We start from the raw sequence: 229,685 nt of genomic DNA, 5'->3' as shown, positions 1-229,685 counted from the left end.
CCAGTCCGTCGCCCTGCAGCCGGTCGACGATGTTGGTGACGCTGGTCGGGTGCAGCTGCAGGCGTTCACCCATCACCCGCATCGGCAGGCTGCCGCGGCGCGCGAAGTCGAGCAGCACCATCGCCTCGTAGCGGGCGAACGTCAGGCCGTGCGGGCGCAGGGCGCCGTCCACCGCGGAGAGCAGGATCTGCTGCACGCGCATGACGCTGGTGACCGCGGCCATGCTCGCCGACGGTCCGATCCGTTCGTCCCAGAGGTCCGCGGCGCGCTGGATCGGGTCGAACGGCAGCGACCCGTGGTGCGTCATATCCCCGAACGCTAGCAAAGCGCCCGGTCCGTCCGGTCCGGCGAAGTGGATCGAGGACCGTTCGTCGGGCCGGATCGGGCCCCGCGGCGTGGCAGGCTGGGCCCATGCTCTTCGCGTTCAGTATCGCCCCGTCCGGCGGCGGCTCCTCGGACAGTGTCAGCGCGGCCGTCGCGGAGGCCGTGCGGGTCGTCCGGGAGTCCGGCCTGCCCAACGAGACCACGTCGATGTTCACCACCATCGAGTCGCAGACCTGGGACGAGGGGATGGACGTCGTCAAGCGCGCCGTGGAGGCGGTGCAGGCGAGCGCGCCGCGGGTGAGCCTCGTGCTCAAGGCCGACATCCGCCCCGGTCACGACGGTCAGCTGACGTCGAAGGTCGAGCGGGTGGAGTCGGCCCTGCGTGGGGAGGCGCACGGCGACGGCGCGGGCGGCAGTGCGGGCGGGGCCGCGGGCGGCGGTGCGGGCGGCGCCGCGGGCGGCGATGCCACCGGGCGCCCGGACGCCGGATGACCGCGCCGCGGTTCGTCCTGGTGCACGGCGCGTGGCACCGGGGTGCGTGCTGGTCCGCCGTCGTCGACGAGCTCGGGGCCCGCGGGTTCGCCGCGATCGCACCGGACCTGCCCTCCGACGTCTCGGGTCAGGGGGCACAGGCCTACGCCGATGCCGTGCTGGACGCGATCGACCAGGACGCGGCCGGGCGGGATGACCCGGACCCCGGTCCGGTCGTCCTGGTCGGGCACTCCCTGGGCGGGCTGACCGTCCCGGTGGTGGCCGAGCGGCTGGGCACGGGGCGGGTCGCGGCGCTGGTGCTGCTGGCCGCGATGACGCCGGTGCCCGGGACGTCGTTCATCGGGCGGATGCGCACCGAGGAGCTGATGGTGCCCGGCTACGACGCCGGGGTGCGCCGGGGCGAGGACGGGACCACCTACTTCCCGGTCGAGGACGCACCGGAGGGGCTCTACCGGGGCGTCGCGGCGGAGAGCTCGGACGCCGCGGTGGCTGCGGCCGTCGCCGACATGCGCCCGCAGGCGTGGACGGTGGGCAAGGAGACGACGCCGCTGGCGGCGTGGCCGGCGGTCCGGACCGTGTCGGTGGTGTGCAGCGGGGACCGTGTCGCGTCGCCGGAGGCGGGGCGCAAGGACGCGGCGACGATCGGCGCCGAGCTCGTCGAGCTCGCGGGCGGGCACTTCCCGATGATCACCCGTCCGGGTGAGCTGGCCGACGTGCTGGCCGGGATCGCCGCGGCCTGAGCCGGCGCCGCCCCGGGAACGACGACGGCCGGTGACGGGAGGTCCCGTCACCGGCCGTCACTGCGCCGGGGTCCGGCGGGTGGCGCATCGGCCCGTCGTGCGGGCCGGCGGTCGTCAGGCGATCGCGCTGGTGAAGAAGTACACCCCGACCAGGATCGCCACGAACCCGATCGCCATCGCGATCTGGCCCAGCTTGGCGGTGGCCGGCCGGCGGAAGCTCAGGAAGCCCAGCACGAGTCCGACCGCGCCCAGGATCCATCCCGCGAGCGGGATGAAGATGCCGGCGATGATGCCGAGGACGCCGGCGGCGATGGCGCCGTAGGCCAGGGTCGGCTTGGCGGTCTGGACGTTGTCCATGGGACGGCTCATGTGTCGTGATCCTCCGATGTTGGTGCGCGCTGCGGGCGCGGGTCTGCGGCGACGCAGAGTGACCTTCGGGCCCCTGCTGAGGGTTCAACGAGCGAATGCGCCGAGTGTTGTTCCGCCGGTCCGGTGATGATCGACCCATCGTGAGTCGCCGCTCCCGGAGAGTGCGCACCCCGGCCGGGGTGCGTTCCCGGCCGGGGCCTGGTGGCCACAGCGCCGGGGCGGTCCGCGCGCCGCAGGTGAGCGTGCCAGGATGTCAGGCGTGTCTCGCCCAGATCCACGTCAGCAGGCCCAGCGGTCGGCGATGTCGTCGGCCATGGCCGGAGCGATCGACCTCTCGGCGCTGAAGGCGCGTTCGGAGGCCGCGAACCGGCCCCAGCCACCGGGTGGTGGCGGAGGCGCCGGTGGGGGACAGGCGAGCCCGTGGGTCGTCGACGCCACCGAGCAGGGCTTCCAGAACGACGTCCTCGAGAAGTCGCTCGAGGTTCCCGTCGTCATCGAGCTCTGGGCCGGTCGCTACCCGCGCGAGGAGCAGCTGTCCTCGGAGCTGGAGCGTCTCGCCACGAACGGCGGCGGGGCCTGGGTGCTGGCCCGGGTGGACATCGACACCGCCCCGCGGATCGCGCAGGCCTTCGGCGTACAGCAGGTCCCGATGGTCGTCGTGGTCGTCGGTGGTCAGCCGGTGGACGCGGTCAACGGCGCGATGCCCGACGCGCAGGCCTCCCAGTGGGTCACCTCGCTGCTCGACGCGCTGCGCGAGCGGATGCCGGCCATCGCCGAGGGGGAGGCCCGGGCCACCACCGGCGAGCCCGCGGAGCCCGAGGAGGAGCCGGAGGACCCGCGCTTCACCGCGGCCGAGGACGCCCTCGAGGAGGGTGACTACGCCGCCGCCGAGGCCGCCTACCAGGCGATCCTGAACGTCGAGCCGGCGAACGAGCAGGCCACCGCGGCCCTGGCCCAGGTGCGTTTCCTGGCCCGCGCCGAGCAGGCCGACCCGGCGGCGATCGAGCGTGCGAACGCCGCCCCGGACGACGTCGACGCCCAGCTCGCCGCCGCCGACGCCGAGATGGCCGGCGACGACGTCGAGGCCGCGTTCAACCGTCTGGTGGCCACCGTCGGCCGTACCGGGGGCGAGGACCGGGACCGCGCACGCGAGCACCTGGTCAGCCTGTTCGAGCTGTTCCCCGCGGACGACCCCCGGGTGAGCACGGCCCGGCGGGCACTGGCCCGCGCGCTGTTCTGAGCGAGGGCACCGAGAGCGCGACCATCGAGAGCACCGCGGGCGCAGACCGCCCGCGTGTGCGGTGGGACCGCTCCCGGGCGGTGCGGATCGGTGCCCGGGCGGTCATGGCGGCCGCGCTGGTCACCGCCGTCGCCCTGTTCGTGTTCGGCAACCCGCCGCTGCTGCGGCTGCTGCCGAGCCCGCTCGTCCCGATCACCCACGTCGACTTCGACACGTTCTGGCGCTCCGCCCGCGCGCTGGTGAACGGCACCGGGATCTACGACACCGACGCGAAGCTGCACAACCTGAACCCGCCGATCCTGTCGCTGCTGATGGCGCCGCTGGGGATGCTCGACGCCGTCCTCGCCTACCGGATCTTCGTGACGCTCACCGTCCTGATGGTGGCCGGTTCTGTGTTCGCCGCGGCCCGCGAGCTGCGGATCGGCCGGTTCTGGACGGTCGTCGCGGTCGTGTCGGTGCTGGCGTCGTCGCCCTTGCACGGGACGCTCGCGCTCGGGCAGATCTACGGGATCCTGCTGCTCGGGGTGACGGCCGGCTGGATCGCCGAGCGCCGCGGTCACCCGGTCCTGGCCGCCGTGCTCTACGGCGTCACCGTGGCGATCAAGCCGTCGCTGGCGCCGTTGCTGCTGCTCCCGCTGGTGCAGCGCTGCTGGCCGGCGTTCCGCGCCGGGGTGGCCGCCGCCGCCGTGACGACGCTGGCCGGGCTGGTCGCCGCCGGGTTCTCCACCGGCCCGCAGTGGCTGCGGATGGCGCTGACCGAGCCCGTCGCCACCGTGCTGGACAACGCCGCACTGCCCGGCCTCGCGATCCGCTGGGGGCTGCCGTCGCTGGTCGGGACGCTCGTCGGCGTCGCGCTGATGATCGGCACGCTCGTGTTCTTCGGGATCCGGACGGTGCGCCACGGGACGAGCGCCGCGTACGGCACCGACCCGGCGGGCGTCGCGCCCTGGGCGGTGCTGGCCACCGGCCTGCTCACCGCGCCGATCTCCTGGCACAACTACCTGATCCTGTTGTGGCCCGGGTTGCTGGTCGTCGTCGCCTCCGGGCGCGCCGGGGACGCCCGGCGGGTGGTGGTCGGGGCGCTGCTGGCGCTCGCGTTCATCCCGATCACCTGGAGCGACCTCTGGGCTCCGGGCGACCCGCTCACCCCCGCAGGCCAGGCGCTGTACTCGGCGATCCTCCTCGCGTGCTGGCTGACGCTGCTCCGCCCGGCGACCGGTCCCTGGTGGCCCGATACCGCACCCGGCTCCGGTACGGGGGATCCCTTCCGTTCTGCGGAAGTCACCGCGCGCCCGTCCGGGTAGGCCCGCACACTCCCGTCCACCGGCGAGCAGAGAGGCGGACGGTGATGGCGGACGCGGCAGTGCACGGTGACCGGCACAGGGGGTGGGTCGCGCCGCTGTGCTGGAGCGCGGTCGCCCTCGAGGGGTTCGACCTGGTCGTGCTCGGGGTGGTGCTGCCCTCGTTGCTGCGCGAACCGGCCTGGGGTCTGACGCCCGGTACCGCGTCGCTGATCTCGGTCGTCGGCCTGCTCGGGGTGATGGTCGGGGCGCTGTCCGCGGGGCCGCTGGCGGATCTGGTCGGACGGCGCCGGGCCATGCTGCTCACGGTCGTCTCGTTCTCGGTGCTCACGCTGCTCTGCGCGTTCGCGACCGGGCCGGTCGTGTTCGGGCTGCTGCGCTTCCTGGCCGGTCTCGGCCTGGGCGGGGTGCTCCCGGTCGCGCTGGCCATGGTCAACGAGTTCGGACGGGCCGGGCGCGGCGGAAGCGCGACCACCACGCTGATGACCGGTTACCACGCCGGCGCCGTCCTGACCGCGCTGCTGGGGATCTGGGTCATCCCGTCGTTGACCTGGCGGGCGATGTTCGTGATCGGCGCCCTGCCCGCCCTGGTGCTCGTGCCGCTGGTCGCCGCCCGGCTCCCGGAGTCCTTGCCGGGGGCCGGTCGGGTCACGCCGGCGGAGCGGACCGGGGCGGCACGTCACAACCCGGTCGCCGAGCTCGTCCGCGGCGGGTACCTGCGGTCGTCGATCGCGTTCTGGGCGGCCTCGTTCATGGGCCTGCTGCTGGTCTACGGCCTCAACACCTGGCTCCCCGAGATCATGCGTGCGGCCGGCTACGAGCTCGGCGCGGCGCTGGCGCTGCTGCTGGTGCTCAACGTCGGGGCGGTGCTGGGGCTGCTGCTGGCCGGGCGGGTCGCGGACCGGATCGGCATCCGCACCACGACGATCGGCTGGTTCTCCGCGGCCGCGCTGTTCCTGGCCCTGCTCTCGATCCGGCTGCCGGGCCTCGGGGTGTACGTGAGTGTGCTGCTCGCCGGGGTGTTCGTGTTCAGCTCGCAGGTGCTCGTCTACGCGTGGGTGAGCCGGCACTACCCGGCCTCGGTCCGGGCGTCGGCGCTCGGCGCGGCCAGCGGGATCGGCCGCCTCGGTGCGATCAGCGGGCCGTTGATCGGCGGCGCGCTCCTCGGGGCGGGCGTCGCCTATCCGTGGGGCTTCTACGCCTTCGCCGCCGTCGCGCTCCTCGGTGCGGTCGCCGTGGTGGGCGTGGGCCGCGAGGCCGCGGGGGACCGGGACACCGCGGACTCGACGCGGGCGTGAGTCGGGACCGGACCGGTCACCCGCGCCCGAACCAGGCCGGGGTGTCCAGCCGCAGCGACGGTCCGGACGTCATCGCCGCCAGTGCGTCTTCCAGGTCGCGGACCCGCTGTTCGCCGAGCTCATCCGCCCAGCGGGCACGCAGCTCGTCCAGGACGGCCGCGGAACGGGTCAGCACGGCGTGGCCGCGCGGGGTCATGCGCACGAGCTTGCGCCGGGTGTCCGACGGGTCGGTGCCCCGCTCCAGATAGCCCTGCGCCTCGAGTCCCGCGACGGTCTTGCCCGCGGCCTGCTTGCTCACCCCGAGCGCGCGGCCCAGCTCGACCGCGGTCGTGCCGTGCGGGCCGACGGCCTGCAGGACGAAGCCGTGCGTCGGACGGACGTCGGGGAACCCGTCGTCCGCGAGCCGCACGTGCAGCTCGTCGATCAGCTCCTGGAACGCGCGCAACAGGAGCAGAGGCAGCTCGTGGCCGGGGCGCGCGCCTCTCGACGAATCGGACAACCTGGTTTACCGTTCTCTTCGATCAGACAACCGTGTTGTCGATATTAGAGGAGGAGATCGCCATGACCGTCGTCCGCCACGCCGACCGGCGCCGCACCGAGACCCCGAACGCCGTGATGACCACGCTCGCGTCCCCGACGCTCGGCGGGTCGGGCCACGCGTTGTGGCAGGTGCGGATGGACCCCGGTGCCGCCGGGCCCGAGCACCGGATGACCGGGGAGCAGCTGTGGACCGTCGTCGACGGCGCCGCGACCGTCGAGATCGAGGGCGACGGTCCCTCCGAGCTCGGCCCGGGCGACACCGTGGTGCTCCCGGCCGGGCGCCTGCGCCGGATCGTCGCCGACGAGCGGGCCGGGCTGTCCGCGCTGGTCACCGGCCCGGGCGACGCCCGGGCCGAACTCTCCGACGGCACCGACCGGGGGACGCCCGGCTGGATCGCCTGAACGCAGCCGCCCGGGCCGGGCCGGGCCGCTTGGAACGAATGGTGTCAGGCCCCCGGGGAGGAGCCGTTCTCCGAGCTCCCGGTGGCCGACGTGCCGGCCCCGGACGTCCCGGTCACGAACCTCCCGGTGCGGGTCGCCCGCACCCCCGGTGCCCCGGACGTCGACGGGGTGACGGTCGGTGCCGGCGTGGGCTCGGCGTCGGGGACCGGCAGCGTCTCGTCCGGGTCGAGGACGGGCTCGGACCGCTCCGGGTCCAGGGCGGGCACCGGGTCCCCGGGCTCGGGCACGGCGACCGGCTCGGGAACCGTGACGGGCTGGGGGACGGACTCCGCGACGGGCGGAACCGCGCCGGGCCCCGGGACGAGCGACGACGTGACGTCGCCCGGGGTGATCGGCGCCGGGACGTCGGTCTCCTCGGGTACGGGCGGGATCTCCGAGGCCGTCACCGCGGGCGGGACCGACGCGACGGGCACCGTCTCGGCCGCGGAGCCGAGCGGGTGCACCGGGCCGCCGGTGTCCTCGGGCACCAGCCACAGCACACCGGACGGCGGCAGCCGCAACGCCGCCGACGCGGGCTGGCCGTGCCACATCTGGTTCTCGGCGACGACGGTGCCCAGGTTGCCCACCCCGGAACCGCCGTAGCTGGCGGCGTCGGTGTTGAGCACCTCGGTCCAGCGCCCGGCGAAGGGCAGCCCGACCCGGTAGTTCTCGTTCGGCGCGCCGGAGAAGTTCGCGACGCAGGCCAGCACGGTCGCCCGCCCGGCGGCGTCGGTGCCGTGACGCAGGAAGCTGAGCACGTTGCCGGCGGCGTCGTTGGCGTCGATCCAGGCGAAGCCGTCCGGGGTGGAGTCCTTGACCCACAGCGCGGAGTGCTCGCGGTAGACCCGGTTCAGGTCACCGACGAGCGAGGTGATGCCGCCGTGCAGCGGGTCGGTCTCCTGCAGGTGCCAGTCCAGCGAGCGCTGCTCGGACCACTCGCGGGGCTGGCCGAACTCGCTGCCCATGAACAGCAGCTGCTTGCCCGGGTGCGCCCACATGTAGGCCAGCAGCGCGCGGACGCCGGCCGCCTTGTTCCAGTCGTCGCCGGGCATCCGGGTCCACAGCGAGCCCTTGCCGTGCACGACCTCGTCGTGGCTGATCGGCAGCACGTAGTTCTCGCTGAACGCGTACATCAGCGAGAACGTCAGCTGGTTGTGGTGGAAGCTGCGGTGGATGGGGTCGCGCCCGGTGTAGTCGAGCGTGTCGTGCATCCAGCCCATGTTCCACTTCAGGCCGAAGCCGAGTCCGCCCATGTAGGTGGGCCGGGTGACGCCCGGCCAGGCGGTCGACTCCTCGGCGATCGTGACCGCGCCGGGGTGCTCGCGGTAGACGGTCGCGTTCATCTCCTGCAGGAACGCCACGGCGTCCAGGTTCTCCCGGCCGCCGTGGATGTTGGGCAGCCACGCGCCGTCGGCGCGGGAGTAGTCGAGGTAGAGCATCGAGGCGACGGCGTCGACGCGCAGCCCGTCGATGTGGAACGACTCCAGCCAGTACAGCGCGTTCGCGACCAGGAAGTTGCGGACCTCGTTGCGCCCGAAGTCGAACACGAGCGTGCCCCAGTCGGGCTGCTCGCCGCGGCGCGGGTCGGCGTGCTCGTAGCAGGCGGTGCCGTCGAACTTGGCCAGCGCCCACTCGTCGCGCGGGAAGTGCGCCGGCACCCAGTCGACGATCACGCCGTAGCCGGCGCGGTGCAGCGTGTCGACGAAGTAGCGGAAGTCGTCCGGGGTGCCGAACCGCGACGTCGGCGCGAAGTAGGAGGTGACCTGGTAGCCCCAGGAGCCGCCGAACGGGTGCTCGGCCACCGGCAGCAGCTCGACGTGGGTGAACCCGGTCCGGTCCAGGTAGGCGACGAGCCGGTCGGCGATCTCGCGGTAGTCCAGGCCGGGCACCCACGAGCCCAGGTGCAGCTCGTAGACGCTCATCGGCTCGGCGTGCGGCTTGCGGTCGGCGCGCGCGGCCATCCAGTCGCCGTCGCCCCACTCGTGCACCGGGGTGGTGACGACGGACGCGGTCTGCGGCGGGATCTCGGTCGCGAAGGCCATCGGGTCGGCCTTGTCGCGCCACTTGCCGTCCTGCCCGAGGATGCGGAACTTGTACCGGGCGCCGACACCGACGTCGGGCAGGAAGATCTCCCAGACCCCGGAGCTGCCCAGCGAGCGCATCGGCAGCGACCAGCCGGCCCAGCCGTCGAAGTCGCCGGTGACGCGGACGCCCTGGGCGTTCGGCGCCCACACGGCGAAGCTGGTGCCGGTGACCGGCCCGGAGGCGGTGTCGTAGCTCTGCAGGTGCGAGCCGAGCACGTCCCAGAGCCGCTCGTGGCGGCCCTCGCCGATCAGGTGCAGGTCGACGTCGCCGAGCGTGGGCAGCCAGCGGTACGGGTCGTCGACGATGTGCTCGGCGCCGTCGCCGTAGTCGACGAGAAGCCGGTAGTCGCCGCCGGATCCGGGGACCAGACCGGAGAACAGCCCGGCGTCGTGCACCTTCGTCAGCGGGTGGGCCAGGTCCACGTCGCCGTTGGGCAGGACGTGGACGGCCTCGGCGTGCGGGCGCAGGACGCGGACGACGGTGCCGTCGGCGTGCGGGTGTGCTCCGAGGATGCCGTGCGGGTCGTGGTGGGCACCGCCCAGGAGCCGGTCGGTCGTCGCCTGGTCCGGGGCGCAGGGGTCGATCGCCTGGGTCTCCTCTGATGTCACCTGCGGAACCGTACTGCGCCTCCCCGAGGCTCGCCGACCGCGGGGGCGGACCGTTGCGGGATCGCAAAGTGCGGGCCGGGCGAGCCCCGGACCAGCCGGTACGTCGCCGTCCCGGGCCCGCCCGGGGCGTCTCGAGGGGAACCCCCGGGCCACCGGCGTACGCGAGGGGACCCTCCGGGGCTCCCGCGATCGTGCGGGATGACGGGTCAGCTCGGGCCCGGCTCGGTCGCGACCAGGCGGCGGATCGAGGCGAGGGGGATCGGTGCCCACGTCGGACGGCTGCGGGTCTCGTACACCGCCTCGTAGACGGCCTTGTCCAGCTCGAACGCCCGCAGTGCCGCCTCCTGCGCGCGCGGGTCCGCCCCGGCGCCGCGGGTGTAGCCGTCGCAGAACGCCGAGCGGCTGCGCACCGCCCACGCCGCAGCGGCCTCGGACGCGGCGGCGCTGTCGGCCGGCGCGGCACGCAGCACCTCGTGGAACGCGGCGTAGTCGAACGAGCGCAGCATCCCGGCCACGTCGCGCAGCGGGGAGTCCGGCCGGGCGCGCTCGGCCAACGGGGCCGACGGCTCGCCCTCGAAGTCGATCACGAGCCAGCCGTCGGCGGTGCGCAGCGTCTGGCCCAGGTGCAGGTCGCCGTGCACCCGCTGGACCGCGACCGGTGTGCCCGAGGTGCCGACGGCGTCGTAGACGGCGCGGATCGCGTGCTCGTGCTCGGCCAGCTCCGGGACCTGGGGGAGAGCCGCGTCGAGCCGGGTCTGCCAGCCCGCGGCGAGCCGGCCGGGGTCGGCGGTGGTCCCGCCGAGCGCGGCGAGGAGCTGGGAGTGCACGACGGCGACGGCCTCGCCCAGCGCCGCGGCCTCGCCGGAGAAGTCGGTCTCGCCGGCGGCCCGGCCGACCGCGGCCCGGACCGTCTCCAGCGCCAGCGGCCAGCCCTCGGCCGAGTCGGCGGCGAAGTCCTGCAGCATCCCCAGCGTGGCCGGCTCGCCGTCCACGGTCCCCTCGACGGCGCCCTGCAGCGCCGCGACCCGGGTGCTGCCCTGCGCACGCAGCGCCCGGTGCAGCTCCAGGTCCGGGTTCAGCCCCGGAAGGACCCGCCGGAAGATCTTGAGGATCGTCTCCCGGCCCCAGACGACGGAGGTGTTCGACTGCTCGGCGCCCAGGACCCGCCCGTGCCCGCTCTGCGGGACGGTCGCGCCCGGCTCGGGGACGAACCGCAGGTCACCGGCCGTGACGCCGTCGCGGACCGCGGCCAGCAGCCAGTCGGTGACGCGGGTGTCCCACAGCCCGTCGTAGACGGTCGCGTCCCCGTCGGTGCCGAGGACGGCCTGCTCGGTGACACCCTCCGGCGGCACCCCGGTGGCCACGAGGAGCTGGTAGGTCTGCGTCCCCGGGGCGTCGGTGAAGCCGACCCCGACCAGCACGTGCTCCACCGACAGGTCGGCCGCGGCGAGCAGCGGCGTGCGCGCGACGACCTCGGTCGACCGCACCGACCGCCCTTTCGCGGCGAACCACCGCTGGCGGGGCAGCCACCCCGGCAGCAGGTCGGCGAGCTGCTCGGTCGGACTCACGGGCGCGCCTCCTCCTCGACGCCACGCCGGCGCCGGTCCGGCGCCCGTCGGCGGGCGTGCTGATGAACCGGCGCCACCACGGCGACCGGCGGGGTGATCAGACCACAGCGAACCGCCGCCCGCCGCGTGTCCCCGGCGGATCGCCGGGCGGCGTGTGTCGGCCGGGAGGGGCGCGCCGACGCCGGTGTTACAGTCCGCGACGGCGTCGTCACCACGCCGCGAATGGTCCTCCGACCGGCCCGCGACGCCCGGTCGGAGCCGTCGTCGAACGGCTGGTGACGCGTGCGGGCCGACCTTCCCGAGCAGGTCCGCGCCGTGCCCGGAGGCACGGCTGCCGCGGGGAACCCATACTGATCTCTCGAGCGGTGGACACACGTGCCCGGACGCCCTGATGCGGCAGCCCCTCCCGCGAACGACGACGACCACGGGGCGGGGCGGGTGACCGGAGACCCGACCGAGGGAGAGCCGATGGCCGACGAGCAGAGCCACGAACCGGCACACGAGCCTGCCGAGATCACCTTCGCCGAGCACTTCCACCCGGCGCGGCCGAAGAGCCTGCGCCACCGGGCGCGGGTGCGGTCGACGGTGCCGCGGCGCTCGGTCGCCCAGGACGGCCCGGCCAACGGCGAGAACCCGGCCTACGTGTCGTGGCTGCAGAGCCAGTCGATGCTCGGGCACGCCAACGAGCTGGCCCGCCAGTTCTCCGGGCAGGGCTCGATGTGGCAGAACCCCTACGCCAACCCCGGCCCCCGCCAGGCGGTGGAGACGGCGTCGGTGTGGTTCACCGCGTACCCGATCTCGTTCATCACCCGGCCCGGGGACTCGTTCCTGGCCGCGCTCGGCGACGAGGGCATGTGGAGCGCGTTCGAGAAGATCGGTATCGAGGCGGTGCACACCGGCCCGGTGAAGAAGGCGGGCGGTCTCTCCGGCTGGCAGTCCACCCCGAGCGTCGACGGGCACTTCGACCGGATCTCCAACGAGCTCGACCCGGTGTTCGGCACCGAGGACGAGTTCCGCGCCATGTGCGCCACCGCCACCTGGTACGGCGGCACCGTGATCGACGACATCGTGCCCGGCCACACCGGGAAGGGCGCCGACTTCCGGCTCGCCGAGCTCGCGCACTCGGACTACCCCGGCATCTATCACATGATCGAGATCGACGAGAACGACTGGGCCGAGCTGCCCGACGTCCCGTCCGGTCACGACTCGGTCAACCTCGACGCCGTCACCGAGGAGAAGCTGGAGAAGAGCGGCTACATCGTCGGGCGTCTGCAGCGGGTGATCTTCTACCGCGAGGGCGTCAAGGAGACGAACTGGAGCGCGACCCGGCCGGTGACCGGCGTCGACGGCGTCACCCGCCGCTGGGTCTACCTGCACTACTTCAAGGACGGCCAGCCGTCGGTGAACTGGCTGGACCCGACGTTCGCCGGGATGCGGATGGTGATCGGCGACGCGCTGCACTCGCTGGCCGACCTCGGCTCCGGCGCGCTGCGCCTGGACGCCAACGGCTTCCTCGGGGTGGAGAAGTCCGCCGAGGGGATGCCGGGCTGGTCGGAGGGCCACCCGACGTCGGAGGCCGCGAACCACATCATCGCGAGCATGGTCCGCAAGGTCGGCGGGTTCACGTTCCAGGAGCTGAACCTGACCATCGACGACATCCGGGTCACCTCGGAGGCCGGCGCCGACCTGTCCTACGACTTCGTCAACCGGCCCGCCTACCACCACGCGCTGGCCACCGCCGACACCGAGTTCCTGCGCCTGACGCTGCGCACCTCGACCCGGCTCGGCGTGGACCCGGCTTCGCTGGTGCACGCGCTGCAGAACCACGACGAGCTGACCTACGAGCTCGTGCACTGGACGGCGACCGAGGACCTCTACGAGTTCCGCGGCGAGGAGATCACCGGCGCCGACCTGGCCGACACGATCCGCCGCGACCTGTGCCAGCACCTGACCGGCCCGGACGCGCCGTACAACCTGATCTTCACCACGAACGGCATCGCCTGCACCACCGCCACGGTGATCGCCGCGGCGCTGGGCATCACCGAGCTGGACGCGATCGAGCCGGCCGACGTCGAGCGGATCCGGCGGGTGCACCTGCTGCTGGTCATGTTCAACGCGTTCCAGCCCGGGGTGTTCGCGCTGTCGGGCTGGGATCTCTGCGGGATGCTCACGCTGCCGCCCGGTGACGTCGAGGAGCTCCTGTCCAGCGGCGACACCCGCTGGATCAGCCGCGCCGCGCACGACCTGATGGGCGCCAACCCGCACGCGCACAAGTCCGCGGCCGGCATGCCGCGCGGGGTGAGCCTCTACGGGACGCTGCCCGACCAGCTCACCGACGAGGCGAGCTTCGCCCGGCAGATGCAGGCGATCCTGGCGGTGCGCAAGCGCTGCGGTGTCGCGACGAGCCGTCAGGTCGACGTCCCGGACGTCTCGCACCGCGGGATGCTGGTGATGGTCCACGAGCTCGACGACGGCTCGTTCGCCCTGACCGTGCTGAACTTCGCCGACGAGGAGGTCGACGGCACCGTCCGGTCGGAGCACCTGCCGCCCGGCTCGGTGGTCACCGACCTGTTCAGCGGTGACGCCGTGGCCACGGTCGACGACCTGCAGAGCTTCCGCGTCGAGCTGACCCCGTTCCGCGCCACGGCCCTGCTGGTCGAGCCCCCGGAGCCGGAGCCGGAGGACTGAGCGCCCTCAGACCGGGGACATCCGCCCGTCCCGCCAGCGGACCAGCGTGGTCCCGTGGCCGGTCTGGGTGCCGGTGACGGGGTCGATCGCGAAGGCGCCGTAGAGCGTCGTCGTGCGCAGCGCCGTCGCGGCCGCCCACAGCGCGCCGGGGTCGGTGCTCCCGGCCACCGACGCGCAGTGCAGGGCGATCGCGGCCGTCGCGGCGGCCTGGACGGCGGGGTAGTCCGGCCCGGTGCCGGTCGCGGCGCGGTAGCGGTCCAGGAACGTCGCCTCGTCCGGGCCGACCTCCGGCGTACCGGGAGCCCCGGGGACCCACTGGGCGACGCCGAACACCCCGTCCGGATCGTGGGCCGCACGTCCGAACTCCCGCACCCCGGCTGCGACGGTGCCGACGACGACCGGCCGGTCCGCCCCGGTCGGCAGCCGGTTCACAGCGTCGACGTCCTCGTCGAACGACCCGGCCAGGAACAGCGCACCCGGTCCCTCGTCGACGACCGTCACCCCGGCCCGTGCGGCCGCCTCGCGGGCCCCCGCGACGACCTGACGTCCGAAGCCGCCCCGCCCGGGCACCAGGCGCAGCGGCGTCCCCGGATGCTCCCGGGCCAGGTACCGGACGAACGCCCCGGCATAGCCGCTCGTCGGGGTCAGGACCGACACCACCCGCCCCGGCGCGGCGCCCTGGACCCGGTCGCCCGCACCGCCGTGGTTCCACACGAAGCGCCCCGACTCCCGTGCCCACCGCGCCGCGGCCCGCGCCGTCGACGTCCCGTACGGGCCGAGCAGCAGGTCGCAGGACCCGGCCAGGACGTCCAGCGTCGGCGCGACCCGGCCCGGCTCGCCGGCGTCGTCGACGAGCACCGGGGCGGGTGCGCCGAGCAGGTCCATCCCGACCCGCAGGCCGTCCGCGGCCTGGGTTCCGAAGCGGGACAGGGGACCCGTCAGCGACAGCACCGCCCCGACCCGTGATGCGCCCGTCACCGCCCCGAGACTAGGGGTCGGCGGCGTGCCGGTGGCCCGGCGTCACCGGTAGCGTCGTCGGCATGGACGGCAGCGCGGGCCCGCGATCCGGGCACCGTCGCAGCCGGCCGCGCACCGCACCGGGCCGTTTCCGGAGAACTCTCGCCCGCGCCGCCGCCCCGGCTCTCGTGACGGTGCTGGCGCTGGCCGGGTGCGGGTCCGCACCGGAGGTGCCGAGCCCGTTCCCGCCCCGCCCCGCGGACCTCCGGGTGACCGGGCTGCGTGCCTGCGACTCCGTCGACGCCGACGACTCGGCGCTGCTCGGCATCGTCGACACGACGCCGGACCCGTTCGGGCAGGGCGCGAACAACTGCGTCCTGAGCGGACCGGACGGGCAGGTGTGGACCGTGCGGATCCAGCCCGGCATCCCGGCCCGCAACCGTGTGCCCGGCGACCCGGCCTACGTCGAGGGCGACCTCAAGCTCGTCGGGCACCGTGTGACCTCGGTGGACGGGTACGGCGCCGTCGAGGGCGTCGCGGAGGAGTCGCCGCCCGGGGCGAGCTGCGCGCTCGTCGTCGACACCGACCCGGACGCCTCGTTCGTCCTGACCTACGAGTCCTACGCCCGCCCCGCCGGCCCGCCCGGAGGAAGCCGGGAGGCGGGCTGCGCGCGGGCGTCGCAGGTCGCGTCGATGGTCGTCGTCTCCGCGCAGGAACGCGACCGGACCTGATGCGCATGCGGGCGGGCGACGAGGAGGCACGGGACGTGCGGGTCTGCGCGGTCGGCGACTCGTTCGTGGCCGGGGTCGGCGACCCGGAGCACCTGGGGTGGGCCGGGCGCCTGGCCGCGGGCTCGCACCGCGACGGCCTGCCGCTCACGTTCTACAACCTCGGCATCCGCCGCGACACCACCCGCGACGTGCTGTCCCGCTGGCGTCGCGAGCTGCCGCCGCGGCTGAAGGTCTCCGGCGACGGACCCGTCGACGCGCGGGTGGTCGTCTCGGTCGGGGTGAACGACACCACGGCCGTCCCCGGCGGGCACGGCCCGTCCTCGCGCGTGGGGGCCGCGGCGTCCGCGGCGCACCTGGAGATGCTGCTCGGCGAGCTGTCCGACCTCGGCTGGGGCCTGTTCGTGGCCGGGCCGCCGCCGGTGGCCGACGCCGGGCAGAACACCCGGATCGCCGACCTGGACACGCGGTTCGCCGAGGTGTGCGCCCGCGCCGAGGTGACCTACGCGCCGGTGTTCGCGGCGCTGGCGGCCGACCCGACGTGGACGTCGGAGGTCGCGGCCGGCGACGGCGCGCACCCCGCCGCGGCGGGGTACGCGCGCCTGGCCGAGCTGGTCCGCCCGGTGTGGCGGACCTGGCTCGGCCGGTGAGGGTCAGACCACCGGGGTCGCCTTCGGCAGCGACAGGATGTGCGCCACGTTGTCCCACGGCAGCAGCCGGACGAAGTTGCGCTCGCCCCACCGGAACGACTGGCCGGTGACCTCGTCGCGGACGTCGACCACGTCGTCCCAGTCCAGGCCGAGCGCCGGCATGTCCAGCGTCACCGTTCCCTCGCGGGCCTCGGTCGAGTTCAGCGTGACGACGACCAGGATCTGGTCCCCGCTGGCCGGGTCCACCTTGGAGTAGGCCAGCAGGTCGTCGTTGTCGGTGGCGTGCGGGTGGAACTCGCGCAGCTGCTGCAGCGCCGGGTGCGCGCGCCGGATCTCGTTGAGCTGGGTGAGGTACGGCTCGAGCGAGCGGCCCTCGTTGAGCGCGGTGTGGAAGTCGCGCGGGCGCAGCTCGTACTTCTCCGAGTCCAGGTACTCCTCGCTGCCGGCCTTCACCGCGGTGCCCTCGTAGAGCTCGAAGCCGGAGTAGACGCCCCAGGTCGGCGACATCGTCGCGGCCAGCGTCGCCCGGATCGCGAACATTCCCGGACCACCGGTCTGCAGCGACTCGTGGAGGATGTCCGGGGTGTTGGTGAACATGTTCGGACGGCACTCGTCGGCGTGCTCGGCGTGCAGAGCCCCGAACTCGAGCAGCTCCTCCTTCTCGGTCCGCCACGTGAAGTACGTGTAGGACTGCGTGAACCCGAGCCGGGCCAGGCCGAACAGCCGCGCCGGGCGGGTGAACGCCTCGGCCAGGAACAGCACGTCGGGGTGGCGCTCCTTGACCTGCCAGATCAGCCAGTGCCAGAAGTTCGGCGGCTTGGTGTGCGGGTTGTCGACACGGAAGATCTTCACCCCGTGCTCGACCCAGAGCAGTGTCACCCGCAGGCACTCGGCGTAGATGCCGGCCGGGTCCCGGTCGAAGTTGATCGGGTAGATGTCCTGGTACTTCTTCGGCGGGTTCTCGGCGTAGGCGATCGTGCCGTCCGGGCGGACGGTGAACCACTCCGGGTGCGCCGCGACCCAGGGGTGGTCCGGCGCGCACTGCAGGGCGAAGTCGAGCGCGACCTCCATGCCCAGCTCGTTCACCCGCGTCACGAACGCGTCGAAGTCGTCGAAGTCGCCCAGCTCGGGGTCGATCGCGTCATGGCCGCCCGCGGCGGACCCGATCGCCCACGGCGACCCGACGTCGCCCGGCTCGGCGTGCACGGAGTTGTTGCGGCCCTTGCGGTGCACCGTGCCGACCGGGTGGATCGGCGGCAGGTAGACGACGTCGAAGCCCATCTTCGCGATCCGGTCGAGCTCCTTGGTCGCGGTGACGAACGTGCCGTGCACGGCGCGGCCGGTCTCGTCGCGGCCTCCGGTGGAACGCGGGAAGATCTCGTACCAGGAGCCGTAGAGCGCGCGGCGACGGTCGACGAAGACCTCGCGCTCCGGGCCGTGGGTGATCAGCTCGCGCACCGGGCGGTCGGTCATGATCGTGACGACGGCCGGGAACAACGCGGGCGCGACGCGCGAGCGCAGCGGCAGGGCGGTGTCGCGCAACGTGTTCGCGGCACCGAGCAGCAGGTCCCGGTTGGCCTTCTCCGACGGGCGGCGCCCGACCCGGTGCAGCAGCCGGGCACCGGTCTCCAGGTCGTTGGCCAGCTCCTCGGCGGTCTGACCGGCGGCGAGCTTGGCCTCGACGGCGTGGCGCCAGGTGGCCCACGGGTCGCTCCAGGCGTCCACGCGGAAGCTCCAGCGGCCCGGGACGTCCGGCACGACGGTGGCGACGAACCGGTCGGTGCCCACACCCTCGGGCACCATCCGGACGTGCTCGGGCTCGCCGTCGTCGTCGGTCTCGGCGTCGGCGAGCTTCGTCCAGACGACGTTCGCGGCGACCGCGTCGTGCCCCTCGCGCCAGACCGTGGCGCGGATCGGGACGACCTCGCCCACGACGGCCTTGCTCGGGTCCCCGGTCTCCACCAGAGGGGTTACATCATCGATTCCGAGCCGACCCGTCATCGGCCTCACCCCCGGTGTTGTTCTGATCAGATCGGCCGGACGTCGGGCATCGGGTGAGCACTCGGCGCGAGCGGACGTCACTACAGCTCAGCGCCGGTTCACCGCGACGACTTCCCCGAAGCGGCCGCGTACCCGCCAACCGTACCGAGACTGTCGACGTGTGTCCGGCCGGGCCGGGAGAGCGTGTCGCAACCGTAAGCGTGGTGTCGGCGCCCGTTCGTCCCGTGCTCGTTCCCGCTCCGCCCCTCTCGTTCCCGCTCCCTTCCCGTCGTCTCGTACGCTTCGCGCCCGTGAGAGCCCTGCGCCGATTCACCGTCCGTGCCCAGCTGCCGACCCAGCTGGCCCCGCTCCAGACGCTGGCCACGAACCTGCGCTGGACCTGGCACGCCCCGACCCGCGATCTGTTCGCCTCCCTCGACCCCGAGGCGTGGGAACGCTGCGGGCAGGACCCGGTCCGGCTGCTGGGGGAGATCCCCAGCTCACGCCTGGCGGAGCTGGCCACCGACGCCGAGACCGTCGTGACGGTGCGCGAGCTCGCCGACGAGCTGGGCGACTACCTGGCCGGCCCGCGCTGGTACCAGGACAGCCGCGAGGACACCCCCGACCTGCCGGGCGCGGTGGCCTACTTCTCGATGGAGTTCGGCGTCTCCGAGGTCCTCCCGAACTACTCCGGTGGCCTCGGCGTGCTGGCCGGCGACCACCTCAAGGCCGCCTCCGACCTGGGTGTGCCGCTGATCGCCGTCGGCCTGCTCTACCGGTCGGGCTACTTCCGCCAGTCCCTGTCGCTCGACGGCTGGCAGCTCGAGCACTACCCGGCGCTCGACCCGCAGGGACTGCCGCTGCAGCTGCTCACCGGCGCGGACGACGAGCCGGTGCACGTCCAGGTCGCGATGCCCGACGACCGCACCCTGACCGCCCGCGTCTGGCAGGCCCAGGTCGGACGGGTGCCGCTGCTGCTGCTCGACACCGACATCGAGGACAACGAGGCGGACCTGCGCGGCATCACCGACCGTCTCTACGGCGGCGACCAGGACCACCGGATCTCCCAGGAGATCCTGATCGGCGTCGGCGGCGTCCGCGCCGTGCGCGCCTACTGCGCCGCCACCGGGCACCCAAGCCCGGAGGTCTTCCACACGAACGAGGGACACGCCGGGTTCCTCGGGCTCGAGCGGATCCGGGAGCTGGTGGCCGGGGTGCCGGGAGGAGCGTCGGCGGAGTCGAACGGCTCGACGCCGCTGGACTTCGACCAGGCTCTCGCCGCGGTCCGGGCCGGCACCGTGTTCACCACCCACACCCCGGTCCCGGCCGGCATCGACCGGTTCGGCCTGGACCTGGTCCGGCGCTACCTCACCGACCGGCTGCTGCCCGGCCTGCCGACCGACCGGCTGCTCGCGCTCGGCGCCGAGGAGAACCCCGAGACGTTCAACATGGCCCACATGGGCCTTCGCCTGGCCCAGCGCGCGAACGGCGTCTCGCGGCTGCACGGCGCCGTCTCGCGCGGGATGTTCGGCGGGATGTGGGACGGGTTCGACCAGGACGAGGTGCCGATCGGGTCGGTCACCAACGGCGTGCACGGGCACACCTGGGAGGCCCGCGAGATCACCGCGCTGCTCGGCGACCCGACCCCGGGCGGGCGTCACCACGCCGGGAGCGCGCCGTCCGAGGTCAGCGACGGCGAGCTGTGGGCGCTGCGCAACACGCTGCGGTCCCGTCTCGTCGACGAGGTCCGCCGCCGCGTCCGCGCGGCCTGGCTGGAGCGCGGAGCGTCCACCCCGGAGCTGGGCTGGACCGACCACGTCTTCGACCCGGGCGTGCTCACCGTCGGCTTCGCCCGCCGGGTGCCGACCTACAAGCGCCTGACGCTGATGCTGCGCGACCCCGACCGGCTGCGCAGCCTGCTGCTCGACCCGCACCGTCCGGTGCAGCTGATCGTGGCCGGCAAGTCGCACCCCGCCGACGACGGCGGCAAGGCGCTGATCCAGCAGATCGTCCGGTTCGCCGACGACCCCGAGGTCCGCGACCGGATCGTCTTCCTGCCCGACTACGACATGTCGATGGCCCGCTACCTCTACTGGGGCTGCGACGTCTGGCTGAACAACCCGCTGCGCCCGCTCGAGGCCTGCGGCACGTCCGGCATGAAGTCCGCGCTCAACGGCGGGCTCAACCTCTCCATCCGTGACGGCTGGTGGGACGAGCTCTACGACGGCTCCAACGGCTGGGCCATCCCGACCGCGGACGGCGTCGAGGACCCGACCCGGCGCGACGACCTGGAGGCCAACGCCCTCTACGAGCTGCTCGCCACCCAGGTCACGCCCGCGTTCTACGACCGCACCGACGGCGTCCCGACGCGGTGGGTGGAGCTGGTCCGCCACACGCTGGAGACCCTGCGCCCGCAGGTGCAGGCGACCCGGATGGTCGGCGAGTACGTCCACGACTGGTACCTCCCGGCCGCCCGCGCGGCCGCCGAGGCCGTCGCCGACGACTACGCCGCCGCCCGGGACGTGGCCGGCTACCGCGCCCGCCTCAACGCGGCGTGGAACAAGCTGCAGGTCACCGGCGTCGACGCGTCCGGGCTGCCGGACACCCCCGTCGTCGGGTCGCCGATGACGGTGCGTGCGACGGTCGACCTGGCCGGCCTGGACCCGGCGGACGTGACGGTCGAGGCCGTCGTCGGACGGGTGGACGACACCGACGAGCTGGCCGAGCCGACCACGGTCGCGATGGAGCACGCCGGAGCCTGCGACGGCGGCGGCGACCGCTACGAGGTCGTCGTGCCGCTGCCGCACGCCGGGCTGACCGGGTACACGGTGCGGGTCCTGCCGCAGCACCCGCACCTGGCGTCGTCGGCGGAACTGGCGAAGGTCGTGCTGGCGGGCTGAGCCCGGGGATCTGCGGTAGGGGGTCTGGGGCGGGGCTCAGCCCCCGCCGCAGCACCCTCCGCCGCAGCAGCCGCCCCCGCCACCGGCCGGGGCCATCGCCGGACGGGGCACGCCGCCGCCCCCGCCGGCGCGGCCGCCCAGCGAGATCGTCGACAGCAGCTTGACGGTGTCGGAGTGCCCCGCCGGGCAGTCCGCCGGATCGCCGGAGGCCGCCATCGGCCGATCGACGTCGAACGTCGACGCGCACACCCGACAGCGGAACTCGTACCGAGGCATGTGCGGAAGATTACGCCGCCCGGGCCCTGCGGAGAACCGCTCCGGCACCGCTCGCGGAGCTTCCGTGTCGCCGCACCGCACGAAAGCGCCGCAACTGCGCCGCCGCCGTCCCCGGGGCGGCCGGCTCATGGAGCGTTCGTGCGGTCGCACCGCACGAACGCTCCGGGACTGCGGCGACGAGTCCGGCTGCGGCCTACCGGCTGCGCAGGAGCTGGACCGAGCGGGGCGGCAGGGGCACGGTCGAGCCGGCGTCGACCGTCGTGGTGTCGGCGGGGCGGCCGTCGTCGGTGGTCGTGTCCAGGACCGGGTCGAAGCCGTGCTCGGTCGGCAGGACGCACTCGCCCGCCTCGTCCCCCGAGTGCAGGAGCAGCAGCCAGTAGTCCGCGAGGAGCACCGCGAGCGTCCGGGTGCCGCCGTCGTGCCAGTCGTCGTCGGTCATCGGACGCCCCGACGGATGCCACCACAGCACCTCGCCGTCGACGTAGAACTGGTCGCGGTGCAGCACCGGCGACTCCCGGCGCAGCTCGGCCACCCGTGCGGTGAACGCGGCCAGCGCCTGCGTCTCGTCGGTGGTGGTCCAGTCGACCCAGGACGTCTCGTCGTCGCGGCAGTAGGCGTTGTTGTTGCCGCCCTGGGTGCGCCAGCGCTCGTCACCGCCGACGAGCATCGGTGTGCCGACCGAGAGCAGCAGCGTGGCCATGATCGACCGGGCGGTGGCCAGACGTGCCTGCCGGACGTCGGGGGAGTCGGTCTCGCCCTCGACCCCGAAGTTCTGCGAGCGGTTGTCGTCGGTGCCGTCGCGGTTGTCCTCGCCGTTGCCCTCGTTGTGCTTGCGCTCGTAGGAGACGAGGTCGCGCAGGGTGAACCCGTCGTGCGCGGTGACGAAGTTGACCGAGGCCCACGGTCGGCGCCCGGACAGGCCGTAGATGTCGGAGCTGCCGGTCATCCGCGACGCCAGCTCGGCGATCCCGCCGTGCCCGCGCCAGAAGTCCCGCACGGCGTCGCGGTAGCGCCCGTTCCACTCCGACCAGGCGACGCCGAACCCGCCGACCCGGTAGCCCTCGCCGGTCGCGTCCCACGGCTCGGCGATCAGCTTGGCGCTGGAGAGGATCGGGTCCTGGGCGATGGCGGTCAGCAGCGCCGAGCTGGGGTCGAACGCCCCCGAGCGCGGCCGTCCGAGGACGCTGGCCAGGTCGATCCGGAACCCGTCGACGCCGAACGCGGTCACCCAGTGCCGCAGCGCGTCGCAGATCAGGCGGATCACCGTGGGCGAGCCGGCGTCGAGGGTGTTGCCGGTGCCGGTGATGTCGTTGTCGTGCCCGGACCCGCCGAGCGAGTAGTAGGCCGGGGCGTCGAGGCCGCGGTAGGAGATCGTCGTGCCGCCGACCCCGCCCTCGCAGGTGTGGTTCGGGACGACGTCGAGGATCACCTCGATCCCGGCCGCGTGCAGCGTGTCGACCATCGTCGCGAACTCGGTGACCTCGTTGCCGGGGACGCTCGCGTAGCCCGGGTGCGGGGCCAGGAAGCCCAGCGTGGAGTAGCCCCAGTAGTTCACCGCGCCGCGTTCGAGCAGCGGCGGCTCGTCGGCGATCGCGTTCACCGGCAGCAGCTCGACGGCCGTCACACCGATCCGTGTCAGGTGCTCGACGACGGCCGGGTGCGCCAGGCCCAGGTAGGTCCCGCGCTGCTCGGGCGGCACCTCGGGGTGCAGGCGCGTGTAGCCGCGCACGTGCAGCTCGCAGATCACGGTGTCCGACCACGGCACGTCCGGGCGGGGCCGCAGCGGCTCGCGGTCCGGCGCCACGACGACCGACAGCGGGACGTGCCCGAGCGAGTTGACGGTGCTCGGCCGCCCCGTCATCGGGTCGTCGACCCAGCCGCGGGCGGCGTCGAGGTCGGTGACGCGTCCGGTGACCTGCTTCGCGTACGGGTCGACCAGGATCTTCTGCGGGTTCGCCCGGACGCCCTGCCACGGCCGGTAGGGCCCGTGCACCCGGAACCCGTAGCGCTGCCCGGGCGCCACGCCGGGCACGTACCCGTGCCACACGCCGAACGTGTGCTCGCCGAGCTCGACCCGGCGCTCGGTCAGCTCGCCGGGCCCTCCGTCGGGAGGGCCGTCCACCAGGCAGACCTCGACCACCTCCGCGCTGGTGGAGGCCACGGCGAAGCGCGTTCCGTGATCGTCGGGATGGGCACCCAAGGGGAAGACCGGCACGATCGGCGAGGATAGAGGTGTGGCCACCCCCGGAACCCCGCCCACGCCCGGCGTCACACCGACGGATGCCGATTTCGACGACTACGTGATCGCGATGGACGGTGTCGCCGTCCGACGCTGTCCCGCGACCCTGCTCGACGCCGTCGACTGGCGCGTCGAGCTCGACGAACGCTGGGTCGTGCTCGGCCCGAACGGCGCCGGCAAGACCACCCTGCTGCGACTGGCCGGCGCCGAGATGCACCCGACCGCCGGCACCGTGCACGTGCTCGGCGAGCGGATCGGCCGGGTCAACCTGTTCGAGCTGCGGCCCCGGATCGGGCTGACCTCGGCGAACCTCGGTGTCCGCATCCCGGGCGACGAGATCGTCAGCGACGTCGTGGTCAGCGCCGGGTACGGCGTGCTCGGCCGCTGGCGCGAGGACTACGACACCACCGACACCGCGCGCGCCGGGTACCTGCTCGAGACCCTCGGCATGGGCAAGCTCGTCGACCGCGCCTACGGGACGCTGTCCGAGGGCGAGCGCAAGCGCACCCTGATCGCCCGCGCGCTGATGACCGACCCGGAGCTGCTGCTTCTCGACGAGCCCGCCGCCGGCCTCGACCTCGGCGGCCGCGAGGACCTGGTCTCGCGCCTGTCGACGCTCGCGATGGATGCGGAGGCGCCGGCGTCGGTGCTGGTCACCCACCACGTCGAGGAGATCCCGCCCGGCTACACCCACGGCATGCTGCTGCGCGACGGACGCGTGGTCGCCTCGGGGCTGCTCGACGACGTCCTGACCGACGAAGCCCTCTCCGACACGTTCGGCCTCCCGCTGCAGGTCGCCCGCCGCCGGGGCCGCTACACCGCCTGGCGCCGCGACTGACCGTCGCCGGGCCGCCGTCGAGGGGTGTCCCGAAGGGTCCCCTCGCTCATCGGGCGGCCCCGAAGGTTCCCCTCGTGACACCCGGCGGTGGCCCGGACCGGTGAGCCGGGGTGTCGCGTGGGGTCCCCTCGCTCACCCTGTGGTCCCGGGGGGTCCCCTCGTGGCGAGGGGAACGACCGGAGCGCTGGGGAACGGCCGGAGCGTGGGGGCGCGGGCCGGGGCGTCGCGGCGCCGTGGGTGGTCGGGCCACGGGTTAGGGTCCGCTCGTGACCGAATTCGTGAGCCTGTCCGTGGACGACGGCGTCGGGACCATCCGGATCGACCGGCCGCCGATGAACGCGTTGAACCGCCAGATCCAGCAGGAGCTGCTGACCGTCTCCGACGAGGCGGACACCCGCGCCGACGTGCGCGCCGTCGTCGTCTACGGCGGGGAGAAGACGTTCGCCGCGGGCGCGGACGTCAAGGAGATGGCGACCATGTCCTACTCGGACATGGCCCCGGTCGCGCGGAAGCTCTCCGCCGGCCTCGGCGCGATCTCCACGATCGCCAAGCCGACCGTCGCCGCGGTGACCGGCTACGCCCTGGGCGGCGGCCTCGAGGTCGCGCTCGGCGCCGACCGCCGGATCGTCGGCGACAACGCCAAGCTCGGCTTCCCGGAGATTCTGCTCGGCATCTTCCCGGGCGGCGGCGGGACGCAGCGCCTGGCGCGCCTGATCGGCCCGTCGCGGGCCAAGGACCTGATCTACACCGGCCGGATGGTCACCGCCGAGGAGGCGCTGGCGATCGGGCTGGTCGACGAGGTCGTCCCCGCCGACGAGGTCTACTCCCGCTCCGTCGCCTACGCCGCACAGTTCAAGGCCGGCCCCGCGCTCGCCCTGGCCGCGGCCAAGAAGGCGATCGACGGCGGCCTGGACACCGACCTGCGCACCGGCCTGGACATCGAGTCCGAGCTGTTCGCCGGGATCTTCGCCAGCGAGGACGCCCGGGCGGGCAAGGAGTCGTTCGTGCAGAACGGCCCGGGCAAGGCCACCTTCACCGGACGCTAGAGGGCATCACCACCGGCCCGGCCGGACGTCGCGTGCGGCGTCCGACCGGGCCGTCGCCGTGTCGGAGGCCGACGCTCAGCGGGCCCGGACGTGAGCGCTCCGCCGGTCAGCTCGTAGCGCTCGTGCGACTCCGGCCACCGGTCGAGGTCGTCGACCGTCCAGCCGTCGGCCGGTCGTGCGAGCTGGTGCGGCTCACTCACCTGGTCCGTCATGGCGCTCATGGTCCCACCGTGACACGGGGGTCCGACAGTTCTGCCCGGTCGGAGCCTCTGCGATGCTCCTACCCATGAGTACGGACCCGGTCCCCACCCCGCACGCCACCGCCGAGCAGGTCGAGGCCGCGTGGGGGGACCCGAAGCTCGCCAACGTGCTCTACCACGACTGGGAGGCCGGGACCTACGACGAGAAGTGGTCGATCAGCTACGACGAGCGCTGCATCGACTACGCCGCCGGACGGTTCCGTCTCGCCGCGCCCTGGGACGGGCGCCCGTACCTCCGGGCCCTGGAGCTGGGCAGCGGCACCGGCTTCTTCCTGCTCAACCTCATGCAGGCCGGGGTGGCCGACCGCGGAGCGGTGACCGACCTGTCCCCGGGCATGGTCGAGGCGGCGCTGCGCAACGCCCGTCACCTGGACCTCGACGTCGAGGGCAGGGTCGCCGACGCCGAGCGGATCCCGTACCCCGACGACAGCTTCGACCTCGTCGTCGGGCACGCGGTGCTGCACCACATCCCGGACGTCGAGGCCGCGCTGCGCGAGGTCCTGCGCGTGCTGGAGCCGGGCGGGCGGTTCGTGTTCGCCGGCGAGCCGACGACGGTCGGTGACGCCTACGCCCGCAAGCTCGGGCAGTGGACCTGGAAGGCGACCACCACGCTGACGAAGCTGCCCGGCCTGACCGGCTGGCGGCGTCCGCAGCACGAGCTCGACGAGTCCTCGCGCGCGGCGGCGCTGGAGTCGGTCGTCGACATCCACACGTTCGACCCGGACGAGCTGGAGGGGACCGCACGCCGGGCCGGTGCCCGTGACGTCCGCGTCGCGACCGAGGAGTTCAGCGCCGCGATGCTCGGGTGGCCGGTGCGCACGTTCGAGGCCGCCGTCCCGCCCGGGCGCCTGGGCTGGAACTGGGCGATGTTCGCCTTCCACGGCTGGCAGCGACTGTCCTGGGTGGACGAGCACCTGCTCTCGCGCGTCGTCCCGCGGTCCTGGTTCTACAACGCGCTGGTCACCGGCACCAAGCCGCGATGACTTCTCCGGAACGGCTCCGCGCAGCGATGGCCCGCGTCACACTCGACGACGTGGAGCATCCGCTCGAGCCGTTCTGGCGCGGCATCATCGCCTACCGGGTGCTGACGCTGATCACCGTCATCGCGGTGACGCTCTACCACCTTCCGGGCTACTCCTCGATGCTCGGCGCGGTCGGGGTGCTGGTCGCGATGACCGCCTGGACCCTGGTCACGTCCTGGGGCTACCTGGGCGGACTGCCCGGCGCCCCGGACCATCGCGGGCGCCTGGCGCTGGCCGACCTCGCCGTCTGCGTCGCGGTCATGGCGACCACCCCGCTGATCGTCACCGACGCGGCGCTCGACCTCGGGCAACCGGGCATGGGCTCCATCTGGACGTCCGGTTCGGTGCTGGCCTGCGCCGTCGCCCACCGGGTGCGCGGCGGCGTGGCCGCGGCGCTGGTGATCTCCGGAGCACTGGTGCTGTCCAAGCAGCGTCTCGGGGTGCTCGAGCTCGGTGACATCCAGCTGCTCGTGCTCGCCGGGCTGACCGTCGGGTTCGCCTCCCGGGTGCTCACCCGCACCGCGGCCCGCCTGCGCCGCCTCGCCGCGGAGCAGGCCGCCGACGCCGAGCGCGAACGCCTGACCCGATCCATCCACGACGGTGTGCTGCAGGTCCTCGCGCACGTGCAGCGCCGCGGCTCCGAGATCGGGGGCGGTGCCGCCGAGCTGGGCACGCTCGCCGGGGAGCAGGAGGTCGCGCTGCGCACCCTGCTCACCGCCGGCGCCGGGAACTCCGACGCCTCCGGGCACCGTGACCTCGGCGCCGCACTGCGCACGCTGTCCTCGCCGCGCGTCACCGTCTCCGCGCCGGCGCACGCCCTGGAGCTCGCCGCGCCGACCGTCGACGAGATCGAGGCCGCGGTGCGGGCCGCGCTGGCCAACGTCGTGGCGCACGCCGGTCCGGACGCGCGGGCGTGGGTGCTCGTCGAGGCCGTGCGCGATGAGAGGGGCGGCGACGCGCTGGAGGTCAGCGTCCGCGACGACGGCCCCGGCATCCCGGAGGGGCGCCTGGCCAAGGCCGAGGCGGAGGGCCGGCTCGGCGTGGCGCGCTCGATCCGTGGCCGCGTCGAGCAGCTGGGTGGCACGCTGACTCTCGACACGGGACCGGACCGCGGGACCGAATGGGTGCTGCGGGTGGCCCGGACGGACGGCGCAGCGCAGTTGTAGCAGGGCGGTTGTAGCAGGGCGGTCGTGACGGAGCGTCGGTGACGGTCGGTCCGGCGGGCGAGAGGGGTGCGGCGATGGGGGACGAGCAGGCGGTGCGGGTGATGGTCGTCGACGACCACCCCATCTGGCGCGAGGGAGTCGCCCGTGACCTGACCGACCGGGGCTGCGAGGTCGTGGCCACCGCACCCGACGGCCCGGCCGCGGTGCGGATCGCCACCGCCGTGCGCCCCGACGTGGTCCTGATGGACCTCAACCTGGGCGCGACGTCCGGTGTGGACGCGATCGGCGAGATCATGGGCCGGCTCCCCGACACCCGGATCCTGGTGCTCTCCGCGAGCGGCGAGCATGCCGACGTGCTGGAGGCGGTCAAGGCCGGCGCCACCGGCTACCTGGTGAAGTCGGCCGGGGTGGACGAGCTGCTCGACGCCGTGCGGCGCACCGCCCGCGGGGTCGCGGTGTTCACGCCGGGGCTGGCCGGGCTGGTGCTGGGGGAGTTCCGGCGGATGGCCGACGCGCCCGCGCGCCCGCAGGGCGGGGCGGGTGGGGATGTCCCGGTCCCGGCCCTGACCGAGCGCGAGACCGAGGTGCTGCGCCTGGTCGCCAAGGGCCTGACGGCCAAGCAGATCGGTGAGCGCCTCGTCGTCTCGCACCGCACCGTGGAGAGCCACATCCAGAACACGCTGCGCAAGCTGCAGCTGCACAACCGGTCCCAGCTCGTCCGGTACGCGATCGAGCAGGGCCTCGCGGACGACTGAGGACCTCCCCGCCCGATCAGGACCCCGACATCGGTGCGGGCGCGGACGTCCGTTCGGTGGCACGATGACTGATCCATACGGGGTGACGAGCGGACGCGGCGGGGGAATCGGCACGGTGGAGCACGACGAGTCCATCGGCGTCGTCGTCGTCGGACGCCCCCCGGTGCCGTCGACGGTCCGCGTCCTCGACACCCCGGCGCCGCCCGATCTGGCCGCCTCCGTGGCCCGGCACCGTCCGCGGATGGTCCTGATCGACCTGGACGCCGGCCGTGACGCGGGGGTGGTCGCCATCGCGACCCTGGCCACCCGCTCGCCGGACGTCCCGATCGTCGCCTCCTCGGCCGCGGCCGAGCACTCGACCGTCCTCGACGCCGTGCGCGCAGGGGCCACCGGGTACGCGGTCGGGGCGGACCCGACGTCGATGGCCGGCATCGTCGACGCCGTCGTCGAGGGACGTCCGGCGTTCAGCCCCGGACTGGCCGCGGTGGTGCTCGACGCCGTCGCCGCTCCGGCCGCGGCGAGCGCACCACCGCTGAGCCCGCGCGAGTCCGACGTCCTGCGCCTGGTCGTCGAGGGCCTCACCGCACGCCAGATCGCCGGACGCCTGGTGCTCTCCCCGCGCACGGTGGAGAACCACGTCCAACGGCTGCTGCGCAAGTTCGGCGTCCCCGGCCGCGGCGCCCTGGTCCGCTACGCGATCGAGCACGGTCTGGCGTAGCGCTCACACCGAGGCCAGGCGGGTGAGCACCGCCTCCAGGACGGTGGGGACGTCGGCGTCGAGGGCGACCTGCACCCGCGGGCCGGTCGCGTCTGCGGAGTGGTCGGCCACCGTGGCGCCGCGGGCCGGGCCGAGGTCGCAGGCCACCCGTACCGGCAGCGGCGTGGTGCGCAGCGACCCCGGGGCGACGCACTCCAGCAGGGCCAGCGCGTCGTGCATCGCGACGGCGTCGCGGCCGTGGTCGGCCGAGTAGAACGCGTGGTACGGGACGATCATCGCGGCCAGCTCCGCGCACACCGGGTCGGCCCCGGCCAGCCGTTCCAGCCACGGCGTGCCGACCATGCAGCGCAGCGTCAGGTCCAGCGGCACGAGCGTCACCGGCACCTCGGCCTGGGTGAGCACGCGGTGCGCGGCCTCGGGGTCGATGTGGACGTTGAACTCGGCCGCGCCGGTCACGTTGCCGGCACCCAGCGCGCCGCCCATGACCACGACCCGGCCGATCCTCTCCGTCAGCTCGGGATGGGTGGCCAGCAGCAGTGCGGTGTCGGTCAGCGGCCCGATCGAGGCGATCGTGACCGGTTCGGTCGCCCCGCGCAGGACGTCGGCCATCAGGTCGACGCCGGGGCGCGGGTCGAGCGGCGCGAGGTCGGTGAGCCCGGCGGATCGCCCGCCGAGGCCGTCCACGCCGTGCACGTGCCCGGCCCGGGCGGGGAGGTCGTGGACGAGCGGCCGGGACGCGCCCGCGGCCACCGGGACGTCGGAGCGTCCGAGCAGCGCGACCAGCTGACGGGCGTTGCGAAGCGTGTCGTCGAGCGCGACGTTGCCGAACGCGGCGACGACCGCGCGCACGTCGACCTCGGGGCTGCGCAGCGCGAGGACCAGCGCGACCGCGTCGTCCACGCCGGGGTCGGTGTCGATGATCAGCGGTGTCGGCACCCGCGCCTCCTCCTGTGATGATCCGTTCGCGGGACCAGCATGCCCCTACGATCGGAGCGGTGCAGGAGCGGTGTGGCGACGCGGTCGTCGTGGTCGGGGCGGTCAACGTGGACCTGGTGGTGGCGGCCGCGCGGCTGCCCGGGCCGGGGGAGACCGTCGTCGGCGGGGACCTGGCGCGCTACGGCGGCGGCAAGGGCGCGAACGCCGCGGTCGCCGCGGCGCGGGCCGGTGCGCCGGTGGAGCTCGTCGGCGCGGTCGGCGCCGACGCCGAGGGCACCGGGGCCGTCGACGAGCTGTGCGCGGAGGGCGTCGGGACCTGCGGTGTCGCCCGCCTCGACGGCGTCCCGACCGGGGTGGCGCTGATCGTCACCGACGACGCGGGGGAGAACCAGATCGCGGTCGGGGCCGGGGCGAACGCCCGGGTGGACGCGGACGCGGTACGCACGGCGCTCGACGGCGTCCTGGACCGGGCCGGGTGCGTGCTCGTCAGCACGGAGATCCCGGACGACGCGGTCGTCGCCGCCGTGCGCGCCGCCGGTGCGGCCGGCGTGGCGTGCGTGCTCAACCCGGCGCCGGTCACCGGTGCCGTGCTCGACCTGCTCGGCGACGCTCCGGTGCTCACCCCGAACCGCTCCGAGCTGGCCGACCTGCACACCCGCGCCGGGTTGCCGGACGCCGCCGACGACCGGGCCCGCGCGGTGGCCCTGGCCGGGCGGACCGGGGCGCCGGTCGTGGTCACCCTGGGCGGGGACGGGGTGCTGCTGGCCCACCCGGACGGCGCGGTGCGGGAGATCCCCGCCGGGGCGGCGCAGGTCCGCGACACCACCGGCGCCGGCGACACGTTCAACGGGGTGCTGGCCGCCGGTCTCGCCGCGGGCCGCGACCTGTCCGACGCCGCCGCCACGGCCGTCGTCGCGGCGTCGCTGTCGGTCGCGTCCGAGGGCGCGCGGACCGGGATGCCCCGCGCGGCGGAGATCGACGCCGCCCGGGGCTGAGCGGCTACTCGCTGCGGGTCGGCTCGTCCTCGTTGTCCGCGGCGACCTCCTGGGCGGCGCGGTCGGTCGCGCCGGAGTCGCCGGACGCGCTCGAGCTGCTCGCCGGGCGCGGGGTGCCGTCCTTGCCGTAGTCGTCGCGGGTGGTGCCGGCCCCGGCCCCGGTGACCTCGCCGGTCCCGACGTCGGTGCCGTCGTCCGGGCCGGGGCTGGTGCTGTCGTCCGGGTGTGCGTCGGGCGTGGTCATCTGCTGCCTCCGTGTCGTGGCGCACCCGGCGGCGCTGCGCGGACGCGGTATCCGCCCTGGGTACCCGCGTGCGGTGCGGGGCAACCCCCATAGGCTCGACGGTCATGGGCAGGACGTGGGACCGGGTGCGCGGACGCGACCCCGAGCAGGTGAGGCTCTTCGGCCTCGACTCGCTGCGCTGGGTGCTGGGCAACCGCGCGTACACGCCCTGGTACCTGCTGCGGTACTGGCGGCTGCTGAAGCTGCGGATCACCCACCCGCAGGTGGTGCTGCGCGGGATGGTGTTCCTCGGGCGCGGGGTGGAGATCGAGGCCCGCCCCGGGTTCGGCCGCCTGGAGATCGGACGCTGGGTGCACATCGGCGACGGCACGTCGCTGCGATGCCACGAGGGCTCGATGCGGATCGGCGACAAGGTCGTGTTCGGCCGCAACAACACCGTCAACTGCTACCTCGACGTCGAGATCGGCGCGGCGACCCTGGTCGCGGACTGGGTCTACGTCACCGACTTCGACCACGTCACCGCGGACGTGCACACCCCGATCAAGGATCAGGGCATCACCAAGACGCCGGTGCGGATCGGGCCCGAGTGCTGGCTCGGGGTGAAGACGTCGGTGCTGCGCGGCACCCGGATCGGGCGGGGCTCCGTGCTCGGGGCGCACGCCGTCGCCCGCGGTGACCTGCCCGCCTACGCGATCGCCGTCGGCGCCCCGGCCCGCGTCGTCCGCGACCGGCAGGCCGACTACGAGGCCGCCGCCGCCGAACGCGCCGCCATCGCCGACATGGCCCGCAAGGCCGACAAGGCCGTCCAGGCCCGCCTGCACCGCGGCTGACCGGTCAGGAGCGACCGAGGACGTTGCCGGTGGGGATCTTCGGGCGGGCCAGTGGACGGGGGCCGCCGTTCGGGGCGCCGGCGTAGATCGCGGCGGTGTCGGCGGCGATGGCCGTCCAGTCGAAGTCGCGGCGCAGGCGGGCCTTCCCGGCGCGGGCCCGGCGGGCGGCCGCGGCGGGGTCGGACAGGGCCCGGGAGACGGCGTCGGCGATCCCCGGCACGTCGCCGGGGGCGAAGGCGAGACCCGTCTCGCCGTCGCGGACGACCTCGCCGAGACCACCGGCCGTCGACGCCACGAGCGTCGCCCCGACCGCGGCCGCCTCCAGCGCGACGATCCCGAACGGCTCGTAGCGGCTCGGCAGCACGACCGCGTCCGCGGTGCGCAGCAGAGCGGCCAGCTCGGCGTCGGGCAGGTGCCCGAGGAACTCCACGCTGCGCCCGACCCGGTGCGCGGCGACCCGTTCGTCGAGGAACTCCCGCTGCGTCCCGGACCCGGCGACCAGCAGCCGCGTGCCGGGGTGGCGCCGGCGGATCCGGGGCAGCGCCGCGATCAGGTCCTGGACGCCCTTCTCGTACTCCAGCCGTCCGAAGTAGACGAGCTGCGGTCCCGGTGAGGCCGCGCGCGCGTCCCGGGCGGCCTGCGCCGCGGCCCGCGGGACCCGCCAGCGGCCGGCGTCGATGCCGTTGTGCACCACCGAGACCCGGTCCGGGTCGAGGTCGTAGAGCGTCGCCACCTCGGTGCGCATCGCCTCCGAGCACGTGACGACGGCGTCGGCCCGGTTCGCCAGCCACCACTCGCACGAGTGCACCTGCCGGTTCAGCGGGGCCGAGAGCCACCCGGCGTGCCGGCCCGCCTCGGTGGCGTGCAGCGTCGCCACCAGCGGGACCCCGGCGATGTCGGCGAGCGCGACCGCCGGGTGCGCGACGAGCCAGTCGTGGGCGTGCACGACGTCCGGACGCCAGTCCGGCAGCAGCGAGACCAGCGCGTGCCGCACGAGCGCGTGCCCCATCGCGAGCGTCCACGCGACCATGTCGGTGAAGAACTCCAGGTGCGGCGGGTCCTCCGCGACGCGCAGCACCCGCACCCCGTCGACGTCGTCGGTGACGGTCGGATGCGTCGTCGCGTCGGTCCCGATCGGCTGCCGGGAGAGCACCACGACCTCGTGCCCGGCCGCGACGAGCTCACGGGACAGGGCGTGCACGTGCCGCCCCAGACCGCCGACGACCACCGGCGGGAACTCCCAGCTGACCATCAGCACCCGCATCACCAGATCCTGGCAAACCCGGCCCGGCCGGTTACCGGCGGGTAGCCGGACGGGGTGGCGGTCAGTCCGGCGGGGCGAGGAGGTCGCGGGCGTCGAGGTGGCCGAACGTGGGTGTGCGGGCGTCGGTCCAGTGCTCCACCCGGCGGGTGGCGGCGCGGCGGCGGCCGTCGCGGAGCAGCCCGGACAGCTCGCGGACCCGGCCGGCGTGCAGACCGGCGCGGTCGCGGGCGTAGCCGGCCGCGGAGTCCTTGCTGACCATGAACGCCCAGTCGCTGGACAGCGCGTGCAACGCCTGGTCGGCGAGCAGGTCGCGCAGCGGGTCGCGGACCGGGCCGCCGCCGGACCGGGTGAGCGCGGCGTCCGGGCCGGTGGCGGCCGGGACGGCGTCGACGGCCGCGAGCAGGTCACGCTGCACCTCGGCGTTGCGCTCGACGATGTCGCAGACCTGCGGCCCGGCCCAGACCCGCCAGTCCTTGCCCGAACCCCACGAGCACTCGTCGAGCTCCACGGGATCGCCGACCAGCCCGTCGGCGACGGCACCGCCCAGCGTGCGCACCGCCACCCCGGCCTCGGGCAGCGCGCGCAGGACGGCCTCGAGCCACTGCGGCCCCTCGTGCCACCAGTGCCCGAACAGCTCGGTGTCGAACGCGGCGACGGTCAGCCCCGGACGGCCGAGCTCGTCGCGCAGCCCCGTCAGACGCGCGACGACGGTGTCGACGAAGTCCCGCGCGTCCCGCTGCACCGCGGCCGCGGCCAGGTCCGGGTCGTAGCCGCGCTTGCGTTCGGACGGGACCCGGCGCCCGGTCACCCGCGCCGGCTTGAGCCCGGAGTCGTGGTCCCAGGTGTGGAAGTCCCGGTACTCGGCCGAGCCGGGGTAGCCCTTGCGCGGCGACCACACCCGGTAGGTGATCTCCAGGTCACGCCCGACGCACAGCACGTCGGAGTCGCCGACCGGCCGGGCCAGCCCGGTGCGCCCGCGCAGCGCCGGGCCGTCGACGAGGAACCGGGACACCCCGGCGTCGGCGTACCCGCGCTCCATCCCCGGCGCGTAGCCGCACTCCGGCGCCCAGATCCCGGACGGCGCGGAGCCGAGCCGCAGCGCGTGGTCGGCCAGCCCGGAGGTCAACGAGAAGCGGCGCACCCGCGGGTCGAGCAGGGGTGCGAACGGGTGCGCGGCCGGACCGCCCAGCAGCTCGACGGCGCCGGCGTCGGACAGCCCGCGCAGCACCGGGGACCCGCCGTGGCGCCAGTGCCGCTCGAACTCCTCCGTCGCGGCCGTGGAGACGCGGTGCTCGTGCGCGGCCAGGTCGGGCAGGCGGGTCGCGGCGGAGTGCGCGCGCAGCGTCCAGCCGCCGAGCCAGTCGTGCACCCCGCGCAGGCAGTGCGGGTCGTCGAGCTGCGAGGCGAGCACCGGGGTGACGCCGAGGGTGAGCAGGTCGCGACGGCCCTCCGCGGCGAGACGGCGCAGCATCGCCGTCACCGGGAGGTAAGCGTGCGCCCAGGACTGGTAGAGCCACTCCTCGCCGACCGGCCAGCGCCCGTGGTGCGCCAGCAGCGGCAGGTGCGAGTGCAGGACCAGGCAGAACGTGCCGACCGGGTTCTGTGGATCGCCCGCCCCCGTCACGGGCGGCGGGCCGCGACCAGCAGGTCGAGGCTGTCGCGCAGGTCGTCGTCGTGCAGTACGAAGTCGCTCGCGCGGATGCCGGTGACGTCCTCGCGCAGCTCCGCCGGCCACGGCTTCCCGGACACCGCGACGGCCAGCTGCGCGTCGACGAACGAGCCCCGGTACTTCCGGTCCAGCGCCCGGATGTGGCGGCCGTGGGAGAGCCCGCGCACCGAGACGTCGTCGAACCCGGCGCCGGTGACGAGCCCGGCGAGCTCGTCGGGGTCGAGCTCGCGGGTGTGGAACGGGTTGAGCGGGGTGTCGCGGCCGGGGGAGAACGTGATCCGGTTCGGCGTCGAGACCAGCAGCCGCCCGCCCGGTCGCAGTACCCGGGCGCACTCGCGCAGGAACCGCTCCTGCTCCCACAGGTGCTCGATCACCTGCAGCGACACCAGCACGTCGACCGACCCGGTGGCGACCGGCAGCGCGACCAGGTTCGCCCGCGCGATCCCGACCCGCGGGTAGCGGCGGTGGACGTGCTCCGCGGTCAGGACGTCGTAGTCCAGGGCGAGCACCTGGCGTGCGGTCCCGGCCAGGAGGTCCGCGCCGTAGCCCTCACCGCAGCCGGCCTCCAGCACCACCGCGCCCGAGCAGTCCGCGGCGATCGCGGCGTAGACGACCTCGTGGCGGCGGAACCAGTAGTTCTCCTCGGCGATGCCGGGCACGGTCCGCTCACCGGTCAGCGGGAGGCCGGTGTCGACGTCGGGGTGGGTGCTCACCCGGGTGACGGTTTCAGACCGCACCGGGACGACCCACAGGAGGGCGGTCGCCCCGGGCGGGGTCGCGGCCGCCGGTCGGGCCGCAGCCTCAGGCCGGGCCGCCGCTGACGCTGACGACCCCGCCGACGACGTAGGTCAGCCAGGCGAGGATCACCGGGTCGTCGAGGGTCAGCGGGACCTCCGGGCCGGACCAGCCCATCGGGGTGACGGGGCGGTGCGCGAGCGCGTCCTCCAGCATCCCGGCCAGCCCGTCGGTGACCCGCACGCTGCGGCCGTCGTGGGTGACCACGCGACTGCCCGGGACCGCCTCCTCGGCGTGCGCGCCGGTACTCAGGACATAGCCCGAGCCGAGACGGTCGTCGAACCCGGTCACCTGCACGCTTCGATCCCTCCGTCGCCGACACCCATCGACGACGTCGACCGTAGCGAAGGCGGCCGGGCGGGTCCCCGGGCGTGGCCCGTGACGTCGCGCGCACGTGGGGGAGCGCACAACGCTGCGTCCACGATCCGGTGACGGTCGGCGACGCCCGCAGGTGAGACGGGTCACCGACGAGCACGTTGCGGAGAGGCTACTCGTCGGTAACAATCGGGATCACACGGCCCGACATGCCGGAACGCAACCATCACTGGCAGAGTCGTCGCCGAACTGACGTCACGCATCGACGCGATCGGCCACCGGCCCCGACGAGGTCGGCACGACCGCCCCGCGGAGATGCGCGAAGGTACCGGCGCCGAGTGCCCACCCGGGCAGGATCGGCGTCCATCCCGGGACAGCCGGGCACGGTCGGCGCACGGCGCCGGCCGAGGAAGAACTAGGCGGCGTGCGTGAGGCAGGCCGTCGCGGCAGGAGGTCGAAGAGGTCCGATGAAGATCGTCGCACTGATCAAGCAGGTGCCCGACACCTACTCCGAACGCAAGCTCTCCGACTCCGACCAGACTCTGGACCGTGAGGGCACCGAGGCCGTCATCGACGAGATCAACGAGCGCGCGGTCGAGGCGGCGCTGTTGCTCAAGGAGGCCAACGACGGCTCCGAGGTCGTCGTCGTGTCGATGGGCCCGGACCGCGCGACCGACGCGATCCGCAAGGCGCTGTCGATGGGCGCGGACTCCGCGGTGCACCTCTCGGACGAGGCCATCCACGGCTCGTGCGCGGTGCAGACCGCGAAGGCGCTGTCGAAGGTGATCGGCACCGTCGAGGGCTGGGACCTGATCGTCGCCGGCGAGCAGGCCTCCGACGGCCAGATCGGCGCCGTCCCGGCGATGATCGGTGACGTGCTGGGCGTCCCGTCGCTGACCCACGTGGTCGAGCTCGAGGTCGCCGGTTCGACGGTCAACGCCAAGCGCGAGACCGACGACGGCGTGACCCGTCTGACCGCCGAGCTCCCGGCCGTGGTGTCGATCGGCGAGAAGGCCAACGAGCCCCGCTACCCCTCGTTCAAGGGGATCATGGCCGCGAAGAAGAAGCCGGTCACCACGCTCGACCTGGCCGGTGCCGGGATCGACGCCTCCGAGGTCGGTCTGGCCAACGCGCTCACCAGCGTCACGAGCGCCGCCCCGAAGCCGCCGAAGCAGGCCGGCGAGAAGGTCACCGACGAGGGCGACGGCGGCGCGAAGATCGCCGAGTACCTGGTCGGCCAGAAGCTCATCTGATCACCCCGACACGAAGCGAAGGCAGGAGAAGCGAACATGGCTGAGGTCCTGGTCCTCGTCGACCACGTCGAGGGCGAGATCAAGAAGACCACCTACGAGCTGCTGACCGCGGCGCGGGCGCTCGGCGAGCCGTCCGCGGTCGTCGTCGGCGCCCCGGGCACCGCGGCGAAGCTGGCCGACGGGCTCACCGCGCACGGCGCGGAGAAGATCTACGTCGCCGAGTCCGACTCGACCGACTTCCTCACCCCCGAGGTGACGGTGCTCGAGTCCCTGATCGGCTCGGCCTCCCCGGCCGCGGTCCTGATCAGCGGCTCCGCCGACGGCAAGGAGGTCGCCGGCCGCGTCGCGGTGCGGACGAACTCCGGACTGCTCGGCGACGTCGTCGGTGTCGCCGACGGTTCGGTGTCGCACTCGGTCTTCGGTGGCGCCTACACCGCCGAGGCGAAGTCGAACACCGAGCACCCGGTCATCACCGTGCGCCCGGGCTCGATCGAGATCGCCGAGACCGCCGGTGCCGGCGCGCAGGAGACCGTCGAGGTCCCCGCCGCGCCGTCGCCGCAGGCCACCGTCACCGGCCGCGAGCTGGTCGAGGCCGGCGACCGCCCGGAGCTGACCGAGGCGACCGTCGTCGTCTCCGGTGGGCGCGGCGTGGGCTCGCAGGACGACTTCACCGTCATCGAGGGCCTGGCCGACTCGCTCGGCGCCGCCGTCGGTGCCTCGCGTGCTGCGGTCGACTCCGGCTACTACCCGCCGCAGTTCCAGGTCGGGCAGACCGGCAAGACGGTGTCGCCGCAGCTCTACATCGCGCTCGGCATCTCCGGTGCGATCCAGCACCGCGCCGGGATGCAGACCTCGAAGACGATCATCGCCATCAACAAGGACGACGAGGCGCCGATCTTCGAGATCGCCGACTACGGCATCGTGGGCGACCTGTTCAAGGTCGCGCCGCAGCTGCAGGAGGAAGTCGCCAAGCGCAAGAGCTGACCCCCCCGTGAGTGAAAACCGTCGCCCTGGCGACGATTTCCGCTCACGAGGTCGGTAGACCGACGTGTCGACGCCCGGGTGCACCACGCACCCGGGCGTCGTCGCGTGTGGGGGTGCCGTTCACGTCGGCGCGGCCTCGCCGTCGCCGGGACGCGTGATGTCCGGTCCCGTTCACCGTTGGGCCATCCGGGTGTCGTCGCGGACCCGTCCGGCGGACTCCCGCGCCCGGTACCCATACCCCCGTGACGGAATCCCAGGTGATCGTCCGAACGCCGGAGGCCGCTGCCGCCCGGTACTCGCTGCTCCTGACCACCGACGCCGACGACGTCGCCGCCGCCCAGGCGCTGCGGCACTCCGTGTTCGCCGGTGAGCTCGGCGCCCGCCTCGACAGCCCGGTCGAGGGCCTCGACGTCGACCGCTTCGACGCGTTCTGCGACCACCTCGTGGTCCGCGAGGACGCGACGGGGGAGATCGTCGGGACCTACCGGATGCTGCCGCCGCACCGCGCGACCGAGGCCGGCGGGCTCTACTCCGACGGCGAGTTCCGGCTGGGGCGTCTGGACCCGCTGCGCGGGCAGCTCGTCGAGGCCGGGCGTTCCTGCGTGCACCCCGACCACCGGGCCGGGTCCGTGGTCGGGCTGGTCTGGGCGGGTATCGCGCGCTACATGCTGCTGACCGGCAACCGCTGGCTGGCCGGCTGCGCGAGCGTCCCGCTGGCCGACGGTGGCGTGCAGGCCGCGGGCGTCTGGGACAAGGTCCTGGCCGACCACATGGCGCCCGAGCAGTACCGGGTGCAGCCGCTGACCCCGTGGGACGTCCGTTCGGCCCCGCGGCACCGCAAGACGGCCCTGCCGCCGCTGCTGCGCGGCTACGTCCGCCTCGGCGCGTGGGTGTGCGGCCCGCCGGCGTACGACGCCGACTTCGACGTCGCGGACTTCTTCGTGCTCCTCGGCCTGGACCACATCGACGACCGCTACCTGCGGTTCTTCCTGGGTGGCGAGGCGGGGGCATGACCGAGGTCGTCGAACGGCCGGGCGTCCCGGTCCGGCCGTCCACCCGGCCGGTACCGGTCCTCGGCGATCTGCGGGACCACCCCACCCACCCCGGTGTCCTGCCGGCGCGCGAGCGTCCGGGCGGCCCCTGGGCGCCGTGGTCCCCGTGCGGCGACGAGTGCCTGCCGCCCCGTCCGCGGGCCGGGTGGCTGCGGGCGTCGCGACGGTTGTGCGCGCTGGCGTGCGTCGTCGCGTCCGCCGTCGTCGCCGGGTTCGTCCTGCCGTTGCTGCGCCCCGCCGGGCGGGACCGTCTGCTGCGGGCCCTGCTGGGCGGTGCGCTGCGCGCGGCCGGGGTCCGTCTGGAGGTCACCGGCTCCGACACGCTGCGCCCGGACGACGGCCGCGGCGCGCTCGTCGTGGCCAACCACCTGTCCTGGATCGACGTGCTCGCCCTCGGCGCCGTCTCGCCGGTCCGGATGCTGGCCAAGCGCGAGGTCGCGCAGTGGCCGGTGATCGGAACGCTGGCCGGCAAGGTCGGCACGCTGTTCGTCGACCGGGAGGGTCTGAGCACGCTGCCCGGCGTCGTCGACGACACCGCGGCCGCCCTGCGCGACGGCGCGCTGATCGGCGTGTTCCCGGAGGCGACGACCTGGTGCGGCGCCGCGTCGGGGGAGTTCCGCCGCGCCCCGTTCCAGGCCGCGATCGACGCGGGCGCGCCGGTCCGTCCGGTGACGTTCGCCCTGCGTACCGCGGACGGGCGGCCGACGACGGCGGCGTCGTTCGTCGGGGACCAGACCCTCGGCGACTCGCTGCTCCGCGTGCTGCGGATGCCGTCGGTGGTGTGCGCGATGACGATCTCCCCGGTGCTCGAACCGACCGGCGACCGCCGCTCGCTCGCCCGCCGGGCCGAGGCCGTCGTCCGGTCGGCGTGACCCGCGCCGGGGCGGGTGTGGCGCGAACGGGGTGGATCCGGGGGGACGCCCCGGCGCCGGGAGATTATCCTGAGTGGTGATGACGTACCTGGACCACGCGGCGACCACACCGATGCTGCCGGCCGCCGTCGCCGCGATGAGCGACGCGCTGCTGCGCACCGGCAACGCGTCGTCCCTGCACTCGGCGGGCCGCCGTGCCCGCCGTTCGGTGGAGGAGGGCCGCGAACGGATCGCCGAGGCGGTCGGTGCGCGCCCGTCCGAGGTGCTGTTCACCACCGGTGGCACCGAGAGCGACAACCTGGCGCTCAAGGGCCTGTACTGGGCCCGCCGTGGTGCCGACCCGCGCCGCACCCGGGTGCTGGTCTCGGCCGTCGAGCACCACGCCGTGCTCGACGCGGCGGAGTGGCTGGCCTCCCACGAGCGCGCCGACCTGCGGCTGCTCGAGGTCGACGCGGTCGGGCGGGTGAGCCCGGAGACGCTGCGCGAGGCGATCTCCGAGGCCCCGGAGAAGGTCGCCGTGGTCTCGGTGATGTGGGCGAACAACGAGGTCGGGACCGTCAACCCGATCCGCGAGCTGGCCGACGTCTGCCACGAGTACGCGATCCCGCTGCACACCGACGCCGTGCAGGCCGTCGGTATCCTCGACGTCGACTTCGCCGCCTCCGGCGCGGACGCGCTCACCCTCACCGGGCACAAGCTCGGCGGCCCGTACGGTGCCGGCGCGCTGCTGCTGGGCCGCGACATCGCCTGCACCCCGCTGCTGCACGGTGGCGGCCAGGAGCGCGACGTGCGGTCCGGCACCCTCGACGTCCCGTCGGTGGTCGGGCTCGCGACGGCCGTCGAGCAGGCGGTCGCCGACGCCCCGCGGCGCCGGGCCCAGCTGGCCGGGCTGCGCGACGAGATGGTCCGCGAGATCACCGCCGTCGTCCCGGACGCGCAGCTCAACGGCGACGCGCTGACCAGCGTCCTGAACGGCGGGCCCGGACGGCTGCCGGGCAACGTGCACCTGTCGTTCCCCGGCTGCGAGGGCGACAGCCTGCTGATGCTGCTCGACGCCAACGGCGTCGACTGCTCGACCGGCTCGGCCTGCACCGCCGGCGTCGCACAGCCCAGCCACGTGCTGCTGGCGATGGGTGCCGACGAGGGCTCGGCCCGCGGGTCCCTGCGCTTCTCGCTCGGGCACACGAGCACCACCGAGGACGTCCGTGCCGTGGCCGAGGCGATCGGGTCGGTCGTCGAGCGCGCCCGCCGCGCCGGTGGCCGTGCGCCCGCCGCGATGACGGCCTGACGTGCGCGTCCTGGCCGCGATGAGCGGCGGTGTCGACTCGGCCGTGGCGGCGGCGCGCGCCGTGGCCGCCGGGCACGAGGTCGTCGGCGTGCACCTGGCGCTGGCCCGCACCCGCGACGCGCTGAGGTCGGGCTCGCGGGGCTGCTGCTCCCGCGAGGACGCCGCCGACGCCGCCCGCGCCGCGGACATGCTCGAGATCCCGTACTACGTGTGGGACCTGTCCGAGGAGTTCGCCCGCGACGTGGTGGACGACTTCGTCGCCGCCTACGCCGCCGGCGAGACCCCGAACCCGTGCCTGCGCTGCAACGAGAAGATCAAGTTCGCGGCGGTGCTGGACCGGGCGCTGGCACTGGGCTTCGACGCCGTGTGCACCGGTCACTACGCACGTCTCGACGCCGACGCCCCGGACGGGCCCGAGCTGCGCCGCTCGGCCGACGACGACAAGGACCAGTCCTACGTCCTGGCCGTACTGCGCGCCGACCAGCTGCGCCACGCGATGTTCCCGATCGGCGACACCCCGAAGCCGGTGATCCGCGACGAGGCGGCCGCGCTGGGCCTGCGCGTCGCGGGCAAGCCGGACAGCCACGACATCTGCTTCATCCCCACCGGCGACACGCAGGGTTTCCTGTCCGAGCGCCTGGGGGAGCGGCCCGGCGAGATCGTCGACTCCACCGGCGAGGTGCTGGGCACGCACTCCGGCGTGCACGGTTTCACCGTCGGGCAGCGCAAGGGACTCGGGATCGACCGCCCGGCCGCCGACGGCCGCCCGCGCTACGTGCTGGGCATCGAGCCGGTCAGCGGGACCGTGCGGGTCGGCTCGGACGCCGCCCTGGACGTGTCGACGATCGAGGCCCGGACCCCCGTCTGGAGCTCCGGCACCGCCCCGGACGGCCCGTTCTCCGCCGTCGCGCAGGTCCGCGCGCACGGCGGGATCGCGCCGTGCGAGGTCGTCCCGGTCGACGACGGCCTGCGGGTGGAGCTGTCCGAGCCGCTGCGCGGCGTCGCGCCCGGGCAGGCCGTCGCGTTCTACCGTCCGGACGCCGGCGGCGACGTCGTCCTCGGCTCCGCCACCATCACCGCCACCGCCTGACCGTTCCGCGTTCGCGGCGCGTCATGGCCTTGCGCGCCTCGCTGTTGCAGGGTGGGCGGGAGACGCCGGTGCGACGACAGGGGTGGAGCGAATGGGTGGGGTGTCCGAGCACGCTGCGGGTCCGGTGACGGACGCCCCGCGCGACCTGCCCGACCTCCTGCGGCGCCTGGTGCACCGGGACCCGGACCGGACGATCGCCGTCGACACCGGTCCCGCCGGGGAGACGATCCCGGTGACCCGTGCCGAGCTGTGGACCCGGACCCGCCGTCTCGCCACCGAGCTGGAGACGGCCGGTGTCGGCCGCGGCGACTGCGTCGCGGTCTGGATGCCGAACTGGTCCGACGCCCTGGCCTGGCAGTTCGCCGTCGCGGCCCGCGGCGCGCACGTGATCGGCATCAACACCCGCTACCAGGTCGACGACGTCACGCACCTGCTCGACCGTGCCCGCCCGGTGCTGGTGGCGCTGGCCCACGACTTCCACGGCCTCGACCTGTTCTCAAGGCTGCGCGCGGCCGTCGACGCCTCGAGCGCCCCGGCCCCGGCCGTCGCGGTGGTGCCCGGCCCCGGACGCGCGCCGGTCGACGACCCGTCCGGGTCCGACGTCGGCGCCGGTGCCTGGTCGCCGGCAGCGGACGGCGACGCGCCGGACCCGGAGCCGTCGGACCCGTCCGACCTGGTCGCCGCGTTCACCACGTCCGGATCCACGGGCCTGCCCAAGCTCGCCGCGCACCGTGGCGCCGGGGTGATCGCACACGCCGTCGCCGACGCCGCCGCGATGGGCGTCACCGACGACGACGCCGTGCTCTGCGTGCTGCCGCTGTCCGGGGTGTTCGGCTTCAACGCCGCGATGGCGGGCCTGGCCGGCGGCGCGACGTGCGTCCTGGAGCCGGTGTTCGACCCGGACACCGTCCTCGACCACATCGAGGGTCACCGGATCACCCATCTCGCCACCGGCGACGACCTCGGCCTGCGGCTGCAGCAGGCGCAGGCCGCCCGTCCCCGGGACCTGTCGTCGTGGCGGTGGTGGGGCCTCGGCGACTTCCAGGGCCGCTCCCGCGAGCTCGCCGAATGGGCCGGGGCGGCGTTCGGGACGTCCGTGACCGGCATCTACGGCTCGTCCGAGGCGTTCGCGCTGCTGTCGTTCTGGCCGGACGACGAGCCCGCGCCGCGACGACGGTCCGCCGGCGGTCGCGTCGTGCACGACGGCATCGAGATCCGGGTGGCCGACCCGGTCACCGAGGAGCTGCTGCCCGACGGCACCGAGGGCGAGCTGCAGTTCCGCGGGCCGAACGTCGTCGACGACTACCTGGGTTCGCCCGAGGTGATCGCGCGCTCGTTCACCGGTGACGGGTGGTTCCGCAGCGGTGACCTGGGGTTCCTCGTCGAGCCGGGGGTGTTCGTCTACACCTGCCGGATGGGCGATGCGCTGCGCCTGCGCGGGTTCCTGGTCGACCCGGCCGAGATCGAGGTCCGCCTCGCCGCGCACCCGGAGGTCCACACGGCGAAGGTCGTCGGCGCCACCGACCCCGACGGGGCGACCCTGGCCGTCGCGTTCGTCGTCGCCGAGGACGGCACGAAGCCGGACCCGGACGCGTTGCGCGACTGGTGCGCCGAGGGCCTGGCCCGGTTCAAGGTCCCGCACTCCGTGCGCGTGATCGACGAGATGCCCACGACGTCCGGCACCAACGGCACGAAGATCCGCGCCGCGACCCTGCGCGAGTGGGCCGCCGAGCTCTGAGCCGAGGCGCCGTCGCGGGGTCGAGGGGGCGGTGTTAGACAGGCGCGGTGACATCCGACGATCCACTGGCCGCCGCGCTCGCCGCCGCCGGGCTGGGCGACGTGCGCCCCGGCGAGACCCTGCCCCCGGCGCCCCGGATCGAGGTCGTCGACTCCACTCCCGTCGAGCCGGAGCCGGTCGAGCTGTGGCCCGAGGGCATCGGCACCGGTGTCGGCTCACTGCCCGGGACCGACCCGGTCGAGGCGTCCGCGATCGTCACCGGGGAGACGCCGCAGATGCCCGCGCTGCCGGAGCTGCCCGCCCGGGGCGTCGGCGCCGACATGATCGGGCGGACCCTCGGCCTGCTCGTCGACATCGCCGCCGAGGTCGTGCCGACCGGCTGGCGGGTGACCGCCCGCCCGGGCCGCGACCACCGCCGCGGCACCGATCTGATGCAGGCCGACCTGGACGCGTTCCACGACGCCTGCGACCGGATCCGCCCGTCCTGGGTGAAGGTCCAGGCCGTCGGTCCGTGGACGCTCGCAGCCTCGGTCGAGGTGGTGTCGGGGCACCGTGTGCTGACCGACCGCGGCGCCATCGCCGAGTTCGCCGCGAGCCTCGCCGAGGGGCTGCGCATCCATGTCGCCGAGGTCGCCGAGCGGACCGGGGCGACGGTCCTCGTGCAGCTCGACGAGCCGTCCCTGCCCGCGGTCATGGCCGGGTCGCTGCCCACCGCGTCGGGCTACGGCACGGTCCGCTCGATCCGGTCGCAGGACGCCGCGGACACGCTGCGCGACCTGATCGGGCAGATCGGGTCGCCCGTCGTCGTGCACTGCTGCGCCGACCGGCCGCCGATCCGGATGCTCGCCACGACCGGCGCCGCCGCGATCGGGATCGACGCGACCCGCCCCGCGTTCGCCGGCGACACCGCACTGCCCGCCGCGCTCGACGCGATCGGCGAGACCTGGGACGCGGGCATCCCGATGATGCTGGGCTTCCTGCCCGGGACCGCGCCGGCCGTCGAGCCGAGGATCGGCGACCTGGCCCGCCTGGGCTACGACCTCGCCGACCGTCTCGGCTTCGACCGCCTGCGCCTGGCCCGGCTCGGCGTCCCGACTCCGGCGTGCGGCCTGGCCGGCGCGACGCCGGAGTGGGCGCGCCGCGCGCTCGCCCTCAGCCGCGAGATGGGCAAGGGCTTCGCCGAGCCGCCCGAGCTCAGCTGAGCCGTGCGCGGATATCACTGCTCCCGCAGCGATATCCACTCACGACCGGGTCAGGCGTCGGTGGTGCTGCGCCCCGTCCGGTCGTCGACCCGCGACGGGGAGAGGACCAGGACCAGAGCCCCGCCGACCACCAGCACGGCCCCGAACAGGTACAGGCTCGACGCGGTGCTCCCGGTCAGCGAGGTCAGGAACCCGACCAGCGACGTGCTGACCGCGCCGGAGACGTTGCCGACGGAGTTGACCAGCGCGATCCCCGCGGCCGCCCCGGCCCCGGTGAGCAGCGCCGAGGGCAGGCTCCAGAACGCGGCCTGTGCGCTGGAGATCGCGGCGGCGGCCACGGTCAGCGCGAGCAGGGCGAACACCGTGCTCTGCAGCGACATCGCCGTGGCCACCAGCCCGAGCCCGCCGACGGCACAGGGCACCGCGGTGTGCCAGCGACGTTCACCGGTGCGGTCCCCGTGCGCCGCGACGGCGACCATCGCGACCACGGCGACGAGGTAGGGCAGCGCCGAGAGCAGCCCGACGGTCAGGGCGGAGTCGACGCCGCTGTCGGAGATGATCGTCGGCAGCCAGAAGCTGATCGTGTAGATGCCCAGCGCGACGCAGAAGTAGATCCCGCCGAGCAGCCACATCGTCCCGCTCCGCAGCGTGTCCCGGACGCGGGCGTGCGCGTCCGGCTTCGCCTGCTCACCCTCGGCGACGGCCTCGGTCACGACGGTCTTCTCGGCGTCGGTGAGCCAGGTGGCGGACGCGACGTCGTCGTCGAGACGGCGCAGGACGACGAACCCGAGCAGCACCGCCGGGATCGCCTCCACCACGAACAGCCACTGCCACCCGGCCAGTCCGCCGGCCCCGCCGAGCGAGGTCATGATCCAGCCCGACAGCGGCCCGCCGAAGATCGTGGCCACCGGGATCGCGGTGAGGAACAGCGCGGTGATCCGTCCGCGGCGGTGCGCCGGGAACCAGTACGTCAGGTACAGCAGGATGCCCGGGATGAACCCGGCCTCGGCGACGCCGAGCAGGAACCGCAGCAGGTAGAACGTCCACTCCGAGTTCGCCAGCGCCATCGCCGCCGACACCACGCCCCAGCTGACCATGATCCGCGCGATCCACCGCCGCGCGCCGACCTTGTGCAGGATGACGTTGCTCGGGACTTCGAACAGGATGTAGCCGACGAAGAAGATCCCGGCGCCGATGCCGTAGACGACGTCGGAGAACCACAGCTCGTCCTGCATCTGCAGCTTGGCGAAGCCGACGTTGACGCGGTCGAGGTAGGCGACGGCGTAGCAGAGGAACAGGAACGGGACGAGCCGCCAGGCGACCTTCCGGAAGACCTGGTCGGGGTCAGCGGTGGACGGCATCGGTTCGGCTCCTCATCCTTGAAGTGCCAGGGGTGCCCGGCCGCGGACGAGCGGCGCGAATACGCACACTCTGGGACATTCTGAATTCAGAAGTCAAGATGTACCGACGACGCGGATGCCGCCTCACCGCACCACGTTGAGCCCCGCGTCCGCGCGTCCAGGCACCGCCGGAGTCACGGTCGCCCGGCGTCGGGGCGAGGGCCGGGCGGGGCCGTCAGGCCCGGTCGACGGCCGGGAGCGAGTCCAGCGCGTCGAGGATGAGCTCCTCGCCGTGCTCGGCGTGCCGGCGCGCGAGCCGCTCGGCGGCGTCCGGGGCACCGGAGGCGATCGCGTCGAAGATCGCCGCGTGGTCCTCCCACACCCAGCTCGGTGCGCCGCCCCGGTAGAGCAGCTCGCCCATCACACGCTGCACGTTGCGCCAGATGACTCCTGCGCTCTCCACCAGTAGCGGGTTGCCCGACTGCTCCATGACGAACTGGTGGAACTCGACGTCGGAGCCCACCATGTGGGCGTAGGCCCGGTCCCGCTCGGCCTCCTGACCTGCGATGACGAGCGACCGCCCGCGATCGAGAGCAGCCGGTGAGAGCTTGCCCGCGGCGCAGCGCGCGGCGTAGCCGTCCATCACCGCGCGCAGGCCGTAGAGGTGCTGGACGAACTCGCGGTCGACGGGGGCGACCTCCAGGCCGCGCCGGCCGGTGTCACGCAGCAGGCCCTGGGTCCGCAGCAGCAACAGGGCCTGCTGGACCGGCTGGCGGGAGACGTTGAACCGTTCGGCCAGCTCCTCCTGCCGCAGCCGGGTGCCGGGCGCGAGACGGCCCGTGCAGATGTCGTCGACGATCGCGTCGTAGACCTGCTCGACGCGTGACGGCGGGGTGGGGAGCGCCGTCATCGCGGCACCGTGTGCATCGCGCCACCTCGCTCGTTCCTGCGGGATCTCGTCGGACCTGGCCGTTCAGGCTATCGAGCCTCCACCGGGGTTCGGGGTGGTGCCCCGGGCACATCGTGCTCCGAGTTGCGGTCTGAATTCAGTATGCCCCAAGGTGGTGAGGCGGGTCACGTACCGCCACGATCGAACGCTCGACGAGGAGCACGCTGCATGGCTCAGGACACGTCCGACTCCACCCCGGCGTCACGGACCGCCGCGGAGCTGATCGCCAGGTTCCTGCACGAACGCGGGGTGAGACGCGTGTTCGGCCTGCAGGGCGGCCACATCCAACCCATCTGGGACCGTCTGGCCCGGCTCGGCGTGCAGATCGTCGACGTCCGGGACGAGGCCGCCGCCGTCCACATGGCGCACGCGCACTCGGAGATCACCGGCGAGATGGGGATCGCGCTGGCCACCGCCGGGCCCGGGGTGACCAACACCGTCACCGCGGTCGCGAACGCCTCGGTCTCGCGGATCCCGCTGATCCTGATCGGCGGCTGCCCGCCGCGGGCGCAGGCCAACAAGCACCCGCTGCAGGACATCCCGCACACCGAGATCCTGCGTCCGGTCACACGGCAGTCCCGAACGCTGCGGGTGGCCGACGAGATGCTCCGCGAGTTCGACGAGGGCTGGGCCCGCGCCACCGGCGACGCGTCCGAGCCGGGCCCGGTCTACCTGGAGATCCCGACCGACGTCCTGCGCGAGACGGTGCCCGCCGCCGTCGTGCTCGACGAGCACCTGCGCCTGCCTCCGCGCCGGCGGTCGCTGCCGCACCCCGACGACGTGGCCGCCGTCGCCGAGCTGGTGCGCGGGGCGAGCAAGCCGGTCGTGATCACCGGCCGTGGGGCGCGCCGGGCGCAGGAGGAGCTCGTCCGGTTCCTCGACGCCTCCGGCGCCGCGTACCTGGACACCCAGGAGGGACGCGGGCTGGTCCCGGAGTCGCACCCGGCCGTGGTCGGCGCGCTGCGCTCGCGGGTCATGCGCGACGCGGACCTCGTGATCACCGTCGGGCGCCAGCTCGACTACCAGCTCGGGTTCGGATCCCCGGTCGCGTTCCCGTCCGCGCGGTTCGTGCGGATCTCGGACTCGGCGAGCGAGCTCTACGACAACCGCCGCGGTGAGGTCGAGGTGCTCGCCGACGTCGGCGCCACCCTCGGCGCGCTGGCCGAGCAGGTCTCGGGTGACGGCGACGAGGACCGAGGGCACTGGCGCGACGAGCTGCGTGCCGCGCACCTGGAGCGGTTCTCCGGCTACCGCGACAAGCTCGCCTCGGCCGAGGCCGGCTCGGACGGCAAGATGCACCCGAACCGGATCTTCGCGGCGCTGCAGGCGCAGGACCTCGACGGCGCCACCGTCGTCGCCGACGGCGGAGACTTCCTGAGCTTCGCCCGCCTCGGCGTCCCGTCGCACGTGCGCTACCTCGACGCCGGTGCGTTCGGCTGCCTCGGCGTCGGCGTCCCGTTCGCGATCGCGGCGGCGCTGGCCCGGCCCGGGAAGCCCGCGGTCGCGGTGACGGGCGACGGCGCGTTCGGCATCAACGCCATGGAGGTCAACACGGCGGTGCGCCACGGCGCCCCGATCGTCGTGATCGTCTCCAACAACTCGGCCTGGAACATCGAGCGCTTCGACCAGGACGAGAACTACGGCCTCGTCGTCGGCACCGAGCTGGAGGGCAACGACTACGCCGCCCTCGGCCGGGCCCTCGGCGCGCACGGCGAGCGGGTGACCGACCCGGCGGAGCTGGAGGGGGCGCTCAAGCGGGCGTTCGAGAACGCACCGGCCGTCGTCGACGTCGTGACCAGCCAGGACGCCCCGTCCCCGGACGCCGGCAAGGGCCTGGGCTGGGTCGGGGAGTACCAGGCACTCACACCGTGGAACGACGCAGAGATCGAGCGGAGGAAGGTCTGATGGCAGGCGAGAAGATGGAGGAGTGGCACTGGCCGGCGGGGTACGACCAGAACTATCTCCCCGACCCGGGCAGCCCGTACTGGTTCCCGAACCGGGAGACGATGGACCCGCAGGAGCGGGACGCCGCCGTCCTGGAGCGGCTGCCGCTGGTCATCCAGCACGCCTACGACAACTCGCCGTTCTATCGGCGCAAGTACGACGCCGCGGGCCTCGACCCGAAGGACATCACGACGTGGGAGGCCTTCGAGCAGGTCCCCGTCGTGGTCAAGGAGGAGCTGCGTCAGTCCCAGGTGGACGCGCCGCCGTTCGGTGACTACATCTGCGTGCCGGACTCGGAGATCCACCACATCCACGGCACGTCCGGCACCACCGGCACCCCGACCGGCTTCGCGATGGGCCGCCGGGACTGGGAGGTCATCGCCGACAACCACGCCCGGATCCTGTGGGGGATGGGCGTGCGGCCCGGCGACACCGTGTTCGTCTCCGCGTTGTTCTCGCTCTACCTCGGGTCCTGGGGTGCGATGTCCGGCGCGGAGCGCCTGCGGTGCAAGGTCTTCCCGTACGGCGCCGGTGCGTCGGGCATGACCAGCCGGGCCATCGGGTGGCTGACCCGCACGCAGCCCAAGGCGTTCTACTCGACGCCGTCCTACGCACTGCGCCTGGCCGAGGTCGCGGAGCAGGAGAAGGTCGACCCGCGCGAGTTCGGCATCAAGATCATGTTCTTCTCCGGCGAGCCCGGCGCGTCCGTGCCCGCGGTGCGGAACAAGATCGAGAAGGCGTTCGACACCCGGGTCGTGGACTGCGGGACGATGGCCGAGATGACGCCGTTCATGTCGGCGTCGGCGACCGACGGCAGCCCGGACGGGATGCTGCTCTGGCAGGACATCGTCTGGCACGAGATCTGCGACCCGGACACCTACCGCACCGTCCCCTACGGCGACGAGGGCACACCGGTCTACACCCACCTCGAGCGCACCTCGCAGCCGATGATCCGGCTCGCGTCGAAGGACCTGTCGCGCTGGGAGATGAAGGACAACGGCTGCGGGCGCACCTACCCGAGCCTGCCGTCGGGCGTCTACGGGCGGATCGACGACATGATCCACATCCGGGGCGAGAACGTGTACCCCACCGAGATCGACAACGTCCTGCGTGAGATCTCCGGTTACGGCGGCGAGCACCGGGTCCTGGTCTCGCGCACCGGCTCGATGGACGAGATCAAGGTCCGGGCCGAGTGCACCGACGCCGACACGGCCGAGTTCGAGAAGGCCGCCACGTCCGGCCTGCACCGCGTCGTCGGCCTGCGGGTCGGCGTCGAGGTCGTCGCGGCGAACACGTTCGAGCGCAGCGAGCACAAGGCCAAGCGCGTGATCGACGACCGCGAGCACACGCAGAAGAAGTAGACGCACCCGTACGCACGGAGGTAAGGAATGACGACCACGGAGCAGAGGCTCACCGTGGACCAGGACGCACGGACCGCCGAGCACGCCTCGATGTTCATCGACGGCGCGTTCGTCCCGGCCTCGGCGGGCGCCACGTTCGGCACCGTCGACCCGAACAACGGGAAGACGATCGCCCAGGTACCCCGCGCCGACGGCACCGACGTCGACAGGGCGGTCGCGGCGGCCAAACGCGTCGCCGTGGACTGGCAGTTCACCGACGCCCTCGGCCGGGCCGCGCTGCTGCGGGCCCTGGCCGCGAAGGTCACCGAGAACGCCGACGAGCTGGCGCGCCTGGAGGCCCTGGACTCCGGGCACTACCTGGCCAAGGCCCAGGAGCTGGTCGGGGCGATCCCGCTCTGGCTGGACTACTGGGCCTCGCTCGCGGACAAGGTCGGCGGGCGCCAGATCGAGGTCCCGGGCAACAAGCTCTCGTTCACGATCCTGGAACCGCTGGGCGTGACCGCGCACATCGTGCCGTGGAACTACCCGCTGCTGATCCTGACCCGTTCGGTCGCGCCGGCGCTCGCGCTGGGCAACACCGTCGTGGTCAAGCCGGCCGAGGACACCTCGCTCTCGGCGCTGAAGTTCGCCGAGCTGGTGAAGGAAGCAGGTTTGCCGGACGGCGTGTTCAACGTCGTCACCGGCTACGGGGCCGAGGCGGGCGCGTCGCTGGCCGCGCACCCGGACGTCGCAGGCGTGACGTTCACCGGTTCCACGGCCACGGGCAAGGAGGTCGCGAAACTCGCGGCCGACCACGTGGCGCAGGTCAACCTGGAGCTCGGGGGCAAGAGCCCGACGGTGGTCTTCCCGGACGCCGGACTGGAGGACGCCGTCGAGGCCGCGGTGCAGGGCTTCTGCTCGCACACCGGGCAGGTCTGTGTGGCCGGTACCCGGCTGTTCGTGCACGCCGACATCAAGGACCGGTTCCTGGAGGCGCTCACCGCCCGGCTGCGCGAGACCACGATCGGTGACGGGTTCGCCGACGGCACCGACATGGGCCCGCTGATCTCGAAGACCCAGTACGACAAGGTCCGCGAGTACATCGAGATCGGCAAGACCGAGGGCACGCTGTTCTACGGCGGCGGGCGCCCGGAGGGCACCGACGAGAACGGCTTCTTCGTCGAGCCGACCGTCTTCACCGACGTCACCAACTCCGCGCGGATCGCCCAGGAGGAGATCTTCGGCCCGGTCGCGTCGGTGATCACCTGGTCCAGCGAGGACGAGCTGGTCGAGGCCGTCAACGACAGCCCCTACGGCCTGTTCGCGGTGCTGCTCGGCAGCGACATCAAGCGGCTGCTGTCCACCGCCCGCCGCCTGCAGGTGGGCGGCGTGATGATCAACGACTGGTTCGGCGAGCTCCCGATGACCCCGCACGGCGGGCACAAGCAGAGCGGCACCGGACGCGAGGAGGGCCTCGAGGCCGTCTACGGCTACACCCAGGTCAAGCACGTGAGCATCAACCTCGACGACTCGTTGAGGGCCGGGACCGAGTGGCCCGGCGCCCCGCTGTAGCGATCACCCCTTTCAGACCCCGAGAGGAGACACCGTGAGTGCATTGGGAGAGGCGCCCGCACCGTTCGGCGCGCCCGAGGAGACGGCACTGCCGGGGGAGGCCGGCGGATTCTTCGAGAGCGGCCGGCCCCGCATCGGCGGCCTGCTGCACCCGGTCGCGTTCAGCGACCTGCAGGAGAAGGTCATCAAGGCCGCGGCGGACACGATCATCCCGCCGCACCCGAAGTGGCCCACCGCGAGCGAGATCGGCATGGTCGAGTTCGTCGGCCGGTACGTCACGCCGAGCGGGTACAAGAACAAGCACTTCCCGTTCGCCACCGAGGACGAGTTCAAGTCCGGCCTGGACAAGCTCGGACAGTCCTTCGTGGACGCGGACGTCGCGGGACGGACCGAGGCGATCTCCGCGCTGGAGAAGGCCGAGGATCCGCTGTTCGAGCAGCTGCGGGCGTTGTTCTACTACGGCTACTACTCGCGCCCGAGGGTCACGCTGGCGATCAACGACAACCTGCCGGCCGGCCGGGACTTCCACGGCCCGCCGCTGCCCTACGGCTACCTGCAGACCACGGAGCCCTGGGACGAGGAACTCCTCGCCCAGGCCGAGGAGCACGGTTCCTACCTGGAGACCGACGAGGTCGTCCGGGTCGACCTGTCCCAGCTGTCCTGGGCGAAGTGAGGAGCACCATGGCCGCATATGAGGAGACCGACGTCCTGATCATCGGCGCAGGCCCCGGCGGGGCCGGCATCGCGCTCAAGCTGGCCAAGGCCGGCGTGAACGTGGTGTGCCTGGAGCAGGGCCCGTGGCTGGACGCGTCCGACCACGCGCACTACCACAACGAGTGGGAGCTGGAGAAGCAGCGCGGGTGGGCCTACGACCCGAACGTGCGTCAGCTGCCCGAGGACTACCCGGTGACCGGGACGACGACGCCGTACATGATGAACAACGTCGGCGGCTCGACGATGCACTACGCGGGCCACTGGCCCCGGTACAAGCCGGTCGACTTCCGCAAGGGCACCGAGCACGGCCTCGAGGGCACGATCGACTGGCCGATCAGCTACGAGGACCTCGCCCCGTTCTACGACGAGAACGACGAGATCTACGGCATCTCCGGCCGGATCGGCGACCCGTCCTACCCGGACCGCAAGCAGGCCGTCCGTGACCCGGAGGTGCTGCCCGGCAAGCTCGGGCTCAAGTACGCCCGTGCGTCGCGGGACCTGGGCTGGCACTGGTGGCCGTCGGACAACGCGGTCATCACCGTCGACCGGGAGAACCGCAAGGCCGACCAGGCGATGGGCAACGAGCTCTCCGGCAGCCCGACCGGGTCGCTGTCCACCCCGGCGAACGCCCACTGGCCCTACGCGATCCGCCACGGTGCCGACCTGCGCACCTACGCCCGCGTCGAGACGATCAACGCCGAGGGCGGCAAGGCCACCGGCGCGACCTACATCGACCGCAAGACCGGCGACCGGCACGAGGTCCGGGCCAAGATCGTCGTGCTCGCGGCGAACGGGATCGGGTCCCCGCGCCTGCTGCTGCAGAGCGCCCAGAAGGGGCACCCGGACGGGCTGGCGAACTCGAACGGGATCGTCGGCAAGTACCTGATGCACCACGTGTTCGCGTTCTGCGACTCGTGGTTCGACGAGCCGATCGAGGGCTTCAAGGGCTCGTTCGGTGCGCCGCTGTACTCGCACGAGTTCTATCACACGGACGTCAACCGGGGATTCGTCAACGGTTTCGGCATGCAGGTGGCGCGCAGCTTCGGACCGGCCTACGCCGCGATGGGCACGCACACCGGCTACACGGCGCCGTGGGGCGAGAAGCACCGCGAGTTCTTCGACGGCCACTTCGCCAACCACCTGATGGTCTTCATGTTCGGTGAGGACCTGCCGGTGGCGACGAACACGGTCACGCTCAACCCCGACGTCAAGGACTCCTCGGGGCTGCCGGCCGCGCACGTCAACTACGAGCTGCACCCGAACGACATCGCGCTCGCGAAGTACGGCATCGAGAAGATCTTCGAGGCCACCCGCGCGGTGGGGGCGGTGGAGACCAACGACACCGGCGTCCTCTACCCGCCGCCGGCCTGGCACCTGATGGGGACCTGCCGGATGGGTAACAACCCGGAGGACTCGGTCCTGAACAAGTGGTGCCAGACCTGGGACGTGCCCAACCTGTTCGTGGTCGACGGCAGCACGCTGACCACCGGTGGGGCGGTCAACCCGACGTCGACGATCGGTGCGCTCTCGCAGCGCACCGGTGAGTACATCCTGCGCCAGTTCGACGCGATCACCGCGCAGAAGACGACGCCGAGCAACGCCGACGCCCCGGACATGTGACCTCCGTGCGCGGATATCGCTGCCAGGGCGGTGATGTCCGCGCACGACCCGGGCCGCAGCCGATCGCCGGGCGGGCACCCGCCCGTTCGGCGATCATGGTCGGTCCGGGGGCGGACCCGTCCCCGGACCGACCCTGCGGACGGGAGTCCCCGTGTCCACTGTGTTCGTCCTCGGAGCAGGTCCCGGCATCGGGACGGCCGTCGCGCGCCGCTTCGCCCGCGAGGGCTTCGACGTCGGGCTGCTCGCCCGCTCGCCCGAGACCCTGTCCCGGGCCGCGTCGTCGGTCGGCTCCGCAGCCGGTTCCGCGGGGCGGGTCGTGACCGCGGACGCCGACGTCACCGACGAGGCGGCGCTGCACGCCGCGCTGGAACGACTGGTCGGCGAGCTCGGTGTGCCGGACGTACTCGTCTACAACGCCGCGATCATCCAGGCCGACGGGATCGGCGACCTCGACGCGGCCGGGCACCGTGACGCCTGGGCCGTCAACGTCGTCGGCGCGGTCTCGGCGGCGTCGTTCCTGCTGCCGCGGATGTCCGGGACGTTCCTCCTGACCGGGGGCATGCCCGAGCCGTTGCCGCAGCTGACGAGCCTGTCGCTGGGCAAGGCCGGGGTCCGCGCGCTGGTCTCGCTGCTGGACCGGCAGTTCGCGCCGGACGTGCACGTCGCCACCGTCACCGTGTGCGGGCCGGTCGCGCCCGGTACCGCCTACGACCCCGACGACATCGCCGAGCACTACTGGGCCCTGCACACCCAGCCCGCCGGATCGTGGGAGCACGAGGTCCGCCACGGCGACCCCGCCGACGCCGCGGGCTGACCGCGCTCGTCCGGCGACGTCGGTCCAAGATCGATAGCGTGCGTTCGAATCCGACGAACGAGGAGGAACCGCTCGACATGACCGGACGTCTCGAGGGCAAGCGCGTACTCGTCACCCACGCCGACCGCTACATAGGCCCGCCGGTCGTCGAACGGTTCCGGGCCGAGGGTGCCGAGGTCGTCGCCGACACGACCGACTACACGGCCGCCCCGGACGCGATCGACGAGACCGTCCGCGAGGCCGGCCGGATCGACGTGCTGGTCGCGAACTTCGCCGGTCCGCACGAGCGGATGCCGGTCACGTCCATGATCGGCGACGCGACCGCGTTCACCGACGCGGAGTTCCAGGACTACCTCGACCAGCTCGTCTGGCCCCTGCTGCGAGTGGTGCGCGCCGTGCTGCCGCAGATGATCGAACGGCGCGAAGGGAAGGTCGTCGCCGCGACCAGCGCGACGCCGGTGCGGGCCATCCCGGGCCTGGCCGTGTACTCCGCCGCCCGCGGCGCGCAGAACGCGTTCCTGCAGGTCGTCGGCGCCGAGGCGGCACCGCACAACGTGCAGGTCAACGGGCTCGGACCGGCCCACATCAAGAACAACATGTACTACACCGACGAGATGCTGGCCGACGACGCCGTGCGTGAGTCGTTCGAGTCGCAGATCCCGGCCGGACGGCTCGGTGAGGGCGCCGACGCGGCCGCTCTCGCCCTCGCCCTGGCCACCGACGCGAGCGACTTCCTGGCCGGGCAGATCATCCCGATCTCCGGCGGCTGGGCGACCTGACCGACGCCGGTCACCAGTCCGGGAACGACCCGGAACGGCCCGTGTCCCCGGACGGGGAGTCCTCACCGGAGGTGACGCCGCTCTCGGTGAGGTCGACCCCGTCCGGGCGGTCGTCGTGCCCGCCCAGCTCGATCACCGCACGCAGCCGCCCGGCGTCGCGCCGCAGCCCGCGCCGCAGCATCCCGGTCACCGCCCACGGGACGAGCCGCAGCAGGCCCGGCGGCACGACCCGCAGCGTGAGCTCGATCCGGCAGCTCTCGCCGTCGCGCGGCACGACCGCCCGGGACCCCTCGGCGCGCACGCCGGACGTGGTGCGCCAGGTGAAGCGGCGCCCGTCCTCGACGGTGGTGACCTCGCCGTCGTTGCGCAGCGTGCGCCCGGCCGCGCGCATCGTCTCCGCCGTCCTCGTGCCGGCGCGCACGGGACCCGGCGGTGTCGGCACCATCGATCGGACGCCGTCGCGCCACTCGACGTCACGGGCGTAGTCGGCGAGCACCGCCCACGCCTCCGCCGCCGGCGCGTCGACCTCCACGACGGCGTCCACGGCGATCACGCCGCGAGCGGCGATGTTCATGGTTTCCATGACAGAAAAGTACGACATCGAAATATCAGTGGTCAAGGTACTTCGAGGACGTGGATTTCGAGGACGAACTAGGGTGGCCGTCGTGAGCGATCCCGACGCCGTGGACCTGTTCGTCGACCAGTGGCGTCGCGAGCGCCCCGACCTCGTCGGCGACCTCGACGCCATGGCGACGATCGGGCGTCTCGGGCGGATCGCCGCCGTCGCCGGGCCGCTGGTGGAGCGGGTGTTCGCCCGGCACGGCCTGCGCATTGGCGAGTTCGACGTGCTCGCTGCGCTGCGCCGCTCCGGCGAGCCGTTCACGCTCACGCCGTCCGCGCTGGCCCGGACGCTGATGCTCTCGCCGGCCGCGACGACCAACCGTCTCGACCGCCTCGACCAGGCCGGACACGTCGCGCGACGCCTCGACCCGGACAACCGCCGCAGCATCCTGGTCTCGCTGACCGACGCCGGGCGCGAGCTCGTCGACGCCGCGGTGACCGAGCACGTCCGCAACGAGCGGGCGCTGCTCGCCGGCCTCGACGACGCCGATCTGCGCACACTCGACGACCTGCTGCGCCGCCTGCTGGCGGGGATGGACCAGGCCTCCTGAGGGGAGCCCGTCGTCGTCCGGCACCCATGCGCACGAGGCGATAGGTTCGCCCGGAACGATCACTGGACGACCTTCTGAGGAGCACCCGTGCCCACGTTCCCCGCGATCCATCACCTGGCCCTCTCGGTCACCGACCTCACGGTGAGCGAGCCCTGGTACGTCAAGCTGGTCGGCGCCGAGCCCGCCATGACCCTGTCCGACGGCCCGTTCCAGCGTCGCGTGTTCGCGCTGCCGTCCGGGCAGCTGATGGGGCTGACCCAGCACGACGCGGTCGACAAGTCGGCGACGTTCGTCCCGTCGGCGCCCGGCATGGACCACGTCGGCTTCGGCGTCTCCGGCCGCGAGGAGATCGAGCAGTGGCGCGACCACCTCGACTCGGTCGGCATCGAGCACTCCGGCGTCGTCGAGGCCGACTACGGGCTCGCGCTGTCGTTCAAGGACCCCGACGGCAACGCGCTGGAGTTCTTCCACCTGGCGGGCTGAGAAGCCCCTCGCCGGGTCGTCTAGGAGATCGACGACCCGGCGGGCATCGCGTCCATCCGGACGTCCGGGAACTTGCGGATGACGATGTCCATCCGCCACTTGTTGCTGAACAGCGCCAGGTACTCGCCGTCGGAGTCGCGGCGCAGCACCTCGGTCTCGGACTGCGCCGACAGCGCCGCGGCGCCCTCGGCGTCGGTCAGCCGCGCGATCTGGAACGGCAGCCGGTCCAGCGTGACCGGGGCGTTGAACTCGGTCTCCAGGCGCGCGGTGACGACGTCGAACTGCAGCGGCCCGACGGCGGCGAGCACCGGGGCCTGGTCACCGCGCAGGTCCGAGCGCAGGACCTGGATGACGGCCTCGTTGCCCAGCTGCTCGATGCCGCGCCGGAACTGCTTGGTCTTGCCGGCGTCCTTGCAGCGCACGACGGCGAAGTGCTCCGGCGCGAACGCCGGGATGGTCGGGAACTCGACCGGGTCCGAGGCGTAGAGCGTGTCCCCGGGGCGCAGAGCGTTCGCGTTGACCAGGCCGACGATATCGCCCGGGAACGCCTCCTCGACGGTGGTGCGCTGGTTGCCGAACACCGACTGCGCGTACTTGGTGGCGAACGGCTTGCCGGTCTCGGCGTGGGTGAGCACCATGCCGCGCTCGAACCGGCCGGAGCATATCCGCAGGAACGCCATCCGGTCGCGGTGCGCGCGGTCCATCCCGGCCTGCACCTTGAAGACCAGGCCGGCCGTCGGCGCGGCGAGCGGGCGGTCGTGGCCCTCGGCGTCCGGTCGCGGGGCCGGGGCCGGCGCGAGGTCGACGAGGGTGTCCAGCAGCCGGGCGACGCCGATGTTGGACAGCGCGGAGCCGAACAGCACCGGCGTGGCCTTCCCGGTCAGGAAGTCCTTCTCGTCCCAGACGGCGCCGATCTCGTCGAGCAGCTCCAGCTCGTCCTGGGCGGCCTGCCAGTACAGCGGCTCCTCGGCCTTGGCGGTCTCGGCGTCGACGACGGTCGCGGTCGCCTTGGTCGCGCCGCCCGCGGCCCGCAGGAACGCCGTGTACTCACCGGTCTCGCGTTCGATCAGGCCCTTGAACTGGCCCGCGATGCCCAGCGGCCAGGTCATCGGCATCGGACGCAGGCCGATCGTCTGCTCCACCTCGTCGAGCAGCTCCAGCGCCTCGCGGCCCGGCCGGTCCCACTTGTTGACGAACGTGATGACCGGGACGCCCCGGGAACGGCAGACGTCGAAGAGCTTGAGCGTCTGCGGCTCGAGGCCCTTCGCCGCGTCGAGCAGCATCACCGCGGCGTCGACGGCGGCGAGCACCCGGTAGGTGTCCTCGGAGAAGTCGCCGTGACCCGGCGTGTCCAGCAGGTTGATCACGTTGTCGCGGTAGGCGAACTGCAGCACCGCGGAGCTGACCGAGATGCCGCGGGTGCGCTCCATCTCCATCCAGTCCGAGGTGACGCCCTTGCGACCGGACTTCCCGTGCACGGCCCCGGCGGAGTCGATGACCTCCGCGTGCAGCGCCAGCGCCTCGGTCAGCGTCGACTTGCCCGCGTCCGGGTGGCTGATCACGGCGAAGGTGCGCCGCCGCGCGGTCTCGTCGAGTACGCGGGCGTCCTGCTGGTCGGTCACCCCTCCAGGGTAGGTCTCCGCGCCCCGTTCCCGGTCGGGGCACCGTCTCCCGGGCTCACGACCCCGCGGCGCGGTGCTCCCGCAGCAGCTCCCGCATGCGCGGCAGGTCGAAGTGCTCGGCCGCCCCGAGCGCGGACGGGCTGCCCGCCGACGGGTCCCCGCCGGCGTCCAGCAGCGCCGTCACCGACGCCTCGGACTGCGCGAACGTGGCCGCCGCCAGCGCCGTCTGGCCGCGGTCGTTGACCCGGTTCGGGTCGGCGTCACGGGCCAGCAACGCGGCGACCGTGTCCGGGTGGCCGTGGTAGGCGGCCAGGATCAGCAGGGTGTCGCCCTTCGGATCGGTGATCTCCACCGGTACCCCGGCGTCCAGGTAGCCCGCGAGCCGACCGGTCTCGCCACCGCGGGCGAGGTCGAACATCCGGTGCGCGAGCTCGAGGGCCTCGTCGTCGATCTGCACGGCGGTAACCGTAGGACGAGTGGCTACGCCCCGCCGGGGGCGCGCTCACCGTTGCGCCGGGAGCGTGCGGACCAGGACCCTGTCCGGACGGCGTTCGACCACCGCCCCGACCGGCCAGGGGGCGAGACGCACCGACAGTGTCGGCGTCCGCGGAGCCGCAACGCGATCGGGCGTCACGTTCCGGTCGCGCGCGCCGCCAGAACGTGACGCTCGGTGGCCCGGACGAGGTGGGTGGTCGCCGCTCGCACGGCGGCCCGAGCGTTCGTCGGAAACTGTCGGGGGACCCGACTAACCTGCGCACCGTGAATGCTTCGTCGGACGCCCGCGAACGGCACGCCGCGCTGTCGGCCGAGGTGTCGGACCTCCAGTTCCGCTACTACGTGCTCGACGCCCCGATCGTCTCCGACGGCCAGTTCGACGAGCTCTGGGGCGAGCTGCTGGCCCTGGAGGAGGCGAACCCGGAGCTGGTGACGCCGGACTCGCCGACGCAGAAGGTCGGCGGCACGTTCTCCACCGTCTTCACCGCGCACGACCACCTCGAGCGGATGCTCAGCCTGGACAACGCGTTCTCCGCCGAGGACATGGCGGCCTGGCACGACCGGGTGGTCAAGGAGGCGGGGGAGGACCTGCACTACCTCTGCGAGCTCAAGATCGACGGCCTGGCCGTCAACCTGCTCTACGAGAACGGCCATCTCACCCGCGCGCTGACCCGCGGCGACGGGCGCACCGGCGAGGACATCACGCTGAACATGCGCACCCTGGCCGAGGTGCCGCAGGACCTCACCGGCACCGAGGAGTTCCCGGTCCCGGCCCTGGTCGAGGTACGCGGCGAGGTCTACTTCCGGCTGGAGGACTTCGAGCGGCTCAACGCCTCGCTGGTCGAGGCGGGCAAGCCGCCGTTCGCGAACCCGCGCAACACCGCGGCCGGGTCGCTGCGTCAGAAGGACCCGCGCGTGACGGCCTCGCGCAACCTGCGCCTGATCTGCCACGGCATCGGCAAGCGCGACGGGTTCACCCCGACCACCCAGTCGCACGCCTACGACGCCCTGACCGCGTGGGGCCTGCCCGTCTCGCCACGCACCCGGGTGCTGGGCGGGATCGGCGACGTCGTCGAGTTCGTCCGGTACTGGGGCGAGCACCGCCACGACGTCGAGCACGAGATCGACGGCGTCGTGGTCAAGGTCGACGAGGTGGCGCTGCAGCGCCGGCTCGGGGCCACCTCGCGCTTCCCGCGCTGGGCGATCGCCTACAAGTACCCACCCGAGCAGGCGACCACGAAGCTCCTCGACATCGCGGTCAACGTCGGGCGCACCGGGCGGGTCACCCCGTTCGCGCAGATGGAGCCGGTGCTGGTCGCGGGGTCGACGGTCTCGCTGGCGACCCTGCACAACGCCGACGAGGTGCGGCGCAAGGGCGTGCTGATCGGCGACCGGGTCGTCATCCGCAAGGCCGGCGACGTGATCCCCGAGGTGCTCGGACCGGTCACCGACGTCCGCGACGGCAGCGAGCGCGCGTTCGTCATGCCCACGCACTGCCCGGAGTGCGGCACGGCGCTGGTGCAGCAGAAGGCCGGCGACGTGGACCGGCGCTGCCCGAACGCCCGCTCCTGCCCGGCGCAGCTGCGGGAGCGGCTGTTCCACGTGGCCGGCCGCGGGGCCTTCGACATCGAGGGTCTGGGCTACGAGGCCGCGGTCGCGCTGCTCACCTCCGGCGTGCTCACCGACGAGGGGGACGTGTTCTCCCTCAACGAGGACGACCTGCTCGAGACCGACCTGTTCCGGACCAAGGCGGGCGCGCTCTCGGCGAACGGGCGCAAGCTGCTGACGAACCTCGACGCGGCGAAGGACCGGCCGTTGTGGCGGGTGCTGGTCGGCCTGTCGATCCGGCACGTCGGGCCGACCGCGGCGCAGGCGATCGCGCGGCAGTTCGGGTCGATGCAGGCCCTGGCCGACGCGGCCGAGCAGGCCCGGGAGCTGACCGAGGCCGCCGGGGTGGAGATCACCTCCGACGGCACCGCCGAGGACCCGGCCGAGGCCGAGACGACGGGCCCCGCGCGGGAGGACCCCGCGACCGCGACCGCGGAGAAGGAAGAGCCGCCGGGTGAGGCGGTGGTCGACGGCGACGCATCGGGCGGGGACGCATCGGGCGGGGACGCGGCGGGAGGCGACACCGGCACGGCCGACGCGGACGGCGATGAGGCCGGCGGGGCCGATTCAGAGGACTCCGCGGCCACCGATGCCGAGAAGGCGGCGATCGAGGCCGCCAAGCAGGAGCGGGCCGCGACGCGGGCCCGGGCCAAGGTCCTCGCCGAAGCGTTGGCCCCGATCGCGAGCGGCGACGGCGTCGGCCCGACCATCGCGGCCGCGGTGCGGGACTGGTTCAGCGTCGACTGGCACCGCGAGGTCGTGGAGAAGTGGAGCCGGGCCGGGGTGCGGATGGTCGACGAGGTCGATGAGTCCGTCCCGCGCACGCTGGAGGGGATGTCGATCGTGATCACCGGGTCGATGGACGGCTTCTCCCGCGACGAGGCCAAGGAGGCGATCATGGCCCGCGGCGGTCGCGCGGCCGGGTCGGTGTCGAAGAAGACGTCGTTCGTGGTGGCCGGGGAGGCTCCGGGGTCGAAGTACGACAAGGCGGTGGAGCTGGAGGTTCCGGTGCTGGACGAGGACGGGTTCCGGGTGCTGCTCGACCGGGGGCCGGACGCGGCCCGTGAGTACGCCGGATCGGCTTGAGCGGCAAGGGAAACGACTCCGGGCGAGAGGTGCACCCCGGCGACGGAGCGTGATCATCTCGCGACCTCGGGAGGAGATTGTCCGCCGTCTGCCGCGTCGTCCGTCCCGGACACCGACCGTGTCCGGTGTGCACCACCGGTGAGCGGCGCGTCCGGGGAGGCGTCGATTAGTCTCGGCGAGTCGCGCCGGGCTCCGGCGCGGCGTCGTCGCGATCGGAAGGAGCACCTCGGTGCTGCAGGCGGTGCTCAACGGGTCTCGCCCGGCGGACGCGCATCCCGCGCTGCCGGTCCTGTCCCGGCACCTCGCCCGGGACGCCCGGGCCGTCGCCCGCCTCGGTGTGAGCTCGGTGCACGTGCACCCGCGCGACGAGACCGGCGCCGAGACGATCGACCCGATGCACGTCGGCGACGCGGTGTCACTGATCCGCCAGGAGGCTCCCGGCATCGAGATCGGTGTGACCACCGGCCGCTGGATCCAGCCCGACCCCCAGCGCCGGGTGGAGACCGTCCTGGCCTGGGGCCGTCTCGGCGAGGGCAAGCCGGACGTCTGCTCGATCAACGTGCACGAGCGCGGCTGGACCGACGTCTGCGCCGCCGCCGCGTCGGTCGGCATCGCCGTCGAGCTCGGCGTCTGGACCAGCGGCGACGCGGTCACATTGCGCCAGAACGGCCTGCCCCCGGGTACCCGGCGCGTGCTGGCCGAGTCCACCGTGACCGACCCGGAGACCGCCGTCGCCGAGGGCATCCGGATCCTGCGCGCGCTCGGTCAGCCCCCCGTGCCGGTGCTGCTGCACGGCGAGGAGGAGGGCGCCTGGCCCGTCCTGGAGTACGCGACCCGGGTCAAGATCGACACCCGGATCGGCTTCGAGGACGTCCTGGTCCGCCCGGACGGCTGGCTCGCCACCGGCAACGACGACCTCGTCCGCACGGCGCTGTCCATCCGCGTCTGAGTGAGACCGGCTCGATCCGCCCGGTGACCCCGCCCGGCCGATCCAGCCCGCCGATCCCGCCTGGCCATCCGCCCGGAACGCACGCACCTCGCCGTGCCGCACGCACCTCGCCGCACTGATGGCCCATTCGTGCGGCGGCACCGCACGGAAGGTCCGTGAGTCCGGGGGCGCGGAGGCGGTCAGGCGTTGAGGACGGTCGCGACGATGCCGGCGAGGTGCGCCAGGCGGGCCAGCTCCGACGGGCGGAAGATCGGGCCACCGGGACGCCCGACGACCAGCGTCTTCGGCGGGGTGCCGGTGCCGAACGGGGCGGCGGCGAGCTCGGTGTCGAGCGCGCGCCACGGGTCGGGCACCCAGTGCCGTTCGTCCAGCGCGACGGCGGAGGTCAGCGGCAGCCACGGCAGGTCCCCGGCCCGGGTCTCCGGGGCGGCGGCGCTCTCCGCGATCCGGTAGGACCGGCCCTTCTCGCTCACGGCCACCAGCGCCCAGCCGGCCCGGAACAGGCGCGGGACCTCGGCGGCGAGCCGTTCCAGCCCCTGCGACGGCGCACCCGCGATCTCGTCGACGAGCTCCAGCTCCCGATGGGTGTCCAGATGCCCGGAGTGCGGCCGGACCGACTCGACGGAGACCCCGGGTACGGACTCGGCCGCGGTGATCAGGACGTCCGGCGGCCGACCCGCGGGCAGTTCCACGGCCAGGTCGTCGATCGCCTGGCCGTCGCCGCGCTCGACGACGTCCACGCTGAGGATGTCGGCTCCCGCACCGCCCAGTGCGGAGGCGACCGCGCCGAGGTTTCCGGGCTTGTCCGGGAGGATCACCCGGAGCAGGAACGACACGTGCGGGGTCCTCTCCTCGGCTTCCGACCGGTGTGATGGCAGCACGCGGCCCGCGCCCGGCGTGGTGCGGGCCCGGACGGTGATCCTGCCAGTCCGCGGCCCGGTCGATCGCAACCCGTGCCGGATGACGGTCGCCACTCCGCGTCACGACCCCACGACGCCCTGCATCGACCCCCGCCCACCGCCGGGGTGCCGCGGGCGCGGCGGGACCCGGCGGGGAACCGGTGCGTGCGGTGCACGGGGACGGGCCGCGCACCGCCCGCCGGGCTCTCGCCGGACGGGCCTAGACTGGGCCGCTGCACCGGGGCATCGCGCCGGTTCCCGCGCGGATCGGCGCCGCACCGTCGCCGACCGCCCGTTCCACCGGGCGTCGCGCCCACGCCGAACACCCGAGGAGGGGCATGTCCGCCGATTCCCCCGCCGACCCCACGGGCGGGGTCATCACCCGGGACGAGGTCGCGCATCTCGCCCGGCTCTCGCGCCTGGCCGTCACCGATGCGGAGCTGGACGTGTTCGCCGGCCAGCTCGACGTCATCCTGAGCTCGGTCGCCCGGGTCGGTGAGGTCGCCGCCGAGGACATCCCGCCGACGTCGCACGCCGTGCCCCTGCAGAACGTGTTCCGCGCCGACGAGCGCCGTCCCGGTCTGGACCAGGAGCAGGCGCTGTCCGGGGCCCCGGCCTCGGAGGAGGGCCGCTTCCGCGTGCCGCGCATCCTGGGGGAGGAGCAGTGAGTACCGACATCATCCGTCTGACCGCGGCCGAGCTGGCCGGGAAGATCCACGCGGGGGAGATCTCCGCGGTCGAGGCCGCCCAGGCGCACCTGGACCGGATCGCCGCCGTCGACGGCGGGCACGACGGCGTGCACGCGTTCCTGCACGTCGCGGGCGAGTCCGCGCTGGCCGCGGCCGAGCTGGTCGACGCCGGGATCTCCGCGGGCACCGCGCCGGCGTCGCCGCTGGCCGGGGTACCGCTGGCACTCAAGGACGTGTTCACCACCCAGGACATGCCCACCACCTGCGGGTCGAAGATCCTCGAGGGCTGGCAGCCGCCCTACGACGCGACCGTCACCGCGCGGTTGCGCGCGGCCGGGATCACGATCCTGGGCAAGACGAACATGGACGAGTTCGCGATGGGCTCCTCCACCGAGCACTCCGCGTACGGCGTCACCCGCAACCCGTGGGACCGCAGCCGGGTCCCCGGCGGGTCCGGCGGTGGCTCCGCCGCGTCGCTGGCCGCGTTAGAGGCGCCGCTGGCGATCGGCACCGACACCGGGGGCTCGATCCGCCAGCCGGCCGCGTTCACCGGCACCGTCGGCGTCAAGCCCACCTACGGCGGGGTCTCCCGCTACGGCCTGGTCGCCTGCGCGTCGTCGCTGGACCAGGCCGGGCCGTGTGCGCGCACCGTGCTCGACGCCGCGTTGCTGCACGAGGTGATCGGCGGGCACGACCCGCTCGACTCCACCTCGATCGATCAGCCCGTCCCGTCTGTCGTCGAGGCGGCCCGCCAGGGTGCGCGGGGCGACCTGTCGGGCCTGAAGGTCGGCGTCGTGCGCGAGCTGGGCGGCGAGGGCTACGAGCCCGGCGTCCGCGCGGCCTACGACGCGTCGCTGCGCCGGCTGGAGAAGCTCGGCGCCGAGCTGGTGGAGGTGAGCTGCCCGCACTTCGAGTACGGCATGGCCGCCTACTACCTCATCCTGCCCAGCGAGGTCTCGTCGAACCTGGCCCGGTTCGACGCCATGCGCTACGGCATGCGGTCGAGCACCGGCACCAGTGCCGAGGAGGTCATGGCCGCGACCCGCGAGGCCGGGTTCGGCCCCGAGGTCAAGCGCCGGATCATCCTGGGCACCTACGCCCTGTCGAGCGGCTACTACGACGCCTACTACGGGCAGGCGCAGAAGGTCCGCACGCTGATCAGCCGGGACTTCGACGCCGCGTTCGCCCAGGCCGACGTGCTCGTCTCCCCGACGACACCGACCACCCCGTTCCCGATCGGGGACAAGATCGACGACCCGCTGTCGATGTACCTCAACGACCTGGCCACGATCCCGACGAACCTGGCCGGTACGGCCGGCATGTCGGTGCCCAGCGGTCTCGCGGACGGTCTGCCGACCGGCCTGCAGATCATGGCGCCGGCGCTGGGTGAGGCCGTGATGTACCGCGTCGGGGCCGCGTTCGAGGCCGCCCGCGACGCCGACGACGGCGGTCCCCTGATCGCGCGAGTTCCGGAGGTCTCCCGATGACGGCTCCGACCCTGGTGGACTTCGACGACGTCGTCGCCCGCTTCGACCCGACGCTCGGGCTCGAGGTGCACGTCGAGCTGTCCACGAACACGAAGATGTTCTGCGGCTGCCCGACCGAGTTCGGCGCCGAGCCGAACACCCAGGTCTGCCCGACCTGCCTCGGCCTGCCCGGCTCGCTGCCGGTGGTCAACCGGACCGCGGTGGAGTCGGCGATCCGGATCGGGCTGGCGCTGAACTGCTCGATCGCCCCCTGGGGCCGGTTCGCCCGGAAGAACTACTACTACCCGGACATGCCGAAGAACTTCCAGACGAGCCAGTACGACGAGCCGATCGCCGTGGACGGGTACCTCGACGTCCAGCTCGACGACGGCTCCACCGTGCGGGTCGGCATCGAGCGCGCCCACATGGAGGAGGACACCGGCAAGTCGCTGCACGTCGGCGGCGCGACCGGCCGGATCCACGGCGCCGAGTACTCGCTGCTCGACTACAACCGGGCCGGCGTCCCGCTGATCGAGATCGTCACGAAGATGATCCCGGGCACCGACGCCCGCGCGCCGGAGGTGGCGCGCGCCTACGTCACCCAGCTCCGCGAGCTCGTCAAGTCCCTCGGCGTCTCCGACGTCCGGATGGACCAGGGCTCGATGCGCTGCGACGTGAATCTGTCGCTCTCGCCCCGCGGCTCCGGGGTGCTCGGGACCCGTACCGAGACGAAGAACGTCAACTCGTTGCGCTCGGTCGAGCGGGCCGTGCGCTACGAGATGACGCGGCAGGCGGGTGTCCTCGACGAGGGCGGGGAGATCGTCCAGGAGACGCGGCACTTCGAGGAGCAGTCCGGCTCCACCCGCGCCGGGCGGCGCAAGGAGACCTCGGAGGACTACCGGTACTTCCCGGAGCCCGACCTGGTCCCGATCGCACCGAGCACCGAGTGGATCGAGGAGCTGCGCGGGACGCTGCCGGAGCTGCCGTGGGAGCGCCGGCACCGGATCCAGGCCGAGTGGGGCGTCTCCGACGAGGAGATCCGCGACCTGGTCAACGCCGGTGCGCTCGACCTCGTCGAGGCGACCGTCGCGGCCGGTGCGCCATCCGGTGAGGCGCGCTCGTGGTGGGTCTCGTACCTGTCGCAGCAGGCCAACACCCGCGAGCAGGAACTCACCGACCTGCCGATCACCCCGGCGCAGGTGGCGCGGGTGATCGCGCTGATCGCCTCCGGGGAGCTGACCAACAAGATGGGGCGCCAGGTCGTCGACGGTGTCCTGGAGGGTGAGGGCGACCCGGACCAGGTCGTCGAGAAGCGCGGCCTCAAGGTCGTCTCCGACGAGGGTTCGCTCATCGCCGCCGTCGACGAGGCCCTGGCCGCCCAGCCCGACGTCGCGGAGAAGATCCGCGGCGGCAAGGTCCAGGCCGCCGGTGCGATCGTCGGTGCCGTCATGAAGGCGACGAAGGGCCAGGCCGACGCCAAGCGCGTCCGCGAGCTCGTCGTCGAGCGGTGTACGAGCAGCTGACGCTGCCCGTGCGCGGATATCGCTGCCAGAGCAGCGATATCCGCGCACGACCCCGTTCGTCCACAACCTGAGCCGCTCATCCACAGCGGCGCGGTCGGTCGCTTCGCCGGCCCGGTTTCGGTTCACCGTCGATGCATGACGACCATGCGACGCGATGTTCCCCGGGAGGTCCTCGCCTCCGGGCGGCTCCAGGAATGGGATCGGCTGCTGGCCGACCAGGCCGGCATGGTGCACGTCGCCCAGCTGAGGCGGCTCGGCGTCACGTGGTCGTCGCTGCTCGCGCAGGTCGAGGCGGCGCGGTGGCGGGCCGTCGTGCACGGGGTGTACGCGACGTTCACGGGTCCGCTTCCGCGTGAGTCCCGGATCTGGGCCGCTCTGCTGTACGGCGGTGCCGCCGCGATCCTGAGCCATCGGACGGCGGCGGAGGAGTGGCACCTGACCCCGGTCGTCGACGGCCCGGTGCACCTGACCGTGCCCTACGGGGCGTCTGCGATCTCCCAGCCCGGCCTGGTGACCGTCCATCGCTCACGGGCCCATTCCCACATCGTGGTGGGCACCGTCCCGCCGCGGACGTCGCGCGCCGACACGGCCGTCGACGTGGCGGTGGAGGAGCCGGACGCGCTCAGCGCCCGGACCGCCCTCCTCAGCCTGCTCACCGGTGGCGGGGTGCGACCACTGGAGGTGGAGCGGAGGTTGCGGGAGCGACCGCCCCGTCGCTACCGCCGTGCCCTGGCCGCCGCGGTCGGCATGGTCCGCGACGGCGTCCACTCGGTGCTCGAGGAGGTCTTCGCCGTGCAGGTGGAGCAGGCACACGGCCTGCCGCCGGCGCACCGGCAGAGCCCGTTCGTCGTCGACGGCGTCACCCTGTGGGAGGACGCCACGTACGACCACGTCGGGATCCCGCTCACCGTCCGGCTCGACGGTCGGACGCACCTGCGCAACGACGTGAGCTTCCGGGACCGGCGCCGGGACAACGCAGCCGAGCTGGCCGGACGTTCGCGGCTGACGTTCGGCTGGACGGACCTGTCGGCGGATCCCTGCGGCGGTGCGGAGGAGGTCGAGCAGGTCCTGCGCCGCCACGGGTGGACCGGCCGGTCCACACTGTGCCCGGCCTGTGCGGGGCGCCGGTCGCTCGCGCTCGACCGCTAGATCGTGAGCGGATATCGCTGCCGGAGCGACGATATCCGCGCACGGGCAGCGAAGCTGCGCCTCACGGCCGGTGCACAGGATCCGCGGGCAGTCTTGGTACGGAGCAGGCGGTCCGCGACCACCCCCGACCGGGCCATCGCCTGCCGCCGCTCCTGGAGGAGGTGCGTGATGACCGTGCTCGACCACCCCGCCGTCCCGCGTCCCGACGCCGGGTCCGCCAGCGTGCGGGGCCGTCGCCGGGCACGGCACCGGGCTCGCCGCGGCCGTCGCGGACGGGATCGGCGACTCCACCGCCGCAGCGAGCGCCGCACGGACCGCCGCCGCGACCGCTGTGCGCACGGCACCGCTGCTCGGCACGGCCGGCGCGCTGCGGGCCGCCCGCGACGCCGTGCGCGCGGTCCCCGGCAGCGGCGACGCGGTGCTCGTCGTCGCCGCGGGAACGCCCGGCGGAGGGTGGGAGGTCTCCTGGGTCGGCGACGCCCGCGCCCTGCTCTGGGACGGGCACACCCTGCTGGCGCTGACCCGCGACCACACCATGGCCGAGGAGCTGCGTGCCGCCGGCGTCGACGCGGGCGGGACCTGGGAGAACGTCGTGACCACCACCGTCGCCACGGCCGGCCCGGCCACCGCGGGCCACGTCCGCGGACCGGCCGGCCCGGGCACGCTCGTGCTGCTCAGCGACGGCGTGCACCGGAGTCTCGACGCGGGCGCGATCGCGGCCGAGCTCGCCGTGCCGCGGGGCTCGTCGGCCACGGCGAGGGCGCTCGTCGAGGCCGCGCTGGCCGCCGGGACCCGCGACAACGCGACCGCCGCGGTCGTGCCGCTGCCGCGGGAGTGGACCGTCGACCCGGATGGTGCGGTCACTGTCCGGATCCCGGAGCAGCGCGCGTAGGTCAGGCCGCGGAGCCCGCGCCCCCGCTGGGCGGCTGGATGCGGATCACGCGGTCGTCGGTGGCGCCGGGCCTGCCGCCGTCCTTGTTGACCGTGCCCAGCCAGATCAGACCGTCCGGGGCCAGCGTGATCGCCGCGAGCGCGCCGTAGGTGCCGGTCAGCACCGGTTTCGGATCACCGGTGAAGCTGCCGTTCTCGCCCGGTCGCAGGACGAACAGGGCCCCGGCGCCGCGCTCGGCGACGGCCAGCGTCCCGGGCAGCACCGTGCACCCGGCGACGCCCGGCTTGTCCGGCCACGTCCAGGCCGGCGTCCCGAGCGCGCCCGGCACGACACGGTGCAGGACGTCGCGGGTGGGGGTGCGGTCGGTCGCCCAGACCGTGCGGGTCGACGGGTCCACGCACAGCCCGCCCGGTGCGACCAGCCCGGAGGACAGGACCGGCGAGGCCGGGTCCGGGTTGCCCGGCGCCGGGCGTCCGAGCGTGTCGATCCGCAGGACCTTGCCGGCCAGCGGCCCGGCGCCGGCACCCGTCGCGACCAGCAACGAGCCGTCCGGGTCGACCGCGAGCGCGCCGCCCGCCCCGCGCGGGATCCCGGTCAGCACCGGCTTCGGCGGTTCGCCGGGGGCCAGGCGCAGGACCTGGACGTCGGACGCGGTCCCGGCCAGGGCGTAGACGAGCCGGTCCTCGGCGTAGCCGGGGGAGAGCACCAGGCCGGTCAGGCCGGCCGCCGGATCCACCGGGACCGTCGTGACCAGCTGCGGGGCGCTGCCCTTCTTCACCCGCAGCACGCGGCCGGTCGTGCGCTCGCCGACGAGGGCCTCGTCGCCGGCCGGCAGGACCGCGACCGCACCGACCGGGCCCAGGCACGTCGCGACGACCTGCGGGTCCGGGTCGACGCACGGCTGCGGTGCCGACGGCGAACCACCCTGGGGCTGCTGGTCGGGCTGCGACCCCTCCGGCGGAGGCGGTTCGGGGGAGGCGAGGGCGGGTGGTCCGCCGAGCTCGCCCTGGCCCTCGGCCCGTTCGCGCCAGTCGCGGGCGCCGTCGTCGGGGAACGTCGCGCAGCCCGACGCCAGCATCGCGACGACGAGCATCAGCCCGGCCAGGATCCGAGCGGGTGCGCCGGATCCGGCCGTGGTGCGTGCGCGATCACGCGGCCGGACTCCGTGCATGGGACCCAGGCTAGGCGGACGGGGGTGAGCGCCCCGTGAGTACCGTGCGGATATGAGCGATCCCGTCGTCGTCCTGGTCCCGCACTCCGAGGGCGCGGACATCCTCGCCGAGGTCTCCGGTCTGCGCCCGGTCGTCTACGACCCGGACGCCGCGATGCCGGACGAGGCAAGAGACGCCCGCGTGCTGGTGGCGCCGTTCCTGGCCGGCTCGGACGCCGTCGCGCTCACCGACGGCCTGCCGAAGCTGGAGCTGGTGCAGCTGCTCACCGCCGGGGCCGAGGCCTGGATCGGGCGCCTGCCCGAGGGCGTCGCGCTCTCCGACGGCCGGGGCGCGCACGGTGGCGCGACCGCGGAGTGGGTCGTGTCGGTGCTGCTCGCGGTCTACCGGCACCTGCCGCGCTTCGTGCGCGCCCAGGACGAGGGCCGCTGGGACTACCACCGGACCGAGGAGCTGGCCGGGAAGAAGATCCTCATCGTCGGGGCCGGGGACGTCGCGGAGAACACCGTGCGCCGCCTCGACGGGTTCGACGTCGAGATCACGCTGGTCGGGCGCACCGCCCGCGACGGCGTCCGCGGCATGGACGAGCTGCCGTCGCTGCTGCCCGAGCACGACGCGACCGTGCTGATCGTCCCGCTGACCGACGAGACCCGCGGCATGGTCGACGCGGAGTTCCTCGCCGCGATGCCCGACGGCGCCGTCCTGGTCAACGGGGCGCGCGGCCCCGTCTGCGACACCGATGCGCTCGCCGCGGAGCTGACCAGCGAGCGCCTGCGCGCCGCCGTGGACGTCACCGACCCGGAGCCGCTGACCGAGGGCCACCCGCTGTGGAAGGTCCCGGGCCTGCTGCTCACCCCGCACGTCGGCGGCAGCGTCCCGCTGGCCACGACGCGGGCCTACGGCGTGGCCGCCGAGCAGCTGGCGTACGTCGTCCGCGGCGAGGAGCCGCCGAACGTCGTGCACGGCGCCTACTAGGGGAAATGCGTCGACGCGGGCCCGCCGAGCGGTAGCCTCGCCCGCATGACCCAGCCCACCCAGCAGTACGACTGGGGTTCGATCGGCGGGACCGAGCCGCCGGAGAAGACGGCCCCGCAGCGGCTCCCGGTCCCGGCGCACGGCTCCTACGACATCGGGCTGCTGATCCTGCGCCTGGTCGTCGGCGGGATCTTCGCCGCGCACGGGGCGCAGAAGGTGTTCGGCGTGCTCGGCGGGCTGGGCCTGGACGAGACCACCCGCGTCGTGTCCGGTCTCGGGTTCGTCGTGCACGGCTCGACGCTGGCCTGGGGACTCGGGATCGGGCAGCTCGTGCTCGGGATCTTCCTCGTCGTCGGTCTGATGACGCCGATCACGGCGGCCGGGCTGCTCGCCACCAAGATCGTCGCGGTGGCGGTGACCTGGGGCGGCGTGCCGCTCTTCGCCGCGGACGGCGCGAACTCGCTGGAGCTGAACCTGCTGCTCGGCGGCGGCGCGGCGGCCCTGCTGTTCGCCGGGGCCGGTCGTGTCTCGCTGGACTCCGGACGGACCTGGCAGCGCCGCCCGCTGCCCTACGCGTGGCTCTCGCTGTTCATCGGCGTCGGGGTGGCGCTGGCCGTGCTGCTGCTCCTGCGCCGGTGAGCGCCGCGGTCTCCGCCGGCGCCCTGCCGCCCGACGACGTGTGGTTGCGAGCCCTGGCTCGCCGCACCCGCACCACCCCGGCGATCCTGCGCCGCGAGGCGCTGACCGGCGGATACGTCTCCTCGGCGGTCGAGCGGGTGGACCTCGACGACGGCCGCTCGGTGGTGCTCAAGGCCGCCCGGCCGGAGGAGGTCGCCGCCCTGCGGGCGGTCGCCGTCGTGGTCGGGGTGGACCGGCCGCGGATGCTGGCCTCGGGTCCGGACTGGCTGGTCCAGACCCATCACCCCGGCCCGCCCGCACCGGCGCAGGGCCCGGCGCCGGACGAGATCTGGGCGACGCTGGCACGGGTGCACGCCCACTGGCGCCGCAACCGCCCGCGCGGGGTCCCCGTCGTCGACCCGGCGTGGTGGCGGCGGCTGTGCACGACCGTGCTCACCGCGCTGGACGGCGCCGCTCTCGTCGAGGCCGCCGCGACCGTGCGCCCCTGGGCGACCGACGAGCGCGTCGGCCGGGCCCTGACCGTGCTGCCGAGGACGCTGTGCCACGGCGACGCCCACCGCGGCAACGTGCTGCTCGACCCGGACGGCCCGGTGCTGATCGACTGGGGCAACGCCCGCGTCGCCCCCGCCGGCCTCGACGTCGCGGTCCTGCGCGCCCCGGACCCGTCCGGCCCCGCGGACGCCGAACCGCACCCGGTGCCGGACGCCTACACCGACACCCTCGCCGCCGGACTCGCCCACGGCCTCGGCGGTGCCGACCCGCCGGAGCTCGTCGCCGTCGAGCGGGAGTGGGGGACGTTCCAGGCGCACCTGCAGTACCTCGGCTTCGCCGCCGACCACCAGGGCCCCGACCGCGTCCACGGCATGACGACCGTCGCCGCGGCCGCACTGGACCGCCTCGGCCCTGCCCTGTCCGCCCTCGGCTGATCCGGCCGCCTCAGCGGTCCAGCTCTTCCAGGCGGGTCTGCAGGAACTCGACGGCGGGCGGGCCGAAGCGGTGGCGCACCTCGTCCATCGCGACCAGCAGACGGTGGTACGGCCAGTCCGGCGGGCGCAGCTCTTCCGGCAGCCGCGGGTCCCGGACCAGGTCGATGAACACGGCGTTGAACAGCTCCCCGAACCGCCGCATGGTCGCACCGTCCGCGGCCGGCGCGGTGTCCTCGGCGAGCACCGACTCGAGTGTGTCGGCGTGCCCGGCGAGCGTGGCGGCGACGTCGTCGAGGTCCCAGGCCGGGATCGCCACCCGAGCGGCCTCCGCGGTGTCCAGGGAGATCGTCGCCCGGGTGACGCGGGCGTCGTCGGGACACTCGGCGAGGACCTCCGCGATCTGGGCCGACCGGTCCCCGACGCTGATCAGCACGCCCGCCTGCAGCTGGCCGTACCCGACCAGCGACGCGACCCGCCGCAGCCGGTCCCGGTAGGGCCGCCGGCTCTCCGGTACGGCGAACAGCAACGCGTGGAAGTGACCCTCCCAGACCGGCGGGCCGGTCCCGATCTCCTCGCCGAGCTGCACGACGCGACGACCGAACGGCCCGGCCATCCGGTAGGTGGTGCCCCGCCCGGACCGGACCCCGGCCAGCTGCCCGTCGTCGCGCATCCGGGCCAGGTGCCGCCGGGCCGCGGCCGTGCTGAGCCCGAACTCGCCGAGCAGCGCGACGAGCGCGACGCCGGGGAGCTCGCTGCGCCCGGAGAGCTGGAACAGCGTGGCGACGAGACCGCTCGTCGGGCTCCGCCGGGGTCGCGATGATCCCGCCGTTGGCCCTACACTTTCGCTCACGCTCGTGAAGCCTCTCGTCACATCAGGACGGTCACGATGGTGCTCAGCCGCCGCGTCGACGAGTTCAGCGTCATCGTGCTGGCGTTCCTGGCCGTCGGCGTCGTCACGTCGTCGATCTTCTCCGACCCGCGTCTGTTCCTGGTCGAGGAGTCGGTGGAGACGGCGCTGTTCGGGCTGATCCTGCTCGGGGCGCCGGCCGTGGCGCCACACCCGTTGATGTTCTACTTCGGCCGCCGCTTCGCCACCGGCGGTGCGCCGGCACGGATCCAGTGGTGGAACGGGCTGTGGCGGTACGCGGGCTTCCGCCGGACCCAGGTCGTGCTGACGGCGGTGTGGGGGATCGTGCTCCTGCGGTTTCAGCTCGCCGTAGCGGCACCGAAACCGCATGAGTGGCTCGCTCAGCGACCCACGTTGCGCTGCAGGTGGGCGGGGTAGCGGTCGCCGGCGACGGCCTCCGGGGGAGCGGCGGCCTCGATCGCGGCGATCTCGTCCGCGGTCAGCTCCAGCTCCGCGGCCGTGACGTTCTGCTCCAGGTAGGTGCGGCGCTTCGTGCCCGGGATCGGGACGACGTTCTCCCCGCGGCTCTGCACCCAGGCCAGGGCGAGCTGCCCGGCCGTCACGCCACGCTCGTCCGCCAGCACCTTCAGCGCGTCGACGATGGCCAGGTTCGCCGCCATGTTGTCCTCACCGAAGCGGGGCATGCCCTTGCGCATGTCGCCCTCGCCGAGCTGGGCGGCCGAGGTGATCGCGCCGGTGAGGAACCCGCGTCCCAGCGGGGAGAACGGCACGACGCCGATGCCGAGCTCGGCGCACGTCGGCGCGACGGTGTCCTCGATGCCGCGCGTCCACAGCGACCACTCGCTCTGCACCGCGGTCACCGGGTGCACGGCGTGTGCGCGGCGGATCGTGTCGGCGCCGCACTCGGAGAGCCCGTAGTGACGGATCTTGCCCGCCTCGATCAGCTCCGCGAGTGCTCCGACGGTGTCCTCGGTCGGGACGTCGGAGTCGATCCGGTGCTGGTAGTAGAGGTCGATGTGGTCGACGCCCAGGCGGCGCAGCGACTCGTCGCAGCACTGCCGCACGTAGTCCGGGTCGCCCTGCGCGGACTGGTTGCCCTCGGCGTCGCGGACGATGCCGAACTTCGTCGCGAGGACGACCTGGTCGCGACGGTCGGCGATCGCCTGCCCGACCAGCTCCTCGTTCGCGCCGGAGCCGTAGACGTTCGCGGTGTCGAGCAGCGTCACGCCGAGCTCGAGGGCCCGGTGGATCGTCGCGATCGACTCGGTCCGGTCGGAGGTGTCCCCGTAGGCCTGGCTCATGCCCATGCACCCGAGCCCCTGCGAGGAGACGGTGAGTGAGCCCAGCTGCCGTGTTCCGATCGTCATACGGGTGACGCTAGGCCTTCGAGCGCGCTCGAACGCAACTCGGGACGGTCGTGCGCGGATATCGCTGCTCTGGCAGCGATATCCGCGCACGGGCGCGTCAGCGCACCTCGCGGACGGCGCCGGTGTCGGCCGAGGTGGTCAGGGCCGCGTAGGCGCGCAGGGCCTTGGACACGACGCGGTCGCGGTCCACCGGCTGCCACGGACGCTCGGAGGCCTCCATCTTGGCGCGGCGCTCGGCGAGCACGTCGTCGTCGACGAGCAGCGTCAGGCTGCGTGCCCGGACGTCGAGCGCGACTCGGTCGCCGTTCTCCACCAGCCCGATCGTCCCGCCGTGCGCGGCCTCGGGGGAGATGTGCCCGACCGAGATGCCACTCGAACCGCCGGAGAACCGGCCGTCGGTGACGAGTGCGCAGACCTTGCCCAGGCCCGCGCCCTTGAGGAACGCCGTCGGGTGCAGCATCTCCTGCATCCCCGGACCGCCGGCCGGGCCCTCGTAGCGGATGACGAGCACGTCACCCGGCTTGATCTCCTTCTTCAGGATCGCCGAGACGGCGTCCTCCTGGCTCTCCAGGACCACGGCCGGGCCCTCGAAGTTCCAGATGTCCTCCGGGATGCCGGCCGTCTTGATCACGGCACCCTTCTCGGCGAGGTTGCCGTGCAGCACGGCCAGGCCGCCGTCGGCGGAGAACGCGTGCTCCACGTCGTGGATGCAGCCGCCCGCGGCGTCGGTGTCGAGGGAGGACCAGCGGTTGGTGGTCGAGAACGCCTCGGTGGTCCGGACCCCGCCGGGGGCGGCGTGGTAGAGCTCGATGGCGGTCTCGGACGGGGACTCCGCACGGATGTCCCACTCGCCCAGCCACTGCTCCATCGTCGGCGAGTGCACCGTGTGGACGTCGGTGTTGAGCAGCCCGCCGCGGTAGAGCTCGCCCAGGATGGCGGGGATTCCGCCGGCCCGGTGCACGTCCTCCATGTGGTAGTCGGAGTTCGGTGCGACCTTGCTCAGGCACGGCACCCGGCGCGAGATCGCGTCGATGTCGGCGAGGGTGAACGCGATCTCGCCCTCCTGCGCGGCGGCGAGGATGTGCAGCACCGTGTTCGTCGAGCCGCCCATGGCGACGTCGAGCGCCATCGCGTTCTCGAACGCCTCCTTGGTCGCGATGTTCCGCGGCAGGACCGACGCGTCGTCGTCGCGGTACCAGCGGGTGGCCAGATCCATCACGGTCCGGCCGGCATTGAGGAAGAGCTCCTTGCGCGCCGCGTGCGTGGCCAGCGTCGAGCCGTTGCCGGGCAGCGCGAGGCCGAGCGCCTCGGTCAGGCAGTTCATCGAGTTCGCGGTGAACATCCCGGAGCAGGAACCGCAGGTCGGGCACGCGGAGCGCTCCACCTCGGTGAGTCCCGCCTCGTCGACGTCACTCGATGCGGACGCCGAGATCGCGGTGATCAGGTCGGTCGGGGCCTGCGCGACGCCACCGACGACGACGGCCTTGCCGGCCTCCATCGGCCCGCCGGAGACGAACACGGTCGGGATGTTGAGCCGCATCGCGGCGTTGAGCATCCCGGGCGTGATCTTGTCGCAGTTGGAGATGCAGACCAGCGCGTCCGCGGCGTGGCCGTTGACCATGTACTCGACGGAGTCGGAGATGATCTCGCGGCTGGGCAGCGAGTAGAGCATCCCGCCGTGGCCCATCGCGATGCCGTCGTCGACGGCGATCGTGTTGAACTCCTTGGAGACCCCGCCGGCCTCGCGGATGGCACCGGCGACGAGGTCGCCCATGTCCTTGAGGTGCACGTGGCCGGGCACGAACTGGGTGTAGGAGTTCGCGATCGCCACGATCGGCTTGCCGAAGTCGTCGTCGCCCATCCCGGTCGCGCGCCAGAGCGAACGCGCTCCGGCGGCGTTGCGGCCGTGGGTGGTGACACGGGAACGGAGGGCGGGCATCAGAGGTCTCCAGCCGGGTCGGAAATACGGCCCCCGCTGACGACGGCCAGCGCGGGCAGGTCTCGGAGGTGGACGGCCGGGAGCGGTAGCTCGGTGTCGTCCTTCAGCACCGCGCTGACACTGGACCGTGCGCCCAGGCGCAGCGAGCTGATGTCGTCCCACGGTACGCGCCGCGAGCCGCGGAACGACCGTGCCGTGACCGAGTCGGTGTCCACCGTGGTCCGGACGCGCAGCAGCCACACCGCGAAGCCGACCGGCACCAGCAGGACCAGCCAGAAGTACGGCACCGACAGCATCAGCGGCAGCGCGCAGACGACGAACAGGGCGCCGGCCAGGATCCCCAGCGCGGAGTGCTTGAAGACCAGCCGCGGCGGCGGGGCGGGGGCGCTCTCGGCGTCGGTCTCGGCCGGGGTGGACGGGTCGGTGCTGCTCACGGCGCCATTCTCGCACCGGAGGGGTGAGCAGGCTCGCAGGCCGTTGACGGCCGGTGTGACCTGCGTGCTAGCGTCGAGCCCATGTCCGTCATCCGAATTCTCGTACTTCCCGGGCGCGTCGACGCCTGAGCAGTCCGTTCTCGGACGACGACGCGCCCACCCTCGCACCAGCCCACAACCGGGCGGCGGGGGTTTTTTCATGTTCACACCTGCTCGAACCGATCTCCAGCGAGGCAGACCGAGATGACCACCGCACCCTCCCGAACCGGGTCCGCCGGGCCGAAACCGGCACCGCCGCCCGGCCGCACGGCCACCCAGCGGAGCGACTCCCCGGCCGCCGTGCGCGGCGAGGCGACCGTTCCCGGCCCGCGCGTCGACAACGAGCCGATGACCGGGGCGCAGTCCCTCGTCCGCTCGCTCGAGGAGATCGGCTGCGAGGTCGTGTTCGGTCTCCCGGGCGGCACGATCCTCCCGGCCTACGACCCGCTGCTGGACTCGGAGAAGGTCCGCCACATCCTCGTCCGCCACGAGCAGGGCGCGGGCCATGCGGCGACCGGGTACGCGCAGGCCACCGGCAAGGTCGGGGTCTGCATGGCGACGTCCGGGCCGGGGGCCACGAACCTGGTCACCCCGATCGCGGACGCGCACATGGACTCGGTGCCGCTGGTGGCCATCACCGGTCAGCAGAGCCGTCCGCTGATCGGCACCGACGCCTTCCAGGAGGCCGACATCACCGGCATCACCCTGCCGGTGACCAAGCACAACATGCTGGTGACCGACGCCGCGGAGATCCCGCGCGCGATCGCCGAGGCCTTCCACCTGGCGTCCACCGGCCGGCCCGGACCCGTCCTGGTCGACATCCCGAAGGACGTCCTGCAGGAGGCGACGACCTTCTCCTGGCCCCCGGAGCTGCAGCTGCCCGGCTACCGGCCGACGACCCGGCCGCACGGCAAGCAGATCCGCGAGGCCGCGCGTCTCATCCGTGAGTCGTCCAAGCCGGTGCTCTACGTCGGCGGCGGCGTGCTCAAGGCCGAGGCCGCCGACGAGCTCAAGGAGCTCGCCGAGCTGACCGGGGCACCCGTCGTCACCACGCTGATGGCCCGCGGCGTGTTCCCGGACAGCCACCCGCTGCACCTGGGCATGCCCGGCATGCACGGCACCGTCGCCGCGGTGGCGGCCATGCAGCGCTCGGACCTGCTGGTCGCGCTCGGGTCCCGGTTCGACGACCGGGTCACCGGCAAGCTGGAGAGCTTCGCGCCCGGCGCCAAGGTCGTGCACGCCGACATCGACCCGGCCGAGATCTCCAAGAACCGCCGCGCCGACGTCCCGATCGTGGGCGACTGCAAGGAGGTCATCGCCGAGCTGGTCGAGGCCGTGCGCGCCGACCGTGCCGAGCACGGCGAGCCGGACCTGACGTCCTGGTGGAAGCAGGTCGGCGGGCTGCGCGACCGCTACCCGCTCGGCTACGACGACCCGGCCGACGGCTCGCTGTCGCCGGAGTACGTGATCGAGCGGATCGGCGCCATCGCCGGCCCGGACGCGATCTACGCCGCCGGCGTCGGGCAGCACCAGATGTGGGCGGCGCAGTTCGTCCGCTACGAGAAGCCGCGGACCTGGCTGAACTCCGGTGGCCTCGGGACCATGGGCTACGCGGTCCCGGCCGCGATGGGCGCCAAGGTCGGCGAGCCGGACACCGTCGTGTGGTGCATCGACGGCGACGGCTGCTTCCAGATGACCAACCAGGAGCTCGCCACCTGCGCCATCGAGGGCATCCCGATCAAGGTCGCCGTGATCAACAACGGCAACCTGGGCATGGTCCGGCAGTGGCAGAACCTGTTCTACGGCGAGCGCTACTCCAACACGAACCTCAACACCCACAAGCTGCGCATCCCGGACTTCCCGATGCTGGCCGAGGCGATGGGCTGCGTGGGGCTGCGGGTCGAGTCCAAGGAGGACGTCGACCGCGTCATCCACCAGGCAATGGAGATCAACGACCGTCCGGTCGTGGTGGAGTTCGTGGTCGGGGCGGACGCCCAGGTGTGGCCGATGGTGGCCGCCGGCACGAGCAACGACGAGATCAAGGTCTCGCGCGACATCCGTCCCGAGTTCGACGGCGACGAGCTGGCCGCGTCGATCGACGACGTCTCCGACGTCACCGAGCAGGCCCTGGAGGGCGAGAAGTGACCGAGCTGCACACCCTCTCGGTCCTCGTCGAGGACAAGCCGGGCGTCCTGGCCCGGGTGTCGGGGCTGTTCTCCCGGCGCGGGTTCAACATCAACTCCCTGGCCGTCGGCCCGACCGAGCACCCGGACGTCTCCCGGATGACGATCGTGGTCGAGGTCGACGAGCTGCCGATGGAGCAGGTCACCAAGCAGCTCAACAAGCTCGTGCACGTGATCAAGATCGTCGAGCTCGAGCCGGACGCCTCGGTGCAGCGCGAGCTGCTGCTGGTCAAGGTCCGGGCCGACTCCACGGTGCGCAGCCAGGTCCTCGAGACCGTGCAGATGTTCCGGGCCAAGGTCGTCGACGTCTCCCCGGAGGCGGTCACCGTCGAGGCCACCGGTACCTCGGACAAGCTCAACGCGCTGCTGCGCATGCTCGAGCCGTACGGCATCCGCGAGATGGTCAAGTCCGGGATGGTCGCGGTGGGCCGTGGGCCCCGCTCCATCACCGCCGCGGCCGTCCGCTAGACAGCACTCACCCACCCGCCGGCTCCGCCGGCCCCCGACTTACCGCAACATTGACGCTGGGAAGGATCCACACCGCATCATGGCTGTGAACATCTACTACGACGCCGACGCAGACCTGTCGATCATCCAGGGCCGCAAGGTCGCCGTGATCGGCTACGGGTCGCAGGGGCACGCGCACTCGCTGTCGCTGCGCGACTCGGGCGTCGAGGTCAAGATCGGCCTGCCGGAGGGCTCGAAGTCCCGGCAGAAGGCCGCCGACGAGGGCCTCGAGGTCGTCACGCCGGCCGAGGCGTCGGCGTGGGCCGACGTGATCATGGTCCTGGCGCCGGACACCAAGCAGCGCTTCATCTACGCCGACGACATCGCGCCCAACCTCAAGAGCGGCGACGCGATCTTCTTCGGGCACGGCTTCAACATCCGCTACGACCTGATCAAGCCGCCGTCGGACGTCGACGTCGCCATGGTCGCGCCGAAGGGCCCGGGTCACCTGGTCCGCCGTCAGTACGTCGACGGCAAGGGCGTGCCGTGCCTGATCGCGGTCGAGCAGGACGCCTCCGGCAACGCCAAGGCCCTCGCGCTCTCCTACGCGGCCGGGATCGGTGGCGCCCGCGCGGGCGTCATCGAGACCACGTTCAAGGAGGAGACCGAGACCGACCTGTTCGGTGAGCAGGCCGTCCTCTGCGGCGGTGCCGCCGCGCTGGTCCAGACCGGCTTCGAGGTGCTGACCGAGGCGGGCTACGCCCCCGAGATCGCCTACTTCGAGTGCCTGCACGAGCTCAAGCTGATCGTCGACCTGATGTACGAGGGTGGCATCACCAACGAGCGCTTCTCCATCTCCGACACCGCCGAGTACGGCGACCTCACCCGCGGCCCGCGCGTCATCACCCCGGCCGTGAAGGACGAGATGCGCAAGATCCTCACCGAGGTGCAGGACGGCACGTTCGCCCGCGAGTGGGTGGCCGAGGACGAGAACGGCCGGCCGAACTTCGACCGCCTCCAGAAGGAGGGCGCCGAGCACTCCATCGAGCAGGTCGGCGAGAAGCTCCGCGGCCTCATGAGCTGGGTGGGCACCAAGGCCCAGTAGGCCTCACGCTCTCCGCGCGCAACGTACGGCACCCTCGTCGGAAAGATTCCGACGAGGGTGCCGTTCGCATGTCCTGGGGTGTCCCCTCCGGACGAACGGTTCCGGCGGGGGAGCCTCGCGTTCGGCGCTAGAATCACGGCCGTCCGAAGCCCAGTGTCACGACCCGATTCCGGGGAGCACCGCAGCATCGTGAGCAACGCCGCCACCGATCAGACCCGCCCAGTCGTCCTCCTCGCCGAGAAGCTCGCGCCGTCCGCGGTCGCGATGCTCGGCGACGACGTCGAGATCCGCGAGGTCGACGGCACCGACCGTCGCGCGTTTCTCGAGGCCATCGCGGACGCCGACGCGCTGCTCGTGCGCTCGGCGACGCAGGTCGACGCCGAGGCCCTGGCCGCGTCCACCCGGCTCCAGATCGTCGCGCGCGCGGGTGTGGGTCTCGACAACGTCGACGTCGCCGCCGCGACCGCGCACGGCGTCATGGTCGTCAACGCGCCGACGTCGAACATCGTCTCCGCCGCCGAGCACGCGATCGCGCTGCTGCTCTCCGCCGCCCGCCACATCCCGGCCGCGGACGCGAGCCTGCGCCAGGGCCAGTGGAAGCGCAGCAGCTACACCGGCACCGAGATCAACGGCAAGACCGTCGGCATCGTCGGCCTGGGCAAGATCGGTCAGCTGGTCGCGCAGCGCCTGGCCGCGTTCGGTGTCGAGCTCGTCGCCTACGACCCCTACATCTCCAAGGCGCGCGCGGCCCAGCTCGGGATCGAGCTGCTCGACCTCGACGACCTGCTGCGCACCGCGGACGCGATCTCGATCCACCTGCCGAAGACCCCGGAGACCCTGGGCCTGATCGGCAAGGACCAGCTCGCGATCACCAAGCCGGGCGTGATCATCGTCAACGCCGCGCGCGGAGGGCTGGTCGACGAGCAGGCGCTCGCCGAGGCGGTCCGTTCGGGGCACGTCGGCGGGGCCGGTGTGGACGTCTACGTCACCGAACCGACCACGTCGAGCCCGCTGTTCGAGGTGGAGAACATCGTCGTCACCCCGCACCTGGGCGCCTCCACCGACGAGGCCCAGGACCGCGCGGGCACCGACGTCGCGAAGTCGGTGCAGCTGGCGCTGGCCGGGGAGTTCGTGCCGGACGCGGTGAACGTCCAGATCAACGGCTCGGTCGGCGACGAGGTGCGGCCGTGGCTGCCGCTGGTGCAGAAGCTGGGCACCACGCTGCAGGCCGTCGCCGGCGGGACCCCGACCTCGATCACCGTCGACGTCTCCGGCGAGCTCGCCGACGAGGACGTCTCGGTGCTCTCGCTGGCCGCGCTGCGCGGCGTGTTCGCCCACGTCGTCGAGGACCAGGTCACGTTCGTCAACGTCCCGGCGCTGGCGCAGGAGCGCGGCGTCACCGTCGAGCTGACCACCGCCCCGGAGAGCGCCAACCACCGCAGTGTCGTGCAGCTGCGCGCCGCGATGTCCGACGGCGAGTCGGTCACCGTCTCCGGAACGCTGACCGGGCGCGCGGAGGTCGAGAAGCTCGTCGAGATCAACGGCCGGCACTTCGACCTGCGCGCCGAGGGCGAGGTCGTGCTCCTGGAGTACACCGACCGCCCGGGCGTCATGGGCCGCGTCGGCTCGCTGCTCGGCGAGGCCGCGGTGAACATCGAGGCCGCGCAGATCTCGCAGACCACGGACGGCACGGACGCGATCATGCTGCTGCGCGTGGACCGCCAGATCGACCCGGCGGTGCTGGAGCCGATCGGCGCCTCGGTCGGGGCCCGCACAACGCGCCTGATCTCCTTCGACGACTGAGCCCCCGGCGCGGCGCCGAGCGTCCGCCCGGTGGGAAGGACATCCGTTGCGGGGCACCGCAACGGGCGCCCGACGGTCGCACGGAACCCCTGGATGCGAGGCCCGCTGCGCCGACCGGCAGAATGTGGCCCACTCGCGGCGTGTCGCGCCGCGAGTGCCCACTGCGGGGACCGGGTTCGCGTGGTGGATCGCCCGATCGGGGTATATCGATCGGGTGGCCGGCGTCATGATCATGCGCCCGCTGCTTGTAGCGTGCGGTGACGCCCCGTGAAGAGAGGACATCAGGCATGCGCCTTGCGGTCATCCCCGGCGACGGAATCGGTCCCGAGGTCGTCGACGAGGCACTGAAGGTCCTCACCGAGGTCGTTCCGGACGTCGAGACCACCAACTACGACCTCGGCGCGGCCCGCTGGCACTCCACCGGTGAGCTGCTGCCGGAGACCGTGCTGACCGAGCTCAAGGGTCACGACGCGATCCTGCTCGGCGCCGTCGGCGACCCTTCGGTGCCCAGCGGCATCCTCGAGCGCGGGCTGCTGCTGCGGCTGCGCTTCGAGCTCGACCACCACGTGAACCTGCGCCCGGCGCGGCTCTACCCCGGTGTGCGCGGCCCGCTGGTCGGCAACCCGGAGATCGACCTCGTGGTCGTGCGCGAGGGCACCGAGGGCCCCTACGTCGGCACCGGCGGTCTCCTGCGCAAGGACACCCCGCACGAGATCGCGACCGAGGTCAGCCAGAACACCGCCTTCGGCATCGAGCGCGTCGTCCGTGACGCGTTCACCCGCGCCGAGCGGCGCCCGCGCAAGCACCTCACGCTCGTGCACAAGACGAACGTGCTCACCTACGCCGGCGCCCTGTGGTCGCGGATCGTGGAGGAGGTGTCGCTGGAGCACCCGAACGTCTCGGTCGCCTACCAGCACGTCGACTCGACCACGATCCACCTGGTCACCGACCCGGGCCGCTACGACGTGATCGTCACCGACAACCTGTTCGGCGACATCCTCACCGACCTCGCGGCCGCGGTCACCGGCGGCATCGGCATGGCCGCCAGCGGCAACATCGACGCCAGCCGCACCAACCCGAGCATGTTCGAGCCGGTGCACGGCAGCGCGCCGGACATCGCCGGGCAGGGCATCGCCGACCCGACGGCCGCGGTGCTCTCGGTCGCTCTGCTGCTCGACCACCTGGGTCACCAGGACTCGGCGCGACGGATCGAGGCGGCGGTCGCGTTCGACCTGGCCACCCGCGACCACAGCGCGACCGGCAACACCTCGTCGATCGGCGACCGCCTGGCCGCACTGGTCAGCAGCCGCGAGGTCGCGCCGTCGGCTCCGCTGCAGGGGCGCTAGGCACTCGCACACGAGAGGGGCGGCCGCGGAGATCCGCGGCCGCCCCTCTTTCGTGTCCGGTGGTCTCAGACGACGTTCGACTCGCCGGTCAGCAGCGCGACGCCGGCCCCGGCGAAGTTCTCCAGGTCGGCGACGGCGGCCTGGCCCTCGGGTCCGCCCATGCCCGCACCGAACGAGGCCTCGTCCGCGAACTCCAGCACGGCGACGAGGTGGTACGGCGGCTTGGCACCGTCCGGGCCGGGGCCCGGGCGGGCGACGGAGAAGCGCTGCAGGCCCGGCAGCTTCTTCGCGAGCGGCGCGTGCACGTTGTCGTAGTGCTTGTCGAACGCCGCCGGGTCCTCGGGGTGGTTGTACAGGGCGGTCAGCTGGTACACGGAAATACCTCCGGCGATCGGGCCCGCCCGCCTCGGTGCGGGGGGTCTGTGCCATCCCTAACGCATGACCGCCGCGCTGCCTACCGGATCCCACGATGTGGAACGACCGGCCGTGATCATCGTCGTCCCCCGCGCTATCGTGACCCGCGGGACAGGAGTGGCGGGCCACCGGCTGGGGGAACGGCGATGGGCGAGCGGCGACTGCGATGGCGGTGCCGGAGGCTGCTGCGCGACCTCGACGTCCGGCCACCGATCGACGTCACCGAGCTGTGCCGTCGTCTCGGCGCGCACCGGGGCCGGGAGCTGCGGCTGATGCCGTGGGAGCTCGCCGTCCCCGGCCCGTTCGGCGTCTGGTTCGAGACCGACGACGTCGACGTCATCGCCTACCAGTCCCGGACGTCGCGGGCCCACCAGGACCACATCGTCCTGCACGAGGTCGGCCACATCGTCGCCGGTCACGGCGGCGACTCCACGGCCGAGGAGGACGAGCAGATCCTCCCGGACGTGCCCGGCGGAGCGGGGAGCGCCCGGCGCCTGCGCCGGACCTGTTACGACGCGGCCAACGAGCGCGAGGCCGAGCTGATCGCGTCGATCCTGGGGGAGGGGATGGGCCTGCTGTCCGACGGCGGAGCGTCCGGTGTGGAGCCGGCCGGGTCCCGTGTGGACGGGTCGCTGACGATCCGCCCCGGCTGGTGGAGCTGACGCCGGTGATGCTCGTGATCACCGCGGTGCTCTGCGCCGGTGCGGTCCTGCTCTGGATCCAGACCTACCGCGCGCCGGAGAACGTCCCGATCCGGTTCTTCGCCCTCTCGATCACGCTGCTGTCGGTCGGCTCGGTGCTGCGCAACGCCCCGGGCGGCTCGCTGATCCCGGTACTGCCCAACAACCTGCTCAACATCGTCAACGCGTTCGTGCAGCTCTCGTTCTTCGTCAGCGTGCAGCTCGGCCGCCCCGGGATCCGGCGGATCCGGTGGGAGCTGGTCGCGGCCGTCGTGGCGTCCGCGCTGGTCGTGGCGGCCTACCTGTCCGCGCCGGCCGACGTCCGGCCGGTCATCAACGACACCGCACGCTTCGGGGACCGGACGCCGGTGTTCCTGTTCTCGGTCCCGGCGCTGGCGTACCTGGTCTACGCCGCCGGCTCGATCGCCTACCGCATCCGGCGGATCCTGCCGGTGGTGACGCGGCGGGTCCTGCGGATCAGCCTGGTGGTCATCGCGGTCGGCGCCGTCCTGCAGGTGCTCGGGGGCGCGATCGCGCTCGTCACGTCGACCCTGCGGTATACGGCCGGGCTCGGGACGGTGCCGGTGGACATGCGCCCGATCACCGGTGCGCTGGTGGTGACCGGGTTCCTCGCGCTGGTCGTCGGGGCGATCGTGCCGCTGGTCGACGGCGTGATCCGCGAGGTGCCGCGGATCCGGGCCCAGCGCGCGGCGCTGCGGACGCTGGAGCCGCTGTGGCGCGAGCTGCACACCGAGTTCCCGGAGCTCGCGCTGAAGATGCGGTCGCCGGGTCCGGGACGCGCCCTCTACCGCCGGGTCGTCGAGATCCGGGACGGCCTGGTGCTGCTCGGCCCGTACCTCGACGCGGCGGTGGCGCGGGAGGCCGCCGCGCGGGAACGCGGGGCCGGCGGGTCCCCCGACGAGGTCGCCGTGTCGGTGCAGGCCACGCTGGTCCGCGACGCGCTGCGGGCCCGGCGGGCGGGCGAGCAGCCGCCGGCGGAGGTCGTCCGGCTCGAGCAGGAGACGGCGCCGGGCGGTGGCACGGTGGACTGGCGCGACGACGCCGACACCCTGGTCCGGCTGGCGCGGCGCTTCGACGCCGCCGCGGTGCCCGGCTAGGGCTCGACGGTCCCGGAGTCGTCGGCCGTCTCGTCGCGGACGTTGGCGATGGCGTCGGCGATGGCGAGGAGCTGGCGCTGCTGCACCGGGTCCATCGAGCCGTACCGGGCGGCGATCCGGCGGACACCGCGGTCGCGCATGGCGTCGGAGAAGTCCTGCTCGGCGCGGGCCCGGTCGTCCCCGTCCGCCTCCGGCCCGGACCACGGCAGGTCGACCGGCGTCGTCGGGTCGAAGTAGGACAGCGTGATCCGGACGCCGAGCTCGTGCGAGAAGTACGTGCTCAGTGCCGTCAGGTGCTGCAGCGTGAGGTTGGCGCGCTTGCCGCGCTTGATCTGCCACAGGTACGCGCCGGAGATGCTGGTGCCGGTGTGGTCCCGGATGGACTCGGCGAGGCGCTCGGTGCTCGGGTTCCCGGCGGCGTCCATCAGGCGGGCCAGCTTGTCCGCGAGGTCGTACTGCCCGTCGCTCACGTCGCGTTCCTCCTCCGTCGCGGGTCTGACGATGATCAGATCACGCAGTCTACGGTGGTGCCCGGCGATCATAAACTGCTATAAAGGATCCGTTGGTTCAGCTCGGGGGGAACTGACCGACCGGGTGGTCCGGGCGGGGCTACGGCTGCGCCGGGGGGATGTGCGACCACCGGCCCGGTCCGGTCCCGGGCGGTCGTGTGGCGGGGGGTCCGCAACGGCCGTCCGGGCCGGACCGGCGTCCGCGGCGGAGCCCGGGGACGTCCACGGATAGGCTGCCCGGACCATGAGTACTCCTGCCCAGGTCCGGGTCCGGTTCTCCCCGTCCCCGACCGGTACCCCGCACGTCGGCCTCATCCGCACCGCCCTGTTCAACTGGGCGCACGCCCGGCACCACGGTGGGGCGTTCGTCTTCCGGATCGAGGACACCGACGCCTCCCGCGACTCCGCCGAGTCCTACGACGCGCTGCTCGACGCGCTGAACTGGCTCGGCCTGGACTGGGACGAGGGGCCCGAGATCGGCGGCCCGCACGCGCCCTACCGGCAGAGCGAGCGCGGCGAGTACTACGCCGACGCGCTGCGCCGCCTGGTCGACGCCGGCGAGGTCTACGAGTCGTTCTCCAACGCCGACGAGATCGAGGCCCGCCACCGTGCCGCCGGCCGCGACCCGAAGCTGGGCTACGACAACGCCGACCGGGACCTGACGCCCGAGCAGGTGGAGGCGTTCCGGGCCGAGGGTCGCGCGCCCGTCTACCGGCTGCGGATGCCGTCGGCCGACGTGACGTTCACCGACCTGATCCGCGGCGACGTCACGTTCCGTGCCGGGCAGGTGCCCGACTTCGTGCTCGCCCGCGGCGACGGCACCCCGCTCTACCCGCTGACCAACCCCCTCGACGACGCGCTGATGGGCATCACCCACGTGCTGCGCGGCGAGGACCTGCTCTCCTCCACCCCGCGCCAGATCGCGCTGCTGGAGGCGCTGCAGAGGGTCGGTATCGGGAACGGCCCACTGACGTACGCGCACCTGCCGCTCGTCACCGGCGAGGGCAACCGCAAGCTGTCCAAGCGTGACCCGCAGTCGAACCTGTTCGCCTACCGCGACCGCGGGTTCACCCCCGAGGGCCTGCTCAACTACCTGGCCCTGCTCGGCTGGTCGATCGCCGAGGACCGCGACGTCTTCACCCTCGACGAGATGGTCTCCGCCTTCGACGTCGGCCGCGTCTCGGCGAACGCCGCCCGCTTCGACCTGAAGAAGGCCGAGGCGATCAACGCCGCGCACCTGCGCCTGCTCGAGCCCGACGACTTCGCCGCCCGGCTGCTGCCGTACCTGCGGGCCGAGGGCGTCCTGGACGGCGAGCCGGACGACGCGCAGCGCGCGATGCTCACCGCGGCCGCACCGCTGGTGCAGGAGCGCAGCACGGTGCTCTCCGACGCCGCCCGGATGCTCGCGTTCCTCTTCGTCGACGAGGAGGCGTTCACGCTCGACCCGGACGCCGCGGAGAAGAACCTCGGCGCCGACGCCGCCCCGATCCTGCAGGCCGCGATCGCCGGGCTGGAGAAGCTCGAGGAGTGGACCACCGAGGCCGTCGAGACCTCGCTGAAGGAGTCCCTCGTCGACGGGCTGGGGCTCAAGCCGCGCAAGGCCTTCGCCCCGATCCGGGTCGCGATCAGCGGCCGGACCGTGTCCCCGCCGCTCTACGAGTCGATGGAGCTGCTGGGTCGTGAGCGGTCGCTGGGTCGCCTGGGGGCCGGTGTCCGGCGCTCCGAGGGCGTGGGTTAGAGTATGTCCATCACGGATTGAGGCACTCGCTCCGGAGCGATGAGCACCGGAGCACGAGACCAAGATCCATTGGGGTATGGTGTAATTGGCAGCACGACTGGTTCTGGTCCAGTTAGTCTAGGTTCGAGTCCTGGTACCCCAGCGGAAACGCAAGTTTCCAGCACATGGTTCACATGCCGCGGCCCCGTCGTCTAGCGGCCTAGGACGCCGCCCTCTCAAGGCGGTAGCGGGGGTTCGAATCCCCTCGGGGCTACACACGAGAATCCCTCACTCCGGTTCGGAGTGAGGGATTCTTGCTGTTCGGAGCGAGTAATGCTGGTGGCAGCCTGGCGAACGCCCGAGGCTGCGCTAGCAGGGATCTGACTAAAGCAGCTGCGCCTCGAGCCCGACTGCCGGGCGAGGTCTCCCGGCGCCGGCCACACGGAGGCAGCCGACGTCGTTGGTCAGTTGCCGCCTCCGCCGTTGCCTCCGTCGCCTCCCCCATTACCACCTCCGCCGCCGTTGCCCGGGGCACTGGCGGTCGTGGTGGGCGTGGGCTTCGGTGTCGTCGGTTTTGGGCTGGGAGTGGGAGGCGGAGTCGGGTTGGTGGGGACGACCACCGGCGGCACGACCGGTGCGGGAGTGTTCGGCTGAGGCTGTTGCGGCTGCTGCTGCTCCGTCGTGGGTTCGCTGGACTGCTGCTGCGACGGGTCACTGTTGGCTGTGGTCTGCGGAGCGGCGGGCGCGGGGGCCGGGGCGGAGGTCGTCGGCAGGGCCGGGAGGTTCGGCGTCGCGTTGCTGACGGTCTGCTCGTTCGGCCAGAACAGGACGGCGCCGATCACCGCGACGGCGGCGACCACACCGCCCGCGCCGATCAGCAGGGCGGGCGAGCGGCCGGCCCGCGGCGCGGGCTCGGGGGACAGGGCGGTGTCGCCGGCCCAGCCCTCACCGGCGTACCCGTCCGGCCCGTAGCCGTCACCCGGGTACCCGTTCGCGGGGTGGCCGGGTCCGTAGCCCGCGTAGCCGCCCGCCCCGAGGACGGGGAGCTGCTCGGTCGGAGGCTCGGCGGAGTCGTAGCCGTGCGGGACGTAGGCGGTCCCGGCCTGCGAGGGGTCCAGGTACTCCGTGCTCGGCTCGGCGGTCGTCCCGGCCGACATCCGGTCCGTCACCGGCTCGCCCGCGACACCGGAGGTGCCGGCGACACCGGCGGCGCCCGCCGCGGCTCCCGCACCGATCAGGCCGGTCGCCGCGCCCGCCGGCCATCCACCCGACCCCGACGCGCCGCCGTTGCCGCCTGCGCCTGGGACGCCACCCGGCGCCGCGGCGCTCGCGTCCGGTCCGGCCAGGGCCAGCGCGGCCCCCTTGGCGATGGCGTTCTTCGGGTCGGCGTCGACCGACACCGGGCGTCCGAGCTGCTCGGAGACCAGCTGGGCCACCAGCGGGATCCGCGAAGACCCGCCGACCAGCAGCACCGACGTCAGACCGGCCGGCTCGAGCCCGGCCGAGGCGACGGCCCGGCGCAGTGCGGCGACGGTCTCCTCCAGGGCGGGACGGATCAGCTCCTCGAACTCGCCGCGGTGCAGCCGCACCGAGGTGCCGGCGCCGCCGAGCCACATCGGGACCGCGACCTCGGTGTCGGCCGAGAGCGCCTCCTTGGCCTCGCAACAGTCCCGGCGCAGCCGCGCGACCGCCGCCCAGGTCTGCGGGTCGGACTCGTCGAGGCCGGCGAACGCGTCCGGCGCCGCGGCCCGGACGTGGTCGAACACGGCCTGGTCGAAGTCGACGCCGCCGAGGAACTCGATCCCCTCCGGGCGGCCGAGCAGCGTGAATCCGCCGCCGACGCCGGGTCCGGCGTCCTTGCGGACCACGGCGGCGTCGAACGTGCCGCCGCCGAGGTCGTAGACGGCGATCGTCGAGCCGGGCTCGACCCGCTCGGACCCGGCGTAGCAGAGGGCGGCGGCCTGCGGCTCGGCCAGGAACGTGACCGTCAGCCCGGCGGAGGCCAGCGCGGAGCCCAGCAGCTCCTTCTTGTGCGCGCCCCAGGACGCGGGGTGGGTGATCGCGATCCGGTCCGGCAGTGCGCCCTCGCGACGCGTGACCAGCTCGACGACGTGCCGCACGAGCAGCGCGGACAGGTCCTGCGGGGTGAACGGCTGACCGCCCAGGGACACCGGCGTCGGGTCGCCGAGTCGGCGCTTGAACTCCCGCGCCACCCGGTCCGGCTCGCCGACCGCACGCCGCTCGGCGGCCTCGCCGAACAGGACCGACCCGTCGCCGGACAGGAACACCACTGACGGGACGTCGACGGAGTGGTCACCGAGAGTGATCATCTCCGGTGTGCCCGGTGCCTCGGAACGACTGATCGCGGCAGCCGTCCTGGTCGTGCCGACGTCGATCCCGAGCAGGTAGCCCATCGTCTCCCCGGTACTTGCGCGCCCACGCCCGGCAGGACTGCCGGGTCCACGGCGACCTACGGTAGTCGGGCCCCGGCCACGATCGGACGGCAGGCGTCCACTGCCGCGCCGGGCACCCGGAGACCGGTGCGAGGGGTGCTCAGAGGCGGTGCTGCAACGCCTCCGCGGCGGCCAGGAGGTCGGCGGCCCAGCGGACGCCGGGGCGGCGGCCGATCCGGTCGACCGGGCCGGACACCGACACCGCGGCCACGACCTGCCCGGCGGAGTCCCGCACCGGCGCGGACACGCTCGACACCCCGGACTCACGCTCCGCGACGCTCTGCGCCCAGCCGCGACGGCGGACGTCGACCAGGACCCGGTCGGAGAACGTGGCGTCACCGAGGACGATGCGCTGGGTCGCCGGGTCAGCCCACGCGGCCAGCACCTTCGCCCCGGAACCGGCCGTCATCGGCAGCCGGGCGCCGACCGGCACGGTGTCGCGCAGCCCGCTCGGCGGCTCGGCGACGGCGATGCAGATCCGGTGGGTGCCGTCGCGGCGGTAGAGCTGCACGCTCTCGCCGGTGATGTCGCGCAACCGGGGGAGCACGGCGGAGGCGGCCTCGAGGAGCGGGTCCGGATGCCCGCCGGCGAGCTCGCCGAGCGTCGGGCCCGGGTGCCAGCGGCCGTCCGCGGCGCGGTGCAGCAGACCGTGCACCTCCAGCCCGACGGCGAGGCGGTGCGCGGTCGCCCGGGGCAGTCCGGTGCGGTCGCAGAGCTCGGCCAGTCCGCACGGTCCCTCGGCCGTCGCGCGCAGAACCCCCACGGCCTTGTCGAGCACGCCGATTCCGCTAGACTGTTCCACGCCTCGATACTAACGTCCCACGATCTGGAATGTCCATGTCGGTGGAGATCGTTTATACACCACCACCGGGGCCGACGAGCGGAGAAGGGAGGCGAGCGCCGTGTCCGAGAACGGAGGACGCACGCTGGCCGAGAAGGTCTGGGACCAGCATCTGGTCCGCAAGGGTGAGGGGCAGGAGCCCGACCTGCTCTACATCGATCTGCACCTCGTGCACGAGGTGACCAGCCCGCAGGCCTTCGACGGCCTGCGCCTGGCCGGCCGTCCCGTGCGGCGCACCGACCTCACGATCGCCACCGAGGACCACAACGTCCCCACGCTCGACGTCCTGGCGCCGATCGCCGACGAGGTCTCGCGCACCCAGGTCGACACGCTGCGCCGCAACTGCGAGGAGTTCGGGGTCGAGCTGTACCCGATGAACCACGCCGAGCAGGGCATCGTGCACGTCGTCGGCCCGCAGCTGGGGCTCACCCAGCCCGGCACGACCGTCGTCTGCGGCGACTCGCACACCTCCACGCACGGCGCGTTCGGCGCGATGGCGTTCGGCATCGGCACCTCCGAGGTGGAGCACGTGCTGGCCACCCAGACGCTGCCGCTCAAGCCGTTCCGCACCATGGCGATCAACGTCAACTCCTCCGACGGCACCCTGCGCCCGGGCGTCACCAGCAAGGACGTCGTGCTGGCGATCATCGCCCAGATCGGCACCGGAGGCGGTCAGGGCCACGTGCTGGAGTACCGCGGCAACGTCATCGACAACCTGTCGATGGAGGCCCGGATGACGATCTGCAACATGTCGATCGAGGCCGGCGCCCGCGCGGGCATGATCGCCCCGGACGAGACCACGTTCGCCTACCTGAAGGGCCGCGACCGCGCCCCGCAGGGAGATCAGTGGGACGAGGCCGTCACCGCGTGGCGCGAGCTGCGCACCGACGACGACGCCACGTTCGACAAGGTCGTCGACATCGACGCGGACGCGCTGACCCCGTTCGTCACCTGGGGCACCAACCCCGGTCAGGGCCTGCCGCTGAGCGAGAACGTCCCGGACCCGGCCGCCATCGCCGACGAGGGCGAGGCCGCCTCGACCCGCAAGTCGCTGGAGTACATGGGCCTCACCGCCGGCACGCCGCTGCGCGAGGTCCCCGTCGACGCGGTGTTCGTCGGATCCTGTACCAACGGCCGGATCGAGGACCTGCGCTCGGTCGCGGAGATCCTCGACGGCCGTCAGGTCGCGAAGGGCGTGCGGATGCTGGTCGTGCCCGGCTCGATGCGGGTCCGCTTCCAGGCCGAGGACGAGGGCCTGGACAAGGTGTTCACCGGCGCCGGGGCGGAGTGGCGCTCGGCCGGCTGCTCGATGTGCCTGGGCATGAACCCGGACCAGCTCGCCCCGGGCGAGCGCTGCGCGTCGACGTCCAACCGCAACTTCGAGGGACGGCAGGGCAAGGGCGGGCGCACCCATCTCGTCTCGCCGCTGGTCGCCGCCGCGACCGCCGTCCGCGGAACCCTGAGCTCTCCGGAGGACCTGGACTGATGGAACCCGTCTCCACCCACACCGGCATCGGGGTCCCGATGCGCCTGTCCAACGTGGACACCGACCAGATCATCCCGGCCGTCTACCTCAAGCGGGTCACCCGCACCGGGTTCGAGGACGGGCTGTTCTCGGCCTGGCGCAACGACCCGTCCTTCATTCTGAACCAGGAGCCGTTCTCCCGCGGGTCGGTCCTGGTGGCCGGCGCCGACTTCGGTACCGGTTCCTCGCGCGAGCACGCCGTCTGGGCACTGATGGACTACGGCTTCCGTGTCGTGATCTCGTCGCGCTTCGCCGACATCTTCCGCGGCAACTCCTCCAAGGGCGGACTGGTCGCGGCCGAGGTCGCCCAGCCCGACGTCGAGCTGCTGTGGAAGCTGCTGGAGAACGAGCCGGGCACCGAGGTCACCGTCGATCTTCGGGAGAAGACGGTGCAGGCCAAGGACATCACGGTCCCGTTCGACATCGACGACTACGCGCGGTGGCGCCTGCTGGAGGGCCTCGACGACATCGGGCTCACGCTGCGGCACGCCGACGCGATCGACGCGTTCGAGGCGACTCGCCCGTCCAGGATGCCGACGACCACCGGCTGATGACGCTGTGTGCCCGGTGAACGCCGGGCATCCAGCGTACGGGTGATCGTCGTCGGTGTGGCGACGACCACCCGTACGGACCTGTACCGCCGGGGGGTAACTCGCCGGGATCGGCCCCGCGGAACTGGTGTGGCCCTGGGAAAACCCTTACCGTCCGGGGTCATGAACAAGGCCCAACTGGTCGAGGCGTTGACCGCCCGGCTCGGAGATCGAAGAACCGCCGCTGCAGCGGTCGACGGAGTCGTCGAAGTGATCGTCGAAACGGTGGGTGCCGGTGACTCGGTCACCCTCACCGGATTCGGCGTCTTCGAGGCCCGCCGCCGTGCGGCCCGAGTGGCCCGCAACCCGCGGACGGGGGAGACGGTGCCGGTCGCGGAGACCGTCGTCCCGTCGTTCCGTCCCGGGGCGGCGTTCCGCGAGCGGATCGAGAGGAGCGACGCGGCGGCCGCCGGAGCGACCAGCGCGCCGCGCCGTCCACCGCGGACCGCCACCCGGACGACCCGGACCGACGGCGTCACCCAGATCGACACCGACGGATCCCGCACCGCCTCGGGCCGTAAGCCCGCGGCCAAGCGGGGCACCCGGGCGTCGCCGAAGGAGACGGCGACGTCACCGGCGAGGGCGGCGGGAACCTCGGCCGCCGACAAGGGGCCGACGTCGCAGGGCGCCACCGCGAAGTCCCCGGCGACGAAGTCCCCGGCCAAGAAGAGCAGCACCAAGTCCACCCCAGCCGCCGCCAAGAGCTCCACCGCGAAGACCAGCACCACCGCGAAGACCAGCACCACGAAGAAGGCTCCGACCCGGCGGCCCTCCGCCGAGAAGTAGGCACCACGCCGCGAGAACCACCCGGTAGAACCGCCCAGGACCCCGGCGGCCTCCGGATGCCGGACCGCGGCCCCCGCCTCGAGGATCAGCTCGGCGGACGCCGGTAGTAGTCGGCGAAGAGAAGCTCACCGTCGGATGCGAAGCCCAGCACCCACGTGCTCGCCTTGTGCGACGGCACCCCGTCCTGCGGCACCGCGACCGACCCCCGGTGCCCGTTGCCGCGCTCGGCGACGAGCAGCGCCTCCACCACGTCCGGGATCACCCCGCCCTGGCTGGCCACCACGCTGACCCCGGTCTCGGCGGCGAGGGCGCGGAAACGGGACAGGCCGGCGTCGGCGTCGTCCCAGTAGTGGTGCTCGCCCATCAGCGGCTCGTCGGCGGCGATCGTCAGCCCCGTCGACGCGGCCAGCGGCTCCAGCGTCTGACGGCAGCGCAGCGGCGGGGCGGTGCACATCCGGTCCGGGCCGAAGCGCGGCAGGAACTCCGCGAGCCGCTCGGCCTGGGCGTGCCCGGTGCCGGAGAGGGGGCGCAGGTCGTCGTCGCCGTTCCAGTTCGCGCGGTTGCCGGCCTTGGCGTGCCGGACGAACAGCACCGTCGACGACGGCACCCCGACCGAGGCCAGGCGCGCCACCAGCTCGGCGTCGTGCGGGTAGGTCAGCAGGTCCGCGGCCTGCGCCGGGGTGACCCAGCGCCGCTCGTCGGTCTCGGAGTTCGGTGTGAAGCCGTGGTCGGCGACGACCTCGGCGGCCCAGTAGTGCACGATCTTGGCGCCCTTGCCGGGGACCTCGTAGGAGGTGTGCGGTAGGCGACCACCCAGGCGGGCCCGCAGGCCCGCCTCCTCGAGGGTCTCGCGCAGCGCGGTCGCGGTCGTCGCCTCGCCCGGGTCCTGGTGGCCCTTGGGCAGCGACCAGTCGTCGTAGCGGGGGCGGTGCACGATCGCGACCTCGATGCCGCCCGCGCCGTCCCGGCGCCAGGGCACCGTCCCGGCCGCGACGACGTCGACGCCGGCCCCGGGGTCGACCGGGTTGCGACGGCCCTCGGGAGCGTCGGAGGTGGCGCTCATTCGCCGTCGCCGAGGCCCTTGCGGGACGCCATCAGCTCGACCTGGTGGTCACGCACGCGACCGGCGTCGGTGCCCGGCGGCGGTGAGGGCTCCCAGGTGCCGCCCGGTCCGAGCGTCCAGCAGCGGGTGGCCGGGTCCAGGCACGAGTCGAACACCGCGCCCAGCTGCTCGGCCAGGGCGGGGTCGGCGACCCGGAGCATCACCTCGACGCGGCGGTCGAGGTTGCGGTGCATCATGTCCGCGCTGCCGATCCAGTACTCGTCGGCCGCGCCGAAGTGCAGGACCCGCGAGTGCTCCAGGAACTGCCCGAGGATCGAGCGCACCGTGATGTTCTCGCTCAGACCGGGCTGGCCGGGGCGCAGCGCGCAGATCCCGCGCACCACGATGTCGACCGGCACACCGGCCTGTGAGGCCCGGTAGCAGGCGTCGATGATCGCCTCGTCCACCAGCGAGTTGGCCTTGAGCCGGATCCGGGCCCCGGTCTCGCCGGCGCGGTGCGCCTCGATCTCGTCGTCGATCCGGCGCAGGATCCCGCGGCGCACGCCGTAGGGAGCCACCAGGAGCGAACGGTAGGAGGTCTGCCGCGAGTAGCCGGTCAGCGAGTTGAACAGGTCGGTCAGGTCCGCGGCGATCGTCGGGTCCGCGGTCAGGACGCCCATGTCCTCGTAGAGCCGGGCCGTCTTCGGGTTGTAGTTACCGGTGCCGATGTGGCAGTAGCGCCGGATCTCCGAGCCCTCCTGGCGCACCACCATCGACGTCTTGCAGTGCGTCTTGAGGCCCACCAGCCCGTAGACGACGTGCACGCCCGCCTTCTCCAGCTCACGCGCCCAGCGGATGTTGGCCTGCTCGTCGAACCGCGCCTTGATCTCCACCAGCGCCACGACCTGCTTGCCGGCCTCGGCGGCGTCGATCAGCGCGTCGACGATCGGGGAGTCGCCGGAGGTCCGGTAGAGCGTCTGCTTGATCGCCAGCACGTTCGGGTCGGTCGCGGCCTGCTCGATGAACCGCTGCACGCTCGTGGAGAACGAGTCGTAGGGGTGGTGCACCAGCACGTCGCCCTCGCGCAGGGTGGCGAACACGCTGCGCGGGGTCTCCCGCTCGGCGAACGCGGGGTGCGTGGCCGGGCGGAACGGCTCGTCCTTGAGGTCGGGGCGGTTCACCCCGTGCACCTGCCACAGGCCGGTCAGGTCCAGCAGGCCGGGGACCGTGACGACGTCGTTCGGGTCGACGTCGAGCTCGCGCAGCAGCAGCTCCAGCACATGCTCGGACATCGTGTCGACGACCTCGAGCCGCACCGGCGGCCCGAACCGGCGACGGGCGAGCTCGCGCTCGAGGGCCTGCAGCAGGTCCTCGTCGCGGTCCTCCTCGACCTCGAGGTCGGCGTTGCGGGTGACCCGGAACGGGTGCACCTCGGCGACCTCCATGCCGGTGAACAGGTCACCGAGGTGCGCGGAGATGAGGTCCTCGATCGGCAGGAACGTGACCTGGCGCTGCCCGTCGCGGGCGTCGGCGCCGTCGGGGTCGACCACGACCAGTCGCGGCACGTTGTTCGGCACCTTGACCCGGGCGAAGCGCTCGGTGCGGCCCTCCGGGTCGCGGACGGTGACGGCCAGGTTCAGGGACAGGCCGGAGATGTAGGGGAACGGGTGCGCCGGGTCCACCGCGAGCGGGGTGAGCACCGGGAACACCTGCTCGGAGAAGAAGTCCGACAGGCGCAGGCGTTCGGCGTCGGTGAGGTCGTCCCAGCGCCGGATGTGCACGCCGGCGGCGTCGAGCTCGGGCTTGACCTCCTCGGCGAACACCTGGGCGTGCGCGCGGGACAGGGCCCGGCTGCGCTCGGCGATCCGGGCCAGCTGCTGGCGCGGGGTGAGGCCGTCGGCGCTGCGCACGGACAGGCCGGTGTCGTCGCGGCGCTTCAGCCCGGCGACCCGGACCATGTAGAACTCGTCGAGGTTCGAGGCGAAGATCGCCAGGAACTTCACCCGCTCCAGCAGCGGCTGGCTGGCGTCCTCGGCCAGGGCGAGCACGCGGGCGTTGAAGTCGAGCCAGGACAGCTCGCGGTTGAGGTAGCGGTTGTCCGGCAGCACGCTCGGCACGGGGCCGGTGTGCGCACCGGCCGGCGGAGCGATCGGCGAGGCGCCCAGCACGGCCGGGGAGACCGGGGCGCCGGGCTGGGTCGGGATGCGCGCCGCGGTGCCGTCCTTGTCCGTCTCGCCCGCCGCGCGGTGCACCGCGCTCGTCCGGCGCGCGGCCGGTCGGGGGGCGCGCCGTCCGCCGGGGGCGGGCCGAACCGGTCGGTCCCGTCGGTGCGTCGGCGCCGAGGACTCCGACGGGGTCGCGCCGGACGTGCCCGGGTCACCTGTCGCGTCGTCGTTCACCGGGCGATTGTTTCCTACTCCGGGCCCCGCGGCCAACGTGACCACGCGTCGACCGGGGGAAATCTTCGGCCGGTCGGTGGATCTTGGTCACAGGGGTCGGCCGTCGGCCTGGGGCTGCTCCCGGGCCGCGAGAACGGCCCGCGTGCGGGGCCCGATCCCGAGCGCGGCGGCCTGCTCGAGATCGGCGGTGACGTCGACGTCACGGCGCAGGCCCGGCCACTCGCCGTCGAGGGACTCCGCGCCCGAGGCCAGGTGCGCCGCAGCCGATCCGCGGCCGAAGTGCGGGTCGAGCTCGATGCCCGGTGCGGCGACCAGCAGGGTGGTGCCGGTACCGGGCTCGTCGGCGCAGAACGCCCTGGTCGCACCGCTGCCGAACAGCTCCGACGCCGCGTCCAGGGCACCGTCGAGCTGGTCCGGCCGCAGGGCCGGCAGGTCGGCCTGCAGCGCCGCGACGGCGCAGGCGGGCTCGTGCTCGCGCAGTACCCGGGCGCCGTGGCGCAGGGCCCCGTTGAGCCCCTTCGACGGGTCCGGGACGACGTCGGCGCCGAGGGCGCCGAGCTCCATCGCGACCGCCGGGTCGGAGGAGATGACCACGATCGACCCGACGCGCCGCGCGGCCCGGGCGGCGGTGACGGTGTCCATCGCCAGGGCCAGCGCCAGCCGGGTGTGGGCCGTGAGCGAACCGACCCCGCCGTCGGCGGCACCACGCAACCGGGTCTTGGCCACCGGCAGCGGCTTGACCGGCACCACGAGATCGACCCGGAATCCCCTGATCACCTGACCACTGTCCCACTTCCCGCGACGGCCGGTCGGCACGATCGCCCACGCCGGCCCGGGACGTCCACGGTTTCGGTCCGGCTCCGTGTGACGACCCGGCTGGACCAGCGTGCGGATCGCCCGTAAGACTCACATTCCCGACACGCACGAGGGCCCGTCATCGACGGGTCGTGAGGAGGCCGCCGGTGGCCCGCGAGAAGAGCGGATTCTGGATCTCCCTGGCCGCGACCGTGTTCTACCCGGTCGGCTACCTGACCGGGCGTCCGCGCTACGTGGGTCGTGAGCACCTGCCCGAGGTCGGCGGGGCGCTGATCGTCGGCAACCACATCTCGCACCTGGACCCGATCCACACCGCGCTGTGGCTGCACACCGCGGGCCGCACGCCCCGGTTCATGGCCAAGCACAGTCTCTGGTCGGTGCCGGTGCTCGGGCAGATCCTGCGCGGGTCCGCCCAGATCCCGGTCTACCGCGGCTCCGCCGACGCCCAGAACAGCCTGGCCGCGGGCACCCAGGCCCTCGCCGACGGCAAGACGGTGATCATCTACCCGGAGGGCACGATCACCAGGGACCCGGACGGCTGGCCGATGCAGTCCCGTACCGGCGTCGCCCGCCTGGCCCTGACGTCCGATGTCCCGGTCATCCCGACGGTGCACTGGGGGACCCGCGAGATCCTCGACGGCTACAACAAGAAGTTCCGCCCGCTGCCGCGCACGACCGTCACCGTCCACGGCGGGGACCCGGTCGACCTGTCGGCCTACCGCGGCCGCCCGATCGACGCGGCCTTGCTCCGCGAGGTCACAGACCTGATCATGACGCGCGTGCGTGATCTGCTGGCCGAGGTGCGCGGGGAGCCGGCGCCGGAGGGCTTCTACCGCGTCTCGAGGTCGCCGGACGCGACCGACCCGGGCCGCGGCGGACCGGCGGCCGCCCCGTGAGCGGGGCCGACCGCGGTGAGGCGGTCGACACCGTCAGCGGCGCCGGCGCGCCCGTCGCCCCCGCCCCACGCCCGGTCAACGAGCCGGTGCACGACCTGACGAGGATCGCGGTGCTCGGCGCCGGGTCCTGGGGCACGGCGTTCGCGAAGGTCCTCGCCGACGCCGGCCGCCACGTCACGCTGTGGGCGCGGCGCGAGGAGGTCGCCCAGGCGATCAACGCCCGTCACCGGAACCCGGACTACCTCTCCGGCATCGAGCTGCCGCACACGCTGACCGCCACCTCCGACCCGCGCGCCGCGCTCGAGGGCGCCGACGCCGTCGTGTTCGCGGTGCCGTCGCAGTCGCTGCGGGAGAACCTGGAGCGCTGGCGGGACCTGCTGCCGCCCGGCGTCACCCTGGTCAGCCTGGCCAAGGGCGTCGAGCTGGGGTCGCTGCGGCGGATGAGCGAGGTGATCGCCGAGGTCGCGCGGGTGCCGGCCGACCACGTCGCCGTCGTCTCCGGGCCGAACCTGGCCGGGGAGATCGCGCACGAGGAGCCGACCGCCACCGTCATCGCCTGCGCCGACCACGGTCGTGCCGTGGCGCTGCAGACCGCGTCCGCGACCGGCTACTTCCGCTCCTACACCAACACCGACGTGATCGGGGCCGAGCTCGGCGGCGCGGGCAAGAACGTCATCGCGCTGGCCGTCGGGATCGCGGCCGGGATGGGGCTCGGCGACAACAGCCGGGCCTCGCTGATCACCCGCGGTCTGGCAGAGATGTCGCGTCTCGGCGTGGCGCTGGGCGCGAGCCCGCTGACGCTCGCCGGGCTGGCCGGACTCGGCGACCTCGTCGCGACGTGCTCGTCCCCGCTGTCGCGCAACCGGACGTTCGGCGAGCACCTGGGGCAGGGCGCGAGCCTGGCCGAGGCGGAGAAGGCGAACAACGGCCAGGTCGCCGAGGGTGTGAAGTCCTGCGTGTCGATCTGCGAGCTGGCCGGGCGGCACGGCGTGGAGCTGCCGATCGTCGACGCGGTCCGGCGCGTGTGCCACGAGGGCATGTCCACGTCCGCGCTGGCCAAGGACCTCATCAGCCGGGCGCCGAAGCCGGAGTGACCCGCCGGTAGCGTTGCACCATGGACGACGGGACCCGGTGTGTGCGTGGCGGTACGGCCCCCGGGCCGCACCCGGTCGGCTCCCCGGTGCATCCCGGACCGGTGCTCTCGGCGACGTTCCATCTCGGCCTGCCGCACGACGCCGACTCCGGCGCCGACTTCTACGGCCGCGCCGACAACCCGACCTGGCGGGAGCTGGAGTCCGCGATCGGGGACCTCGACGGCGGCCCGTGCACGATCTTCGCCTCCGGGATGGCCGCCATCGCGGCCGTGATGCGCTCGTTCACCGGGCCCGGCCGCGGGGTTCTGCTGCCCAGCGACGGCTACTACGTGTCCCGGCTCGTCGCCGACGAGGACCTGGCCCCGCTGGGGATCGACGTCCGGACCTGCGCCACGGCCGGCGACTGGACCGCCGCGTTGCAGCATCGCCCGGCACCGGGGCTGGTGCTGCTGGAGACGCCGTCCAACCCGGGCCTGGAGGTCTGCGACATCCGCGCGATCGCCGAGGCGGCCCACGCCGTCGGGGCGCTGCTCGCCGTGGACAACACGACCGCCACCCCGCTCGGGCAGCGCCCGCTCGAGCTCGGCGCCGACCTGGTCGTGGCGAGTGACACCAAGGCACTGGCCGGGCACGGCGACGTGCTGCTCGGGCACGTCAGCGCGGCCGACCCGGTGCACGCCGAGCGCCTGCGCGCGGCCCGCACCCGCGGCGGCGCGGTGCCCGGGCCGATGGAGACCTGGCTGGCGCTACGCGGCCTCGGGACCCTGGACCTGCGTCTGGCCCGTCAGGCCGAGAACGCCCGCGCGCTGGCCGTCGCGCTGCGCGAGCACCCCGCCGTCACCGACGTCCGGTGGCCGGGGCTGGCCGACGACCCCGCCCACCTGCTGGCCCGGTCCCAGATGCGCCGGTGGAACGGCATCCTGCGTTTCACCCTGCCCTCGACGCACGCGGTGGGGGAGTTCCTCGACGCCTGCGAGCTCGTCGACTCCACGACCAGCTTCGGCAGCCTGCGCACCTGCGCCGACCGCCGTGCGCGCTGGGGCGACGCGGTGCCCGAGGGCCTCGTCCGGCTCTCGGCCGGGTGCGAGGACACCGCGGACCTCGTCGGCGACGTCCTGCGGGCACTGGACGCGGTCGTCCGCTGACCTCGGGCTCGGCTATCCCCGGGCCGAGGCGAACCTCCGCAGCGAGCCGCGCAGCTCGCCGGCCAGCGAGGGGGCCACGACCTGCAGCACCACCAGGAACACCCCGAGCACGAGCAGCGCCTCGCCGGCGAGCGAGGCCAGCCCGAGGGGCAGCGCGAGCCGGTCGGAGTGCACCACCAGGTGTTCGAGCGCCCCCACCGCGAGCACCGCCACCGTGCCGGCCACGACGGCCGGGACGAGCCCGCCGAGCACGTCGCGGACCCGCGCGCCGGTCACGTGCGCGGCGACCACGACGGCGGTCAGGCCCATCGCCACGTTCGCGGCCGAGACGGCCAGCCCCACCCCGAACAACCCCAGCGGGGCCAGGACCAGCAGGAACCCGACCGTCCCGACGAGGCTGACCGCCGTCGTCCAGTGCAGCAGGTGCGATCGGCCGCTGCCCTTGACCGCCTCGTCGGACACCGCTCCGAGGCCCTCGCCGAGGCCGAACCCGGCCATCGCGGCCAGGGCCAGGCCGGCGTCGCGCCACGGCTCACCGAGCAGCACCACCACGATCGGTTCGCCGAGCGCGACCAGGATCGCCGCCAGTGCCGCCGACGCCGTCCACACCACGGCCAGGGCCCGCCGGAACCCGGCGCGGAACCGCTCGGGGTCCCCGCTGATCCGGGCGAACGCGGGCAGCAGGACGTAGGACCCGATCTCGACGACGGCGGTGCCCGGCAGCATGCACAGCCGCCGTCCGTAGCGGTACTGGCCGACGGCGGCCTCGTCCAGGCGGCGCCCGACCAGCACCGTCTCGAACACCTCGCGCAGCCGCCACGCGGTGCCGTTGAGCACCAGCGGGAAGCTGAACCGGGCGAGCTCGCGCCACAGCCGCATCGTCGGCCGTCCGCGGCCGGGCCACCAGCCCCCGAGCGACCAGCTCAGGACGACCCACACGACGTACGACGCGTAGTTCGCGACGACGAGGCTCCACACCCCGAGCCCGCCGACCGCGCACCCGATCGCCACGCCGGCGTTGGTCAGGGCCACCGACGGGTTCACGATCAGCCGTCTGCGGAAGTCGAAGCGCCGCTGCATCAGGGCGTCCGGGACGACGGTCAGCGAGTGCAGCAGCGTCACCCCGGAGCCGGCGGCGGCGATCGTCGCGGCGGCCGTGCTGTCGAACACCAGTCCGATCAGCGGGGCGGCGGCGAGCGCGGCGAGGGAGAGCGCCAGGCCGGTCAGCAGCGACGCCCGGAAGACGGTGTCCGCGGCGTCCTCGATGTCGGTGGCGTCGCGCTGGATCAGGGCGACGGCCAGGCCGTCCGCGGAGGTCGAGATCAGAAACCCGGTCAGCACGGTGCCCGCCGCGAACAGGCCGATCTCGGCCGGGGTGAGGAGGCGGGCCAGCGTCACGATCTGCGCGAACGCGACGATCTGCAGCAGCGCGAACGTCCCGGCGGAGATGACGACCCCCCGGCGCAGGACCCGGCTCAGCGAGCCGACCGCGCCGCTCCCGCCCCGGGCCGCCGGGCCGTCCGGATCCTTCTCCGTCCTCACTCGCGGTCGCCCGAGACCACCGCGCGGGGCCGGGTGACCTCCGGGGCCGGCGATGGCGTCGGCGGGGGTGTGGCCCGGCCGGCGAGGTACGCGCGGCGGGTGGGTCCCGGTGCGACGGTGAGGGCGGCGAGGACGGCCGCGGTCCGCAGGTCGCGGCGCTGCGACCAGGCCCGCCGGGCCGACCGGCGCGCGGCCGCCACGTCGCCGTCGAGCAGAGCGACCCGGGCGCCGACGATCCCGCGGCGGTGCCGGCTGCGACGCAGCTCCCGCGCCAGCGCGGCGAGGTCCTCCGGCCGTCCGGACGCCGTCGCGTACCTCGTGACCACGGCCTCGCGCTGCTCCTCGAGGCGCAGCACCGAGCGGCCCCCGCGGGAGATCGACTCCGCCGCCTGGCCGTACCCGGCCAGACGGTCCGGGAGCAGGACCAGCCCGTACCCGGCCGAGGCGATACGCAGGAAGATCTGCAGGTCGGAGACGCAGGTCGTGTCGTCGTCGAAGCCGCCGAAGCGGTCCCAGACGTCCCGTCGCACGGCCCCGGTGTAATAGGGGCACGGGCCCTCGACCAGCTCGGCGAGGGTGAGCAGACGCTGCTCGTCGGGACGGTCGGCGCCGCTGCCCTGCAGGTAGGAGAGCGGCAGCCGCTCGCCGGTGGCCGCGGAGAACATCCATGCGTCGGGCAGCGCCGCGGCCACCTCGGGGCGGGTGTCGAGCACGGTGCCCAGACGAGCGCAGAAGCCCGGCTCCACGCGGTCGTCGCTGTGCAGCAGCGAGACGTAGCGCCCGCGCGCCACCGCGGACGCGGCGTTGACACCGCCCGCGATGCCCCGGTTGGGCTGGCGGACGAGCCGGATGCGCGGGTCGTGGGCGTACTCGCCGACGATGCGGGCCATCTCGTCGGACATGCCGTTGTCGACGACGACGAGCTCCCAGTCGGGGTCGGTCTGGGCGCGGACCGAGTCGATCATCCCGGCGACCCTGTCCTCGGTCCGGTAGGCGGTGGACAGGAAGCTGAACCGGGGTGCGCCGGGCCCGGACGCGACCGGCTCGGACATGGATCTCCTCCTCGACGGGGCCGGGAACGGGACACGTTTCCCAGGACCTCGCAGAGATCCGCCCGGCGTTACCAATTGTCCGGATTATTCTCGTTCGCCCGTAACGGTGGAGGCCTGATCCGCGACTCCCTGCGGACCACATCGGACGAACGAGGGGATTTCGGATGGCTCCGACGGGTGTGCAGGTGCTGAAGCGGGCGGCGAAGGACGCCGCCCGCGTCGTGGCCCCGCCGGCCCGCGTGGTGGTGCGTGGCGCCGTCACGAGATTCCCTGCGATCGGCCCGAGGGTCGCCGACTGGGGCTGGCTCTGGCAGCCGGGCTGGAGCCGGACCCACCACGAGCGGTTCTACGGCGCGGCCGAGGACCCCTACGGCTTCGACACCAAGCCGTTCGAGCGGATGAAGTACGACGAGCTGCTCGACGCGCTGCCCGAGGGCCGGTTCGGCCGGGCGCTGGAGGTCGGCTGCGCGGAGGGCGCGTTCACCGAACGCCTGGCCGATCGCTGCGACGTGGTGGTCGGCGCGGACATCTCCGAGGTCGCGATCGAGCGCGCCCGGCGCCGGTTCGCCGGTCGTCCCGGGGTGGAGCTGCAGCGCCGGACGCTGCCCCTGGACTTCCCGGACGGCGCGTTCGACCTGATCGTCTGCTCGGACGTGGTCTACCTGTGGGAGCGCGGCACCGTCGAGGTCGGCCTGCGGCGCATGATCGAGGCGCTGCGCTCGGGCGGGGCGCTGGCACTGCTGCACTACCGGGGCCGGTTCAACCAGCCGGTGCACGCCGACGAGGTGCACGACCTCGCGCTGCGCCTCGGCGCCGAGGCCGGTCTCGTCCACCCCACCGGCTACGTGCACGCCGACGTCGGCCCACACGGCTCCGGGTTCCGGGTGGACGTGCTCGTCCGCCCGGCCTGATCCGGCCCGAGTCCCGGCTCTCTCTCGCGGTACGTCCCGATCCCGCGGCCCGGGCGCCGGCGTCGGCCGGCGGCCGGGTCCGTGTCAGCCCGCGGCCGGGGTGACGGCCGACTCGCCGGCCGCCGCGCTGCCCGGAGGGAGCGCGACCGGCCGGGCGTGGACCGTCGAGTAGACGTGGCGGACCACGCCCGGCGCCAGCGCGAGGCCGGCCCGGATGGCGGCCGTACGCAGGTCCCACCGCTCCCGCAGGGCGTCGTCGCAGGCCCGGCGGGCGCCGGTGACGTCGCCGTCGAACAGCGCCACCCGCGCCCCGACGACGCCGCGGCGGTGCCGGCTGCGGCGCAGCTCACGGTCCAGCGCGGCCAGGTCCTCGGGGCGACCGGACTGCCGCGCGTGCCGGGTCACGACGACCTCGCGCTGTGCCTCCAGCGCCAGCACCGATCGTCCGCCGCGCGACATCGACTCCGGCGCCTGGCAGTAGCGGCCGAGCTTGTCCGGCACCATCACCAGGCCGTGTCCGGCGCCGACGATCCGCAGGAAGATCTCCAGGTCGGCGACGGCGACGGTCTCGGCGTCGAGCTCGCCGTAGGAGTCCCAGACCTCCCGGCGCACCGCGCCGGTGTAGTACGGGCAGAGACCCTCGATCAGCTCCGCGAGCGTGACGAGGTGGTTCTCGTCGGGGCGCGGGGCGCCCCAGTTCTCCAGGTACGACTTCGGCAGCTGCTCGCCGGTGGTGGAGGAGAAGAACCACGCGTCGGGGCAGACGGCGTCGATCTCGGGCCGGGAGTCGAGCACCGCGCCGAGGCGGGCGCAGAACTCCGGCTCGACGTGGTCGTCGCTGTTCAGCAGGCTGACGTACCGGCCGCGGGCAGCCTCGGACGCGGCGTTGATCCCGCCGGCGGCACCGCGGTTGGGCTGGCGGACGAGCCGGATGCGCGGGTCGTGGGCGTAGCCGCCGACGATGCGGGCCATCTCGTCGGACATGCCGTTGTCGACGACGACGAGCTCCCAGTCGGGGTCGGTCTGGGCGCGGACCGAGTCGATCATCCCGGCGACCCTGTCCTCGGTCCGGTAGGCGGTGGACAGGAAGCTGAAACGGGGCACGTCCGGCTCGGCCATCGGTGGGTGCCTCCTACGCCGTCGTCGGGGCGGGCTGGACGCCGCTCCACTCAGGAATCGGCGTCCCGGTCACGACGTTACGGTGACCACCGTCGCAAAGTCGTCCGTCCTGCGTAACGGGTCACCGCCGATCGGCGACGCACGGGTGGGAACGTCGTGATCATGTCGGGAGGTCGTGGTGGGGAGTGCGCCGCAACGTGTCCGGTGGGTGACCCTCTGATGCTGGCCCCACCCGAGCGACTCGCCGACTTCGTGGACTGGCCGGCCGAGCCGGAGCACGTCGGCCGCTGGCCCGTCTACGTCGACTACGACGACTCCATCCTCGACCGCACGCGCCTGCTCTCCGGCGGCGCCGTCAGCGAGATCGACCGCAGCAGCGGCGTGAAGGCCGTCATCCGCCGCGCCCTGCGCCGGGTCACCAACCCCGACGGGCGGACCCGCGGCAACATCGACACCCTCGTCGACACCCTGACGCGGGAGCGAGCACGGGCGACGGTGCTGGTCGTGGGCGGCGGCGACATCGGCAACGGCGCGGACCGGCTCTACTCCGACCCGGGCGTCGAGGTGCTGGCCTTCGACATCTACGCCGGCGAGAACGTGCAGTTCGTCGCGGACGCGCACAAGATCCCGTTCTCCGACGCCTCGGTGGACGCCGTCGTCGTCCAGGCCGTCCTGGAGCACGTGCTCGACCCGGCCCGCGTCGTCGCCGAGATCCACCGGGTGCTGCGCCCGGACGGGCTGGTCTACGCCGAGACGCCGTTCCTGCAGCAGGTCCACGAGGGCCCCTACGACTTCACCCGGTTCACCGAGTCCGGGCACCGCTGGCTGTTCCGCGCGTTCTCCCGGCTCGACTCCGGCGTCGTCGGCGGCAGCGGCGTGCAGCTGATCTGGACGCTCGGCGCCGTCGCGGCGGGGGTCACCCGGTCGAAGGCCGTCGGCCGGCTGACCCGGCTGACGCTGTTCTGGCTGCGGTTCCTGGACCACGTGATCCCGCCGTCGATGCAGGTCGACGGCGCGTCCGGGGTCTTCTTCCTCGGCCGCCGCGCGGAGCGTCCGCTGTCCGCGGCGGAGATGCCCGGTCAGTACCGCGGTGCCCAGTGACCCCGCTCCCGACGACGCCGCGGGTCGCGTTCACCCTGACCCAGGACCGCGGGGGACCGGTCGACGTCTGTCTGGCGCTGGCCACGGAGCTGGTCCGCACCGGCGCCGCCGACGTCCGCGTGTTCGGCCCGCCGCCCGCCCGTGGCACCGGGACGCTGTCCGAGCACTGGACCACGACCGGCGTCGACACGAAGCTCGACGTCGCCGCGGCCCGGGCGCTGCACGCGCAGCTGCGTGCATGGAGACCGGACGTGGTGCACGCCCAGGACCGCCGGGCCGGACTCGTCCTGACCGGTATGCGCTGGTCACGCGACCGTCCCCGCCTGCTGCAGACCTATCACGGCGTGCCCGAGGACGTCACCGAACCGTGGTTCCGCGGGCTGCCCGCAGCGACGAGCCCCTCGCGGTACACGCGTGCCACGCTGGCCGCGGACGCCGTCGTCGGGCGGGTGCTGGACCGCACCGTCGTCCCGTCCGAGCCGATGCGCCGCTTCCTGCACGACCGGCTGCGCCTGCCCGCGGGCCGGCTCGTGCACGTCGACAACGGCCTGGAGCTCGGCCCGCCGCAGCCCCCGCAACGGCCCGTCCGGCGCCTGCTGGTGGTCGGTCTGCTGCTCGCCCGCAAGGGCATCGGCGACCTGCTCGCCGCCCTCGCCCGCCCCGGCACGATGCCGGCCGACGCCCACCTGACGATCGCCGGCGACGGCCCGGAGCGCGCCGCGATCGCGTCGCTCGCGGCCGGGTTCGGGGGACGGGTCGAGATGCTCGGCTTCCGCAGCGACGTGCCGGAGCTGATGCGGGCCGCGGACGCCGTCGTCGTGCCGTCGCGGATGGAGCAGCAGCCGCTGGTCGTGATCGAGGCGATGGCCGCGGGCAAGCCGGTCGTCGCGACCGACACCGGCGACGTCGCCACGATGCTCGACGACCCGCGCCTGCTCGCCGTCCCCGGCGACGTCGACTCCCTGGCCGCGGCCCTGCGCCGCCTGTTCGACGACCCCGACCCCGCAGCGACGGGCCGGGCCCTGGCCCGGCGCGCCGCCGACCGCTACTCCGCCGCCACCGCCGCCCGCGCCCACCTCGACCTCTACACCGCCCTGACCGGCGCGGACGCGCCCGCGGGACGAGCCGCGTGACCGCCGTCCTGACCCGCCCCGGCGCCCTGGTGCGGGAGATCCGCACCGACGGCGTCGAGGCGCGGCTGCTGCAGGCGCTGGCGTTCCTGACCGTCGCGCTGTCGTCGTTCGAGGGCTATCTGCTCGAGATCAACGACACGGTCACCAAGATCCCGGCCGGGCTGCTCGTCGTCGCCTGGTTCGTCGTCCGCGTGCGGCAGCGGCGGCTGCCGGCGTTCCATCCCGCGCACGTCGCGCTCGCCGTGCTGGCGGTCGCCGTGCTGGCCTCGGCCGCGATCCACAACGGCGACACGTTCACCCTCGACTACACCCAGCGCTGGGTGTCGTTCCTGCTCACCGCCCTGGTGCTGCTCGACCTGGCCTCCCGCGAGGTGCCGGTCCGGGTCCTGGTGTGGGCGTCGGTGCTGGGGGCGGCGGTCGCCGGCGGCGGCGCGCTGTGGAGCTTCCTGATCGACGACTCCCCGCGCGCGACCGGCCCGATGGAGGACCCGAACGACCTCGCCTACGTGCTGGTCTCGGCCGTCCCGCTGCTGGTCGCGCTGTTCGTCCCGCGACGGCGCCGCGACGGTGCCGATGGGATGCCGCGGCGGTCGATCCCGCGCGCCGGTGCGGTGCTGATCGGCGTCCTGGTGCTGATCCTCGTGCTCGGTGCCGCCGTGACGGTCTCGCGCGGCGGGCTGATCGCGCTGACCGTCGCGGTGACCTGGCTGGCGCTGCGCCGCGGCATCGCGCCGCGGGTGATGGTGGGCGTCGGCGCGGTGGTCGTGGTCGCCGGGGCGGTGATGGCGCTGGCGTTCAGCACGCTGGTCGGGCAGGCGCTGTCGCAGAAGGACCAGGTGGCCGGGTCGAACGTCGACACCCGCGCGCTGCGCTGGCAGATCGCCGCGGAGATGTTGCCGGAGCACCCGCTGCTCGGCGTCGGTCCGGGCGGGTTCCGCAGCAACTACCTCGGCGTCTCGCACAACGCGGAGCTCGAGGAGCAGACGCCGGTCGCGCACAACATGTACGTCGAGGTCGCCGCCGAGCTGGGGCTGCTCGGCCTGGCCGGGTTCCTCGGGCTGATCGGGGTCGCGCTGTGGTCGTCGGAGAAGGCGGTCCGCGCGGCCCGCGCCGGACCGGACCGGCTGCTGCCGCTGGCCGTGCAGTGCTCGCTGATCGCGGTGCTGGTGGCCTCGACGTTCCTGTCCGAGCAGTACTACATGCCCCTCTGGTCGATGATCGCCGCGGCGTGCGCGCTCGGCCTGCGGAACGGAACGGAAGCTGTGCGATGAGCGGCTCGACGATGCGGGTGCTGCACGCGATCAACGAGATGGGCGACGGCGGCGCGGAGCGGGTCGTCGCCGACCTCGCCCGCGGCGGCGTGGTACACGGCTGGACGTCGGCGGTGCTCAGCTCCGGCGGCCGTCGCGCCGACGAGGTGGCGGCCGAGGGCGTCGCGACGTACGCGATGCCGCTGGCCCGGCGCTCCCCGGTGGCGTTGCTGCGCAGCGCCGCCGGTGCCCGCCGTGCCGCCCGGGAGTTCCGGCCGGACGTCGTCGTCGCGCACAACGTGCTTCTCAGCGTCGTGCTGTGGCTCGCGCTGCACACGCTGCGCCGCCGTCCCGCGCTGGTCACGGTGTTCCACGGCGTCGGCGCATCGGACTACCGCGGGGCGGCCCGGCTGCTCTCGTGGACCTCCGACGTGGTCGTCGCGGTGTCCGGGGCGATCGCCGACCGGCTGCGCGGCGCCGGGCTCACCGGCACCCGGCTGACCGTCGTGCGCAACACCGTCCCCGCGCAGGCCACCGGCCGCCGGGGTGCCGCGCGGGAGGCCCTCGGGCTGCCGTCCGACCGGCGGATCGTGCTCTGCCCCGCCCGGATGACGCCGCAGAAGCGGCACGACGTCCTGATCGACGCCTGGTCGCGCGTCCCCGGTGACGCCGTGCTGCTGCTCGCCGGCGACGGCCCGCTGCGGGCCGGCCTGGAGACCGCGGCCGCACCGCAGGGCGACCGCGTCCGGTTCCTGGGCGCCCGCACCGACGTCGACGCGCTGCTCCGCGCGGCCGACGCCACCGTCCTGACCAGCGACTGGGAGGGCCTGCCGATGGTCGTCCTGGAGTCGCTGGCCGCCGGACGCCCGATGGTCGCCACCGACGTCGACGGGGTGCGCGAGGTCCTCGGCGACGGCGCCGGTCTGCTCGTCCCGCCCGGCGACCCGGACGCGGTCGCCACCGCCCTGGCCCGGGTGCTCGACGATGCGGCCCTGCGCAAGTCCCTGACCCGCGCCGGCCGCGAGGTGATCGCCCGCGACCATGACCCGGACGCGATGCTGCGCCGTTACGACGACGTGCTGCGCGGCGCCCGGCACTCCGGCCCGCCCGGACGTCCCGGACGGGTGTGGGTCGCGACCGCGGCCGCCCTGGCCGGGGTGCTCGTCGCCGTCGCCGTGTTCGCCGGCGTCCTGGCCCAGCCGGGCGTCTACCAGGGCACGATCGGGATCGTTGCGCAGCCGACGAACGGCGGGACGACGACCGTGCTCGCCCCGTCGACCTCGTCGGGTTCCACCAGCTACGGCGAGGTCGTCTCGCTGGCGCTGCCGTCGCTGCCCGAGCTCGCGACCGGTCCGACCCTGCTGGCCGCCGCGGCCGCGCAGGTGCCGGGATCGCCGTCGCCGCAGGACCTGCGCCCGGACGTCTCGGTGGAGCTGACGCCCGGCTCCGGCGTCGCCCGGATCAGCGTCCGCAACGGCGACCCGGAGACGGCCGGGCGGCTCACCGAGGCCGTCACCGAGCAGGTCGTGCGAGCGGGCCTGCTGGCCCCCGCCGGCGAGCTGCGGGCGATCGACCGGCAGGCGACCGTGATGCGGGTGTCCGCCGACCCGGTCTACGGCGCGGCGTTCGCGCTGCTCGCGGGCCTGGTCGCGGCGGCCGCCACCGCCGCGGTGCTGCTGCCGCGCCGGCGCAACCGCGAACGCGAGCACGCGGCCCTGCTGCGCGCCCTCGGCGACACCGGGCGCGACCCGGTCGCCGTGCTCGACGCGGCCGACCCCGTCCTGGCGAGCCGGGTCCGGGTGCTCGCCCGCGAGGCCGGGCGCCCGCTGCGGGTGATCGCCGCCGGTCCCGGGCTGGAGGACCACGTCCGGTCGCTGAGCGACGAGCTCGCCCCGGTGACGACCCTGGCCGCCGGGGGACATCCGGACGAGCCGACGTCGGTCCTGGCCGTCGCCGACCGCCGGCGCACCCGCACCGACGACCTCGCCGGGACCGTCTCCGCCCTGCCCGGGGCCGGCGCCCTGCTGGCCGTGGTGCTCGTCTGACCCGCTCGCGAGGGACAGGGCCGTCCGGCGGATCACCTTCCGTCGGCCGCGATATCACACTTACGTAACCCGACCCCCGTATGGTCGACTACACGCACCCGCGTGTGGTTCCCCGGAGGTGGTCGCGTGCCGTTCCGACAACTGGTCCCCATCGGTACCGACCTCGAGTCCGAGGCGGAACCGGGACCCGCGCCGAACCCGGGCGCGGTGCCCACGGGGTCCAGGGTGCTGTTGCTGAACGCGAGCTTCGAACCGCTGGCCGTGGTCACGGCCAAGCGGGCGATCGTGTTGCTGCTCAGCGGCAAGGCCGAGTGCGTGCAGGTCGCCCTGGAGGGCACCTCGTTCCGCTCGGAGAACCTCTCGCTCCCGGCGCCGTCGGTGATGCGCCTGTCCCGCTACGTCCGCGTGCCCTACCGCCGCGCCGTGCCGATGACCCGCGCCGGTGTCCTGCGCCGTGACGGACGCCGGTGCGCCTACTGCGGCCGCCGCGCCGACACGATCGACCACGTCATCCCGCGCAGCCGGGGCGGCAAGCACTCCTGGGAGAACTGCGTCGCGGCCTGCCGCACGTGCAACTCCCGCAAGGCCGACCGCCTCGTCGAGGAGATCGGCTGGACTCTCAAGACGGTCCCGGCCCCGCCCAGCCGCGCCGCCGGGGGAGTACTGGTCCTGGCGGTGGAACCCCTCCCGGCCTGGGAACCCTGGCTCAACGCCGCCGCCTGAGCGGATCCGTTCGCAACGAGTGTGACGGTCGTAGCGTCCGACGCCACGACCGTCACGCTCGTCGCGACGGGGAACAGATACGCCGGGGCCGGTTTGCCGCGCACAGGCTCGGCAGTGGCGCGACGAGAGCGGCATCGCGTAGGGCGCTACGAACGTCACGCTCGTCGGAACCCGTCGGGGCGCCGGGCCGGTGACCCACGCCGGCCCGCCGGGCTCCGGTGACGCGTAGCCGCTCCGGCTGGCGCGCACTCGTGGCGCTTTCGTGCCGCGGCGCCGAACGTATGCGCCATGAGTGCGGGCTGGGCGGGGGCGCAGCGGCAGGCGGCCCGGGTACTTGTGGCGCTCTCGTATTGCGACGCCGAACGTCTGCGCCAGGAGTGGAGGCTGGGCGGGGACGCAGCGGCAGGCGGCCCGGGTACTTGTGGCGCTTTCGTGTTGCCACGCCGAACGTATGCGCCATGAGTGGCGCTCAGTCGGGTGGGGCGGGGCCGGAAATGGGGGTGCCGGATCGGCTGAACCGGGCCTAGGGTTCCGCCATGCCCGGTTGACGCACTCTCCCGCTCCCGGCCCGCCGGATGGTGCGGCTCGCACTCGTCTGGCAGGCCCTGCACTACGCGGTGCCGATCTTCTGGCTCTACGCGTTGTTGTTCGCCGACTCCGGACTCTCGGTCGCGGAGATCTCGGCGCTGTTCGCGATCTGGTCCTCGGCGGGGATCGTCGTCGAGGTGCCCTCGGGCGCGCTCGCCGACCGGTGGTCGCGCCGCGGGTCGGTGGTGGCCAGCGGGTTCGTGATCGCGGCCGGGTTCGCCGTCTGGACGGTGCTGCCGACTTTCGCCGGGTTCACCGCCGGCTTCGTGCTGTGGGGTGTCGGCGCCTCGCTCGCGTCCGGGGCCCTGGAGGCGCTGCTCTACGACGGCCTCGCCGAGCACGGCGCGACGGAGTCCTACCCCCGCGTCAACGGCGCCCTGAACGCGATCGCGCAGCTCGCTCAGATCCCGGCCGGCCTGGCCGCCGGTGCGCTCTACGAGCTGGGCGGGTACGTGTTGGTCGGCTGGGTGAGCGTCGGCTGCTGCCTCGTGTCGTCGATCCCCGCGCTCTTCCTGCCCGAGCCCCGCCCGGCCCCCGACCCGACCGCGGACGCGGAGGGTGAACCGGGCTGGTGGTCCACGATGGTCGACGGCGTGCGGGAGTCGGTCCGGACGCGTGCCGTCGGGGTGGCGGTACTCGCGGTCGCGGTGCTCGGCGGCGTCGACGCGATCGAGGAGTACTTCCCCCTTGTCGCCTCCGACGCCGGCACCCCGACGGCGTTCGTCCCGCTGGCGTTGCTCGTCGTCCCGGTCGCCGGGGCGCTCGGCTCGGCCGCGGGCGGCCGGGTCCGGGGCTGGACCGGGGTGGTGCTGCTCGTGGGATCCGCGGCGGCGCTCGGGGCGGTCGCGCTCACGACGCATCCGGCCGGGCTGGTCGGCGTGACCCTGTTCTGGGGGCTCTACCAGGCGGTCCGCGTCTGCGTGGAGTCGCGGCTGCAGGACCGGATCCGTGGACGCGCCCGGGCCACGGTGACGTCGGTAGCCTCCTTCGGCACCGAGTTCTCCGGGATCGCGCTGTTCGGCGCGTGGGCACTCGGCGGTGCGGGTCTGGTGGCGGCGCTCGTGCTCGTCTGCGCCCCGCTGCTTCGGCCGCGAGCGGGCCCGGAAGATCCGGAAAGTGTTGCCGAACACGCCGAGTCACACGAACCGTGATCCCCGCGAGATACGAAACACCCTCTCGGGTTCTATGATGAGCCCGCCCGGTAGCGATCTTCACGCTGAGTGTCCACTGTGTGCGGTCGACCGGGTTCGGAACGTGACGGTTCGCCGTCGGCCCGGGAGAGGGAGATCGATGGGACGTCATCGGCTGCGGCACCACACGATGCGTGACCGCGTGCTCGGACTGTTCGGCATGGCGCTGCTCGTCAGCGCGGCGACGCTGGCGTTCGCGCCGGTGGCGGGCGCGCAGGAGCCGACCGGGCAGATCCGGCTCGGGCACCTCTCCCCGACGACGCCGGGCGTCGACATCACGCTGTCGGGTCCCGAGGGCCCGTCGTCGGTGGACCAGCGCGTCGCGAGCGGGGCCGCCTACGGTGCCGTCACCGACTACCTGAAGCTCGTCCCCGGCCGGTACTCGATCTACATGCGCCCCGCGGGCAGTGACCCGAACGCCGAGGCGCCGCTCTCGGCCGGCCTGCAGATCGCCGCGGGCACCGCACAGACGCTGCTCTTCTTCGACAACGGCTCCGGCGGCTCGGTCCGCGGCGAGCTCGTCAACGACGACCTCACCGCCCCGGGCACCGCCGACGGCAAGGTCCGGCTCGTGCAGGGCGCCGACGGACTCCCGCCGCTGCAGGCCCTGGCCGTCGACGGCCCGAAGCTCGCCACCGACCTCGCCTACGGCACCGTCACCGACTACGCGACGGTCGCCGCCAAGACCTGGAACGTCCGGCTCAGCGCCGGCGGTCAGACCCTGGCCGGGCAGCTGCCGGTCGGTGGCGGCTCGGTGAACACGGTCGTCGTGACCAAGGACAAGGCCGGCAAGCTCGCCGTCAAGCCACTGTCCGACGTCAAGGGCCTGCCGGTCGGGATCGCCTCGACCCCGTCACCGGCCACGAAGCAGCCCGCCGGTGCACCCGAGGCGGGCGCACCCGCCTCGCCTCAAGCCCCGACGGCGCCCGCGCTCAAGCCCGCCCCGCAGCAGCAGATCCCGATCGGCGGTGTCCCCGCCGGTGCGGGCGCGACCGCCGACGGGGGACCGGGCGTGCTCCCGATCCTGCTGGCCCTGGCCGGCGCACCGCTGCTGGTGTTCGCCCTGTCCTCGATGAGCCGTCGCCGGTCGACCGGCTGACGACGATGTTCATGAGCCGACCGGACGCCGCCGGCCACGAGCGCGGCTCCGGTGAGCAGCCGAAGGCGCCGGTCCGGCTCGGCCCGACCGGCCGGGCGATGATCGCCGTCGCCGTACTGGCCGTGCCGCTGGGTGCGGCCGGTCTCGGCGTCTCGAACTCAGGTGGTCCGACGGAGGGCGGAACGCCGGAGCCCGTCGTCGCCGGGGCCCCGGCCGCCGTCCGCGCCGAGGTGGTGCCGACGTCGAGCCGTGCGAAGAAGCCCGTCGCCGCCCCGGCCGTTGTGGCGGTGCCCGCGATCGGCCTCAACGCCGGCGCCCCGGAGAAGCTCGGGCTCGACGCGGCGGGCGCGCTGACCGCACCCGTCGACTACAACCGCATCGGCTGGTACGCCCAGGGCCCGAAGCCGGGCGAGGCGGGCCCGGCCGTGATCGTCGGGCACGTCGACTCGTTCCGCGGGCCCGCGGTGTTCTTCCGGCTGCACGAGATGAAGGCCGGGCAGGAGATCGTCGTGACCCGGACCGACGGCTGGAAGACCCGTTTCGTCGTTGACAAGGTGGCGCGCTACCCGAAGGACGCGTTCCCCTCCGACGAGGTCTACGGCCCGACGGCGAACGCGCAGCTGCGCCTGATCACCTGCGGCGGGGCGTTCGACCGGGACGTCCGGTCCTACGAGGACAACGTCGTGGTGTTCGCCTCCGTGCACTGACCGGCACCGTCGGTGATCTTGGCAGAGGCGCTGCTCACACGGTCGTGAGCTGCGGTAACGAACGGCCGCGACGTGTCGACGGCTCAGGTGAATCCATCGGCTGCGGGACGGGGGCGACGAGTGCGGATCCTGCACGTGAGCCAGCCCGTCGACGCCGGGGTGGCGGTCGTCGCCGAGGCGCTGTGCCGCGACCAGCGCGACCGCGGCTGGGACGTCACGCTCGCCTGCCCGCCCGGCCCGCTGGCCGACCGCGCCGATGCCGCCGGCGTCCGCGTCCGCACCTGGAACGCCTCCCGCGGCCCCGGCCCGTCGGTGCTCGCCGAGTCCCGCTCGCTGGCCCGGATCGTGCGCGAGCAGGACCCGGACGTCGTGCACCTGCACAGCTCCAAGGCCGGTCTCGCCGGGCGGCTCGCGATCCGCGGCCGCCGCCCGACCGTGTTCCAGCCGCACGCCTGGTCCTTCGACGCCGTCGACGGCCCGGTCGCCGCCGCGGCCCGGAACTGGGAACGCCTCGGTGCCCGCTGGACCCACCGCCTGCTCTGCGTCAGCGACGCCGAGCGCGACGCGGGCCGCGCGGCCGGGGTCGGCGGCGACACCGTCGTCGTCCCGAACGGCGTCGACACCGACCGCTTCACCCCGGCCCCGCCCGCCCCGGCGCGTGCCGCGCTGGGTCTCGGGGACGGCCCGGTCGTGCTCTGCGCCGGACGCCTGGCGCTGCAGAAGGGCCAGGACCTGCTGCTCGACGCGTGGGGAGCCGTCCGCGCGGCCGTCCCGGACGCGACGCTGGTGCTGCTCGGCGACGGCCCCGAGGCCGAACGCTGGCGCGCCGCGCACCCGGACCCGTCGGTGCTCTGGCGCGGATCCGTCGAGGATCCGGCGCCGTACTACGCCGCCGCCGACGTCCTCGCGCTGCCGTCGCGGTGGGAGGGCATGCCGCTCGTGGCGCTGGAGGCGCTGGCGTCGGGACGTCCCGTCGTCGGCTTCGACGTGACCGGCGTGCGCGAGGCGGTCGGCGACGCCGGCGCCGTCGTCGCGCCGGGGGACACCACCGCGCTGGCCGCGGCTCTCGTGGCGCGCCTGGACCCGTCGGGTCCGGGCGCTGCCGAGGGCACGGCCGGCCGGGAGCGGGCACAGCAGTTCTTCGACCGCCGGCGCAGCGCCGACGCGGTCGCGGAGCTGGTGTCGCGCATGCACGACCACGCCGTGGCACGACCGGCGGGCAGCGAAGTGAACGGGCGATCGGGGACGCGATGACCAACAGCAACGGCACACGCAAGCGGAACGCCACGGCACCGCCGACGCCCCGTGACGACGCGTCGGCGGCAGGGCAGGATGGTCGCGTGTCGACCGACCGAGACGCCGCCCGCACCGGGTCGGCCGACCGTCCCCGCACTCCTCCCGCGGCCCCGGTGGGTACGGACCGACGCCGTCCCCGCCGTCGCTGGCCGCGGATCACGGCCGTCGCCGTGGTCGCCGGGATCGTCGTCGCCGCGCTCGTGCTCGGCGTGACCGCGCTGCTCACCCCGTCCTACTCGGGCCGCGTCGGGCTGCTCGCGCTGCCCACCGAGTCCAGCGGGTCCGCGCTGCTCAACCAGTCCGGCGTCTCCACCAGCTACGGCGAGGTCGTCAACCTCGCGATGCCCTCGATCAGCGACCTGGTGACGTCGCCGTCGTTGCTCGAGGCGGTGTCGTCGCAGGTCCCCGGGGCACCGTCGGCCGACGACCTCGGTAGCCGGATCGGCGTCGAGCTGCTCGCCGGGTCCGGTGTCGCCCGCGTCTCGGTCACCGCCGAGAACCCGGAGCTCGCGGGCCGTCTCGCCGAGGTCGTCGCGGCGCAGGTGATCCGCGCCGACCTGCTCGCCCCGGCCGGCACGCTGCGCACCCTCGACGCGCAGGCCGCCGTCACGCAGGTCAGCCCGGACTGGTCGCTGGCGACCGGGCTCGCGCTGATCGCCGGGCTGGTCGCGGCCCTGGCCGCCGCGCTCGCCATGCGCCCGTTCCGCGCCCGCGTGCCCGCCGGACGCGCCGCGCTGGAGGCCGTCACCGCCGCCGGGCGCGCCCCGGTCTCGGTGTTCGACGTCGACGACCCGGCCCTGCTCGACCGCGTCGGTGTCCTCGTCCGCGCCGCCGACCGTCCCCTGCGCGTGCTCGCCGCCGGACCCGGCGTCGACGACGCCGTCCGCGGCCTGCGCAGCGACCTCGCCGCCACCGGTTCCGTGCCGCGGACCGGCGAGAAGGCCGTCGCCCCGTCGGTGCTGATCGTGGTGGACCGGGACGCCGTCCGCGGCGACGACGTCCGCGGTGCACTGACCGCGCTCCCGTCGGCCGAACCGGTGCTCGCGGTCGTCCTTGTCTGAGACCGGCAGACCCGTCGACGTGGCCGCGCCCGAGGAGGGCGCGGCCGGTATCGGCGCCAGCGCCACGCGCGGGTCGTTGTGGCTGGGCCTGGTCAACCTGCTGGCCAAGGGCAGCCAGGTCGTGCTCACCGTGGTACTGGCCGGGTTCCTTACCGAGGGCGAGCTGGGCCTGGTCACGGTCGCCGTCGCGCTGGTCAACGTCGGCCAGGTCGTGCAGTCGATGGGCGTGTTCGACATCGTCTCGCGCACCGCCCGCGACCCGGCCCGGATGGCCGGCACGATGATGACGATCAGCGTCGGCATCGGAGTCGTCCTCGCCGCCGCAGGCGTGCTGCTCGCCGCCCCGATCGCGGCCCTGCTCGGCGCCCCCGCCGCGGCCGGCCTGATCCGGATCGCGGCGCTGAGCCTGCCGTTCACCGCCGCGGCCGGCGTCCAGATGGGCCTGATGCACCGTGACCTGCAGTTCTCCCGCCGCCTAATCCCCGACGGCGGGAGCGCGCTGGTCTCCACCACCGTCACGATCGTGCTGGCCGCGACCGGGCACGGCGCGGCGTCGCTCGCGATCGGCCTGCTCTGCGGGGCGGTGCTGCAGCCGCTGCTCGGCGTCGCCGTCGGTGTGCGGATCCGCCCGGGCTGGGACGCCGGTGCCGCGATGGAGGCCCTGCGCTGGACGCGCGTCGTCGGTCCCGGCGCGGTGATCGCCATCCTGCTGATCAACGTCGACTACCCGGCCGTATCCCGGGTCCTCGGGCCGGACGCGGTCGGCGTCTACTCGCTGGCGTTCCGGATCGCGTGGGCGCCGTACGTGATGGTCGCGCTGGTGCTCGGCGCGGTGTCGTTCCCGGTCTACGCCCGGCTGCGCCGCGAGGGAGGCGAGCTGCGCCCCGCCGTGAGCCGGTTCGTCCGCGCGCTGCTGGTGCTGGCCGGGGCGCCGTACGTGATCGCGGCGGTGATGTCGGACCGGGTCGTCGTCCTCGACGAGCGGTGGGCACCCGCGGGCCCGGTGCTCGTCGTGCTGTGCGGGTACGGGATCGGCTTCGCCCTGCAGTACATGCTGCAGGAGGTCGTGCGCGCGGTCGACAAGCCCGGCGCGTACCTGGTGTTGCAGGTCGCGCACCTGGTGCTGCTGCTCGTCGGGCTCGTCGTGCTCACCCCGTACGGGGTGATGGCCGCGGCCATGGCGCAGTTCGTCGCGGTCTGGATCGTGGTGCCGCCGGCGCTGCTCGTGCTGCACCGCGCCGGCGCGCTGCCGCAGGCCGGACCGGTGTTCCGCACCGTCGGCGGGCTGGTCCTCGCCGCCGGGGCCTGCCTGCTCGTGCGGTGGGGGACCGACCAGGTCGCCCTCCTGGCCGACCCGACGTCCTACCTCGGCCTGGTCGTCGACGGGCTCCTGATGGCGGCGGCGTTCCTGGCCGTGATGGCCCTGACCAACCGCGACCTCATCCGCGACCTCCGCCACCTGCGCGCGGGCTGACCCCTCGTGAGCGGAAATCGCTGCCCTGGCAGGGATTTCCGCGCACGGGTGCGTCAGCGCCGGACGAGGATCTCGCCGTCGGCGGCGGAGATGGTCAGGTCGGAGGTGATCGCGGTGCCGTCGGTGGTGGACAGGCCTGCGGGTGGGGTGACGGTCTCGTCGGCGTCGCTCGGGTTGACCGCGACCCAGCCCCCGGTGAACTCCCGCGTCCACACCCCGGAGTCCTGCTGCACCGCCGGTCCGCGGGGCTCGCCGAGAGCGAGCGACTGGTACCCGGAGAACGCCGGACGCGAGTAGTCGCCGGCGTCCGGGCCAGTCCAGCAGGCTCGGTCCCCGGCCAGCAGCGCGGCCCCGGCGAACCCGGCCCGCCCGGCCGCGCCCGGCGACGACTCCGGCACCCCGGCCGTCTTCGTGACCAGCAGGTTCAGGTGCTTGCCGTCGGAGGAGGTGCGCACCATCTCCTCCCACTGCGTGCCCTGCCAGGTGAGCAGCTCGTCGCCGGCGTACTGGGCGAAGTTCTCCTCCATCGCCCCGCCGAAGCGCGCGTGCTCGGTCCAGCGGCCGGGGTAGAGCCGCGCCTCGGACAGATTCGGGATGAAGAGCTTTCCCTGAGCGGCGAGCGCCGACCCGGCGACGGCCACCATCCGGTCCAGGCCGTCGCGCAGCAGGCGGTCGGTCTCGGCCCGCGACGACGTCCCGGCCAGCACGGCGTCGGAGTAGAAGCCCAGGCTGGCGAAGTCGTTGTCGGCGAACACGCCGTCCCACCCGTCGCGGACCGCCTCCGTCGTGACCGCCGTCGTCCACTCCCGCTGGTAGTCGGCGTTCCAGACGGCCATCTGCCAGTGCTGCGGGTACGGCGCCCACTCGACGCGGCGCCCGCCGGTGTCGGTGGCGAACCAGTCGGGGTGCTCGCGCTCGGTCGCGGCGAAGTCGACGCCGGTGGGCAGCAGGCCGCCGTGCAGGGTCGCGGTCTCGTAGCTGCGCGTGGAGGACAGGTCCTTGTAGACGAGGACGGTGATCGCCGGGTTCAGCGCCTTGAGCCGCTTCTGCGCGGCCGTCTCCCAGGCGTTGAGGATGACGACCTGGTAGCGCTGCGCCGCGTCGACGAGCTGGGCGTCGGTGGGGGCGGCGCCGATCGCGTTCCACAGCCCGCAGACGGCCGGGTCCGCCAGCGGTACGCGGGCGGCCGGCTCGGGGTGCGGCGCCGAGACACCCGCGGCGCATCCGCCCAGGACGGACGCGGTGAGCGACAAAGCGACGAGGAACCGCCCGGGTACGCGGAACCGCCGCATAAGGTGCACGAGTCCGATCATGTCGTAGATCGCGTCGCAGTGTCGTGGCACGTGTTCGAGGAGGTACCCCGATGCCGGGCTGGGCCGTGGTGACCGGGGCGTCGAGCGGGATCGGAGCGGCGTTCGCCGTCGAGCTCGGGAGGCGTGGTCATCAGGTGTTGCTGGTCGGTCGCGACCAGGGCCGTCTCGACGACGTCGCCGCGCGCGTCCCGGGGTCGCGCACGCTCGCCGCCGACCTCGCGGACCCGGCCGGGCTCGCGGCGGTGCAGGCCTTCCTGACCGACCCGGGCACGTCGGTCGCGTTGCTGGTCGCCAACGCCGGCACCGGCGCGGTCGGCAACCTGGTCGAGCTGCGTGAGCCGGAACTGCGCGAGACGGTCGAGGTGAACCTGACCGCGGTGGCCTGCCTGTTGCGCTCGGCCCTGCTCGGCATGCTCGGTCGCGGCAGCGGCGGGATCATCACCGTCTCCAGCTCGGCCGTCGACTACCCGGCCCCGCAGCACCCGGTCTACGCCGCGACGAAGGCCGCCGTCGAGCACCTGACCCGCACGCTGCGCGCCGAGGCCGGCCCGCGCGGCGTCGTCGTGACCTGCGTGCGGCCCGGCTACGTCCGCACCCCGTTCCACGACCGTCACGGCGCCGACCACAGCGAGGTCCCGGCCGGCCGCTGGCAGACCCCTGAGGGCGTCGTGGCCGCGGCGCTGCGCGCGCACGACGGGAACCGGGCGTTCGTCGACGTGCCCCGCCGACGAGTGCTGGACCGCATCTGGCCGCATATCGAACCTCTCCGACGAGTGCTCGGCCCGATCAAGCGAAAGTTCGATAAGCGGGCTCGTGTCACGGACTAGGCAAGTAGAAGCTGCGGTTCACGTGGCCCGCCGCGCGACCAGCGTTATCCGGCGTAACAGAGATTATCCCGGGCCGCGGGTCATCAGAACTGGCGAGCGATGACCGACAGTCGTAACGACGGCTGGTACGCGACGATGAACGGTGCGTGACCGATCTTCGCCCGACCGCCGTAGCGTCCGTTACGACCCGCGAGACGTGGATCGACGTCGCGAAGGGCGCCGCGATCGTGCTGGTCGTGCTGCGGCACAGCCAGGACGCAGTCAACGACCACGGCCAGGGCGTCGCCGCGTGGAACCTGCTGAACGACTCGCTGGCGTCGGTGCGGATGCCGCTGTTCTTCCTGGTCTCCGGGTTGTTCGCGGCCCGTGCGCTGCAGGCGCCGCTAGCCCGGTTCGGGCGGTCGAAGCTGGCGCACTTCGGGTGGCTGTTCGCGCTGTGGGCCGGCGTCTACGTCATTGGGTACGCGGTGTGGGCCGCCGTCACCCGGCAGCCGGAGGGCGCCTGGTGGTGGGCGACCGAGGCGGCGGCGAAGGACTCCACCCCGTGGTATCTGCTGGCGCTCGCCGTGTTCTTCGCACTCGCCCGCGCCGCGCGCTCGCTGCCCCCGACTGCGCAGCTCGCTACGACTGGGGCGGTGTCGGCGCTGTTCGCGACGGAGACGGTGACGACCGGGGTGTGGATGTTCGACCGGATGGGTCACTACGCGGTGTTCTTCTTGGCCGGCTGCTACGGGTCGTCGCTGGTGCGGGCGTGGGTGTCGCGGACCAGCTGGTGGACCGTCGCCGGGGTGGGCGCCGCCTGGGCCGGCGCTGGCGTGGTCGTGGCGGTCGTGGGCCGGGACGGTGTGGCCGGGGATCTGGTGCTGCCGCTGCTCGGGCTGCCCGCCGCGCTGGCGTTGCTCGGCCGGTTGCAGCACGCCCGCGTGGTCGCCCCGTTGGCGGTGCTTGGGCGGAACACGCTGCCGGTGTACGTACTGCACTTCGTCGCCGTGCTGGCGGTCGCCGAGCTCACCGCGGGCTGGGGCGGCTGGTGGCCGCTGGTCGCGGCACCACTGGTGGCCAGCGCGGCGCTCGCGCTGGCTCTGGCAGGTGCGCGTGCGCTGCGGCCGGTGTCGTGGCTGTGGGTGGTGCCGGTCAGCCAGCGACGAGCTGCTTCACGTGCTTGAGGCCCTGGCCGTAGGCGCGGACCTTCACCGTCAGGTTGATGTTCGTGCCGCCGGAGCGGGTGATCCGCAGGACGCACGTCGGGTTCGCCTGCCCCGCCGTGACGATCGCGGCGGTCATGTTCCCGCCGGACGCGACGTCGGTGCCGATGGTGACCTGCCCGGGGTCCTGCCCGTTGGCGTTGGCCTCGATGAGCCGCTTGAACAGGTAGGCGTTCGCGCCGAGGCTGTCGACGCCGCCGGTGATCTCGACCTCGACGAACCCGCGGCCGTACTGGGTGAACCCGATCTCGAACAGGTCGATCGGGGTGACCGTGGAGTTGATGAACAGGGTGGTCTCGAACGTGTTGTCCGACAGCGGCGGGTAGCCGGAGTTGTCGAAGAACCACGGGTAGGTCGTCTCCGACGGCCACTTGTTCCGGCCGAAGTCCATCTTGATGACGGCCTCGCCGCAGCGGATGCCGTAGTCGTAGACGCTGGTGCCGGAGTTGCCGATCACGGCGCCTTCGCGGACCCGCTTGAGCCGGATCGCGGTGCCCACGTCGTTGATCGTGTTCGCTGAGCAGTTGAAGCTGTAGATGAAACTGCTCTGCGCGGTCTCGATGCCGACGGACCCGGCCACGAAGCTGGCCAGCTCGTTCGCGGTGATCGTGACCTTGTCGATGTTCCCGGCGTTGCCGCTGATGAGGATGCCGTGCTCGGTGAAGTTCTCGATGCTGTTGCCGACGATCGGGAACACCGAGGTGCTGGTGAAGTCGGCGATGTCGAGGTGGATGCCCTTGGCCAGGCGGGCGGTGTTCGGCTCCCCGGTCTGCCCGAACGCGTTGATCTTGTTGTTCTGGAAGCGGACCCCGCCGCCGGACCGCCAGTACACGGCCGTCCCGCCCGGGGTGGTGTCGCGGAACTTCCCGATGTGGTTGCCGTAGATCGCCTGGTCGCCGTGGTCGTTGCTGCTGTCGTGCGCCAGCAGCAGTCCGTAGTGGGCGAACTCCAGGATCTTGCAATCGGTGATCGTGTAGTACTCGCCTTCGAGGCACTCGACGTTGTTCCAGAACCCGATGACCATGACCCGGTCCAGGGCGCAGTGGGTGGCCGCGGCGAGCCGGATCCCGGCGCCTGCGGTCGCGCGGGAGGTCTGCCAGGCGGCGTGCTCGACGGCGAGGTCCTGGACGACGGAGCCGACGCCGGACAGGGTCAGTGCGACGCCGGTGGTGGGGGTGAAGTTGATCCGGGATCCGCCCAGGCCGTACATGGAGCCGTGGCCGACACCGACCAGCTTCACCTGGTTCGCGCACGTCAGCCCGGAAGTGACCCGGTAGGTGCCGGCCGGGAAGAGAACACCTGCCCGCCGGCGGCGGGGACGGCGGCGAGAGCGGCCTGGATCGCGGCTGTGTCGTCGGTGGTGCCGTCGCCCTTCGCGCCGAACGACTTGACGTTCAGCGAGCCGAGGGAGACCAGGGCGTACTGGCCCGCGCTGACCAGCCGTACTGCATGATCCCGGCGACGTCTAGAACTGCTCATGGAGGACCTAGGACAGTTGGATTGTCCTCTCGGATCGACTTATCGAGAAGCCTCTCAGTGCTGTCCGCGGCGCAGCACTTCGCGCACCGTGAGCAGGAGGATCCGTGCGTCGAGCCACAGCGACCAGTTCGCGATGTAGTAGTTGTCGTGCCGCACCCGGTCGGCGATCGAGGTGTCCCCGCGCAGGCCGTTGACCTGCGCCAGCCCGGTCAGACCGGTCGGGACGCGGTGCCGCGCGGCGTAGCGGTCGTGGGTCTCGGAGAACTGCTCGACGAACGACGGGCGCTCCGGTCGCGGCCCGACCAGGCTCATGTCGCCGCGGACGATGTTCCACAGCTGGGGCAGCTCGTCGAGCGAGGTGCGGCGCAGGAAACGTCCGACCGGCCCGACCCGCGGGTCGTGGGCGACCGACCACAGCGTCTGCTGCTCGGCGTCGTTCGCCGGGCGCAGGCTGCGCAGCTTGAACAGCGTGAACGGCTCCCCGTCCAGGCCCACCCGCAGCTGCGAGAAGAAGATCGGACGGCCACTCTCGATCAGCACGGCGATGCCGGCGACGAGCAGCAGCGGGGAGATCAGCGCGAGGCCGACGAGGGCGATCGCCGAGTCCAGGAAGCGCTTGACCCACCAGGTCGGGCGCCGCGTCGGGTCGGACGGCAGGCGCACCAGCGGGAAGCTGCGCAGCCGCTCCACGCCGGCGCCGTCGTGGTAGAGCTCGAACATCCGCGGGACGATCAGCACGGTGGCACCGAGGCGGCGCACCTGGATCGCAGCGTCGAGCGTCTCCTCGTCGGGGACGTCGGGGCAGGCGAACACGACGCTCGCGGCCCGGCTCCGCAGCACGGCCGGCACCAGCGGCTCGGTGATCACCGGCAGGTCGATGTGGTCGCAGTCCCCGCCGCGCCCGGTGCACACCAGGCCGACCGGGCGCAGCCCGAACTCCGGGTGCTCGAGCATGGACTGGGTGAGGTCGGTGGCGAGCTTCCCGGTGCCGATGACGACGGTGCGGTCGCCGTGGCCGAACCGGCGGCGTGCGACCCGGGCGATCTGGAACACCCCGGCACGCAGCAGTAGGCCGAGCAGCGCCGCGACCAGAACCTCCTGCAGCGCAGGGACCATCGAGCGTCCGAGGTCGAACACCAGACCGCCGACGACGACGAACATCCCGACCGCCGCCGTGACGGCGACGAGCTCGCGCGGAAGGTCGTCGAACCAGGACAGCCGCAGCCTCGAGCGGTAGACGCGGGCGGACGCCCTGCAGCACAGGAGCAGGCCCGCGGCCGCGGCGACGACCGGTGTCAGCGTGACCTCGCCGATCACGATCAGCGCGGCGGCCAGGGCGAGAAGGTCGGCGAGCACCAGCAGGACCGTCAGCCCACTGAAGCGCTCGTCGAGGCGGCGGAGGAGGCGGGTCGCCGGCCGGGCCTCGACCTTCGTGCCCGTCGAGAACGGCGGTGACGCCACCAGCGGCGGGCCGGGGAACACGGGAACCGCGACCCTGCTGACCGTCAATGCCGTGGTCTCTGCCTGCTGCACCCGATGACCCTTTCCATCCGGGCACACCACTGAAGCCCTACGCCGATGACGGCGTACGACCGATGGAGCGTGGTGTGGCCCGTCCTGGGGTCGGAAATGTGGCTCTCCGTGTCCGGGCGCCGATGACGATAACACTGACGAGTGAAGCTGAGAACGGTCGATCTGTGTGATCCAGCCCGATCTCCGAATTGCCACCCAACGAGGTCCGGCACGATCGACTCCGTGCTGTGATCGCGTCACCGTCTGTGTTGACGATGCCTAGATCGTTCCGACCAGCATCGATGTCGCGCAACGGTGCCCGGCGGGGACCGTGTGTATGGCTAACCGTGACAGATAGTCAGCAACATCGTCCGTTCCGTTAATTTGATTCGATCTTCACAATTTGCCGGCCGTACGACATGACGGGGTGTGATCGAGCCGGGCGTCCACAGAATTGATGATCGGATCCCGTGGCCGGAACGAACGAGCGAAAGCCCCGGCGCGTGGTGCTGTGCGCCGGGGCTGTGAAGCGGTTCGTGCCGGTGGGGCGAGTCGCGACCAGGCAAAATTGCATGACCGTAGCGCAATGGTTCACGGACGGGTGACCCGCCGTGCGTCGTCAGAGGGTCAACGACGGAAGGAGGACCGCGCCCGTCGTCCGGTCCGGAGGCGGAACGATCGGCAGCGGACGGGGCCGCAGACGCCGCAGTCGTCGCCGCCGCGGTAGTGGTCGTGCGCGTCCTCCTCGTGGCCGCAACGGCACAGTCGCAGTGCCTGCCGGTCGATGACCGGCGGCTCGACGACGAGCCGGTCGGGGAGGGGGTTCTCGGCGCTCTCGCGCTGCGCCGGGATCAGGCCGGCGATCGTGACGACGCTGTCGTCGGCGCTCGCGCGGCGCTCGATCGGAGGGGTGGTCATCTCGGTGTGCCTTCCCGGTGCAGGGTCGTGGAGAGAGGGTCAGTACGCGCCGCCGCCGCGGAGGACGGCTCCGGCGGTGCGGGCGAGGATCTTGACGTCGGCCACGGGGGACCAGGTGTCGACGTAGTGGGCGTCGAGGCGGATGGACTCGTCCCAGCTGAGGTCGCTGCGTCCGCTGACCTGCCACAGGCCGGTCAGGCCGGGCTTGGCGTCGAGGCGGCGCATCGCCATCGGGCAGTAGTGGGCGACCTCGCGGGCCAGTGCCGGGCGGGGCCCGACGAGGGCCATGGTGCCGCCGACGACGTTGAACAGCTGGGGGAGCTCGTCGATCGAGAACTTCCGCAGGACGGCGCCGACGCCGGTGATGCGCGGGTCGCGGGCCATCTTGAACAGTGGGCCGGCGGCCTCGTTGGACTCCATCAGCGCGGCGAGGCGGGCTTCGGCGTCGACGCACATGGAGCGGAACTTGATCATCCGGAACTCGCGGCCGTCCTGGCCGACGCGGGTCTGGCGGAACAGGACCGGGCCACCGTCGAGCTTGACGGCGATCGCGACGACGAGCAGGACCGGGGCGGCGAGGACGATCAGCAGGAGAGCGACGACGGCGTTGAGGACGGCGTAGGCGCGACCGGCGCGGCGGGCGGGGGTGGCGTCACCGGTGATGAGCTCGAACCGACGGCGCGGTGCCGGGATGACGACGTCGGAGGTGGCCTGGGCCGGTGCGGTGACCAGGACCTGCGCGGCGGCGTTCATTCTCGCTGTCTCCCCTTCGGCGGTGCGGCGGTGCGACCGTGTGGCCGCGTTCATGAGGCTCATCGCGACGTCCGGACGGCCCATTAGCGAGAGGGCCGTCGATTCCTCAAAGGTGATGAGGGATTTCCGGAGAGGGTGTCGCGGACGACGGCGATGCCGACCCGATAAGGTGCTCTGAGCTGCGGATATACCGCTGGGTGCGGGGTTTGCGAGTACTGCTCGTCACCCGGTCGGTACAGTTCCCGCTCGACGCCGACGCCCCAGGTCGGAGCCGAAGATCGGTAGGGCCCGAGGACCCCGTGCGCGGACGGCGCCGGGATCGTTCCGGCCTACGGACTCATTCGGGCGAATGGCCTAGGGTCGGCGCCACTGCGTGATCGGGGCCATCGGCCGAGTTACCGACGATCGGGGCGTTGCCATGACAGTCCAGGACTACCTGCGCGTGGTGCGCGAGCGATGGCTGGTGATCGTGCTGGCGGTCGTCCTCGGCCTGATCGGAGCGCTGGCCGCGTTCCTCGTCCGGCCGCCGGAGTACACCGCGCAGCTCTCGCTGTACGTCTCGGCCCAGGTCGGGGACAACCCGCAGCAGGCCTACCAGGGCGCGCAGCTGTCGGAGCAGCGGGTGAAGTCCTACAACGAGCTGGTGACCAGCGACCGGGTGACGAGCGAGACCATCCGCCGCCTCGGCCTGGACCAGACACCCGAGCAGCTCGCGTCGCATCTGACCGCCACCAGCGCCCTGGACTCGGTCATCATCAACATCGCGGTGACGGAGGAGTCTCCGGAGCAGGCGGCGTCGATCGCGAACACCGTCGGCACCGTCGTCACCCAGGTCGTCGACGAGCTGGAGCGCCCGGCCGCCCCGAACGGCATCGCCCCGGTCGCGGTGCGCGTCGTGCAGCCCGCGCCGATCCCGGACCAGCCGTCGTCCACCGGCCTTCCGGTCACGCTCGCTCTCGGCCTGCTCGCCGGTCTCGCGGTCGGCGTCGGCGCGGCGTTCGTGCGCAACGCCCTCGACACGTCGGTGAAGACCGTGGAGCAGCTCTCAGCCTCGGCCGGCGCCCCGAACCTGGGTGCGATCGCGTTCGACTCCAAGGTGCTGGAGAAGCCCCTGACGGTGCAGGACGACCCGCAGAGCGCGCGAGCGGAGGCGTTCCGCCAGCTCCGTACGAACCTGCAGTTCATCGACGTGGACAACCCACGCAAGGTCATCCTCGTGACCAGCTCCATGCCGGGCGAGGGCAAGACGACGACGGTGGCCAACCTGGCCATCGCGCTGTCCTCGATGGGTACGCGTCTGCTCGTCATCGAGGGCGACCTGCGCCGTCCGAAGCTCAGCGCGATGCTCGGGCTGGACCGCTCGGTCGGCCTGAGCGGTGTCCTGTCCGGACGGGTACGCCTGTCCCAGGCGGTGCAGCCGTGGGGCGGCGGGGCGTTCGACGTCCTGTCCACCGGGCCCACCCCGCCGAACCCGGCCGAGCTCCTCGGCAGCAACCAGATGCGCGCCCTGCTCGACGAGGCCCGCTCGAGCTACGACATCGTCCTCATCGACACGCCGCCGCTGCTGCCGGTGACCGACGCCGCGGCGATCGCGCCCGCCACGGACGGCGCGGTGATCGTGTGCCGGTTCAGGCAGACGACCCGCCCGCAGGTCGAGGCCGCGGCCCAGGCCCTGCGGTCGGTGTCGGTGGAGCCGCTGGGCACCGTGTTCACGATGGTCCCCGACAGCGGTCCGCTGGCGTACGCGAAGTACAACAGCTACTACAGCGCTGAGGTCGCGGCCGCCTCTCCGGCGGCATCCGCCCCGTCGGGCCCCACCACCGGCGGCTCGCCGGCGGTGTCCCGGCCGCGCCCGGCGCCACAAGGTCAGCCCGGGCCGCAGGGCCAGCAGGCAGGCCAGAACCAGCAGGCACCCCAGAACCGGCAGGCCCCGGCCGGTAAGCAGATGTCGCCGAACCAGTCGGGCCCGATCCCGTCGTCGTCGGAGGCCACCACGCGGGTGGCCCCCCGTCGCGACGGCGGTCAGAACCGCACCTGACCGACGGCCGGGGCCGACTGTGCGTCCCGGCATCTGCATCGGCCGTTGACACCTGCGGCGTGCGGCCTCACTGTCCGTCGCACCGGGCCGCCGCGTGCCCGGCGCGCCGGTGCGAGGGGGGCACGACCGTGCAGTGGTCACTTCGGGTTCGGCCGGCGGTCGTCGCGCTGGCCGTGCTGTCGGTTGTCGCGGTCGTCCTGCTGGTCCTGGCCATCCAGCGTGCCTCTGCGCCGCCACCGGTGTCGGGTTCGCCGCCCGCCGTTGACGGGGCCCGGCCGGCGGTCGCCTTCATCGGGGACTCGTTCACCTCCGGGACGGTCGAGGGAGGCCTCGGGGCGTCCAACTACACGCAGCTGCTGGCGGATCGTTCCGGCTGGACGGTCACCAACGCCGCCGCCGACGGCGCCGGCTACGTCGATCCGGCGCCGGGGGGAACCTTTCGGGAGGACCAGCTCCCACGGGTCGTCGCCGCGCGTCCGGCGCTGGTCGTGGTGCAGGGCAGCCGTAGCGACGCCGACCGGCCGTCGTCCGAGGTACGGGACGCGGCGACCCGGCTCTACACCGAGCTGCGCCAGGCACTCCCGCAGGCGCGGATGGTGGTGATCGGGCCGATCCGGGCGTCCGACGACGTCCCGGAGTCGGTCGAGGGGACGCGGGATGCGATCCGGGAGGCGGCGGCGACCGCGCAGCTCCCTTTCCTGGACCCGATCGAGGACCGCTGGTTCGACGGCACCGACGAGACCATGGTGGGACCGGACCCGGTGTTCTCGCCGGAGCGCCAGGAACAGCTCACCGACGAGGGCCACCGCAGGATGGCCGATCTCGTGGGAGAGGGGCTGCGCCGGATCGGCGCAGCCCCTCGGTGAGCCGTTCGGGGGCGGCTCAGTACGCCCCGCCGCCGCGGAGGACAGCTCCGGCGGTGCGGGCGAGAATCTTCAGGTCCAGGGCGGGGGACCAGGTGTTGACGTAGGTGGCATCCAGGCGGATCGACTCGTCCCAGCTCAGGTCGGAGCGGCCGCTGACCTGCCACAGACCCGTCAGACCCGGCTTGGCCTCGAGGCGCCGCATCGCCAGCGGGCAGTAGTGCGCGACCTCGCGGGCCAGCGCCGGCCGCGGCCCGACCAGGGCCATCGTGCCGCCGACGACGTTGAACAGCTGGGGCAGCTCGTCGATGGAGAACTTCCGCAGGACGCGGCCGATCCGGGTGATGCGCGGGTCGTCGGTCATCTTGAACAGCGGGCCGGCGCCCTCGTTGGAGGCCATCAGCGCGGCCAGGCGGGCCTCGGCGTCGACGCACATCGACCGGAACTTCAGCATCGAGAACTCGCGGCCGTCCTCGCCGACGCGGGTCTGGCGGAACAGGACCGGGCCACCGTCGAGGCGGACCGCGATCGCGACGGCGAGCAGGACCGGGGCGGCCAGCAGGATCAGGACCAGCGCTGCCACGGCGTTGAGAGCGGCGTAGGCGCGACCGGCGCGACGGGCGGTGGTGGGGGTGGCGACGTGAGCGGTGACGAGCTCGACCGGCCGGCGCGGGGCGGGGACGGAGATCTCCGTGGCCTTGACCAGGTCGGTGAGTGCGGCGCTCATGTCGTCCCCCTGCGGCGGTGGTGGTGTGCAGCCGGTCGGCCGCGTTCAGACGGTGTTTCGTGGCGTCCGAACGGCCTATTAGCGACAGGGCAGGACTATCAACAAACCTGATGATCGGGGACCGCTCGCCGCGTCTCGGAAAACATTGCGCGACAACTGGTTTCGACTCGCTGATCAGCACGCACTGTCATGATCGAGCACTTTGTGAGAGCCTCTCGTCGGGCTGGGGCGTCTCGCTCGTCACGTAACGCGACCGTCCGGGCCGGAGAAACACTGCGTGACGTGGGCCCCGCCGTTCGGGGCCCGGCGACCGGCCCGTCGGGGAGTGCACGTGAGCAACCAGGTCCCACCGCGCGGAGGCAGCGGGATGCGCGACCGCGCGGACGAGTTCGTCCCCGGCATGTCCGGGGGCGCGGTACCGCCGAAGCGCCGCGGGCGCCGCGTGCTGGTCGGGCTGCTCGTCGTCGTGCTCGTCCTGATCCTGGCCGCGGCCGGTGCGGTGTTCGCGCTGACACAGAGCATCGGCAACGACATCTCGCGGATCCCGGACGCCTTCCGGAACATCCCGGCCGCCGACCGTCCCGCGACGTTCGGTGGCACCACGTTCCTGCTCGTCGGCACCGACACCCGCGCCACCGAAGCAACCACCGGCTCGGACGCTCCCGCCGATGTCGACGCTGGCTCGCAGCGCAGCGACGTGATCATGCTGGCGACGGTGCAGCCGGACGGCACCACCGGCTCGGTCGTGTCCATCCCGCGCGACAGCTGGGTGGACATCCCCGGCCGGGGCATGAACAAGATCAATGCCGCGTACGCTTTCGGCGGTCCGAGCCTGCTGATCGAGACCGTCGAGGGACTGACCGGCGTGCGGGTGGACCACTTCGGTGTCATCGACTTCGCCGGGTTCCAGACCCTGGTGGACTCCGTCGGTGGCATCGACGTGAACGTCGCCGAGGCCACCAGCAACGCCGGCGTCGACTTCGCCGCGGGCGACAACCACCTCGACGGCGCCCAGGCCCTGGCCTACGTCCGTCAGCGCTACGACCTGCCGAACGGTGACATCGACAGGGCCAAACGACAGCAGAACGCGCTTCGTGCCCTGCTGAACCGGGTCCAGCAACAGGCGTCGACGAACCCGCTCGCGCTCTACGACCTGTCCCAGAACGTCGGTGACACGGTGAGCATCGACGACACCCTGAGCAACACCGGCTTGGCGAGCCTGGCCGTGCAGTACCGCGACCTGCGCTCGTCAAGTGTCAGCTTCGTGACCACACCGGTGGCCGGGCTGGGCCGGAAGGGCGTGCAGTCGGTGGTCTACCTCGACGAGGGCAAGGCGAAGGGGCTGTGGGGTGCGATCCGCAACGGCAGTGTGGCTCAGTATGTCGACGCCAACCCGTCCCAGGCCCTCGGCGACATTCCGTCCTGACGGATGCCGACATCGCCGAGACGATGCAGGTCGCGTCACGACGTGTCGACCCGGACGAATCGGACTGCGGTAGGGCCGATGCGAACGCGTGACGGAGACCGATATTGTGACCCCCTATCGGGTGATTGTCGCCACGCGGTGCTGCGGCGAACCTCCGCACCGAGAAAGGACGAACCCCCTCAGTGGACGTTCTCGAGACAGACCTGACCGGCGTGCTGCAGTTCCGGCCGTCGCCGCACCGTGACGACCGCGGCTTCTTCAGCCGCACCTACGACGACGCCGTGGCCGAGCGTTGGGGCATCGTGCGCGCCGACTTCGTGCAGGACAGCCAGTCGCGCAGCAAGCACGGCGTGCTGCGCGGTCTGCACGGCCGCTCCCACGGCGGCGAGGGGAAGATCATCCGCTGCGCCCATGGCTCCGCGTTCGTGGCGATCGTCGACGCCCGTCCGGAGTCGCCGACGCTGGGTCGGCACGTGACCCTCACGCTCGACGACGAGGACATGGCCTCGGTCTATGTGCCGCGCCGGATGCTGGTCGGCTTCCAGGTGACCGGTGAGGTCGCCGATATGTGCTACTCGATCGACCGCACGCACGCCCCCGACGAGGCGATCGCCGTCCGGTACGACGACCCCGAGCTGGCCATCACCTGGCCGATGCCGCCGACCGAGCTGAGCGACCGCGACAAGAACGCCCCGAGCTGGGCAGACCTCCTGCACTCGCTCGACATCGACCCCGCCCGACGCTGACCCTCCCTCTTCCCAGGAGCGCCATGCCCGACGACGAACTGATCACCGACATCCGCTGCCGATCCTGTCGATCGGACCAGGGCGAGATCGTCCTCGACGCCGGGCGGCAGCCCACCGCGAAGGTCTTCCCCAAGGTCGACGACCCGTCCGAGGACCCGCTGTACCCGCTGCGCATGTGGATGTGCGGGCAGTGCCATCTCGCGCAGCTGGTCGAGGACCCGGACACCCCGGAGGAGGAGCCCGGCCTCGAGCCGGACGCCCTCGTGCAGCAGGCCGAGGATGCCGTGGCGAAGATGGCCGCGGCCGGGATCGTCGGCGAGGGCACGGTGCTGGTCGAGTTCGGCAGCCCGCACGGTGGATCCTGGTGGAACATCCTGACCCGTTACGGCGCCCGTCCGCCCGAGCCCGGCGAGCTCGCCGACGTGGTGGTGGACAACCTCGGCATGATGCACGATGCCGACCAGGCTGACGCGTTGGAGCGACGGACATCGTTGCTGAAGCCGGACGGTACGGTGCTGTTCCAGTTCCACACCTTGGCCTCGATCGTCGCCGGCGGGCAGTGGAACGCCCTGCGCCACGGCCATTTCGCCTACTACTCGACGCCCGCTCTGGCTGGGATGCTCGACTCGGTGGGATGGGCAGCGACGACGGCCTGGTGGTTCCCGCTCTACGGCGGCAGCGTCCTGCTCGCGGCCCGGCGTGATGGCGAGCGCGACCAGGCCCTGACCGACCTGATCGTCTCCGAAGAGGCCGCCGGGATGCTCAAGGCCGACGTGGTGCGGGGACTTCAACACGCCGCCGACGACATGTCCGGGGGCCTACGCCAGTTCATCGAGGCCGAGCGTGCCGCCGGCCGCACGGTGTGGGGCTACAGCGCGGCCTCGCGTGCCGTGGCATTACTGTGCCGCGCGCAGGTCGGCCCGGATCTGCTTCCTGCGATCGCTGATGGGGGAGGTGGCAAACACGGACGCCGGATGCCGGGCAGTGGAGTGCCGATTACCGCGCCGGGCCAGATGGTGTCCGCCAAGCCGGACACAGTGCTGCTATTCATCGCCGACCTGCTGCCCGAGGTCCGCCGCACGGTGCCCGAGATCGAGGCCAAGGGTGGACATTGGCAGATCGCAGACGAGCTTCATGTGGGCTACTAGTTCAACCGCAGCACTGCCCGCTCAGATAGCGGATCCCAAATTCAAGGCACGCCAGATTGGGACAAATGCCAAAAGATAATCGCGTCGAAGTATCGATCGTCACGATAACCAGAGACAATCGCGTCGGCTTGGAATCAACGCTGAGGAGCGTTGATGAACAGAAAGCGATAGAAATCGAACATGTAGTCATTGACGCGTGTTCAAAGGACGGATCCATCACGTTACTTCAAGAGTTCGCTTCTCGAACGGGCAGAATAGTCTGGAGATCGGCGCCTGACGCAGGTCGTTATGACGGGATGAACAAGGGACTCGCTCTATCTACAAAGCCTTTGGTCTGGTTTCTCCACGCCGGCGACACCTTCGCAAACTGTGACGCTGCGCGGACCATCTGCGAAAGAATTCTCGATAGTCACGCTGATTGGGGGTACGGACTCGCGAGAGTCTCGCGAAACGGAGATGTTATTGAGCTACGGGGCGAGGTGCCGTTTCAGAAGGCAAGGTTCATGCTCGGCCAGAAGTCAATTCCTCATCAGGCAGTTGTAATGAAGACGTCATTCCTAAGAGCGATCGGCGGCTACTCTCTAACTACCGGAATTGCAGAAGACCAGAATATGTTGATGCGGGCAGTGCTCCATACGCCGCCGCTGGTGGTTCCAGAGATAGCTTGTGACTTTGACGGCTCGGGCATCGGCTCTCATAGAAAGATCATCGAGCATTATGCCGACTTCCGGCGATTCCGAAAGATAAACGGTGCAATTGCCACGATTACAAGTGGCACCGATTTCATCGTGGGAGCGATGTTGTGCTTTCGCGAGTACGTCAATCGATTCCTACACAGGAATTTCTCATGAATGGCTCCACGCTCGCCGTGGTCATTCCCGCCTATAACGCAGAGCGCACTATTAGGAGGGCGATTGAGTCAGCACGAGCAGTTCACGCTGACGAGATCATTGTTATAGACGATGGATCAGACGATGGGACGGCGGCATTAGCTGAACACCTGCAGGCAAGAGTAGTTGTACAAATTAACTCAGGTCCGGGATCAGCGCGATCTGCAGGAGAAAGACTTGCAAAGTCAGATTATATAGTATTCTTGGACGCAGATGACGCCTTGGTGAAAGAGGGTGTAATCAAGTCGAAGAAGCGACTTGATGCTGACAAAGGTATTGCGGCTTCCGTCGGCAGATACTACGTCCAAGCAGACTCAAGCGGCAGAACGGCTATCGCCGCGCGGGGCTATTTATCGCTAGACACGACTGCCTTGGTCCGGCTGGGCCATGGGCCGACGCCACCGTCTGCAATTGTCTATCGTCGGTCTTCGCTACTTGTGGCTAACGACATTTCTCCCTGTCCTTTGTCGCCGCGGTACTCGGAGGACTACGAGACCTTAATCAGGGCTTCGATGGTTGGATCGGTCGTCGATTTCCCCGAGCCGACTTGCATATACTCTGTCGGGGCAGGAAGGTCTTCATTGTTTGGTAGTTCTGAGTTGGACGACCGAGACAAGGTTCAGCGTTATTACGCTCTCGCAGTAGGTATACAAATAAAACCCTGGGGCTGGTGCCGACGATCGTCAACGCTGCTCCTAAAGCGGGCACGGCATGCTCGATTAAGGGGTAATTTAACAGAGTTTGTGTTCTATTCGGTGTGCGCTTTAATAGTTGACCCGCGCAGTGGATTGAGAGCTATCCGACGACGAGTTAATACCGCTAGCGGCGGGCGGGGATGAGACGCTGGGTGCCGGCTGGCGTTTCATCTAGCTTACGTGCGCGTGCAATTTCGCTTCCAGTATCAGCCGTTGCCGGTGTCGCAACATCAGCGATGATCATTAACGGTCGATCGCCCCATGTCTACGGGTTTGCCATGCTGATCGGAACCATATTTCTCCTATTGCCTTTTGCTGATCTGGGGCTAGGGGCCTCAGTTGTCGATGCTTTCGCGGTCGGGAAATCGACAGATGCGGTCAGAGTACTTGCAGCTAGCCTCAAGGCGCTCCTTTATATCAGCGCAATTCTGGTGATTCTTGCTGGAGGCATAACGGTAACCGTTGGCTGGAATCGACTGCTTGGCATTCCGATAGAGTTTCCGGAAGTAGATAGTGTCGTGCTTATCTGTATCGCAATATTTGCGACAAGCTTACCGTTTGGCTTGGGGCAACGGCTGCTACTAGGCCTTGGAAAAAATCATCTTGCAGTTTGGATTTCGTGTGTTAGTCCTATCGGAACGCTGCTAGTCGCAGGCGTGGGTTTGTGGGCCGCGTTCCTACCAGGTCTGAGTGTGGCTGTTGCCTTTCCCACTGGTCTACTAATAGGCAGTATACTCGCCTTCGCAGTTGGTCTACGTTTAGTTCCAATCAGCTTTGCAGAAGTCGCGAAACTGACAAAGAACGCCACCTTGCGCGATATCAAGAAGCTTCATCGCTTAGCGCTCCCAATGTTAGTCGTCACTTTATCTTTGCCAATAGCTTTTCAAAGCGATAGATTTATCTTAGCGCATCAGAGTACGCCTCACGAGCTTGCTCTGTACGCATTGGCGGCCCAGCTTTACAATCCGATGTGGGCTGTCGCATCGACGGCTGCGCTTCCGCTTTGGCCGACCTTCAGATCGCGGATGCTTGAGTCGATTCGTGCAACCCGGTCCGAGTGGCTTCGTGCCATAGCGCTTTTCTCCGGGCTCAGTGTCTTATTGGGCACTGCCCTAATTGTCGGAGGTCCATTGATCTCCGATATCGTTGGGAGTGGACAGGTCCAGCTGAGTGCTCCTCTCATGGTGGTATTTGCTCTATTTCTTGTCGTGCAGTGTTTGCATTTGCCGAGTGGAATGTTCTTAATGGACGCGGGTGGACTGCGGTTTCAAGCTGTTTGCGTTCTCGTAATGTTGATGGTGAATCTGCCTCTTTCTTGGATACTTGCAGCGCCCTATGGAACCGCCGGGCCAGTGATGGCATCAATCATTGCGGTGTTCTGTTGTCAACTGATACCTGGGATTTGGAGGACTCGGGCAACGCTAATAACGGCCGTAAATCTCGGAAAGTCGTAATATGGGCAACCCGTCCGCCTTCAAGTCGTATGCAACGTGGAAGGTCAGCATGCAGAAGGTCGCATTAGACCTTGTTCCTTTATCACCAGGAAGGGGAGGAGGTGGAGGAGGCGTTACGCGCTACAGCATCGAGCTGCTTCAAAGTTTATCTGAATTGTGCCACCAGCTCGATTTTGAACTCGTAGTCTTCGCTCAGCCAGGCCAGATTGTCGACGTTCAGTCTTTCTCGCTCGTTGAAGTGAATATCGACGTCACCGGCATTCTGCGTCGGCTATTGTGGGTCCATCTAATTTTGCCAGTGCTATGCCTGGTAATGCGTATAGATGTCTTGCACAAACTTGCAACAGAATGTCCTATAGCTCTGCCTGGAACTAAGCTTGTCGTTACGGTCCATGACTTTATGACTGAGTTTTTGAGCGACAATTTTGTTGATACGAAGCTCAAGGCGGGGCCACTGAAGTTTATGCACAGCGCATACTTTCGATTAATCGCGAAGCGAGCCTTAAGTCGATCGAACTTCGTGATCGTGCCTTCAAACTCAGTAGGGGACGAAGCCATCAAACGGTTCGGCCCACGCCCGAACTTGTACACTATTTATAATGGTATCAATAGGCCGAGTGCAGGGTTGAACCAATGTGCTCCGCGGTACATCGATTGTCAGGCACCGCTTAGGATTGCATACATTGCTTCTTTTAGTCCGCATAAGGGTCATTTTCAGGCCTTAGCGGGAATAGAGTTGTTCGCAAAACTGAATCCGCAATATTCCACCCGGCTACAGGTGGAGTTTCGCGGACACGTAGTCGACGTCGACTATCATAGGGACTTCCTTTTCAGATCGAGTAGCTCAGTTCTCAGAAATGAGATTCACTTTATTAACTACAGTTCGACTGTAAGCGTCACAGATCTTTACGCCTCGGCGGATATAGTAATGCTGCTTTCTATGTATGAAGGCTTCGGTCTGCCGCCGGCGGAAGCGCAGGCCCATGGGGTCCCGGTAATCTGTTCGGACATGGAGCCGTTCCATGAGGTACTTCAGGACGGAGCGCTCTACGTTGATTCGGCAGACCCCAGTCAGATCGCGCATGCGATCCATGCGGTTGTCAGTCAGCAGGATGCCACGTCAGCGAGAACGCAGGCAGGTGTAAGAAACTCACAGCGATTTACGTGGAGTAAAACGGCTGATAAGACTGCAAGAGTTTATCGACATGCGTTAGCAAAAAGCGCTGAGAATTGCAGGTGAAGAGATGGCCAACACTTGCTTCGGTTGTTGTGGTGTTCGAATAGAGGCGCTGGATGCGAGAGGCGCGGTCGAGCTATTGGAATCGATGGCGGCTAACGGTGGCGGAGGTGTGCACCTGTGCAATTCATACACATTATCGTTGGCGACGCAAGACAGCGATCTAGCTACGGCTCTGAATGCCGATATCAATTTGGCTGACGGAGTACCCGTAGCGTTAGTCGGCAGATTTGTTCGTCGTATCCGCTCTATGCGTGGACCAGTGCGTGGGCCTTCCCTGATGTACAACGTAATAGAGTACGGCTTAGTGCGTGGTCGACGTCACTACTTCTATGGAAGCACTGAATCGGTCCTGCGGGAGCTGCGCTTACGTCTCATCGAGCAGTTCCCCGACATCGAAATTGCTGGTATGGAGTCTCCTCCTTTCCGCACCTTAAGCGATGCTGAGACCGCCGAGGTGGTTCAGAAGGTGTCCGACAGTGGCGCACACTACCTGTGGGTCGGCCTGGGTACTCCCAAACAGGATTGGTTCATCAGCCGAGTTGGAACCTTGTCCACCGCAGTGAGCGTGGGAGTAGGTGCCGCGTTCGACTTCGCGTCGGGGAATGTGAGGGAAGCTCCTGCTTTCTTACACGGTAGCGGGTTTGAGTGGTTGTATCGGCTACAGCAGGAGCCGAGGAGACTAGTCCATAGATACACAATCGGTGGGCTGCGCTTCGTAGTCGGGTTGTTAAGGATGCAGAGACTGGACAGGGCTCTTACAGGTAGAAGCTAACTTGATTTAATAGACGGGGTAACGGCTTTGAATGCTCGCAAGATAATTAGTTCGCTTGCGCAGAGAGTGTTTCCACATCTAGCTGTTGGTTTCTTGCTGGCTTGCTCGTCTTCTGAGCGCCTGTCTAGGCTGACTGTGCGAGGGATGACCTTACGTCGCCCAGGTGAGGGCTTGCCCGATCTGGAAGCGCCCTTGAGTAAATTCCTACTCGTGCTGACTACGGCGACGATACTTTACTCGTTTGCTTCAGCGGCATGGTGGAAATTCTGTAAGAGGTTGCCGCGCGTCTTAGTACATGTTGCTCTATTTAGTCTTCTGGCTGTAGTAATACTAGTATTTCTATTCTTTTATATGAAGTATGGAAGTCCTCGGGACTCCAGCGGTTACGGAGACGAGGATGATGCGCTCGACTTGTTGGTAAAGGGCCTATTCAGCGGAGTCAACCCCTACGGATCGACCACATACATGGGTAACCCGTTATCTCCGCTAATGGGAGGTGCAGTTCTAGCGACTGCGCCATATTTTATTTTTGGTTATTCAGGATTTCTGAACGTTATTTTGGTCCCCGTCATGACCTTCGCTATTTTGCGTGTCTACGGGCCTCGGGTCGCCCTATTCCTCTTCGGTCTGTGCTTTGCGAGTCTTGGATTTACAGAATATTTCTTACTTGGGGGAGATTTCTTCACAACCGCGTTGTTGTGCTGCGTAGCGTGCTTTTGGTATGTCCGAACTGCAGGGATTCGTCCTCTATCGTATCTCACAGTGATGCTGTTGGCCGTGGTATGCACTACCCGCGCAAGTTTGCTACCGATCCTGTTTGGGACACTGCTGATTACGTTATGGGCAAAGCGAACCCAAGTCCTCGGCGAGATTTGTTTTGGTTTAGGGATTGCAGGAACGCTGATCTTGCCATGGCTGATATTATCTTGGCCATACTTTTTCCCATTGCAGACCATGAAACTTCTTGGTCCGCCGTCCGCTCAGGTTTTGCTATTGACTTTAATGATAGTTTCTTTGGCCTATGCCACTCTGGTCTCGAAGTCGGTATCGAGTTTCTGGGTGCTGTCTCTTGCAATCCTCCCGGTTATTTTTTGGACCCCTGATCAACTATTCAGAGCGTCGATATTTATCTTCTGGGCAGTCCCGATCCTAATCTCAAGTAATTCTTTCATTGGATCGCTCGTTGATGGCGATTTCGCTGAGAGCGGGGAGTCGAAAAATGAGACTGAAACACAGATCTGACTGGTTTCCAACCGTAGTTGCGGTGTTGCTTCCCGTTCAGCTTCCAGGTGTCGCGTCCCTATCCTTCGGGCTAGTGATCGCGTTGCTCGTGTTCCCGGTAGTTTTCCGTTTGCACTGGCTTCAGAGATTGTGGTTTGTCTGGAGTAGCACTATTGTGCTTTCCTTGTCAGGTCTAATTCTTATCATTGTCAACAGAGGCTCCGGCTCGGTAATTGAGTTCGCACCAGACTTGATTCGTCAATCTTACCTTGTTGTATTTGCCTTGGCCGTAGAGGCGCTGGTGGTGGTCTGGCTGGTCTTTAGACTTAAGATATCCCGGACTGTAGTGCTGTTCGCCATTGGAAGTCTTGTGAACTCGGCGTTGCATCCGGAGGCGTGGGGGGAGAACGCTTGGAAGTACGCGTTCGCATTCCCGGCGTCGTTGCTATTTGTCGCAATGCTCGGACGGCTTAGGCGCGAGGTAGTACTTGTCGGAGGACTCTCCCTAGCAGGATTGTCGCTCGCCTTAGCGACCCGAAACACCGCTGGTGCCGTCGCTATTTCGGTTATCTCTCAACTGCTTTTCGGAAGGCGTCCAGTAGGTGGCCGCACTTCGTCGGCACGATTCCTGCTGCTCGGAATGGTTTTAGTGGTTGCAGTTTCCGTGATTTATGACCTCATTTTGTCTTTTTCGCTTCAGGGGGTTTTTGGGCCCGCGTTACAGCGAACCGCAGAACTGCAGTCATTGAACTCGGCACCAGTTGCCGGCCGAGTAGAATACGGAGCGACTTTCTCGCTTTTTTGGTCTCAGCCTTGGGGCTTCGGCCCTGGTGCCGTTCCGCCAGTTGAGGTGGCGGATATCGGAAAGGTCGGCCTGCAGGCGCTTGGTGTTGGCACTAGCGATGACTATGTGAACAATGTAATGTTCGGCAGGACGATTGAGGTGCATTCGATACTCGGTGATCTTTGGGTTCAGTTTGGTGTGGGCGGAATAGTATTGGGATTGACGCTTATAGGAACCCTACTTGTTGGTTTCCGAAAGTCTATAGAGTTGTGTGCGTTGCAGTCGCGGGTAATTGTCACGTTCCTGGTTTTCCAGGCTGGGTGGGACTTGCTTTTCTCTCCACTCGCAGTGAATTATCGGACTGTTGGTTTTTCTTTTGGAATCTGCTTAGCGTTTATAGCGCTTGATTCGTCGAATGCCAATGAGAAGCTCTCGATCTCCGACTTAGAGTCAGATTGGGACTCACTCAACTCTAGCTCGCTCCGAGAGGAGAAGTAGTGCTTTGCGTTTTGCAATATGGTGCGGTAGCGAGACTTTGTCAATGTGAACTGTTCCAAGCGGTTCTGCAGGCGTCCACGCTAGTTTCGTGTCGCTGGTGAATCTCGAAGAATGCGGTGGCTCTGGCTTTAACCTTAGTGTTAATTTTTGATTGGGAATCGAAAAATTGAGTCTATCCTCAACGTGTGCAAGCGTCGGTGGCCGTCATTTGTTGTGTAGACGAGAGCAGCCGGGCTATTCAAATTTATCATTATGAGTTGGAAGTCGCAGAGAATGAGGGAAGGGTCGAAGCTCCTTGGGTATTTCCTAGTTCCTAGACGGTACGGTTCGAGAGTTCGGAGTCGACCATGATGCGGGCGAGTTCTGGGGGGAGGGTCTGTGCTTTCCAGCCTAGGATCTTCTCGGCTTTGGTGGGGTCTCCGATGAGAGCGTCGACTTCCGTGGGTCGGAGGTAGGATTCGTCGAAGCGGACGTGGTCTTGCCAGTTGAGGTTGACGTGGTCGAAGCAGAATTGTGCGAAGTCGCGGACGGTGTAGGCGGTCCCGGTGGCCAGGACGTAGTCGGTGGGCTCGTCGGCCTGGAGCATCCGCCACATGCCTTCGACGTATTCGGGGGCGTAGCCCCAGTCGCGGACGGCGTCGAGGTTACCGAGGTAGACGTCTTTATCGACGCCCTGGGCGATTCGGGCGGCTGCGCGGGCGATCTTGCGGGTGACGAAGGTTTCGCCTCGGCGTGGCGATTCATGGTTGAACAGGATGCCGTTGACGGCGAAGAGGTTGTGGCCTTCGCGGTAGTTGCGGGCGATCCAGTAGCCATAGACCTTGGCGGCTCCGTAGGGGGAGCGCGGGTAGAAGGGGGTGTCCTCGTGCTGCGGGGGTGGGGTGGCACCGAACATTTCCGAGCTCGAGGCTTGGTAGAAGCGACAGTCGACGCCGACCATGCGGATGGCTTCGAGGAGGCGGGTGGTGCCGACGCCGGTGGTGTTGCCGGTGTATTCGGGCTCGTCGAAGGACACGCGGACGTGGGACTGGGCGCCGAGGTGGTAGACCTCGTCGGGCGCGATTTTGTCGATCAGGGTGACGAGGCGGCTGGAGTCGGTGAGGTCGCCGTAGTGCAAGAACAGCCGGGCGTCGGGGTTGTGGGGGTCCTGGTAGAGATGCTCGATCCGGCCGGTGTTGAAGGTGGAGGCGCGCCGGATGAGGCCGTGGACCCGGTAGCCCTTGGAGAGGAGCAGTTCGGCGAGGTACGAGCCGTCCTGCCCGGTGATGCCCGTGATGAGTGCGCGCTTGCCGGTGGTGGTCGAGGGAGCGTCCGACATACAGCTTCTCCTGGAGTCGTCACGATGGGCGTGGGGAGTACGCCTCGATCTGGTGAGTGGCGGCACGATACCGTGAGTCGATACCCCGTCGCTAATCGTGTGTGTCGCTGCTCCGATGGCTGGCAGTGACCGAATAACCCGTTGGGGCGGACGTGGCTCGGGGTTGGAGCGTCGTCGACGGAGGTCTCATCGGGTCTGCCGGCTGCGGCCCAGTTCGCGAGTGCGGCGGCCGTCAACGGCTGGTGTGACACCGAGAGTTGCGGACCACAGGACTGCGACGCGAGACGCCCCTCCCACACCGACGGTCCGAGCGGGAACTCCGTGCCGCGCGCGGCTAAGGGAACGCGCCCAGATGTCCCCTGGCGGAGTGCAGTGACGACACCGTTGTGTGACAACGGCTGCGGGCCGTCCCGTGGCCGTGTGTCACGAGGCGTCCGGTGGTGTCTTGTACCCGCCACGGACACGTGACCGTCGCGTGGTCGTGCGGTGGTGTAGCTGACGGACGGTCGACAGAGACCGGCGGACGTGTGAACGAAGCGCCTCTGCTGCATCGAAGGGGTGACGGCCCCGGCCGATCCGGCCCGCTGGCCGATGTCGTCGGTGTGCCGCAATATTTGCCGCGCAACGCGGAAATGGCGGTCACCGGCAGGTGGGTGACGCAGGACGGCGGCTCTGCTCCCCGACGCCGGAGGTACCGATGAGAATCCGAGACCGTCGCGCCCGCGCCCTGTGCGCCGCCGCGACCGTGCTGCTGCCGCACGCCGGACGGCGCTTCGTGCACCGTCGTCTGCTCGGTCACGACCTGCACCCCACCGCCCGGATTGGGCGGTCGTTCGTCGACGTCGAGAACCTCGTCATGGGCGAGGGCGCGGTGATCGGGAGTCTCAACGTCGTCCGGGGCTGCACCGACGTCGTGCTGGAGAAGGACGCGTCGATCGGGTCGCTGAACTTCATCAACTCGGTGCGGCCCGACCGCGGGTATTTCAACCACAAGGAGCGCCACCCGGCGTTGATCCTGCGGCAGGGGTCGGGCGTCACCGCGTTCCACATCCTCGACGCCTGCGACCGCATCGAGCTCGACGCGTTCTCCTGGATCGCCGGTTTCGGCACCCTGGTGCAGACGCACGCGGTGGACTTCGACAACGTCCGGCAGAGCTGCTTCCCGGTGCGCCTGGGTGACCACTCACTGGTGAGCAGCCGGTGCGTGCTGCTCCCGGGTTCGGTGGTGCCCGACGCGTCGATCGTCGCCTCCGGCGCTGTCGTCACCGGCAAGCTGACGTCGGAGCCGCACCTGTTCGCGGGTGTGCCGGCCAAGCCCGTCCGTGCCCTCGACCCGACGGCGCCGTTCTTCGTCCGGACCGTCGTCGACATCAAATGACCTCGCTCGTGCAGTCGTCGCGCTCCGCCTACGGCGTGGCGGACCAGCTGCTGAGCTCGGCGACCAACTACCTGACGGCGTTCATCGCCTCCCTGGTGTTGACGGCGGACGCGTTCGGCGCGTTCGTCGTCGCCTATGCGGTGGTGACCATCTACTCCGCGGGGGTCCGGGCCGTCGTCGGGGAGCCGGTGCTCGCGCACCTGCCCACGGTCGGGTCGCCGGACGAGGAGTCCCGGCTGGCCGGCTCGGCCCTGGGGACGGCGGGCGTGCTCGGCGTCGCCGGCAGCGTGCTGGCCCTTGCCGTCGCGGCGCTCGGGTCCGGGTCGGTGACCGAGCTGGCGTGGTTCGCGCCGTGGCTGATCGGTGCGCTCGTCGCCGACGCGGGCCGGTTCGTGCTGCTCGCCCGCTCGCGCACCGGCGCGGCGCTGCTCGTCGACGGTGCGTGGGCGATCGCGCAGGGAGCCGTCCTCGTGGTCGTCGCGGTGCTCGGCGCGTGGTCGGTCCTCACCACGGCGGCGGCGTGGGGGATCGGTGCGCTGGTGGCGGTCGCGACGTTGTTCGCGGTCGGGATGGACCGCCCGCGCGCCCCGAAGCCGTGGTTGCACGCCGGCCGCCACCTCTCCGGCTGGTTCACCCTGACGTCGTTGCTCGGACAGATCCAGGTCTACGCCGTCCTGCTGCTGGCGGGCGCCGTCCTGGCCGCGTCCGAGATGGCCGGACTGCGCGCGGTGCAGCTGCTGGTGTTCCAGCCGGCCGTCACGTTGTTCGCGGCGGTGATGGTGCTGACCACCCCGCGGTTCGCCCGCCTGGCCGCCGACCGCGACACCGCTGGCCTGGCCCGGCTCCAGCGCCTGTCCCTGATCTGTGTGACCGTCCTCGGGCTGCTGGCGCTGGTGGCGATCCCGCTGCGCGGGTTCCTGCTGGACCTGCTCTTCCCGCGCTACCTCGGGTTCGCCGCGCTCGTCGCCCCGATCGCGCTGCAGACCCTGCTCTCCGGCCTGTCCGTGCCCTACCAGGCGCGCCTGCGCGGGATGCAGCGCGGACGGCTGCTCTTCCTCGTCCAGGTCGCCGGCACGGTGCTGATGGTGGCCGGGGCGCTGGCCGGGCTGGCGCTGCACGGCGTGCTCGGCATCGCGTGGGGCATGTCACTCGCCGCGCTGCTGACCACGGCCGTGACCGCCGTCGTCGCCGAGCGCACCCGTCCGCCGGTGGCGGTGCCCGCGTGACCGGGCGGGTGCGGCTCGGCCGCCGGGCGCTGTTCGCCCTGGCGGGCGTGGCGGCCTGCGGCGCGTGCGCGGAGGCGCCCGCCGCCCCGGCGTCGCCGTCCCCGGCCGGGGCACGGCTGCACACACGATGGGATACACGGTCCGACGGTCCGGTCCCTGCGGCCGGGGACGAGGGCGTCCCGTTCGTCGTGACCGTCAACGGTCCTCCGGGGCCGCCGTCGGTGCGGGCCGGCGCGCTCGAGGGGAACCTCCCCGACGCTCCCGGCGCGGCCTACGTGAACCAGGACCTCGGGACCCCGCTGCGACGGGTCGGGGCACGGTTCTCCTTCGGGCCGGGGGAGGAGACCGGCTCGCTGTGCCTGGCCGCCTGGGTCGCGCTGCCCTACCGCGACACCCACTGCCACCTGGTGGTGACGCCGCGGCGGTGGATCTACGGCGTGATCCGGGACCTGACCCTGTCCGAGGTCGGGTCGGGCACGTTCGCCCGGCCGTTGCCGCAGGACGAGACCCCGGTCGTCGTCGAGGCGGTGCTCGACGGCCCGCGCGCGACCCTGCACCTGCCCGACGGCACCACCACCTCGCTCGACGACCCGCGGATCGCGGCGGCTCCCGGGTCGATCGCGTGCTGGGAGTTCTACAAGTACGCCGCGGGCGCCGCCGACGTCCGCCTGCACGGGAGCTGGGCGACATGACCGACCGACGGCTCGACCTGTTCACCGGCACCGGATACGACAAGGGCCGGTCACTGCCCGTGCAGGCGGCGTGGTTCGCGGTGTCGCACCTGCTCTTCCAGCCCTGGTGGATGCCGGCCCGGCTGCGGCCGGTGCTGCTGCGCGCGTTCGGCGCGCAGGTGGGGAGCGGGGCGAACATCCGCAACGGCGTCCGCGTGCACTGGCCCTGGAAGCTGAGCCTCGGCGAGCACGTCTGGATCGGCGAGGGCGCCTGGCTGCTCAACCTGGAGCCGATCGTCCTCGGCGACCACGTGTGCGTCTCGCAGGAAGCCGTGCTCTGCACCGGCAGCCACGACGCGCGCTCGCCGTCGTTCGAGTACGACAACGCGCCGATCACCGTCGGGAACGGCGCGTGGGTCGCGCTGCGCGCCGTCGTGCTCCGTGGAACGACCGTCCCGGCCGGTGTCGTCGTCCCGGCCGGGACGGTGCTCTCCCGATCGGCGGCGGCCCGGCTGCAGCCCCGGTCCCCGGTGGAGCGCCGGTGACCCTCGCCGAGACGTCGTCCCCCGCACCGGTCGCCCCGCGGCTCACCGGCACGCAGTTCGTGGTGCCGCTGTTCTGCGCGACGGCACTCCTCGCCGTGCCGTCGGGCCTGTTCTTCCTGCCGGTCCTCGACTCCGGGCGGGCCCACCTCGGACTGTCCACCGTGCTGTTCGGCGCCGGGTTCCTCTACACCGCGGGCCGGCTGGCCTCGCTGATGTGGAGCGGCCGGGCGCAGTGGGCCGCGCTCGGCTTCTGGATCTTCACCTACAGCTGGGTGGCCGTGGCCGGTCTGACCCAGGACCTCGCCCGCAGCAACCCCCTCGGCGTCACGTTCACCCTCGACGAGGCGCAGCGCCAGGGGCTGCTGGTGCTGCTCGGCATCGTCGCGTTCGACGTCGCGCACCGCGCCGCCGGCGCCCGGGGCGGCGACGTCCGTTCCGGTGCCGCCCGGTTCGGTGTGCTGCTGGGCCGGGTCGTCGACCCCCGCCGCACGCTCGTGCTCGGCTGGTTCGCCGTCGTCACCGGGCCGCTGTTCGTGGCGCTGCTCGGCGGCCCGTCCGTGCTGCTGTCCAGCCGCCAGGCGGTGTTCGACGAGCTGTCGCAGTCGGGCCTGTACAGCTCGAGCACGAACGCCACCGGCGGCTCACTGTCCACCGTGGCCAACTGCCTGCCGTTCGTCGCGCTGCTGGTCCTGGGACGGCTGATGGCCGACGACCGGCAGGTGCGGGCGCGCACCTCGACCTGGGTGCTGCTGGTGCTGCTGGTCGGGCTGAACGTCGTGGTCAACAACCCGATCTCGAACGCCCGGTACTGGGCGTTCGCGGTGATCCTCGGCCTGCTCTACGCGTGGCGCGGCTCGGCGCGGCCGCTGTTCCGGGCGGCGTTCGTGACGGCGTTCGCGCTCGGCGCCCTGACCGTCTTCCCGTACCTGGACGCGTTCCGCTACGACAGCGCCACGCTCGCCGCCAACCCCGGCGCCGGTACCTACGACCGCCCGGTCGACTACATCCTGGCCAAGACCGACTACGGCTCGATCACCGACATCGGGATCGCGGTGCGCTTCGGCGACAGCCAGGGCCCGCAGTGGGGCCGGCAGATCCTCGGGGCGGCGACGTTCTGGGTGCCGCGGTCGCTGTGGACGGACAAGCCCGACAACACCGCCTTCCTGCTCGCCGACGAGGTCGGCTTCGCCAACCGCAACATCGACTCACCGCTGTGGGCCGAGGGCTACGTCGACCTCGGATGGGCCGGCGCGGCCGCGCTCCTGGCCGCCGCCGGGGCGGCCTGCCGCCGTCTCGACGACGCCTTCGAGCTCACCCGCGCCGGGCCGACGGCGGCGGTGCCGCTGGCCGCGGTGCTCGTACCCGCTGTCGCCGCGTACGAGTTCATCCTCGTCCGCGGATCGCTGCTGCAGGCGATGGCGAAGATCGCGGTGATGCTCGTCCTGCTCGTGCTCGTGACCACCCGGCCGGACGGCTGGAGAGAGGAGGGGTGATGACCATCCGTGAACACCTCCTGGTCCTGAGGGACTCCTGGAAGCTGATCGTCGGCGTCACGCTGGCCGGGGTGCTGGTGGCCGGGGTGGTGACGCTGCTGACGCCGGCGACGTACTCGGCCGCCGTCACGTTCTACATCTCGACGCAGTCGACGAGCTCCAGCTCGACCGACGCCTACCAGGGGAGCCTGCTCTCCCAGGAACGCGTCAAGTCCTACACCGCGCTGCTGTCCGGGTACCGGCTCGCGAACGAGGTCGACTCCGACCTGCAGCTGGGCGAGGACCCCAACGACATCGCCGAGGACATCTCCGCGTCGGTCAGCCCGGACACGGTGCTGCTCACCGCCGAGGTGCTCGACCGGTCCCCGCAACGGGCCGAGCAGATCGCCGGCGCCGTCGGCCGGACGTTCCCCCGCCTCGTCGCCACGCTGGAGCAGCCGGCCGACCGCGCGCTGCCGCCCCCAGTGACCGCGCAGCTCGTCCAGGGCCCGCTGCTCGCCGAGAAGCCCGTCTCGCCGCGGCCGGTGCTGTTCCTGGTGCTCGGCCTGATCGCCGGACTCCTGGCCGGGGTGACCGTCGCCGTCGTGCGGCGCTCGCTCGACCGGACGATCCGCAACGCCGGGCAGCTGGCGCACGTGTTCCCGAAACCGCTGCTCGGCGCCGTCGAGACGGACCCCGAGATCACCACCACCCCGCTGTTCCTGCGTGACCGTCCACAGTCGGCGGCCGCCGAGAACATCCGGGCCGTCCGCACGAACTTCGACATGCTCAACTTCGGGCAGCACGCCTCCCGCTGCTACGTGGTCACGAGCTCGGTCGAGGGGGAGGGGAAGTCGACCGTCGCGGTCAACCTGGCGCTGGCCGAGGCCCGCTCGGGCCGTCGGGTCCTGGTGATCGAGGCCGACCTGCGCCGGCCCCGCGCGGCGACGTACCTCGGACTGCCCGGTGCAGCGGGCCTGACCCAGCTCGTGTCGGGCCGTGTCCGGTTCACCGACGTGGTGCAGGGGACCGGCACGTCGCGCCTGGACCTGCTCGCGGCGGGGTCGCTCCCGCCCAACCCGCTGGAGATGCTCGAGTCCGAGCAGATGCGCGCCGTACTGCGCGACGCCCGCAATCGCTACGACACCGTCCTGCTCGACGCACCTCCGCTGGTCCCCGTGGCCGACGGGCTGGCCCTGTCCAAGCTCGGCGACGGGGTGCTGTGCGTCGTCCGGGCCCGGGTCGCGCCGCTGGAGTCGATCTCCCGGGCCCGGGAGATCCTCTCCAGCGCGGGCCTGACGAACATCGGTCTGGTGCTCAACGGCGTCGCCCCCGGCGAGTCCGGCTACACCGGCTACTACGCCGCCCGGGCGGACCCCGGGCCGGCTCCCGACCTCGAGGCGACGGCGGGCCTCCATGCCCGCCCGCCGTCCGGAAGCCGGGCACACGCCCGGACCCGGAACTGACCGACCACCGACGCCGGAGGCGACGATGACCATCCAGCACACCGACCTGTTCCCCGAGATGGGAGCAGGCGGCTACACACGCATCGACGGGACCGTGGAGTTCTGGTCCCGGGTGAACGCACTCCTGCCCCAGGCGGCGACGGTCCTCGACCTCGGCGCCGGACGCGGCCAGTTCATGGACGACCCGGTGGCCTTCCGCCGGGACCTGCACGACCTCAAGCCGCGCTGCGCACGCCTGATCGGCCTCGACGTCGACGAGGCGGTGCTCGAGAACACGGCCGTCCACGAGGCGATGGTGATCGAGGGGTCGGGCGCGTTCCCGATCGGCACCGGCAGCGTCGACATGGTGGTGAGCGACTGGACGTTCGAGCACGTCGACCGTCCCGAGACGACCGCGCGCGAGATCGATCGGGTGCTGCGGCCCGGTGGGTGGGTGTGCGCGCGGACGCCGCGCAAGTGGGGCGCGATCGGCATCCCCACGCGCCTGACCCCGAACCGGCTGCACGCGCCGATCCTGCGGACGCTGCAGCCGGACAAGAAGGTCGAGGACACGTTCCCGACGGCCTACCGGCTCAACTCCCGGTCGGCCCTGAAGTGCTACTTCCCCCGGCACCGGTTCTCCCACCACGTCTACGAGTACGAGTCCGAGCCGGCGTACTTCGGCTCGTCCCGGGCGGCGATGCGCGCCGGCATGGTCCTGACCAAGGTGATCCCGAGGGCGGCGTCCTCGACGCTGATGATCTTCATACAGAAGTCGCCGTCGGCGGGCGAGGGGGCCTGACGCGGTGCGTCCCGCCCTGTCCGGACGCCGGTCGTGGGTCGTCCTGGTGGCGCTCGCGGCGCTGACCGCGGTCGTCGTCGTCCTCGTCGCGTTCCGGGCCGGCACCGACCGTCTCCCGGCCCGGGAACCCGCGGCGTGGGGCCCGGGCACGCGGCTCGCCGTCATCGGGGACTCGTTCTCCGCCGGGACGGTCCAGGGCGGCGGTGCCGCACGGAACTGGACCGCGCTGGTCGGGAGCCCGCGGGGCTGGGCGATCGGCAACGAGTCGGTCGGCGGCTCCGGGTACACCGTCGCGCCGACCGACGACGGCCGCTTCGGCGCCGGTCAGCTGCGGGCCACGATCGCGTACCGGCCCGACGTCGTGGTCGTCGAGGGATCGCGCAACGACGCGTCCACGCCTCCGGAGAAGGTGCGCGGTGCGACCGACGCCGTCCTCCGCGTGCTACGTACCGAGCTGCCTCGCGCCCGGGTGCTCGTCGTCGGCCCGATCTGGTCCTCCGCCGGCCCGCCGGCGCCGGTCACCGCCTGCCGCGACGCGATCAGAGCCGCCGCGGCGGCTGCCTCGGTGACCTTCGCCGACCCGCTCGCCGAGGGCTGGTTCGCCGACCCCGCCGGCCTGATCGGAGCCGACGGGGTGCACCCCACCGACCGCGGGCACGAGGTCATGGCGGACCGGATCCGCGCCCACCTCGACCGCCTCACCGAAGCCCGGAACGGATAGGCATGGCAATCGTCTGGATCGGCCCCCTCCCGCCACCGGTGCACGGGGCCAGCCTGATCACGCAGAGATACCTCGACCTGGTGCGACGCCACGCCGACGACGTCGAGGTCGTCCCGATCGAGGGGACGACCGGCCGGGGTCGCGCGCGCTTCCACCTGTCCCGCGTCGCCGCCCACCTGCGGGCCGTCCGGGCGGTGCTCGCCGGGGGAGGGGACGCCACGGTGTACCTCAGCCTGGGAGGCGGTCCGAGCCTCTGGTACCAGCTGCCGGTCGTGCTGGCCGCCCGGGCGCGGGGCGCCCGGCTCGTGCTGCACCACCACTCGTACAAGTACATCGCCGCGCACGCGGCCGCGATGAGCCTGGTGTGCCGCTCCGGGCCCGGGGCGCGTCACCTGTTCCTCAGCGCAGCCATGGCCGACGCGTTCACCGCCCGCTACCCGGTGGCCGACCGTCGCGTGGTCAGCAACGCCCACTTCGTCGAGCCGGCCGAGCGGGAGGGACCCGAGCCCGAGGGGATCGCGCTGATCCACGTCAGCAACCTGTCGGTGCCGAAGGGGTCGCTGACCGCACTGCGGACGCACGCCGCGCTGCGGGAGGCCGGCGTCGAGGCGACCCTGACCCTGATCGGGCCGGTCGCCGACCCGCAGGTTCGCGCGTATCTCGACGACCCGGCGTGCTCGGCCGACCCGAGCGTCCGCCATCTCGGTGCACAGCCGACCGCCACGATCTACCGCGAGCTCGACCGCGCGGGGCTGTTCCTGTTCCCGACGTCGTACGAGAACGAGGCCGAGCCACTGGTCGTGCTGGAGGCGCTCTCGCGCGGGGTACCGGTACTGGCCGCCCGCCGGGGTGCCCTTCCCGAGGTCCTGCCGGGGGACTGGCTCGTCGACGACCCGGCCCCCGGGATCTGGGCCGAGGCCGTGCTGGCGCACCACCGTGAGCCGTGGGCGGAGCGCTCCGGCCGGGCCCGCCGGGCCTTCGGGGCCCGGCGGGCCGGTGCGGACGTCGTCGAGCTGGTGACCGACGCCGCGTCGGCGGGGGACCGCGTCAGTTGAGGACGCGGGGCCGGGCCACGAGGCCTTCGACCCAGTCCACGTAGGCGTGCCGCGCGGTGTCCTCGGCGAGTACCTCCTGGGCGTAGCGCCGTCCGCGCACGCCCATGACCTGGCCCTGTGTCTCGTTGATGGCGAGCAGCCCGTCCAGCAGCGCCTCCGGGTCGCCCGGCGTGACGCATCGACCACCGCCGGAGGCGGTGACCTCGTGCGCGGCCGCACTGCGCGCGTTCGTCGCCGCGACGACCGGACGCCCGGCCGCGAAGTACGAGGTGAGCTTGCTCGGCACGCACATCTCGGCGACCTCGGGCCGCTCGTTGAGGATCAGCGCGTCCGCCGCGGCGAGCGCGGTCTCGAACTCCCCGTTCGGCAGCGGGTCGACGAACTGCAGACGTTCCAGGCCGTGGCCGATCCGCTCGAGCTCGGCGCGCTGGTTCCCCGAACCGAGCAGGACGAAGCGGATCGGCAGCCGGCGACGGTCGGCGATTCGGGCTGCCTCGACGACGTTCTCCAGGCCCTGCTTGCTGCCCATGTTGCCGGCGTGCAGCGCCACCATCCGGCCGTCGTCCCAGCCGAGCCGTGCCCGCAGCGCGCCCGGGTCGCCCTGCGGCGGCCGGGTGTGGGTCCAGTTCCGGATCACCGAGATCCGGGAGGCGTTCATCCCCATCTGCAGCAGGGACTCGCGGAACGTGTCGTGGATGGCGACCAGGCCGTCCGCACGGCCCAGCAGGTTGCGCTCCAACGCCGTCACCGACGACGCTCCACGTCCGCCGAGCGCCCCCGTCTCGGTGACCGCGCGGCCGTAGAGGTCCTGCACGACCACGCCGACGGCCGTCCGCGCACGCCGGCGGCGGTAGGCTGCGGCGACGGAGAGCAGCGCGGGGCTGACCGCGAGGATCACGTCCGGGTCGGTCTCGCCGACCGTCGCGGCGTGTGCGGCGAAGATCGCCTCCGCCGCGATCCGCCCGGCGCCGCCGGTCCCGGACGGGACGGGGTGCCGGACGCGCGTCACGTGCACGGGCCCGTGGCGTTCCTCGATCCGGATGCCGCCGTAGCCCTCGGCGCGGCGCCAGTACGGGTAGTGCGGGTAACCGGTGACCACGTGCACGTCGTGTCCGGCGTCGGCCAGGAAGCGGGCCATCCCGCTGGTGTACGGCGCGATCCCGGTGGGCTCCGGGTCGAAGTTGAGCCCGAGGATCCGGACCTGCAGCGGCCTCATTTCTGCAGGTCCTGCAGCTCCGCGGTGACCATGATGTCGGCCAGCTGCGGCGGGAGCGTCTCGGCCTTCCAGCCGAGGGCGTTCTCGGCCTTCGACGCGTCCCCGATCAGCGCGTCGACCTCGGTCGGCCGGAGGTAGCCCTCGTCGAACCGGATGTGGTCGCGGTAGTCGAGGTCGACCCGGGCGAAGCAGTGGTCGGCGAAGTCGCGCACCGTGTAGGCGGTGCCGGTGGCCAGGACATAGTCGTCCGGCTCGTGGTGCTGCAGCATCCGCCACATGCCCTCGACGTACTCCGGTGCGTAGCCCCAGTCCCGGACGGCGTCGAGGTTGCCCATGTAGACGTACTTCTCGAGACCCATCGAGATCCGGGCCGCGGCCCGGGCCAGCTTCCGCGTCACGAACGTCTCGCCGCGGCGCGGCGACTCGTGGTTGAAGAGGATCCCGTTCACGGCGAACATGCCGTGGGCCTCGCGGTAGTTCCGCGCCATCCAGTAGCCGTAGACCTTGGCCGCGCCGTACGGCGAGCGCGGGTAGAACGGCGTCGTCTCGCTCTGCGGCGGCGGCGTCGCGCCGAACATCTCCGAGCTGGACGCCTGGTAGAAGCGCGTCTCGATGCCGGCCATCCGGATCGCCTCGAGCAGGCGGGTCGTCCCGACTCCGGTCGTGTTCCCGGTGAACTCCGGCTCGTCGAAGCTGACGCGCACGTGCGACTGGGCGGCGAGGTGGTAGATCTCGTGCGGCGCGACCTTGTCGATCAACGTCACCAGACGGGAGCTGTCGGTCAGGTCCCCGTAGTGCAGGAACAGCCGGGCCTCGCTGTCGTGCGGGTCCTGGTAGAGGTGCTCGATGCGGCCGGTGTTGAACGTCGACGCGCGGCGGATGATGCCGTGCACCTCGTAGCCCTTGTCGAGCAGCAGCTCGGCGAGGTAGGAGCCGTCCTGGCCGGTGATCCCGGTGATCAGGGCGCGCTTGGTCTGCGAAGTATCGGTCACGGAATTGCTCGCTTCGATGAGGGGGCGGTGGCGCGACAAAGCGGCGCCGGATCGGGCAGCGCCATCCGGCGCGGCCGTGCGGGTGACCGTCCGTGCTGGACGGAAACCGAGCAAGAACCGCGATCTCTGTTCTCAAAGCGGTAGTGCCGCAACAGGTTTGGCGTCTCTGAACCGCGCGATCTTGCTGGGGGGAACTGTACGCGCGGATTATGCGTAACTGCGACCCGAATTGGATGACGTCAGCCGGTTGTGCCGGACGAGACCTAGATTGGAGGCGCGTCGCAGGCAGTGTGATTCACAACGCCATCAATTCTTCGATGAGACGAGTGAGGCCGTCCGCACGGTGGTGTGACCGACGGAGGCATGCTGCCGAGAGTGACCGACCGGGGGATCCGGGACGCCCCGGTCGGGGTCAGCGGGAGCTGAGGCGGGCCTCGGCATGGTGCTCGACGAACCAGCCGTAGGTGCTGGTGATGCCCTCGCGCAGCCCGATGCGGGGTTCCCAGCCGAGCGCTCGGAGGCGGGAGACGTCGAGGAGCTTGCGCGGGGTCCCGTCGGGGCGGTCGGTGTCCTGGACGATCGCGCCGGTGTACCCGACGACATCGGCGACGGTCTCGGCGAGCTCGCGGATGGTGACGTCGTCGCCGACGCCGACATTGATGGTCTGCGGGTCGTCGTAGACGTCGAGCAGGTGCACGATGGCGCGGCCGAGGTCGTCGACGTGGAGGAACTCGCGCCGCGGCGTGCCGGTGCCCCAGAGCACGACCTCGTCGGCGCCGCTCTGCGTGGCTTCGTGGAAGCGGCGGATCAGGGCGGGCAGGACGTGGGAGTTCTCGGGGTCGAAGTTGTCGCCGGGGCCGTAGAGGTTCGTCGGCATCGCGGAGATCCAGCGGTGGCCGTACTGCTTGCGGGCGGCCTGGACGGCCATGATCCCGGCGATCTTGGCGACGGCGTAGGCGTCGTTGGTGGGTTCGAGCGCTCCGGTGAGGAGGCTGTCCTCGCGGATGGGCTGCTCGGCGAACTTGGGGTAGATACACGAGGAGCCGAGGAACAGCAGGCGGTCGACGCCGGCGGCGTGTGCGGCGTCCATGACGTTGACCTGGATCTGCAGGTTCTCGGACAGGAACTCGGCCGGGTAGGTGTCGTTGGCGACGATCCCGCCGACGCGGGCGGCGGCGAGCACCATGGCGGCCGGCCGGATCTCGTCCAGGTAGGCGAACGTCGCCGCACGGTCGCGGAGGTCGACCTCGGCAGAGGTGGCGCCGACGAGGTCGGTGAACCCGGCGTCCTCGGCTGCCCGCCAGATCGCCGAGCCGGCGAGTCCGCGGTGTCCGGCGATGTAGAGGCGACCGTCCCTGTCCTGCATGGCGACAGGGTCTCAGTAGGCGCCGCGGCTGCGCAGCACGGCCCCGAACGTCTTCCAGATGATGATGAAGTCCAGCGCCAGCGACCAGTTCTCGACGTAGCGCAGGTCGAGCCGGACCGACTCCTCCCACGTGAGCGTGCTGCGGCCGCTAACCTGCCAGAGGCCGGTCATGCCGGGGCGCACGAGGAGGCGGCGGCGGGCGTCGTCGGCGTAACCGGCGACCTCGCGGGGGAGTGGCGGCCGCGGCCCAACCAGGCTCATCGACCCGTTGAGGACGTTGAGCAGCTGCGGGAGCTCGTCCATGGAGTACTTCCGCAGGAACCGTCCGACGGGGGTGACGCGGGGGTCCTCGCGCATCTTGAACAGCGGGCCCGCGCCGTCGTTGGCGTGGGCGAGTGCGGCGAGGCGCGCTTCGGCATCGGTGCACATCGAGCGGAACTTGATCATCCGGAACGTGCGGCCGTTGGTGCCGACGCGTTCCTGCGTGAAGAAGACCGGGCCGCCGTCGTGCAGGCGGACGGCCAGCGCGAGGCCGACGAACACCGGTGCGGCCACCAGCAGGAGCAGGCCGGCGACGGTCCGGTCCATCGCGGTCTTGAGGATGCGGGCCACGCCGGTGAAGCGCGGGTGCGACAGGCGCAGCAGCGGCATCCCGTCGACCGGGGTGATGTGCATGCGCGGGCCAGCGATCTCCATCAGGCCGGGGTCGACGGCCAGCTCGGCGTTGGTGCCTTCGAGCTGCCAGGCCAGGCGGTGCAGACGAGCCGGGCCCCAGCCCGGGGCCTGACAGACGGCGACGACGTGGTGTTCCGCCCCGCGGGCCAGGTTCGGGACGGAGTCGAGGTCGCCGACCACGCGGACGCCGTCGACGTTGAGCCCTCCGTTCGTGCCACGCCCGGTCGGGGTGCAGGCGCCCGTGATCTCCCAGCCGAAGTACGGGTCGCGACGGGTCCGTCGGACCAGGTCCGCGACGGCCTCCTCGCTGCCGACGGCGAGCACGGGGGTGAGGCCACGACCGTTGCGACGCTGGTGGTGCAGGGCCTTGCGCAGAACGAACCGCATGGCGAGGCAGGCCAGACCGGTGACGGGGACGAGCAGGAACACCCACTCCCGGGCCGACTGGACCATCAGGGCCAGGCCACCGAACGCCAGGGCGACGTCGGCGAGGAGGACGGCCCGGCCGAGCCGGACGAACTCGGTGGCGCCCTGTCCGAGCACCCTGCCGTCCCAGGCGCGGGAGAGCGGGAGCGCGACGGCCATCAGGGCGGCGGCGAGCAGGCCGCTGGCGATACGGGCACGGTCACCCGCCTCGAAGCCGGTCAATCCCACCAACACGCACATGCTGACGACGACGGTGATCGTCGTGAGGTCGCTCAACGCGACGGCGGTGGAGAAACGGCGCTGCCAACGCGGGATCCCCTGTGGCTCACGACCGACCGGGGTGGTCGTCGTGACGACCCGTTGACGGGGGACGCGGATCCGGCGGCGGCCGGTCGCGCCCGGGACGACCGGGCCGCGGCCGCGCGTGACATCCGGGTACGTGCTCACGAGAAGGAGGGCTCCTTGCGGGGGGAGTCGGACCATCAGGTCACCGAACGGATCGGCGCCGTCGCCGTGTCGTCTCCGGCGACTGGGGAGCAGCCGTCGACGCGATGGTGATGTGGGGTCTGTCGTCGCGTTGCGGGACTGCGTTACGGCTGACGACACCCTCTCGCAAGGTTGGGCCGAACGGCCTAGATGGATCATGCGGATCGCTGATTGCATGGTCCCTGCAGGAAACGAAGGGGACGCGTCCACAGGTTTGGGGATAGACGCTCGCCACAGCCGTGACCGGCTAACGCCCGCCCGTGCGGGCCGATGGACCGGATAACACACACGGGGGAGCTGACTGATGACGATCGCGCCGCAGCAGATCGGGGACCGCGAGATCCCCGGCCGGCAGACGTTCCTGCCGCCGGCCGGAGCCGTTCGGCCGTCGCGGCCGGGGCGCCACCGCATCCCCACCCAGCGCGGCGACGACGTCATCGCCGAGCCGTTCCGGATCCTGTTCGTCTGCACCGGCAACATCTGCCGCTCGCCCACGGCCGAGCTGCTCACCCGTCACCTGCTCGTCGGCCGCCTCGGTGGCCGGGACGCGGCGCGGGTCCAGGTCGCCAGCGCCGGTGTCCGCGCGGTCGTCGGTGCATCGGTGCACCCGGGATCCCGTGCCGGGCTGGCCCCCTGGGGTCTCGACGGCGTCCACTCCGAGCGCTTCGCCGCGCGGCAGCTCGAGAGCTCGGTCGTCGACGGTGTCGACCTCGTCCTCGGGGCCTCGCCCCGTCACCGCAGTGCCGTCCTGGAGCGCTTCCCCGAGCTGCTGGGCAAGACGTTCAGCCTCCGCGAGTTCGCCCGGCTGGCGGCATTGGTCGACGCGGAGTCGCTCCCGGCCGACCTCGTCCAGCGTGCGCAGGTGCTGGTGGGCCAGGCTCGTCGTCTCCGGGGCACCGTGGCGGCGCCGGACGACGACCGCATCCCGGATCCGATCGGTGGCACGCCGGAGGAGTTCCAGCGGGCGACGGCTCTGACGTTCGAGGCACTCCGTGCCGTCGTCGACGCGATGGCACCCCGCCGACCGTCGGTCACCCGCTAGCGCGGGTCAGCCCGCATTCCGGGCCGGGAGGCGTCGTCCGATCGCGGCCAGCATCTGGCGTGTCAACGCCGGCATCAGCAGCGTCGCGAACAGCAGGTACACGGCACCGAACGCGAGCCCGTCGCACACCAGTAGCCCGACGCCTCTGAAGGTCGGCGCCGAGCCACTGTGCAGGACCAGCCGATCGAGAGGCCACACCACGGCCACCGCGGCGGCCGTGCACAAGAGCGGGCCGACCAGCCGCCATGCCACCTGGGTAGAGCGGACTCCGAGAAGGCGGTTGGCGACCACGACGGCGATGAGGCCCGAGAGGAGTGTGGACGCGGAGATCGCTGCGCCGACGCCGACCAGTCCCCACGGCAGGAGTACCAGGAGCAGGGTCACGCCGCTCACCATGTTGACCGCGGTGACGATGTTCAGCAGCGCCGACCGTCCACTTCCCTTGATCGCCTCGCTGGAGACCGCGGCCAGCGCCTCGCCCATGCCGTACCCGGCCAGGACGGCGAAGGCGATACCGGCCTCTCGCCACCTCTCCCCGATCAGCTGGACGACTGCCGGCTCGCCCAGAACGATCATCAGTCCGGCCACCGGTGTCACGGCGAACCAGATCAGCTCGAGCGAGCGAAGGTAGGCGGCACGGAAGCGTGTCGCATCGCCCGCCATACGTGCGAACGCCGGGAACAGGACGTACGCGCCGATCTCGATGACCGCCACGGCGGGGAGCATGGACAGGCGCCGCCCGTAGCGGAACTGGCCGAGCGCAGCCGTGTCCAGCCCACGTCCCACGACGACGGTCTCGAAGGTCTGCCGGATCTGGAATGCCGTGTTGCTCACCACCAGCGGGAAGGCGAATCGAGCGAGCTCGCGCCAGAGCCTGACCGACGGGTGGCCGCGGCCGGGCCGCCAGCGGGCCAGCGACCACGTGGCGACGACCCACACCACGAAGCTGACGTACTCGGCCGCCACCATCGCCCAGACACTGAAACCGAGCCAGGCCAACACGATCGCCACGGTGGCGAAGCTGAACGCCACGGCCGGATTGACGATCAGCCTGCGCCGGAAGTCGAACCTTCGCTGCATCAAGGAGTCGGGCACGATGGTGAGACTGTGCAACAGCAGCGTTCCGGATGTGGCGGCGGCGATGAACCCGGCCGTGTCGCTGTCGAAGACGAGAGCGACGATCGGCGAAGCGGCCAGCGTGACGAGCGCCGTGCCCAGGCCGGTCACCAGAGTCGCCCAGAACACGGTGTCCGCGACGTCGTCGAGGCGGCCCGATCGCTGGATCAACGCGCTGCCGAGCCCGCTCTCGGAGAACAGGATGAGGAATCCCGATAGAACCGTTCCGGCGGCGTACGTGCCGACCTCGTCGGGGGACAGCAGCCGGGCGATGAAGAGTAGTTGTACGAAGCCCAGGGCCTGTACCGCGACGAACGCGATGGTCGAGTAGGCCACCCCACGCTTGAGCGTGCCGGAAAGACCGGCTGTCGGTGGCCGGCTCCCGTCGTCGGGGGTGCCGTCCTCGACGATCTCCTGGTCGGATTCCGGCCGGCTCACGTCGTGACCAACGAGGTGAACAGCTCTTCGAACCGGCGAGCCGTGCTCTCGATCCGGAAGTCGCGTTCTGCCCGCGCTCTGCCGGCCGACCCCAGTCGGGACGCCACGTCGCCGTCGTCGAGCACACGGCTGATGGCGGCCGCCAGTGCTGCCGGGTCACCCACCGCGACCCGGTAGCCCTCCACGTCGTCGGTCACCATGTCCGGCAGGCCTCCACAGTCGCTCACGACCACCGGCAGACCGGCCGCCATCGCCTCGATGACGGCGATCGGGGCTGCCTCGTGCTGGGAGCACAGCACCGACACGTCAGATGCAGGCAGCAACGCGGCGACATCGTTACGCCGTCCCATGAACAGCACCCGACCGGCGATACCGAGCCGTCCCGCTCGCTCCCGGAGGCGAGGTTCCTCGGGGCCGTCGCCCACGACGACGAGCCGTACCTCCGGATGGCTCGGGGCAAGGAGTGCGATGGCGTCGAGCAGGACGTCGTGTGCCTTCTCCGGGCGCAGTCGCGCGACGATGGACACGACCTGTTCGCGGTCGGTCAGGCCCAGGCGGCTCCTCGCGTCGAGACGGGAACGGGAGTCGGCGACCGGGGGAAGTGAGATCCCGTTCGGGATGATCTCCTCGCGGATTCGCCGCCACATGTAGCGACCGACCCCTTCCTGCGTGTGCAGATAGCTGGCCTGGGCCGGCCCGATCAACGCAAGAGCGTCGGACAGGAAGAGGGTCTCGAGGTCGTGCCGTGGCAGACACCGGCCGCCATGCCGGACGAGGTCGATGCCGTGCACCGCCACGACGTTGGCCGGAACGCCCGCCAGGCGCGCCGCGAGCCGACCGAGTGTGAGTGGTGCACGCGCATAGTGGTTGACCAGCACGACGTCTGTCCGGTGGGTCCGGAACGAGCGCACGAGCTGGGGGACGGTTCGCCGGTCGAAGCGACCGCGGCGTGACAGCACCTCGACCGGGAACCCCGAGTCCCGGAAGTCGGGCGCCAGATCGCCGTCGTGCTTCAGACAGATCAGACGCGGTGCGACGACAGTCGGATCGAAGTGCCGGAACAGGTCCAGGAGCAGCTTCTCCGCGCCTCCCAGCTCCACGTGGTCGAGTACTGCGGTCACGTTCAGCGGACTGGTCTCGCTGGTCGTCACGTCGTTCTCTCCGCTCCACGCCGACCGACCGTCCGTTCGAGCATCTCCTCGCTGAGCTGGACGGAACGGTCGAGGCCGAACCTGTCCTCGAGCCGTCGACGTGCGGCGCCACCCATTGCGTGCCGGCGACTCGGCGTGGCGATCAGCTCGACCAGCCTCGTGGCGAGAGGTCCCGGCTCCCGAGGCGGAACGAGATGGCCGGTGAGGCCGTCCTCCACGATCTCGGGGATTCCTCCGACAGTCGTGCAGACGCTCGGCAGGCCGGCCGCCATCGCCTCGAGGAGCGCCATCGGGAACGCCTCGGTGCGCGAGGACATCACGAAGATGTCGATGAGCGGCAGGATGCGCGGGACGTCGCGCCGCGCACCGGTGAACACCACCCGGTCGGCGATGCCCAGTTCGGCCGCGGCCGCGGCGAGTTCTCGCCGTAACGGCCCGTCGCCGACCAGGAGGAGAACTGCCTCCGGACAGCGCGAGGCGACATCCGCGAACGCCCTCAACAAGATCGCGTGGTCCTTCTCCGGACGCAGCACTGCGACCGTCCCGACGACCACGCGACCGGGATCGAGGCCTAGTTCGCGAGCCAACGACTCATCGCGTCGGGGTGGATAGGGGAGTGGGTCGACCCCGTTGTGTACGACGTGAATCTTGGAAGGCGGGTAGCGAAGCTCGTCGATCAAGTAGGGCAGTTGCCCGTTCGAGACCGCGTAGTACGCGCTGGTGACCCTGTCCAGTGCCCGGTCGGCAGCGACGCGGACCCGGCTACGCGGTCGGAGGTCGCTCGCGTTGTGCAGCCAGACCGCGGAGTGGGGCACGCCGGCGAGCCGGGCGGCGAGGCGGCCGAGGACCTCGGCGTTGTACGAGCGGGTCACCACCAGCTCGATCCGGTCGCGGCGCATCTCCCTCACGAGCTCGGCCAGGATCAGTGGCGCCTCCGCCTTCGTGCGCTGCAGCGCACGGCAGGGGACTCCGCTGTCGACGAGCGAGTCGAACAGACCTCCCTCGTGGCCCAGGCAGATCAGGGAAGGCCGGAAGCGGCGCTGGTCGAGCCGTGTCAGCAACGTGGTCACATGTCGCTCGGCCCCGCCGACGTCCAGGTTCGGAACGACGAAGAGCACCCGGAGGGGGGCGATGGCGATCATCGCCGTGCTCCGCCGGGGGCCGGGACGGCCCCGTTCGCCACGGAGCCCGGCAACAGCTCTCGGTACAGGTCGTCGAGGCGCTGCCAGACGACGTGGACGTCGTGGTGCCGCTCCACCCGTGCGCGAGCCGCCTGCCCGAGGGCGGTGCGCCGGAGCGGATCCCGGACGACCTGGATCAGAGCGTCGCCGAGCCGGCCGACGTCGTCAGGAGGGACGAGAACCCCGGCGTCACCGCCGTCGAGCATCTCGGGGATGCCACCGACCGCCGACGCGACCACACAGAGCCCATGCGCCATCGCCTCGAGCACGCTCATCGGCTGTCCCTCTGCCAAGGAAGGCAGGACGAGCGCATGAGCCGAAGCCAGGAGCTCTCCGACCGCCTCCACGTCCTGCCAGGGCAGTAGCTCCACGGACGAGGTGATACCGAGTTCCGCGACACGGGCCACGACCCGGTGACGGTCGCCGTCCCCGGCCACGACGAGTCGGGCGGTCGGGCAACCGGGCTCCCGGGTCATCGCCGACCAGGCATCCAGCAGATGGAAGAAGCCCTTGTCCTCGCGCATCGGTCCGAGGAACACCACACGGACCGGGCCGGGCCCGCCGGACGCGGTCCGGGCCGGCAGCTGTACCGGATTCGCGATCACACACACCTGCGCGCCCGGCGCGATCGTGCGCAGGCGTTCGGCCCACGTCTCGCCGAGCGCGATCACCCGGTCCGCCCTGCGCAGGGTCGCGATCAGGACCGCCTGCAGATGCCGCGGAAGCGACTCGAAGAACTCCTCGATGTGCCCGCTGTGGACGTGCAGCACGACGCGTGCGCCGGCGGCTCCGGCGAGCCAGACCAGGATCGCCTTGCGTACGAAGCTTCCGTGAGCCGCGCTGTGCAGGTGCACCAATGGTGCATCCCCGGACGCGACACGGCGGAGCAGGTGCCACGTGCCGACGCCGAATCGGGCGACCCGGGATGTGATGCTCCCAGCCCCGTGGGTGGGGAGAACGTCGATCGACCATCTCGTGCCCAGCGGGGACTCGACCAGCGTGTCGACGACCGTCCGGATTCCTCCAGGTCGCTCGGTCGCGCAGAAGACGACCGTGCGTCGAGATCGCTTCTCAGCTCGCGTGGTCATACCTGTGCCACCTCGTCGACCGGTCGTTCGGCCTCGGTGGGAATGGCGTGACCCGCCGCCCAACGTCGTTCCACGACTCCGACGACCACCCCTGCGAGCAGCATGACGAGGCTGTTCTCGAAGTCGAAGAACCGTAGGTCGTCTGCAATGCCGCAGAGCGCCCACATCACGAACCCGAGTAGCACGGCGACGGCCAGACCTCGCCCGCACACCCCGTCGTCCGGGAGGAGTCGGAGAGCGATGACCTGCCGTCGGAGAAGCAACGCGACGACCCCGAGCCAGCACGCGAGCCCGGTCAGCCCCAGTTCCGTGGCGATGCCGAGCTCGTTCTGGTGCGAGACGATCCCGAACCCCATCGACCAGCGAACGTCCTGCGAGAACTGCTCGTGGTGCAACGTGTTCACCGCGGGGAAGCGCCCGACACCCCAGCCCAGGAGTGGGCGTGCCTCGATCGCGTTCACCGAGGTCGCGATGCCGTTGAGCCGCTCCTCGATCTGGGAGGTCTCGCCGACACCGCCGGCCTCGCGGTCCGTGCTCGTGAAGTTCGACCAGTTCAGGCCGACGGTGAGGGTCGCGGCCAGGATGACGGCGAGGAACCAGGGCCGGGCACTGCGAGAGATCAGCGCGCCGAGTACGACGACGACTGCGAACGCAAGCCAGACCACGCGGGTGTGGGTCAGGTACACAGCGTAGGGAGAGGCCAGCACGACGGCCGCGGCGACGATCTTGCCGACACGGCCGGTGTCGCGTTGCCGCAGCAGATGCACTGCCACCAGGAACCCGATCGTCAGCGTGATGCCGTTCTCGTTCGGCTGGTTGAAGACACCTACGGCTCGGTCGTCGAACTCCGTCGTCAGGATGTACTTGGGCCAGACGAGGGCGGGCGGACCGTTGTACTGCATGATGCTGACCCACGCCGAGTACCCGCCCATGGCGACGACCGCCCACAGGAGCCGACGTACGTCGGCCTCCCGTCTGTACAGCACCCGGCCGGCGAGAAACAGTCCGAAGGGCACGACGACTGCGCCGAGGATGAACCGGGGAACCGAGAACTCCCCGGTGCCGTCCACATCGGGCGCTCCGGCCGGCAGCGGGTTCGGCACCACCGCGGACCACACGTTGCAGGCGAGGTAGAGCGCCATCAGGAGTTCGAGAGCGCCCAGACGCGGCATCTGCACCTGCCGACGCCAGACCGCCAGGACCGTACCGGCGAGCAGCATCGCGAGGCACAACGACGTGACGGCGACCGGGAGACTCCAGTCGAGTGCCAGCCTCAGGAACGTCGCGAAGAGGAGTACGACGACAGCCATGGCCGGTCTCCCGAGCAGCACGGCGACACCGAGGACGACGATCCCGGCGAGCCCGATGCCCGATCCGACGGTCATCCCGTCGGGAAGGTCGCGTCGTATCCCCGCCCAGGCCAGGGCGCCGATCGCGATCGCCACACCGACCAGCACGCCGGTGCCAGGAGGGGTCCGGCTGCGGATCGACGCGACGTTCATGTGTCGGAAGCCGAGTCCGAGCCGGCCAGTACCTTCACATCGCTGTCCCCCCGTGGGGTCGGGCTGGGACGTCTCGGCCCGGGCTCTGCTCGGGAGGACGACTCCGCAGCTGCTCCCTCCTGCTCCGGAGTGCTCTCGGGAACATCACGAGCCTCCGTTGCTTTCCCCGCCGCAGTCGATCCGTGCACCCCGTCGAGCTCCGGTGGGGCGTCATCGGAGCCCGACGGGAGCCGGTCGATCGTCGGACCGGTGGCGCGGGGGACTCCGAGCGGAGCCGGGGGAGGAAACGGGGCTCCGTTCCGCGCCTGCGGAATCGAGCCACCGACGACGATGCGGGCCAGAGGAGGTATCGGGGCGTCCTGCCGTGGCGGCCGGAAGAGGACCGCTCCGAGTATCGGGCGGCGCACCAGCTCGAGCGCGGTGCACACTCTGACGGCCTCGTCGCCGCGGGTCACCCCTGGTTCGACGATCAGGACTACAGCATCGGCGGCCGCGCAGATCGCCGTCGCCTCCGGGTTGTCCGACACCGACGGAGCATCCAGAACGACAAGACCGCCGGTGGACCGCAGCTCACCGACGAGAGCTCGGAAACGCTCAGGACCGAACAGGGTGTAAGGATCGGCGGCCGACCTCCCCGCAGGCATGATCCGCAGGTTGGGGACGTCGGTGTCACGCAGATGAGCGTGCAGGGGCGCCGCAGAGCGGGCGGCGAGGTACTCGCACAGGCCCGGGCCGGCCCAGGAGTCCTGGTCCGCGGCCGTCGAGGTGCGGACCAGGATCGTGGGCTCCCCCTGACTCGCCCGGTACGTGGCTACTGCGAGAGCCACCTCGGAGCGGCCGGCGATGTCGGACGTGGTGGTCACGGCCAACACACGCCTGTTCGCGGAGTCTCCGGTGGTCAGAACGTTGGTCAACCGCCTGAGGTCCTGTGCCCGCTCGGCCGGTCCACTCCGGCTTCCACGACCCCCCACCACGGCGAGCGTCGGTAGACCCAGTCGGTCACGAATGTCCTGCGGGGAGACGAGCCGACCGCCGCCGGCGGCGAGAACCAGAACGAGAGCGCTGCCGAGCACCAGGCCCCCGATCAGCCCGAACAGGCCGTCCTGCAACGGGTTCGGTGCCTCGCTCGAGACGCTGGCCTGGCGCTGCAGCGTGCGCACCTCATTGGTCCGGGCGGACTGCAACGACACGATCCGCTCCTGCAGGGACCGGACCTCGGTGTCGAGCGCGTTCATCTCGTCACGGTCGAGGGCGGCGCCGATCGTGAGGCGCTGTTCGGCCAGGTCCAGCTGCCTCTGCAGCCCACTGACGATTGCCCCGGCCTCACCGCCGACGCTCGTGTTGATGTCGTCTCGGAAAGTGTCGGCCATTCTCTCGGCGGCGTTCGCGGCGTCCGCTTCGTCGGGACCCGTTGCCTCGATATAGATGATCGGGCTCGTAGCAGCGGTTCGCGCGTTGTATGTGACGCCTGCCGGGAACGGGCCGCGAGACGCGAGTCCCGCCTGGTATGAGGGTTGGTTGAAATACTCGGAATACGCCTGAGCGAGGTATGCGTCCTGCTCGGGTGCGCGGGTTTCGGACGCTGCGGTCAACGCCGATCGTCCGGTGTAGACCGTCGGTGTGAGGAGTGCCGATGTCAGTGATCCGACGAAGGCGATCATCGCGACCGCAGCGACGAGCCACCATCGCCGCCGGAGCCGATCGATCTGAATGCGGATCGCCCCCGGCTCCGGGACGGCCGAGACGGCCGGCGGTGCCGCGGACCACGGATCCCTGCGGGCCGCCGCAGTCTTCGGGCTGGTCAGGCCGTGTTCCTGATCGGAATCCGAACCTCCCGGATTCACCATCAGCTCCCCCTCAGCTACGAAATGTGAGTGGCCCGCCCTTGTCGTGTGGCGCGGCCTGCAGGATCTCTCGGCGTGGAGGTGACCATTCGTTACACCCAGAACAAGATCCTTTCTTTGATCGGTTCGACGGCACCGTCGAGCAGTGGATCTCGAAGTCTGCGACCGCTGATTCGTCGAGTGCGTGCCAAGGATCGTCCCGTGAATTACGTCGAATACCGCAGACATTATTGGTCCGTTCGGAGTAACGACGACGTGTGGTGAGGTCATTGTGAGTACGTCGCGTAACGCGCGACAGGAATTGGCCGACTGGTGCCCTGTACTCAGCGAGGTCAGTATCGGAGCCCAAGGGAGTCCAACGTGGCGTACCAGCGACCGATAGCTGTTGCGGTGGTCGGATATGGCTACTGGGGGTCCAAACACGCAAGAGTTCTGAGCAGCATTCCGGACACCGAGGTCGTCGTCGTGGACGGGAACGAGGCGCGACTGGCCGAGGCTGAGGCCACACACCATGCGGTGGCGGTGAGCAGGTCGCTCGAGAACGTGATCGACAGGGTCGACGCCGTCGTGATCTGCACGCCGCCCGGTTCACACGCCGCGATCGGGATGACGGCGTTGGCCGCCGGTAAGCACACCTTGGTCGAAAAGCCGCTCGCCACGTCCGTGGTCGATGCCGAGGGCATGGTCACGGCCGCCGACCGGGAAGGCGTCCAGCTCATGGTCGGCCACACCTTCGAGTTCAATCCGGCGGTCTGGAAGCTGCGCGAGGTCGTTCGCTCGGGAGCGCTGGGTCGGATTCTCTACGTCGACACCGCTCGGCTCAGCCTGGGGCGTTACCAGTCCGATGTGAATGTGATCTGGGACCTTGCGCCGCACGACATCTCGATCGCGTCGTACCTCCTCGACGACATGCCGTCGCGCGCGACGGTATGGGCGGAACGCAACATCGGCTTTCGGCACGCCGACGTCGCCTATCTCAAGCTGGAGTTCGACCGTGCGGACACCCATGCGTTCGTCCGGGTCAGCTGGCTCAGTCCGAACAAAGTGCGCAAGGTGACCGTCGTCGGTGAGCGTCAGATGGCCGTCTACGACGACCTCTCCGACAACGAGAGGATCAGGATCTACGACATCGGGGTGGACCCGGCCGATCATGACGAATCGGTCGAGACGCACGCCATGCCGGTGTCGTACCGCACCGGTGACATCACGTCTCCGTACGTTGCCTTCAGTGAGCCACTCCTTCTGCAGGACAGGCACTTCCTGGACTGCATCCGGACCGGTGCCACGTCGGCGAGCCCCGGTAGCAGGGGTGCGGATGTCGTCCGAGTCCTGGCCGCGACCGACCGGGCGATCGAGAGCGGGCTCACCGCGAGCATCGTCCCGGCTCCGGTGGTCGAGCTCGCCGGTGTCGGCGCGATCACCGAGCTCCCCGCCCAGAGGGTGGCTTCGTGACGCGCGCAGCCATCCCGTTCCTCGACCTCACGACCGGCACGGAGAGCATCCGCGCGGACCTCGACCTGGTGTGGAAAACCGTGACCGACCACGGACGGTACGTGAACGGACCGGAGGTCATGCAGTTCGAGCACGCATTCGCCGAGTACTGCGGAGCTGCTCACTGTGTCGGTGTCGGTAACGGCACCGACGCATTGGAACTGATTCTCGCCGGTCTCGGGATCGGCCCGGGGGACGAGGTCGTCGTCCCGGCCAACACATTCGTGGCCACAGCGGAGGCAGTGCTGGCGGTAGGCGCACGGCCTCGTTTCGTCGACGTCCATCCGGATTCGCTGCTGATCGATCCGGATGCTGCGGCGGCCGCCGTCAACTCGGCGACAGCTGCCGTGGTCGCCGTCCACCTCTACGGGCAGATGACCGAACCGGGGCCGTTGCTCGATCTCGTGCACCGTTACGGGCTCGCTCTCGTGGAGGACTCCGCTCAGGCACACGGCGCCCGGCACGGGGGCCGGCGAGCCGGATCCGTCGGCCACGCCGCGGGGTTCAGCTTCTACCCGGGCAAGAACCTCGGGGCGTTCGGCGACGGCGGAGCCGTCGTCACCTCCGACCCTGCCCTCGCGGACCGGGTACGTTGCCTCGCCGACCACGGGAGGGATCCGCATGAACGGCACCGCCACGTTCTGAGCGGCCGAAACAGTCGACTCGACACTCTGCAGGCCGCGATCCTGTCGGTACGGCTCGGGCGGCTCGACGACGACAATCGCCGTCGCCGCGACGCGGTGGGTCGCTACCGGGACGAACTCCCTTCGACCGTGGTGCCCGTGGCGCAGCACCCTGATGCCGAGTCCGTGCATCATCTCGCCGTCGTCCAGCTCGATGACCGGGAGGCTGCCGTCGCAGCCCTGGACCGTGCCGGGATCGGCTGGGGTCTGCACTACCCCGTCCCCTGTCACCGGCAACCGCCCTTCGCGGACTCGACGGTCGATGCCCCGGTTGTCGAAGCCGCGGCCGACCGGATCCTGTCGCTGCCTCTTTCTCCCTCCATGACCGCGGACCAGGTGAGCCGGACGTGCGAGGTGCTGAGCGCCTCTCTGACGAAGGACAAGCCATGACCCTTCGGCGCGAAGCGGGCCGTCCGGTTCGTCCCTGTGGGCGGTTGGCCAGGGTTCTCGACGTCACCCTCGGATCGCTGCTGCTGATCCTGATCCTCCCGGTTCTCCTCGTCATCGTGATCCTCATCCGGATCGACAGCGACGGGCCCGCGCTGTTCCGGCAGCGCCGGGTGGGGGAGTCCAGGCGCGAGTTCACGCTCTTCAAGTTCCGGACGATGGTCCAGGGCGGCGACGACTCCCGACATCGTGAGCAGATCGCCAGGGAGATCCAGGGCGAGGACACGTCGGTCGGCGGCAGCTGGAAACTCGACGACGATCCCCGCGTCACCGGGATCGGCGATTTCCTGCGCCGGACGAGCATCGACGAGCTTCCCCAGCTGATCAACGTGGTCCGCGGGGACATGACGCTGGTCGGTCCCCGGCCCTGCCTACCGTGGGAGGCCGACATCTTTCCGCCCCGATACCGGGGGCGCTTCGCGGTGCGCCCTGGCCTGACCGGACTGTGGCAGGTGAGCGGGCGCAGCACGATGGGGACGTTGGAGATGCTCGAGCTGGATCTGCGTTACGTCGACACCCGCACACCGACGACCGACCTGAAGATCCTGATCAGGACGGTCCCCGCCCTGCTGCGCGACGGGAGCTCGCGATGACCACATCGGTACGGACACCTCCGGTCGTCACGATGCCCGTCGACCCCCGGTCGGACCCGGGCTGGGCGAGACTCGCCATGGGGCCCCGTGGCCATCTGTTCGTCTCCCCGCCGTGGATAGAGGCGATCTGTGGGACCTACGGGTTCGAACCCCACGCCCGCGTCCGCCTCGGCGACGACGGCCGGCCTGTGGGTGGGTTCGCGTGGGTCGGCCTCTCCGACATGCTCGGGGACAGGACCGTCAGCCTTCCGTTCTCGGAACGGGTCGACCCGCCGGTCGACGACCTGGACACCTGGCGGGCCGTGACCGACGAAGCGTTCTCGCTCGGTCCGCCGGTCACCATCCGCGTGATCGACGATCCGGACGCCGTCGTTCTCCGCGACGACCGGCTCGAAAGGGTGGGTCTCGCCGCGTGGCACGGCACCCCGCTGGGCGTTCCGCTGGAAGAGATCGGTGCCGGTATCAGCGCTGCAGCCAGGCGGAACCTACGGACATCCGAACGCAAGAACGTCCGTGTCGTTGCGAGTGAAGGGCTCGACGCACTCCGCTCCTTCCACGAGCTGCACGTCGCGCTGCGCAAGAACAAGTACGGCCTGCTCGCCCAGCCGGTCGAACTGTTCGAGCGGTTGTGGGCGGGTTTCGCCCCGCTCGACGGGATCGTGACACTGCTGGCCCGGGTCGACGACGTTGTCGTGGCCGGAGGCGTCTACCTGGAATGGAACGGAACCCTCTATCACAAGTTCGGCGCCTCGCGGACGGAGTATCGGTCGCTGTGCCCCAACAACGCGGTCACGTGGGCGGCGATCCGGTGGGCCTGCGAGCGTGGGCTGGACGGAATCGACTGGGGGCTCTCCGATCTCGATCAGCCTGGCCTGGTGGGGTACAAGCGACAGTGGGCGAGTACCGAGCGCCGCATCGTCACAGTGCGGTCCCAGCCGGTGTCGGGACCCGGCCGAGACGGGCTCGAAGCGCGTCGATTGCTGAGTGAACTCTCGTCGCTGTTCGCGGACGCGACGGTGCCCGACGAGATCACCGCCCGTGCCGGCGGGCTCCTCTACCGATACTTCTGCTGAGCCCGAACGGCCTCAGGGCTTACCGACCCCGGATGGAAGGCCGATGTCCTTGAACAGGCCCCAGGGCGGAGGCGGGTCGAGATATTCGCTCTGGTTGACCGCGTGCGTGACGCACCCGGTCGCGGCGTAACGATCACGGTCCGCGTCGCTACGACTGATCGTGAGAATCACCGGGTGGTGGGCCGAGGAGAGTGAGTCGGCGGCCCACTGCTGGCTGCACCCGTACGGCCCGAAGTAGTCCTGCTGGCCGTCGTGGTACTCGATGACACCGCCGTCAGCGAGAGAGTTCCCGTGCTTGGTGCGGTCGGGGAATCCGCCGCCCGTGCCACCGACGTCGCCGGCCTCCCAGGTGCCGTTCGTGATGAAGATCAGTCCGTGCTCGTCGGCCACCCTCCGGAACACCTGACTGATCGCCACCGCACCGTCGTAGTACTCCTGCTGCTCGACGCGGGGCCAACTGGTGTAGGCGGTGCCCCACGGCCTGCTACCCAGATCATCGGCGAACCACCCGCCCATGTGCGGGTTCTCCCGCACCATCGTTTCCAGGACGCATTCCAGCTTCAGCTGGACGACGGCGCCGGGCCTGGTGTCGGTGATCCGGCCCCATGAGTTCGACGGGCTCCCCGGCCAATCGGGGACGGCGGGTCCACACGACGACTCGTCGAACAGCAGCTGGTGGTAGCGGCCATACGAGTTCTTGATCATCGGGTCGAGGTACACGAGGACGGTGCCACCCGCCTCGGCAACCGTGCGAAACGCCGGATCCCGGTAGTTGTCACGCCCGGCGACCACGAGGCCACCCGGCTCGGCATACGCTGTGGCGCCTCGAGGATCGCCGCTGTACACGAACGCCGTCGGCTGGGCGGATGCCGGGACACGATCCCCGATGGAATGTTCCCGGGGCGTCGAGGTGGGGTCCGGTGACCCGTCGGTTCTCGCCGTCCCGTCGAGCCGGGGCATCACGAGGACGACGGCGATCAGGGCGGCGGCGAACAGAGCCGCGAGGGCCGGGCCCCACGGGTGTCTCGACCGTCGTCGGAACATTCGGGCCTCAAGTCCTGTCCATGTGATCGGTGTCGGCCTCGTCGTGGTGCCGGACCATGGCCGAACGAGGCGCTCGCGACCTCTACGACGAGTTCGTGCGTGGGCCCCGGTCCGTTACGCCGGCCATTCTCGAGCCCCGCGGCGGCCGTAACGTCGACAGGGTGTCGGCGACATATTCCGGGACATGGATCGGAGCCGACCGGAATGACAACGCTGCTACTCGCCACCACCGGTGGTCACCTCCGCCAGCTCGACCAGCTGGCGAAGCGGCTGCGGCTGGACGACACCAGATGGATCACGAACGAGGATGAACAGTCCCGCGCACTTCTGGCCGGACGTTCCGTCGATTTCATTCCCTATGTAGGGCCTCGGGACGTCACCGGGGTCCTCCGCTGCGTGAAGAGTGCACACAGGACCTTCGGTGAGCGCAGCGTCCACACCGCGGTTTCGACCGGGTCCGGCGTCGCGCTGGGATATCTGCCCTATCTCGCCGCACGTGGAGTCAGCTGTCACTACATCGAGAGTGCGACGAGGGTCAGCGGTCCGTCGGTGACCGGGCGTCTCCTCAGTACCTACCCCGCGATCCGGGTCTACACGCAGTACCGCCACTGGGCGGGGCGGCGATGGTCGTATGCGGGGAACATCTTCGACGACTACGAGGTCCTCGCGAAGGCCTCGACGAGAAGTGACCGGTTCCGAGTCGTCGTCAGTGTCGGAATCGCGACCGGTTATTCGTTCCGACGGTTGATCGACCACCTGATCCCGATCCTTCGTGCGGGCGGCCGGCTGGAGCAACGGATCGGACTGCCGGTCGAGGTGACGTGGCAGACCGCCGGGACACCGACCGACGATCTGCCGATCGAGACGCGGGAGACGGTGCCCTCCGACGAACTCGGCGAACTCTTCGCGTCAGCGGATGCGGTGGTCTGTCACGCCGGGACGGGGTCAGCGGTCGCAGCGCTGCAGCAGGGGAGACGTCCGATCCTCGCACCACGACTTCCGTCCGTCGGCGAGATCCAGGACGACCACCAGGTTCAGCTGGCCGAAGAGCTCTCCTCACGTGGTCTGGCGGTCGCCCGGGACGCGTCCGCGATCTCGGTCGATGATCTGATCGCGGCTCGCGACGTACGGGTACGGAGCCGTACCGACGTCCCGGAGTTCCTGCTCCGGCGCTGACCACGTGACCCGGACGCGCAGGCAGGCCTGCTCAGACCATCGCAGCGGGTACGCGGACGAACTCCTCGATCTCCAGCGGGGCGAGGTCGGAGACACGGAGGAAGTCCCCGAGTGTGCTGCCGGTGGCACCGCTGTCGACGTTGCGGGGTCCCTTGCCCTGGAGAACGTCGTCGATGTTGATCGTCCGCAGGTCATAGGAGAAGCGCGTGACCCCGGACGTGTTGGGCGTCGACGCGTGAAGGTGGTTCGAGGAGAAGATGAACACATCACCGGCTCCCCCGGCGATCCGGATCTCCCCTCGGGACTCGAAGTCCTCCAGCGGCACAGGATGCGGTCGGGTGTCGGCGGTGGTGTTCGATGCAGCCGCCGGTCGATGAGTGGCGACCCATTCGTCGTAGTCGTAGGCGTTCGACGCGTTCTTGACCGGAACGTCGAAGTAATCGGTGAACATACTCATGACGTTGTCACCGACGACCGGGAAGACCGGCGTCCAATAGTTCACGAGCTGCTGAGGGTGGCCGTACCACATATCGCGATGGGCCTTGTAGTTGTAGCTGACCCCCGCCGTCAAGAACTGGTCGGAAGGGATGACGCGCAGTCGTGGAATATCGAAATAGGTGCGCTCCGGGTCGACGCCGAGGTCGGTCGCGAACCGCTGGCAGAGCTCTTTCGTGCGGTGGCCGTTCGTGAACTCGCGCTTGAGTGGCTCGACCCGGCTGATGAACTCCTCGACATCCATCGAATACTGAGCGCGTTCGGGGTCCAGACCGTCGAAGGCGTCGGCGATCAGTGCCTTGGCGTGATCGGCCAGGGCGTCCGCCCCTTCGATGTCGGTGTAGAGGAAGAAGTCTCCTCGGTAAAGCGACTCGCGGCGGCCGCCGTCGCTGATGCGTCGATTCAGATAGATTGTGATCACGGAGCTCTCCCTGTTGCTGTCGACGTCATATGAATCGTCCAGTATCGAAGTCAAGGGTGGCTCGTTCTCGAGATCACCTGCATCGACAGTTCTGATTAAATGCGCAAGGGTCATCATGGGTGTTTTGCGGACAGCTCTGTCACGCCTATTGATCGTGGTTCCGAGCCTTCGATTCGATGACCTTCGTGGTCGACTTCTGACGGATTCAGACGAGAGCGTCGCCGTGGTCGCCCCGTGCTTCGTCGCGGCTCCTCGACCGGATCCAGGCCACAGTCCTTCGAATGCCGGGCTCCAGAGGGACGCCGGGCCCGAGCCTCAGCTCGTGGCGGGCCCGAGAGACGTCGAGGCAGCTTCGCCGCACCTCGCCCGCACGTGGCGGGCGGTGGTCGATCCGCCATCGTTCGGGAGGCACGCCTACGGAGTCACCCACGGCCCTGGCGAGCTCCAGTACCGAGATCTCCGTTCCGCTCCCCACGTTGAAGACGCGATGGCCCACCCCGTCGGTCGTCGCGGCCGCGATGTTCGCAGCCGCTATGTCGTCCACATAGACGAAGTCTCGTGTCTGCAGCCCGTCCCCGAACACGATCGGACGTCGTCCCGCCAACGCAGCATCGCAGTACAAGGCGATGACGCCGGCGTCACCATCGGGGTCCTGTCGGGGGCCGTACACGTTTCCATAACGAAGGACCCTCACGTCGAGGGCACGCGTGCCGGCGAACCATTCCCCGTAACGTTCCGCCGTCCACTTGCTGAGTCCGTAACCCGACGCCGGAGCGGGGATCGCCGACTCCGGTGTCGGGATCACGGCACCGTCGCCGTAGATCGCGCCTCCTGTCGAGCTGAGGACGATTCGAGGAACGCCCACCTCGGCCGCCGCAGTCAGAACGTTGAGGGAGCCGATGATGTTCACGTCGGCATCCATCGCCGGGTCCGCCATGGACGCACGGACGTCGATCTGGGCCGCGAGGTGAAAAACGACATCTGGGAGGAACTCCGATGCCGTCCTACGTACGGCGTCGGCGTCGCGGACATCAGCGGTGACCATGCTGACTCCTGTGGCAAGAGCTGAAGCCAGATTGGACAGAGATCCCCGGCTGAGGTCGTCCAGCACGCAGACCGCGTCGCCTCGGGTGACGAGCATGTCCACGAGGGTGGAACCGACGAAACCGGCACCTCCGGTGACCATTGCACGCATGTAACCCCCTGCGAGTGTCTGATCGCGGTTCCCGCGTGGCGCAACCGACAGATGTGCGCTGGTGGGCTCGTCGCAACGGGAAGAAGTGTTAGCGCGATGCGACCCGTCGGACCGTCCTGGCCCCAAATGAGGCAAACCGCTCGGTCATCATCCTCTTGGTCGGGTGAACAAGCCTCAGTACGCCAGGGGCGACCGTCAGTCCGGCGAACACAGCTCCTGCGCGGAGGGTCCATCGTTGTGCGAGAGCCTGGCGAGCCTCTGTGCGAGCCTCGCTGACATCCCCGGCGATGAATGCGAACCGTGCCCGTCGGAGCGCCTGCACGTACCGGGAGCGGCGCAGGCCGACCTCGAGCGCCGCGAGATCCTGCGGACGGCCGGACGCTCGGGCCGCCTCGACGTGCACCTGTTCGAGGCTGCGTTGCATCTGTCGCGAACTATCCGGATGATATGTCGCCGAGTTGTCGTCCAGCATGTACCGGCTCAGTCGGTCCGGGATTTCGACAATCGACCCGCCGGCACCCAGTATTCTCAGGTACAGCAGACGGTCCTCGATGTTGGGTGGGTCGCTGGAGTAGCCGCCACCGGCCGCCCAGGCCGCCCGGCGGAATGCCCCGACGTAGTAGAGCGGTCGGCCGGCGAGAAGATCGGTGAGTGTGACGCGAGCGGTGAACCTGCGATTGGCCAGGTTGGTACGGAAACTATGGTGCAGCGGTTCTCCGGTGGACGCGGAGATCAGATGGGCATCGCAACAGACGACATCGATGGCAGGATCGTCGTCCAGAATTCCGCCCATGCGTGAGCAGTACTCGGGCGTCAACTGGTCATCGCTGTGCAGGACCACCAGGTACGTACCTCGCGCCTGCGCGGCCGCTGCGTTGACCCCTCCGGAGACTCCGCTGTTCGTCTGACGGATCAGGCGTATGCGCGAATCGTCGGTGTAGCGCTGGACTATGGACGCAATCGTGTCGGACGGTCCGTTGTCGACCACGATGAGCTCCCAGTCGGAACGGGTCTGGGCGAGCACCGAAAGGATCATCGCCTCGAGCTTGTCCTCGGTCCGATATGCGCTGGAAAGAATGCTGATCGCAGGTGTCGGCACGGGGCTCGCCTCCGTCGGTCCGGTCAACTGCATCGCCGCCTCCTTATGAGATGTCGCCGATCGCCGGACGAGCCGGGCGGCACCTGCAATCTCGGAGAGGCCCTCCGGTCGTTACACGCCGTTCGTCGGCGGGGGATACGGACAATCCGGCCGAGTCGAAAGTGGTGTGACAGAGATCGTCGTCTCCCGGGTGCGGCAATAGGGCGTGCGGGTTCGGATGAATGGCGCAGTGCGTAACGACCTGGTCGTCTGCCCCGAGACCAGCCTTGTTCGGTGTCTGATCTGTCCGAATCCGTTGAAGAGGTGTCGAGATGGTCGCGGTCGTGAAGCAGGTGGTCCCGGTGTCCGTACGCCGTCGGGTCCGGAGCATCGGCGGGAGTGCGGTCTCGGCCGCCGCACAAACGGTCCGGGCGGGTGTCCGCTGGGGTGTCAGGCGTGCGCCCAGGCTCGGATCGGCGGTGGCCGGCTGGACGTGGCTCTGGCAGCCGGGGTGGAGCCGCCGGGAGCACGAGCGCCTGTATGCCGAGGTTGATCCATATGGCTTCGATCAGAAGCCGTTCGAGGCCGAGAAGTACCGGCGGCTCATCGACGCTCTCGGTGACCGGCGTTACTCGAGAGGACTGGAGATCGGCTGTAGCGAAGGAGCTTTCAGCGAACGCCTCGTCAAGCTCTGTGACGGGCTCGTCGCCGTGGACATCTCGGAGGCTGCCGTACGTCGGGCTCGTGAACGCACGACGGATCCGACCGTGAGGTTCGAGCGCCGAACCTTGCCCTACGACTGTCCGGAAGGCCCGTTCGACCTGGTGGTCTGCTCCGACATCCTCTACATGTGGGAGCCGGGCACTCTGGAGCTCGGGCTGGAGCTCATGAGCACTCGACTGCGTCCCGGCGGGAGGATCGCGCTCCTGCACTATCTCGGGGAACTGAGTGCCCCGATGAGTGGCGAGGGTGTCCATCAGAGTGCTGCTGCGGTTGCCCACAGACTCGGTCTCCGGCACGTCGGCGGCGCCGATTGGCCCGATTTCGGCCCGCACGGGTCGGGCTACCGGTACGACTGCTGGGAGCGCGTCGCGGTGTAGTCGGTCAGACGTGCCACATGCTGTCCGGGCGGACGTGGTTGCGGACCTCGCGTTCGAGCCCGTCGAGGAGTGTGCCCAGGCGGGTGGCCGGCATCCGGACCTTCCGGCGCCCCCGCAGCTCGACCCGTCCGTCGGAGATCGTCGCGAGCACGAACGCGCCGTACCCCCGGTCCATCGACGACGGCGTCGGCATCACCGAGAACAGGGCGGCACCGGGGCGGTGGTCGACCAGCGTCACCCCGGGCACGCCGGCGAGCGCGGCGACCGTGTTCCCCAGCGCGGCCGGGAGCGGCCCCGGGAGCTGCACCTCGACGACGCCCGCCGGCTCCGGGACGAACGTGTCCAGCATCGAGGTCTGCTGCGAGGCCCAGAGGTAGAGAGCGGCCATGGCCGCCAGCATCAGCCCGAACAGGACGAGCCAGGTCGAGAGCGGGAGGCTCGCGCGGAGCATCACCGGGAGCACGAGGGTGCTCATCCCTGCACCATCGCATTCGTGTCCATGCGCCGGACCTCGGTCAGGAACGACGACATCCGCCAGCGCAGCGTGTAGGCCTTCGTCGCGCCGCCGAGCACCTTCTTCGAGTACCGCGGGACGAACACCTGCACCGTGCAGCCGGTGGGACCGGGCTCGACGCGCAGCGCGATCTGCTGCCGGATGCCGCTCAGCAGGCCGGACTGGGCGACGACGGGGTTGCCCCAGTCGACGATCGTCCAGCCGGTCCCGGTGACGGTGCGTGCGAACGCGTCCACGACGTCGCGCGGCGCGAGCCGGGTGTGCACCGTGCGGGGCCGGAACCCGTTCGTCTTGAACTTGTCGTAGGCATAGGCGGCGACGCCGAAGCCCACGACGAGCAGGAAGAGGACGAGCACCCAGCCGACGGTCGAGCCGCCGGAGTCGGTGAAGGGGTCCGAAGAAGTCATGAGTCGCTCCGTTGCGCCGGTCGGCCGCGTTGTCACTGAGCTGTTCGACCGGAGGCGGTGCGCCATTGCGCTCAAGGCGGGAATGTCAGCAGTTGTGACGACGAGGTGGCCGGCGATGTCGGGTGTTCCCCCGACGTGGCGGGCCATGATCGGCATGGATTAGCGTCACGGTGGTGCAGAGATGGACCCGCAGGTGTGGCGGCACTCCGCCGGCATCGCCGTCGGTGGTCGGCTCCGCCCGCGGAGTGCCTCGTCCATTGACGCACGACGGGGGCGGTCCTGATCATCGGAGGCTGACGGGTCCGTGTCATGTCCCGGTCCGGTGGGGGTCTCGTCAGGACCGATGATTTGTCCGGTTCTCACGTAACGTGACCGATTCCGCGCCCGACCACCGATCGACTGACGTCCAGCACTGGAGAGCACCGTGCCGCCGAGCCGCTTCAACCGGACCGCGTGGCCGGAGGCCGGGGCGCACCGGGAGATGCTCGAGTTCCTCGACGCGGTCCACCGCCGGTTCGGGACCCGGTCGCTGCGCGAGGTCGGCAGGTCGATGCACCTGTCCTACAGCCGGGTGCACGACATCGTGCGCGGGATCTCGCTGCCGGTGTCCGAGGACCAGGTCCGGTCGCTGGTGTTCGCTCTGGTCGGGTCGCACGACGCGGAGGCGGAGCTCGTGGCGGCCCAGGCGGCCGAGCTGTTCGTCAAGGCCCGCCGGGCGCGCGACGAGGAGGGCGTCTCGATGGTGCTCCCGCAGCCGCCCACGGCCCCGGCTGCAGACGCTGATCCTGGGGTGACCGCCGTCGCCGAGGGGAACGGCGCCCCGGAGGTCGTCACCACCGACGCGGCGACGTCGAACGTCACCACCGACGCGGCGACGTCGAACGTCGCCACCCCCGACGGGCCCACGTCGAACGGTGCCGCCCCGGACGCGGTCACGTCGGACGATGCCTCCCCGACCGCTGGTCCACCGGATGTAGCCGCACCGGACATAGATACATCGGACGTCGCCGACCCGGCTGCCGAGACCGACGATGCCGGAGCCGTGGGGAGCCCGGTGGGGAGGGGGCGCGTCGTCGCTCACCGCGGTCTGCTCGCCGATGCCCCGACGAACGATGAGGTCGTACCCGGTCCAGGCGCCGGCCGGCCCCGTCGACGGTGGGGTGTCGCGGCCCTCGCGGCGGTCGTCGTCGTGGCGGTCACGGTCGTTGCCACCTATCTGCTCGTCCCGTCGTCGCCCGAGAGGCGCACCGGATCCGTCGTCCTGCAGGACTCGTTCAGCGGGACCGAGCTCGATCCGCAGCGTTGGCTCCCGCCCACCCGCGCCGACCTGATCTACCCCCTCGGCGGGGCCCTGCACTTCGTGGTCGGCCCGACCGACTCCGCGGACGGCGCGGAGTCGAGGCTCGAACCGCGTTCGATGGACGGGTTCCGCCAGATCTCGTTCGTCGTCGCCACCGCACGCGCCACGAAGCAGGGCCCCGGCGGAGCCGGGCTGACGCTGCGGCTGGCGGACGGGAAGAAGCACCGGCTGGTCTGGGGCCCGGGGGAGCAGGGTTCGCTCGTGGCCGCATTGGTGTGCTCGCGCGCCGTCTGCAACAACTACGACGACTTCGACCCGCCGGGCAGCTACGTGCTCACGCGCCCCGGAAACGGTTCGACCGACCGGGGCGAGGAGGTCCCGGTCCGGATCGTCCAGGTCGTCGACGGCACGGTGCAGTTCTTCGTCCGGGGCCAGCTCGTGGCACAGGGGCCTCCCGGCGACGCTCCGCTGCAGACGTTCAGCTGGGACCTCTACGGCGCGAAGTCCGAGGCGTGGGACCTGACGGTCAACTCGCTGATCGTCACCGACTGAACCGATTCCGCGGAACGTCGACGATTCCGCGTCGCCTCGCAGCGGGACGCCGGAGTCGCTATATCGTCAGGTCGACGACAGTTCTTTGGGTATGCCCCGAACTGTTTTCATCAAATTCGATGACTGACCCTTTCGCGGCTCCGCGATGACGTGAGGAGCACTCCGTTCGACCTAGTCAAACTGGTCTGTTCGGAGTAGCGCAAACTTCGTCGCCGCAGCTCATGGCCGAGATCGACGATCTTCGGTCAAGAACTGATAAAGGTCGCCCGACTTGTTCGGCGCGCGTATGAGGCGCGTTGTAACGGGGTGTCCCGAAGCGTCGATGAGACGTCCACAAGAGAGATGATCACCCAGGGCGGCGGTCCCGGAACGGGCTGCGCGCTCCATACCGTCATGCCCTTTTCCGTTTCCGTGTTCAGCGTGGAGGTACGCCAGTGTCCGCACCGGAGGCCGGGGGGCCGATCGGGGGCGCGCAGTCGTTGCGCGACTTCAGTCAGCTGTCCGGAGCGATCACCGAGCCGCCGCCCGAGGGCGAGACCTACCGGGTGCGCTACCGCAACCTGCACGAGGGCCAGGAGCGGCGGCAGTGGGTCAAGACGCTGGCCATCATCGGCGCGAACATCGGCTTCGAGCTGCTGTTCGTCCTCTGGCTGCTGCAGCCGGGCCACCACCCCGACGCCGACGAGCGCTGGTGGATCCAGGCGGCGAACGTGTTCGTCATCGGCTCGATCGCGCTGGTCGAGGGACTGCGGCTGATCAACGTGTTCTCGCTGTCGCTGGCCTCGGTGATCGCCCGCGACCCGGTCCCGGTCCGGCCGGACCCGACCCTGCGGGTCGCGTTCCTGACCACGATCGTCCCCGGCAAGGAACCGATCGAGATGGTCCGCGCGACGCTGGAGGCGGCGAAGCGCATCCGGCACGCCGGCACGTTCGACGTCTGGCTGCTCGACGAGGGCGACGACGACGAGGTCCGCGCGATGTGCGGCGAGGTCGGCGTCCGGCACTTCACGCGCAAGGGCGTCGAGGTCTACAACCAGCCCCAGGGCTTCTTCAAGGCCAAGACCAAGCACGGGAACTACAACGCCTGGGTGCACGCCGAGGGCCACCACTACGACGTGTTCCTCTCGGTCGACCCGGACCACGTGCCGCTGCCGAACTACGCCGAGCGGATGCTGGGCTACTTCCGCGACCCCGACGTCGCGTTCGTCGTCGGCCCGCAGTGCTACGCCAACTGCGACAACTTCGTCACCAAGGCCGCGGAGTCGCAGCAGTTCCCGTTCCACAGCCTGATCCAGCGCGCCGCCAACGCCTACGGCATCCCGATGCTGGTCGGCACGAACAACGCGATCCGGATCGACGCCCTGGGCACGGTCGGCGGCCTGCACGACTCGATCACCGAGGACATGGCGACCGGCCTGGCGGTGCACGCCCGGCGCAACCCGTGGACGGGGGCGCGCTGGCGCTCGGTCTACACCCCCGACGTCGTCGCGGTCGGCGAGGGACCGTCGTCCTGGACCGACTACTTCTCCCAGCAGCTGCGCTGGTCGCGCGGGACGTTCGAGGTGCTCGGCGGGCCCTTCCTCAAGCGTCTCTACCGCCTGACTCCGGGCCGGATGCTGCACTACGTCCTGATCACCACGTTCTACCCGTCGATGGCGATCGGCTGGATGCTCGGCGCCGTCAACGCGACGCTGTACCTGGCCTTCGGCGTGTCCGGCATCGTCGTCCCGCCGTCGCTGTGGCTGGCGCTCTACGTCGACGCCATCGCGTTCCAGACGTGGGTCTACCTGCGTAACCGCCGCTACAACGTCAGCCCGTACGAGCTCGAGGGCTCCACCGGGATCCGCGGGATGGCCATGTCGGTGCTGTCCGCGCCGATCTACGCCAGCTCGCTGTGGGCGACGATCCTGCGCCGTCCGGCCAAGTTCGTCGTCACGCCGAAGGCCGAGGCGGCGAGCCCGGACCGGGTCGTCACGTTCCAGCGGCACCTGCAGTGGTCGGTGCTGCTCGGCCTGGCCATCCTCGCGTCGTTCGCGCTGGGCTACGCCAACCTCGACGTCCTGATGTGGCCGGCGCTCGCGCTGCTGATCAGCCTCACCCCGGCGCTGATCTGGCTGGGCGGCATCTGGCGCACCCGCGAGGCGATGGCCACCGCCGCCGAGCTCGTCGAGGCCATGCCGTCGACCCTCTCGATCGACATCCCGTCCCAGACCACCACCCGTAGCAACGACCAGATCGGAGCCGTGGCGTGAAGCCGCGTCGTATCGACCGCATCCTGCGCGCCCTCAACGTGCGCCGCCGGACCGTCACCCTCGTCGCCGTCCCGGCGATCCTGCTCGGCGTCAACGTCCCGCCCGCCCTGGCGTGGGTCTCCGAGGCCCGGCACGAGGCGTACCTGCACAGCGAGGAGTACGTCGCCGCGCACGGGCGCTGGGACGTCGTCGAGCTGCCGGCGGACGTCCGCGTCAACGCCATCCACGCCGCGATGCTCCCGACGGGCAAGATCCTGCTGGTCGCGGGCTCGGGCAACGACGAGAAGCAGTTCGACGCCGGCACGTTCTCCACGCTCGTCTACGACCCGGCGACCGGTGAGGCGAACAAGGTCGACACCCCGTCGGACCTGTTCTGCGGCGGCCACGCGTTCCTGCCCGACGGCAAGCTGCTCGTCGCCGGCGGTACGCAGCGCTACGAGAAGCTCGACGGCCAGGTGACGAGGGCGGCCGGTGCGATGCGGGTGCGCAACGAGAACCCGGACGCCGGACGCGACTTCGCGAAGGGCACCGCCTTCCTCTCCCCGGACGGCCGCACGTACCTGGCCGACGCCGCGTTCACCGTGCCGCCCGCGGTCAAGAAGGGCGAGGGCGCGGACACGACCGTGACCGCCAGCGAGACCATCGTGTTCGTCGAGTCCGACCAGGAGGGGCACGGCGGCATGACCGACGCCCCGGCCCAGTACTCGGTCGCCGGTCTGGACCCGGCCGAGGCGAAGAACATCTACGGCATGGGCGCGCAGATGACCATGGCGAAGCAGGACTTCCAGGGCATCGCCGACACCTACGAGTTCGACCCGTTCGCCGAGAAGTACGTCCGCGTCGGGGACATGACCCAGAAGCGCTGGTACCCGACGCTGACCGGGCTGCCGGACGGGCAGGTCATCGCCGTGTCCGGCCTGGACGGCACCGGGCAGATCCTGCCCGGCCAGAACGAGGTCTACGACCCGGCGACGAAGCGCTGGACCGACCGGCCCGACCTGTTCCGCTACTTCCCGACCTACCCGGCGATCTTCCAGACCGGTCGCGAGGGCACGCTGTTCTACTCCGGCTCCAACGCCGGTTACGGCCCCGCCGACGCCGGACGTCAGCCCGGGTTCTGGAACCTCGGCGACAACTCGTTCCTGCCGGTCCCCGGCCTGCGCGACCCCGACGAGACCGAGACCAGTGGCTCGGCCTGGGCCGGGCCGGTGCAGGACCAGAAGATGATCGTCGTCGGCGGGGGTGGGGTCGGCGAGTCGCCGAAGGCCACCGCGCGGATCGACGCGATCGACCTGAAGGCGCCGCAGCCGGCGTTCACACCGGGTCCGGACCTGCGCACGCCCACCCGCTACCCGAACGTCGTGCAGCTGCCCGACGACAACATGCTGATCACCGGCGGGTCCCGCGACTACCGCGGCAAGGGCGCCAGCGACATCCTGCAGGCGAGCCTCTACACCCCGTCGACCAACAAGCTGACCGACATGGCCGACCCTGCGGTGGGCCGCGACTACCACGCCGAGGCGCTGCTGCTGCCGAACGGGCAGGTGCTCACCGCGGGCGGGAACTCGCTGTTCAAGAACGTCGACAACACCAAGCCTGCGCCGTTCGAGCAGCGGCTGGAGATCTTCACGCCGCCGTACCTGTTCCACGGCCCGCAGCCGACGATCGCGACCGCGCCCACCGAGGCGAAGCTCGGGGACACGGTGCCCGTGACGTCCCCGGAGGCCGCGAACATCGCGACGGCACGGCTGATCCGGCCCAGCGCCGTCACCCACGCCACGGACATCGAGCAGCGCTCGGTGGCCCTCGACATCGCCCGCAACCCGGACGGCTCGCTCGGCCTGCGGGTCCCGGGCGAGGCCACGATGGTGCCCCCGGGCTACTACATGCTGTTCCTGGTCGACAAGAACGGGACGCCGTCGACGGCGAAGTGGGTACACGTCACGTGATCCGTACCTCGGAACTGGCACACTCCGCGGTCGTGCGCACCTACTCGGCCCTGTCCGCCCTGGTGTCGGGAGCGTTGGTCGCGGCGACCCTGGTCGGTTGTGGCACCGCCACCGACACCCCGCCGGCCACCGGGCTCCCGGCCCCGACGTCGACATCGTCGGCCTCGGAGTCGGGGTACTTCGTGGACTGGAAGAGCCCGGCGCAGTCGCAGGTCCAGCAGTGGGAGGCCGAGGGGCGGAGCGACGACGCGGAGCAGATCCGCAAGATCGCGAGCCAGCCGTTCCCGATGTGGCCGACCGGTGACGTCGCCGCGGTCGAGGGGGAGACCCGCGACTACGTGGGACGGGCGAAGGACGCGAACCAGCGCCCGCTGCTGGTCGCCTACAACGTCCCGCACCGCGACTGCGGCAGCTTCTCCGGTGGCGGCGCACCGAACGGCGACTACTACCGGAACTGGATCGCGGGCCTGGTCCGCGGTCTGGACGGGACGCCGTCGACGGTGGTGCTCGAGCCCGACGCCGTCCCGCACGAGATCTCCGGCTGCGTCGACGGGGCGTTGCGCGACGAGCGCTACGCCCTGCTCGGGCAGGCGATCGACGCGCTCAAGGCCGGCGGCGCGGCCGTCTACATCGACGCCGGCAACCCCGGCTTCATCTCCGATGTGGACGCCCTCTCCGGGGCGCTGGACCGCTCCGGGGTCAAACGCGCGGACGGGTTCAGCCTCAACGTCGCGAACTTCTACCCCACCGCGGCGAGCGTCGAGTTCGGGACCCGGATCTCGCAGAAGCTCGGCGGATCGCACTTCGTCGTCGACACCAGCCGCAACGGCCGCGGCCCGGCGACGCAGCAGGAGATCGGCGACGCCCCGGCGTTCTGCAACCCGCCCGGCCGCGGACTCGGCGCGAACCCGACGACGAACACCGGGAACCCGCTGGTGGACGCGCTGTTGTGGGTCAAGCGTCCGGGGGAGTCCGACGGCGCCTGCCGTCCGGGTGAGCCGGCGGCGGGGCAGTGGTACCCGGACTACGCGCTGGGGCTGGCCCAGCGGCAGCAGACCGGCTGAGGGGCGGTCAGTTCCCGCTGCCGCTGCTGATCATCCCTGCGGCGAAGATCGTCGTGAACATGGCCATCTGCGCGTCCGAGCCGGCCTTGACCACGGGGTTCTCCTTGAAGTCCTTCGCGATCGCCGCGGCGCGCTTCTTACCGGCCTTGCGCTGCTCCTTCTCGACGTCGGTGAGCAGGTAGCCGGTCTGGTAACCGGCTTCGAGAAGGGTGATCAGCAGAGCGTCGTGCTCCGAGGGCTCACGGCCGACGACGAGGATGTCGTGCAGGCGGGCCCGCAGGGCGCGCTCGGGGCCGGGGTCGGCCTCGGGCAGCTTCGTCTGCTTGAACAGGCCCATCACCTTGCCGGACTCCTCGGTCAGGACGCCGTCGGCGACGAGCCGGCTCGCGATCACCTGCTGCAGGTTCTTCACCTGGTACGGGAGCATCTGCTGCCAGTGCGAGACCGACCGCGTCTTCTTCTCGTCGGCGATCACCTCCTGCACCCGGCGCAGCAGCGGGTGCTCCGGGAAGAAGTCGGTGACCAGCACCTTCTTGTCCACGATCTCGACCGAACCGGAACGGACGAGGTCGAACAGCACCGCGCCGTTGAGGATCGTGGAGTCGAACGTCCAGGTGGGTTTCCCGGACTCGTCGTCCAGGCCCAGCAGCAACAGTTCCTCGGAAATCAGCAGATCGGCCCCCATGCGTCGAAACGCTAGCGCAACCCGGACGTTCCGGGCACCACGTCAGCCGGTGGCGCCGAAGGAGCGTGCGACCTCGACGATGTACTCGCCGTAGCCGGATCCGGACTGTGCCTGGCCGAGGTCGAGGCAGTGTTGTGCGTCGATGAAGCCCATGCGGAGGGCGACCTCTTCGATGCAGGCGATGCGGACGCCTTGTCGGTTCTCGAGGACGCGGACGTATTGGCCGGCTTCGATGAGGGATTCGTGGGTGCCGGTGTCGAGCCAGGCGAAGCCGCGTCCGAGGTCGGTGAGGGTGGCGCGTCCTTGCTCGAGGTAGGCGCGGTTGATGTCGGTGATCTCGAGTTCGCCGCGGGCCGACGGGGTGATGGAGCGGGCGATGTCGACGACCTGGTGGTCGTAGACGTAGAGGCCGGTGATGGCGCGGTCGGATCTGGGGCGTTCGGGTTTCTCCTCGATGGAGATGAGGCGTCCGTTCTCGTCGGCTTCTCCGACGCCGTAGCGCTGGGGGTCGCGGACGGGGTAGCCGAACAGGACGCATCCGGTGCGGCCGGAGCCGACGTCGTCGACGGCGGTCTGGAGGCGGGAGGAGAAGGAGGGTCCGTGGAAGATGTTGTCGCCCAGGACCAGGACCGACGGGTCGCCCGCGACGTGGTCGGCGCCGATGAGGAAGGCTTCGGCGAGGCCGTTGGGGTGTGCTTGTTCGGCGTAGGTGATCTGCAGGCCGAGGTCGTGGCCGTCGCCGAGGAGGCGTCGGAATCCGGGGAGGTCGTGGGGGGTGGAGATGAGCAGGATCTCCCGGATCCCGGCGAGCATGAGGGTGCTCAGCGGGTGGTAGATCATCGGCTTGTCGTAGACGGGGAGGAGCTGTTTGGACACCGCGCGGGTGATCGGGTGAAGACGGCTCCCGGTGCCGCCGGCCAGGATGATGCCCTTGGTCATCGTGTCGCTCCGGCGAGGTGGGTCGCGAGGGAGTCGCGCCAGGCGGGGACGGTGATCCCGGCGCGGGTCAGGCGACTGAGGTCGAGGACGCTGTTCGCCGGCCGGGGCGCGGTGCCCGGACGGTCCGCGGTGTACTCGGCGGTGGTCACCGGGCGGACGTCGGCGGGGTCGCGACCGGCGTGGGCGAACACCTCGCGGGCGAGGCCCGCCCAGCTCACCGGCTCGCCGTCGCCGGTCACGTGGTAGGTGCCGGACTCGGCTCCGGCGAGGGCGACCAGCGCGGCGGCGAGGTCGGGCGCGAACGTCGGACGGCCGACCTGGTCGTCGACGACGGTCGGTGACACCCCGCGCCCGGCCAGGCCGAGCATCGTCGCGACGAAGTTGTGGCCGTCCCCGACGAGCCAGCTGGTGCGAGCGACGACGTGCCGCGGGACGGCCGCCACCGCGACCTCACCGGCGGCCTTCGACGCGCCGTACACGCCGGCGGGGGAGAGCGGCGCGTCCTCCGGGATCGGGCCGGCCGCCGTGCCGTCGAAGACGTACTCGGTGGACACGTGCACGAGTGTCAGGCCGTGCCGCACCGAGGCGCGCGCGAGGTTCGCCGGGCCGGTCGCGTTGGTCCGCCAAGCGGCGGCGCGGTCGGTCTCGGCGCGGTCGACGGCGGTGTAGGCGGCGGCGTTGAACACGGTGTCGACGCGGGTCCAGTCGAACGCGTCGACGGCGTGCGGATCGCCGATGTCGAGCTGCTCCCGGGTGAGGGCGAGGGCGCCGGGCAGGGCGGCGACGAGGGCCCGTCCGAGCTGCCCGCCCGCACCGAGAACGACCGCTCGCACATCCGCTCCTCTCGTCGACGACCTGCCCGGCATCGCACCGCGCCCGTGACGGCCCCGCGCTACGTCGGCCCGGGCGGACTCTGACACGCTGGTCGCCGGGCCTGTCAGCCAGGGGTTGTGAGGGCGCTTTGCTCTGCGCACCCCCACGCCTCCACCGGGGTGGGTCGCCCCTGCCGCGTGGCTCGTGGCGCGGGTGTGTGCAGAGCAAAGGAGGACGATGCGGGTACTCGTGACCGGAGGAGCCGGCTTCATCGGATCGCATTTCGTGCGGTCGACGATCGGTGACGCGTATCCGTCGCTGGCCGGGGCCGACGTCGTCGTGCTGGACGCCTTCACCTACGCGGGAACGATGACGAACCTGGAGACGGTGTCGGGTTCGGCGCGGTTGAGCGTCGAGCGGGGCGACATCCGCGATCCCGCCCGGGTGGCCGAGGTGATCAACGGGGTGGATCTGGTCGTGCACTTCGCCGCGGAGTCGCACGTGGATCGGTCGATCTCCGGGGCGGCGGACTTCGTCTCGACCAACGTCGGGGGCACGCAGGTGTTGCTGCAGGCCGCGCTGGACGCGGGGGTGGCGCGGTTCGTGCACGTCTCGACCGACGAGGTGTACGGGTCGATCGCGGAGGGTTCGTGGTCGGAGGAGCACGTGCTGGAGCCGAACTCGCCGTACTCGGCGTCGAAGGCGGGCTCGGATCTGTTGGCGCGGTCGTATCACCGCACGCACGGGATGCACGTGTGCATCACGCGGTGCTCGAACAACTACGGGCCGCACCAGTTCCCGGAGAAGGTGATCCCGTTGTTCGTCTCCAACCTCCTCGACGGTCGCAGGGTGCCGCTCTACGGCGACGGGCTCAATGTGCGGGACTGGTTGCACGTCGACGACCACTGCCGGGGGATCGCGCTGGTGGCGGAGGGTGGTCGTGCGGGCGAGGTCTACAACATCGGCGGCGGCACCGAGCTGACGAACGTCGACCTCACCTATCGGCTGTTGGCGGCGGTGGGGGCGGGGGAGGAGATGATCGAGCGGGTACCGGACCGGCTCGGGCACGATCGTCGCTACTCGGTGGACTGGTCGAAGATCCGCGACGAGCTGGGTTACGCGCCGGCGACCTCGTTCGATTCGGGGCTCGCGGCGACGGTGGACTGGTACCGGGAGCACCGGGCGTGGTGGGAGTCGCTCAAGGCGGGGGTAAACCGGTGAAGGCGACCGAGCTGTCGATCCCGGGGGCGTGGTTGTTCGAACCGAGCGCGTTCCCGGACCCGCGCGGGGTGTTCGTCGCCCCGTTCCAGGGCGCCCCGTTCCGGGACGCGCTGGGGTTCGACCTGACGGTGGCCCAGACCAACCACAGCGTGTCCGCGCGTGGGGTGATCCGGGGTGTGCATTTCGCCGACACCCCGCCGGGGCAGGCGAAGTACCTCTACTGCGCGTCCGGGTCGATCCTGGATGTGGTCGTGGATCTGCGGGTCGGGTCGCCGACGTTCGGGCGCTCCGAGGCCGTCGATCTCGACGGGGAGTCGATGCGGGCGGTGTATCTGTCGGAGGGGCTCGGGCACGCGTTCATGGCCCTGACCGACGACACCGTCGTCGCCTACCTGTGCTCGACGCCGTACAGCCCCGCAGCCGAGCACGGGCTGACGCCGCTGGACCCGGAGCTGGGGTTGCCGTGGCCGTCCGGGATCGAGCCGGTGTTGTCCGAGAAGGACGCCGCCGCACCGACGCTGGCTACGGCCCGCGCCGAGGGGCTCCTACCGGACTGGGAACGCTGCCGGGCCCGCTACGCCGAGCTGCGCGGCTGACCCCGATCGAACGGGTGCGGCCCGGCGTCGTGCAACGGCAGGGCGGTGCGGGTATGACTGCCCGGTGACATCCCACCCCGTGCTGCCCGGCTCCGACGGCGACAACTTCACGTCGCTGTCCCGCGCCGCCACCCCGCGGTCCGAGCGCTACGGGATCGGGCGCGGGTTGCGGAAGCAGGCGCCGCGCAGGTCGCTGGACCGCTGGTCGAACGCCCTGCGCCGGGTCGACCCGATCGACCTCGTGGTGGCCACGAACGCCGGCCGGGTGGAGAGCCTGGTCCCGGAGCGGATCAAGCGGATGAGCGCGTCGCCGCACGCGTTCCTGCGCGGGGCCGCGGCGGTCCACGCGGCCGACTTCGCGGTGCTGCCCTCGACCGGGATCCACCCGGTGATCTGCGGGGACGCGCACCTGGGCAACTTCGGCTTCTACGCCTCCCCCGAGCGGGAGCTCGTGTTCGACCTCAACGACTTCGACGAGGCCCACCCCGGCGCGTGGGAGTGGGACCTGCGACGGCTCGTCGCCAGCACCTGGGTCGCCGGACGGGACAACGACGCGTCCGAGGACCAGTGCGAGCAGGCCGTCGCGCGGTGCGTCGAGGCCTACCGCCGCCACATCGCCCGCCTCGCCGACGCGCCGCTGCTGGAGCGCTCCTTCGAACGGCTCGACGCGGAACGGCTGCACAAGGGGGCGCGGCACAAGAAGTCCCGCACCGCGGTGGCGAACGCGGCCAAGCGCGCCCGGACCCGCACCAGCGACCGCGCCCTGCCCCGCTTCGTGACCTCCGACGGCGGGCAGCGGCGCATCGTCGTCGAACCGCCCCTGATCACCCGCCCGGACGGCGAGCACCGCGAGCAGATCCTCGCCGCACTGGACGACTACCTGTCCACGGTCCCACCGCACTGGGCCCGGATCCTCGGCGGGTACCGCGCCGTCGACGTCGCGCACAAAGTCGTCGGCGTCGGCTCGGTCGGGCTGCGCGCCTACCTCGCGCTGTGCGAGGGCTCCAGCCCCGACGACGTCCTGTTCCTGCAGCTCAAGCAGGCCAGGCGGTCGGTCGTCGCCCCGTTCGTGCACGGCGACGAGGCCTGGCACGACCACCAGGGCCAGCGGGTCGTGGAGTACCAGCAGGCGCTGCAGACCGTCTCCGACCCGCTGCTGGGCTGGACCTCCATCCGCGGACGGCAGTACTACGTGCGCCAGTTCCGTGACATGAAGGGCGCCGTCGTCCTGGACGGGCTGAACGCGACCGCCCTGGCCGACTACGCCGCCGTCTGCGGGATGCTGCTGGCCAAGGGGCACGCCCGGACCAGCGGCGCGTCGATGATCGCCGGGTACCTGGGCGGCGGTGGGAAGGTCCGCGACGCGCTGTGCCGCTTCGCCCGCCGCTACGCCGACCAGACCGAGCGCGACCACGACGCCCTGCTGCGCGCGATCCGTTCCGGGCGCCTGTCGGATACCCCACCTCGGGACGTGCCCGACGACGACATCGGATAGGTTTTCCCATGTGACAGTCGTGGAGACCCTGCTGGCCTTCGTGGTCGCGCCGGGCGCGTTGTACGGGGCCATCGCGCTGTGGACCAGCGCCGGCTCCCGGCGCCGTCGCGCCCGCTACAAGGCCGGCGACGCCTGGCCGTACGAGCCGCTGTTCTGGACCGCGAACCCGGAGGGCGCGCACCTGCCGGCACACGCCGCGCACGGTGACACCCCCGCCATCGGTAGCGGGGCCACGACGGCACAGAGCACGCTGGGAGGTACCGGTGGCAAGTGGTGAGCACGGGATGAGCGGCTCGATCGTCGCTGTGGACCCGGACCTGCCCGAGGGCGCGGTCATCACGAACTCCGGCCGCATCTCCGCGGCCGAGAACTACACCGAGCCGGCTGGCAACGAGCACCCGTTCACCCCGGTCCAGCTCTCCCGCCTGGACGAGGCGCTGACGCTGACCAGCCGCGAGACCGGCCTGCGGTTCGCGATCTACCTCGGTGACCTCGGCGCCGACGCGCACCGCAGCGCCGTCGACCTGCACGGACGGGTCGAGGGGTCCGACGAGGCCGTGCTGGTGGCCGTCAGCCCCGAGCAGCGGGTGCTGGAGATCGTCACCGGGTCCGAGGCCAAGGTCCGCCTGCCCGACCGTGGCGCCAAGCTCGCCCTGATGAGCATGGTGGCCTCGTTCAAGGAGGGCGATCTTTTCGGCGGCCTGATGAGCGGTCTGCGGATGCTCGCCGACCAGGCCGGGAGCCGTTCTTAGCGTCACCCGGTCGACATCGGAGAAAATGTCCGGTGTGCACGTGACACCACGAAGGTCCTTCCGGATCTAGGGTGTCCCCCATGGCGCGCACTACGGGGGCGATCGGGCGATGACGGCGTCCGGTCCCGTCCTGATCGTCGACGATCACGAGCTGGTCGGATCCTCACTCGCACTGAGCCTCAAGGCCGAGGGGGAGGACGCCCGGTTCTTCCCGGTCCGCTCCGCCCGCGGGGTCCTGGAGAGCGCCGAGCGCATCTCCCCACCCGGCCTGGCGGTGCTCGACCTGGACCTGGGCCGCGACGCCGAGGGCAACCGGATCGACGGCGTCCGTCTCGTCGGGCCGATCATCGGGCTCGGTTGGAAGGTCGTCGTCCTGTCCGGGAGCTCCGACGCCGGCCGGATCGGTGCCGCGCTCGCCGCGGGCGGGTTCGTCTGGGTGCCGAAGAACGCGCCGTTCCCGACGCTGCTCGGCGCCATCCGGGAGGCCCGGGCGGGCCGCTCGGTGATGCCCCCGGGGCGCCGCGAGCAGCTGATCGAGATGCACCTGGCGAAGGAGAACGAGCGCCGCGACGTCACCTCGAAGCTGGAGAAGCTGACCCAGCGCGAACGCGAGGTACTGGCGCTGCTGGCCGCCGGCAAGCGGGCCCAGGCCGTCGCCGAGCACTTCGTCGTCTCGCTCGCGACCGTGCGGACCCAGATCCGGGCCGTCCTGACCAAGCTCGAGGTCGGGTCCCAGCTCGAGGCCGTCGCGCTCTACCGCCGGACGCACGGCGGGGCATGACGCACGGCCGACGATGACGTCTCAGGTCCCCTGACGTCGCCCTCGGCGACCGTTCGACCGCCCACCGCAACCGCTGTTGCTCTTCCCGGGTGACCCACGTCGGAGTGATGTCGCGTACGTCATAGACTTTGCGTCCACCAGTCGTGGTGATCGGGAGGCAGACGTGGCGATCGGCGTGACCAGCGTGATCGGACGCCTGCGCCGGGCGAGGTTCGTCGCCGGTCAGGTGACCGACGGCGTCGCCGTCCTCGCCCTGTGCGCCATCGTGATCGCCGTCGCCGGGGCACGGTTCGTCGAGGGCCGGGTGAACCTGGCGTCCGCGTCGGTGAACCTGACCTACGTCGCAGCCGGTCTCGGGATCGCCGCGGCACTGACGTCGCTGTTCCTGGCCCGGCTCTTCCGCGACCACCGGCCGTCCTGGTTCGGGGCGGCCCTGCTGCTCTACGGCCTGGTCGTGCTGCCGATCTCCGCGCTGATGGCGGGGGAGGCGCGGACCTCGACGAACCGGCTGGCGAGCCTGCTGCTGCTCACCATCGCCCTGGTGATCATGCTGGTGGGCCTGAAGCCCCCGGGCCGGCTGGGCAACTGGGGCGGCTGGGCGATCCTCGTCGTCGGGCTCGGCCTGGCCGCGCTGCTGAACGGCACGGCGCCGACCCCCGTCACCGACGCCCTGTCCGCCAGCCCGTTCGCTTCGGTGGTCACGCTCGTCGGCTGGACCCTGGTCGCCGTCGTCTTCCTGTTCGACGGCTACCGCAGGCAGAGCAGGTCGCGGTCCCGGCTCGGTCTCGGGCTGATCGTGATCGCGGTGTCGCAGCTGCACCGCCAGGTGGTCCCGGGCCTGCCGATGACGAACCTGATCTACCCGTCGCTGCGCGCGATCGGCATGGCGATCGTCCTGCTCGCGTTGCTGCACATGGCGCGGCGCCAGATCACCGCGATGGAGTCGGAGTACGACGCGCAGGAGGAGGAGCTCGGTCAGGCCACCCTGCACCTCGAACGCGCCACCCTGCTCGCCGCCGAGCGCGACCACGAGCTGCGCAACGGGCTCGCCGGGCTCGCCGGCGCCGCCCACGTGCTCAGCACCCGCGGCGGTGGCGATCAGGCGGAGAAGATACGGCTGGCCCTGCTCTCCGAGCTCGGCAGGCTGCGCCTGATGCTCGAGTCGCCGCTGGCCGAGCAGATGGACGCCACCGACAAGGAGATGACCGAGGCGCACGGTGAGCCGGACGAGCACCTGGTCACGCCCCTGCTGGAGCGGCTGGTCCTGATCCGGCAGGGGGACCTGCCGATCGTGCTCGAGGCCGATCCCGACCTGCGGGCGGCGACGTCGGAGTCGGTCACCTCGCACATCGTCACGAACCTGCTGGCGAACTGCGCCCGGCACGCCCCCGGCTCCCCGGTGACGGTGCGCGGCCGTCCGGGCGACGGGCACACCGTCGTCGTCGAGGTCCGCGACGCCGGGCCGGGCCTGCCGGAGGGCCAGGAGGAACGGGTCTTCGAGCGCGGAGTGCACGACGAGTCGAAGGGCGGCTCGGGCATCGGGCTGGGCTACAGCCGCGATCTGGCCGTGAAGAACGGCGGGTCGCTGCACCTCCGGACGGTCCAGGACCCGGTCGGCTGCCTGGCCGTCCTGACTCTGCCGTCCGCGCGTCCCTAGTTACTTCTGATCGAATCACGAACGTGTGATAGCCCTCAGGTGCGTCGTGATCGCATACTGTGGTCGAAATCAGGACACGGATGTCCGGTCGCACTGAGGAGGTCACCCATGGGTGAGTCGCAGCGGAATGGTACGGGCTCGTCCCGTCGTGCCGGTGGTGACCGGGAGTCGTCGGCCCCGAGCGCGGCGGTACTGACACCGCCGACCGGTCTGCCGGCCGTCGGGGATCTCGGCACCGCGATCCCGGCCCCGCGCCAGGCGCCCCGGGAGCAGATCGTGCAGGGTCCGCCGGTCACGACACCGGCACCGCCGGAGACCGGCGTGCGGACGTGCCTGTGCGGGCACCCCGAGGAGATGCACGAGCACTACCGCGCCGGGGACGACTGCGGGTTCTGCGGCCCCGAGACGTGCGGATCGTTCCGCACCGAGGCCGACGAGAACGTGAGCCCCGTCCGCCGGGCACTGCGCCGCTGGCGGCGCTGACCCCACGACCACGACACACGACGGGCCGCCGACCTGCAGGTCGGCGGCCCGTCGTCGTGCGAGCCTCAGCTCTCGGCGTCGAACTCCCGCGCGGCCAGGGCCCGGACGATCCCGGCCCGGCCCTCGGACACCAGACGGCGCAGCGCGGCCGGGCGCGTCTCGTCGGCCAGCCAGGCGTCGGCGGCGTCGACCGTCGACTGCGCGATGACCCCGGACGGGAACAGCCCGAGCACCACATTCTGGGCCAGCTCGGAGGTCCGGCGGGCCCACACGTCGTCGATCTCGGCGAAGTAGCGCTGCACGTACGGGTCGAGCAGGCCCCGCTGGGCCGGGTGCGAGAACCCGCCGATGATCGACTCGTTGATCGCGTTCGGCAGCTCGTCGTCGTGCACGGCGCGCTGCCAGGCGAGCTCCTTGGCCTCGGCCGTCGGGATCAGCGCCCGGGCCCGCTCGGCCTGACGGGTGCCGGTCGAGGTCGGGTCGCGGCGCAGCTCCTCGTCGATCTCGGTCTCGGCGGCCCGGCCGTGCGCGACCAGGGCCTGCAGCAGGCGCCAGCGCAGGTCGGTGTCGACCGTCAGGCCGTCCGGGACGTCGACGTCGTAGAGCCAGCCGCGCATCCGGTCCAGGGTGCCGTCCGGCAGGACGCTGGAGGTCAGCGAGTTGACCACGGCCAGCTGTACGTCCGAGCCCGCAGGAGCGGTGTCGAGACGGAACCGCAGGGCGTCGGTCAGCAGCGGCCAGCCTCGCTCGGAGGCCCACTGCGGGTCGGCGTAGGACGAGACCGCGACCTGGGTCTGCATCAGCAGCCGCTGCACGACGCCGATCTCGGACTCCGAGCCGAACCCACCGGCGACGAGGTTGACGAAGTCACGGGCCTTGAGCTCGGCCTCGCGCGTCATCTCCCAGGCCGAGGACCAGCACAGCGTCCGCGGCAGCGGCTCGGCGATGTCGCCGATCCGGTCGATCAGCACGGCCAGCGACGCGGGGTCCAGGCGCAGCGCGCAGTAGGTGAGGTCGTCGTCGTTGACCAGCACCAGCTTGCCGCGCGGCACTCCGACCAGCTCGGGGACGGCCGTGCGCTCACCGGAGACGTCGATCTCGACGCGGTGGGTGCGGACGAGCTTGCCGGTGGCCGGGTCGTCGTCGTAGACGCCGACCGCGAGCCGGTGCGTGCGCAGCTCCCCGGCTCCGGGCCGGGCGCCGCCCTGGACGACCTCGAAGGAGGTGAACGCACCGGCGTCGTCGACTCCGAACGACGGGCGCAGCAGGTTGAGCCCGGTCGTGCGCAGCCACTGCGCGCCCCAGTCGGACAGGTCGCGCCCGGACGCCTTCTCCAGTGAGCCGAGCAGGTCGTCGAACGTGGCGTTGCCCCAGGCGTGGGCGGCGAAGTAGTCGCGCAGCCCGGCCAGGAACGGCTCCAGGCCGACGTAGGCGACGAGCTGCTTGAGCACCGACGCGCCCTTGGCGTAGGTGATCCCGTCGAAGTTGACCTCGACGGCCTGCAGGTCCTCGATGTCGGCGGCGATCGGGTGCGTCGAGGGCAGCTGGTCCTGGCGGTAGGCCCAGGACTTCTCGACGTTGGCGAACGTCGTCCACGCCTCGGTGTACTCGGTGGACTCGGCCTGGCAGAGCACGCTGGCCCAGGTCGCGAACGACTCGTTGAGCCACAGGTCGTCCCACCAGCGCATGGTCACGAGGTCGCCGAACCACATGTGCGCCATCTCGTGCAGGATCGTCTCGGCGCGGCGCTCGTAGTTCGTGCGCGTGACCCGGGACCGGAAGACGTAGTCCTCGAGGAACGTGACCGCGCCGGCGTTCTCCATCGCCCCGGCGTTGAACTCCGGGACGAAGAGCTGGTCGTACTTGCCGAACGGGTAGGGCACACCGAAGTTGCGGTGGTAGAAGTCGAAGCCTTGACGGGTCTCGGTGAAGATCCGCTCGTGGTCCATGTGCGGGGCCAGCGACGATCGGCAGTAGATGCCCAGCGGGATGGTCGCGTGCTCGTCGCGGTAGGTGTCGGTCCACACCGCGTACGGGCCGGCGATCAGCGCGACCAGGTACGTCGACATGATCTCGGTGGTGGCGAACCGGTGGGTGATCGCCCCGCCGGGGCCGGGCGGGTCCTGCTCGGCGGAGGCGTTGGAGACGACCTTCCAGTCCGCGGGCGCCACGACGGTGATCGTGTAGCGGGCCTTGAGGTCGGGCTGGTCGAAGCAGGGGAACAGACGCTTCGCGTCGGCGGTCTCGAACTGCGAGTAGAGGTACACGGCGCCGTCGACGGGGTCGACGAACCGGTGCAGGCCCTCGCCGGTGTTCGTGTAGCGGCCGGTGGAGACCAGGTGCAGCTCGTTCTCGGCGGCCAGGCCCGGGAGGACGAGACCGTCCTGCTCGACGTAGCCGGCGACGTCGAGGGCGGTGCCGTTCAGCGTGGCCGAGGTGAAGCCGTCGCCGACCCAGTCGATCCAGCTGTCCGCGCCGGGGGAGGAGCAGGTGAACCGCACCGTCGTGTCGACGGCGTAGGTCTTCTCGCCCGGACCGCCGTCGCCGTCGGTGAGGTCGAGGTCGACCCGGTAGTCCGACACGGCGAGCAGCGCGGCGCGCTTCTCGGCGTCGGAGCGGGTGAGGTTCGGCGGGGTCATGGAGTCCCTTCCAGATCGGGTCGCTGGGGCATCCAATCACGTGTGCCCTCCGTGCCCCCGCCTCATTCGGCACACGCGGGAACATCACCCGCCGCCGACGGTGTTGGACCGGACATGACGACTGCTGCAGAACGCGCCCGTGTCGACGTCTGGTTCGACCCGCTGTGCCCGTGGGCATGGCTGACCTCGCGCTGGGTGCTGGAGGTGGAGAAGGTCCGTGACGTGGACGTCGCGTTCCACGTGATGAGCCTGGCGGTGCTCAACGAGGGGCGTGACCTGCCCGAGCAGTACCGCGAGATGATGGCGAAGGCGTGGGGCCCGGTGCGGGTCGCGATCGCCGCCGCGGAGCAGAAGGGCGACGAGATCCTCCGCCCGCTCTACACCGCGATGGGCGAGCGCATCCACAACCAGGGCAACAAGGACTTCGACGACGTCATCAAGGGGTCGTTGGAGGAGCTCGGGCTCGACGCGTCGCTGGCCGAGGCCGCGCACTCGACCGACTACGACGAGAAGCTCAAGAAGAGCCACCACGCCGGGATGGACCCGGTCGGCCTGGACGTCGGCACGCCGACCATCCACGTCGACGGCGTCGCGTTCTTCGGCCCGGTCATCTCCCGGGTGCCCAAGGGCGAGGACGCCGGACGCCTGTTCGACGGGGCCCGCCTGATGGCCGAGAACCCGTACTTCTTCGAGCTCAAGCGCACCCGCACCGAGGACCCGAGCTTCGACTACTGAGCCCACGGCCGGCTCCGGCCGGCCCGCGCACCCATGATCAGGAGTTCGCGCGCGTCACCGGAGTTCGCGCGCGTCCGGACGCGCGCGAACTCCGGTTCGGCGCGCGTACTCCGGATCATGTGTCCGGCCGGACCCGGGTGGGGCGGGCGTGCGGTGCTGACGATCGTGAACACTTCCTGACGTTCCGGTCCGGGCAGGCCGCGGGCACGTCCAGGGTGGCTGGGTGTTGGAGCACCGAGGACCCGTCTGGCGGCATGCGCCGGCCGCGCTGGGGACGGCGCTGCTGGTCGTCGCGGCGGTCGTCGGCACCCAGGTCGCGCTGGCGGACGCCGGCAACCCGCGCGCCCCGCTGAGTCCCTACGGCGAGGGCGGGTTCACCGTCGGCGTCGCCGCGGTCGACAGGCGGATCACGATCACCTCGGCCGACGACGGGTCCTACGTCCTCGGCTACACCCCGGCCGGCGGCGACGTCGTGCTCGACCTCGACCTGCTCTCCGGCGACCGGGCGCAGCCCTGGTGGTACGACGCCGCCACCGGCCGGACGCTGAAGATGGCGGCCCTGGCCAGTGCGGGCGTGGCGCGGTTCCCGGTGCCGAAGGAGGGCGGGGGACCGGCGTGGGTGCTCGTCGTCGACGATGTCGCGGCCGGGTACGGGAGCCCGGACGGTGAGGTCGTCGCCCAGGCCACCGGAGAAGGCGGTGCAGCGGCAGCGGCCGGGGCGTCGGGCACGGGCTCGTCGGCGGCCGGGGCGTCGCCGGCGGGGACGTCGGGGAGCAGCGGCGGCGACACGACCGGGTCGGGCTCGTCCGGTTCGAGCTCCTCCGACTCCTCCGGCTCCGATTCCTCGAGCTCCGGGTCGTCGAGTGCCGACGGCTCCGAGGGTTCCGGGGACTCGGGCTCTATGAGCTCCGGCTCGGGGTCGGGCGGATCCGGGGACCCGTCCTCGGAGGGGAGGGGCTCGTCGGACCAGGTGCAGCCGGGCGACGACCCGGCGTCGGGCTCGTCCCCCGAGGACGGCCGGTACGGCTCGGACGGCGGCTCCGGGGAGGACGGCTCCGGCGAGAAGGAGTCGGGAAACACCGGATCGGACGCCGGGTCCGGTGAGGACTCGTCCGACGAGGGGACGCCGACCGGAGAGCCGGGGGAGAAGTCCGGCGAGGACGGTGGCGACGCGGACGGAAGCGACTCGGGATCGTCCTCCGACGGGAAGAGCCCCGCCAAGGAGGACGAGGAGAAGGACGAGGACTCCGGGGACGACGGGCCGACGAAGGACGCTCCGAAGGCGGAGAAGCCCGGGTCCGAGGCCCCGAAGGAGGAGAAGCCCCAGGCCGAGGCCCCGAAGTCCGCGCCGAAGACCGGGCAGAAGGCGAGTGCCGACCCGTCCTGGGACAAGCTCGCCCAGTGCGAGTCGACCGGGAACTGGGCGATCGACTCCGGCAACGGCTACTACGGCGGCCTGCAGTTCGACAAGGGGACGTGGAGCGACTTCGGAGGGACGACGTACGCACCCCGCGCCGACCAGGCCACGAAGGAACAGCAGATCGAGATCGCGACGAAGGTCAGGGACGCCCGGGGTGGGTACGGTTCGTGGCCCGCGTGCTCCTCCAAGCTGGGACTGCCGAAATGACCACACTCCACCGGCCTACTGGCGAGTAGTGCGGTCGGGGCATGGCGACCGAGATGGATGTCACTCGAATGGGTGAGAAGTGCGGGTGCCCTGCCGCGATGGGCCTCGGCGACATTGCCTACCCTTGGACCTCATGAGCTCGCCCACCCCCGAGACCGCCCGGATCGGGAACCGCTACCGGCTCGACGAGCGGATCGGTGCCGGGGCGATGGGTGCGGTCTGGCGGGGGACCGACGAGCTGCTCAACCGGACCGTCGCGGTCAAGGAGCTGCTCGCGGCCGCGCTGCCGTCGGCGGACCAGCTTGAGGAGTCGCGGCAGCGGATCCTGCGCGAGGGCCGGATCGGGGCCCGCCTGCAGCACGCCCACGTGATCAGCATGTTCGACGTCGTGGTGCACGACGACCGGCCGTGGCTCGTGATGGAGTACCTGCCGTCGCGCTCGATGGCGGCCGTGCTGGCCGAGAAGGGCCCGATGAGCCCGCGCGAGGCGGCCGCGATCGGCCGTCAGGTCGCCGACGGGCTCTCCGCCGCGCACGCGGCCGGAGTGGTGCACCGTGACGTGAAACCGGGCAACGTCCTGCTCGCCGAGGACGGCCGGGCCAAGATCACCGACTTCGGCGTGTCCCGTGCCGTCGACGACGTCCAGCTCACCCGCACCGGCGTGATCGCCGGGACGCCGGCGTTCCTGTCTCCCGAGGTGGCCCGCGGCCAGGAGCCGACCGCAGCCTCGGACGTGTTCGCCCTGGGCGCGACGCTCTACGCCGCGGTCGAGGGCGAGCCGCCGTTCGGGCTCGACGACAACGCCTACGCGCTGCTGCACAAGGTCGCCACCGGCGCGATCCGCCCGCCGACCGACGCCGGGTCGATGACCGCGCTGCTGATGCGCCTGCTGTCCAACGACCCGTCCGACCGGCCCAGCGCGTCCCAGGCCCGGGACTCCCTCGCCCGGATCGCCGCAGGTCAGTCCGTCGCGGGCCTGGCCACGCCGTCGGCCACCGGTACCGCGATGCTCGATGCCGAGCAGATCGCGGCGGACGCCGAGCCGGTCGGGGCGGAGTCGAATCCCGGCACGCTGACCGACGCGCCCGTCCCGGCACCGATGGTGATCCCGGGCGGCGGCGCGAGCGGTGGCGCCCGCCGGGGCGGACGGGGCCGCGGCGGGTTCCGCAAGCGGCTCCCGGTCATCGCCGGCGTCGTCGTCGCACTGCTGGTCCTCGGCGGGAGCATCGCGTTCGGTGTGGTGCGGGCCAACTCGGAGAACACCGAGCAGCCCGCCGTCGCCGCCCCCACGACGAGCGCGGCCCCGACGACCACCCCGGCGCCGACGACCGCGACCCCGACTCCGACCCCGTCGACGACGACGCCCACGCCGACCCCGTCGAGCTCGGCGAACTCCGCCCCGGTGAACGCGGTCGCGTTCGTCCAGAGCTACTACGGGCAGCTCCCCGGCAACACCCAGGCCGCGTTCAACATGCTCAGCCCGGCGGCGCAGGCGCAGTCCGGCGGGTACGGGCAGTTCCAGCGGTTCTACGGCGGCCTGCGCACGGTCTACGCGCAGAATCTGCGCCGCGACGGCGACAACGCCGTGACCGCCACGATCGTCTTCATCAACAACAACGGCGGCCAGAGCCAGGAGAACTACCGGTTCGTCGTCGGGACCGACTCCAGCGGCCAGCAGATCGTCCAGTCCTTCAGCCGCGCCTGAGCGGATCCGCTCGGCCGCGTCTCAGGGCGTCGACGACGAACCCGGTCACGTCGCGGACGACACGCGCGCGGGTGTGCCGGTCGTGCACCTCGTGGCCCTCGTCGTCGAGGAGCAGCAGCTCCACCGGCGCGTCCCGTCCGCGCAGGGCGTCGACGATCGCGCGGGCCTGTCCGAGCGGGACGTTCGTGTCGTGTCCACCGTGCACGACCAGCAGCGGCGCGGTGATCCTCGCGGCGTCGCGGAGGGGGGAGAGCGCGGCGAGGAGGGCGGCGTCGTCGTGCGGGTCGCCGTACTTCGTGGTGGCCGCGGCGCCGATCCAGGGCTCGGTGTCGTCGTAGAAGGCGGGCAGGTCGGACATGCCGCAGACGTCGACGCCGGCCGCGAACAGCTCCGGAAACCGGGTCAGCGCGGCCAGGGTGAGGTAGCCGCCGTAGGACCGTCCGGCCACCGCGACCCGGGCGGGGTCGGCCAGGCCGGTGCCGGTCAGGTGGGAGACGGCGGCGCGCACGTCGGTGATCGAGAACGCGCGACGGTCGAGGTCGTCGGCATGGGAGAACGTCCGTCCACGACCGCCGGAGCCGCGCACGTTCGGCGCGAGCACCGCGACCCCGCGCGCGGCCAGGGCCTGCAGCAGCGGGGCGAAGCCGGGACGTTCCTCGGCCTCCGGTCCGCCGTGCAGCCAGATCAGCGCCGGGTGTGGACCGTCCGCACCAGGCGGGCGCAGCAGCCAGCCGGACAGAGCCAGGCCGTCCTCGCCGGTGAAACCCTCCGCGACCGGCCGGACGAGCCCCTCGCCGCCGGGCACGACCGAGGGCAGCAAGGGCGTGAGCCGGGCGATCTCCGGCCGTGCTTCCGCGGCCCGGGACTCGTCCCGGGGGGGACGGTCGTTTTCCGGCCGCGTGGAGAAGGCGGGCAGTGCGAGCCGCAGGACGTGCGGTGCGGCCGCGTGGCCGTGCCCGGCGACGAGGAGCGCGGCGCCGTCGCGGGTGAACGACGCCCCGGTCACGATCTCCGGTGAGGACGGCATCGCGACCCGACGGGCCGAGCGCAGGTCCGTGAGCTCCAGCTCGCTGCACCCGCCGGCGTTCCACACCAGCGCCGCGCGCACCCCGCCCGGATCGAGGGCGACCAGGTCGAGGTCCTGGCCGTCCCGGGCGGCCACGACCCGGGTCGGCGACACCTCGTCGCCCTCGCCGAGGGTCACCGCCAGCAGTGCCGGATGCTCGCGACCGGCGTCGGTGTGCAGGTAGAGCGTGCGGCCGGTGACGCCGAACCGGGCCGCGGCGACGGTCGCGCCGGCCAGGAGCTCGATACGCCGCCCGCTGCGCAGGTCGATCAGCTCCAGGCGCCGGTCGCCGCGTCGCCCGATGCGCACCACGGCGCGCCGTCCGTCGCCGCCGACGCCGCACACGACGGCCGCGGGCCCGACGGCGAGCACGGTCGACGAGCCGTCCCGGACGTCGACCAGGCAGGCGTAGCCGTCCCCGCGCCCGCCCGCGGGATGGATCGTGACGCCGACCGCGCGCCCGGTCGGTGACCAGGCGCCGAGCTTCACCGCGGCGGCCGAGGGCGCGATCTCCTGCTGGTCGGACCCGTCCGGGGCGATGACGACCACCCGCGTCCGCTCGCCGCCGGCCGGGGCGATCTCGCAGGCCAGCCACCGCCCGTCCGGGCTCCAGGCGATCGACGTGACGTCCGGCGGCAGGTCGGCGCCCGGGCTTCGGGACGGGCGGACCGGCAGCGGCCGGTCGGGCTCGACGACCGGGGACCCGTCGGCGGGCAGCGGCGCGGCGTAGGCGCGGGGCCGTCCGCCGACGTCGGAGATCCAGGCCAGCAGCGACCCGTCCGGCGAGGGCACCGGGTCGGTGCGGGCGGGCGCGTCGAGCAGCGGGCCGGCCGATCCGAACAGCAGGTGCGCCGGTGCGTCCCGGACACCCGCCATCAGACCCCCCGTTCCTGCAGCCACATCTCCAGCACCGCGACCTGCCACAACGCGTTCGAGCCGAGGTTCGTCCGGCGCGAGTTCGGGTCCGCCAGCATCGCGTCGAGCCAGTCCCGGCGGACCAGGCCGCGCTCGCGGGCCGCCGTCGAGGTCAGGGCGTCGGCCACCCGCTCGAGCAGCGGCCCGTCCAGGTGCCGGATCGCCGGCACCGGGAAGTATCCCTTCCGCCGGTCGATCACGGCATCCGGGACGACGCCGCGCGCGGCCTGCTTGAGCACGCCCTTCCCGCCGTGCGCGAGCTTGTGCGCCGGCGGGCACGCGGCCATCGCCTCGACGAGCTCGTGGTCGAGGAACGGCACCCGTGCCTCGACGCCCCAGGCCATGGTCATGTTGTCCACGCGCTTGACCGGGTCGTCGACGAGCATGACGGTCGAGTCGAGCCGCAGTGCGGCGTCGAGGGTGTCGTCCGCGCCGGGTGCGGCGAAGTGCGCGGCGATCAGGTCCCGGCTCGGGTCGTGGTCGAGCAGCCGGCCCGGCTCCAGGACGTTCGCCATGTCGGCGTGGGAGCGGTCGGTGAACACGCGCGCGTAGGCCCGCGCGGCGTCGTCACGGGGGACGCGCGCCAGCGGCGGGTACCAGCTGTAGCCGGCCAGCACCTCGTCCGCGCCCTGGCCGGACTGCACGACGCCGACCGACGTCGACACGTCCTCGGAGAGCAGGTGGAAGGCGACGCAGTCATGGCTGACCATCGGCTCGGCCATCGCCTCGACGCACGCGTCCACGGCCGGCAGCATCCGCCCCGGCTCGATCATGATCTGCTGGTGGTCGGTGCCGAACTCCTTCGCGACGAGGTCGGAGTAGTCGAACTCGTCGCCGCGCTCGCCGCCCGCGGACGGGAACCCCACGGAGAAGGTGCGCAGGTCGCGCTGGCCCTGCTCGGCCAGCAGCGCCACGATCATCGACGAGTCCAGCCCGCCGGAGAGCAGGACCCCGACCGGTACGTCGGCGACCATCCGGCGGCGCACCGCGGTCCGCAGGCGCTCGCCGAGCAGTTCGGCCCAGCCCCCGGCGTCGAGGCTGCGGTACTCGGCCCGGCGCTCGTGCACCGGCCGCCAGTAGAGGTGGTCGGTCGACGTGCCGTCGCGGGAGACCGTCCGAACCGTCGCCGGGGGCAGCTTGGAGACCCCGGCCAGGATCGTGCGCGGCGCCGGGACGACGGCGTGGAAGCTCAGATAGTGGTGCAGCGCGACCGGGTCGATCCCGGTGTCCACCCCGCCGCCGGCGAGCAGGGCCGGCAGCGACGAGGCGAACCGCAGCCGTCCCGGCCCGTCGGCGAGGTAGAGCGGCTTGATCCCGAGGCGGTCGCGGGCCAGCGTCAGCGTGCCGGTGTCGCGCTCGGCGACGGCGAAGGCGAACATCCCGTGGAAGTGCTCCACGCACGCGCCGCCCCAGCGGTGGAACGCCTTGAGCACGACCTCGGTGTCGGAACCGGAGAAGAACCGGTACCCGACGGCCTCGAGGTCGGCGCGCAGCTCCCGGTAGTTGTAGACGCAGCCGTTGAACACGCACGTCAGGCCCAGCTCGGCGTCGACCATCGGCTGGGCGCCGCGCTCGGACAGGTCGATGATCTTCAAGCGGCGGTGGCCGAGCGCGATCGGCCCGGCGGCGTGCACCCCCGACCCGTCCGGCCCGCGGCGGTGCATCGCGCCGGTGATCCGGGCGACGGCCGCGACGTCGGCCGGCCCACCGTCGTACCGGAGCTCGCCGGCGATTCCGCACATCCTGGTGATCCTCCTCGGGGAGTACCGGCCCGGGAACCCGCTGTGGTGCACTCGGGGACATGTCCGGGCCGAACGTGGGTGTCGTCTTCCGTCCGCAGTCCCCGCCGGAGCGGCTGCCCGCGATCGCCGAGGCCGCGGAGCGGGCCGGGGTCGCGCAGCTGTGGCTCTGGGAGGACTGCTTCCTCGAGGGCGGGCTCAGCACGGCAGCGGTGGCCTTGGCGCGGACCGAACGCCTGCACGTCGGCGTCGGTCTGATGCCGGTGCCGCTGCGCAACCCGGCGCTGGCGGCGATGGAGATCGCGACGCTGGCCCGGCTCTTCCCGGGCCGGTTCCTGCCCGCGTTCGGGCACGGCGTCCTGGACTGGATGGGGCAGGTCGGGGCGCGGGCCGCGTCACCGATGACGCTGCTCTCCGAGTACACCGACGCCGTGCGCGCGCTGCTGCGCGGCGAGCGCGTCGACTCCGCGGGGGACTACGTGCGCCTGGAGGGGGTCGCGCTGGACTGGCCGCCGCAGCAGGTGCCACCGGTGCTCGTCGGCGCGCGCGGACCGCGCACGCTGCGCCTGGCCGGGAGGCTCGCCGACGGCGTCGTGCTCGACACCGGCCTGGACACCGACGACGTCCGCGACGCCCTGCTCGAGGTCTCCGCCGACCGCCCGCGTGACGGTTCCGGCGACCGCCCGCGTGATGGCGCCCCGTTCCACGTCGTCTGCTACGTCGCCGTCCGCTCGCACACCTCCGACCTGGCGCACTGGGCGGCCACCACGGCCGCGGCCTACGGCGAGGCGGGGGCGGACTCGGTGGTCTTCGTGCCCCCGGCCGGCGACCCCGACCCGATGCCGCTGATCGAGGCCGTCGGCACCCGCTGAGGGCTGCTCCGGCCTCGGCCGGGCGCGTCCGGGGCGGCGTGCGGGCCGATCACGATGCCGCGCCCGCCGTAGCCGTCGACGGGCTCGAGCAGCAGCTCGGCGAGCCGCTGCTCGTCGTCGGCGACGCCGTTTCCCAGGGCGTTGAGCAGCGCCACCGTGCCCCTGCGAGCGCCGTCCGTGGTGATTCAGCCGAATGCGCTATTTCGTAAGTCTGTCCGGACCAGTTCTCACCTGGTCGGATCCTTAGAGTTAGTCCATTCGGCGTATGTGACGACGATGTCCACCGGGAGGCGTGATGGTCGAGACCACACCGTCGTCGCGCCCCCGCGGGCGTCACCGCCGTCCTCCCGGGGCGGGCGGGCCGCGGGCGCTGATCGCGACCGTGCAGGTGCTCGGGCTCGCGGTGTGGTTCTCCGCCTCGGCGGTGGTACCCGACCTGAAGGCCGAGTGGGGCATCAGCTCGACGACGGCGACGTGGCTGACCTGCACCGTGCAGCTCGGCTTCGCGGCGGGGGCGGTGGCGTCGGCGGCGCTCACCCTGGCCGACCGGATCCGCCCGGAACGCCTGCTCGGGATCTGCGCCGCGTCGGCGGCGGCGTGCACGCTGCTGCTCGCGGCCGTCGCCGACGGGCCCGCGGTCGCACTCGTCCTGCGCACGCTCACCGGGGTGTTCCTGGCCGGGGTCTACCCGGTCGGGATGAAGCTGATGACGTCGTGGTCGGGACCCGCCCGCCGGGCCCGCGACCTCGGCGTGCTCGTCGCCGCACTGACCGTCGGCTCGGCCCTGCCGCACGTGTTCAGCGGCATCCCCGGCCTGCCGTGGCGCGGGGTCCTGGTCGGGGCCGCGATCGCGAGCGCCGCCGCGGCCCTGGTCGCGGTGGTGTGGCTGCGCCCGGGCCCGCTGCTGGCCCCGGCCCCGCCGCCGGACCCCCGCTACGCCGCCCGGATGCTGCGCGAGCGGGGGCCGCGGCTGGTCGTGCTCGGCTACCTCGGCCACATGTGGGAGCTCTACGCACTGTGGACCTGGATGGGGTCCTACCTGGAGGCCGGCCGCTCCGCCGACGCGTTCGGGGTGCGCCCCGACGTCGTCGTGTTCGTCGCGGCCGGGCTGGGCGGGGCGCTGGGGTGTCTGGTCGGTGGCCGGGCCGCCGACCGGTGGGGCCGCGCGCGGACGGTGGTGGTCGCGCTGGTCGCGAGCGGCGTCTGCTGCCTGCTCTCACCGCTGATGGCCGGGGCGGGGCCGGTCGTGGTGGCGGTGTTCTGCACGGTGTGGGGCGCGGTGGCGGTCGCGGACTCGGCCGTGCTCACCACGTCGATGAGCGAGGTCGCCGACAAGCGCTACGTCGGGACGGCGCTGACCGTCCTGACCGCGCTCGGGTTCCTGCTGACGGTCGCGAGCATCCAGATCGTCCCCGTCGTGGCGGAGCTGCTGGGCTGGCCCGCAGCGCTGGCCGTGCTGGCGCTCGGGCCGATGGTGGGGGCTCCGGCGATGCTGCGCGTCCGCGGGCTGGGTACGGGCTCGGCCGCGAACCGGGTGTCGTCCGCCGCGGCGTCACGGCCGGTCGCGGAGCCGGAGCCCGAGATCGCCGTTCCGGAGCCGGTGGTGGTGGGGGTGCGGCGGCGTCCGACGCCGGACCCGGGCGAGCCCACGACGGAGATCGACCCGGTTCCGGACGGATACCCGACGGTCGAGATCTACCGTGCGCTGCGCCGGAGCCCCGACGCCCCGACCGGGCACGACCCGCGGTTCGCCCGGGAGGTCGCCGAGGCCCTGCCGCCGGCCGGGGCCGATGGCCGGGAGCGCTCGGAGCCGGGCCGTCACGCGGTGCGCCCCGGGCCCTGATCGGAGCGCCCGGTCCGCCTGACCTCCGCCCGCCCGGATCTCGGCCTGCTGATCGGGCCCGGGGAGGTGTCTTCGCGAGAACGCCTCACGAACTCAGCGACTCCGTGAGCGATTTTCCGGAGAGCAACCTCCGGGCGGGACCGCACGGGCGGTGTCCCGCGACGCGGCCGGCACGTGCCGGCCGCGCGGCCGTCCTCAGGGCCGGATGTTCTCCAGGTCCTCGAGGAGGCCCGGGTGCGTCGGCTTCCACCCGAGGACGTCGCGGGTGTGCGTGCTCGACGACGGCTGGTCCATGGCGAAGATCGGGCCGAACGGGCCGAAGTCCTCCTCGGGCACCTGCCGGACGGGCAGGTCCAGGCGCCGGCCGATGACCTCGGCCATGTCCCGCACCATGTCGCCCTCGTCGGCGACGGCGTGCCAGGCCGTCCCGGCCGGGGCCGACTCCAGGACCAGCCGGAACAGGACCGCCGCGTCGAGCGCGTGCACGGCAGGCCAGCGCTGGGTGCCGTCCCCGGGGTGGCCGGCCACCCCGGAGCGTCGCGCCTGGGCGGTGAGCAGCCCGGCGAACCCGCCGTCGCCGTCGTTGTGGCAGGTGCGCGGGATCCGGACGAGCGCGCTGCGTACACCGCGCGCGGACAGGTCGAGCAGGGCGTTCGCCGACCGGCCGCGGCCGCCCACGGGCCCGTCGGTGGCCAGTGGGTCGGCCTCGGTGCTGGCGCGGCCCGGAACCCACGGGGTGCCCGAGGCGGCGACGATCGGGCGGTCGCTCCCGACGAGCGCCTCGCCCAGCGCGGCGGCGGCCGCGCCCTCCTCGGCGATGGACCGCGCGAGCGCGTCCGGGGCGCTGTAGTCGCGTCCGAACGCCAGGTGGACGACGCCGTCGGAGCGTGCGGCGCCGGTCTGCAGGACGTCGAGGTCCGAGAGCTCGCCGCGCAGGACCTCGGCCCCGGCGTCGTCGAGGGACGTCGCGGACGCGTCCGAGCGAGCCAGCGCGAGCACGGTGTGGCCGTTGCCGAGCAGTTCGGCGACGACGGCGGAACCGATGGTGCCGTTGCCGCCGGTGACGAAGACGTGCATGGCGTTCTCCTGAATGTGATGGGACCTTTGTCCCGTCAACGTAGCACGGCGATGGGACAAAGGTCCCGTCACGTAGGATCGGCCCATGGGACGGTGGGAGCCAGGGGCGCGCGACCGGCTCGTCGTGGCTGCGGTCGACCTGTTCACCGAGCAGGGCTACGACGACACGACGGTCGCGCAGATCGCCGAGCGCGCCGGGGTCACGAAGAGCACGTTCTTCCGGCACTTCCCGGACAAGCGCGAGCTCCTGGTGGCCGGGCAGGAGACCCTGAGCGGGCTGCTCGCCGACGGGATCGCCGAGGCGCCGTCCGGGGCGAGCCCGCTCGCCGCCGTCGCCGCGGGCCTGGAACGCGCGTCGACCATGATGGGTCCGTCCAACCGGGAGCTCGGGCCCCGTCTCAAGGCGGCCGTCGCCAGCAGTGCGGAGCTGCAGGAACGCGACGCCCTCAAGAGAGTCGGGCTCGCGGCCGCCATGACGGAGGCGCTCGTCGCCCGCGGGGTCCCCGACCCGACCGCGCACCTCGCGGCCGAGCTGGGCGTCCTCGCGTTCAAGCGCGGTTACGCCGAGTGGTCCGAGGGCGACGGCGGCGAGGACCTCGCGCACCACGCGCTGGCCGCGCTGGAGGACCTGCGGCAGGCGACGGCGTCACTGGGCTGACGGGCCGGTGTGCAGTCGCGCCACGACGGCCAGCTCGTCCCGCTGGGCGACGGCCTGCGACGGCGTCATCGGGTCGCCGTGGCCGGGCGCGATCCTCGTCGCGCCGAGCGCGAGAAGTGCGTCGACGGCGGCGGGCCAGTCGGCGGGGTGTGCGTCCGGGCCGTGGCTGGGCGGGGCGCCGTTCTCCAGCAGGTCCCCGGCGAAGAGCACGGCGTCGTCGGGGAGGTGGACGGCCAGGTCGTGGCCGGTGTGACCGGGTCCGGGGTGGAGCAGGACGGCGCGGCGCCCGCCCAGGTCGAGCAGGGCCGTGTCGCCGGGACGCGGGCAGACGGGACGGTCGGGCAGCGGGGGATCGGTGGCCGCCAGCGCGTCGGCCGTCGCCGGGTCGCCGTGCTCGCGGTAGTACCGCACCCACTCCGTGCGCTGCTGCGCGGCCGTCGCGGAGATCGCCGCCGCGCACCCGGCCTGGGCGTACACCGGGACCGGCCCGAACGCGGCGGTGCCGAAGCAGTGGTCGAAGTGGGCGTGGGTGAGCACCACCGTCACCGGCAGGTCGGTCACCGCCCGGACCGCGGCGGCCAGCTCGGCGCCCTGGCGGGCGTCGCCGCGGGTGTCGACGACCAGGGCGCGGTCGGCGCCGAGGACGAGTCCGGTCGTCAAATCCAGCTCGTCGTGACGGCGTGCGAGCACCCCGTCGGCGAGCCCGACCCACCTTCCGTCCCCGGCGCTCACACCACCACCCGCATCGGACGTCCGCGGGCGTCGGTCTCGTCGCCGAGGATCTCGGCCTCGCCGCGCAGCCGGCGGGCGGCGGTCCAGCTCACGGCCAGGGCGTCGAGGACGTCGTCGAGGCGGGTGGGGCCGGGCAGGTCGGCCAGCGCGACCGCCGGGTCCACCCACCGGGCCAGGGCGGCGATCCGCTGGCCCAGCCCGCGGGCGGTCTTCTTCGGCACGAACTCGATGTCCGGCGCGAGGGTGCGCAACGACAGCTCCGGATGGGCCTCGACGACGGTGTCCGGGACGGCGTCGAGCGCGTCCCACTCACGGATCTTGGCCCCGATGTGGAACGTCTGCAGGCTGATCGCCTTCCCGGTGACCTCCCGCGCGACGACGCAGGCCTCGGCGTGGGTGCGTGCGGCGAGGACCTCCCGCGGCGGCGCCGGGAACACCGACGACCGGGCCCGGCCCAGTCGCGCCGCCGTCTCGACGTCGCAGGCCCGCCGTGCCGTCCCGGACGGCAGGCCGATCGGGATGTCGAGGCCCACCGCGTCGCAGTCCCGGGTCCGGGCGAGCACCGCGGCGGCGTCGGGCTCGACCGTCCACGACACCGTCACCTCCGGGGTGCCGGCGTCGCGCAGCACGCACACGACCCATCCGTCGGGGACCCCGTCCACACCCGCGACCTGCATGAGAGAGGATCCTTCCGTGCGCGTCTACCTGGGCAGTGACCACGCCGGATTCGAGCTGAAGGCGAAGCTGATCGAGCACCTGTCCGGGCAGGGGATCGAGACGGTCGACGTCGGTGCGCCGACGTTCGACGCGAGCGACGACTACCCGGCCTGGTGCATCGAGACGGCCCGTCAGGTCGTCGAGGACCCCGAGGGCCTCGGCATCGTGATCGGCGGCTCCGGCAACGGCGAGCAGATCGCCGCGAACAAGGTGCCCGGCATCCGCGCCGCGCTGGCGTGGAACGAGGAGACCGCGCGTCTGGCCCGGGAGCACAACAACGCGCAGGTCGTCGGCATCGGCGCCCGCCAGCACATGTTCGAGGAGGTGCTGGTGATCGTCGAGACGTTCCTGACCACGGACTTCTCCGGCGACGAGCGCCACCAGCGCCGGATCGACCAGGTCGCCGCGTTCGAGCGCACCGGCGAGATCGAGCTCCCGGCGAGCTGATGCCCGAGGGCCACACGCTGCACCGTCTGGCGCGGCTGCACCAGAAGCTGTTCGCCCGCCGTCCGGTCGCGGTGTCGAGCCCGCAGGGCCGCTTCGCCGACTCCGCCGCGCTGCTCGACGGCGCGGTGATGACCCGCGCCGAGGCGCACGGCAAGCACCTGTTCCATCGCTTCGGACCGGACCGGGTGGTGCACGTGCATCTCGGTCTCTACGGCACGTTCGTCGAGGCCGAGCTGGAGCCGGGAGGGATGCCGCCCGAGCCGCGCGGCCAGCTGCGGATGCGGCTCGTCGGCGAGACCCACTACGCCGACCTGCGCGGGCCGACCGCGTGCGAGCTGATCACCGGCGCCGAGGCCCGCGCGCTGCGGGCGCGGCTCGGGGAGGACCCGCTGCGCCGCGACGCCGACCCGGACAAGGTGTGGGCGCGGATCTCGCGGTCCCGCTCGCCGCTGGCCACGCTGCTGATGGACCAGGCCGTCGTCTCCGGGGTCGGCAACGTCTACCGCGCGGAGCTGCTGTTCCGCCACGGCCTGGACCCGCAGCTGCCGGGGACGCACCTCGACCGGGAGACGTGGGACGCGATGTGGACCGACCTCGTCGCCCTGATGCGCGACGGCGTCCGCAAGGGCCGCATCGACACCGTCGCGCGCGAGCACGACCCGCGCCGTCGCGGCGAGCCCGGCCGCAAGGACCGCCACGGCGGCGAGGTCTACGTCTACCGGCGCACCGGGATGGGGTGCCTGGTCTGCGGCACGCCGGTTCTCACGGCCACCCACCAGGCCCGCAACCTGTTCTGGTGCCCGACGTGCCAGCCCGCCGCCTGAACCCGGGACCGAAGCCGGATCCGGGCTAGGGTCGCGCACGTGGCCGAGCACAAACCGATCGAATGCTGGATGACCGACATGGACGGTGTCCTCGTCCGCGAGGGCCGTCTCGTCCCGGGCGCCGACACCCTGCTCGGGCGCCTGCGGGACAAGGGCGTGCCGTTCCTGGTCCTGACGAACAACTCGATGCACACCCCGCGCGACCTGCGCTACCGGCTGCAGGCCACCGGCCTGGAGGTGCCCGAGGAGGCGATCTGGACCTCGGCGCTGGCCACCGCGGCGTTCCTGCACGAGCAGCGCCCGGGCGGCAGCGCCTACGTGATCGGCGAGGCCGGGCTGACGACCGCGCTGCACGACGTCGGGTACGTGATCACCGACTCGAACCCGGACTACGTGGTGCTGGGCGAGACCCGCACCTACAGCTTCTCCGGGATCACCACCGCGATCCGGCTGATCGAGAACGGCGCCCGGTTCGTCGCGACGAACCCGGACGCCACCGGCCCGTCGCCGGAAGGGCTGCTGCCGGCGACCGGCTCCGTCGCCGCGATGATCTCCAAGGCGACCCGGACCGACCCGTACTTCGTGGGCAAGCCGAACCCGCTGATGATGCGCGCCGCCCTGAACCGCCTCGGCGCGCACTCCGAGTCGACGATCATGATCGGCGACCGGATGGACACCGACATCCTGGCCGGTCTCGAGGCCGGGATGCGCACGGTGCTGGTGCTCTCCGGCATCACCCAGGCCGAGGAGATCGACCGTTTCCCGTTCCGCCCGACCCGCGTGGTGTCCTCGGTCGCCGACCTCGTCGACGACGTCTGAGCCCGTCCGGACCGGCCGGGCGCTCAGCCGCCGTTGCGGTCGCCGTCCGGGTCGTGCTCGCCGTCGGCCGCGGAACGGTGCGGGCGCCAGCGCTGCAGCGACGGCAGGTGCGGTTCGATCTGGGCGAGACGGCGCAGGGTGACGGCCACCGTCGCCCGGCACTGCGCCGTCGGCGGGACGGTGATGGCGTCCGGGCCGTCCCCGCCGCGGACGGCGGCGACGACGTCGCGTTCGAGCTCGACCAGCTCGGGCGCGCCGAACTCGTCGAGGATCTCGGCGAACGCCGCGTCGGCCTCGGCGTCGAAGGCGTGCGGACGGCCGAGCGGGCCGAACAGCGGGTGCGCCGGGTAGAGGTGTGCGACCGGGACGTACCCGGCCGGGATCGGCACCGTCGAGGCGTGCGTGCGGCCGCGGGCGAGCAGGTGCGGCAGCAGGTGGGTGTGCGGGCCGTCGGGGGAGCGCCCGTCCGGCGGCGGGATCGGGGCGAACACCTCGGCGCGTCCGGCCGGTCCGCGGAACACCCGGTGCGGCGAGTCCGCGACCAGCGCGCCCGCCGCTCCGCTGTCGAACACCGGCGACCCGGCGAACCCGCGCAGCGTGGCCAGCAACGACGGGTCCGACGTCCGCACGCACGCCTCGACGGCCGGGGTGCCCAGCCCGAGGTCGAACAGCACGCCGTCGCGGTCCTGCGGCCGCACGGCGTCGTGGTCCGGGCCGAGCTCGGTCAGCACGGTCCGCGCCGGGCCCGCCTGCTCGACCGGTACGCAGAACGCCACGGCGTGGTTCCAGGCCAGGTCCGGGCCGGCCGGCGTGCGGTAGGCGACGGCGCGGATATGGGAGGGTGGCGACAGCGCGATCGCACCGCGGTCGGTGGCCCGGGTGCCGTCCACACCGGTGCACGGCTCACGCGGTTCCCGGACGAACTCGGCGATGGCGCCGAGCGTGCCCGTGCTCCAGCCCGCCCGGGTGTCGGTCAGGTGGCGGTGGACGAGCTGGCCCGGCCGGGTGATGGTCACCGGGGGAGAGTCGCAACCGATCGGCTCCCAGGCAAACGCGGGTCACGGTCGGGTTGCGAATGACACCGATGTAGTTACCCTCGAACACATGTACGCATCGCGAGAGACCGCCTGGTGCTCGTGTGCCGGGTGCGGGATCGAGGCCGAGCTGCCCGGGGACGAGACCGCGGGCGTCGACGTGCCGTGTCCCGACTGCACCACCCCGATGAACGAGATGTGGTCCTGGGACGACGCGGCCTGAGAGGGCGCGGCCCGCTCAGGGCGCCACGGGCAGGACGACGACGCTGATGTTGTCCCGGCCGCCCGCGTCCAGCGCGGCGCGGGTGAGCAGGTCCGCGGCCTCGATCGTCGAGCCGGCGGTGCGCACGGTCGCGGCCAGCTCGGCGGGCTCGGGCAGGTAGTTCCACAGCCCGTCGCTGCACAGCAGCAGGATCCCCGGGCCGTCCGGACGCAGGGTCGTGACGTCGGGCTGCGGGTGGTCCTGCGGGCCGATCCAGCGGGTGATCGCGTGCGCGCGACGGTCCCGGGCCGCGGCCTCGGCGTCGAGCAGGCCGAACGCCACCATCTCCACCGCCCACGAGTGGTCGCGGGTGAGCAGCCGTCCGTCGCCGTGGTCCGGTAGCCAGTAGGCGCGGCTGTCGCCGACCCAGCCGACGGTGACCTCGCCGTCGTCGACGTGCGCGGCGACGAGCGTGCAGGACGGCCCCTCGGCGCCGCCGCCCAGCCCGGCGACCGCCGACACCGCCGCGGAGACCGCGGCCCGCATCCGCAGACCCGGCGCCGTCGGCCCCGCACCCGGCTCGCACAGCAGGACGTCGAGCGTCGCGTCGGCGGCGGCGCGGGCGGCCTCCTCCGGGCGGTGGGTGCTCGACACCCCGTCGCAGACGACCGCGGCCTCCGGCCGGTCCCCGGCGGCGACCACCCGTCCGAGCGCGATGGCGTCCTCGTTGCGGCGGTGCGCCAGCCCGCGGTCGCTGACCCCGGCCAGCACGCCCAGGTCGACCTCGACCCGGTCCACCGACTCGCCGAGCCGCGCCCCGCAGGAGCCGCACCACTGGATCCCGGGTGCGCGGCCGGGCATCGACGGCCCGGGTACGCCCTCGCCGCCGCAGTCCTGGCAGGTCCGCGGGGGCTCGCCACCGGCCGTCACCGCCGTGGTGCCGCCACGCAGGATCCGGAGGTCCGTGCCGCAGGAGGGGCAGAACCGATCGCCGTACGGGACGGCCGCGGCGCACCGGCGGCACGCGTTCCGACCGTCGCCGTTCCGACCGTCGCCGTTTCGGGCGGCGTCGGCCAGCAGGCTGCCACCGTCGTCGGGCTGTCGATCGGTCATGCGACGCACCGCCTCCGCTGTGTGCGTACCCGCGGGCCCGTCGATGGGCGCATTCGGGGGAACGTGGCAGTCGAGGATAGCGATGGCGTCTCGCCGGACCACCGGGTGGAGGGGTGTGCTGCTCCGTCTCTGTGGTCGAGGGCTGGTCCGTGTGCGACCACGGGACGGGTGCGGACCGGTGCCGGACCCCCGCCCGGGTCAGACGAGGAAGCCCAGCTTCGAGTCCTCGCCCCGGCCCAGCGCCGCGATGTGCTCGTCCACCGTGGTCAGCGAATGCAGCTCCTCGCCCCGCGCCATCGCCTCGACCAGCGCCTTCTCGGCACGCTCGATCTCCTCGGCGACCGGCAGCGCCGCCTCCAGACGCGCGGCGGAGGCGATCAGCAGGCCGTCGTCGTCACCGGCCACGAGGTCACCGGGGGACACGGTGACGCCGCCGATCCCGACCTCGGTCCCGACGAGGCCCGGGTCGCGCGTCGAACCCGACGCGGGGCAGGTGCCGCGGGCGAACACCGGCAGGCCGATCGTGCGCAGGCCGCGCAGGTCGCGGCAGTAGCCGTCGACGACGATCCCGGCCAGCCCGCGCCGGGCCGCCTCGGTCGCGAACAGCTCACCGGACACGGCGCGCCCGCCGCCGTTCGTGGCCACCACGAGCACCGATCCGGGCTCGGCGGCGCGCAGGGCGGCGAACATCGGCAGGTGGTCGTCGTGACAGGTGACGGTGACGGCAGGGCCCACCATCGCCGTCCCGGGCAGCAGGGCCTGCAACGCCGGGTCGATGACCGGCAGGGTCTTGTCCGCGTCGCAGAGCGAGGACACCTGCACCGCGCGCAGCCGGTCGATCAGTTCGGTCATGGTGTGCCCTCCGGGCCCGTGCGTGGATGTCGCGGTCAGGGCGACGATATCCGCGCACGACCCACTCGCTCGTCCCGCAGGGCGCCGCGACGGACCTTCCCGGCGTCGTCGCGCAGCGGGTGGTGCACGAACTCGTAGGTCCGCGGCGTCTTGTACGGCGTCAGCCGCTCGGTCAGGTGTACGCGCAGGGCGTCCTCGACGACGCCGGGGTCGGCGTCCGCGGCGACGTGCACGATCGCGTGCACGACCTGCCCGTAGTCCGGGTCCGGCAGCCCGACCACCGCGCTGCCGAGGACGTCCGGGTGCGTCTCGAGCGCGCCCTCGACCTCGGCCGGGTACACGTTGGCGCCCCCGACCAGGACCATGTCCGAGCGCCGGTCGGCCAGATAGAGGTAGCCGTCGTCGTCGAAGCGGCCCATGTCGCCGAGGGACTCCCAGCCGTCGCGCTCGCGGGCCTGCGCGCCGAGGTAGTGGTACGTCGGACGCCCGTCGGCCGAGCGCATCCAGATCTCGCCGGTCTCCCCGACGGGCAGCTCGTGGCCGTCCTCGGGGTCGAGGACGCGCATCAGGCCACGGGTGACGCGCCCGACCGAGCCGGGGTGCGCCAGCCACTCGACGCCGTCGATCGTCGTCCCGGCCTGCGACTCGGTGCCGGAGTAGAGCTCGACCACCGTCTCCGGGCCCACCCAGTCCAGCCACGCGCGCTTGACCTCCGGCGGGCACGGCGCGCCGACGTGCAGCACCGTGCGCAGGCTGGTCACGTCCGCCGCGTCGCCCGCGCCGTCCGGCAGGCGCAGGATCCGGCTCATCATCGTCGGCACCACGTAGAGCCAGGTGACGCCGTGGTGCGCGATGAGATCGAGCGTGCGCTGGGCGTCGAAACGCTGCATGACGACCACGTGGTGGCCCTGCAGCAGCGCCATCAGCGAGAACATGTACGGCGCGTTGTGGTGCAGCGGCGCGGTGCACAGGAACACGCCGTCGCGGTCGATGCGCAGGCCGTCGACCCGTGCCAGGGCCTCCTCGATGCTGGCACGCTGACCGGCGACGATGACCTTCGGACGTCCGGTGCTCCCGCCCGAGGTCGGCGCCTTCCACGACGGCCCGACGACCTCCGGCAACGGCTCGGCCGATTCGCCGGAGGCGTCGTGGTCCTCGGGCAGCCAGGCCCGTCCCGGCGTCTGCAGCCCGACGACCAGCGCCGGGTCGGCGACCTCCAGCACGGCGTCGAGCTCACCGGGGGGTAGTCGGTGCGAGACCGGCTGCGGTACCGCCCCGAGCTTCCACACCGCCACCGAGCACTCGACGTGCCGGACCCGGTTCGGCAGCGCGATCGAGACCAGGTCCCCGGGTCCGACTCCCCGTGCGGCGAACGCCCGTGCCAGGCGGTTGGTGCGTTCGTCGAGCTCGGCACGGGTCAGCACGATGTCGCCGTCGGACACGGCGGGAGCGTCCGGATCGGTCCGTGCCAGCTCCCGGAGACGCGTCGCCAGGGGAGTGGAGGTCTGCTCGCCGGACATGGAGATCAGCATCGCCGACGATCCGTCGTCCGGCATCCGCGCGGGCGGGTGACACCGTCGGAACGCGCGCCGCGACCGCTGCCGCGCACCGAACCCGCGAACGCGCGCCCCGCGGCGTGCGCGTCGACGGGTTCGATGCGCGTCCCGACCCGCCTCACACCCCGGCGGCGCCCGCCCGGCGGATGTAGTCGATCTGCTCGTCGGTGGGGCCTCCGCGGGAGAGGACCTCCTCGGCGTTCTCGTCCCGCAACCGGTAGAGGCCCTCGCGCAGGCCCGGGTCCCCGCCGTGGAACGCCTCCAACAGCTCGGCCCAGCGCGTCGCGAGCGCCCGCACCCTCGGCGAGGCCGGGTCGGTGCCCGCGTCCATCTCGGACTGGACGGCCGCGATCAGTCCCGGCCACTCCTGCTCGGTGGCGCGGATGGTGTCCTCGCCCAGCTCCTCGCGTCGTGCCTCCAGCGCGGCGAGCTGCTCGTCGGTGAAGTAGTTGTTGAACGTCTCGGTCATCTTCGACACCTCGTCGATCAGTCCCATCAGGTCCGACGTTCCGGGCGCCCGGGCGCTCCGCAGCCCCGCGACCAGCGCCGCGAGCGTGGTGCGCAGGTCGCGCAACGCCGTCAGGCGCGCCTCGACCTGGGACAGGTGCGCGGAGAGGATCCCCTCGAGCCGGTCGCCCTCGGGGGCGAGCACCTCGGCGACCGCCTCCAGGGACAGCCCCAGCTCACGCAGGGCCACCACCTCGTACACCCGGCGGACGTCGCGGTCGTCGTAGAGCCGGTGCCCGGCCGCCGTCCGCCGCGAGGGCACGACGAGGCCGCGCTCCTCCCAGTGGTGCAGCGTCCGCACCGTCAGCCCGGTCTGCCGGGCCAGCTCGCCGACCTTCCATTCGGTCCGTTCCACCTCGGTACCCTTCTCGTCGGTCCGCCCCGTCGGAGCGGCAGGGACGACGCTAGGAACTCACGTCGCGTGAGGTGCAAGCCCGTATTCCGCGCGACACGTCGAGGATGCGACACGCCGAGTCGCCCACGCCGACATGTCGCCCTGACGGGTGATCCGCGCGGACCCCCGGCCGAGGTCCCTCCGTCACCCTCGGCCACTCACGTCCCGGGCCGGTGAACCCTCCGTACCGGGCGTCCTGCGGAAGCGCCGGATCCGGCGTTCAAACCTGCTGATCTCGCGCTGCGCAACCGGATCATTCGATCGAGCGAGACCCATCGCCCCGCCCGTGACCGGCTGCCTACGTTCCGTGTGTTGCGACGCACCGGTCGTCACGGCACCACTGCTCACCATCGGGGAGATGACATGGTCAAGAAGCTCGCGGTCGTCCTGGCCGCCACCGCAGCGACACTGGTCGCACTCAGCCCACTGGCCTCCGCGGCCCCGACCCCGGACACGGACGACGGCCCGGTCATCGGCGACCAGGACAGCCCGAACGGCGACAAGTTCGGCCTGGTCAACCTCGACGACGTCAACGCGCTCAACGGCGTCAACGTCTGCCCGGACGTCACGGCGACGCTCGGCAACGTGCTGGGCATCCTGGGCGGCGGCAACGCCCAGACCAAGGGCGACCGCGACATCAGCTGCGAGGCCCTCTCCGGCAACTAGGCGCCCCCGACCACGCCGCACCCCGGCTCCCGGGGTGCGGCGTCCCGGCGCGTCTAGCGGTGGAAGACGTACTCCGCCGTGTCGACGTCGGCGGTCTCGGCCAGGTACTGGCGCATGTAGCCCGGCCAGTTCGTGACGATCCGGCCGGTCTCGTCGCGGTACCAGGAGTCGCAGCGGGTCCAGGCGGTGCCGGCGAAGCGCTCCTGCAGCTCGCGGTCGGACTCGGCCTCGACGTCGGTGCGGACCTCGATCCCGGTCGCGGCGCGGCGTCCCATCTCCTGCAGCGCCTTGCGGACGTACCGCGACTGCGCCTCCAAGTAGAGGATGATCGACCCGCCGGAGGTGTTGGTGTTCGGGCCGTAGAGCACGAACAGCGACGGGAAGCCCGGGACGGTCATGCCCAGGTGTGCGTGCGGACCCGCCGACCACTCGTCGGCCAGCGACCGCCCGCCGGGCCCGGTGATCTCCATCGGGAACATGAAGTCGGTGGCCGCGAACCCGGTGCCCCAGATGATCGTGTCGACCTCGTGCGTGCGGCCGTCGGCGGTCCGGACGCCCTCGGGGACGATCTCGGTGATCTTCTCCGTGGTCAGCTCCACGTTCTCCCGTTGCAGCGCGGGCAGGTACCAGGAGCTGAACAGGATCCGCTTGCAGCCGAACGTGTAGTCGGGCCAGGCCTTGCGCCGGACCTCGGGGTCGCGCAGCTGGCTGCGCATGAACACCGTCGACAGCAGCCGTCCGGCCCGCCCCAGCGTCCCGGGGTGGCGGATCATCAGCGTCAGCGCCTCGCAGTACTCGGTGATGAACCGGCGACGCCACCGCTGCAGGCCCGGCACGTACCGGATCGCGGCCTTCCACCAGCGCGGGAACGGCCGGTTGCGCCGGGGCAGGAACCAGTTGCCGCTGCGCTGGAACAACGCCAGGTGCTCGACCTCGGGCGCGATCTCGGGGACGAACTGCACGGCGCTCGCACCGGTCCCGACGACGGCGACGCGCCGCCCGCGCAGTTCGTGGTCGTGGTCCCAGCGCGCGGAGTGGAACTCGTGCCCGGCGAAGCTCTCCCGGCCGGGGATCGGCGGCACGGACGGGCGGTTGAGCTGCCCGGTCGCGACCACGACGACGTCGGCGGTGAACGTCCGGCCGTCGTCGGCGGTGAGCGTCCACGCACCCCCGGCGGACTCGCGCACGCAGGAGACGATCCGGGTGTCCGGCACGACGAGGTCGGCGACGCCGTACTCGCGGGCGACCCCGCGCAGGTACTCGAGGATCTCCGGCTGCGGCGAGCACAGCCGGCTCCAGGTGCGGCGCTGGGCGAAGGAGAACGAGTAGAGATGACTGGGGACGTCGCAGGCCGCGCCGGGGTAGGTGTTGTGCAGCCAGGTGCCGCCGATCCCGGGTGCCGCGTCGATGATCGTGACGTCGGTGAAGCCGTTGGTGCGCAGCTCGATCGCGGCTGCGATCCCGCCGAACCCCGCGCCGACGATCACGACGCTGGTCGATGTACCGGTCATGGGACCTCCCTGTCGCCGAGGAGACCGTAGCGATCACCGCCGGGGCCCCGCGTGCCCGTCCGGGCCCCGGTGGGCCAGCGCCCTGTCACGATCCGCCGGGCCGCACCGATGACTTTCCGGGACGGTCCCGGTCTGCACCGTTGACCTCGTCGAGAAGGAGCCCACCATGAGCGCAGGACAGATCCACGGGATCCACACGATCGGCGTCCCGGTGACCGACCAGGACGAGGCTTTGGCGTTCTACACGGGCACGCTCGGCTTCGAGACGCGCATGGACACCCCGCTGCCGCAGCTGGGCTCGCGCTGGATCGAGGTCGCCCCGCCCGGCGCCCCGGTGAGCGTCGCGCTCGTGCAGGCCCGCGACGGCCTCCCGGCCGGCGGCGAGAGCGGCATCCGGTTCACCACCGCCGACGCGGCCGCCCTGCACGCCGACCTCACCACCGCCGGCGTCGACGTCGGCGAGCTCCTGAACTGGCCGGGTGTCCCGCCGATGTTCGCCTTCCGCGACGTCGACGGCAACGGCCTGGAGATCGTCCAGGACTCCTGAGTCACCCCACTCCTACACCGGAAGGACCGTCATGACGACGATCGCCCCCGCCGCTCTCGACACCGAGTTCACCGCCGTCCTGCTGCAGAGCCCGAACAAGGGCGGCTGGACCTACGTGCAGATGCCGGGCTCGGCCTGCTACTTCGGCACCCGCGGCCTGGTGAAGGTCCGCGGGACCGTCGACGGCCACCCGTTCCGCAGCTCGTTCATGGCCCTCGGCGATGGCACGCACAAGCTCCCGGTCCGCGCCGACCTGCGTCGTGCATTGGGCAAGAGCGCGGGCGACACCGTCGTCGTCCGGCTGGAGGAGCGGGTCGGCTGAACCGGGCTCAGCGTCCGGAGCAGGCGACGACGCAGAACTCGTTGCCCTCCGGATCGGCCATCACGGCGACCACGCCTTCCGGGTGCTCGTGCCGCTGACCCGTGGACCGCCCGCCGAGCCACCCGATCTCCCGCCTGCCAGGACGACCGGCTCACGGCGGTCGATCGTGACGGCCGACCAGCGGGAGGACATGCCCGAGGGCGGTAGCCGTCGGTGGGCATGTGTGGTCGGGGTGGCGGGATTTGAACCCACGGCCCCTCGCTCCCAAAGCGAGTGCGCTACCAAGCTGCGCCACACCCCGTCGGGCCAAGTGTAGGCGTTCGGACTGTCACGACGCCCGGCAGTTCGCCTCGTTCGCCCGAAGGGGCCGGTCGCAGCGGTGAGCGGCGACGGAGGAAGGGGGTGCGATCCCGTCGGTCCCGTCCGCTACGCTGATGGGGCTTCCGGGCAAGATCCGGAGCACGCGGGCGTAGCTCAATGGTAGAGCCCTAGTCTTCCAAACTAGCTACGCGGGTTCGATTCCCGTCGCCCGCTCCACCGTCTGACCAGCGGAAACGCTGCCGATCGCGAACGAGTCAGACAGACTCATGACACGAACGGCCTTAGCGTTCGTGTCATGGCTCGTCTTCAGCCCAGGCCCGCGGGGCGTCAGAAGGGCAGCATCGATCTGCTCCCGAGCGGGGCGCTACGCGTCCGCGTTTACGCGGGCCAGGAGCCCATCACCAAGCGTCGGCACGACCTGATCGAGATCGTGCCTGCCGGTCCGGAAGCGGAGAAGCGCGCGTGGGCCGTCCGTGACCGGATGTTGCGCGACATCGCCGATCGGAAAAACCCGCGAACCGGAGCGACCGTCGCTCACCTCTTAGAGAAGCACCTCGAGCAGTTCTCCGGAGCGCCGAACACGCTGCAGCTCTACCGCGGTCACGTTAAGAAGCACATCGGGCCGTTGCTGGGCCAGCTGAAGGTCGGCGCGCTCGACCCCGAAATCCTGGACTCATTCTACGCCGAGCTTCGCCGATGCCGGCACCACTGCTCCGGCTCTGGGTCGATCGATCACCGGACGCCGCAAGCTCATGACTGTCACCACCGGTGCCGGCCTCATAAGTGCCGACCGCCCTCGGCAACGACGATTCGGCACATCCATTTCATCCTGTCCGGCGCGTACAAGCGCGCCGTCCGCCGGCGGTGGGTCAGCACGAACCCGCTGAGCCAGGCGGAACCGCCTCCGATGCCGAAGCCCAACCCGCGACCGCCGAGTGCCGAGCAGGCCGCCCGGATCATGAACAAGGCATGGGACGATCCGGACTGGGCCGCGCTCTTGTGGCTGGCGATGACGTCCGGCGTGCGGCGTGAGGAGCTGTGTGCGGTGCGTTGGTCGGGATCAGCTTCGAGCCTGGTCGGGAGACGCTGTGGTTGCAGCGCGCGATCCGTAAGAGCGCCGACGGGTGGGTTGAGGGAAACCTAAAGACGCATCAGCAGCGGCGGATCGCACTAAATGCCGAGACCGTGACAGTACTCAGGGAGCGGCAGGGGCGGTGCGTCGCGAGGGCTGAGGCGCTGGCGATTGATCTGCAGGACACGGCTTACGTGTTCGGTGGAGCAATAGATGGGGCGACCATCGTGACCCCGGACAGTGTGACACAGAGATACGACCGGATGCTTAAAAAGCTGGAAATCGATAACTCTCCATAAGCTGCGTCACTACTCGGCGACTAAGTTAATCATTGCTGGCGTCGACCCGCGAACCGTGGCTGGCCGATTGGGGCACGGAGGTGGCGGTACTACGACTTTGAAGACTTACACGGCGTGGGTCTCCGAAGCGGACCAACGAGCGGCCTCCGGACTGGTCTGAGAATGCCGCCACGCCCCGAAGACGTTGTCGCTGAATAGCGAAAGTTAAATCTGGGAGAGTAGGTGTCCCATCTAGCAGCCATCCGACCCGGTCCTAGGCTGTCGACGCGCGCGACTTGAGAGGTCGAACCTAAAAGACCAGGCCCTGAAGGTGATCTAACGCGGCCTTGGCTGCATCGTGGGCGCCTTCGCCGGCGCCAAGAGCTGCCTGGTTCGCGATGGGCATGATGAGACCTCTTAACGCCGCGAGAGCTCGGCGGATTCTTCCTCGGTCGGGAGCTTCTTTTTCGACTTCAACCAGGATCTCATGAGCGCTCGCCTCGGCGTCGTTCGCATCGTCAGGCGCGAGACCGATCTGGCTGAGGTTCGCGAGAGTCTGATTGACCGCGTTAGCGACTTCTTCGAATCCGGGCGCGACTTGGCTCGAGGTCGGATTTGCTTGCGACACGGAACCCGATTGACTCCACGCGAAGTGGCTGTTGTGCGAATCTCCCATGATCACTGGGCCGCTAAAGTTGGTCTCGTTCTTGACTCGTCGAGACGCAGTCGAGAAATCATCCCGGTCTTGCACGCTACCGCCGTCAACCATGTCGACTCCTTTGGAGCTAATTCTCGGCCAACTTGTGCCAGCCGGAAGATCATTGCTTTCTGGGGCTGCCTCAATAAAGTCCTTATCGTATAAGTACTCGGCACCATGCAGAATTTCGCCGCGGCTGTAGCTCTGGCCACCTAAGTGGCTATGCCTGGCGCCGATAAAGCCCTCCCAGTCGCACGGTCGGCCGCCGTACATGGTCTCATGCCGAAGCCAGTGCAGCATCGCGCGCAACAGACTGGAACGACGTGCGACTGGATCTTCTCGAAGTTTCGCCAACGTGCGCGGCGATACTCCCATTTGGGTGGGCAAGCCGCACTGGTCAAGATAGTTCTGAGAAACTCGACGAATATCGTCGTCATCCGGATGTTTTAAGCGACAGATGGTGAGGTAAGTAACATCGCCCTGCGCCACAAGTGTCGGCGTATACGAACGATTGTTGGCGCCGATAATCAATCGTCCGGAAGGTAGGGTGTCAGGGCCCCACCATGATGGGAGCGAATCTATCGAGACTGGAATATCTTGAAGTTCATGGATGTGTCCGAGCCTGTTGATCGATGCAAGCGAGTTTGCGACGACTGGGTCGGCGACCAGGATGAGTGAGAGGCCGGCTCGTCGACCATGACGCGAAAGCCGAGCAAGAATCTCAGCCGAGCGCTTATCAAATCTCTGCGGGAATCCAGTTACAATCAGTACTCGATAGGCCTCGGCGTTTGTCGCGAATTTATTGTGGTCTGCTAGATCTCTGAAATTATGGCTAATACATGAATCGTAGACATCTTCGACTTCTAACCATATAGCGTCGAGGACTCTCTTCATCTCTGCGGTTGTGTGCATGGCTTGGTATCGAAAGAAGGCGGGTGCTTTACGTGCGAACTCCGAGAACCCTGCCAGGTTCTCGAATACTGCCGTAGTGTCAATCCAATTGATGAGAAGTAGATCCGGAGGCGACTGAGCGATTGCATCAAGCAACAGTCCCCGCGCGGCATCGATGGCCCAATCTATTGAGAATCCTGATGCCTCCGGTAGTAGGATAACGTTAGGGTTAGTCGATTCTTGCCATGGCAATACGAAGTCGACCTCATCTAGAGGCTGGATCTCCATAAGGAAGCGTGGTTGGAAGTTGCACAGCCACCCTTGGTTGGCGCTGGTTTGATCTACGCCTCCCTGTTCGACGTCGTTGAAGGTGCGACACGAGCAGTCAGAGTTCCAACACTGAAGCGTACTCTGCAGGTCCTCAGCTAGCGCCTGTGCTTCTTTCGCGAGTGCGAAAGTCTTCAAGCGCTCCCGTTCGATAGAGCGGATCCAGGCGTGACGAAGTTTATCTACGGCGAGCTGAAGGTGCGCTGAGGGTGCTGCAGGACGTCTTGCCTTGACGTAGCTCCACTGTCCATCTCGAATTTCCGCTTTGAGCACGTCGTCAAAGTCCTCGACGGACACTCCTAGGGATCGAATTCGATCGATCGATCGATGGGAGATGTCGCAGCTCTCGATTTCAGTGAGGATATTGCTCTCTACTTCTTCTAGTTCCTGAAGAAGGTCCTCTTGTTCTTGTCGTCTAAGGTCAAGCTGAACACGACGCGTTACGATATCCCGTAGTAGGAGGTCGGGGTCACGTGGCTGTTGCTGGGGCACCTGGTTGCCTTGACTCGTACCTATTCCATCCCAATAAGGTCAGCGTATAGCTCAGTGCTTGAAGTCTGCAGCGTGCTTACGATCTGCGTAAAGGGCTGGCGTGCTGCATGTGGCGCGAGGCTCTGAATGGACTTGGTCTTGGCGTCGGTG

205 protein-coding genes, 4 tRNA genes and 3 pseudogenes (2 of these 212 running past the window's edge) are annotated in these 229,685 nt (G+C 71.6%); 132 read left to right on the top strand and 80 right to left on the bottom strand.

Annotation, left to right across the window (positions count from 1 at the left end):
- Positions 1-307, bottom strand: partial view of a MarR family winged helix-turn-helix transcriptional regulator gene (locus tag EV383_RS24420; protein ID WP_130292097.1) — the 5' portion only. 197 nt of this gene lie to the left of the window's left edge; the window shows 307 of its 504 coding nt (coding positions 1-307); it begins with the start codon at positions 305-307; its stop codon lies off the left edge, out of view.
- Between the two features lie 104 nt (positions 308-411).
- On the opposite strand from EV383_RS24420, the pseudogene EV383_RS24415 reads away from it, so the two are divergent.
- Positions 412-711 (top strand): annotated as a pseudogene (locus tag EV383_RS24415) (thiamine-binding protein); the annotation flags it as partial.
- A 101-nt stretch (positions 712-812) separates the two neighbouring features.
- Complete coding sequence (locus EV383_RS24410) at positions 813-1,556, top strand: alpha/beta fold hydrolase (RefSeq protein ID WP_130292095.1); 744 nt, start codon at positions 813-815, stop codon at positions 1,554-1,556.
- A 114-nt stretch (positions 1,557-1,670) separates the two neighbouring features.
- Here the strand turns inward: EV383_RS24410 and EV383_RS24405 are convergent, their stop codons facing one another.
- A complete protein-coding gene (locus EV383_RS24405) occupies positions 1,671-1,925 on the bottom strand; it encodes a hypothetical protein (protein ID WP_130292094.1) in 255 nt (84 codons plus the stop codon).
- A 259-nt stretch (positions 1,926-2,184) separates the two neighbouring features.
- On the opposite strand from EV383_RS24405, the gene EV383_RS24400 reads away from it, so the two are divergent.
- From EV383_RS24400 to EV383_RS24390, 3 genes are read left to right on the top strand one after another with little or no spacing between them, the layout of a single operon-like run.
- Positions 2,185-3,165 carry a co-chaperone YbbN gene (locus tag EV383_RS24400; protein ID WP_242623289.1) on the top strand — a complete coding sequence of 327 codons (981 nt, stop codon included), beginning with the start codon at positions 2,185-2,187 and terminating at the stop codon, positions 3,163-3,165.
- 56 nt (positions 3,166-3,221) lie between these two features.
- On the top strand, positions 3,222-4,469 hold the full coding sequence (locus tag EV383_RS24395; RefSeq protein WP_130292093.1) for a glycosyltransferase family 87 protein: 1,248 nt from the start codon (positions 3,222-3,224) through the stop codon (positions 4,467-4,469).
- A 44-nt stretch (positions 4,470-4,513) separates the two neighbouring features.
- Positions 4,514-5,764, top strand: coding sequence for an MFS transporter (locus tag EV383_RS24390; protein ID WP_130292092.1), 1,251 nt, complete (start codon positions 4,514-4,516; stop codon positions 5,762-5,764).
- Between the two features lie 16 nt (positions 5,765-5,780).
- Here EV383_RS24390 and EV383_RS24385 read toward each other — a convergent pair whose 3' ends face one another.
- Positions 5,781-6,209 carry a MarR family winged helix-turn-helix transcriptional regulator gene (locus EV383_RS24385; protein WP_242623288.1) on the bottom strand — a complete coding sequence of 143 codons (429 nt, stop codon included), beginning with the start codon at positions 6,207-6,209 and terminating at the stop codon, positions 5,781-5,783.
- 116 nt (positions 6,210-6,325) lie between these two features.
- On the opposite strand from EV383_RS24385, the gene EV383_RS24380 reads away from it, so the two are divergent.
- Positions 6,326-6,706 carry a cupin domain-containing protein gene (locus tag EV383_RS24380; RefSeq protein ID WP_130292090.1) on the top strand — a complete coding sequence of 127 codons (381 nt, stop codon included), beginning with the start codon at positions 6,326-6,328 and terminating at the stop codon, positions 6,704-6,706.
- A 515-nt stretch (positions 6,707-7,221) separates the two neighbouring features.
- On the opposite strand, the pseudogene glgB reads toward EV383_RS24380, so the two are convergent.
- Together glgB and EV383_RS24370 are read right to left on the bottom strand one after the other, a co-directional pair.
- Positions 7,222-9,438, bottom strand: a pseudogene (gene glgB, locus EV383_RS24375) (1,4-alpha-glucan branching protein GlgB); the annotation flags it as partial.
- A 206-nt stretch (positions 9,439-9,644) separates the two neighbouring features.
- On the bottom strand, positions 9,645-11,006 hold the full coding sequence (locus tag EV383_RS24370) for a maltokinase N-terminal cap-like domain-containing protein (RefSeq protein WP_130292089.1): 1,362 nt from the start codon (positions 11,004-11,006) through the stop codon (positions 9,645-9,647).
- A gap of 468 nt (positions 11,007-11,474) precedes the next feature.
- Between EV383_RS24370 and treS the strand changes: the two genes are divergently transcribed.
- A complete protein-coding gene (treS, locus tag EV383_RS24365; RefSeq protein ID WP_130292088.1) occupies positions 11,475-13,694 on the top strand; it encodes a maltose alpha-D-glucosyltransferase in 2,220 nt (739 codons plus the stop codon).
- Between the two features lie 6 nt (positions 13,695-13,700).
- Here the strand turns inward: treS and EV383_RS24360 are convergent, their stop codons facing one another.
- A complete protein-coding gene (locus EV383_RS24360) occupies positions 13,701-14,672 on the bottom strand; it encodes an ABC transporter substrate-binding protein (protein WP_130292087.1) in 972 nt (323 codons plus the stop codon).
- Between the two features lie 62 nt (positions 14,673-14,734).
- Between EV383_RS24360 and EV383_RS24355 the strand changes: the two genes are divergently transcribed.
- Both EV383_RS24355 and EV383_RS24350 read left to right on the top strand, forming a co-directional pair.
- Entirely contained in the window at positions 14,735-15,382 is a 648-nt protein-coding gene (locus tag EV383_RS24355) for a DUF3558 family protein (RefSeq protein WP_130292086.1), read from the top strand.
- Positions 15,382-16,029 (top strand): GDSL-type esterase/lipase family protein, encoded by a 648-nt coding sequence (locus tag EV383_RS24350; protein WP_207223646.1) that lies wholly within the window; start codon positions 15,382-15,384, stop codon positions 16,027-16,029. The genes EV383_RS24355 and EV383_RS24350 overlap by 1 nt, the downstream gene beginning before the upstream one ends.
- A 3-nt stretch (positions 16,030-16,032) precedes the next feature.
- Here the strand turns inward: EV383_RS24350 and EV383_RS24345 are convergent, their stop codons facing one another.
- Complete coding sequence (locus EV383_RS24345; protein WP_130292085.1) at positions 16,033-18,030, bottom strand: alpha-1,4-glucan--maltose-1-phosphate maltosyltransferase; 1,998 nt, start codon at positions 18,028-18,030, stop codon at positions 16,033-16,035.
- Positions 18,031-18,320: 290 nt separating this feature from the next.
- On the opposite strand from EV383_RS24345, the gene glgP reads away from it, so the two are divergent.
- The gene (glgP, locus tag EV383_RS24340) at positions 18,321-20,909 is read left to right on the top strand and encodes an alpha-glucan family phosphorylase (protein WP_130292084.1); all 2,589 of its coding nucleotides are present in this window, start codon (positions 18,321-18,323) and stop codon (positions 20,907-20,909) included.
- Positions 20,910-20,945: 36 nt separating this feature from the next.
- Here the strand turns inward: glgP and EV383_RS24335 are convergent, their stop codons facing one another.
- Both EV383_RS24335 and glgX read right to left on the bottom strand, forming a co-directional pair.
- The gene (locus EV383_RS24335; RefSeq protein ID WP_130292083.1) at positions 20,946-21,185 is read right to left on the bottom strand and encodes a zinc ribbon domain-containing protein; all 240 of its coding nucleotides are present in this window, start codon (positions 21,183-21,185) and stop codon (positions 20,946-20,948) included.
- 193 nt (positions 21,186-21,378) lie between these two features.
- Complete coding sequence (glgX, locus tag EV383_RS24330) at positions 21,379-23,400, bottom strand: glycogen debranching protein GlgX (protein WP_130292082.1); 2,022 nt, start codon at positions 23,398-23,400, stop codon at positions 21,379-21,381.
- 94 nt (positions 23,401-23,494) lie between these two features.
- On the opposite strand from glgX, the gene EV383_RS24325 reads away from it, so the two are divergent.
- Entirely contained in the window at positions 23,495-24,262 is a 768-nt protein-coding gene (locus EV383_RS24325) for an ABC transporter ATP-binding protein (protein ID WP_130294948.1), read from the top strand.
- A gap of 266 nt (positions 24,263-24,528) precedes the next feature.
- Positions 24,529-25,308, top strand: a complete 780-nt coding sequence (locus EV383_RS24320) for an enoyl-CoA hydratase/isomerase family protein (RefSeq protein ID WP_130292081.1) — start codon at positions 24,529-24,531, stop codon at positions 25,306-25,308.
- Here the strand turns inward: EV383_RS24320 and EV383_RS24315 are convergent.
- Positions 25,305-25,529, bottom strand: coding sequence for a hypothetical protein (locus EV383_RS24315; protein ID WP_130292080.1), 225 nt, complete (start codon positions 25,527-25,529; stop codon positions 25,305-25,307). The two genes, EV383_RS24320 and EV383_RS24315, sit on opposite strands and share 4 nt — an antisense overlap.
- A 65-nt stretch (positions 25,530-25,594) precedes the next feature.
- Here EV383_RS24315 and EV383_RS24310 point away from each other — a divergent pair, with 65 nt between their 5' ends.
- The 4 genes from EV383_RS24310 (at position 25,595) to EV383_RS24295 (ending at position 29,229) form a co-directional block, all read left to right on the top strand.
- On the top strand, positions 25,595-26,551 hold the full coding sequence (locus EV383_RS24310; protein WP_130292079.1) for a class I SAM-dependent methyltransferase: 957 nt from the start codon (positions 25,595-25,597) through the stop codon (positions 26,549-26,551).
- A gap of 50 nt (positions 26,552-26,601) precedes the next feature.
- Complete coding sequence (gene macS, locus EV383_RS24305; protein WP_242623286.1) at positions 26,602-27,756, top strand: MacS family sensor histidine kinase; 1,155 nt, start codon at positions 26,602-26,604, stop codon at positions 27,754-27,756.
- A gap of 74 nt (positions 27,757-27,830) precedes the next feature.
- A complete protein-coding gene (locus tag EV383_RS24300) occupies positions 27,831-28,511 on the top strand; it encodes a response regulator (protein WP_130294946.1) in 681 nt (226 codons plus the stop codon).
- Between the two features lie 64 nt (positions 28,512-28,575).
- Positions 28,576-29,229, top strand: a complete 654-nt coding sequence (locus EV383_RS24295; RefSeq protein ID WP_130292077.1) for a response regulator transcription factor — start codon at positions 28,576-28,578, stop codon at positions 29,227-29,229.
- A 3-nt stretch (positions 29,230-29,232) separates the two neighbouring features.
- Here the strand turns inward: EV383_RS24295 and EV383_RS24290 are convergent, their stop codons facing one another.
- Entirely contained in the window at positions 29,233-30,165 is a 933-nt protein-coding gene (locus EV383_RS24290) for a nucleoside hydrolase (protein ID WP_130292076.1), read from the bottom strand.
- A 59-nt stretch (positions 30,166-30,224) separates the two neighbouring features.
- Here EV383_RS24290 and EV383_RS24285 point away from each other — a divergent pair, with 59 nt between their 5' ends.
- Entirely contained in the window at positions 30,225-31,160 is a 936-nt protein-coding gene (locus EV383_RS24285; protein ID WP_242623285.1) for a PfkB family carbohydrate kinase, read from the top strand.
- Between the two features lie 4 nt (positions 31,161-31,164).
- On the opposite strand, the gene EV383_RS24280 is transcribed toward EV383_RS24285, so the two are convergent.
- A complete protein-coding gene (locus EV383_RS24280) occupies positions 31,165-31,404 on the bottom strand; it encodes a hypothetical protein (RefSeq protein ID WP_130292074.1) in 240 nt (79 codons plus the stop codon).
- A 104-nt stretch (positions 31,405-31,508) separates the two neighbouring features.
- Here EV383_RS24280 and EV383_RS24275 point away from each other — a divergent pair, with 104 nt between their 5' ends.
- Positions 31,509-32,234, top strand: coding sequence for an acyltransferase (locus tag EV383_RS24275; RefSeq protein WP_130292073.1), 726 nt, complete (start codon positions 31,509-31,511; stop codon positions 32,232-32,234).
- A gap of 4 nt (positions 32,235-32,238) precedes the next feature.
- On the opposite strand, the gene EV383_RS24270 is transcribed toward EV383_RS24275, so the two are convergent.
- From EV383_RS24270 to EV383_RS24255, 4 genes are all read right to left on the bottom strand, one after another.
- Positions 32,239-33,498, bottom strand: coding sequence for a glycosyltransferase family 4 protein (locus EV383_RS24270; RefSeq protein WP_130292072.1), 1,260 nt, complete (start codon positions 33,496-33,498; stop codon positions 32,239-32,241).
- A gap of 61 nt (positions 33,499-33,559) precedes the next feature.
- A complete protein-coding gene (locus EV383_RS24265) occupies positions 33,560-35,122 on the bottom strand; it encodes a 1,4-alpha-glucan branching protein domain-containing protein (RefSeq protein ID WP_130292071.1) in 1,563 nt (520 codons plus the stop codon).
- Complete coding sequence (locus EV383_RS24260) at positions 35,119-35,880, bottom strand: class I SAM-dependent methyltransferase (RefSeq protein WP_130292070.1); 762 nt, start codon at positions 35,878-35,880, stop codon at positions 35,119-35,121. Before EV383_RS24260 ends, EV383_RS24265 begins: the two co-directional genes overlap by 4 nt.
- An 88-nt stretch (positions 35,881-35,968) precedes the next feature.
- Positions 35,969-36,259 (bottom strand): hypothetical protein, encoded by a 291-nt coding sequence (locus EV383_RS24255; RefSeq protein ID WP_130292069.1) that lies wholly within the window; start codon positions 36,257-36,259, stop codon positions 35,969-35,971.
- A gap of 485 nt (positions 36,260-36,744) precedes the next feature.
- Between EV383_RS24255 and EV383_RS24250 the strand changes: the two genes are divergently transcribed.
- The 8 genes from EV383_RS24250 (at position 36,745) to EV383_RS24215 (ending at position 45,756) form a co-directional block, all read left to right on the top strand.
- Complete coding sequence (locus EV383_RS24250) at positions 36,745-37,530, top strand: electron transfer flavoprotein subunit beta/FixA family protein (RefSeq protein WP_130292068.1); 786 nt, start codon at positions 36,745-36,747, stop codon at positions 37,528-37,530.
- Positions 37,531-37,566: 36 nt separating this feature from the next.
- Positions 37,567-38,514, top strand: a complete 948-nt coding sequence (locus tag EV383_RS24245) for an electron transfer flavoprotein subunit alpha/FixB family protein (RefSeq protein ID WP_130292067.1) — start codon at positions 37,567-37,569, stop codon at positions 38,512-38,514.
- 242 nt (positions 38,515-38,756) lie between these two features.
- Positions 38,757-39,527: a GNAT family N-acetyltransferase gene (locus EV383_RS24240; RefSeq protein ID WP_130292066.1), complete on the top strand. Its 771-nt coding sequence runs from the start codon at positions 38,757-38,759 to the stop codon at positions 39,525-39,527.
- Entirely contained in the window at positions 39,524-40,438 is a 915-nt protein-coding gene (locus tag EV383_RS24235) for a lysophospholipid acyltransferase family protein (RefSeq protein ID WP_130292065.1), read from the top strand. The genes EV383_RS24240 and EV383_RS24235 overlap by 4 nt, the downstream gene beginning before the upstream one ends.
- A gap of 79 nt (positions 40,439-40,517) precedes the next feature.
- Positions 40,518-41,726, top strand: coding sequence for a cysteine desulfurase family protein (locus EV383_RS24230; protein WP_130292064.1), 1,209 nt, complete (start codon positions 40,518-40,520; stop codon positions 41,724-41,726).
- A gap of 1 nt (position 41,727) precedes the next feature.
- Positions 41,728-42,816 carry a tRNA 2-thiouridine(34) synthase MnmA gene (gene mnmA, locus EV383_RS24225; RefSeq protein ID WP_130292063.1) on the top strand — a complete coding sequence of 363 codons (1,089 nt, stop codon included), beginning with the start codon at positions 41,728-41,730 and terminating at the stop codon, positions 42,814-42,816.
- A gap of 124 nt (positions 42,817-42,940) precedes the next feature.
- Positions 42,941-44,554, top strand: a complete 1,614-nt coding sequence (locus EV383_RS24220; protein ID WP_242623284.1) for an AMP-binding protein — start codon at positions 42,941-42,943, stop codon at positions 44,552-44,554.
- A 47-nt stretch (positions 44,555-44,601) separates the two neighbouring features.
- A complete protein-coding gene (locus EV383_RS24215; protein ID WP_130292061.1) occupies positions 44,602-45,756 on the top strand; it encodes a uroporphyrinogen decarboxylase/cobalamine-independent methonine synthase family protein in 1,155 nt (384 codons plus the stop codon).
- A 50-nt stretch (positions 45,757-45,806) separates the two neighbouring features.
- Here EV383_RS24215 and EV383_RS24210 read toward each other — a convergent pair whose 3' ends face one another.
- Complete coding sequence (locus EV383_RS24210; RefSeq protein WP_130292060.1) at positions 45,807-47,117, bottom strand: MFS transporter; 1,311 nt, start codon at positions 47,115-47,117, stop codon at positions 45,807-45,809.
- A 214-nt stretch (positions 47,118-47,331) separates the two neighbouring features.
- The gene (locus tag EV383_RS24205; protein ID WP_130292059.1) at positions 47,332-48,006 is read right to left on the bottom strand and encodes a GntR family transcriptional regulator; all 675 of its coding nucleotides are present in this window, start codon (positions 48,004-48,006) and stop codon (positions 47,332-47,334) included.
- 207 nt (positions 48,007-48,213) lie between these two features.
- Between EV383_RS24205 and EV383_RS24200 the strand changes: the two genes are divergently transcribed.
- The 7 genes from EV383_RS24200 to EV383_RS24170 all read left to right on the top strand — a co-directional run bounded on the left by EV383_RS24200 (position 48,214) and on the right by EV383_RS24170 (position 56,828).
- A complete protein-coding gene (locus EV383_RS24200; RefSeq protein ID WP_130292058.1) occupies positions 48,214-49,950 on the top strand; it encodes a thiamine pyrophosphate-binding protein in 1,737 nt (578 codons plus the stop codon).
- Entirely contained in the window at positions 49,950-51,350 is a 1,401-nt protein-coding gene (locus EV383_RS24195) for a phenylacetate--CoA ligase family protein (RefSeq protein WP_242623283.1), read from the top strand. Before EV383_RS24200 ends, EV383_RS24195 begins: the two co-directional genes overlap by 1 nt.
- 27 nt (positions 51,351-51,377) lie before the next feature.
- Positions 51,378-52,901, top strand: a complete 1,524-nt coding sequence (locus EV383_RS24190; protein ID WP_207223645.1) for an aldehyde dehydrogenase family protein — start codon at positions 51,378-51,380, stop codon at positions 52,899-52,901.
- 34 nt (positions 52,902-52,935) lie between these two features.
- Positions 52,936-53,574 carry a gluconate 2-dehydrogenase subunit 3 family protein gene (locus EV383_RS24185; RefSeq protein ID WP_130292057.1) on the top strand — a complete coding sequence of 213 codons (639 nt, stop codon included), beginning with the start codon at positions 52,936-52,938 and terminating at the stop codon, positions 53,572-53,574.
- Between the two features lie 8 nt (positions 53,575-53,582).
- The gene (locus tag EV383_RS24180) at positions 53,583-55,235 is read left to right on the top strand and encodes a GMC family oxidoreductase (RefSeq protein WP_130292056.1); all 1,653 of its coding nucleotides are present in this window, start codon (positions 53,583-53,585) and stop codon (positions 55,233-55,235) included.
- A gap of 151 nt (positions 55,236-55,386) precedes the next feature.
- Positions 55,387-56,049 carry an SDR family NAD(P)-dependent oxidoreductase gene (locus tag EV383_RS24175; RefSeq protein ID WP_130292055.1) on the top strand — a complete coding sequence of 221 codons (663 nt, stop codon included), beginning with the start codon at positions 55,387-55,389 and terminating at the stop codon, positions 56,047-56,049.
- Positions 56,050-56,087: 38 nt separating this feature from the next.
- A complete protein-coding gene (locus tag EV383_RS24170; RefSeq protein WP_130292054.1) occupies positions 56,088-56,828 on the top strand; it encodes an SDR family NAD(P)-dependent oxidoreductase in 741 nt (246 codons plus the stop codon).
- A gap of 10 nt (positions 56,829-56,838) precedes the next feature.
- On the opposite strand, the gene EV383_RS24165 is transcribed toward EV383_RS24170, so the two are convergent.
- Positions 56,839-57,411, bottom strand: a complete 573-nt coding sequence (locus EV383_RS24165; RefSeq protein WP_165438490.1) for an SRPBCC family protein — start codon at positions 57,409-57,411, stop codon at positions 56,839-56,841.
- Positions 57,412-57,493: 82 nt separating this feature from the next.
- On the opposite strand from EV383_RS24165, the gene EV383_RS24160 reads away from it, so the two are divergent.
- Entirely contained in the window at positions 57,494-58,000 is a 507-nt protein-coding gene (locus tag EV383_RS24160; protein WP_341273745.1) for a MarR family transcriptional regulator, read from the top strand.
- A gap of 87 nt (positions 58,001-58,087) precedes the next feature.
- A complete protein-coding gene (locus EV383_RS24155) occupies positions 58,088-58,483 on the top strand; it encodes a VOC family protein (RefSeq protein WP_130292051.1) in 396 nt (131 codons plus the stop codon).
- Positions 58,484-58,503: 20 nt separating this feature from the next.
- On the opposite strand, the gene EV383_RS24150 is transcribed toward EV383_RS24155, so the two are convergent.
- Complete coding sequence (locus EV383_RS24150; protein ID WP_130292050.1) at positions 58,504-60,105, bottom strand: peptide chain release factor 3; 1,602 nt, start codon at positions 60,103-60,105, stop codon at positions 58,504-58,506.
- 55 nt (positions 60,106-60,160) lie between these two features.
- Entirely contained in the window at positions 60,161-60,562 is a 402-nt protein-coding gene (locus EV383_RS24145; protein ID WP_423213660.1) for an ankyrin repeat domain-containing protein, read from the bottom strand.
- Positions 60,563-60,834: 272 nt separating this feature from the next.
- Here EV383_RS24145 and ligA point away from each other — a divergent pair.
- Positions 60,835-63,282: pseudogene (ligA, locus tag EV383_RS24140) on the top strand (NAD-dependent DNA ligase LigA); the annotation flags it as partial.
- 241 nt (positions 63,283-63,523) lie between these two features.
- On the top strand, positions 63,524-64,243 hold the full coding sequence (locus EV383_RS24135; RefSeq protein WP_130292049.1) for a 3-keto-5-aminohexanoate cleavage protein: 720 nt from the start codon (positions 63,524-63,526) through the stop codon (positions 64,241-64,243).
- A gap of 179 nt (positions 64,244-64,422) precedes the next feature.
- Here EV383_RS24135 and EV383_RS24130 read toward each other — a convergent pair whose 3' ends face one another.
- A complete protein-coding gene (locus tag EV383_RS24130; protein ID WP_130292048.1) occupies positions 64,423-65,079 on the bottom strand; it encodes an ACT domain-containing protein in 657 nt (218 codons plus the stop codon).
- Between the two features lie 401 nt (positions 65,080-65,480).
- Between EV383_RS24130 and gatC the strand changes: the two genes are divergently transcribed.
- From gatC to EV383_RS24105, 5 genes are all read left to right on the top strand, one after another.
- A complete protein-coding gene (gatC, locus tag EV383_RS24125; RefSeq protein ID WP_130292047.1) occupies positions 65,481-65,810 on the top strand; it encodes an Asp-tRNA(Asn)/Glu-tRNA(Gln) amidotransferase subunit GatC in 330 nt (109 codons plus the stop codon).
- A complete protein-coding gene (gene gatA, locus EV383_RS24120; protein ID WP_130292046.1) occupies positions 65,807-67,318 on the top strand; it encodes an Asp-tRNA(Asn)/Glu-tRNA(Gln) amidotransferase subunit GatA in 1,512 nt (503 codons plus the stop codon). Before gatC ends, gatA begins: the two co-directional genes overlap by 4 nt.
- Positions 67,315-68,820, top strand: a complete 1,506-nt coding sequence (gene gatB, locus EV383_RS24115; protein WP_130292045.1) for an Asp-tRNA(Asn)/Glu-tRNA(Gln) amidotransferase subunit GatB — start codon at positions 67,315-67,317, stop codon at positions 68,818-68,820. The genes gatA and gatB overlap by 4 nt, the downstream gene beginning before the upstream one ends.
- Positions 68,821-68,955: 135 nt before the next feature.
- Positions 68,956-69,969 carry a hypothetical protein gene (locus tag EV383_RS24110; RefSeq protein ID WP_242623281.1) on the top strand — a complete coding sequence of 338 codons (1,014 nt, stop codon included), beginning with the start codon at positions 68,956-68,958 and terminating at the stop codon, positions 69,967-69,969.
- Between the two features lie 331 nt (positions 69,970-70,300).
- Entirely contained in the window at positions 70,301-70,861 is a 561-nt protein-coding gene (locus EV383_RS24105) for a PP2C family protein-serine/threonine phosphatase (protein WP_130292044.1), read from the top strand.
- A 1-nt stretch (position 70,862) separates the two neighbouring features.
- Here the strand turns inward: EV383_RS24105 and EV383_RS24100 are convergent, their stop codons facing one another.
- Positions 70,863-72,032: a PQQ-dependent sugar dehydrogenase gene (locus EV383_RS24100; RefSeq protein WP_242623280.1), complete on the bottom strand. Its 1,170-nt coding sequence runs from the start codon at positions 72,030-72,032 to the stop codon at positions 70,863-70,865.
- A gap of 52 nt (positions 72,033-72,084) precedes the next feature.
- On the opposite strand from EV383_RS24100, the gene EV383_RS24095 reads away from it, so the two are divergent.
- The 3 genes from EV383_RS24095 to EV383_RS24085 are packed head-to-tail and all read left to right on the top strand — an operon-like array spanning position 72,085 to position 74,570.
- Positions 72,085-73,005: a 2-hydroxyacid dehydrogenase gene (locus EV383_RS24095; RefSeq protein ID WP_130292043.1), complete on the top strand. Its 921-nt coding sequence runs from the start codon at positions 72,085-72,087 to the stop codon at positions 73,003-73,005.
- 45 nt (positions 73,006-73,050) lie between these two features.
- The gene (locus tag EV383_RS24090; protein ID WP_130292042.1) at positions 73,051-73,644 is read left to right on the top strand and encodes a DoxX family protein; all 594 of its coding nucleotides are present in this window, start codon (positions 73,051-73,053) and stop codon (positions 73,642-73,644) included.
- Positions 73,641-74,570 (top strand): phosphotransferase, encoded by a 930-nt coding sequence (locus tag EV383_RS24085; RefSeq protein WP_165438489.1) that lies wholly within the window; start codon positions 73,641-73,643, stop codon positions 74,568-74,570. Before EV383_RS24090 ends, EV383_RS24085 begins: the two co-directional genes overlap by 4 nt.
- A 10-nt stretch (positions 74,571-74,580) precedes the next feature.
- Here EV383_RS24085 and EV383_RS24080 read toward each other — a convergent pair whose 3' ends face one another.
- Positions 74,581-75,420 (bottom strand): PaaX family transcriptional regulator C-terminal domain-containing protein, encoded by an 840-nt coding sequence (locus EV383_RS24080; protein WP_165438488.1) that lies wholly within the window; start codon positions 75,418-75,420, stop codon positions 74,581-74,583.
- A 36-nt stretch (positions 75,421-75,456) separates the two neighbouring features.
- Here EV383_RS24080 and EV383_RS31420 point away from each other — a divergent pair, with 36 nt between their 5' ends.
- Positions 75,457-75,855: a VC0807 family protein gene (locus EV383_RS31420; protein WP_165438487.1), complete on the top strand. Its 399-nt coding sequence runs from the start codon at positions 75,457-75,459 to the stop codon at positions 75,853-75,855.
- Here EV383_RS31420 and EV383_RS24075 read toward each other — a convergent pair.
- The 3 genes from EV383_RS24075 to EV383_RS24065 form a co-directional block, all read right to left on the bottom strand.
- Complete coding sequence (locus EV383_RS24075; RefSeq protein WP_130292039.1) at positions 75,819-76,805, bottom strand: aldo/keto reductase; 987 nt, start codon at positions 76,803-76,805, stop codon at positions 75,819-75,821. The two genes, EV383_RS31420 and EV383_RS24075, sit on opposite strands and share 37 nt — an antisense overlap.
- Before the next feature lie 97 nt (positions 76,806-76,902).
- A complete protein-coding gene (gene ilvD / locus EV383_RS24070) occupies positions 76,903-78,744 on the bottom strand; it encodes a dihydroxy-acid dehydratase (protein ID WP_130292038.1) in 1,842 nt (613 codons plus the stop codon).
- The gene (locus tag EV383_RS24065; protein WP_165438486.1) at positions 78,744-79,178 is read right to left on the bottom strand and encodes a PH domain-containing protein; all 435 of its coding nucleotides are present in this window, start codon (positions 79,176-79,178) and stop codon (positions 78,744-78,746) included. The genes ilvD and EV383_RS24065 overlap by 1 nt, the downstream gene beginning before the upstream one ends.
- Before the next feature lie 243 nt (positions 79,179-79,421).
- On the opposite strand from EV383_RS24065, the gene EV383_RS24060 reads away from it, so the two are divergent.
- From EV383_RS24060 to EV383_RS24040, 5 genes are all read left to right on the top strand, one after another.
- On the top strand, positions 79,422-81,362 hold the full coding sequence (locus EV383_RS24060) for an acetolactate synthase large subunit (RefSeq protein ID WP_130292036.1): 1,941 nt from the start codon (positions 79,422-79,424) through the stop codon (positions 81,360-81,362).
- Positions 81,359-81,868, top strand: coding sequence for an acetolactate synthase small subunit (gene ilvN / locus EV383_RS24055; RefSeq protein WP_207223643.1), 510 nt, complete (start codon positions 81,359-81,361; stop codon positions 81,866-81,868). Before EV383_RS24060 ends, ilvN begins: the two co-directional genes overlap by 4 nt.
- Positions 81,869-81,947: 79 nt before the next feature.
- Positions 81,948-82,952: a ketol-acid reductoisomerase gene (ilvC, locus tag EV383_RS24050; RefSeq protein WP_130292035.1), complete on the top strand. Its 1,005-nt coding sequence runs from the start codon at positions 81,948-81,950 to the stop codon at positions 82,950-82,952.
- Between the two features lie 189 nt (positions 82,953-83,141).
- Entirely contained in the window at positions 83,142-84,755 is a 1,614-nt protein-coding gene (gene serA / locus EV383_RS24045; RefSeq protein ID WP_130292034.1) for a phosphoglycerate dehydrogenase, read from the top strand.
- 287 nt (positions 84,756-85,042) lie between these two features.
- Positions 85,043-86,101, top strand: a complete 1,059-nt coding sequence (locus EV383_RS24040; RefSeq protein ID WP_130292033.1) for a 3-isopropylmalate dehydrogenase — start codon at positions 85,043-85,045, stop codon at positions 86,099-86,101.
- A 65-nt stretch (positions 86,102-86,166) separates the two neighbouring features.
- Here the strand turns inward: EV383_RS24040 and EV383_RS24035 are convergent, their stop codons facing one another.
- A complete protein-coding gene (locus tag EV383_RS24035; protein ID WP_130292032.1) occupies positions 86,167-86,475 on the bottom strand; it encodes an EthD family reductase in 309 nt (102 codons plus the stop codon).
- Positions 86,476-86,661: 186 nt separating this feature from the next.
- Here EV383_RS24035 and EV383_RS24030 point away from each other — a divergent pair, with 186 nt between their 5' ends.
- Both EV383_RS24030 and EV383_RS24025 read left to right on the top strand, forming a co-directional pair.
- Entirely contained in the window at positions 86,662-87,177 is a 516-nt protein-coding gene (locus tag EV383_RS24030; protein WP_130292031.1) for a hypothetical protein, read from the top strand.
- Positions 87,168-88,313 (top strand): MAB_1171c family putative transporter, encoded by a 1,146-nt coding sequence (locus EV383_RS24025; protein WP_130292030.1) that lies wholly within the window; start codon positions 87,168-87,170, stop codon positions 88,311-88,313. The genes EV383_RS24030 and EV383_RS24025 overlap by 10 nt, the downstream gene beginning before the upstream one ends.
- Here EV383_RS24025 and EV383_RS24020 read toward each other — a convergent pair.
- The gene (locus tag EV383_RS24020; protein ID WP_130292029.1) at positions 88,310-88,783 is read right to left on the bottom strand and encodes a hypothetical protein; all 474 of its coding nucleotides are present in this window, start codon (positions 88,781-88,783) and stop codon (positions 88,310-88,312) included. The two genes, EV383_RS24025 and EV383_RS24020, sit on opposite strands and share 4 nt — an antisense overlap.
- 283 nt (positions 88,784-89,066) lie before the next feature.
- Between EV383_RS24020 and gltX the strand changes: the two genes are divergently transcribed.
- From gltX to EV383_RS24005, 3 genes are all read left to right on the top strand, one after another.
- Entirely contained in the window at positions 89,067-90,560 is a 1,494-nt protein-coding gene (gene gltX, locus EV383_RS24015; protein WP_130292028.1) for a glutamate--tRNA ligase, read from the top strand.
- Positions 90,561-90,630: 70 nt separating this feature from the next.
- A tRNA-Gln gene (locus EV383_RS24010) sits at positions 90,631-90,702 on the top strand.
- A gap of 38 nt (positions 90,703-90,740) precedes the next feature.
- A tRNA-Glu gene (locus EV383_RS24005) sits at positions 90,741-90,813 on the top strand.
- A gap of 190 nt (positions 90,814-91,003) precedes the next feature.
- Here the strand turns inward: EV383_RS24005 and EV383_RS32765 are convergent.
- Together EV383_RS32765 and EV383_RS23995 are read right to left on the bottom strand one after the other, a co-directional pair.
- Positions 91,004-92,953: an Hsp70 family protein gene (locus tag EV383_RS32765; protein ID WP_130292027.1), complete on the bottom strand. Its 1,950-nt coding sequence runs from the start codon at positions 92,951-92,953 to the stop codon at positions 91,004-91,006.
- 139 nt (positions 92,954-93,092) lie between these two features.
- Complete coding sequence (locus EV383_RS23995; RefSeq protein ID WP_130292026.1) at positions 93,093-93,794, bottom strand: IclR family transcriptional regulator; 702 nt, start codon at positions 93,792-93,794, stop codon at positions 93,093-93,095.
- Positions 93,795-93,894: 100 nt separating this feature from the next.
- Here EV383_RS23995 and leuC point away from each other — a divergent pair, with 100 nt between their 5' ends.
- The 3 genes from leuC (at position 93,895) to EV383_RS23980 (ending at position 96,734) form a co-directional block, all read left to right on the top strand.
- On the top strand, positions 93,895-95,319 hold the full coding sequence (gene leuC, locus EV383_RS23990; RefSeq protein ID WP_130292025.1) for a 3-isopropylmalate dehydratase large subunit: 1,425 nt from the start codon (positions 93,895-93,897) through the stop codon (positions 95,317-95,319).
- Positions 95,319-95,909 carry a 3-isopropylmalate dehydratase small subunit gene (gene leuD, locus EV383_RS23985; protein ID WP_130292024.1) on the top strand — a complete coding sequence of 197 codons (591 nt, stop codon included), beginning with the start codon at positions 95,319-95,321 and terminating at the stop codon, positions 95,907-95,909. The genes leuC and leuD overlap by 1 nt, the downstream gene beginning before the upstream one ends.
- 162 nt (positions 95,910-96,071) lie before the next feature.
- On the top strand, positions 96,072-96,734 hold the full coding sequence (locus EV383_RS23980; protein WP_130292023.1) for an HU family DNA-binding protein: 663 nt from the start codon (positions 96,072-96,074) through the stop codon (positions 96,732-96,734).
- Positions 96,735-96,819: 85 nt separating this feature from the next.
- On the opposite strand, the gene EV383_RS23975 is transcribed toward EV383_RS23980, so the two are convergent.
- From EV383_RS23975 to cofC, 3 genes are all read right to left on the bottom strand, one after another.
- A complete protein-coding gene (locus tag EV383_RS23975) occupies positions 96,820-97,797 on the bottom strand; it encodes an NUDIX hydrolase (RefSeq protein WP_207223642.1) in 978 nt (325 codons plus the stop codon).
- Entirely contained in the window at positions 97,794-100,175 is a 2,382-nt protein-coding gene (locus tag EV383_RS23970) for an RNA degradosome polyphosphate kinase (RefSeq protein ID WP_130292022.1), read from the bottom strand. The genes EV383_RS23975 and EV383_RS23970 overlap by 4 nt, the downstream gene beginning before the upstream one ends.
- 87 nt (positions 100,176-100,262) lie before the next feature.
- Complete coding sequence (cofC, locus tag EV383_RS23965) at positions 100,263-100,952, bottom strand: 2-phospho-L-lactate guanylyltransferase (protein ID WP_242623278.1); 690 nt, start codon at positions 100,950-100,952, stop codon at positions 100,263-100,265.
- A 185-nt stretch (positions 100,953-101,137) separates the two neighbouring features.
- Here cofC and EV383_RS23960 point away from each other — a divergent pair, with 185 nt between their 5' ends.
- From EV383_RS23960 to EV383_RS23950, 3 genes are all read left to right on the top strand, one after another.
- Positions 101,138-101,887, top strand: a complete 750-nt coding sequence (locus EV383_RS23960; protein WP_130292021.1) for a lysophospholipid acyltransferase family protein — start codon at positions 101,138-101,140, stop codon at positions 101,885-101,887.
- Positions 101,888-101,982: 95 nt separating this feature from the next.
- Positions 101,983-102,981: an NAD(P)H-dependent glycerol-3-phosphate dehydrogenase gene (locus EV383_RS23955; RefSeq protein WP_130294917.1), complete on the top strand. Its 999-nt coding sequence runs from the start codon at positions 101,983-101,985 to the stop codon at positions 102,979-102,981.
- Between the two features lie 20 nt (positions 102,982-103,001).
- Positions 103,002-104,126, top strand: coding sequence for a cystathionine gamma-lyase (locus EV383_RS23950; protein ID WP_130292020.1), 1,125 nt, complete (start codon positions 103,002-103,004; stop codon positions 104,124-104,126).
- 12 nt (positions 104,127-104,138) lie between these two features.
- Here EV383_RS23950 and EV383_RS23945 read toward each other — a convergent pair whose 3' ends face one another.
- Both EV383_RS23945 and EV383_RS23940 read right to left on the bottom strand, forming a co-directional pair.
- On the bottom strand, positions 104,139-105,668 hold the full coding sequence (locus tag EV383_RS23945) for an oligosaccharide flippase family protein (RefSeq protein WP_130292019.1): 1,530 nt from the start codon (positions 105,666-105,668) through the stop codon (positions 104,139-104,141).
- Positions 105,665-106,720, bottom strand: coding sequence for a glycosyltransferase family 2 protein (locus EV383_RS23940; RefSeq protein ID WP_130292018.1), 1,056 nt, complete (start codon positions 106,718-106,720; stop codon positions 105,665-105,667). The genes EV383_RS23945 and EV383_RS23940 overlap by 4 nt, the downstream gene beginning before the upstream one ends.
- 164 nt (positions 106,721-106,884) lie before the next feature.
- Between EV383_RS23940 and EV383_RS23935 the strand changes: the two genes are divergently transcribed.
- Positions 106,885-107,631, top strand: a complete 747-nt coding sequence (locus EV383_RS23935) for a class I SAM-dependent DNA methyltransferase (protein WP_130292017.1) — start codon at positions 106,885-106,887, stop codon at positions 107,629-107,631.
- A gap of 84 nt (positions 107,632-107,715) precedes the next feature.
- Here the strand turns inward: EV383_RS23935 and EV383_RS23930 are convergent, their stop codons facing one another.
- Positions 107,716-108,750 (bottom strand): glycosyltransferase family A protein, encoded by a 1,035-nt coding sequence (locus EV383_RS23930; protein ID WP_130292016.1) that lies wholly within the window; start codon positions 108,748-108,750, stop codon positions 107,716-107,718.
- A 204-nt stretch (positions 108,751-108,954) separates the two neighbouring features.
- Here EV383_RS23930 and EV383_RS23925 point away from each other — a divergent pair, with 204 nt between their 5' ends.
- From EV383_RS23925 to EV383_RS23875, 11 genes are all read left to right on the top strand, one after another.
- Positions 108,955-109,851 carry a class I SAM-dependent methyltransferase gene (locus EV383_RS23925; protein WP_165438485.1) on the top strand — a complete coding sequence of 299 codons (897 nt, stop codon included), beginning with the start codon at positions 108,955-108,957 and terminating at the stop codon, positions 109,849-109,851.
- Positions 109,848-110,984, top strand: coding sequence for a glycosyltransferase family 4 protein (locus tag EV383_RS23920; protein ID WP_130292014.1), 1,137 nt, complete (start codon positions 109,848-109,850; stop codon positions 110,982-110,984). The genes EV383_RS23925 and EV383_RS23920 overlap by 4 nt, the downstream gene beginning before the upstream one ends.
- Complete coding sequence (locus EV383_RS32965) at positions 110,981-112,255, top strand: O-antigen ligase family protein (protein WP_423213659.1); 1,275 nt, start codon at positions 110,981-110,983, stop codon at positions 112,253-112,255. Before EV383_RS23920 ends, EV383_RS32965 begins: the two co-directional genes overlap by 4 nt.
- Positions 112,252-114,279: a glycosyltransferase family 4 protein gene (locus EV383_RS31815; protein WP_242623277.1), complete on the top strand. Its 2,028-nt coding sequence runs from the start codon at positions 112,252-112,254 to the stop codon at positions 114,277-114,279. The genes EV383_RS32965 and EV383_RS31815 overlap by 4 nt, the downstream gene beginning before the upstream one ends.
- Positions 114,280-114,405: 126 nt before the next feature.
- Positions 114,406-115,002, top strand: a complete 597-nt coding sequence (locus EV383_RS23905; protein ID WP_130292013.1) for an HNH endonuclease — start codon at positions 114,406-114,408, stop codon at positions 115,000-115,002.
- Between the two features lie 575 nt (positions 115,003-115,577).
- Entirely contained in the window at positions 115,578-116,741 is a 1,164-nt protein-coding gene (locus tag EV383_RS23900) for an MFS transporter (protein WP_165438484.1), read from the top strand.
- Positions 116,742-116,880: 139 nt separating this feature from the next.
- Entirely contained in the window at positions 116,881-117,879 is a 999-nt protein-coding gene (locus EV383_RS23895) for a DUF4397 domain-containing protein (protein WP_165438483.1), read from the top strand.
- Between the two features lie 11 nt (positions 117,880-117,890).
- Positions 117,891-118,586, top strand: a complete 696-nt coding sequence (locus EV383_RS23890; RefSeq protein ID WP_242623276.1) for a class F sortase — start codon at positions 117,891-117,893, stop codon at positions 118,584-118,586.
- A gap of 135 nt (positions 118,587-118,721) precedes the next feature.
- Complete coding sequence (locus EV383_RS23885; protein WP_242623275.1) at positions 118,722-119,840, top strand: glycosyltransferase; 1,119 nt, start codon at positions 118,722-118,724, stop codon at positions 119,838-119,840.
- An 86-nt stretch (positions 119,841-119,926) separates the two neighbouring features.
- Positions 119,927-120,943, top strand: coding sequence for a YveK family protein (locus EV383_RS23880; protein WP_130292010.1), 1,017 nt, complete (start codon positions 119,927-119,929; stop codon positions 120,941-120,943).
- Between the two features lie 19 nt (positions 120,944-120,962).
- Positions 120,963-122,417, top strand: a complete 1,455-nt coding sequence (locus EV383_RS23875; RefSeq protein WP_207223640.1) for an oligosaccharide flippase family protein — start codon at positions 120,963-120,965, stop codon at positions 122,415-122,417.
- Between the two features lie 53 nt (positions 122,418-122,470).
- On the opposite strand, the gene EV383_RS23870 is transcribed toward EV383_RS23875, so the two are convergent.
- Entirely contained in the window at positions 122,471-123,760 is a 1,290-nt protein-coding gene (locus EV383_RS23870) for a putative glycoside hydrolase (protein WP_130292008.1), read from the bottom strand.
- 20 nt (positions 123,761-123,780) lie between these two features.
- Between EV383_RS23870 and EV383_RS23865 the strand changes: the two genes are divergently transcribed.
- Both EV383_RS23865 and EV383_RS23860 read left to right on the top strand, forming a co-directional pair.
- A complete protein-coding gene (locus EV383_RS23865) occupies positions 123,781-124,557 on the top strand; it encodes an SDR family NAD(P)-dependent oxidoreductase (RefSeq protein WP_130292007.1) in 777 nt (258 codons plus the stop codon).
- A 146-nt stretch (positions 124,558-124,703) separates the two neighbouring features.
- Positions 124,704-125,723 carry an acyltransferase family protein gene (locus EV383_RS23860; protein WP_165438482.1) on the top strand — a complete coding sequence of 340 codons (1,020 nt, stop codon included), beginning with the start codon at positions 124,704-124,706 and terminating at the stop codon, positions 125,721-125,723.
- Here the strand turns inward: EV383_RS23860 and EV383_RS23855 are convergent.
- From EV383_RS23855 to EV383_RS23835, 5 genes are all read right to left on the bottom strand, one after another.
- A complete protein-coding gene (locus tag EV383_RS23855; RefSeq protein WP_130292005.1) occupies positions 125,692-127,002 on the bottom strand; it encodes a hypothetical protein in 1,311 nt (436 codons plus the stop codon). The two genes, EV383_RS23860 and EV383_RS23855, sit on opposite strands and share 32 nt — an antisense overlap.
- A gap of 14 nt (positions 127,003-127,016) precedes the next feature.
- Positions 127,017-127,241 carry a glycosyl hydrolase family 28-related protein gene (locus tag EV383_RS23850; RefSeq protein ID WP_130292004.1) on the bottom strand — a complete coding sequence of 75 codons (225 nt, stop codon included), beginning with the start codon at positions 127,239-127,241 and terminating at the stop codon, positions 127,017-127,019.
- A 54-nt stretch (positions 127,242-127,295) separates the two neighbouring features.
- A complete protein-coding gene (locus EV383_RS23845; RefSeq protein WP_207223639.1) occupies positions 127,296-128,774 on the bottom strand; it encodes a sugar transferase in 1,479 nt (492 codons plus the stop codon).
- 606 nt (positions 128,775-129,380) lie between these two features.
- On the bottom strand, positions 129,381-129,671 hold the full coding sequence (locus tag EV383_RS23840; protein ID WP_130292002.1) for a hypothetical protein: 291 nt from the start codon (positions 129,669-129,671) through the stop codon (positions 129,381-129,383).
- A 39-nt stretch (positions 129,672-129,710) separates the two neighbouring features.
- Positions 129,711-130,424 (bottom strand): sugar transferase, encoded by a 714-nt coding sequence (locus EV383_RS23835; RefSeq protein ID WP_341273744.1) that lies wholly within the window; start codon positions 130,422-130,424, stop codon positions 129,711-129,713.
- Between the two features lie 418 nt (positions 130,425-130,842).
- Between EV383_RS23835 and EV383_RS23830 the strand changes: the two genes are divergently transcribed.
- Both EV383_RS23830 and EV383_RS23825 read left to right on the top strand, forming a co-directional pair.
- Positions 130,843-132,462 (top strand): tyrosine-protein kinase domain-containing protein, encoded by a 1,620-nt coding sequence (locus tag EV383_RS23830; protein WP_130292000.1) that lies wholly within the window; start codon positions 130,843-130,845, stop codon positions 132,460-132,462.
- 128 nt (positions 132,463-132,590) lie between these two features.
- Complete coding sequence (locus tag EV383_RS23825; protein ID WP_165438480.1) at positions 132,591-133,328, top strand: SGNH/GDSL hydrolase family protein; 738 nt, start codon at positions 132,591-132,593, stop codon at positions 133,326-133,328.
- 16 nt (positions 133,329-133,344) lie between these two features.
- Here EV383_RS23825 and EV383_RS23820 read toward each other — a convergent pair whose 3' ends face one another.
- Positions 133,345-134,052, bottom strand: a complete 708-nt coding sequence (locus tag EV383_RS23820; protein WP_130291998.1) for a sugar transferase — start codon at positions 134,050-134,052, stop codon at positions 133,345-133,347.
- A 331-nt stretch (positions 134,053-134,383) separates the two neighbouring features.
- On the opposite strand from EV383_RS23820, the gene EV383_RS23815 reads away from it, so the two are divergent.
- From EV383_RS23815 to EV383_RS23770, 10 genes are all read left to right on the top strand, one after another.
- Complete coding sequence (locus tag EV383_RS23815) at positions 134,384-135,478, top strand: LCP family protein (RefSeq protein WP_242623274.1); 1,095 nt, start codon at positions 134,384-134,386, stop codon at positions 135,476-135,478.
- Between the two features lie 182 nt (positions 135,479-135,660).
- Positions 135,661-136,224, top strand: a complete 564-nt coding sequence (locus EV383_RS23810; RefSeq protein WP_130291997.1) for a dTDP-4-dehydrorhamnose 3,5-epimerase family protein — start codon at positions 135,661-135,663, stop codon at positions 136,222-136,224.
- A 23-nt stretch (positions 136,225-136,247) separates the two neighbouring features.
- The gene (locus EV383_RS23805; protein ID WP_130291996.1) at positions 136,248-137,372 is read left to right on the top strand and encodes a class I SAM-dependent methyltransferase; all 1,125 of its coding nucleotides are present in this window, start codon (positions 136,248-136,250) and stop codon (positions 137,370-137,372) included.
- Between the two features lie 65 nt (positions 137,373-137,437).
- On the top strand, positions 137,438-138,223 hold the full coding sequence (locus EV383_RS23800) for a glycosyltransferase (RefSeq protein WP_130291995.1): 786 nt from the start codon (positions 137,438-137,440) through the stop codon (positions 138,221-138,223).
- Complete coding sequence (locus EV383_RS33200) at positions 138,220-139,101, top strand: glycosyltransferase family 2 protein (RefSeq protein ID WP_130291994.1); 882 nt, start codon at positions 138,220-138,222, stop codon at positions 139,099-139,101. Before EV383_RS23800 ends, EV383_RS33200 begins: the two co-directional genes overlap by 4 nt.
- Positions 139,098-140,411, top strand: a complete 1,314-nt coding sequence (locus tag EV383_RS33195) for a lipopolysaccharide biosynthesis protein (RefSeq protein ID WP_130291993.1) — start codon at positions 139,098-139,100, stop codon at positions 140,409-140,411. The genes EV383_RS33200 and EV383_RS33195 overlap by 4 nt, the downstream gene beginning before the upstream one ends.
- A gap of 1 nt (position 140,412) precedes the next feature.
- Positions 140,413-141,651: a glycosyltransferase family 4 protein gene (locus EV383_RS23785; RefSeq protein WP_130291992.1), complete on the top strand. Its 1,239-nt coding sequence runs from the start codon at positions 140,413-140,415 to the stop codon at positions 141,649-141,651.
- A gap of 4 nt (positions 141,652-141,655) precedes the next feature.
- On the top strand, positions 141,656-142,423 hold the full coding sequence (locus EV383_RS33190) for a WecB/TagA/CpsF family glycosyltransferase (RefSeq protein WP_130291991.1): 768 nt from the start codon (positions 141,656-141,658) through the stop codon (positions 142,421-142,423).
- Between the two features lie 144 nt (positions 142,424-142,567).
- On the top strand, positions 142,568-143,665 hold the full coding sequence (locus EV383_RS23775) for a hypothetical protein (protein ID WP_130291990.1): 1,098 nt from the start codon (positions 142,568-142,570) through the stop codon (positions 143,663-143,665).
- 73 nt (positions 143,666-143,738) lie between these two features.
- Positions 143,739-144,926: a hypothetical protein gene (locus EV383_RS23770; RefSeq protein ID WP_130291989.1), complete on the top strand. Its 1,188-nt coding sequence runs from the start codon at positions 143,739-143,741 to the stop codon at positions 144,924-144,926.
- Between the two features lie 313 nt (positions 144,927-145,239).
- On the opposite strand, the gene gmd (EV383_RS23765) is transcribed toward EV383_RS23770, so the two are convergent.
- Positions 145,240-146,244: a GDP-mannose 4,6-dehydratase gene (gmd, locus tag EV383_RS23765; RefSeq protein WP_130291988.1), complete on the bottom strand. Its 1,005-nt coding sequence runs from the start codon at positions 146,242-146,244 to the stop codon at positions 145,240-145,242.
- A gap of 697 nt (positions 146,245-146,941) precedes the next feature.
- Here gmd (EV383_RS23765) and EV383_RS23760 point away from each other — a divergent pair.
- Genes EV383_RS23760 through EV383_RS23725 form a run of 9 tightly spaced genes read left to right on the top strand, consistent with a single transcriptional unit; the run spans position 146,942 to position 155,559 of the window.
- Positions 146,942-147,622 carry an acyltransferase gene (locus EV383_RS23760; protein ID WP_130291987.1) on the top strand — a complete coding sequence of 227 codons (681 nt, stop codon included), beginning with the start codon at positions 146,942-146,944 and terminating at the stop codon, positions 147,620-147,622.
- Positions 147,619-148,848, top strand: coding sequence for an MATE family efflux transporter (locus EV383_RS23755; protein WP_242623273.1), 1,230 nt, complete (start codon positions 147,619-147,621; stop codon positions 148,846-148,848). Before EV383_RS23760 ends, EV383_RS23755 begins: the two co-directional genes overlap by 4 nt.
- The gene (locus tag EV383_RS23750) at positions 148,845-149,540 is read left to right on the top strand and encodes a hypothetical protein (RefSeq protein WP_130291986.1); all 696 of its coding nucleotides are present in this window, start codon (positions 148,845-148,847) and stop codon (positions 149,538-149,540) included. The genes EV383_RS23755 and EV383_RS23750 overlap by 4 nt, the downstream gene beginning before the upstream one ends.
- Complete coding sequence (locus tag EV383_RS23745) at positions 149,537-150,064, top strand: LbetaH domain-containing protein (RefSeq protein ID WP_130291985.1); 528 nt, start codon at positions 149,537-149,539, stop codon at positions 150,062-150,064. Before EV383_RS23750 ends, EV383_RS23745 begins: the two co-directional genes overlap by 4 nt.
- Positions 150,061-151,557, top strand: coding sequence for a hypothetical protein (locus EV383_RS31415; protein WP_165438477.1), 1,497 nt, complete (start codon positions 150,061-150,063; stop codon positions 151,555-151,557). The genes EV383_RS23745 and EV383_RS31415 overlap by 4 nt, the downstream gene beginning before the upstream one ends.
- Complete coding sequence (locus EV383_RS23740; RefSeq protein ID WP_165438476.1) at positions 151,557-153,002, top strand: tyrosine-protein kinase domain-containing protein; 1,446 nt, start codon at positions 151,557-151,559, stop codon at positions 153,000-153,002. Before EV383_RS31415 ends, EV383_RS23740 begins: the two co-directional genes overlap by 1 nt.
- Positions 153,003-153,027: 25 nt before the next feature.
- Positions 153,028-153,783, top strand: a complete 756-nt coding sequence (locus EV383_RS23735) for a class I SAM-dependent methyltransferase (protein WP_130291983.1) — start codon at positions 153,028-153,030, stop codon at positions 153,781-153,783.
- A 4-nt stretch (positions 153,784-153,787) separates the two neighbouring features.
- Positions 153,788-154,504, top strand: a complete 717-nt coding sequence (locus EV383_RS23730; RefSeq protein WP_130291982.1) for an SGNH/GDSL hydrolase family protein — start codon at positions 153,788-153,790, stop codon at positions 154,502-154,504.
- A gap of 2 nt (positions 154,505-154,506) precedes the next feature.
- Entirely contained in the window at positions 154,507-155,559 is a 1,053-nt protein-coding gene (locus tag EV383_RS23725; RefSeq protein WP_130291981.1) for a glycosyltransferase family 4 protein, read from the top strand.
- Here the strand turns inward: EV383_RS23725 and EV383_RS23720 are convergent.
- The 4 genes from EV383_RS23720 to EV383_RS23705 all read right to left on the bottom strand — a co-directional run bounded on the left by EV383_RS23720 (position 155,552) and on the right by EV383_RS23705 (position 160,681).
- Positions 155,552-156,775: a glycosyltransferase gene (locus EV383_RS23720; RefSeq protein WP_130291980.1), complete on the bottom strand. Its 1,224-nt coding sequence runs from the start codon at positions 156,773-156,775 to the stop codon at positions 155,552-155,554. The two genes, EV383_RS23725 and EV383_RS23720, sit on opposite strands and share 8 nt — an antisense overlap.
- Positions 156,772-157,767, bottom strand: a complete 996-nt coding sequence (gene gmd / locus EV383_RS23715) for a GDP-mannose 4,6-dehydratase (protein WP_130291979.1) — start codon at positions 157,765-157,767, stop codon at positions 156,772-156,774. The genes EV383_RS23720 and gmd (EV383_RS23715) overlap by 4 nt, the downstream gene beginning before the upstream one ends.
- A 412-nt stretch (positions 157,768-158,179) precedes the next feature.
- Complete coding sequence (locus tag EV383_RS23710; protein WP_130291978.1) at positions 158,180-159,133, bottom strand: GDP-L-fucose synthase family protein; 954 nt, start codon at positions 159,131-159,133, stop codon at positions 158,180-158,182.
- 12 nt (positions 159,134-159,145) lie between these two features.
- Entirely contained in the window at positions 159,146-160,681 is a 1,536-nt protein-coding gene (locus EV383_RS23705; protein ID WP_242623272.1) for a sugar transferase, read from the bottom strand.
- A 343-nt stretch (positions 160,682-161,024) separates the two neighbouring features.
- Between EV383_RS23705 and EV383_RS23700 the strand changes: the two genes are divergently transcribed.
- Positions 161,025-161,762 (top strand): arsenate reductase/protein-tyrosine-phosphatase family protein, encoded by a 738-nt coding sequence (locus EV383_RS23700; protein WP_130291976.1) that lies wholly within the window; start codon positions 161,025-161,027, stop codon positions 161,760-161,762.
- A 6-nt stretch (positions 161,763-161,768) separates the two neighbouring features.
- Here the strand turns inward: EV383_RS23700 and EV383_RS23695 are convergent, their stop codons facing one another.
- The 6 genes from EV383_RS23695 to EV383_RS23670 form a co-directional block, all read right to left on the bottom strand.
- Positions 161,769-163,316 carry a lipopolysaccharide biosynthesis protein gene (locus tag EV383_RS23695; protein WP_130291975.1) on the bottom strand — a complete coding sequence of 516 codons (1,548 nt, stop codon included), beginning with the start codon at positions 163,314-163,316 and terminating at the stop codon, positions 161,769-161,771.
- Positions 163,313-164,467 carry a glycosyltransferase gene (locus EV383_RS23690; RefSeq protein WP_130291974.1) on the bottom strand — a complete coding sequence of 385 codons (1,155 nt, stop codon included), beginning with the start codon at positions 164,465-164,467 and terminating at the stop codon, positions 163,313-163,315. The genes EV383_RS23695 and EV383_RS23690 overlap by 4 nt, the downstream gene beginning before the upstream one ends.
- Positions 164,464-165,609, bottom strand: a complete 1,146-nt coding sequence (locus EV383_RS23685) for a glycosyltransferase (RefSeq protein ID WP_130291973.1) — start codon at positions 165,607-165,609, stop codon at positions 164,464-164,466. Before EV383_RS23685 ends, EV383_RS23690 begins: the two co-directional genes overlap by 4 nt.
- The gene (locus tag EV383_RS23680) at positions 165,606-166,502 is read right to left on the bottom strand and encodes a glycosyltransferase family 4 protein (protein ID WP_242623501.1); all 897 of its coding nucleotides are present in this window, start codon (positions 166,500-166,502) and stop codon (positions 165,606-165,608) included. Before EV383_RS23680 ends, EV383_RS23685 begins: the two co-directional genes overlap by 4 nt.
- Positions 166,503-166,732: 230 nt before the next feature.
- Positions 166,733-168,238 carry an O-antigen ligase family protein gene (locus EV383_RS23675; RefSeq protein ID WP_130291971.1) on the bottom strand — a complete coding sequence of 502 codons (1,506 nt, stop codon included), beginning with the start codon at positions 168,236-168,238 and terminating at the stop codon, positions 166,733-166,735.
- Entirely contained in the window at positions 168,235-170,085 is a 1,851-nt protein-coding gene (locus tag EV383_RS23670; protein WP_130291970.1) for a hypothetical protein, read from the bottom strand. The genes EV383_RS23675 and EV383_RS23670 overlap by 4 nt, the downstream gene beginning before the upstream one ends.
- Before the next feature lie 357 nt (positions 170,086-170,442).
- On the opposite strand from EV383_RS23670, the gene EV383_RS23665 reads away from it, so the two are divergent.
- The 4 genes from EV383_RS23665 to EV383_RS23650 are packed head-to-tail and all read left to right on the top strand — an operon-like array spanning position 170,443 to position 174,369.
- Positions 170,443-171,534, top strand: coding sequence for a Gfo/Idh/MocA family protein (locus EV383_RS23665; RefSeq protein ID WP_242623271.1), 1,092 nt, complete (start codon positions 170,443-170,445; stop codon positions 171,532-171,534).
- On the top strand, positions 171,531-172,646 hold the full coding sequence (locus EV383_RS23660; protein ID WP_130291969.1) for a DegT/DnrJ/EryC1/StrS family aminotransferase: 1,116 nt from the start codon (positions 171,531-171,533) through the stop codon (positions 172,644-172,646). The genes EV383_RS23665 and EV383_RS23660 overlap by 4 nt, the downstream gene beginning before the upstream one ends.
- The gene (locus EV383_RS23655; protein WP_242623270.1) at positions 172,604-173,296 is read left to right on the top strand and encodes a sugar transferase; all 693 of its coding nucleotides are present in this window, start codon (positions 172,604-172,606) and stop codon (positions 173,294-173,296) included. Before EV383_RS23660 ends, EV383_RS23655 begins: the two co-directional genes overlap by 43 nt.
- The gene (locus EV383_RS23650; protein WP_130291968.1) at positions 173,293-174,369 is read left to right on the top strand and encodes a GNAT family N-acetyltransferase; all 1,077 of its coding nucleotides are present in this window, start codon (positions 173,293-173,295) and stop codon (positions 174,367-174,369) included. The genes EV383_RS23655 and EV383_RS23650 overlap by 4 nt, the downstream gene beginning before the upstream one ends.
- 12 nt (positions 174,370-174,381) lie before the next feature.
- Here the strand turns inward: EV383_RS23650 and EV383_RS23645 are convergent, their stop codons facing one another.
- The gene (locus tag EV383_RS23645; protein ID WP_130291967.1) at positions 174,382-175,413 is read right to left on the bottom strand and encodes a hypothetical protein; all 1,032 of its coding nucleotides are present in this window, start codon (positions 175,411-175,413) and stop codon (positions 174,382-174,384) included.
- Positions 175,414-175,617: 204 nt separating this feature from the next.
- Between EV383_RS23645 and EV383_RS23640 the strand changes: the two genes are divergently transcribed.
- Positions 175,618-176,589 (top strand): glycosyltransferase, encoded by a 972-nt coding sequence (locus EV383_RS23640; RefSeq protein WP_130291966.1) that lies wholly within the window; start codon positions 175,618-175,620, stop codon positions 176,587-176,589.
- 31 nt (positions 176,590-176,620) lie between these two features.
- Here EV383_RS23640 and EV383_RS23635 read toward each other — a convergent pair whose 3' ends face one another.
- From EV383_RS23635 to EV383_RS23625, 3 genes are all read right to left on the bottom strand, one after another.
- The gene (locus tag EV383_RS23635) at positions 176,621-177,505 is read right to left on the bottom strand and encodes a phytanoyl-CoA dioxygenase family protein (protein ID WP_130291965.1); all 885 of its coding nucleotides are present in this window, start codon (positions 177,503-177,505) and stop codon (positions 176,621-176,623) included.
- 205 nt (positions 177,506-177,710) lie between these two features.
- The gene (locus tag EV383_RS23630) at positions 177,711-178,691 is read right to left on the bottom strand and encodes an NAD-dependent epimerase/dehydratase family protein (protein ID WP_278044881.1); all 981 of its coding nucleotides are present in this window, start codon (positions 178,689-178,691) and stop codon (positions 177,711-177,713) included.
- 97 nt (positions 178,692-178,788) lie between these two features.
- Positions 178,789-179,832, bottom strand: coding sequence for a glycosyltransferase family 2 protein (locus EV383_RS23625; RefSeq protein ID WP_130291963.1), 1,044 nt, complete (start codon positions 179,830-179,832; stop codon positions 178,789-178,791).
- A gap of 278 nt (positions 179,833-180,110) precedes the next feature.
- Between EV383_RS23625 and EV383_RS23620 the strand changes: the two genes are divergently transcribed.
- Positions 180,111-180,878, top strand: a complete 768-nt coding sequence (locus EV383_RS23620; protein WP_130291962.1) for a class I SAM-dependent methyltransferase — start codon at positions 180,111-180,113, stop codon at positions 180,876-180,878.
- A gap of 4 nt (positions 180,879-180,882) precedes the next feature.
- Here the strand turns inward: EV383_RS23620 and EV383_RS23615 are convergent, their stop codons facing one another.
- Both EV383_RS23615 and EV383_RS23610 read right to left on the bottom strand, forming a co-directional pair.
- The gene (locus EV383_RS23615) at positions 180,883-181,353 is read right to left on the bottom strand and encodes a hypothetical protein (RefSeq protein WP_130291961.1); all 471 of its coding nucleotides are present in this window, start codon (positions 181,351-181,353) and stop codon (positions 180,883-180,885) included.
- Positions 181,350-181,799, bottom strand: coding sequence for a hypothetical protein (locus EV383_RS23610; protein WP_130291960.1), 450 nt, complete (start codon positions 181,797-181,799; stop codon positions 181,350-181,352). The genes EV383_RS23615 and EV383_RS23610 overlap by 4 nt, the downstream gene beginning before the upstream one ends.
- A gap of 424 nt (positions 181,800-182,223) precedes the next feature.
- Here EV383_RS23610 and EV383_RS23605 point away from each other — a divergent pair, with 424 nt between their 5' ends.
- The 4 genes from EV383_RS23605 (at position 182,224) to EV383_RS23590 (ending at position 188,916) form a co-directional block, all read left to right on the top strand.
- Positions 182,224-183,651 (top strand): hypothetical protein, encoded by a 1,428-nt coding sequence (locus EV383_RS23605; protein ID WP_130291959.1) that lies wholly within the window; start codon positions 182,224-182,226, stop codon positions 183,649-183,651.
- Between the two features lie 434 nt (positions 183,652-184,085).
- Positions 184,086-185,903 carry a glycosyltransferase family 2 protein gene (locus EV383_RS23600; protein ID WP_130291958.1) on the top strand — a complete coding sequence of 606 codons (1,818 nt, stop codon included), beginning with the start codon at positions 184,086-184,088 and terminating at the stop codon, positions 185,901-185,903.
- Positions 185,900-187,852 (top strand): radical copper oxidase GlxA, encoded by a 1,953-nt coding sequence (glxA, locus tag EV383_RS23595; RefSeq protein WP_242623268.1) that lies wholly within the window; start codon positions 185,900-185,902, stop codon positions 187,850-187,852. The genes EV383_RS23600 and glxA overlap by 4 nt, the downstream gene beginning before the upstream one ends.
- Before the next feature lie 32 nt (positions 187,853-187,884).
- Positions 187,885-188,916 (top strand): glycoside hydrolase family 6 protein, encoded by a 1,032-nt coding sequence (locus EV383_RS23590; protein WP_242623267.1) that lies wholly within the window; start codon positions 187,885-187,887, stop codon positions 188,914-188,916.
- 7 nt (positions 188,917-188,923) lie between these two features.
- Here the strand turns inward: EV383_RS23590 and EV383_RS23585 are convergent, their stop codons facing one another.
- Genes EV383_RS23585 through rfbD form a run of 3 tightly spaced genes read right to left on the bottom strand, consistent with a single transcriptional unit; the run spans position 188,924 to position 191,373 of the window.
- Complete coding sequence (locus EV383_RS23585; protein ID WP_130291957.1) at positions 188,924-189,601, bottom strand: GOLPH3/VPS74 family protein; 678 nt, start codon at positions 189,599-189,601, stop codon at positions 188,924-188,926.
- A 42-nt stretch (positions 189,602-189,643) separates the two neighbouring features.
- The gene (gene rfbA / locus EV383_RS23580) at positions 189,644-190,540 is read right to left on the bottom strand and encodes a glucose-1-phosphate thymidylyltransferase RfbA (protein WP_130291956.1); all 897 of its coding nucleotides are present in this window, start codon (positions 190,538-190,540) and stop codon (positions 189,644-189,646) included.
- Entirely contained in the window at positions 190,537-191,373 is an 837-nt protein-coding gene (gene rfbD / locus EV383_RS23575) for a dTDP-4-dehydrorhamnose reductase (protein ID WP_242623266.1), read from the bottom strand. The genes rfbA and rfbD overlap by 4 nt, the downstream gene beginning before the upstream one ends.
- 217 nt (positions 191,374-191,590) lie before the next feature.
- On the opposite strand from rfbD, the gene rfbB reads away from it, so the two are divergent.
- The 8 genes from rfbB to EV383_RS23535 all read left to right on the top strand — a co-directional run bounded on the left by rfbB (position 191,591) and on the right by EV383_RS23535 (position 198,338).
- The gene (gene rfbB / locus EV383_RS23570; RefSeq protein WP_130291954.1) at positions 191,591-192,574 is read left to right on the top strand and encodes a dTDP-glucose 4,6-dehydratase; all 984 of its coding nucleotides are present in this window, start codon (positions 191,591-191,593) and stop codon (positions 192,572-192,574) included.
- A complete protein-coding gene (locus EV383_RS23565) occupies positions 192,571-193,170 on the top strand; it encodes a dTDP-4-dehydrorhamnose 3,5-epimerase family protein (RefSeq protein WP_130291953.1) in 600 nt (199 codons plus the stop codon). The genes rfbB and EV383_RS23565 overlap by 4 nt, the downstream gene beginning before the upstream one ends.
- A 64-nt stretch (positions 193,171-193,234) precedes the next feature.
- A complete protein-coding gene (locus EV383_RS23560) occupies positions 193,235-194,665 on the top strand; it encodes a DUF2252 domain-containing protein (RefSeq protein ID WP_130291952.1) in 1,431 nt (476 codons plus the stop codon).
- Positions 194,666-194,675: 10 nt separating this feature from the next.
- Entirely contained in the window at positions 194,676-194,942 is a 267-nt protein-coding gene (gene ctaJ / locus EV383_RS23555) for an aa3-type cytochrome oxidase subunit CtaJ (RefSeq protein WP_130291951.1), read from the top strand.
- Between the two features lie 7 nt (positions 194,943-194,949).
- A complete protein-coding gene (locus EV383_RS23550) occupies positions 194,950-195,417 on the top strand; it encodes a DUF5130 family protein (RefSeq protein ID WP_130291950.1) in 468 nt (155 codons plus the stop codon).
- Positions 195,418-195,526: 109 nt separating this feature from the next.
- Positions 195,527-196,198: a LuxR C-terminal-related transcriptional regulator gene (locus tag EV383_RS23545; RefSeq protein WP_130291949.1), complete on the top strand. Its 672-nt coding sequence runs from the start codon at positions 195,527-195,529 to the stop codon at positions 196,196-196,198.
- Positions 196,199-196,361: 163 nt separating this feature from the next.
- Complete coding sequence (locus tag EV383_RS23540; protein WP_130291948.1) at positions 196,362-197,855, top strand: sensor histidine kinase; 1,494 nt, start codon at positions 196,362-196,364, stop codon at positions 197,853-197,855.
- A 108-nt stretch (positions 197,856-197,963) separates the two neighbouring features.
- Positions 197,964-198,338, top strand: coding sequence for a hypothetical protein (locus EV383_RS23535; RefSeq protein ID WP_130291947.1), 375 nt, complete (start codon positions 197,964-197,966; stop codon positions 198,336-198,338).
- Positions 198,339-198,403: 65 nt separating this feature from the next.
- Here EV383_RS23535 and pepN read toward each other — a convergent pair whose 3' ends face one another.
- On the bottom strand, positions 198,404-200,977 hold the full coding sequence (gene pepN, locus EV383_RS23530) for an aminopeptidase N (RefSeq protein ID WP_130291946.1): 2,574 nt from the start codon (positions 200,975-200,977) through the stop codon (positions 198,404-198,406).
- Positions 200,978-201,091: 114 nt separating this feature from the next.
- Here pepN and EV383_RS23525 point away from each other — a divergent pair, with 114 nt between their 5' ends.
- The 3 genes from EV383_RS23525 (at position 201,092) to EV383_RS23515 (ending at position 205,044) form a co-directional block, all read left to right on the top strand.
- The gene (locus tag EV383_RS23525) at positions 201,092-201,712 is read left to right on the top strand and encodes a mycothiol-dependent nitroreductase Rv2466c family protein (RefSeq protein WP_130291945.1); all 621 of its coding nucleotides are present in this window, start codon (positions 201,092-201,094) and stop codon (positions 201,710-201,712) included.
- 223 nt (positions 201,713-201,935) lie between these two features.
- The gene (locus tag EV383_RS23520) at positions 201,936-203,339 is read left to right on the top strand and encodes a transglycosylase family protein (protein ID WP_207223638.1); all 1,404 of its coding nucleotides are present in this window, start codon (positions 201,936-201,938) and stop codon (positions 203,337-203,339) included.
- A 133-nt stretch (positions 203,340-203,472) separates the two neighbouring features.
- Positions 203,473-205,044 (top strand): serine/threonine-protein kinase, encoded by a 1,572-nt coding sequence (locus EV383_RS23515; protein ID WP_130291944.1) that lies wholly within the window; start codon positions 203,473-203,475, stop codon positions 205,042-205,044.
- On the opposite strand, the gene EV383_RS23510 is transcribed toward EV383_RS23515, so the two are convergent.
- Positions 205,031-206,986 (bottom strand): S9 family peptidase, encoded by a 1,956-nt coding sequence (locus EV383_RS23510; RefSeq protein WP_130291943.1) that lies wholly within the window; start codon positions 206,984-206,986, stop codon positions 205,031-205,033. The two genes, EV383_RS23515 and EV383_RS23510, sit on opposite strands and share 14 nt — an antisense overlap.
- The gene (locus EV383_RS23505; RefSeq protein ID WP_130291942.1) at positions 206,986-208,767 is read right to left on the bottom strand and encodes an N-acetylglutaminylglutamine amidotransferase; all 1,782 of its coding nucleotides are present in this window, start codon (positions 208,765-208,767) and stop codon (positions 206,986-206,988) included. Before EV383_RS23505 ends, EV383_RS23510 begins: the two co-directional genes overlap by 1 nt.
- A 59-nt stretch (positions 208,768-208,826) precedes the next feature.
- Here EV383_RS23505 and EV383_RS23500 point away from each other — a divergent pair, with 59 nt between their 5' ends.
- Together EV383_RS23500 and EV383_RS23490 are read left to right on the top strand one after the other, a co-directional pair.
- Positions 208,827-209,636, top strand: coding sequence for an LLM class flavin-dependent oxidoreductase (locus tag EV383_RS23500; protein ID WP_130291941.1), 810 nt, complete (start codon positions 208,827-208,829; stop codon positions 209,634-209,636).
- 295 nt (positions 209,637-209,931) lie between these two features.
- Positions 209,932-211,479 (top strand): MFS transporter, encoded by a 1,548-nt coding sequence (locus tag EV383_RS23490; protein WP_130291939.1) that lies wholly within the window; start codon positions 209,932-209,934, stop codon positions 211,477-211,479.
- Between the two features lie 195 nt (positions 211,480-211,674).
- On the opposite strand, the gene EV383_RS23485 is transcribed toward EV383_RS23490, so the two are convergent.
- Complete coding sequence (locus EV383_RS23485; protein ID WP_130291938.1) at positions 211,675-212,556, bottom strand: SDR family oxidoreductase; 882 nt, start codon at positions 212,554-212,556, stop codon at positions 211,675-211,677.
- Positions 212,557-212,641: 85 nt separating this feature from the next.
- Here EV383_RS23485 and EV383_RS23480 point away from each other — a divergent pair, with 85 nt between their 5' ends.
- Positions 212,642-213,214 carry a TetR/AcrR family transcriptional regulator gene (locus EV383_RS23480; protein ID WP_130291937.1) on the top strand — a complete coding sequence of 191 codons (573 nt, stop codon included), beginning with the start codon at positions 212,642-212,644 and terminating at the stop codon, positions 213,212-213,214.
- Here EV383_RS23480 and EV383_RS23475 read toward each other — a convergent pair.
- Complete coding sequence (locus EV383_RS23475) at positions 213,203-213,946, bottom strand: MBL fold metallo-hydrolase (protein WP_130291936.1); 744 nt, start codon at positions 213,944-213,946, stop codon at positions 213,203-213,205. The genes EV383_RS23480 and EV383_RS23475 overlap by 12 nt on opposite strands.
- Positions 213,943-214,623, bottom strand: coding sequence for a DUF429 domain-containing protein (locus tag EV383_RS23470; protein WP_130291935.1), 681 nt, complete (start codon positions 214,621-214,623; stop codon positions 213,943-213,945). Before EV383_RS23470 ends, EV383_RS23475 begins: the two co-directional genes overlap by 4 nt.
- Before the next feature lie 16 nt (positions 214,624-214,639).
- Here EV383_RS23470 and EV383_RS23465 point away from each other — a divergent pair, with 16 nt between their 5' ends.
- The 3 genes from EV383_RS23465 to EV383_RS23455 all read left to right on the top strand — a co-directional run bounded on the left by EV383_RS23465 (position 214,640) and on the right by EV383_RS23455 (position 216,753).
- Positions 214,640-215,110: a ribose-5-phosphate isomerase gene (locus tag EV383_RS23465; RefSeq protein ID WP_130291934.1), complete on the top strand. Its 471-nt coding sequence runs from the start codon at positions 214,640-214,642 to the stop codon at positions 215,108-215,110.
- On the top strand, positions 215,110-215,934 hold the full coding sequence (locus tag EV383_RS23460; protein ID WP_130291933.1) for an Fpg/Nei family DNA glycosylase: 825 nt from the start codon (positions 215,110-215,112) through the stop codon (positions 215,932-215,934). The genes EV383_RS23465 and EV383_RS23460 overlap by 1 nt, the downstream gene beginning before the upstream one ends.
- Positions 215,935-216,003: 69 nt before the next feature.
- On the top strand, positions 216,004-216,753 hold the full coding sequence (locus EV383_RS23455; RefSeq protein WP_207223637.1) for an HAD-IIA family hydrolase: 750 nt from the start codon (positions 216,004-216,006) through the stop codon (positions 216,751-216,753).
- A gap of 23 nt (positions 216,754-216,776) precedes the next feature.
- Here the strand turns inward: EV383_RS23455 and EV383_RS23450 are convergent, their stop codons facing one another.
- A complete protein-coding gene (locus EV383_RS23450) occupies positions 216,777-217,769 on the bottom strand; it encodes a DUF6925 family protein (RefSeq protein WP_130291931.1) in 993 nt (330 codons plus the stop codon).
- An 88-nt stretch (positions 217,770-217,857) separates the two neighbouring features.
- Between EV383_RS23450 and EV383_RS31410 the strand changes: the two genes are divergently transcribed.
- Positions 217,858-218,010: a hypothetical protein gene (locus tag EV383_RS31410; protein ID WP_165438474.1), complete on the top strand. Its 153-nt coding sequence runs from the start codon at positions 217,858-217,860 to the stop codon at positions 218,008-218,010.
- A gap of 15 nt (positions 218,011-218,025) precedes the next feature.
- Here EV383_RS31410 and EV383_RS23445 read toward each other — a convergent pair whose 3' ends face one another.
- From EV383_RS23445 to EV383_RS23430, 4 genes are all read right to left on the bottom strand, one after another.
- On the bottom strand, positions 218,026-219,102 hold the full coding sequence (locus EV383_RS23445) for a protein phosphatase 2C domain-containing protein (RefSeq protein WP_130291930.1): 1,077 nt from the start codon (positions 219,100-219,102) through the stop codon (positions 218,026-218,028).
- 198 nt (positions 219,103-219,300) lie between these two features.
- Positions 219,301-219,954 (bottom strand): RraA family protein, encoded by a 654-nt coding sequence (locus EV383_RS23440; RefSeq protein WP_130291929.1) that lies wholly within the window; start codon positions 219,952-219,954, stop codon positions 219,301-219,303.
- A 35-nt stretch (positions 219,955-219,989) separates the two neighbouring features.
- Positions 219,990-221,486, bottom strand: coding sequence for an AMP-binding protein (locus tag EV383_RS23435; protein ID WP_242623265.1), 1,497 nt, complete (start codon positions 221,484-221,486; stop codon positions 219,990-219,992).
- Positions 221,487-221,628: 142 nt separating this feature from the next.
- Positions 221,629-222,372, bottom strand: a complete 744-nt coding sequence (locus tag EV383_RS23430) for a MerR family transcriptional regulator (protein ID WP_207223636.1) — start codon at positions 222,370-222,372, stop codon at positions 221,629-221,631.
- Between the two features lie 402 nt (positions 222,373-222,774).
- Between EV383_RS23430 and EV383_RS23425 the strand changes: the two genes are divergently transcribed.
- Entirely contained in the window at positions 222,775-223,077 is a 303-nt protein-coding gene (locus EV383_RS23425) for a hypothetical protein (RefSeq protein WP_130291928.1), read from the top strand.
- A gap of 53 nt (positions 223,078-223,130) precedes the next feature.
- On the opposite strand, the gene EV383_RS23420 is transcribed toward EV383_RS23425, so the two are convergent.
- Positions 223,131-224,588 carry a flavin-containing monooxygenase gene (locus EV383_RS23420; protein WP_130291927.1) on the bottom strand — a complete coding sequence of 486 codons (1,458 nt, stop codon included), beginning with the start codon at positions 224,586-224,588 and terminating at the stop codon, positions 223,131-223,133.
- Between the two features lie 166 nt (positions 224,589-224,754).
- On the opposite strand from EV383_RS23420, the gene EV383_RS23415 reads away from it, so the two are divergent.
- On the top strand, positions 224,755-225,135 hold the full coding sequence (locus tag EV383_RS23415) for a VOC family protein (RefSeq protein ID WP_130291926.1): 381 nt from the start codon (positions 224,755-224,757) through the stop codon (positions 225,133-225,135).
- Between the two features lie 31 nt (positions 225,136-225,166).
- Positions 225,167-225,457 (top strand): DUF1905 domain-containing protein, encoded by a 291-nt coding sequence (locus EV383_RS23410; protein ID WP_130291925.1) that lies wholly within the window; start codon positions 225,167-225,169, stop codon positions 225,455-225,457.
- A gap of 7 nt (positions 225,458-225,464) precedes the next feature.
- Here EV383_RS23410 and EV383_RS33185 read toward each other — a convergent pair whose 3' ends face one another.
- Positions 225,465-225,584 carry a VOC family protein gene (locus tag EV383_RS33185; protein ID WP_165438597.1) on the bottom strand — a complete coding sequence of 40 codons (120 nt, stop codon included), beginning with the start codon at positions 225,582-225,584 and terminating at the stop codon, positions 225,465-225,467.
- Between the two features lie 97 nt (positions 225,585-225,681).
- A tRNA-Pro gene (locus EV383_RS23405) sits at positions 225,682-225,758 on the bottom strand.
- Positions 225,759-225,920: 162 nt separating this feature from the next.
- Between EV383_RS23405 and EV383_RS23400 the strand changes: the two genes are divergently transcribed.
- The 3 genes from EV383_RS23400 (at position 225,921) to EV383_RS31810 (ending at position 227,309) form a co-directional block, all read left to right on the top strand.
- A tRNA-Gly gene (locus EV383_RS23400) sits at positions 225,921-225,994 on the top strand.
- Between the two features lie 79 nt (positions 225,995-226,073).
- Positions 226,074-226,922 carry a site-specific integrase gene (locus EV383_RS23395; RefSeq protein ID WP_207223635.1) on the top strand — a complete coding sequence of 283 codons (849 nt, stop codon included), beginning with the start codon at positions 226,074-226,076 and terminating at the stop codon, positions 226,920-226,922.
- 213 nt (positions 226,923-227,135) lie between these two features.
- Positions 227,136-227,309: a tyrosine-type recombinase/integrase gene (locus EV383_RS31810; RefSeq protein WP_207223862.1), complete on the top strand. Its 174-nt coding sequence runs from the start codon at positions 227,136-227,138 to the stop codon at positions 227,307-227,309.
- 129 nt (positions 227,310-227,438) lie between these two features.
- Here EV383_RS31810 and EV383_RS23390 read toward each other — a convergent pair whose 3' ends face one another.
- Both EV383_RS23390 and EV383_RS23385 read right to left on the bottom strand, forming a co-directional pair.
- Positions 227,439-229,340, bottom strand: coding sequence for a hypothetical protein (locus EV383_RS23390; RefSeq protein WP_130291924.1), 1,902 nt, complete (start codon positions 229,338-229,340; stop codon positions 227,439-227,441).
- A 215-nt stretch (positions 229,341-229,555) separates the two neighbouring features.
- On the bottom strand, positions 229,556-229,685 hold the 3' end of the coding sequence (locus tag EV383_RS23385) for a hypothetical protein (protein ID WP_165438473.1). 653 nt of this gene lie beyond the right edge of the window; only the last 130 of its 783 coding nucleotides appear in the window; its start codon lies off the right edge, out of view — the gene reads right to left on this strand; it ends in the stop codon at positions 229,556-229,558.

Origin of the sequence: Pseudonocardia sediminis, assembly GCF_004217185.1 — a bacterium.
In the GTDB taxonomy this organism is placed as follows: Bacteria; Actinomycetota; Actinomycetes; order Mycobacteriales; family Pseudonocardiaceae; genus Pseudonocardia; species Pseudonocardia sediminis.
Note: the sequence above shows the minus strand (reverse complement) of the source record. Positions and strands in the feature narration are given on the sequence as shown.

Bases quoted from the DNA above. Each gene is read 5' to 3' on its own strand.
- EV383_RS24410 (WP_130292095.1), top strand. From the start codon at position 813: ATGACCGCGCCGCGGTTCGTCCTGGTGCACGGCGCGTGGCACCGGGGT.
- EV383_RS24405 (WP_130292094.1), bottom strand. From the start codon at position 1,925: ATGAGCCGTCCCATGGACAACGTCCAGACCGCCAAGCCGACCCTGGCC.
- EV383_RS24390 (WP_130292092.1), top strand. From the start codon at position 4,514: ATGGCGGACGCGGCAGTGCACGGTGACCGGCACAGGGGGTGGGTCGCG.
- EV383_RS24380 (WP_130292090.1), top strand. From the start codon at position 6,326: ATGACCGTCGTCCGCCACGCCGACCGGCGCCGCACCGAGACCCCGAAC.
- treS (WP_130292088.1), top strand. From the start codon at position 11,475: ATGGCCGACGAGCAGAGCCACGAACCGGCACACGAGCCTGCCGAGATC.
- EV383_RS24355 (WP_130292086.1), top strand. From the start codon at position 14,735: ATGGACGGCAGCGCGGGCCCGCGATCCGGGCACCGTCGCAGCCGGCCG.
- EV383_RS24350 (WP_207223646.1), top strand. From the start codon at position 15,382: ATGCGCATGCGGGCGGGCGACGAGGAGGCACGGGACGTGCGGGTCTGC.
- EV383_RS24345 (WP_130292085.1), bottom strand. From the start codon at position 18,030: ATGACGGGTCGGCTCGGAATCGATGATGTAACCCCTCTGGTGGAGACC.
- EV383_RS24335 (WP_130292083.1), bottom strand. From the start codon at position 21,185: ATGCCTCGGTACGAGTTCCGCTGTCGGGTGTGCGCGTCGACGTTCGAC.
- EV383_RS24325 (WP_130294948.1), top strand. From the start codon at position 23,495: ATGGACGGTGTCGCCGTCCGACGCTGTCCCGCGACCCTGCTCGACGCC.
- EV383_RS24315 (WP_130292080.1), bottom strand. From the start codon at position 25,529: ATGAGCGCCATGACGGACCAGGTGAGTGAGCCGCACCAGCTCGCACGA.
- EV383_RS24310 (WP_130292079.1), top strand. From the start codon at position 25,595: ATGAGTACGGACCCGGTCCCCACCCCGCACGCCACCGCCGAGCAGGTC.
- EV383_RS24300 (WP_130294946.1), top strand. From the start codon at position 27,831: ATGGGGGACGAGCAGGCGGTGCGGGTGATGGTCGTCGACGACCACCCC.
- EV383_RS24295 (WP_130292077.1), top strand. From the start codon at position 28,576: ATGACTGATCCATACGGGGTGACGAGCGGACGCGGCGGGGGAATCGGC.
- EV383_RS24280 (WP_130292074.1), bottom strand. From the start codon at position 31,404: ATGACCACGCCCGACGCACACCCGGACGACAGCACCAGCCCCGGCCCG.
- EV383_RS24275 (WP_130292073.1), top strand. From the start codon at position 31,509: ATGGGCAGGACGTGGGACCGGGTGCGCGGACGCGACCCCGAGCAGGTG.
- EV383_RS24270 (WP_130292072.1), bottom strand. From the start codon at position 33,498: ATGCGGGTGCTGATGGTCAGCTGGGAGTTCCCGCCGGTGGTCGTCGGC.
- EV383_RS24250 (WP_130292068.1), top strand. From the start codon at position 36,745: ATGAAGATCGTCGCACTGATCAAGCAGGTGCCCGACACCTACTCCGAA.
- EV383_RS24245 (WP_130292067.1), top strand. From the start codon at position 37,567: ATGGCTGAGGTCCTGGTCCTCGTCGACCACGTCGAGGGCGAGATCAAG.
- EV383_RS24235 (WP_130292065.1), top strand. From the start codon at position 39,524: ATGACCGAGGTCGTCGAACGGCCGGGCGTCCCGGTCCGGCCGTCCACC.
- EV383_RS24230 (WP_130292064.1), top strand. From the start codon at position 40,518: ATGACGTACCTGGACCACGCGGCGACCACACCGATGCTGCCGGCCGCC.
- EV383_RS24210 (WP_130292060.1), bottom strand. From the start codon at position 47,117: ATGCCGTCCACCGCTGACCCCGACCAGGTCTTCCGGAAGGTCGCCTGG.
- EV383_RS24205 (WP_130292059.1), bottom strand. From the start codon at position 48,006: ATGACGGCGCTCCCCACCCCGCCGTCACGCGTCGAGCAGGTCTACGAC.
- EV383_RS24200 (WP_130292058.1), top strand. From the start codon at position 48,214: ATGGCTCAGGACACGTCCGACTCCACCCCGGCGTCACGGACCGCCGCG.
- EV383_RS24195 (WP_242623283.1), top strand. From the start codon at position 49,950: ATGGCAGGCGAGAAGATGGAGGAGTGGCACTGGCCGGCGGGGTACGAC.
- EV383_RS24190 (WP_207223645.1), top strand. From the start codon at position 51,378: ATGACGACCACGGAGCAGAGGCTCACCGTGGACCAGGACGCACGGACC.
- EV383_RS24180 (WP_130292056.1), top strand. From the start codon at position 53,583: ATGGCCGCATATGAGGAGACCGACGTCCTGATCATCGGCGCAGGCCCC.
- EV383_RS24165 (WP_165438490.1), bottom strand. From the start codon at position 57,411: ATGGAAACCATGAACATCGCCGCTCGCGGCGTGATCGCCGTGGACGCC.
- gatC (WP_130292047.1), top strand. From the start codon at position 65,481: ATGTCCGCCGATTCCCCCGCCGACCCCACGGGCGGGGTCATCACCCGG.
- gatB (WP_130292045.1), top strand. From the start codon at position 67,315: ATGACGGCTCCGACCCTGGTGGACTTCGACGACGTCGTCGCCCGCTTC.
- EV383_RS24110 (WP_242623281.1), top strand. From the start codon at position 68,956: ATGACGACCATGCGACGCGATGTTCCCCGGGAGGTCCTCGCCTCCGGG.
- EV383_RS24100 (WP_242623280.1), bottom strand. From the start codon at position 72,032: ATGCACGGAGTCCGGCCGCGTGATCGCGCACGCACCACGGCCGGATCC.
- EV383_RS24095 (WP_130292043.1), top strand. From the start codon at position 72,085: ATGAGCGATCCCGTCGTCGTCCTGGTCCCGCACTCCGAGGGCGCGGAC.
- EV383_RS24090 (WP_130292042.1), top strand. From the start codon at position 73,051: ATGACCCAGCCCACCCAGCAGTACGACTGGGGTTCGATCGGCGGGACC.
- EV383_RS31420 (WP_165438487.1), top strand. From the start codon at position 75,457: ATGGTGCTCAGCCGCCGCGTCGACGAGTTCAGCGTCATCGTGCTGGCG.
- EV383_RS24075 (WP_130292039.1), bottom strand. From the start codon at position 76,805: ATGACGATCGGAACACGGCAGCTGGGCTCACTCACCGTCTCCTCGCAG.
- ilvD (WP_130292038.1), bottom strand. From the start codon at position 78,744: ATGCCCGCCCTCCGTTCCCGTGTCACCACCCACGGCCGCAACGCCGCC.
- EV383_RS24060 (WP_130292036.1), top strand. From the start codon at position 79,422: ATGACCACCGCACCCTCCCGAACCGGGTCCGCCGGGCCGAAACCGGCA.
- ilvC (WP_130292035.1), top strand. From the start codon at position 81,948: ATGGCTGTGAACATCTACTACGACGCCGACGCAGACCTGTCGATCATC.
- EV383_RS24040 (WP_130292033.1), top strand. From the start codon at position 85,043: ATGCGCCTTGCGGTCATCCCCGGCGACGGAATCGGTCCCGAGGTCGTC.
- EV383_RS24030 (WP_130292031.1), top strand. From the start codon at position 86,662: ATGGGCGAGCGGCGACTGCGATGGCGGTGCCGGAGGCTGCTGCGCGAC.
- gltX (WP_130292028.1), top strand. From the start codon at position 89,067: ATGAGTACTCCTGCCCAGGTCCGGGTCCGGTTCTCCCCGTCCCCGACC.
- EV383_RS32765 (WP_130292027.1), bottom strand. From the start codon at position 92,953: ATGGGCTACCTGCTCGGGATCGACGTCGGCACGACCAGGACGGCTGCC.
- leuD (WP_130292024.1), top strand. From the start codon at position 95,319: ATGGAACCCGTCTCCACCCACACCGGCATCGGGGTCCCGATGCGCCTG.
- EV383_RS23980 (WP_130292023.1), top strand. From the start codon at position 96,072: ATGAACAAGGCCCAACTGGTCGAGGCGTTGACCGCCCGGCTCGGAGAT.
- EV383_RS23975 (WP_207223642.1), bottom strand. From the start codon at position 97,797: ATGAGCGCCACCTCCGACGCTCCCGAGGGCCGTCGCAACCCGGTCGAC.
- EV383_RS23950 (WP_130292020.1), top strand. From the start codon at position 103,002: ATGGACGACGGGACCCGGTGTGTGCGTGGCGGTACGGCCCCCGGGCCG.
- EV383_RS23940 (WP_130292018.1), bottom strand. From the start codon at position 106,720: ATGTCCGAGCCGGTCGCGTCCGGGCCCGGCGCACCCCGGTTCAGCTTC.
- EV383_RS23935 (WP_130292017.1), top strand. From the start codon at position 106,885: ATGGCTCCGACGGGTGTGCAGGTGCTGAAGCGGGCGGCGAAGGACGCC.
- EV383_RS23930 (WP_130292016.1), bottom strand. From the start codon at position 108,750: ATGGCCGAGCCGGACGTGCCCCGTTTCAGCTTCCTGTCCACCGCCTAC.
- EV383_RS31815 (WP_242623277.1), top strand. From the start codon at position 112,252: ATGAGCGGCTCGACGATGCGGGTGCTGCACGCGATCAACGAGATGGGC.
- EV383_RS23900 (WP_165438484.1), top strand. From the start codon at position 115,578: ATGGTGCGGCTCGCACTCGTCTGGCAGGCCCTGCACTACGCGGTGCCG.
- EV383_RS23895 (WP_165438483.1), top strand. From the start codon at position 116,881: ATGGGACGTCATCGGCTGCGGCACCACACGATGCGTGACCGCGTGCTC.
- EV383_RS23890 (WP_242623276.1), top strand. From the start codon at position 117,891: ATGAGCCGACCGGACGCCGCCGGCCACGAGCGCGGCTCCGGTGAGCAG.
- EV383_RS23865 (WP_130292007.1), top strand. From the start codon at position 123,781: ATGCCGGGCTGGGCCGTGGTGACCGGGGCGTCGAGCGGGATCGGAGCG.
- EV383_RS23850 (WP_130292004.1), bottom strand. From the start codon at position 127,241: ATGAGCAGTTCTAGACGTCGCCGGGATCATGCAGTACGGCTGGTCAGC.
- EV383_RS23840 (WP_130292002.1), bottom strand. From the start codon at position 129,671: ATGACCACCCCTCCGATCGAGCGCCGCGCGAGCGCCGACGACAGCGTC.
- EV383_RS23835 (WP_341273744.1), bottom strand. From the start codon at position 130,424: ATGAACGCCGCCGCGCAGGTCCTGGTCACCGCACCGGCCCAGGCCACC.
- EV383_RS23830 (WP_130292000.1), top strand. From the start codon at position 130,843: ATGACAGTCCAGGACTACCTGCGCGTGGTGCGCGAGCGATGGCTGGTG.
- EV383_RS23820 (WP_130291998.1), bottom strand. From the start codon at position 134,052: ATGAGCGCCGCACTCACCGACCTGGTCAAGGCCACGGAGATCTCCGTC.
- EV383_RS23805 (WP_130291996.1), top strand. From the start codon at position 136,248: ATGCCCGACGACGAACTGATCACCGACATCCGCTGCCGATCCTGTCGA.
- EV383_RS23800 (WP_130291995.1), top strand. From the start codon at position 137,438: ATGCCAAAAGATAATCGCGTCGAAGTATCGATCGTCACGATAACCAGA.
- EV383_RS33200 (WP_130291994.1), top strand. From the start codon at position 138,220: ATGAATGGCTCCACGCTCGCCGTGGTCATTCCCGCCTATAACGCAGAG.
- EV383_RS33195 (WP_130291993.1), top strand. From the start codon at position 139,098: ATGAGACGCTGGGTGCCGGCTGGCGTTTCATCTAGCTTACGTGCGCGT.
- EV383_RS23785 (WP_130291992.1), top strand. From the start codon at position 140,413: ATGGGCAACCCGTCCGCCTTCAAGTCGTATGCAACGTGGAAGGTCAGC.
- EV383_RS33190 (WP_130291991.1), top strand. From the start codon at position 141,656: ATGGCCAACACTTGCTTCGGTTGTTGTGGTGTTCGAATAGAGGCGCTG.
- EV383_RS23775 (WP_130291990.1), top strand. From the start codon at position 142,568: ATGACCTTACGTCGCCCAGGTGAGGGCTTGCCCGATCTGGAAGCGCCC.
- gmd (WP_130291988.1), bottom strand. From the start codon at position 146,244: ATGTCGGACGCTCCCTCGACCACCACCGGCAAGCGCGCACTCATCACG.
- EV383_RS23760 (WP_130291987.1), top strand. From the start codon at position 146,942: ATGAGAATCCGAGACCGTCGCGCCCGCGCCCTGTGCGCCGCCGCGACC.
- EV383_RS23755 (WP_242623273.1), top strand. From the start codon at position 147,619: ATGACCTCGCTCGTGCAGTCGTCGCGCTCCGCCTACGGCGTGGCGGAC.
- EV383_RS23745 (WP_130291985.1), top strand. From the start codon at position 149,537: ATGACCGACCGACGGCTCGACCTGTTCACCGGCACCGGATACGACAAG.
- EV383_RS23740 (WP_165438476.1), top strand. From the start codon at position 151,557: ATGACCATCCGTGAACACCTCCTGGTCCTGAGGGACTCCTGGAAGCTG.
- EV383_RS23735 (WP_130291983.1), top strand. From the start codon at position 153,028: ATGACCATCCAGCACACCGACCTGTTCCCCGAGATGGGAGCAGGCGGC.
- EV383_RS23725 (WP_130291981.1), top strand. From the start codon at position 154,507: ATGGCAATCGTCTGGATCGGCCCCCTCCCGCCACCGGTGCACGGGGCC.
- EV383_RS23720 (WP_130291980.1), bottom strand. From the start codon at position 156,775: ATGAGGCCGCTGCAGGTCCGGATCCTCGGGCTCAACTTCGACCCGGAG.
- EV383_RS23710 (WP_130291978.1), bottom strand. From the start codon at position 159,133: ATGCAGGACAGGGACGGTCGCCTCTACATCGCCGGACACCGCGGACTC.
- EV383_RS23700 (WP_130291976.1), top strand. From the start codon at position 161,025: ATGACGATCGCGCCGCAGCAGATCGGGGACCGCGAGATCCCCGGCCGG.
- EV383_RS23685 (WP_130291973.1), bottom strand. From the start codon at position 165,609: ATGATCGCCATCGCCCCCCTCCGGGTGCTCTTCGTCGTTCCGAACCTG.
- EV383_RS23675 (WP_130291971.1), bottom strand. From the start codon at position 168,238: ATGAACGTCGCGTCGATCCGCAGCCGGACCCCTCCTGGCACCGGCGTG.
- EV383_RS23670 (WP_130291970.1), bottom strand. From the start codon at position 170,085: ATGGTGAATCCGGGAGGTTCGGATTCCGATCAGGAACACGGCCTGACC.
- EV383_RS23650 (WP_130291968.1), top strand. From the start codon at position 173,293: ATGACCACATCGGTACGGACACCTCCGGTCGTCACGATGCCCGTCGAC.
- EV383_RS23645 (WP_130291967.1), bottom strand. From the start codon at position 175,413: ATGTTCCGACGACGGTCGAGACACCCGTGGGGCCCGGCCCTCGCGGCT.
- EV383_RS23640 (WP_130291966.1), top strand. From the start codon at position 175,618: ATGACAACGCTGCTACTCGCCACCACCGGTGGTCACCTCCGCCAGCTC.
- EV383_RS23630 (WP_278044881.1), bottom strand. From the start codon at position 178,691: ATGGTCACCGGAGGTGCCGGTTTCGTCGGTTCCACCCTCGTGGACATG.
- EV383_RS23625 (WP_130291963.1), bottom strand. From the start codon at position 179,832: ATGCAGTTGACCGGACCGACGGAGGCGAGCCCCGTGCCGACACCTGCG.
- EV383_RS23620 (WP_130291962.1), top strand. From the start codon at position 180,111: ATGGTCGCGGTCGTGAAGCAGGTGGTCCCGGTGTCCGTACGCCGTCGG.
- EV383_RS23615 (WP_130291961.1), bottom strand. From the start codon at position 181,353: ATGAGCACCCTCGTGCTCCCGGTGATGCTCCGCGCGAGCCTCCCGCTC.
- EV383_RS23610 (WP_130291960.1), bottom strand. From the start codon at position 181,799: ATGACTTCTTCGGACCCCTTCACCGACTCCGGCGGCTCGACCGTCGGC.
- EV383_RS23585 (WP_130291957.1), bottom strand. From the start codon at position 189,601: ATGGGGGCCGATCTGCTGATTTCCGAGGAACTGTTGCTGCTGGGCCTG.
- rfbA (WP_130291956.1), bottom strand. From the start codon at position 190,540: ATGACCAAGGGCATCATCCTGGCCGGCGGCACCGGGAGCCGTCTTCAC.
- rfbB (WP_130291954.1), top strand. From the start codon at position 191,591: ATGCGGGTACTCGTGACCGGAGGAGCCGGCTTCATCGGATCGCATTTC.
- EV383_RS23550 (WP_130291950.1), top strand. From the start codon at position 194,950: ATGAGCGGCTCGATCGTCGCTGTGGACCCGGACCTGCCCGAGGGCGCG.
- EV383_RS23545 (WP_130291949.1), top strand. From the start codon at position 195,527: ATGACGGCGTCCGGTCCCGTCCTGATCGTCGACGATCACGAGCTGGTC.
- EV383_RS23535 (WP_130291947.1), top strand. From the start codon at position 197,964: ATGGGTGAGTCGCAGCGGAATGGTACGGGCTCGTCCCGTCGTGCCGGT.
- pepN (WP_130291946.1), bottom strand. From the start codon at position 200,977: ATGACCCCGCCGAACCTCACCCGCTCCGACGCCGAGAAGCGCGCCGCG.
- EV383_RS23525 (WP_130291945.1), top strand. From the start codon at position 201,092: ATGACGACTGCTGCAGAACGCGCCCGTGTCGACGTCTGGTTCGACCCG.
- EV383_RS23515 (WP_130291944.1), top strand. From the start codon at position 203,473: ATGAGCTCGCCCACCCCCGAGACCGCCCGGATCGGGAACCGCTACCGG.
- EV383_RS23510 (WP_130291943.1), bottom strand. From the start codon at position 206,986: ATGGCGGGTGTCCGGGACGCACCGGCGCACCTGCTGTTCGGATCGGCC.
- EV383_RS23505 (WP_130291942.1), bottom strand. From the start codon at position 208,767: ATGTGCGGAATCGCCGGCGAGCTCCGGTACGACGGTGGGCCGGCCGAC.
- EV383_RS23500 (WP_130291941.1), top strand. From the start codon at position 208,827: ATGTCCGGGCCGAACGTGGGTGTCGTCTTCCGTCCGCAGTCCCCGCCG.
- EV383_RS23490 (WP_130291939.1), top strand. From the start codon at position 209,932: ATGGTCGAGACCACACCGTCGTCGCGCCCCCGCGGGCGTCACCGCCGT.
- EV383_RS23485 (WP_130291938.1), bottom strand. From the start codon at position 212,556: ATGCACGTCTTCGTCACCGGCGGCAACGGCACCATCGGTTCCGCCGTC.
- EV383_RS23480 (WP_130291937.1), top strand. From the start codon at position 212,642: ATGGGACGGTGGGAGCCAGGGGCGCGCGACCGGCTCGTCGTGGCTGCG.
- EV383_RS23470 (WP_130291935.1), bottom strand. From the start codon at position 214,623: ATGCAGGTCGCGGGTGTGGACGGGGTCCCCGACGGATGGGTCGTGTGC.
- EV383_RS23460 (WP_130291933.1), top strand. From the start codon at position 215,110: ATGCCCGAGGGCCACACGCTGCACCGTCTGGCGCGGCTGCACCAGAAG.
- EV383_RS23455 (WP_207223637.1), top strand. From the start codon at position 216,004: ATGACCGACATGGACGGTGTCCTCGTCCGCGAGGGCCGTCTCGTCCCG.
- EV383_RS31410 (WP_165438474.1), top strand. From the start codon at position 217,858: ATGTACGCATCGCGAGAGACCGCCTGGTGCTCGTGTGCCGGGTGCGGG.
- EV383_RS23445 (WP_130291930.1), bottom strand. From the start codon at position 219,102: ATGACCGATCGACAGCCCGACGACGGTGGCAGCCTGCTGGCCGACGCC.
- EV383_RS23440 (WP_130291929.1), bottom strand. From the start codon at position 219,954: ATGACCGAACTGATCGACCGGCTGCGCGCGGTGCAGGTGTCCTCGCTC.
- EV383_RS23435 (WP_242623265.1), bottom strand. From the start codon at position 221,486: ATGCTGATCTCCATGTCCGGCGAGCAGACCTCCACTCCCCTGGCGACG.
- EV383_RS23425 (WP_130291928.1), top strand. From the start codon at position 222,775: ATGGTCAAGAAGCTCGCGGTCGTCCTGGCCGCCACCGCAGCGACACTG.
- EV383_RS23420 (WP_130291927.1), bottom strand. From the start codon at position 224,588: ATGACCGGTACATCGACCAGCGTCGTGATCGTCGGCGCGGGGTTCGGC.
- EV383_RS23415 (WP_130291926.1), top strand. From the start codon at position 224,755: ATGAGCGCAGGACAGATCCACGGGATCCACACGATCGGCGTCCCGGTG.
- EV383_RS23410 (WP_130291925.1), top strand. From the start codon at position 225,167: ATGACGACGATCGCCCCCGCCGCTCTCGACACCGAGTTCACCGCCGTC.
- EV383_RS23395 (WP_207223635.1), top strand. From the start codon at position 226,074: ATGGCTCGTCTTCAGCCCAGGCCCGCGGGGCGTCAGAAGGGCAGCATC.